Raw genomic sequence first — 224408 nt, 5'->3', positions numbered from 1 at the left:
TCGAACAGGGCCCCGATGGCACCGTCTGGCTGCTGGAGGACGGCACCCGCGACGGCCAGGGCTGGCTGCTGCGGCTGGACCCGAAGAGTTGAAGCCACGGCCGCCTGGACACCGGGGCTACGCCCCCTGCCGCGTGGCAGTCCCCGAAAGCCCCGGATCCCGGCGTGCACGGGGCGGCATGGCGAGGACACGCCTCCACCGTCCGGGTGTCGATTCCGGGCCGCGCCGGACGACGTACAGGAAGAGATCACCGCGCGGCGGCCGCCAGGCGCCGCGCGGCGAGTAGCCCGCCCCTGCAGGAGACATCACCATGGTTGCGCGCAACACAATCTGCCTGTGGTACGAACGCGACGCCCTCGAGGCCGCGCGTTTTTACGCCAGCGTCTTCCCCGACAGCTCGGTCGGCCGGATCTTCCGCGCCCCGGCCGATTTCCCCTCCGGCAAGGCCGGCGACGTGCTGACCGTGGAGTTCACCGTGCTGGGCCTGCCCTGCGTTGGCCTCAACGGCGGCCCGCACTTCAAGCAGACCGAGGCCTTCTCGTTCCAGGTCGCCACCGCCGACCAGGCCGAAACCGACCGCTACTGGGACGCCATCGTCGGCAACGGCGGCCAGGAGAGCGAATGCGGCTGGTGCAAGGACCGCTGGGGCGTGTCCTGGCAGATCACCCCGCGGGTGCTGCTCGAGGCCATCAACAGCCCGGACCCCGGCGTGGCCCGGCGCGCCTTCGCGGCGATGATGACCATGCGCCGGATCGACGTGGCGAAGATCGAGGCGGCCATCCGCGGCTGAGCCGCCCCGCCCTGCCAGCCCCCACCACACGGGTCCGTACGCCTTTGGTCGCGCAGCGCAGGATGTGACGCACTGCTAATATCCGCGCACCGACCGGTTAGGGGGACCGATGCCCGGAGTTGCACCGCTGCGTAAGCCCGGGCACGCCCTCGCGCTCGGGGCTTGCGCTTTCGCCGCGCTGCTTGCGGCGTCGCCGGTCCAAGCCCTCGCCCCGGACCGGCCGATCGGCCAGTTCACCCACGTCTGGTACGAGAACCAGCTGCCGCAGGGCACCGTGCTCGGCATCGCCCAGCACGCCGACGGCACCATCTGGCTGTCCACCTACGCCGGCCTGGCGCGGCACAGCGGCCAGGGCTTCGACACCTTCGAGCCGCGCAACGCACCGGTACTGCAGAGCTCGGCCATCACCGCCGTGGCCAGCGACGGCGACCAGGGCCTGTGGGTAGGCACGCTCAACGGCGGTCTCTACCACCGCCGCGGCAACCAGCTGCGCCAGGTGGCGCTGCCGCAGGGCGCCGACAGCGTGTTCGGCATCGTCACCGATGCCGGCGGCGCGCTGTGGGTGACCACCAACCTGGGCGTGGTCCGGATCGCCGACGACGATGCGCGGCTGCTGGGCGACGCCGAAGGCTTCCCGCCGCGCGGCTTCTACCGCGCCATCGTCGCCGACCCGGCCGGCGGCGTGTGGATCGCCGCCGACGGCGTGGGCGTGGTGCACTGGGCCGGGGACGGGAGCGGCGCGCGCCTGTACGACGCCCACGACGGCCTGCCCTCCAACGCCGTCTACAGCCTGACCATGGACGCCTCCGGCACCGCCTGGGTCGGCACCCAGAACGGCCCGGCCTACTTCCGCGACGGCCGCTTCCACCGCGAGCGGCGCATCGCCGCGCTGGACCAGAGCCGCATCTACACCCTCTACGGCGACCGCGAGGGCACGGTCTGGTTCGCGCCGCTGGGCGCCGGCCTGTGCCGCCTGACCGCCGCCGACTTCTTCTGCGACGACAGCCTCGAGGGCCTGCACGGCGAGACCGTGCGCTCGATGCTGGAGGATCGCGAGGGCAACCTCTGGATCGGCACCACCTCCAGCGGCGTGCACCGGCTGAGCCAGTCCAAGCTGGTCACCATCACCGCGCCGATGGCCTCCAACGCGGTGCGCGCGGTGCACCCGGCCGCCGATGGCACGCTCTGGATCGGCACCGATGGCGGCGGCCTGGCGCGCTACCGCGAGCCGTACCTGGAGCCGGCGGAGGCCTACAACCGGCAGCTGCCGAGCCAGCTGGTGCGCGCCATCCTCGGCGACGCGGCCGGGCAGCTGTGGGTCGGCGGCACCGAAGGCGTGATCCGCTTCGACCGCGCCGGCCGCGCCCGCCACTTCAGCATCGGCCACGGCCTGCCCGGGACCATCGTGTTCGCATTCGCCCCGGCGCGGGCCGGCGGCATGTGGGTCGGCACCCTGCAGGGCGTGGCCCGGATCGACGGCGGCCAGGTGCACGTGGCCGAGCCCACCCGCGGCGACGACGTGCGCTCGCTGTACGAGGATCCGGACGGCCGCCTGTGGATCGGCCTGCGCAGCGGCCTGCGCTGCCTGCAGGGCGGGCGCCTGGACGACTGCGGCGTCGGCGGCCTGTCCGGCAGCGTGTTCGCCTTCCATCCCGGCGAGGACGGCAGCCTGTGGCTGGGCACCGGCAACGGCATCGTCCATGTCCGCCGCGGCGTGGCCACCCGCTACGCCGAAGACGCCGGCTTCCACGGCGATGCGGTGTTCGCGCTGCTGGACGACGGCGACGGCAACTTCTGGTTCAGCTCCAACCGCGGCATCGGCCGCATCGCGCGCTCCGACCTGGCGGCGCTGGACCGCGGGCATGCGCGCAAGGTCGCGCCGCAGTGGTTCGGCACCGCCGACGGCATGCTCAACGCCCAGGGCAACGGCGCCTCGCAGACCCCGGCCGGGCGCACCGCCGACGGCCGCATGTGGTTCGGCACCGCCAAGGGCCTGGTGCTGGTCGATCCCGGGCGCATGCAGGGCAACCCGCAGCGGCCGCCGGTAACGGTGGAGCGCCTGCTGGTGGACGGCGTGGAAGTGGATCCGGAGGGGGCGCCGCGCCTCGCCCCCGGGGTCGAGCGCCTGGAACTGCACTACGCGGCGATGAGCTACGTGGCGCCGACGGCGGTGCGCTACCGCTACCGGCTGGAGGGCTTCGACCGCGGCTGGAACGAGGCCGGCAACATGCGCCGCGCCCACTACACCAACCTGCCGCCGGGCGACTACGTGTTCCGGGTGGTGGCCAGCAACAACGACGGGGTGTGGAACATGGAGGGCGCCAGCCTGCACTTCACCCTGCTGCCGCGCTGGCACCAGACCTGGTGGGTGCGCGGCCTGGCGCTGCTGGCCCTGGCCGGGCTGGTGGTGCTGGGCGTGCGCCTGCGCCTGCGCGCCGCACGCATCCGCGAGCGCGAGCTGACCCGCGAGGTGGCGCTGCGCACCGAGGCCCTGCGCGAGGCCAACGAGCGCCTGCGCCGGATCGCCGCCAGCGACGCCCTGACCGGCATCCCCAACCGCGGCGAGTTCAACCGCCGCCTGCGCGAGGCCTGGAACGACCACGCCAACCGCGACGCGCCGCTGGCGGTGCTGCTGGTCGACGTGGACGACTTCAAGGCCTACAACGACAGCTACGGCCACCTCGGCGGCGACACCGCCCTGGTCGCGGTGGCCAACCGCCTGGCCGACATGGTCGGTCCCGGCGAAGGTCTTGTGGCGCGCTACGGTGGCGAGGAGTTCGCGGTGCTGCTGCGCGACTGCGACGCCGAGGCGGCGCTGGAACGCGCGCAGCGCATGGTGGCCGGGATCCGCGCCTGCGCCATGCCGCACCGCGCCTCCAGCGTGGGCGATGCGGTCACCGTCAGCATCGGTGCGGCCAGCGTGCGCCCGGCCGACGGCGCCAGCCCCGACGACCTGCTGCGCAGCGCCGACGCGGCCCTTTACCGGGCCAAGGCCGACGGCCGCGACCGCGCCCTGCCCGCCGGCGAGGCGCCGCCGATCGTGCTGCCGTTCTGAACGGCAGCCGCGGCCTGGCGGCCGGCCCGCGCCCGGGGCGCGTACACTGCCCCCTCGATCCGACGAGAGTGCAGATGGCCAAGCCGAACTATTCCTTCGAGAAGCGCCAGCGCGAGCTGGCGAAAAAGAAGAAGCAGGACGAGAAGGACGCGAAGAAGCGCGCCGCGCGCGAAGCCAGGAACGGCACGCCGACGGCGGGATGAACGATAACGGGCCCCGCCCCGCCTGCATCTGGGTGGACGCCGATGCCTGCCCGGTGCCGGTGCGCGAGATGCTGTTCCGCGCCGCCATGCGCGCCAGGGTGCAGCTGACCCTGGTGGCCAACCAGTGGCTGCGCACCCCGCCCTCGCCCTTCATCCGCGCCATCCAGGTGCAGGGCGGCTACGACGTGGCCGACGACGCCATCGCCGAGCGCGCCGGGGCCGGCGACCTGGTGGTGACCCAGGACATCCCGCTGGCCGCCCGCGTGCTCGCCAACGGCGCGCTGGCGGTCAATCCGCGCGGCGAGCGCTTCACCGCCGACAACATCGCCGAGCGGCTGTCGGTGCGGAACTTCATGGAGGAACTGCGCGGCGCGGGGGTGCAGACCGGCGGCCCGGCGGCCTATGGCCCGCGCGAGCGCCAGGCCTTCGCCGCGCAGCTGGACCGCTGGATCGCGCAGCGGCGGAGTTGAGCCGCGCATCCGGAGGACGCCGCCGCACGGCGGCGCCCCCGTACCGGTCAGCGTTCGACCGGGCGTGCCTGGGTGACCTTGAACGCCGCCTCGCGCCCGGGCGCGCCGGTGCCCGGCTGGCCGCCGCCGACGAACACGCGGTAATTGCCCGCGAACACCTGGCGCTCGCCTTCGGCGGTCACCGCGCTGAGGTCGCGCGGATCCAGCGCGAACTCCAGCACCCGGCGCTCGCCCGGGGCCAGGTGCACGCGCTGGAAGCCGCGCAGCGCGATCCGCGGCAGGCCTTCGATGTCGGGGAAGTCCAGGTACAGCTGCGCCACCTCGTCGCCGGCGCGCTTGCCGGTGTTGCGCACCTCGGTGACTACCTTCAGCCCCTCCTGCGCGCCGCCCGGCGCCGGCTCCAGCCTCAGCGGCGCATAGGCGAACGTTGTGTAGCTGAGACCGTGGCCGAACGGGTACACCGGCTTGCCTTCGAAATAGCGGTAGGTGCGCCCGCGCATGGCGTAGTCGTCGAACGGCGGCAGGTCCTCGACCGAACGGTAGAAGGTCAGCGGCAGGCGCCCGGCCGGGTTGGCGTGGCCGGCCAGCACGTTGGCCACCGCCAGGCCACCGGACTGGCCCGGGTACCAGGCCTCGATGATCGCCGCGGCATGCTGCTTCGCCCAGGCCAGGTTCACCGGGCTGCCGTTCATCAGCACCACCACCAGCGGCTTGCCGGTGGCGCGCGCGGCCTCCAGCAGCGCCTGCTGGTCGGCCAGCAGGTCCAGGCTGGTCTTGTCGCCGCCCTTGAAGCCCGGCACCTCGACCGGCGCTTCCTCCGCTTCCAGGTCCGAGGTCAGGCCGACCACCGCGACGATCACGTCGCTGTCGGCCGCCGCCGCGCGCATGCGTTCGAGCGGGTCCTCGACCACCCGCTTCCACAGCAGGCCGATGCCGGCCAGTACCCGCGCCTCGCTCACCACCTTGACCGGGTAGCGCTTGCCCGCTTCCAGGTGCACGGTTGCCAGCGTCGGCAGGCTGTTCCAGGACGCGCCCTCCAGGTCCAGCAGCGGCTTGCCGTCGAACTCCAGCGAACCATTGAAGCCGCCCAGGCCCAGGCGGTAGCTGCCGGTTTCCGGCGGCACCAGGTAGCCGGTCCACTCCACGCGGTGGATGTCGTGCACCTGGGCCAGGTCCAGGCTGCGGCTGTTGACGTCCGCCTCCACCCGCTCGACCACCGGTTGCTCCTCGAAGCCCACCTGCGCGATCCAGGCGTCCATCTGTCCGGGCTCGAACCGCGCCGGCGGCTTCTGCCGGGTGTTGTAGTAGCGCGCCAGCAGCCCGGGCCGTCCGTCCGGCGCCAGCAGCGCCGAGTTCGGCACCGGATCGCCGTCGGTGTAGGTCGGCGAGAACGGGACGTGGGCGAGCGTGGCTTCGGGCATGGCCTTGCGCAGGCCTTCCAGCACCGAGACCGGCGGCGCCGACTGGGTGGAGGAATAGTTGCCGCGCAGCACCCGGGTGGCGTCGGCCAGCGGACCGACCACCGCCACCTTCGCCCGCGGGCGCAGCGGCAGCACGCCGTCGTTCTTCAGCAGCACCAGGCTCTTCTCCGCCGCCTCCAGCGCCAGCGCGGCGTGTTCCGGCTTGCCCAGCTCCTCCGGCGAGGCGGTCTCGGTGGACACCGGGCGCAGGCCCGGCAGGTCGCCGGTGCGGTAGCGCGCGGCGAACAGCCGCACCAGGGCGCGGTCGACGTCGGCCTGGGTGATCAGGCCGCGCTCCAGCGCCTCGCGGTATGGCCGCGACAGGCCGGCGGTATCCACCAGGGTGGCGCCGTTGCACTCGTTGTCCACGCCCGAGCGCATCGCCGCGGCCACCGCGGCGGCCGGGTCGGGCGCGTAGTGGTGGTGCTTGCTGATGTCGGCCACCGCGTCGCAGTCGGAAACCACGTAGCCCTTGAAGCCCCAGGCGCCGCGCAGGTAGTCCTTGAGCAGCAGGTCGTTGGCGCAGGCCGGCTGCCCGTCGACCCGGTTGTAGGCGCACATCACCGAGCCGGCGCCGCCCTCCACGATCGCGGCGCGGAACGCCGGCAGGTAGGTGTCCTCCAGGTCGCGGCGGGAGACGTAGACGTTGGCCGAATGCCGGGTCGATTCGGGGCCGCTGTGCACCGCGTAGTGCTTGGGCGTGGCGACGATGTCGTACCACTGCGGATGCTCGCCCTGCACGCCGCGCACGTAGGCCACGCCCATGCGCGCGGCCAGGAACGGGTCCTCGCCGTAGGTTTCCTGGCCGCGGCCCCAGCGCGGGTCGCGGAAGATGTTGATGTTCGGCGACCAGGTGTTGAGCCCGGTGCCGATGCGCCCGGTGCGGCCGGTCTGCCGCGCCAGCGCGTGCAGGCCGCGCACCTCGGTGGCGATCACCTGGCCCACGCGCCGCACCAGGGCATCGTCGAAGCTCGCGGCCAGGCCGATCGGCTCGGGGAAGTTGGTGGTCGGCAGGGTGCCCATCGCCCCGTGCAGCGATTCGGTCCACCAGTTGTAGGCGGGCACGCCCAGGCGCGGGATCGCCGGCGCGGTGTTGAGCAGCTGTTCCAGCTTCTCCTCCGGCGTCAGCTGCGCCACCAGCGCCGCGGCCAGCTCGCGCGCCGGATCCGCAGGCTCGCCGGCGGACGCGGGTGCGCCAGCCTGCGGCGCACCGGCAGCGGGCATCGCCGCGGGCGATGCAGTGCACAAAACCAGCGCCAGCAGCAGCGGGCTGGCACGCAGCGATCCGACCATCCGATTCCTCCCGTGGAAGTCCATTCCGCGCCTGCGGAAAGCGATGCCAGAGGGTAGCCGCAGGCCTGCGCATCGGCGATTCCAAAACGCATATCCCAGGGATCTTTTTTCCTATACCGGCCCAATCGCGCCCCTGCCCTGGCTTATGCTCGCCGCGCCCCGCATCCAGTACGAACGCGCTGCCCGCGCACGAAGGCGGCGGCCACCCGGCGCGGGCCGCGACCACAACGACACGGACGACCAGAGGGAGGAGACGCAATGCCACTGAATTCCTGTTTCGGGCATGCCAGGCAGGCCATCCGCCGCAGCGGCGGACCGCTGCTGCTGGCGCTGTTGCTGGTTGGCGCCGGCCTGGCCCCGGCCAGCGCCAACGACGACCGCATGACCCCGATCCCGATCCCCGAGCAGCCCAACGCGATCAAGCTGCCTACCGGCCCGCTGCCGGACGCGAAGAATCCGGAAGCCTGGCACAAGCAGTACGGCAGCATGTTCGCCCGCAACGTCACCGAGGCGACCCTGACCCCGTTCCTGCCGGATCCGGCCATCGCCACCGGCGCGGCGGTGATCGTCGCCCCGGGCGGCGGCTTCCGTTCGCTGTCGATGGAGAACGAGGGCTGGGACGTGGCCCGCGCGCTCAACAAGAAGGGCGTGGCCGCGTTCGTGCTCAAGTACCGCCTCAACCAGACCCCGGCCGACCTGGAGGGCTTCGCCGAGTCGATCCGGCAGATGCTGTCCGGCCCGCGCCCGCCGCGCGACCCGGGTGCGTTCGATGCGGCCAAGATGCTGGCCCCGCAGCTGGCCGACGCGCGCGCCGCGTTCGCCCTGGTGCGCAGCCGCGCCAAGGAATGGAACATCGATCCGGACCGCATCGGCATGATCGGCTTCTCCGCCGGCGCGATGCTGACCCTGACCACCGCCCTGCATGGCGAGGACGCCAAGCCGGCCTTCATCGGCAACATCTACGGCCCGATCTCGGCGGTCGACAAGGTGCCGGCCGATGCCCCGCCGATGTTCGTGGCCCTGGCCGCCGACGACGGCCTGTTCAGCAACCAGGGCTTCGGCATCGTCGAGAGCTGGCAGAAGGCCGGCCGTCCGGTCGAGTTCCACTACTACGAGCAGGGCGGCCACGGCTTCGGCATGTACCAGAAGGAGACCACCAGCACCGGCTGGTTCGAGGCCTGGGCCGCGTGGCTGAAGATGCACGGCTACCTGGACCGCAAGAAGTCCTGAGCCTGCCCGGCGCGGGTCAGCGGTACGGCCCTGGCCCGCGCCACACCAGCTTGCCGAGGTGGAACACGTAGCGCACGCTGATCACCTCGCGCGCATCGCCCACGCCGATCATCTCCGGCGAGGCCGGATCCAGCATGCGGCACTTGCTGGCACCGCGCCGCAGCGCCACCTCCGCCGGGCAGACCATGCGCTGGCGCGTGCCCGGCAACGGGATCGCCACCTCGGTCATGCCCTGCGCGATCCAGTCGCGCAGCGTCTGCTCGGCCATCAGTTCGTACACCACCTGGTAGCCGCCCACGTCCATGGTCGGCTCGCCGCCAGTATCCACCTGGTCCGGGCGGCCGTTGTTGTCGACCACGCCGGCCTCGCGGCTGTTGCCCTGCGGCACCAGTTCCTCTTCCGCCGTTCCCGGCGGGCGCCCGTTCCACGGATGCGGCGGGCGCGGCGCGTCCACGCTCGCCGGCTGCGCCCGGCGCGGCTGCGGCCGTGGTTGCGGCTGCGGCGGTTGCGGCCGCGGTTCCGGATCGGCCGGCAGCAGCACGCGCCGCGGATCGGCCAGCTCCCGCGCATCCAGCTGCCGCGGCGGAGCGGCTTCCACCGGCTCCGGCTCGGGCGCGTCCGGCAACTCGGGACCGGGCTGCGGCTGGCCGACGAAATCCACCCGGATGCGGCCGGCGCTGGAGGCACCCTGCGGCGAGGTCACCACCGGCGGCGGCTCGGCTGCCTTCAGCAGGAGCAGCACCATCAGCAGGTGCAGCAGCGCGCTGGCCAGCGCGGCCAGCCAGGGCTGCAGGCGGTCGATGCGCGGTACGTCCGCCGACGGTGGGGGCGTCGCCGGTGGATTCATGCCGCGCGGGCGTAGTGGAAGCTGGCCCGCATGCGGGAACCGGAAGGTGGCGGGAAAGGAATCCGCATCCTAACGCGAGTACCCGCTCCGGCCACGCAGGAAGGCAGGCGCGTTCATGTGGAATCCGGCGTGGCTGCTTCCCTGTCGGCGCCGGTGCTATGGTCGCGCCGCACCTGTCCCCTGCCGTGCCGGAGACCGTCCATGCCCTCGATCCGACCCCAGGCCCGGTCCCTGCTGGTGCTGGCCCTGGCCAGTTCCATTCCCGCCGCCGATGCCGCGCCGGACCCGGCCGTGGCCGAGCACGTGTTTGCCGAAGCGCGGCGCCTGTGCGAGGCCGAGGCCGGCGCGTTGTGGGGGCGCTCGCTGTGCGGCCCGGTGATGCTCGTCGATCCCGCCGACGCCGGCGTCGTCGCCAGCCACGCCGATGCCGGCGGCGTGCTGGTCCGGCTGGGCGCGGTGTACACCGGCACCTTGCCGGCGGACGCGGTGATGTCCAACACCGCCATGGAATGGTCCGGCACCCGCTGGACCCAGCTGCTGTGGCCGGTGCCCCAGGATCCCAACATGCTGCGGACCACCCTGGTCCATGAGCTGTTCCACCGCATCCAGCCGGAGCTGGGCCTGGATCGCGGCGAGGCCGGCAACCGCCACCTCGACACATTTCAGGGCCGGTACCTGCTGCAGCTGGAATGGCGCGCCCTGGCGCGCGCGCTGATGGCCGAGGATCCGGCGCAGCGCCGCGACCACGTCGCCTCGGCGCTGGCCTTCCGCGCGGAGCGCCGGCGCCTGTTCCCGGAAGCCGCGCACGGGGAGACCGCGCTGGAGATCAACGAGGGCCTGGCCGAGTACACCGGCGTGCGGGCGGGCCTGGCCTTCGCCGAACAGCGCCGCGCCCACGGCGTGTACTCGCTGGCCGCGTTCATGGAGGCACCGGGCTTCGTGCGCTCGTTTGCCTATGCCAGTGGCCCGGCCTACGGCCTGCTGCTGGACGAAGCCGATCCGGCCTGGCGCGGCAAGCTGGACGCGGACGCCGACCTCGGGCGGATGCTGGCCGCCGCGCTGCGCCTGGATCCGGATGCGGCCACCGGCCTGGCGGCGCGCGAACGCCGCTACGATCCGGACGGCGAGGTGCTTGCCGCCGAGCAGGCGCGCGAGCGCCAGCGCCAGGAACGGCTGGCCGGCTGGCGCAGGTCGCTGCTGGAAGGCCCGGTGCTGGTGCTGCCGCTGCAGTCCACCCGCTTCCAGATGAACCCGCAGACCGTGGCCGCGCTGGACGATGTCGGCACGGTCTATCCCGAGCTGCGCCTGGGCGACCGCTGGGGCGAACTGGTGGTGGACGGCGGTGCGGCCCTGGTCCATGCCGACCGCAAGCGCGCGGTGGTGGCGCTGCCGGCCGGAAGCGACGGCCTGCGTGGCGAGGGCTGGACACTGTCGCTCAAGCCAGGGTGGAAGCTGGTGCCGGGCGAGCGCGAGGGCGACCTCACCCTCGCCGGCCCCGCGCGCTGAGGCTTACCCGCGGCTGCGCCTGCTCCGCGCCGGCATCGTCCCCTGCGGCAGCTTGCACGTGGCCACCGCGACGATGGCGGCGCTCGACAGCAGGGCGCCCACCACCAGGCCGGTCACGGCCAGCAGGCCGCGGGTGGAAATGCGCGCGCTGGCACGCAGGGAGACCTTGCCGGCGCGGATCCGCAAGGCGGCGGTATGGACGTCGCTGCCGCCCCGGCATGGAGCCGGCTGGCGGCGCTGGGAATCGTGGGCCATCGCATCGGTTCCGCGGGAGGAACCGGCATGCTCGGTGCCGGGCCGTGAACGCCGCGCGCGCGCCATGGCGGCGGGCATGGCCTCGACCGCGGCCTCACCGCCACCCGGCCAGCATGGGCCAGCCTTCCGTCCGGACCTGCCCATGGCCCGTCCCCGCCGCGCCCCTGCCCGCCCCGACGACCGCGGCCGCCATGCCGCGGTACACCTGCCCGGCCTGGACATCGACGGCTACAGCCTGTCGGTGCCCGATCCACAGGGCGACCGCTTCATCGGCGACCGCGCCAGCCAAACCGCCTTCCGCGGCCTGGTGGACGCGGCGCGCGAACACCACCTCACCGCGAAGGATCCGTTGGGCCGCAAGCCCTCGCGCGCACTGAAGAAGGAACATATCGACCTGGTCCTGGTCGGCGGCGGGCTGGATGCCTCGCACGCCATGCACCTGGCGGTGGAGGAATACGCACGCCAGCTGTGCTACGTGGTCCAGGTGTTCATGGCCCGGCCGGAGTGGCGCGGCGTGGAGCGCATCGTGATCGGCGGCGGCTTCCCCGAGCACCAGACCGGCGGCCTGGCCATGCGCCGCGCGATCCGCCTGCTCGAGCTGGCCGATACCGGGGTGGGCCTGCTGCCCTTGCGCCACGATCCGGACGAGGGCGGCCTGCTTGGCTGGTCGCCGCTGCTGCCGCAGGAACTGCACGGCCATGACGCCTTCCTCGCCGTGGACATCGGCGGCACCAAGCTGCGCTGCGGCATCGTCCGCCACCGGCTGCGGCGCGATCCCACCGGCGGACATGGCCAGGTACTGGAGAGCATGGTCTGGCGCCACAAGAGCGACCGCCCCAACCGCGAGGCCGCGGTGCGGCGCATGGCGGCCATGCTCAACGGCCTGGCGGCGATGGCGCGCACCCTGGGGCTGAAGCTGGCTCCGTTCGTGGGCATCGCCTGCCCGGGCACGATCGAGCCGGACGGCTCGATCTCGGCCGGTGCACAGAACCTGCCCGGCGACTGGGAACGCCCGTTCCACCTGCCCGATGCGCTGGCCGCGTACCTGGAACCGGTCGGCGGCCGCGCACCGGCGGTGGTCATGCACAACGACGCGGTGGTGCAGGGTCTCAGCGAACTGGACCGCATGCACGACGTGCGCCGCTGGGGCGTGCTCACCATCGGCACCGGCCTGGGCAACGCCACCTACACCACGCGCTGAGCGGCCACGGGCGGAGCGTCCTCCACCGCGGCCGCAGGCGCGCGCCTCAGTCCTGCTGCTTCGGCGGCACCACCGCGTGCAGCAGCGGCTCCACCCAGTCCTCGCGCTGGAAGTCGTAAAGCACGAAGTCGCTGGAGAACTGCCAGTACAGGTGGGCGAAGCCGCGCTTCTCCGCGGCGCGGGCGACGGTCCGGGTCCACAGCACCCGGTCCTCCATCGGCGCCTTGTCGTAGGCGCCGTACTCGCCCAGCAGGATCGGGCGGCCGTGCCTTCGCGACCAGGCCTCGACCTTGTCGAAGTCGCTCTCGATCTTCGCCACCTGCGCCGGCGTGAAGCGCACGCCGGTCTTTTCCGAGAACTGCGGCTCCACCCAGCTGGCGCCCTGGTGGGTGAAGGCGAACGGCTCGTAGTAGTGGAAGGTGACGACCAGGTGGCGGTCGTCCTCCGGCAGGCGCAAGGTGTCCAGCTCCTCGAGGTTGTTCCAGCGGGTCGGGCCGACCACGACGTTGCGGGTGGGATTGGTCTTGCGCACCACCTGCAGCAGCTTCGCCAACAGCGCGTTCCAGGCCCTGGCGTCGAGCGCTCCGTGCGGTTCGTTGAGCAGCTCGAACACCACCGAATCGGGCTGGGCGGCATAGCGCTCGCCCAGCTGGGTCCAGACCTGGACCAGCTTCGCCTCGCAGGCCGGCACGTCCTTCACGCAATCGTTGAAGTCGTGCACGTCGAGGATCACCTGCAGGTCATTGTTCCTGCCCCAGGCCAGGACCTGGTCCAGCTTCTCCAGCCAGGCCGGATCGAGGCGGTTGTCCTGGTCCAGGTGCGGGAAGGTGAACAGCACCACGCGCACCGTGCCCAGGCCGGCCTGGCGGATCCTGGCGAAATGCTCCTCGCGGTAGTTGCCCTGCCCGCCCGGCTGCCAGTACGGGTCGTAGCCCAGCACGTTGACGCCGGCGCCCATGCGCGCGACCTGTTCGTGCGCCGACAGCGGCGGTTGGGCCATGGCCTGCGGCAACAGGGCCATCAGGCCCAGGCAGAGACCGGCAAGCAGGCGGATTCCGGACATGCGCTTTCCCCCTCTTCGCGTCGTCATGGGCAGGTGCCCGCGGGCCGCCCACCATAGCAGCCGGCCTGCGCGCCGCGCATGCCCCGGCCCGCGCGCCTCAGCGCACGCGGCCGCGGGGCGAGTAGTCCACCAGGCGCAGGGTGCGGTCCTCGATGTCGCCGACGAAGCGCCCGTGCCGCGCCGCGGTGGCGCGCTTGATCGCGGCCCATTCCGGGTCGGCCATGAACCGTTCCCAGGCCGCCACCATGGTCGCCTCGTCCGGCCAGCGCAGCAGGTAGACGAACTCCGGCCCCTCCTCCGTGCGCGCCTCCCACATCGCCACGATGTCGAAGCCGTGCCGGGCCATCAGCCGCGCGGCATGGTCGCGGAAGCGTTCGTGGAAGGCGATCCGGGTCTGGTCGTAGATCCGGTAGATGCGCAGCTGGTGGACCGGGCCGTCCTGCGCCACCGGATCGGAGGCGATGGCGGGGGCTGGTGATGGCGTTGCGGAAGCAAGGAACAGGGAAAGCGCGGTCGTCCGGAACATCGGGAGGTACCTGCGTGGGGGCTTAGGGTTCCGGACAGGCCGCAGGCAGCGCAGGTTCCCGTGCGTGCGCGACGTCGATCACGGTCCGGCCCGCCGCTCGCTCCCCGACTTCCGCAACACCGCCATGCGCAGGTCGCTCTCGTGTGCCAGCGGTTCGGAGTACAGCAGCCGCCGCTGGTCGGGCGAGACCTGGAAACCCCAGCCCTCGAAACCGGGCTGCAACACCAGCAGGTCGCGGCGCGTACGGCTGTCCGGGTCGAACAGGGCCAGCCGCGGCGGACCTTGCTGCGGACGGCGCACGTAAAGGATGCCCGCCGCGGCCGGGACCCAGCGGTCGACGTCGCCAGCGTCCAGGTCCACATCCAGGCGCGTGGCCGGCGGCGGCGCCTGGCGCGCCCAGTCCAGCCGCGGCATGCGCCAGATCCCGCCGGTATCCGGCCGCGCATACAACAGCCAGCGGCCGTCGGCCGATTCGCGCGGCCGCTCGCCGGGGCCGTCGCCGAGCGCCACCGGTTCGCCGCCGTCCAGGGACTGGGCCATGACCCGCCACTGCCCATCGTGGTTGGACTCGTAGTACAGCCAGCGGCCATCGCGCGACCAGGCCGGATGCCGCGCATCGCGCGCGCCGGTGGTGACCCGCCGCGGCGGGCCGCCGTCGGGCGCGACCAGGTAGATCGCGCTGGTGCCGTCCGGGCTTGCATCGAACGCGATCCAGCGCCCGTCCGGCGACCACGCCGGATTGTCGATGAAGGCGCCGCCGAAGCCGGCCACCTGCACCGCCTCGCGGCCATCGCTGCGGCTGACCCAGATCGCATGCGGGCCGCCGCGGTTGGAACTGAAGGCGATGCGCTGCCCGTCTGGCGACCACGCCGGGCTGGAATCCCAGCGCGTGCTGCGCAGGAACGGGCCGGCGTCCACCGGGCTGCGGCTCTCCAGGTCCACCAGGCGCAGCTGCGAGCGGTGCGCCCAGTGCTCGAACACGATCGCCTCCACCCCGGCCGCGGTCGCCGGCTGCTGCACCACCTCGTTGCCCAGCGCCAGCTGGCGCAGGTCGCTGCCGTCGGGGGCGGCCGACCACAGCGCATACATGCCCGAGCGGGTGGAGGTGAACAGCAGGCGGCGGCCGTCCGGCGACCAGGCCACGCCGTTGAGCTTGCGGTTGTCGAAGGTCAGGCGCGTGGCCGCGCCGCCGTCCAGGCCGGTGCGGTACAGGTCGCGGGTGACCTCGTTGGTCGCGCGCACGAACACCAGGTAGCTGCCGTCAGGGGCGAAGCGCGGGTCGAGGTCGCCGAGGGTGCCGCCGGGCGGTTCTGTAAGCACGCGCCGCTCGCTGCCGTCGATGGCCGCCAGCACGATCCGGTACGGCGCGTCGGCGGCCGCGCGCGCGGCATAGGCCAGCCAGCGTCCGTCCGGCGAGATCGCCATGCCGCGCACGGCCTGTACCTGCGGATCGGCCAGCACCCGGGTGGAGGCGCCGCCGAGCGCGGCGACGCGCATGACCGCCAGGCCATCCGCGTCCACCCGCGCGTACAGCAGGCCGCGGCCGTCCGGCAGCCACAGCGGATAGTGCTCGTCGCCCGGGCTGCGGCTGAGGTTGAGCGTGTCCTCGGCACCCACCGTCTTCACGTAGACGTCCAGCCCGCCCGCGCCGCCGCCGTCCCAGACGAAGGCCACGCGGCTGCCGTCCGGCGACAGCGCCGGCTCCACCTCGCGGCCGACGTAGCTGGTCAACGGCTGCACCTCCCATTGCGCGTCCACTGCATCGCCCGCCACCGGCCCGTCGCGCCAGGCCAGCCAGGCCACCACCGCCGCGGCCGCCAGCAGCAACGGCAGCAGGTACCACGCCCGGGCCGGCGCCCCCGCCCTGCCGGTGGCGGGCGCAGCTGGCGCGGGCTGCGCCGGCGCCGTGGCCGGGCCGGGCGCCGGGGCCGGCCGCGGGTCGGGCACCGCCATCGCCACCCGCGCCGGCGCGATGGGCGCGAGCAGGCGGTAGCCGCCCTTGCGTATGGTTTCGATGTAGCGCGGGCTGCGCGGGTCGTCGCCGAAGATCCGCCGCAGCTCGGAAACGGCGCGGTTGAGCAGGTAGTCGTCGCCGAGCGTGCCGGCCCAGACCGTGTCCAGGAACTCCTCGCGGCCGACCACGTGGCCCGGGCGCGCCGCCATCAGCAGCAGCACCTGCATCACCTTGGGCTCGACCTGGTGGACCTGGCCGCGCACGGTAATGCGGTTGAGGCTGGGCTGGACCAGGGCTTCGCCGGCAGTGAAGTCCGCGCCGGCGCCGGCCCCGCCCGCCACAGCCGCGTCCTCGATCCTGCCGATGGCCCTGTACTCGCTCACGGTCTCCCGTTCCGGCCGGCGCCTGCATCGAATCTATAGCAAAACCGCAGCTTCCCTCCATTTGCCCGTGGCGGTCGCGGCGCTTCCATCGGCGCAGGCGGCACGACGCCGCGCTGCCTGCAAGGGAGGATGTCCATGCACCGTTACCGTCTCCTGTATGTCCTGGCCGCCCTCTTTGCGCTGCTGCCCGGCCCTGCCCGGGCCCAGGCCGCGGATGGGGCCACCCTGTTCCAGCGCAACTGCGCCGGCTGCCACGGCCCCAACCGCGAAGGCACCAGCCTCGGGCCGCCGCTGTCGCCGGCCACCTACCGCTACGGCGGCACCCGCGGCGACATCGAGCGCATCATCCGCCGCGGCATCCCGTCCCAGGGCATGCCGGCCTTCGGCGGCACCCTCGGCGAGGCGGAAATCAACGCCCTGGCCGATTTCCTGCCCACCCGCGCCACCATGCCGGAAGAGGAGGCACCGCCGCAGCCACGCCAGTCCGATCCGGTGCCCGGCGTGGTCGAAACCCTGGACTACGCGGTGCGCGCCGAAGTGTTCGTCGATGGCCTGCAGACCGTCTGGTCCATGGCCTTCATCGACCGCGACACCGCCCTGGTGGTAGAGCGCGCCGGCCGCCTGCGCGTGGTGCGCAATGGCGTGCTGGACCCGCGCCCGGTCGCCGGCACCCCGCAGGTGTATTCCAGCAGCCACCGCTGGAACCAGGGCGGCCTGCTCGACGTGGCCCTGGACCCGGACTACGCACGCAACGGCTGGATCTACCTCAGCTACAGCCATGCACTCAATCCCGGCGCGCCGGAGGAGGAGATCCGGGCCATGACCCGGGTGGTGCGCGGGCGCATCCGCGACCACGCCTGGGTCGACGAGGAGGTGGTGTTCCAGGCCGACGAATCCAGCTACGACGCCCATGCCTGGCACTACTCCGGGCGCCTCCTGTTCGATTCCACCGGCCACCTGGTCATGCCGGTGGGCGACCGCGGCACCCCGGAGCGGGCGCGCGACCCGGCCGATCCGGCCGGCAAGATGCACCGCATGCGCGGCGACGGCACCCCGGCCGGGCATCCGTTCGGGCGCGAGGGCGTGCTGCCGACGATCTACAGCATCGGCCACCGCAACGCCCAGGGCCTGGCGCTGGATCCCGAAACCGGGCGTATCTGGGCCACCGAGCACGGCCCGCGCGGCGGCGACGAGCTCAACGTCATCCGCGCCGGCGGCGACTACGGCTGGCCGGTGGTGACCTACGGCATCAACTACGACGGCAACGAGATCACCCCGCACACCCGCGCCAAAGGCGTGGAGCAGCCGCGCCACTACTGGCGGCCCTCGATCGCCACCGCAGGCCTGGCCTTCTACCGCGGCGACGAGTTCCCGCTGTGGAACGGCAAGCTGCTGGTCGGCACCCTCGGCCGCCGCGAGCTGCGCCTGCTGACCCTGGACGGGGACCGGGTGCTGCACGAGGAGGTCATCTTCCGCAGCCCGGGCCGGATCTACGAACCGGTGGTGGGACCGGACGGCGCGATCTACCTGTGCACCGACGACCCGGGCCAGATCATCCGCCTGACCGCCGCCGCGCAGCGGCGGATCTGAGCCGCGGCGCCACCACCCGGCCACGAACGCCATTGGTGGACGTGCACGCGGCGGGGCCGGCGCTCATCCCTCCCCGAACAGCGCCGGCCCCGCCTCGCGCATGAAGATGCGCAGGGTGACCGGGCCCACGCCGCGGAATTCCAGCAGGCGCCGTTCGAACTCGGCGCGGTCGCCGGCAGCCGCGTGCACGCCGAGGATGCCGCCGCCGTAGTCGTCCAGCAGGGTGCGGCACAGCTGCGCCAGGCGGCTGGCGGTGGACTCGTCGTAGCGCCGGTAGCCGCCCTCGCCCAGCATCCGTACCAGCTGCGCGTGGCTGCACGCGCACAGCCGGGCGGGCGTGTCGCAGCCGTGTTCGCGCACGATCACCTGCCAGGTGCGCGCGGCCGCGGCGTGGCTGATCCGGTTGCCAAACAGGAACGCCGCCAGGAACCAGGCGAACAGCGAAGCCTCGTCGCCGGGCCTGACCTCGAAGCCGAGGTCGCGCGGCAGCAGTTCGCGGTGCATGGCTCCTCCGGCGCGCGGATGTGCGCCTACCGTACCGCTTCGGCGGCCGGCGGCGGGCTGATCCGCTCCGGTACGCGCAGCGGCTGCCCGGCATCGTCGAAGAACGGCGAGCGGCGCACGCCGCGCAAGCGGCCCCCGATGATGCGCGAGCCGACCTGGACCACGGCGCCGGCCAGCGCCAGCGGGGTGGCACGTACCGGCCCGGTAGCCGACTTGTGGTTGGCCACCACGCGCCCCGGCGGCCCGGCCAGTGCCTGCACCTCGGCCGGCGAGACCACCGCGGTCGCCAGCACGCCCGCGTACTGCACCTTCGGGTCGGCTGCGGTATTGGCCAGCGGCGAGCGGCAGCAGGCCGCGTACCAGCGCAGCACGCGCCCGCTGAAGGTGGCGCAGCGCAGCTGCTCCAGTCCGCGGGTGAAGCGCATCCGCGCCGGCACCACGGCCAGCACGTCCGAGCCACCGCGGTCGTCCACCAGGCCCGGTCCACCGAGCCAGCGCGCCCAGGCCTGGCAGTCCCTGCAGTAGCAGGTCAGGCGCGCGTACACGCCAGACGGTTCGATCTCCCCCTGCACCGTTCCGCAACGGCACTGGATCCGGACAGTCATTCCCTGGCCCTCCGTCGAACTTGCCCCGGCACGGGGCCGGCCCATTCTGGCCCGGCCGCTCAGCCTGCGCTGCGATCCCGCGCACGTTCCACGCGGAAGTCGATCGGCTTGTAGCGGAAGTTGTTGGACTGTCCGGCCGAGCAGGCGGTCATCGCCACCACCAGCGGCATTTCCGCACGCAGGCGTACGTGGTCGCCAGGCTTGCTCAGCGGCGGCAGCACCGCGATCCGGCCGTCGGCCTCCACCGCCACGTGCATGAAGATGTTGAATGCCACCGGCACCCGGTCGCGGCTGACGCCCCAGGGCGCCAGCGCCCGCGCCAGGTTGCCCTCGCAGCCCGGGCGGCCTTCCGCCTCGCCGTAGAGCTTCTCGAACATTTCCTTCGAGCACGGAGTGAGGGTGAAGTCGTGGCGGCCGCAGGTGTCCTCGAGGATGGTGAACATCGGCCGGCTGCGGTTGGAGTACAGCACGTCGCCGGTGCTCAGCCACAGCCGGGAGGCGTAGTCGATGCTGCGCCCGGAAGAGAGGTACTCGTCCAGGTCCTCGCGGCAGAACGCGGTCAGGTCGCTGACCTGCTGGCCCATCGGATCGATCACCACCAGCTCGTCGCCGGCGTCCAGCTCCACCGCATGGCCGGAGCACGGCGGGATGCGGATGGTCTCGCCCGCCGTCATCGCGGCTTCCTCGCGTGGAAGGGACAGGTCCAGTCCGCCTCGACCTTGCGGCCGCTGTACTGGCGGGTTTCCGGCGCGCTGCCGAAATCGGCCAGGTTGGGATTGATGTTGCCCTGCAGCGCGGTATCGCGCTTGCGCGTGGCCGCCTGCATCTTGGCGTAGCGCCCGTCGGCGCGCAGGCGGTCGAACTGGCGGTGCGAGTTGAATACCAGCACCGGAACTTCGAAGCGGCGCGCGATGCGCGAGGCGCCCGGGTGCAGGCCGATCACGAAGAACGGATGCGTGCCCAGGCTGAGGCTGAAACGCGGGTCGTCCGGGTCGCGGCTGACGTCCGCGGCCCAGGGCGTGCCGCGGCGCGCGTCCAGGTCGTGCAGGTGCTGCAGCTGCGACCACAGCATGGCCTCGAAGCGGCGCTCGTCGGTGTCGCAGGGGCCGTCGAACAGGGCGACGAAGGAACGCACCGTGGTGTCGTCCGGATCCATCGCGTCGATGCCGCGGGCGAAGGCCACCAGCGCGTCCAGCAGCGGCGCGTCGTTGCGGCGGTCGCCCAGCCGGCCGAACTCGCGCGGTTCGATCGCGCCGCGCGCCAGCGCCGCCTTGGAACCCACGCAGGGGAAGGCGGGATCGTCGATGAAGGCAAGGAAGCGTTCGGAGAGTCCGCCGCGGGCGGGGCGGACGGTGGGCTGGGTCGCTGCGGTATTCATGGCGACGCACCCTATCGGCGCGGCGCGGACGGCAGCGTGTAATCGGCACGCCGGGCCGATCCGCGGTCAGAGCCCGTTGGGGAGCATGACGGGCGCGCGAAGCCGGCCGCTGCGATCCAGGCTTTGCTATCCCACGATTCCAATCCGCGATGGCGACCGGTGTCGGCCCGCTTGTGGCCCGCGTGGCATGGCAAGCTTCGCCGGCCTTTCCACTCCGGAGCCCGATCGATGGCGACACCGTTCCGCCGCATCCTTGCCCTGCTCTGCAGCCTGCCCCTGCTTGCCGCCCTCGCCGCGCCCGCGCTGGCCGCCGACGGCAAGAAGACCTTCGTGATGGTCCACGGCGCCACGGCCGGCGGCTGGGAATGGAAGCGCACCGCCCGCTTCCTGACCGACGAAGGCCATACCGTCTACCGCGTGACCCTCACTGGCCTGGGCGAGCGCGAGCACCTCAACAGCACCGAGGTGGACCTGGAGACCCACATCAACGACGTGGTCAACACCATCCTGTTCGAGGACCTGCACGACGTGGTCCTCACCGGGCACAGCTACGGCGGCATGGTGGTCACCGGGGTGATGGACCGCATTCCCGAGCGCCTGGCGCACGTGATCTTCCTGGACGCGGCGGTGCCGGAGGACGGGCAGTCGTTGTGGGACATCTTCGGGGCCAACCAGCCGCTGCCGCCGGACCGCTTCAAGGACGGCTTCATGCAGGTGCCGTGGGTCAAGCCCGGCGACAAGCCGCCGTACAGCGTCAAGCACTCGATCAAGTGCTTCAGCCAGCCGGTGTCCTTCCGCAACCCGGCCGCGCGCGCCCTGCCGGCGACCTACGTCGCCTTCGTGCCGGAGGGCCAGACCCTGGAGGAGCGCGCGAAGATGGACCGCGGCTGGCAGCGCGCCCAGGAGCGCGGCTGGGGCATCCGCACCTTCCCCGGCGGCCACGTCGCCCAGCAGGAGGATCCGCAGGGCGTGGCCAGGCTGATCGCCGAGATTGCCGAAGGCAGGCCCGCCGCAAAGTGACCCGGCGCGAAGCCCTCTCCGGCAGGTGCGGGGAGGGCTTCGTCCATGGCAAGCGCCCGCGGGGGCGCCCTGCCCGCATCGGCGCGCTGGCGGGATCGCTCAGTCCGCGCGGTGGATCAGCTCGCCGGCGCGCAGGGTGTATGCCACGTCGGCCAGCGCCTCCACGCCCTGCTCCGGGTCCGCCCCCAGCACCACCAGGTCGCCGCGAAGCCCGGCGCGATGCGCCCGCGCGCGTCGGCCTCGCCGAACATGCGCGCCGGCGCGGTGGTGAGGCTGGCCAGCACCTGGCGCCAGTCGAGCCCGGCCGCGGCCAGCAGCTGCAGTTCGCGGGTGGTATCGAAGTCCTCGATGTAGCCGGCATCGGTGCCGAACAGCACCTGGCCGCCGGCGGCCTGCAACGCCGCCACCTGCGCCTGCGCATTGCCGACCAAGCGCTGGACCACCGGCTCCGGCACCTGCTCGCGGCGGATTTCCAGCTCGAACATGGCCAGGGTCGGCACCAGGGCCACGCCTTCGGCGACCAGGCGCTGCACCGTCGCCGCATCCCACGGGCCGGATGCCGGCGTGGCATGGGCCAGCACATCGGCCCCGGCCTGCAGGGCCACGACCAGGCCGCCGGCATCGGTGGCATGGGCGAACACCGGCTGCCCGCGGTCACGGGCGACCTTGCCGATCGCACTGGCCACCGCGGCATCCATCAGGCGCACGCCCTCGCTGCCGCCGACGATGGAGCCGGTGAACAGCTTCACCCCGCGCGCGCCCTGCGCCAGCTGCTCGCCCGCGCGGTTGCGACCGGCCTCGGCATCAACCACTTCCGCCACGTCGCCTTCGATGCCGAGGTCGTGGCCGCGGACATAGATCGGCGTGCCTCCCGCCGGGAAGAACGGCACGCCGGTGCTCAGCACCCGCGGACCAGTGACCTCGCCGGCCTCGATCCGGCGCACCAGCGCCTGGGCCTCGCCCGGTGCCGAGGCCAGGTCATAGACCGTGGTGAAACCCCATTGCCCGTACTGCTCGCGCAGGGTGGACTCAAGCTTCGCGGCCGGGGCCTTGCCGACATTGCGGTAGGCCGGCCCCAGCAGGTGCGCATGGCTGTTCCAGAACCCGGCCACCACCACCTTGCCGCTGGCATCCAGCGTCCGCGTGCCTGCGGGGGATGGCGACCTCGCCAGCGCGGCCAACCGCCTCGATCCGGCCATCGCTGACCAGGATCACCGCGTTCTCGATCGGCGCCTCGTACGGCGAAGGCCGGACCCGCCCACCGACGATGGCCAGGTCGGCCGCATCCGCCGGCGTGGCAAGGGCCATCAGGCCTGCCGCCAGCAGGCAATGGATTCCGTTCCTGCACATGCTGATCTCTCCTGTCAGGCCGCAATGGCAGCGGCGCAAGCCGTCGGGGTCCGGCTCTTGGGTGGCCGGTATGCCGAGCATAGCGAAGGCGCTCACATGCGGACTACGTCCCCTGCCCCAAGGTCCGCAGGACCCACCCCTCCCGAGGACCAGGCAATGGCGACCCGCAACATCCTCCGCACCCTCAAGGCCGAGCACGACGAGCTGCGCGCCCTGTTCGAACAGATGGAGCAGACCAGCGACCGCGCCGGCAGGAAGCGCACCGAGCTGCTGGGGAAGATCGAGGCCAACCTGATGCCCCACGCCAAGTGGGAGGAGACCGTGTTCTATCCGGCCTTCGCCGAGCGCGCCAACCGCGAGGGCCTGAAGATCCATGCCGAGGCCGTCGAGGAACACCGCGCGGTCGAGAAGACCGTGATCCCGGACGTGCACGCCGCCGACGTCACCACGCCGCAGTTCGCCGGCCGGGTGAAGGTGTTCGGCGAGCTGATCGACCACCACGCCAGGGACGAGGAGAAGGAGATGTTCGCCATGGCGCGCAAGCTCTTCACCGCGCAGGAGCTGGCCGAATTCGACGAGGCCTACGAGGAATGGAAAGCCTCCAGTGCCTCGACCCTGGTCTCGGCCATGGCCGGAGCCAAGACCGGGATGAAGGCCGCCGTGCGCAAGGTGACCCGCAGGGCGCAGTAAAGCCGACCCGCAGTGCGCCGGGGCAACCCGGCGCCGTACCTGCTTCGCGTTTTCGTCCAGCCTGGCCCGCCTCAGGGCGTCGCCAGCGGCTCCTTGCTGTCGCTGTACCTCACCGAGCGGAACACCCCGCCGCCGTTGGCACTGCAAAGCCCCGGCTCCCAGGTGGCATGCGGTGCCAGGCCATACCGTACCTGGCAGTCCCAGCCCCCGGCGGTCATGAAGCACATGCGCACGTCGACCGGCGCGCCGCATTCATTGGAGACGATGCCCTTCAGGCCGCTGGTACTGCCGCACTGGTGCGGCGATGTCACGGGCTGTCCTACGCAGGCATCGGCACGCTCGCGGGTCGAGGCCTGTGCCGACGCCGGGGCCGCGGCGCCAGGAGTGCCTGCGGCATTGGCGGCGTACGCCTGCGCCTGGCTTGCGGCCTGCCGCGCCTGCAGGGCCTGGCGCTCGCGTTCCCGCGCCTGGCGCGCCAGCTCCTCCTGGCGCATCACCTCGCGCGCGTGTGCGGCATCACGCGCGGCACGGGCGTTGGCTTCGGCTGCCGCCTGCTGGGCACGCTGCTCGGCTGCGCGCCGGTTGACGTCGGCATAGGTTGCATGGAGGTCCGCGCGTGACTGCGCCTCGCGCGCCTTGGCCCCGTCCACCGCACGTTCCAGCGCCAGCCAGGCAGCGGAAGGCTGCGCCGGCTGGTTCCATTCGGCTTCCGCCGCCTCGGCCGCCCAGCGCGCCTCGCGTGCCGCTGCTTCCGCCTGCGCCTGCCGCAGCTCTGCCATCCACTGCTGGTCCCTGGCCTGCTTGCGCCTGATGGCGTTGGTCATCGCCACCGAGACCTCGCCGTTCGGCATCCACTGGAACTGGCGCCGGGTGTCGGTGGTCAGGACCAGGGTGTGCGCGGTGACGACAACCCTGCGGCTGTGGGCGATGGCCTGGGCCGGGGTCACACCCTGGCCTGGCAGCGTGCGCACGTTCCAGGTCTGGCCATCGAAGGCCTCCACGTACTCGCGGATGTCCGGCTGACCGGGCCCCTTGACGGTCCAGGTCCCGGTCGCATCGTCGAACACCACCGTGGTGAGCTGCTCGGTGAACGCGCTCCCGTAGCCGAGGGAGGCGTACCTGGACCGGAAGCCGCCCGTAGTCTCGCTGACCTGGATGGCCGCTTCGCCATTGGGCAGCAGCCATTGCCCGGGTTCCACCGCGTTCCTTTCGGAGTTGACCAGCGCTTGCCAGTAACCCCGGTTCAAGGCGTTCTGCGCCGCCAGCGCCTCGCCCTCCAGCACCGGCATGGGAGGCAAGTCGTAGTGCACCGTGCGGGACACCGACAGGGGCTCATCGCCCCACAGCCCGACGTCGAGGTTCTCCCGTATCACCAGCAGCCCGTCGGCACGGGCGACAAGGCGGAGACGTACCCCGTAACCGGAGAACGCTCCCGAATACGAAGACAGCCGCAACTGGTCGTTGCCGAACCAGTGCGCATTCAACAGGCGCTTGTAGCCGAAGGCCGATTCCAGCATCTGGAGCTTGTCACCTTTCCGGCCGGCTGCCGCCAGCACGTAGCGTCCGAGCGACTGCCCGTCCTGGTCCCACAGCTCGATGACCAGGTGCCCGCCTTCCCGGCGCAGCTGCACGGCACCCTTGCCGTCGGCGGCCAGCAGCCTGTTGCCGATGAACCGCTCCAGTCCGCGCATCGCCGGGCCCGGGCCGGGGGCTGCCGCGGCAACCCCTGAAGAATCCGCCACTTCGTCTGCCGCCTCGTCCGGCAATGCTGCGGCCAGCCCCTCTGCCGGAAGCCGGGGCTGCGTGGCGCTGTCCTCGTTGCCTGCCGTGCCGGCCTCGGCCACCGCGGCGGCATCCTGCCCGGTTCCGCCGTCGGCCTCGAAGAAGAAACGGTTGTAGCGCGTGGGCGGCTCCACCGACACCGGCCGCCCATCCTTCGCCTTGGCGCGGCGCAACTCCCACTGCCCTGCATCGTTGAAGCCGGCAAGGTAGACGAGCTTGAGCAAGCCGACGCCGACGAACAGCACCTGGCCATCTTCCTGTACCGTGCCCCGCCACTGCTTGCCACCCATGTAGGAGCCGGTGAGCAGCAGGGTTCCGGGTGCGGTATCAGGGCGGATGTGGTCACTGTGCACGACCCGACCGTCGCCCGGGTTCACGTACTCCTGGACCAGCTCCTCACCTTCCCTGGCCCAGTACCAGCGCAGGCGGTAGCCCTCCGGCCCAGCGGCCGCGGTACGGCCCGGCAGTGATGCGTACTGGCCCCACACCGGGTCCACTTCCGCCGCCTCTACCGCGGCGTAACCGCCCAGGTACAGCAGGGCCACGCCGAGGATCCGCTTCCAGCCCGTCAGTTGCATGGTGCCCCCCAGACGCCCTCCCCAGGCGCTGGCCCAAGATCCATCGGCCGCCTGCCGAGGTCAAGACACGGGCAGCCAGATCAGGCTGAATACGGCGCCAGTCCTGGTCGGCCAGGCCGTAGCCCCGAACGCGGCGTCACTGCAGCGCGGACTCAGGACTCCACGTCCGGCATCACCGCCGGCATCGGCCCATCCTGGGTGCGGGTCCGCTCCAGGTAGCGCATGGCCTCCTGGTGGTAGGCCTCGTGTCCCGGCGCCAGGTGCGGCACCAGCAGGCGCACCCAGGCGCGGGTTACGCGACGGGTCTCGCCCGGGCAGTGCGCGGCACGGGCGGCGGTCAGGTCGCCGGTGTCCACCAGGTGCGCGAAGGCCTGCGGGTCGGTCCCGTAGATCATGCATTGCAGGTTGAAGTAGCGCTGCTCGGCCAGCGCGTGCTCGTCGGCATAGGCTTCCAGGTTGTAGGCGCCGGTGCTGCGCGAAAGCATCCAGTTGGCGGCCAGGCCCAGGTTTTCGGTGACCTGCTCCGGGCTTTCGTCCAGCGCCGCGAAGCGCAGCATCAGGATCGCCGCCAGCTGGTCCACCGCATCCTCCTGGCGGCCGGTGACCGGCAGGTCGAGCAGGTGCACCAGGGCGTGCCCGGTCTCGTGCAGCACGATGAAGCGCACGTTGGCGCGCACGTAGCGCAGCGGGTGTTCTTTGCCCAGGCCCAGGGCCTGCTGGTGCTCCACGCCGCGCTCGTAGAGCGTGCGCAGGGTTTCGTAGCACAGCACCACTTCCGCCCGGTCCGGGCGGTAGAACGCGCCGAACTCGCCGCACTCGGCGGCCACGTAACGCAACGGGCGCGGCAGCGCGAACATGCCGTCGATGGCCTGGATCTCCGGCAGCTGCCGCAGCAGGTCCACCTCGCGCACGCGGCGGTGGATCTGGCGCAGGTTCGGCGAGGCCGGGGCCTCATAGGCGTAAGCGAAGCGCGGCGCCGTAGCCGCCTGCCGACCCGCCGGCGTTTCCTGCCCCGCCATCGCCGGCAGGATCGCGAGCATGCCGGGCATCACGAGGGCCAGGGCGGGAAGGCGGATCCGGAACGGCATCGGGCGCGGTCTCGTGCGGGTCGGGCGGCAAGCGTAGGGGAAGCCGCCGCGTCCTGCACGTCGCGCCGTGCCGTCAGAGCGCGGCCAGCTGCAGTTGCGAAGCGGCCTTCAGCACCACCCGCGGCACGCCATCGCGCAGGCCGACGTGGCCGGATACGCATACCTCGCGCCCCTCCAGCCGGGTCTTGAGCAGGGACGCAAACGCGTAGCGATGGTCCTCCCAGATCACCGCCTCCAGCCGCTGCCGCGACGGGAACGGCTGGCCCACGCTGATGAAGACCGGCTTGCCGCGCAGGTCGTCGCGCAGCATCACCCGCACCACCGGCCCCTGCAGGGCTACCGTGGTGCCGACGTGGCTGCGCGCCGCCTGCCAGGGCAAGGGGTTGCGGCAGGAACTTCCCTCCGCGGCCGGCGCGCTTTCCTCCGTCGGCGTGGCGGCAGCGACGGTCTGCCCGGCAGCGGGCGCAAGCCGGGGCTCCTGGCCGGTATCGCCCGAAGCCTCCGGGCCCGCGGCCAGGAACACCGCCAGCATGCCCATGCCCAGGACCACCAAGGGCCGGATCCAGGTCCTCATGGCGATCGCCCCCGGTGCTCCGGCGTTGCGCCAGGCCAGTCACGGGTCGCCCCGCGGTCACGCATCGACCCGCCCCGGTCGCGGGCAAGCCATCGATCCCGTTCCACGATGTCCCCCTCTGTCCCACAGGACAAGGTAGCGAATGTAACAGCCAAACCGGGATTGGCGTCACATTGCCCGACCAGCGGGCGAAGAACGGGATAACCGGCCTGCAGGGCTCAGCGGGCCCCTCCCCTGGCCTCCAGATCCGCCAGCTGCACCAGCGAGATTCCAAGATGAGGCGCCAGGGCGCGGTCCACGAAGGCCTTGTGCGAGGCCCCGACCAGCAGCATCACCCGCTCCGGCCGCGGCGACGCCGCCACGTCGAGCACATTGGCCGCCATGCGCTGGTTGCGCAGTTCCCACATGGCTAACGGAAACGGTGCACGCCATCGGCGCGGTCCTGCACCAGCCACCCGTGCCACTGCATGGCGTCGTCCCGCTGCACGGCTTCGCTGTTGAGCTGGCGCAGCAGCGCAAGCATGTCGTGGCTTTCCGCCGCCTGGTCGAAGAGGTGCTGCATGCGCCGGGCCGCCGGCGTCGCCCGCCACTCCTCGCCCCAGGCCTGGCGCGAGGCTTCCTCCAGCGCCGCCTCCGGGAGCGCCAACGTCCGCACGGCTTCGTACTGGCTATCCACCGGATCCAGCCGCTGCAGGCCCAGTCGCCGCGCCAGCGGCATGGCCAAGGCCGCGATCTCGTCGCTGGCCGCCAGCCTCTGGTCCAGGGCCTGCCGGGTGGGCTCCGGCACGACCTGCGCCCTGGCCCTCGCTTCGGGAGACGGGTAGGACCACTGCAGTGCCGCCGAATCGAACTCGTAGGCCGCCAGCAGCAGGCCCACCAGTTCCACCCGCGCCGGCTCGGCCAATCCGCCCGCATCCGCCAGCAGCGCCTCGGCCTTCGACCGGGCCATGGCGCGGTCCACGCCCAACGCCTGCTGCATGGCACGGTCGTGGGTGACGATCGGCCCGGCAAACTGGTCCAGCACCTGCTGCGCACCGCGATCATGCGCAGCGCGCTCCAGCAGCAGCGCCACCTCGTCCGGCGGCAGCCGCTCCACCGCAATGCGCGTCGGCGCGAACCGCGCCAACAGGTCCAGCACGCCGTCCAGGTGCGCCGGCTGGATCCAATCGATGCCGGCCAGGTGCGCGGTGCCAACCACCAGGACCTCGCTGCGCAGTTCCGGGCGCATAAGAGGTCCCAGCTGCGTTTCCACCGCCGAGCCCGGCGCCACGGGGGGAGCGGCGGACGCCGGCGGCAAGGCCAGCAGCAGGCCGAGCATCAACGGCGGGATGCAGCGTGGGATTCGCTCCATGGTCGCACTCCGTTCGAGTCGGTAGCCGTGCGGTAGCCGGTACGGTCATCACGAACCTAGCGCCGTGGCCGCCTGGGTCCATGGGGCAAAGGTCACAGGCATGCTCCATCCCATCCGTCCCCAACATGGAGCAGGTGATTTCCGCCGCCAAACTGGTAGCCTGGCGCGCATGCCGGGACTGCATCGCGGGCTGTACGAACAACTGGTCACCGAGGCGCTCGAGGACGCCCTTTCCGAGCTCGATGCCCGACACAAGCCCGTACGGGAAGCATTGCATCCGGCGGAGGCGGCCGATCGCATCGCCCTGCATCTGGCGTCGCTGGTGCGCCGGGCCATCGATTCCCTGGACAGCAAGCAACGGGTCCAGGTGGGCACCCGGCTGGCGCGCGAAATCGCCGAGCTGCTGGCCGCCCAAGGTCGCGGGGTGGAAGCGACTGACCGGCTCTCGCCCGCTGGCGACCTGCTCCGGGCGGTTGTCGCCACCCGGCCCGATAGCCAGCCGGAGGAGATCCCGCCGCCAGCCACTCCGCTGCTGGACACGACGCTGCTGACCAATGCCCCGGGCGAGCCCCACATCGGCTTCCAGCTCCGCTCCGAGATCGCCTCGGCGGACCGCATCGACGTGCTGATGGCGTTCGTGCGCAATACCGGGATCCGTCCGTTGCTGGAGCTCTTGCGCCAGCACGTGGACCAGGGCCGGCCATTGCGGGTTCTGACCACCACCTACACCAACTCCACCGAGCTATCGGCGCTAAAGGCGCTGCGCGACCTCGGTGCGCGGATCAAGGTGTCCTATGACATCTCCAGTACCCGCCTGCATGCCAAGGCCTGGCTGTTCCATCGCCACTCCGGTTTCTCCACGGCCTATATCGGCTCCTCGAACCTGACCCACTCGGCCCAGGTCACGGGCCTGGAATGGAACGTGCGTGTCTCCGGTGCCCGCAATCCGGACGTCATCGACAAGTTCTCGGCCGTGTTCGAGAGCTACTGGCAACATGACGACTTCCGCGACTTCGACCCGGACGAGTTCCAGGAGCTGACCCGGAGCCGGGCGGAAGGCCCGCAGGTCTATCTAAGCCCGGTCGAAATCCGCCCGGAGCCATTCCAGTCGCGGCTGCTGGAGCTGATCGAGCTGTCGCGGCTACAGGGCCACCACCGCAACCTGCTCGTTTCCGCGACGGGCACGGGCAAGACCGTCATGGCCGCGCTGGACTACCAGCGGTTGCGCAAACGCCTGGCAAGATCGCGGCTGCTGTTCGTGGCCCATCGCCAGGAAATCCTGGAACAGAGCCTGGCCACCTTCCGGCATGCGCTGCGCGACCCGGCATTTGGCGAGCTATGGGTCGGCGGCGCACGCCCTGCCCGCTTCGAGCATGTGTTCGCGTCGATCCAGAGCCTGACGGCCAGCGGCTTGCAGCACCTGGCACCCGACCATTTCGACGTGGTGATCATCGACGAGTTCCACCACGCCGCCGCACGCACGTACAGGGAGCTCATCGAGCACCTGGCACCCTTGGAGCTGCTGGGCCTGACCGCCACCCCCGAACGTGGCGACGAAGAGCCCATCCTGCACTGGTTCGGGAACAGGATCGCAGCGGAACTACGGCTGTGGGACGCCATCGAGCAGCACCGGCTGGTGCCTTTTGCCTATTACGGCATTGCCGACGACACCGACTACCGGAACCTGGCCTGGCACAGGGGGCGGGGCTACGACCTCGACCAGCTGAGCAACCTGGTGACGGGCGACCATGCCCTCGCCAGGCGCATCATCGGCAAGACGCTCAGGACCGTCCCCAACCCGGGGTCCATGCGTGCCCTGGGCTTCTGCGTATCCGTCGCCCACGCCAGGTTCATGGCCGAGCAGTTCAATCGCGCCGGCATCGCGGCGGTTGCGGTCTGGTCGGCCAGCAGTGACGAGGAACGCCGCCAGGCCCTGCAGGACCTGGCCAACGGCAGGATCCGCGTGGTGTTCTCCGTGGACCTGTTCAACGAAGGCGTGGATATCCCCACGGTCGACACCTTGCTCCTGCTGCGCCCCACCGACAGCCCCACGGTGTTCCTGCAGCAGCTGGGTCGCGGCCTGCGCCGCGAACCGAGCAAGAGCATCTGCACGGTGCTGGACTTCGTGGGCCAGCACCGCAAGGAATTCCGCATGCACCGCCGCTTCGGCGCCCTGCTTGGCGGCGGCCGCAAGCAGATCGAACAGCAGATCGAACAGGGCTTCCCCTTCCTGCCCAGCGGCTGCCACATGGAGCTGGACCCGGTTGCATCGGAGCTAGTCCTGGCCAACATCCGCGAAAGCCTTCCGACCACCTGGCGCGGACGCGCCTACGAGCTGCGCCGGGTCGCCGAATCGCAGCCGCACGTCACCCTGAAAAACTTCCTGGAACTCAGCGGCATCGAGCTGGAAGACATCTACTCGGCAAACCGCAGCTGGTCGGACCTGCTGGAAGCCGGCGGCGTGGCCACCTTGCCCGCAGGCCCGCACGAGGCCGTGCTAAGGCGCGGTATCGGCCGCTTGCTGCACGTCGACGATGCCCTGCGCATCGGCAAGTACCGCGAGTTTGCGGCCATGCCGCAGGCCCCGGACATCGCCCAGCTGGACCAGACCGCTCGCCGTCTGTTGCACATGCTGGCTGCGGTGCTGTTCGACAAATTCCCGGTTCCCGTCCACGACCTCCGCCAGGCAGCCCAGGTCCTGTGGAGCCATCCGCAGGTGCTGGCCGAGCTTGGGCAGCTGATGGAAGTGCTTGCCGACCGGGTCGACCACCTCCAGCAGGCGTTGTCCACCCATCCCCACGTCCCGCTGCGGGTGCACGCCCGCTACACCCGCCGGGAGGTGCTGGCGGCGTTCGCCAGCCATACAAGGCTTACCCTTCCAGCCTGGGCGGGCGGCGTACATTGGGACCAGACCGAAAGAGTGGACCTGCTGGCCATCACCCTGGACAAGAGCGTCGGCCACTTCTCCCCGACCACGCGCTACCGCGACTACGCCATCAGTCCCACCCTGCTGCACTGGGAAAGCCAGTCCACCACCCGCGAGGACGGCGAGGTCGGCAGGCGCTACCGCAACCATGCCAGCCAGGGCAGCACCATCCTGCCCATGGCCCGCCTGACCGTGGACGACCGCGCATTCTGGCTGTTGGGACCGGCTACCTACGTCAGCCACGAGGGCGAGCGGCCCATGGCCATTACCTGGAAGCTGCAACACGAGCTACCCGGGGATCTTTACGCGCGCTTCGGCGCCGCGGTGGGCTGAGTAGCACATCGAGCCGCCCATCCGCCGCGCTAGCATCGGACCCTTCCGTGCGTCGGAGCCGACCATGGCCAAGTCGATCAAGCCCACTGGCACCCGCAAGCCCCCGCTGCCTGGCGAGGACCATGCACCCGTCGAGGCCTGGATCAGTAGTTCAATGCCGCGCCTGCAGCCCGTGCTGCGCCACCTGGATGCGCAGATCCGGCAGTCTCTGCCCGGGGTCGGCTATGCCGTGAAATGGAAGAAGGCCTACTACGGCCTGCCCGGCCTTGGCTGGGTCATCGAGCTGGCGGCCTATGATGTCTCGGCGAACGTGGTGTTCTTCGCCGGCGCCCGCTTCGATCCGCCGCCTCCGCTTGGTGAGGGTTCGCGCTACGTCAAGCTGCACTCGCTGGAAGAAGCCCAGGCCGCGGAGGTGGCGGCCTGGATCGAACAGGCCGGCAGGTATCCAGGCTGGGCCTGGTAGCCCACCGCCGTATCGCCTTGCGAAGGCCGGCCTGCCCGGCTTGCCCGGGCAGGCCGGCCCGGCTCATTCGCCGCGCTGGCGGATTGGATTGAGGTGGTTGGAGAACAGCGCGGCGTTGAGCAGCAGGCGCTCGGTGCCGTGCCAGTACTTGCGGTGGGCGGGGTCGTCGGCGAACACCACCACGTTGCCCTTCTCCACCGGCACCACCTGCACGAAGGCGCTGCCGGCCACGCGCTTGAGGTTCTCCTCGGAGAGGTAGCCGTTGACCCGCGGCTGGTCGTCGATGCGCACCACGGTGAGATACGGGTTGCTGCTGGCCTCGAACACCAGGCCGGTTTCCTTGTTGACCAACAGGCGGCGGTCCTGCAGGCCGAAGGCCAGCGGGTGGCTGAGGTCGACGTCGGCGCTGAGGATGTTGCCGCTCACCCGACGCAGGGCGAACACCTCGCGCTGGCTGCCGAAGTCCAGGCGCTCGGCGCGCGGCGGCGGCGCCTCGCGCAGCTTGGCCCCGGCCAGGCCCTTGTCGATCGCCCAGCGGGCGCCGCTGTTGTAGGCCACCAGCGAGCCGCCGGCGGCGATCCAGCGCTTGAGCGCGGCCACCACGCCGTCCGGCAAGCCGGCGTAGTTGCCGCTGGCCATGACGATGGTCGTGTAGCGTTCAAGCGGCAGCTCACCCAGCTGCGCCGGCTCGATCTTGCTGGTCGGGTAACCCAGCGCGGTGTCGAAGGCATGCCAGGCGGCACCGATCTCCGGCGCGGACACGCCCTGCCCCATCACCAGGGCGATCCCGGGCTTGCGGACCGGCTTGACGCTGTCGCTACCCAGGTCGATGCCCACCTCGCTCTTGCCACTGGCCAAGGCCTGCACGCGCACGCCCAGGGAACGGGCCAGCTCGTCGATGCGCGCGTGCAAGGCCGCGGGCGCCAGCGGCTGGCCAGCCACCGGCACCAGGACCACGCCGCGGCGCGGCTCGGCCCCGCCCTGCGCCGACGGCAGCGCCAGCGGCGCGAACGCCGCGCGCAGGCGGATGTCCTGTGCCAGCAACGCGCCCACCAGGCGGTAGGCGCCGTAGTCGCGCAGGTCCAGGGCATAGGCGTAACTGGCCACGCCGTCCACGCCGCCGCTGGCCGCCGGCACGTCCTGCACGCGCGCGCCGGCCGGCAACGCCGAGCGGCTGGCCGCGTAGCGCAGGCCGTAGGCCGGCGCCACCGCGTACGAGGTGCCGCTGTAGAACACGTCGCCCTTCACCGGCGGAGTGAACTCGAAGATCGCATGGGCCAGACGGAACGCCGGCTGCCGCGCCGGCACCACCCACGCGCTGCCGGGCTCGAAGCGCTTGCCGTCCACCTCGACCGCGCGCGACAGCTCGCGCACCTCGATGCGGTGCTTCAGCAGCAGCGACAGCAGGCGGCGGCTGAGGGTCGGGTCGTTGCGGTCGCCGAATACCCAGTCGCGCACCGGGTAGCGCCCGGCCTGCTCCAGCGCGCTGCGGAAGAAGTCCTTCTGCAGGCGGAACAGGAACGCCTTCTGCTCCACCGCGCCGCGCACCGTGGCCAGGCCCACGTTGAGGTGGTTGCGGATGGTGAAGCGGAATTCCAGCGGGCCATTGACCGTCTCCTGCACGCGCCCGCGCGAGCTGGCCTGTTCCACGGTGGCGCCGACGCCGCCGTGGAAGTCCGGATAGGTCGAGCCGTAGATCGGCGAGAAGTTGTCGTAGTTCTCGCCGCTGTAGTAGAGCGATCCGATCGCGTCCAGCGCCTGGGCGTGGTAGCGCGCCAGCACCTTGTTGGCCTCGTACGAGCTGCCGGGCAGCAGCGGGCTCTCCATGCTCTTCGGCGAGGGCTCGAAGTAGTAGGTGCTGTCCTTGCCCATCTCGTGGAAGTCGATCTGGACGTTGGGGTACCAGCGATGGAAGTGCTCGACCTTCGGCACGCTGTCGGCCTGGGCCAGTGCCAGCCAGTCGCGGTTGAGGTCGGTCAGGTAATGGTTGAAGCGGCCGCCTGGGAACGGCTCCACGTGCTCGCGGTCGGCCGGGTCGGGAGAAGGCGGGTTCGAGCCCCAGGCGTTGTGCCAGTTGGCGGCACGGTCGCGGCCGTCGGGGTTCTGCGCCGGGTCCATCAATACCACCGCCTCGCGCAGCCAGTGGCGCGTGGCCTCGCTGCGGTCGGCGGCCAGGAACCAGGCGGTCAGCAGCGCGGCCTCGGCGCTGGATGTCTCCGCGCCATGCACGCTGTAGGCCAGCCACACCACCACCGGCGCCCCGCTGGCTGCGCTCTCCGGCGCCGACGGGTCGACCAGGGTGTTGTGGGCCTGGCGCAGCGACTCCAGGTTGGCGTGGTTGTCCGGATCGGTGATGGTGGCCAGCAGCAGTGGCCGGCCCTCGTAGGTGCGGCCGATGCGCTCCACCTTCACCCGCGGCGACACCCGCGCCAGTTCCTCGAAGTAGGCCACCAGCTCGTCGTGGCGGGTATAGCGGCTGCCGACCGGATAGCCCAGGAACTGCTCGGGCGTGGGCACAGCAGGATCCGGATCCAGCGGCGTGGCCGGGAAGAAATACGCGCTCTGCGCGTGGGCCGGGAACAGCAGGGACAACGACAGAAGCAGGACGGCGCTCAGGCCACGGGCAAGCAGGGACATCGACACTCCGGCGGAACGGGAATGGGCTGGCATCGGTAGGAGCGGCAGCAGCGGCGGCCGCGCGGCCGCCGGCCGCGGGTCAGAAGCGGTAGTCGAAGCCGACCGAGAAGTAACGGCCGCGCAGGTCGTACTGGGTGAAGTCGTACGGCGCGCGGATACCCGGGAACGAGGCGTCGTGCGGCGGTTCCTCGTCCAGCAGGTTCTGCAGCTTGGCGTAAAGGGTCAGCTTCTCGATGCCCTTCCAGGCCAGGTACAGGTCGAACTGGTCGTAGCTGGCCACCCGCGCCTGCTCGGTGCTGCGGGTCTGGGCGTAACCACTGGTGTGGTACCAGGTCAGCGCGGCGCTGTAGTCGCTGTAGTTCCAGTCCAGGGTGGTGGTGAGCTTGCCGCGCGGCAGGGTGAAACTGACGTTGCTGCCGGCGTAGTCGACCAGCGGGCCACCGGCGGTGTTCTGGCGGCGGTACTCCAGCACGTGGGTGTACACGCCCGATACCCCGAAGTCGCCGGCGGTGGCCGAGCGCCAGCGTTGGCGCAGTTCCACGTCGATGCCGGAGGTCTCCAGCTCGGTGAGGTTCTGGTAGCGGTTGTAGACCGCCAGCAGCTTGCCGCGCGCGTCGCGGACCACGTCGGCCGGGTCGTTGCGCTGGACGATGCTAGCGCTGTTGCTGGTGCCGATCAGGTGGTCCAGCTCCACCCGGTACCAGTCCAGGCTCAGGCTGGTGTCGGCCCAGGGCGAGAGCACGATGCCGGCGTTGAAGCTGCGGGTGCGCTCGGGGCGAAGGCCGGTATTGCCCACGGTGAAGAACGTCGGGCTCTGGCGCGAGCCGGGGATGTCCGGGTCGTACGGGTCCACCACCGAGCCGTAGGAGATGTTGGTGCTGGCCGCATTCTCCGACAGCGAGGGCGCGCGGAACCCGCGCGAGGCGGCAGCGCGCACCAGCAGCGCGTCCAGCGGCTGCCAGCGCAGGCTGGCCTTGGGCGAGAACGCGTCGCCGAAGTCGCTGTAGTGGTCGCCGCGCCCGGCCAGCTGCAGCTCCAGGCGCTGGTGCAACGGCAGGTTGAACTCGGCGTACACCGCGGTCACCTCGCGATCGCCGTCCACCTCGGCGATCGCCGGGCGGACCTGCAAGCCGGCGTCGATCTGCCAGGGATTGCGCGATACCAGCGACTCGCGGCGCCATTCCACGCCCGCTGCAAACCCCACCTCGCCGGCGGGCAGCTCGAACAGGTGGCCGACGATGCGGGCATCCACGCCGCCCAGGCGCGAATCCGCCGGGCGCACGGTGCTGAGGTTGATCGCATCCAGCACCGCCTGCGGCGTGGCCGCCGGGTCGCGCAGGTTGTAGCTGCCGTCGGCCAGCGCGTCGAACAGCGCCCAGCGGTTGGCGAAGCCGCCGGCCACCCGCTCGTCCTCCTTGCTGCGCGCAAGGAAGCCGGCCGCCTCCCACTCCCAGTCGCCGAGCGTGCCGCGCACGCCGCCGACCACGCGGTAGGCATCGGAGCGGTTGGTCTTGATCGAGCGGCCGACGTTGAAGAAGGTGTACTCGATCGGGGTGTCCACCCCATAGGGGTTGTAGGGATTGCCCGCCGGCAGCACGTTGGGCACCGGCTCGGCCAGGCCGGTATCCGCGTTGAGCGCGAAGCGTCCGCCCTCCAGGGTGAAGAACGGGCTGTTGCCGAACCAGGACGTGCCGCGGACGTAGCTGTACAGCGCCTCGCCGAACACCTCCACGTTGTCGCTCACCCGCCAGGTGGCGTTGGCATACCCCTGCAGGCGCTCGGTGGCGGGGATCAGCGTGGTGTACGGGGCCAGGTTGAAGCCGCAGGTATCGCCGCGCAGGCCGTCGATCGGTGCGCTGGGCACCAGGGTCGTGCCCTGCGGGCAGTTGCCATCGGCATCCAGCAGCGGCACCGACACGCCGCCGACCAGGAAGCGCGCGCCCTTGGCCGACCAGCCGTTCCAGCGTCCGCCGGGGCCGGAATAGATGCCGGAGCGGGTCAGCTCACGCTGGTCCTGGTCCAGGCGCTCGCGCTTGTAGTAGTCCAGGCTGTAGAGGACGTTGAAGCGGTCGCGGTCGAGGTCGCCGAAGCCACCGATCAGCTTGGCCTGGCGCTCGTCCAGCCCGCCCTCGTCGGAGGTGCCGATGCGGCCGCCGATGTCCAGGCCCTCGAAGTTCTGCCGGGTGATGATGTTGACCACGCCGGCCACCGCATCGGAGCCGTACACGGCCGAGGCGCCGTCCTTCAGCACTTCGATCCGCTCCACCGCCACCAGCGGCAGCGCATTGAGGTTGACGAAGGTGTCGGACAGGCCGTTGGCCGGGAAACCGTAGTTGGCCAGGCGACGGCCGTTGAGCAGTACCAGGGTGTTCTTCTGCGACAGGCCGCGCAGGCCGATGCCGGCCGAGCCGGACGCCCAGCCGCTGTTGGAAGTCTCGTTGCTGGCGTTGCCGGTATTGGCCGAGATCGAGCGCAGCAGGTCGGCGACGGTGGCCTTGCCCGAGACCTCCAGCTGCTCGCGGCCAATCACCTGGACCGGGTTGGGCCCTTCGGCGTCGGCGCGGCGCAGGTTGGAGCCGGTGACCACGACGGTGGCAAGGGTGCGGCTGTCGCCGCCGGCGGCCTCTTCGGCGCGGGCAATTTCAGGAACGAGCGGAAGCGCGGCCGCAACGGCAGCCGCCAGGATGGCGTGACGGAGCATGGGGGCTGGAGCGGTTGGTTGGGACCGCTCCATTGAGCCACGCGCGCCTATTCATTGATAAATAAGCGTTAATTATTGGCTTATGACCTGTCGTCAGCGCTGATGGTGGAATGGAACCAGCAGGCGCGCCGGGCTTGCGCCGCGTCACGTTCGCCGCAGGGAACCTGCGGAGCGGATCGTATTTCAGGCTGGCGCGCGCCCGCTGGGTGCAACCGAATGGGCGATGCACCACTGTGCCGCGTAGTAGGTGGCGAGGATGAAGAGCATCGCCAGCGGCAGGCCGCCGCCGAAGCGGTCCCAGGCCAGCAGGCTGTCACTGAGCACGAACAGCATGCCGCCCAGCGCTGCCGCACGCGCCGGTGCGGCCAGCCGCCGGTCGTGGCGCAGGCTCCAGGCACGGGCCGTGGCAAGCCCGGCCATCAGCATCAGCACGCCGACATAGACCAGCACCGCGACGCGCAGCGCCGCCGGCACACTGGGCAGCGGCAGGACCAGGTTGCAGCCGGCGAATGCCATATAGGCCAGCAATCCCAGTACGCGGGGAACCGTACCTGCGCCAGGAAAGAAGGCGACGATATAGCAAAGGTGCGCAAGCAGGAATGCCACCAGCCCCGGCACGAACAGGTCCTGCGGCAGCATCAGGAAGACATCGCCCGCCAGCGAGCACGCCAGGCCGGCCAGCACCGCCGCCCGGTAGCGCGCGGATACCGGCGGCGCGGCGCGCATCGCGTAAACAGCAATAAGCACGGTGGCCAGCGGCTTGCAGGCGTAGTGCAGCAGGCGGAATCCGTCGTCCAGCAACGCTCCGGCAATCGCGCCGGCGGCCAGGATGGCGACCGCGGCGCCGGTGGCGCGAAAGCGTGGATCCATCAGCTGCCTGTCCTGTGCGATCGGGGGCGCCATCGTAGCCCGGGCCCGCCGCTGCCACTCCTGCGGATGGTCACGCGCGGCATCGCCCGATCCGCCAGGCATCCGGCATCAATGCGGAGGAGAGCCCCGGCGCGTTCAGAGGGGCGACAGCCCATGCGCCGGATCGGCGCAGACCGTCAGACGGCCATCCTCCTCCAGCGCACCGGCCGCCCGTACCCGCATGCCCGGGGCCAGCGCATCGACTTCCACCGGCGCCGCCTTGCACAGGTTCCAGCGCGCCGGCAGCTGCACCACCACCGGGCCGCGTCCGGGCACGTCCAGCTCGACCCGCGCGTGGCCGTCGTAGGCCCAGGGCGCGGTATCGATCGCGGCCACCGTGCCCTCGACCACCGTGGCGCCTCCGGCGGCAGGCGCCTCCCCGCGCGGCGCGGCGCACGCCACCACCGCCAGCAGCACGACAAGCGGGAACGCCAGGGAAAGACGGCCGGAGGATTGCTGCATGCCTGCTCCACTCGATGGTCTGTCCGCAGCGTAGCCGATAGGCGTGGAGTCCGCATGACAGGATCGTTCCCGGCGACGAGTCAGGCAACTGAACAAAGGCCTTGGTATTGCGACTGAGGAAGGCCTTGCCGCGGCCGATATGGCTTTCACCCGCCTGCAGTGCGGGTACCAATGAGATTGATCACTGAGAACAGTGCGGGGTGATCGCTCAACCGACCTTGCTGACCATCAGCAGCGGATCAAGCAGGCTCGCCAGTCAAGAAGCTGCTGGGAGATCTTCCAGCACTCCTGCTTCTCTGGCCACTCGACGAGCTTCATCGGCACCCTTCCTCTCGCTGTAGCGATCGACCAGATAGGCGCTTCGCCCGCGAACCAGGAGCGTGAACTTGACCAGCTCCTCCATCACGTCCACCACCCGGTCGTAGAACGGAGAGGCGCGCATACGTCCCGCGTCGTCAAACTCCTGCCATGCCTTGGCGACCGAGGACTGGTTGGGAATCGTCACCATCCGCATCCACCGCCCCAGCACCCGCAGAGTGTTGACCACGTTGAACGACTGCGATCCGCCGCACACCTGCATCACCGCCAGCGTCCGCCCCTGGGTGGGACGCACGCTGCCATCCTCGAGGGGCAGCCAGTCAATCTGGTTCTTGAACACGCCGGTGATCGTGCCGTGGCGTTCGGGCGAAACCCAGACCTGACCTTCCGACCACTGCGACCATTCGCGCAGTTGCCGCACCTTCGGATGGTCTTTGCCAACGCTGTCCAGCAGCGGCAGATCGTGTGGATCGAACACCCGCGTTTCGGCGCCGAGGTGGCGCAAGATGCGCTCGGCCTCCAAGGCCAGCTTGCGGCTGTAGGACTGCGGCCGCAGCGAGCCGTACAGCAGGAGGATGCGCGGCGCCGGCTGGCCCGTGTCTGCACCGAGTGCGTCATGGCGAGGGCCGGGAAGCAGGTCGGCGGCCAGATGGGGGAGGTCGAGGAGCGCGGATGATTGCCGTTCGTTATTCATTCGACTATTCTAGAATGATGGAAACGAATCAGGCAATCGCTGCGCTGACGGCGCTGGGCCACGCCACCCGGCTGGCGATCTTCCGGTTGCTGGTCGAGGCCGGGCCCGACGGCCGCATGGCCGGTGAAATCGCGGAAGCGCTGGCCGTCCCCGGCGCAACCCTGTCCTTCCACCTGAAGGAACTCGTCCACGCCGGCCTGATCGGCAGCGAGAGCCGGGGGCGCAACGTCTGCTACCGCGCCAACTTCGAGGCCATGAACGCACTGGTCGCCTACCTGACCCACAACTGCTGCGCGGGCTCCTCGGACGAGAGCTGCCCCCCTGATGTCGCGGCCGCCTGCGCCTGTTGACCCCCTCCCACCTGTCACTCGAGGAACCGTCCCGATGAAGCGTCGCGTCCTTTTCCTGTGCACCGGCAACTCCGCGCGCAGCGTGCTGGCCGAGGCCACGCTCCGCGCCTGGGCCGGCCACCGCTTCGAGGTCTTCAGCGCCGGCAGCCAGCCGGCCGGCACGGTCAATCCCTGGGCGCTTGCCCAGCTGGCGGCCGAAGGCATTGCCACCGCAGGCCTGCGCAGCAAGTCCTGGGATGAGTTCACAACGCCGGACGCGGCACCGATGGATCTGGTGGTGACCGTCTGCGATTCGGCCGCGGCCGAAACCTGCCCCGTCGTGCTCGGGGACTTTCTCCGCGTGCACTGGGGGCTTCCAGACCCGGCAGCCGTGGAAGGCGATGATGAGGACAAGCGGGAGGCATTCCGCCAGGCCCACCGCATCGTCAAGGCGCGCCTGCAGGCACTGCTGGCACTGCCGGCCGAGGTCTGGGACGACCGTGCCGCCCTGAAGGACTCGCTCGATCGCATCGGTTTCGTACAGCCTGAAGACGAGGCGTCCGTCCATGGCTGAGGCAACGCCCCGCATGGGGCTGTTCGAGCGTTACCTGACCCTGTGGGTGGCGTTGTGCATCGTGGTCGGCACCGGCTTGGGACATTTCATGCCGGGTGCGTTCGCAGCCCTCGGCGGCATGGAAGTCGCGAATGTCAACCTGCCGGTGGCCGCACTGATCTGGCTGATGATCATCCCCATGCTGCTGAAGGTCGACTTCGGCGCCATGCGGGAAGTGGGCAGGCACTGGCGCGGCATCGGCGTCACCCTGTTCGTCAACTGGGCGGTCAAGCCGTTCTCAATGGCCCTGCTGGGCTGGTTCTTCCTGCGGCATGTCTTCGCCGACTGGCTCCCGGCGGACCAGATCGACTCCTACATGGCAGGGCTGATCCTGCTGGCTGCCGCGCCATGCACCGCAATGGTGTTCGTGTGGAGCAACCTGTGCCGTGGCGACGCGAACTTCACGCTCAGCCAAGTCGCGCTCAATGACGCGATCATGGTGGTGGCGTTCGCACCGCTGGTAGCCCTGCTGCTGGGGCTGTCGTCGATCACGGTACCTTGGGACACGCTGGCGCTGTCAGTCGGCCTCTACATCCTGGTGCCGGTCGCGGTCGCAGTCTTCCTCCGTCGCTGGTTGCTTGCACATGGCGGCGAGGCCCGGCTGGAGCGGGTGCTCGCTCGTCTCGGGCCTGTCTCGCTGGTGGCACTGCTGGCGACGCTGGTGCTGCTGTTCGGCTTCCAGGGCAGGCAGATCGTCGAGCAGCCCCTGATCATCGCAATCCTGGCGGTGCCGATCCTGATCCAGGTCTACTTCAACTCCGGCCTGGCCTACCTGCTCAACCGCAGGCTGGGCGTCGCCCACTGCGTGGCGGGACCGTCGGCGCTGATTGGTGCCAGCAATTTCTTTGAGCTTGCGGTCGCTACGGCTGTGGCCCTCTTCGGCGTGCACTCGGGCGCGGCGCTGGCCACCGTGGTGGGCGTGCTGATCGAAGTGCCCGTGATGCTGTCGGTGGTCAAGATCGTCAACAACACTCGCCCGTGGTACGAGCGCGAGGTCCGGGCGCAGTAGACCTGGCGGCCGGCAGCCGTTCCGTCGAAGGGGATCAGTATCCGCCTCCAAGGAGGCATCGCCGCTGCCCGGTCAGAACCATCGTTCCCGGCGCTCGCCGGGAACGATGATCAGATCAACGAACTGCGTGCTTGCGCATCGAGTCGCCTTTCAACTCAATGGTGTGCTTGTTGTGCAGCAGGCGATCCAGGATGGCGTCGGCCACCGTGGGCTCGCCCAGGTAGTCATGCCAGGTCTTCACCGGAAGCTGGGACGTGATCAGCACCGATCCTCCGGGAACGCGGTCGTCGATCACCTCCAGCAGGTGCTGTCGACCCCGGGCAGTGATCGGGGCGACGCCCCAATCATCCAGGATGAGCAACCTGGCCTTGCCCAGCTTCGTACGCAACGCCGGCAAGCTCCCATCCGAGTACGCGACCTCCATGTCCTCCATCAGTCGTGGCATGCGCTGGTAGCTGACCGACAATCCCTTTCGGGCAGCTTCGCGTCCCAGCGCGCAGCCAAGCCAGGTCTTGCCGGTGCCGGTGGGCCCGGTGATGACCACATGTTGGCCACGCTCGATCCACTGGCAGGTCAGGAGATCCATGACCTGGCGCTTGTCGATGCCACGCCGGGCAGAGAAGTCGATGTCCTCGGGCACCGCGCCAGGGGCTTTGAGCTTTGCAGATTTCAGCAGGCGGGTGACACGACGATTCTCCCGCGTCGCCAGCTCCGCATCCACGAGCAACCCGAACCGGTCGTCGAAGGACATGGACTGATAGGACGGACTGGCGAGCTGGAGCAGAACGAGCGCCACATCCAGGTCCTGCGCGAGGTGATGGCCTCGCTTGCCCTCCCCACCCGGCTCGGCTTCGCCATCCCACCGGCGTTCCAGCACTTCGTGCTGGTATCCCCCAGCGCCCGCATCGACCGTCCCAGGCACTTCGACACCCGCCGCGTGATCAAGGCCGACCAGCTGCGCAAGGCCATCTGGCGGGACGTGGACAACGAGAATCCGTTGCTGGGCATCCTGCGTACCGCCGCCAAGTTCGTGTCTTCTGACACCCTGGAAGCCGTGGCCCGCCAGCTGGCTGCGATGTACCAGCCGGCAGGCGACGGCGCATCCGCCCGGGACGCGCGGGTGGCCGCAACCCCGCCGCCGGTCGCGCAGGCCGTGGAAGCACCGCCCGTCGTCGAGGCGGCCGCTGCCCCGGTGTCGCCACCCCAGCCTGCCCTGCCGGCTTGCAAGTCCTGTGGCGGCCGCGAGGGACAGGTGTGCTACGGCAAGTTCGGGTACTACCTCAAGTGCAGCGCCTGCCAGACCAACACCGCCATCCGCTTCACCTGCCTCCCGGGGCATCATCCCCGCCTGCGCAAGTCGGGGCTGGAATTCTTCCGCGATTGCCCCGAGTGCGGGACCAGCGACCTGGTCCACCGCAACAAGGCGTAGCCTCCGCGCACCGACCCACCTGGCGCCGCGGAACCGTTGCGGGAATCCATACGCGTCCGCGCGCCCCACTCACGGGCGGCCCTGGAAGGTGCGGTAATCCCGGTGCGTTGGGGCGGGCCCCTGCCTCGCTCCCGAGGCAGGGCCTGTCCTGGGCGCCGGACCCGGCGCCCTGCGCCAGCCCCCGGTCGATCCGGACACCCCGCGCCGTTCCATGTGGCGCGCATCGCGCATTCATGCCCGCAGGCGGGCCTGGATGCATATTCCCTCCGCCCAGGATCGTGTCCGGCCCTGCCCCGGCAACGCGACCTCCTCGTGCATGTCGATCTGCCCGCCCTCCACCCGTCGCGGGAGTGCAGCCGATCCACAGAACCGCCCCGGGCATGCCGCCCGCGGCCACTCACCAAGGAGGAGACGTATGAAGATCGTGACCAGCCTCAGTTTCCGGGGGCAGTGCCGCGAGGCGTTCGAGTTCTATGCCAGGGTGCTTGGCGGCAAGATCACCAACGCCGTGCCCTATTCGATGAATCCCGAAGGGATGCAGTTGGACGAGCGCTACAAGGACTGGCTCATGCATGCCTGGCTGGACGTGGGCGACCAGTCACTGATGGGCGCGGACATGGACCAGGAGTGGGCGCCCAACATCGACAAGCCCAAGAACGGCTTCGACGTGACCCTGCATACCGACAACATCGACGACGCCCGGCGCTGGTTCGAGCAGCTCTCCGAAGGGGGCCAGCAGACCATGCCCTTTGCCGAGACCTTCTGGTCGCCCGGCTTCGGTGCCTGCGTCGACAGGTTCGGCATCCCCTGGATGATCAATACCGTCCCGGGCCCGGGTTGGCAGCCGGCGTCCTGAGCGCGTTGTCCTGACCGGCCGGGCGGGGCCGCCCCGCCCCCGGGCATGCAGCAACCAGGCGCTCGGCAACCGGTGGCGCCTGCGGGCGCACACGGGCGCCACGCGCCTTTCCCGGCGGGATCGCCGCCTCGCGTCCGGCACTGCTCGATGGGGAAGCCCGCCTGGCTCCGGACCGGCAAGCAGCGCTCAGCCGGCGGCGGTCTCGCTGCCGGCAAGCATGATGTCCACCGCGGCGCTGCTGGCGGTTTCCAGCAGCGCCTCGAGGCTGGCCACCCCGGCCACGTCCTGCACCCCGGCCACCGCTGGCAGGTCCCAGGCGCGGGACACGCCCTGCCCGATCCGCCGCGCCCAGCGCTGCAGCAGTTCGGCCGTGGTGGTCGCGTCGGGGGCCTGGCATTGCAGGCGCGCGCAGGCGTCGCGCAGGGCCTGCACCACCATGATCGCGCCCAGGCCCTGCATCAGTGCCAACAGCTGCGCGGCAAACACCGCGTCGCGCCCGCGCCCGGAGGCGCTGCGCGCGACCAGCCCGGTTGCCAGTTCGGTGTGTTCCCACACGCGCTCGGGCAGGCTGCCGGTGGCACCGCCCTCCAGCCGCATCACCGGCTGCATCAGCGCCACCGCCACCAGCTGGCGCAGGCCCTCGGTCCCGACCAGCGCCACCGCGCGGTCCAGGCTCTCCACCATGGCGCTCTGCACGCGGTACATCGGGCTGTTGGCCAGGCGCAGCAGGTTGGCCGCCAGCGCCGGGTCGCGGCCGATCACCTCGGCGATCTGGCGCCCGGATGCGCGTTCGTCGTTGAGCAGGCCCAGCAGCTGCGGCAGCAGCTGCGGCCGGCGTGGCAGCCGGGCGCGTTCGTGCACCAGCTGCAGCAGGGCGACCTCGACCTCCGGCAGCAGCCGCGGATCGGGGGCCGGCGCCTGCGCCGGCAGGGCCATCGCCGCCAGGCGCACGGTCCAGTGCTCGCCGGCGTCGCCGGCCTCGTCCTGCGGCATGGAGAAGGTACCGGGCAGCCGCTCCGCGGCAACGGGCTCATGCGGACGACGGGCGTCGGGCACGCCTTGCGCGCGCTTGCGTCCGAACAGCCAGCCGATCCATCGCATGCTTTTCCCCTGTCTGCACCGGGCGTCCGCAGGCGCCCGCAAGCGCGCGACCTTACCGGAGACCACGGGCCGCGCGCGGCCCGCCAGCCTGCCGCCACGCCGCGCGTGGAGCGCCGCAGTGGTTGTCGGCAGCGGGCGGCAAAACCTTATGCCTGCGGCTGCGCCAGCACGTAGTCCAGGGCGCCGCGGATGGCCGCCACCTGGGCGGCATTGCACTGCTCCGGGGTGGCCCTGGGGCTGTCCGGGTAGACCTCGGTGGTGGTCACGTAGGGCGCACCGGTGATGCCGGCGCAAAGCCCCAGCTCCACCAGCGGATAGGCGATCACGCCCGGCGCCAGCACCGGCGAGCCGATGATCCGGCCGTCCGCGTCGGCCGGGGCGATATGGGTGACCTTCGCCACCGCCCCGATCACCGCCTGCTGGAACTGCGGCTGCGGGTTGGCGCTGTCGTCCACCACGTAGAAGCCATCGGGGATGTACCCGGGCTCGAACGGCTTGCCGTCGCGCGCGGCCAGCGCCGGGCGGAACTCGCTCTCGTCGCTGTCGGTGGTCTCGTGCAGGTCCACGTGCAGCAGGAAGCGGCCGCGCAGCGGCGCCACCAGTTCCATCAGCGCCGCCGACTCGCGCGCCGGGCTGGGCTGGCGGAAGGAACGGTTGGGATCGACCGCGTCGGGGTTCCAGCGGTGGATGCGCTCGTATCCCCACGGGCTGACGCAGGGCACGACCAGCAGGTTGATGCGGTCGGCGTAGGCCGCCGCGTGCTCGCGCGCGAACAGCAGCGCGCCCTGCACGCCGCTGGTCTCGTAGCCGTGCACGCCGCCGGTCACCAGCGCCACCGGCAGGCCGTCGTCCCAGCCGCGGCTGCGCAGCGCCAGCAGCGGGTAGCGCTCGCCGGCGTAATCCAGCATGCCGTACTCGAGTACGTCCCAGGCATCGGCCAGTGCGCGCACCGGCGCAACCACCTCGTCGGCATGGCTGCGCCGGCGGCGCTGCATCGCCAGCCACTGCGCCTTTTCCGCCGGGCCCCATGGCTGGCCGGGAATGCCGATCGGATGGAAACGTTGCAGGGTCATGGCGCTCACCAGCTGGGAAAGCGGCGATCCTACCAGTGGCGCGCCGCGCAGCATCGCGGCCGATTGCGTGGAATGCAGTGTTTTGCGTGCTGTTGCCTGCAGATCCGCCACCAGTTCGGCACGGATCGGCGATTTGCGCTATACTTCGCCGGCAATCCGGCAGTCCATCCATCCGCGTGCCCCCTGCCGCGCGCACCAGGCTTCCGGCACAGGCCGCGGCATCCGCGCCGGCCAGGGGCCGCTTCCAGGGCGTCGCCATCCTTATTCCGGTTCTCCACGCCCACCGGTATTCCGGTGCGGATATCGCGCTAGCGCGCACTCCCACTCCCTTCCCCGCGGGGACGACGTCCTGAGCGCGCGCGAGGCCGGCGCTGACTGCAGGCACTGCGATGCAGTGTGCTGCCGCCTGCCGGTCCTGCTGCTGCCGGGCGACCACGTACCCGCCCGGTTCATCGCCATCGACGACCACGGCCTGGAAACCATGGCCAAGGACGAGGACGGCTGGTGCGCGGCCATCGATCCGCTGCACCTGCGTTGCTCGATTTACCAGGACCGGCCCGCCATCTGCCGCCAGTTCGCGATGGGCGGCCGGGCCTGCCTGGACATCCGCGCCCGCTACCGCGACCAGCGGCAGCGCGGCATCCCGCTCACCCTCGACTGACCAAGGAGACGCACATGGCCGTCCGCAAGACCGCTCCCACGTCCACCAAGGGCCGCAAGCTCGCCGATACCGGCAAGGCCTCCAGCACCCTCACCCGCGAGCGCATCGCCCGCGACCTGGAGGCTTTCCGCAAGGCCGGCGGCCGCATCGAAGTGCTCGGCAACACCCCGGTGCTGACCAAGGTGGAAACGCCCGAGACCGCCAACCAGGCCAAGAAGAAGAAGGCGGCCTGAGGCCGCCCGGGGCCTGCACCCCTGCAGGCGCGTGCGCGCATGCAAGCGGGTGCCGGCGCCTGCATGCACCCCTGCAGGCATGGCCTGGCCCGCGCACCACGGACGGGTGCGGTGGCGCCGCAAAGAAAAACGCCGGCCTTGGGGCCGGCGTTTTTCATGGCACGTCGCGAAGCGGTCAGGCGGCGACGCGGCCGGTCTGCTTCTCTTCGTCGGTGGCTTCGCGCACGTCGGTGATGCGCACGTCGAAGTGCAGGGTCTTGCCCGCCAGCGGGTGGTTGCCGTCGATGCGGACCTGGCGGTCGCCGACCGCGACCACGGTCACCAGCACCGGGCCCTGGCCGCCGTTGGCCTGGAACTGCATGCCCGGCTCGATGCGGTCGATGCCCTGGAACGCCTCACGCGGCACGTCCTGCACCAGGCCTTCGATGCGCTCGCCATAGGCCTCGGCCGGCGGCACGTCGACGGTCAGCGACTCGCCGGCGCTACGGCCTTCCAGCCCCTTCTCCAGGCCGGGGATGATGTTGCCGCCGCCGTGGAAATAGCTGAGCGGATGGTCTTCCGGCGAACGGTCCAGGACCTGGCCTGCGTCGTCGGTGAGGATGTAGTGGAACGTGGCCACGCGGGCGGCGGCGATCTCCATGGAAGTGCTCCCTGGTATTGGAAAGGAAAGGGGGGTTGAAGTGGATGGCCGCAAGGACCGGTGGACTCACGGTGCCTCGGTTGCCGCCCACCTTAACGGCTGCGGCCGCGACGCGCAAACCGCGACGCGACGCGCATTCAGGCGCAGCCTCCCTTCCGCTTCCGGGCGCCGCCGCTCAGCCTGCCAGCAGGCGCTCCATGTCCTCGTCCTTCTCGCGCCACAGCCCGTTCATCCACTGCTGGAAGCAGGCGCGGAAGGCGCGGTCTTCCTGGTAGTTGCCGGCGACCAGCTCGGCCGGGATCGGGCGCTGGCGCACCTTCACCCGCACCGCGGGCACGCGGTCGGCCATCAGGTCGATCATCGAGGGGCGGCCGCCCGGATAGGCGATGGTCACGTCCAGGATCGAATGCAGGCCCTGCCCCATCGCGTCGATCACGAAGGCGACGCCGCCGGACTTGGGCTTGAGCAGGTGCCGGTACGGCGAGGCCTGCTGCGCGTGCTTGGCCTCGGTGAAACGGGTGCCCTCGACGAAGTTCATGATCGACACCGGGATGTCGCGGAACTTCTCGCAGGCCTTGCGCGTGGTCTCGATGTCGCGCCGCCCCAGCTCCGGGTTCTTCGCGATCTGGCGGCGGGTGTAGCGGCCCATGAACGGGAAATCCAGCGCCCACCACGCCAGGCCCAGCACCGGCACCCAGAACAGCGAGCGCTTGAGGAAGAAGCGCAGCAGCGGCACCTTGCGGTTGAACACCTTCTGCAACACCAGGATGTCGACCCAGCTCTGGTGGTTGGCCAGCACCAGGTAGTGGCCGTCGCGGCGCAACTCGGCGGTGCCCTCGATCTCGAAGCGGGTGCGGGTAAAGGCACCCATCATCCAGGTGTTCACCGCGATCCAGCTCTCGGCCAGCCCGGTCAGCACCGGGTTGCAGGCGCGCCACACCGGCCGCAGCGGCAGTACCGCCTTGACCACGCCGGCCAGCAGCACGGGCACCGCATGCACCAGGGTGTTGAGGACGATCAGCAGCAGGATGGGCGGGACCCGCAACAACGGCATGGGGACACCGGAACCAGGGATGTGAAGGGCGCCGCAGCGTAGCAAATCGGCCCACCACCCGAGTGCCTGTTTGGCGTGCATGGCCCAGGCCGGGCCTGGTCCACGGCGCGGCTCGCCGTGCGCACGTTCGGAACCCTGACCCCAGGGGCCGGCAATTCCCGATGGTGCGGCCGCGGCGGCCCGGGCATGCTCGTCCCCTTGGCGCCCCTCGACGCCATCGCGCCGGTGCTTCCCCCGCTCCGGTGCACCACGGCCGCCCCTGGCGGCCGTGTTCTTTCCGCGGCCTCCCGCCAGCGTGGCGGGGTCAGCCGGCCGCGCCCAGGGTGTCGATCAGGTCCTGCACCCGGAACGGCTTGCCCAGGTAGATCACCGAGTCCGGCAACGCCGGCAGCTGCGAGGTGGCGTAGCCGGACACCAGGATGGTGCGGCACCCGGGCCGCGCGGCCTGGGCGGCCTGCGCCACCTCCAGCCCGCTCATGCCGCCGGGCATGCTGATGTCGCTGATGACGAAGTCGAACCCGCCCTCCTGGTCCAGCAGCCAGCGCGCCTGGTGGCCGTCGTGGGCCTCGACCACGGCATAGCCGGCATCCTCCAGCGCCAGGCTGGTGACCATGCGCAGCAGCTCGTCGTCCTCCACGTAGAGCACCTTAGGCATCGGCGGCCTCCCCTGCAGGGATGGCCATGGTCACGCAGGTACCCTCGCCCGGCGCGCTCTCGATGAAGGCGAAGCCGCCGGATTGGCTGGCGAAGCCGAACACCTGGCTCAGGCCCAGGCCGCTGCCGCGGCCGACATCCTTGGTGGTGAAGAAAGGTTCCATGGCGCGCTGGCGCACGTGCTCCTCCATTCCCGGGCCATCGTCGGCCACGGAGACATACAGGTAATCGCGGCCGGCCACGGCGCCTGGATGCAGCGCCGGGTCGGGTCGGGTGATGCGGGTGGCGATGCGGATGGTGCCCGGCTGCTCCATTGCATCGCGCGCGTTGGCCACCAGGTTCACCAGCGCCGCTTCCAGCTGCTCGGCGTCGACCATGACCCGGGTGTCGGCCTCGGCCAGGTCGAACACGCACTGGGTGATCGGGCCGGCGGCGCGGCGGTAGACCTTGGCCGCGCTGCCAATCAGCGCGTTGACGTCGTGCAGCTCCGGTTCCAGGGACTGGCCGCGGGCGAAGGCCAGCATCTGCCGGGTCAGGCGCGCGCCGCGCGCGGCGGCCTGGCGCGCGGCGTCGACCAGCATCTCCCGGCGCCGCCCCTCCGCCGCCGGCAGCAGGTCCAGGCTGGCGGTGATGACCGCCAGCAGGTTGTTGAAGTCGTGGGCGATGCCCAGGGTGAGCTGGCCGACCGCGGCGATCTTCTGCGCCTGGACCAGCGCCAGCTCGGCCTGGCGGCGCTGCTCGGCCGCCTGGTAGTGCTCGGTGATGTCGCGGGTGACCTTGGCGAAGCCCACCAGCCCGCCGTCGCGGTAGATCGCATCGATCACGATGTGCGCGCGGAAGCGGCTGCCGTCCTTGCGCACGCGCCAGCCTTCGGTCTCGTAGCGGCCCTCCTGGCTGGCGATGGCAAGCGCGTGCTCCGGCACGCCGTGCTGGATTTCCTCCGGCGTGTAGAAACAGGAGAAATGCCGGCCGATCACCTCGCTGCCGGTGTAGCCCTTGATCCGCTCGCCGCCGGTGTTCCAGCTGAGGATCGTGCCGGAGGCATCCAGCAGGTAGATGGCGTAGTCGGTGACGCCCTGCAGCAGCAGGTGCTCGCCCTGCGGGCTCGCTGGCGCGCCGGCGTGTGTCATCGCGTGGTGCCGCTCATCGGACAAGTCCCCCTTTCCGGTCCGCAGGGCGTACGGGCCGGCAGAGGATGCCACCGGTGGACCGCCGATGCCATCGGCATGATGTGCTCCAGGCTGCATTTCCAGATTCATCGGATACTGAATACGTCACTTCGCATCGGCCCAGCGGGCCAGGTTCTGGCGGATCGCATCCATGCCGGCCCAGGGGTCCTTGCGCCGCCGGCGCAGCTTCTCCGGTACATCCTTGATCGTGTACAGGTCCGCGCGCGGCAACCGCGCCAGTTCGTTCCAGCCAATGGGCATGGCCACCGGCGCCCCGGGACGGGCGCGCAGCGAATACGAGGCCACCGCCGTGGCGCCGCGGCCGTTGCGCAGGTAGTCGACGAAGATCCTGCGGTTGCGGAAGCGCTTGGTTGCGGTGGCGACGAAGCGGTCCGGTTCGGACCTGGCCAGGGCATCGGCAAATCCGTGGGCGAAGCGCTTGGTCAGCTCCCAGTCGCAGCCCGGCGCCAGCGGCACCACCACGTGCAGGCCCTTGCCGCCGGTCACGCGCAAGAACGACTCCAGCTCCAGCGCTTCCAGCTGCCGCCGGATGTCGACCGCCGCCTTCTTCACCTCGGAAAACGGCACGTCCGGCCCGGGATCGAGGTCGAACACCACGCGGTCGGCGGAATCGGGGCTGTCGGCGTGCGCGCCCCAGGGATGGAACTCCAGCGCGTTGAACTGCACCAGCTCCATCAGTGCGGCCGCATCCTCCACCACGAGGTAATGCGCGTTGGTGCCGCTCTCCTCCTTGAGCTTCACCGAGGCCACCCGTTCCAGCCCGGCGGTCAGATGCTTCTGGAAGAAGCAAGGCTTGCCGGTGCCGGAGGGACAGCGGATGACCGAAAGCGGGCGGCCGGCGATTTCCGGCAGCAGGTGGTCCATCACCGCCGTGTAGTAGTCCCACACGTCCTGCTTGGTGGCGCGGATATCGGGGAACAGCACCTTGGCGGGGCTGGAGAGCTTCGGCCAGTCCCGGGTCTGGGTGGCGGCCTTGCGCCGGCGGGCGGATGCCGGACTGGCCTTCGCCCCCGTGGCCGTGCCAGTGCGGGCCTTCGCCGAGGCGCGTGCCGGCGTGGCGGCGACTTTGCCTGCTGCCGTGGACTTCTTCGCAGCGGCCCTGGTCGCAGCTTGCGTGGCCTTCCCCGCTGCCGGTTTCGCCGCTTGCTTGATGGCTTTTTTGGTGGCCGTCTTCGCCGCATTCTTGCGCGCGGGCGCCTTCTTCGCCGCCTTCCTGCCGCCCTTCGCTGCCATCGCCTCCTCCTCCGCGACGCCCGGACCGCGGTCGCTGTCGTACAGGTCGGCGATGTCCTTGTCCGGCCGCAGCGCCTTGAGCGAGGCCTGGCGCAGCAGCTCCTGCCCGCCGATGCCGCGGTAGAACACCTCCACCACCAGCCGCGGCGGCACCCAGGTGGCGCGGCGCAGCGCGGTGTCCATCGCCGGCACGAACGCGGTCGGCTTGCTGCCGGCGTCCTGCGCCAGCCGCGGCGCCAGTTCGCGCAGCTGCTCATCGCTGAAGCCGGTGCCCACCCGGCCGACGTAGCGCCAGCCGTGCTCCGCATCCGGCCTGGCCAGCAGCAGCGAACCGAAGCCGGTGCGGCTGCCGCGCGGCGCGGTATAGCCGACGATGGCGAACTCGTCGCTGGCCAGCTGCTTGGTCTTGCGCCAGTCGTCGCCACGCCCGGGGCGGTAGGGCCGGTCCGCGCGCTTGGAAATGATGCCCTCGAAGCTGCGCTCCGCCGCCAGCGCCGCCGCCTGCGCACCGTCGCCGGGGATATGCGAACTGAGCGCCAGGTGCGCCGGCCCCTTCGCCAGCACCTCCTGCAGCAGTTGCTTGCGTTCCAGCAGCGGCGCCTCGCTGATGTCCACGCCGTCCACGTGCAGCAGGTCGAACAGCACGCAGGCCAGCACCCCGGGGCGCTCCCCGGACAGCGTGGCCTGCAGCAGGTTGAAGTCCTCGCGCGTGCCGCTGCCGGCGATCAGCTCGCCGTCCAGCGCCGCGCTGCGCAGGCCCAGCGCCTTGACGGCGTCGCGGATCTCCGGGATGCGATCGGTCCATTCCAGCGCGTTGCGCGACCACAGCCGCACCTCGCCGTCGCGCACCGTGGCCAGGATCCGGTAGCCGTCCCACTTGATCTCGTGCAGCCACTGCTCCCCTTCCGGGGCGTCCTGGCCCAGCCGCGCCAGCTGCGGCTGGAACGGGCCCTCCGGCGCTTCGGCCGCGCGCGCGCCGGGCAGGGCCAGGGCGCGCTTCTTCCAGTCCTTGTGCCTGGCGCGCGGCGCTGGCACTTCCGCCAGGCGCTTGCGGGTGGGCTTGCCGCGGCCGGCGCGCCTGCGGTCCTCCTCCGGCGCAGGCGTGACCTCGGCCAGCAGGTCGTCGGCCTCCAGGCTCCCGGCCCAGGCGTCCTTGTCCTTGAACAGCAGCCACTGCGGCTGCCGTGCCGGCTTGCCGGAGCGCACCAGGTGCCACCCCCCCTTGAGCTTGCTGCCGTGCAGCTCGAAGCGCAGGTGGCCCTTGGCCAGCTGCTCCTCGGGATCGCCCTCGGTGGACCACACGCCATGGTCAAAGCGCGCCACGTGGCCGCCGCCATACTCGCCCCTGGGAATCTCGCCCTCGAAGCCGGCGTAGTCCAGCGGATGGTCCTCGACCTCCACCGCCATGCGCTTGACCGCCGGATCGTAGCTGGGCCCCTTGGGCACGGCCCAGCTCTTGAGGGCGTCGCCCACCTGCAGGCGGAAGTCGTAATGGCGGCGGCTGGCGTGGTGCAGCTGGACCACGAAGATCGGCCGCTGCCCGCGCGGCGCCGGCTTGCCGGGCTCCGGCTCGCGGGTGCGTTCGAAGCTGCGCTTGCGCTGGTAGTCGACCAGGCTCATGCCGGCCCGTCAGCGCCCCAGGTGGCGGCGCACCGCGTCGGCCGTGGACCCGACCGCGGCCACGGCCTCGCGCAGCTGCTGCTCGCTCACGCTGAGCGCCTCGGTCCAGTAACGGACCTCGTAGTCCTCGGAGAGGTTGATACGGTCGCGGTCGGGCGAGCCGACCTCCTTCCTGTCGTCGGACATGGCCGGGCTCCAGCGTGGGGGAGCCACTACGCTGCGCCACCTCCCGTCGCGCAGCCGTGAACCGGCGCCGCCGCGGCGGCGTCGTTCAGCGACGGGAACCGCTCAGTAAACGTAGGACCAGGTCTGGCCTTCGCCGCCGTGGCTGCGCACGCGCCACCAGGTGCGGGACAGGCGCTCGGTGCCGCGGCTGCGGGCGATCAGCATCTCGCCCAGCTTGATCGTGGTGGTCACCTCCACCGTCGCGCTGCGGCGGCCCGGCGCGACGCGGATGGAACCGATGTCCACCCGCACGTCGAACGCGATCAGGCCGCGGCTGCGGGCATGCAGCCGGCGCAGTTCCTCCATGGTCTGGCGGGTCATCTCGCAGGTGCCATCGCTGTCGAGCACCGTCTCGCCCAACCGGCGGCCGTCGGCGTACTGGACCAGCCTGGCGCGGTAATCGCCGGCCAGGTCCTTGCACATCGCCTCGTGGTCGAAATCGCGGAACGCGACCAGCTGGCGGTCGTAGAACTGGCGCACCTGCGCCTCGTCGATCGTCCAGCCCCGGTTCCAGGCGACGAACGCAACCGTCGCCAGCACGACCAGGGCAATCAGCCTTCCCAGCATCCCTTCCCCTCCCCTGCAGTACCCCTTTACGGCGACACCAGCGTGGCGGCGCCGCCTCCCGTCGATCGTTACCGGAAGGTCCGACCAGGTACTGCAAGGGCGTCCCTGCCGTGCAATGGCGGGAAGTCTAGCAAACCCGCGACACCAGCCGTTGTCCGCTCCCGGCCTGCCCGGCCGACCGCGGACGGGGCCGGCCTACTCCGGGGCCCTGGGCTGCCGCGCGGCGGCTTCGCGAGCCTCGCGGGCCGCCTTTTCCTTTTCCATCTTGTCCTTGTCGTGGTGCCACTTGATCGCGAAGAACATCGCGACGCCCAGCACCACGACCTTGAACACGATGAAGACCACGGGGAACCAGTCTGCCGACATGGCGTGCAACCTCTTATGCGGATACGGAAAACGCCCGCCGCGCGGCGGCACGTCCCAGCCACCACCACGGCCACTTCCAGCCTGCCCGCAAGCATCCTCCAGCGGCCCCGGACCAGGCTCGCGAGCGACCACCATCGGCGATCCCCGGCCCCTCCGGCTTGTCCGAAGGCAACTGGTCCGACGCATATGATCGCACCGCAGCATGCGCGGTGGCCAACGGCAGCCCCGGGACTGAGGGGACTGCATGCCACCACGGCAATGGGCCCCCACTGGATCAGGACGCCGACCTATAGAAATCAATGGGTTGCTCGTCGCCAGCCCGGCGCCTCGTGTACGGCCTCCCTTTACAAACCACCCAGAAACTATTCGAATACAGTTTTGGTACGGGTGGACTGGGGGCGAGTTGGGAGCCGTGCAAAGCACCGTTCGATGGGGAATCGAACGACGACTTGAGTTCATCGAGTTCCGGCTGTTCTGGGAGGGGCATGTCAACCGTAGCGACCTGGTGGACGCCTTCGGGATCTCGGTCAACCAGGCATCCGCCGACCTGAACCGCTACCTCGGCATGGCCCCGGACAACATGCTCTACGACAAGAGCGCCCGCGCCTATGTCCGCGGCGACCGCTTCGAGCCCCTGTTCCTGAGACCGGACCCGGCCAGCTACCTGTCCCAGCTGCGGTCGATCTCCAACGGCATCGTCAGCCAGGACCAAACCTGGATCGGCCAGATGCCGGACTTCGATACGGTGCGCAGCCCCGCTCGGGGCATCGACGCCGGCCACCTGCGCACCGTGCTCCAGGCCATTCACAGCAGACGGGCCATCGAAATCGAATACCAGTCGCTTTCCAGCCCTACCCCGCGCTGGCGCTGGATCGCACCGCATGCCATTGCCTTCGACGGCTTCCGCTGGCATGCCCGGGCGTACTGCTTCACCGATGACTGTTTCAAGGACTTCCTGCTGGCGCGCATCCTCGGCATCCGGGACAGCCGCCCCAGCGATATCGATCACAGCCAGGATGCCGACTGGCACACCCTTGTGACGCTGGAAATCGGCCCACATCCCGACCTATCTGACACACAGAAGAAGGTGGTAGCACTCGACTACGGCATGCGCGACGGCAAGGTTAGCGTCCGCGTCCGCAAGGCCCTCCTTTACTACGCGCTCAAGCGCCTCGGGCTGGATGCCGACGCCACAACCAGGAAGCCCGCGGACCAGCAGATCGTGCTTCTAAACCGGGAGGCTGCGGATGATCCCTCTCAATAAAGGCACCTCTCAAAATGGCCGGGACGTGCCGCAGACAGAGACGGAAACCCGCGCACGCCGCATTGATGTCGACTTGGCTCGCGCAGGCTGGTCAGCTCCCCGCCGCAACCTTCTGGAAGAAGTGCTGCTTCGCACTGCAGAACCCACACCTGAATACGGAGACGTCAGATTCGCCGACTACGTGCTGCTGGATGTCTCTCGCAATCCTATTGCCGTTGTCGAGGCCAAGCGCAGCGCGCGTGATGAGTTGGCCGGGAAACACCAAGCTGCGGAATATGCGGATGCCATTCGAGCCAAGACGGGCACGGATCCATTCATTTACCTGACCAACGGCCGCGACATCCAATTCTGGGATCGCGATCGCTATCCGCCGCGCAGAGTGGCCGACTTCCACTCACCCGAAGACCTCGAAAGGTTGCTTCACCAGCGGCGGTATGCGCAGCCGCTTGATGGTGTGACCATCGATTCGCGAATCGCCGGGCGCGACTACCAAGTCGAGGCGATTCGCCGCGTGGCTGAGGGCATCCAAGCTGCCAAGCGCCGCTTCCTGTTGGTGATGGCCACGGGCACCGGCAAAACCCGCACCACGATTGCCCTGGTCGATCTCCTGCTGCGTGCCAAGCGAGTGCAGCGCGTGCTGTTCCTGGCCGACCGGCGCGAGCTGGTGCGCCAGGCCATGACCGAATTCAAGAATCATCTGCCGAACGAGAGTTTGGCCCGGATCGAGAACGGCGAGACCCCGTCTGCTCGCATTCACTTCGCCACCTACCCCAGCATGATGCAGGTGTATGAACGGTTGTCGGTCGGGCATTACGACCTGATCATTGCCGACGAAAGCCACCGCTCCATCTATCAGCGCTACAAGGTACCGCTCGATCACTTCGACGCCTTGGTGTTGGGCCTGACGGCGACCCCGACCGACTACATCGACCACGACACATTCCAGCTATTCAGCTGCGACGATGGCGTGCCGACCTACCTGTACAGCTACGAGCAGGCGGTGGCCGATGGCAATCTCGTCAACTACCGCGTGCTCGATGCCCAGACTCAGTTCCAAATCCAGGGCATTCAGGGCGACAGCCTGCCCGAGCCGCTGCAGCAAATGGCACGTGACCAGGGCGTCGATCTCGAGGAACTGGATTTCGAAGGTACCGACCTCGAGAGGTCCGTTGTAAACCAAGGCACCAACGATGCCATCGTGCGCGAGTTCATGACGCGTTGCCGCAAGGACGCCCAAGGTCTTCCACATAAGACTATCGTTTTCGCCGTCAGCCATGCGCACGCCAAGCGGCTGTACGAGAGCTTCAATCGTCTGTACCCCGAGCTGCAACGGCAGGGATTGGCGGAAATCATCGACAGCCACATGGAGCGTGCCGACACTTTACTCGACGACTTCAAGTTCAAGTCCATGCCTCGCGTGGCCATTTCGGTGGACATGCTCGACACTGGCGTCGATGTCCCTGCCATCCAGAACCTGGTGTTTGCCAAACCCGTGTTCTCCCGGGTCAAGTTCTGGCAGATGATCGGCCGCGGCACGCGGCTTCATACAGACCTGAGAACCGGCGAAACCAAGCGCGATTTTCTGATCCTCGATCACTGGAAGAACTTCGCCTACTTTCAGCTCAATCCTGAAGGAGAGATCGATCGGCCCAGCGAACCGTTACCGGTACGCCTGTTCCGCGACCGACTCACCCGCTGGCAACTCGAAGTAGCGCAAGCTCGTCAGACTGACACCACCGTGCGCCGCCTGCAGGCCATGCTGGCTGCTTTGCCGCGCCAAAGCATCGACGTGCGGCCGCATGGGGATGTGCTGGATCAACTTGCCCAGGCCTGGCCAGCCCCCAGCGAGCCCACCGTCGAACGCCTGTCACACACCCTGGCGCCCTTGCTGCGCCTGGTGCCCGGCCAGAGTCTGGATGAACTGCAGTGGCGTTCATGGTGTGAGCGCGCCGCACTGGCGCTCTTGCGGGGCGATGCCGAGCAAGCAGAGCGGCTCCAGGCTAGCATTCAGGACGCCCTGCGCCGACTGCCCGAATCCATCCCGGAGATACGGGCCCAGCGCGACGCCCTGGCCTTCGCCCTTTCTCCTGGCTTCTGGCAACACCTGGACCTCCCCCGCCTGGACGACCTGCAAGAGCGCTTCGCGCCGCTGATGCGGTTTAAGGTGCGCGAAAGCAACCAGCCCATCGAGATCAACCTGCCCGACCGCATCACCCAGCGTCACTGGATCATCTACGGCCCCACCGGCGAAGGTGCCTTTGCCGAAAGCTACCGTGAACAAGTCGAGGCCTGGGTGCGCCGTCTCGCAGACGACCACCCGGTGCTGGCCAAGCTGAAACGCGGCGAGTCGGTCAGCGACGCCGAACTCGATGCTGTGGCGGCCACGATCAATCAGGCCGACCTGTTTGTCACCGCCGACACGCTGCGACAAGCCTTCGACGCCCCACAGGCCTCGTTGCTGGAGCTGCTGCGCCACATCCTACGGCAAGACGCCCGTCTGCCCGACCGTGAAGCGCGTGTACAGCAGGCCTTCGACGCCTTCATCGCCGCCCATCCGCGCCTGCGTGCCAACCAGCTCGCCTTCTTGCGCGCCGTGAAAGCTGCGGTGCTGCGCCATGGCCGCATCAGCCGTGCGGCGCTGTCACAACCACCACTGGCCCATGTTGGCAAGGTCGAGGCGCTGTTTGCGCCGCAAGACATCGACGAACTGCTCGCCTTGACCGAAAAGATCGACGAGCACGCCGCCTGAATACCTACGAGGACACCTCATGCTCACCCCCCATTTGCGCAAGAATGTTGACAAGCTGTGGGACCGCTTCTGGTCCGCCGGCCTCACCAATCCACTGGTGGCCGTAGAACAGATCACCTACCTGCTCTTTCTCAAACGACTGGAAGACCTGGACCGGGATCGCGTTCACGCCGGTAAGGACTCCGTATACGCCAAAAAACTCCCTGAGGAACTCGAGCGAGAAAGGGAAGAACGTGATCGAGCCATCGCCAGTGGAAAACCCGATCCAGGCGAAAAACCTGCACCTGGGGAAACCTGCCGCTGGAGCTACATCCGCCAGCAAAGCACCGACACTAAGCACCTGATCGAAACCGTCTTTCCCTGGCTGCGCACACTCGACCGGCGTCTTTCCGACCATGAGGAGGACACCGAACTCGCCGGCCTCAACGGCCGCATGGCCGATGCTTACTTCCAGCTCGACCCGAACAAGGGTCAGGTGCTGCACGACGCCATCGACCTCATCGACAAGCTGTTCGCCCAGGCGGGCGACGGCAGCGCCGCGCAGGACCTAATGGGCGACACCTTCGAGTACCTGCTCTCCGAAGTGGCCACCGCCGGCAAGAACGGCCAGTTCCGCACTCCCCGGCACCTGATTCGCTTCATGGTCGAGCTGCTCGATCCCCGGCCCGGCGAGCGGCTCATCGACCCGGCCGCCGGCACCGGCGGCTTCCTGTTCAGCGCCCAGCAATACCTGCGCCGCCAGGGCTCCACGCCCGAGAACCTGCGCCTCGAATGGGACGGCGCCCCGCACCGGCTCGACCTGGTGCAGGCCACCGAGCAGGAGCGCGCGCTCATCGAAGACGGCACCTGCTTCGTCGGCATCGACAACGACCGCACCATGGCCCGCATCGGCTGGATGAACCTGGTGCTGCACCACATCCACAACCCCCGGCTGATGCAGGGCGATTCGCTCTCCAAGCGCGAAGGCAAGCCCGAACTGGCGCCGCTGCTGGCCAGCGAAAGCTACCGCTACGTGCTGGCCAACCCGCCCTTCACCGGCACCGTGGACACCGCCGATCTGGAGCGCGACAGCCTGCTCTTCCCCCGCGCCGGTACCAAGGGCAAGAAAAAGGAAGAGGTGCTCACCAACAAGAGCGAGCTGCTCTTCGTCTGGCTGATGCTGGACCTGTTGCAGGTGGGCGGGCGCTGCGCCGTCATCGTTCCCGAGGGCGTGCTGTTCGGCAACACCGACGCCCACGTCAAGCTGCGCCGCGAGTTGCTCACCGAGCATTGGGTGGAGGCCGTCATTTCACTGCCCGGCGGCGTATTCCAGCCCTACACCGGCGTCAAGACGTCCATCCTCGTCTTCCGCAAGGAAACCCCGCGCGCTGGCAAAACTGGCTTCGAGAAGAATGACCCACGTACCGAACATGTCTGGTTCTACGAGGTGACCGCCGACGGCTTCAGCCTAGACGCCAAGCGCACTCCGCGTCCGGGGCAGGACAATGACCTGTGGGACGCCCTTGTCCAGTTCCGCCGCTGGCTGCAGGAGGGCCGTGCCGCCACCGAGGGCGAGGCCACCTACCACCAGCCGCGCTACTGGCGCGAACGCTGGCGCCAAGCCAGCCTGCGCGATGCCAGCGGCCAGCTCACCCCGGCCGGCTTTGCCTTTGCCGACGACCCCGAGGCCGCGCCCGCCTTCGACGGCAAGACCTGGGCCATCCATGAGCTCTTCCCCGAGCTGCTGCGCGAAGGGGAGGAGACCATCGACCCTCAAGAGGCCGAGGCCCGCGTGCGCGAATGTGTTGCCCCTCGCCTGGGGGAGCTGGCCAGCCGCCACTTCGCCCACGCCGACCCGAAAACCGCCGCCACCGAATGGAACCGCGCCGCGCGCGAACTGCAGTGCTGCTTTGAAGACGAAGGCCCGGCGCTGGCGCTGTGGAAGCAGCTCACCGTAGCCGCGCGCGACCAGGTACCCGACGAGCCGCAAGGCGAGCCCGTGGTCGATCTCGTCGATGCGCTGCGGCCCCTGGCCCGTGAAGTTGCCAAGGTGGACGGCTATGACCTGTGGCTGCGCAGCCCCGCCATCGACCAAACCCGCCCGGCCGGCGCGCGCAAATGCTGGGCCGTGCCGCTGCGCGCCTGGGCGCCCGACCCCGAATGGCGCTCGGCCGACGGCGCGCTGCAAGGCTCGCACGACGCCACCGGGCGGGTGCGGCCCGAATACGTGGCCGAGAAGCTGCCCAACCTCTACGACGGCGACACGCTCAACGCCGCGCTGCTCGATCCCGACTGCATCGAAGCGCGCGACTGGAACCTCTCGGCCGGCCAGTACAAGCCCTTCGACTTCGCGGCCATGGACAGCGAGGTGTCGGTCACCGCGCTGATCGACGAGCTGCGCCAGCTCGAGCGCGGCATCCTCGACGGACTGGACCGCCTGCAGGCGATGGTGGAGGGCCGGGCATGAAGTGGCCGCAAGGGTGGCGGGAGGTTTCGATACTCGATGTGTGCCAACTCAATCCCTCTCTCACTCGGAATGAATGGCCATCCGATGACGCGCTAGTCTCGTTCGTGCCGATGTCAGCAGTTGATGAGAACCGTGGTGTCATTGCCTATCCTGAGGAGAGGCCGTTTTCGGAGGTCAAAAAGGGGTACACACCGTTTCGCACTGGCGATGTGTTGTTTGCGAAGGTCACCCCTTGCATGGAGAACGGCAAGGTCGCCATTGCAGAAGGTCTCAGGAGTGGGATTGGTTTTGGTTCGACTGAATTTCATGTCCTGAGGCCGAATCCTGAGCTACTCACCCCGGAGTACGTCTTTTATTTTGTACGCCAACCGTGGTTCCGGCTTCAGGCTGCTTCGGCCTTCGTCGGTACTGGTGGTTTGCAACGGGTGCCTCCAGGCTTCTTCAAGAGAGTGCGGCTGCCGCTGCCGCCCCTGCCCGAACAGCAGCGCATCGTCGAGGTGCTGCACGCAGCCGCCGCGCTTCGGCAAGCCAAGCAGCGTGTCCTGCAGGGCTTTGATGAGGTCATTCAGGCCCAGTATCGCGCGCAGTTCGGCCGCTACTTCACTCGCCAAGGCCTGCTGAACGCCACGCGCATCGGCGAGCATGTCGAGAGCACGCAATACGGGGTCTCAGAGGCCATGGCAGAAGCCGGCAGTCACGCCGTGCTGCGCATGAACAGCATCACATCGAGCGGTTGGCTCGATCTGTCAGACCTCAAGTACGCCGATCTGTCGTCTCAAGACGCGGCGGCCACCACGCTGCAAGACGGGGACTTGCTGTTCAACCGCACCAACTCGCGCGAGCTCGTCGGCAAATGCGCAATCTGGCGCGGCGAGCCCGGGCGATACAGCTTCGCGTCGTATCTGGTGCGGCTGCGGCTGAAGCCCACGCTGTTGCCCGAGTACCTCTGGGCCACCCTGAACAGCCCCTACGGCAAGTACCGTCTGTTCAATGCGGCCAAGCAGGCCGTCAGCATGGCCAACGTCAGTCCCACCGACTTGGCGCGCATCAGCATCCCGCTGCCGCCCGTCGAGGAGCAGAGCCTGTTTGCCGCCTTCGTCCGCGAGGTGGAGCGGCAACGTGGGCAGATCAGCGTGTCCGGTGCCCGCATGCAAACGCTGCAGCCGGCCCTGATCACCGAAGCCCTCTCCGGCCGTCTCACCGCCGCCTGGCGCGAGCAGCACGCGCAGGCCCTGGCCGAGGCCGCCCGCGAGCGCGATGCGCGGCTCGGCGCGCCTACGCCCCAGGTGATGGTGCGCATCACCGAACACGCTCCCGCCGAGCGCCGCACCGACCTGGCCCGTCCGCGCCGGCAGGCCTTGATCGAGCAGCTTTCCAGCTTCCAGCATGCGGTGTGGAACACGCTGCGCGTCGAGTGGCGCGGTGCGGTGCTGACTGACGACCCGGCGGCGTTCGAGGAGTTCTGCACCAGCCCGCAAACCGCCTGGCGCCAGGAGGGATTCGCGGCCGGGCGCGAGCAGGTGCGGCGCGCCCTCGAGCAACTGGCTGCGATGGGCCTGATCCGCAAGATGAGCCTGCCGCGCCCCGACCCCAACACCGGCCGCACCGAGTACCTGACCGCCTTCCGCCCCTTGCGCGAGGCCGAGGACGGCAGCCGCCCCGAAGAAGACACGGCGCTGGCCGATGCCGAGCGGCTGGGGCGCGAGCTCGAGCGCCGCCGGGCGCCGGAGGCGCGTTGAATGCGGCTGCGCTACCTGCACCTGTCGCACTACCCGCCGCTGGCCGATCTGGCGGTGGCCTTCAGCCCGCGCGCGCCCTGGGCCGCGTTCGAGCCGCAGGGCGCGCCGGCCCGGCTGGCCATCCACTTCGTCATCGGCCAGAACGGCAGCGGCAAGAGCCACCTGCTGCGCGCGCTGGCCGAGAGCTTCTTGGCCCTGGCCGACGAGCGCCTGCCGCGCAGCCCGGTGAGCTTGGTCTACGAGCTGGGCCGCCCCAGCGAACCGGGGCATCGCACGCTGATCTTCGACTGCCCCGGCGAAGCCCACGCCACCACGCTGTGGCAGGCGGACGGCTGGGCCTTTCCCGATACGGCGGACCGCGAGGCCTTCGCCCAGGCGGTCGCCTACTTGCGCGCCGTCGATCGCACGCCGGAAGGCACGCTGGCCGTGTTCAAGACCCGCATCGCCCGGGGCGACTACCCGCAAAGCGTGCCCGATGCGCTGCCGCGCGCGCTGCTGGCCTACACCTCGGGCTGGATGGACCCGTGGCGCGCGGCCTGGCAGCCGCCCGTGGATGGCGAGGCGCTGAATTTGGTCACGCAGTCGCCCGACCACGACCCCAGCCAGGAGCGCCCGCCCGGCTGGACGGAAGAGGACGAGGCCAGCGTCGTGATCGACGGCGGCCGCTTTGGCGACGAGACCGCCCGCACCGTGGCCCCGGCCGAGGCGGACACCGCGCCGGCCGATCTGTTCCGCCGCCCGCTGCTGCTGGAGCCGGTGATGCTGACCGCCGCGCTGCTGGCCGTGGCCACGCAGGCGTCCGAAGCGCGCCGACTAGATCAGGCTGATGACGCGCTGGCGGAGCTGTTCCGCAAGGCCGGCTGGCACCGCCTTGTCGGCGTGCGCCTGCAGGTGAATCTGGACCGCGCCCTGGCCGCGCCGCGCGCCTTGCTCGCGCGCGTGCACGACGCCATCCGGCTGGCCGGCGAGTGCCTGGCCGAGCCCCATCCGGGCAAGGCGCTGCGCAGCCTGTTCTTCGACCTCGACGGGGCGCTGCCTGCGAGCGCCGAACCGCGCGACGCCCAACGCTTTGAAGGCTTGACCACCCAGGGCCAAGCCTTGCACGCCCTGCTGGGCGAGAAGGGCGACACCGCGTTCGAGCGCTTCGGCGCCCTGCTGGGCTGGTGGCGGCACGGGGTGTTGGAAGACATCGAGCTCTTTATCCGCCGCAACGACAAGCCCGAAGAGGAAAGCCTGATCGACCTCAGCGACCCGGGCGTGCTGCGCCTGAGCGAGTTCTCCGACGGCGAGCGGCTGGTGCTGGCGCGCTGGGCGTTGTTCCACCTGCTGGCAGGGCAGGACGACGCGCTGCTGTTGCTGGACGAGCCCGAAACCCATTTCAACGACGCCTGGAAGCGCGAGATCGTGCAGGTGGTGGACACGGCCATGGGGGTCGATGCCAGCCAGGTGCTGATCGCCACCCACTCGGCCATCGTGCTGTCCGACGTGTTCGACGAGGAGGTGGTGCGCATTCGCAAGGTGGACGGCCATTCCACCGCCGAGGGCGTGCCGGACCAAACCTTCGCCACCGACCCCAGCGCGCTGATGATGACGGTATTTGGCGCCGAGGACAGCATCGGGGCGCGAGCCCAAAAGCGCATCGAGGTCTTCTTGCGCGCTGCTGCTCAGAAAACGGACCCGACGCCGGATGACGTGCGGCAACTACAAGCACTTATCCGCCGCCTGGGTACCGGCTTCTATCGCACCGAGCTGCAAACCCTGCTCAACCGCTGGCAGCAAGCTCCCGACCTGCGCGCCGTCGAGCAGGTGATTCCCACCCTGCAGTCGGACGCGCTGAAGGACGAACTGCGCGCGCTGATCCTCAAGACCCGCGAAGCGAGCGGCAACGCGGAGGACAGTGATGCTTAAGCCCATCCACCGCGTGACGTGCTCACCGGCTCTGGCCGCCTGCCAGCAGCTGATGCGGCGCTTCGCACTGTGGCTGTGTGACCCCCAAGTCTCCGGCGTTTCCATCACCCAAGCGAACCTTCGGTCAAGCATGGGCAGCGCCATCGAAGGCGATTGGCTGTGGCACTTGCTGGCCGGCAAGACCGGAACCAAGCCGTTGTTTGACAAGGCGAAGCGCATCGCCGACCTGTCACCGGCTGAGAAGACTGGGCTCCAGCAGTGGATTCAGGCGGTTAGTGCTCTGGCGCAGCATTTCGGCCCGACACCACCCGCCGCTCTGCCGGTCGCTCCGCCGAATCAATGGCGCAGCCAGGACGAGCACTGGAAAGCCTTCAAGACACTGATGGTGGCGTTCTACGAGGACGGCTTGCGCGGCGGCCTGCCTTACGCTGCCAACGGCGCCCCCACAACTGATGTCACGCTACGCGTGAGCTACGACCAATTCGTGCGCGAGTTTCGCGCCGCGCATCGCCTCGACTCCCACCCCGATGCCCGCGAGGCCTGCGTGCTCTGTGGCGGGCCGCTGGTACTGCCCGCCGTGGACCACTGGCTGGCCAAGACGACGTTCCCGCTGCTGGCCGTGTGCGCGGACAACCTGCTGCCCATATGCGGAGAGTGCAATTCAGCGCCTCAAAAGGGCCAGAAGGATGTCCACACCAATGGCTCGTTCTCCGATTGGTTCCACCCGTATCTGCGCCATGCCAATGGTGGGATTCGACTACGCTACGACGATGCCGCACTGCGTGTTCTCGTCGAAAGCAACACCCAGGCCGATTCCAGCAAGGTTCAAAACCTGGACAAACTGCTCAACCTTGGCGAACGCTGGACCCGGGAATTCAAAGCCGAGTACCGCCGCTTACACCGTGAACTGCTCCAGTTCAAGGACTGTTCTAACCCCCAACCATCCGCAGAACAACTGGCCTCACGTATCCGCGAGTACAAAGAACGACTCTCTGACAAGGAACCGAACTTTGAGATTAATCTAGAGGTTGCAGAAGCGTTCCTCATTCCCGCGCGCCTGCAAGCCATCGTCACGGAGTAGACACAGCTGCCTCATGAATGAGGCAGCTGTCTGTGCTGATCGGCCCGATAGCCTCACTCCCACTCGATCGTCGCCGGCGGCTTGCCGGAGATGTCGTAGACCACGCGGGAGACGCCGCGCAATTCGTTGATGATGCGGTTGGACACCTTGCCGAGGAACTCGTACGGCAGGTGCGCCCAGTGCGCGGTCATGAAGTCGATGGTCTCCACCGCGCGCAGGGCGATCACCCATTCGTAGGCGCGGGCATCGCCGACCACGCCCACCGACTTGACCGGCAGGAACACGGCGAAGGCCTGCGAGGTCTTGTCGTACAGGCCGGCCTTGCGCAGCTCGTCGATGAAGATGGCGTCGGCGCGGGCCAGCAGTTCGGCGTATTCGGGCTTGACCTCGCCGAGGATGCGCACGCCCAGGCCGGGGCCCGGGAACGGGTGGCGGTAGACCATCTCCCGCGGCAGGCCCAGTTCCACGCCCAGGCGGCGCACCTCGTCCTTGAACAGCTCGCGCAGCGGCTCGACCAGGCCCAGCTTCATGTGCTCGGGCAGGCCGCCGACGTTGTGGTGGCTCTTGATGACGTGGGCCTTGCCGGTCTTGCTGCCGGCCGACTCGATCACGTCCGGGTAGATGGTGCCCTGGGCCAGCCACTTGGCGTTCTTCAGCTTGCCGGACTCTTCCTCGAAGATCTCGACGAACAGGTTGCCGATGATCTTGCGCTTGGCCTCCGGGTCGGCCACGCCTTCCAGCGCCTTGAAGTAGCGGTCGGCGGCGTCGACGCGGATCACCTTCACGCCCAGGTGCTCGGCGAAGGTGGCCATCACCTGGTCGCCCTCCTGCCAGCGCAGCAGGCCGGTGTCGACGAACACGCAGGTCAGCTGGTCGCCGATGGCCTTGTGCAGCAGGGCCGCGACCACCGAGGAGTCCACGCCGCCGGACAGGCCCAGGATCACCTCGTCCGAACCGACCTGCTCGCGCACGCGGCGGATCTGGTCCTCGATGATGTGCTCGGCGGTCCACAGGGTCTGGCAGCCGCAGATGTCGACCACGAAGCGGCGCAGCAGCGCGGCGCCCTGCTTGGTGTGGGTCACTTCGGGATGGAACTGCACGCCGTACCAGCCGCGGCGGTCGTCGGCGAAGGCGGCGACCGGGATGCGGTCGGTTTTGGCGGTGACGGTGAAGCCCGGCGGCGCCACCGACACGTGGTCGCCATGGCTCATCCACACGTCCAGCCGCGGCGGCGAGCCGGGGTGGTCCTTCAGCCCCTCGAACAGGCGGTCGGCCGCCACCAGCGAGACCTCGGCGTGGCCGAACTCGCGCTGGTCGGCGGCCTCGGTGGCGCCGCCCAGCTGCACCGCCATGGTCTGCATGCCGTAGCAGATGCCCAGGATCGGCAGGCCCGAATCGAACACCTCCTGCGGCGCCCGCGGCGAACCCTCGACCGTGGTCGACTCCGGGCCGCCGGACAGGATGATCCCCTTCGGCGCGAAGGCCGCGATCTCGGCTGGGTCGTGGTCCCAGGCCCAGATCTCGCAGTAGACGCCGATCTCGCGGATGCGGCGGGCGATCAGCTGGGTGTACTGCGCGCCGAAGTCGAGGATGAGGATCTTGTCGCTATGGATGTCGGTCATGGAGGTTCAGGTGGCAGTGGACGGTGCGCCGGGTGGCCGAACGGCCTGCCCCTGCCTCAACCGATCTGGTAGTTCGGCGGCTGCTTGGTGATGGTGACGTCGTGCACGTGGCTCTCGCGCTGGCCGGCGCCGGTGATCACCACGAACTGCGGCTTCTTGCGCATCTCCTCGATGGTCGCGCAGCCCACGTAGCCCATGGTGGCGCGCAGGCCGCCGGCGAGCTGGTGGATGATGCCGCTCAGCGGGCCGCGGTACGGCACGCGGCCCTCGATGCCTTCCGGCACCAGCTTGTCGGCGTCGGAGGCGTCCTGGAAGTAGCGGTCCTTGGAGCCCTTCTCCATCGCGCCCAGCGAGCCCATGCCGCGGTAGCTCTTGTAGCTGCGGCCCTGGAACAGCTCGACCTCGCCCGGGGACTCCTCGGTGCCGGCGAACAGGCCGCCGATCATCACCGTGGAGGCACCGGCGGCGATCGCCTTGCCGATGTCGCCGGAGTAGCGGATGCCGCCGTCGGCGATCAGCGGGATGCGGTCCTGCAGCGCCTCGGCCACGTCGTCGATGGCGGTGATCTGCGGCACGCCCACGCCCGCGACCACGCGCGTGGTGCAGATCGAGCCCGGGCCCACGCCGACCTTGACCGCGTCGGCGCCGGCGTCGAACAGGGCCAGCGCGGCGTCGCCGGTGACGATGTTGCCGCCGACCACCTGCACCTGCGGGAAGTTCTTCTTGACCCAGGCCACGCGGTCCAGCACGCCCTGGGAATGGCCGTGCGCGGTGTCCACGATCAGCACGTCCACGCCGGCGGCCACCAGCGCCTCGACGCGCTGCTCGGTGTCGCCGCCCACGCCGACCGCGGCGCCGACCATCAGCCGGCTGTGCGCGTCCTTGGCGGCGTTGGGGTTGTCGGTCTTCTTCTGGATGTCCTTGACCGTGATCATGCCGCGCAGCTGGAAGTCGTCGTTGACGACCAGCACCTTCTCGATGCGGTGCTTGTGCAGCAGCTGGAAGATCTCGTCGTCGCTGGCGCCTTCCTTGACCGTGACCAGGCGGTCCTTCTTGGTCATGATGTGGCGCACCGGATCGTCGAGCTTCTTCTCGAAGCGCATGTCGCGGCTGGTGACGATGCCGGCCAGCTGGCCGTTGGCGTCCACCACCGGCACGCCGGAGATGTTGCGCGCGCGGGTCAGCTGCAGCACCTCGCCAATGGTAGTGTCGGGGTTGACGGTGAACGGGTCCTTGATGACGCCGGCCTCGAACTTCTTGACCTTGGCGACCTCGTTGGCCTGCTGCTCGACGGTCAGGTTCTTGTGGATGATGCCGATGCCGCCGAGCTGGGCCATGGCGATGGCCAGGCGGGCCTCGGTCACCGTGTCCATCGCCGCCGAGACGATCGGCAGCTTCACCCGCAGGTCGCGGGTCAGGCGCGTCTCGAGCGAAACGTCCTTCGGCAGTACGGTGGAGTGGGCGGGGACGAGCGAGACGTCGTCGTAGGTGAGTGCTTCGGCCTTGATGCGCAGCATCGGCATACCCGGGTGTGGGGAAGCGCGTCATTATACCCCCGATCCGGGGCCCTACGGCGCTACGCAGCATTCCGGCCGGCACCCGCCGGCGGGCCGTTCAGCGCCCTGCCCGGCCCGGCGCCCGCTGCGCGCGCCCCAGCCCCTTCCAGGTCAGCCACAGCGCCCCGGCCAGGTAAGGCAGGCAGCTGGGCACCCACATCAGCAGCCCGGCCAGTTGCTGGTCGGCCAGCGGCTCCAGCCCGACCTCGGGGGCCCGGAAGGCATACAGGGGGTACAGCGGCCGCGGGGCGAAGGTCAGCAGCGCGCCCAGGAAGCCCATCACCATCATCAGCGCCACGCTGGCGACCACGCCCGGTGCCGGACCGGCGCCGGCGTCGCGGATGCGCCGCCACAGCGCGGCCCAGAACCACAGTCCCGCCAGCAGGAAACTGGCATGCATGGCCTCGTGCAGGCGCGTGCTGGCCACCGCGGCCTGCAGGGAGCCTGGCAGGTGCCACAGCACCATGACCGCCGCGTGCGCGACCGTGGCCGGGCCCAGGCGCGCGGCCAGCCAGGCCAGGGCCGGATGCAGCGACCGGTGCAGCCCCCACGCCAGCGACCGCGGCAGGGCCCCGGAGATCACCGCCCAGGGCCGTCCGCCCAGCAGCAGCGGCGGCACCACCGCCAGCAGCAGCATGTGCTGGGCCATGTGCGCGCCCAGCGACCAGCGCGCGTAGGCGTTCGGCGGCCCGCCCAGGAGGAAGGCCAGCAGGACGATCCCGGCGACGAAGCCCGCGGCCTCGAGCGGGACGATCCCGCGTCCCGGCGCGCGCCGCCACAGCCGCCAAAGGCCGGCCAGGTACAGCGCCAGCAACAGCAGCGGCGGCAGCAGCCACGGGCCGGGCGGCGTCCACGGCTCGGCCAGGCTCCCCGGCGCGCGGCACGCCGGCACCAGGGCCAGGGCCGGCAGCGGAAGCATCGCGATCACGGCGGCCGCCGCCCACGCCTGCTTCGCGCGCCGCGGCGTAGCCTGCCGGCCAATCCGCCCCGCGAGGAAGCGCGCGTGTACTTCTGGCTCAAGCTGCTGCACATCGGCGCGGTCATGGTCTGGTTCTGCGGGCTGTTCTTCCTGCCGCGGCTGTTCGTGGCCCGCCATCGCGGCGGCCGCGATGCCGACCCGGCCTACTTCAATCCGGTGGCCAACCTGCTGTTCTTCCGCATCGCCACTCCGGCCGGCCTGGTCGCCATCGCCCTGGGCATGGTGCTCATCGCCATGGTCCCGTTCGGGGCCTGGCTGGCGGCCAAGCTGCTGGTGGTGATGGCCGCGGTGCTGCTGCACCTCTACTTCGGCCTGCACCTGTACGCACTGGGCCAGGGCCAGGACCGCCACAGCGCCCGCTTCTACCGGATCGTGGGCTGGCTGCCGCTGCTGCTCCTGCTGGCGCTGGCCGCGCTGACCGGGGCCAAGCCGCACACCTTCGGCGACCTGCCCCCGCCCCCGCTCGCGGCCACCGAGGCTCATGCCGCCGGCGGCGCGTCGTCGCCGCCCTCTTCCCCGGCCGCCTTGTAGCCGTACACGCCGATGCCATGGCGGAAGGTCAGCGCCCCGCCCAGCCAGCCGACGATCACCACCATCACCATGCCGGCGCCGGACAGCAGCAGGCCCCACGGCCAGATGGCCGCGGCCGGATCCGGCAGGCGCAGGCTTACCCCGGCGGCCGCCAGGGCCAGCAGCATCACCCCCGCCAGGAAGTGGATCCAGGCCGAGACATGCCGGCGCACCACCCGGATGAGGAACATGTCGGCGATCCCGAACAGCGCGGCGAACACCCCGCCGCCCAGGCCGAGCACGCTCAGCCACCAGGCCGCCTGCGCCCAGAACGGATCGCCCAGCCACAGGTAGAGCAGGTCCGCCAGCGGCAGCAGGGTCAGCGCCGCCACCGGATACACCACCAGGATCGGATGCAGCGGGTGCTGCTTGATCGCCACCCGGCTGGCCACGGTGTGGCTGCGGTTGTCGGGGACGGGCTGTTTCAGGCTCCTGCGCATGGCGACCTCAGCGGCATGCCGGCAGCAACAGCACCGGCACCACGGTGAACAGCACCGCCACCGTCGCCAGGACGGCGCAGAGCGCGGCCGCCTGCGCCGCGAACCGCGCCCGTCGCGCCGCCGGGCCGGCCGCACCCGCCGCCCTGGCGGCGCGCAGCGCGCGCAGGCCCAGCCAGGCGATGGCCGCCAGCGCGGGCACGGTAAGCGCGAGCATGGCCCAGGATGCCCCCCGCTGGCTCCAGCCCTCGCCGCAGGCCAGCCCCTGCAGGCTGTAGAGCACGACGAAGTGCACTGCCCACACCGCCATCGGCGCGGCAATGCCGGCGAGGGTCGAGGGACTGGCGAACCTGGCCATCACGCCCACTCCGGGAACAGGTGGATCACGCCCCATGCGATCACGCCCTGGGCGGCCACGTAGGCCCACAACGCCGCGGCGATGCGCTGCTCCAGCGGCCGCTCGGCGCCGACGTAGCCGCGCTGGCCGCGCGCGGCGACGAACAGGCCAACCAGCATCGCCACCGCCACATGCACCGCGTGGAAGCCGGCCAGGGTCCAGACCACCGAGGCATAGGCATGCTCGCCCGGCGCGCCGGTTCCCGACGCCACCGCCTGCCACTGCACCCACAGGAAGCCGGCCCCGGCCAGCGCGGCCACGCCCAGCGGCAAGGCCAGGGCGCGCCCGCCCCCGCGGCGCATCAGCCGCGCGGAGGCCGCGGCAGCGATCCAGCACACGCCCAGCAGCACCAGCGCGACCCAGGCCGTGGGGTCCGCGCCCGCGTGCATCGGCGCCGGCGGCCAGGCCTCGGTGCCCAGCCACAGGTAGAAGTAGGCGAACACCAGCGACGCGAACAGCGAGCCGTCGATCAACAGCGACACCACCAGCGCCCACCAGCCCGGCGCGTTGCGGCAGGCGTACTGCACCGGAAGTCCGAGCCGCGGGCCGGCCTGCACCCTGGCCGGCGCATGGCGGTCGCCGGTGGTCCAGGCCCACGCGCAGAACTGGCCGAGCAGCACCACCAGCACCAGCACCGAGCCCAGGTAGAGCCTGGCGATGAAGCAGGCCAGCAGCGCCGCGATCGCCAGCGCGGCCAGCAGCGGCTGCCAGCTCGAGCCGGGAAGGCGGATCACCTGCTCGGGCACGCCGCCGAGGATCGAGGTCCCCATCGACTCCCGCCGTCCCGATGCCGGATCGCCCAGCAGCCCTGCGGCATCCGCGGTGCGCGCGGCCAGCCCGCGGTCCTGCCACAGCGGATAGCGGTCGGCCACCACCGGCAGCGAGGCGAAGTTGTAGGCCGGCACCGGATGCGGCAATGCCCATTCCAGGGTGCCCGCGCGCCACGGGTTGCGCCGCCCGGGGCGGCCATGGCGGAAGCACAGCGCCGCGTCGATCAGGATAGCGACCGTGCCGGCGGCCAGCACGAAGCTGGCGGCGGTGGACAGCAGGTTGAGCCAGTGCACGCCCAGCTGTTCCGGATAGCTGTAGGCACGCCGGGTCATGCCCAGCAGGCCGGTCAGGTGCATGGGCAGGAAAGCCAGGTGGAAGCCCACGAACACCATCCAGAACGCGGTGCGGCTGAGGCTTTCCGAGGGCATCCGCCCGCTGGCCAGCGGCAGCCAGTAATACAACCCGGCGAACATCGGGAACATCAGCCCGCCGATCAGCACGTAGTGCAGGTGCGCGACCACGAAATGGGTGTCGTGCACCTGCCAGTCGAACGGCACCAGGGCCACCATCACCCCGGTCAGGCCGCCGCCGACGAAGGTGATGAAGAAGCCGACCAGGTAGAGCATCGGCACCCGCAGCCAGGGCCGCCCGGCCCACAGCGTGGCCAGCCAGGCGAACACCTGGATGCCGGTGGGGATGGCCACGGCCATGCTCGCGGCGCTGAAGAAGGCCAGCGCCAGCAGCGGGATGCCCACCGCGAACATGTGGTGCACCCACAGTCCGAAACTGAGGAAGCCGGTGGTCACCAGCGCCAGCACGATCCACAGGTAGCCGGCGATGGGCCTGCGCGCGAAGGTCGCCACCACCATCGACACCACGCCGGCCGCGGGCAGGAAGATGATGTAGACCTCCGGATGCCCGAACAGCCAGAACAGGTGCTGCCACAGCAGGGGGTCGCCGCCGCGGGCCACGTCGAAGAACACGAAGCCGAAGGCGCGCTGGATCTCCAACAGGATGCTGCCCAGGATCAGCGGCGGGAAGCCGAAGGCGATCATGAAGGCGGTGACCAGCATCGCCCAGGCGAACAACGGCATGCGCCGGATATCCATGCCCGGGGCGCGGCACAGCAGGATCGCCACGATCAGCTCCACCGCCGCCGTCACCGCCGCGATCTCGGCAAAGGTCACGCCGATCAGCCAGAAGTCCACGCCGCGTCCCGGCGAATGGGTCGCGTCGGTCAGCGGCACGTACATGAACCAGCCGCCGTCCGGCGCCTCGCCGAACAGCAGGCCCGAATACAGGAACAGGCCGCCGAACAGGTAGCACCAGTAGCCGAAGGCACCCAGCCGCGGGAACGGCAGGTCGCGTGCGCCCAGCATCTTCGGCAGCAGGTACATCGCGAAGCCTTCCATGATCGGCACCGCGAACAGGAACATCATCGTGGTCCCGTGCAGGGTCACGAACTGGGCGTAGCGTTCCGGATCCAGCACCTGGTTGCCCGGCCAGGCCAGCTGCAGGCGGATGAACATGGCCAGCGCGCCGCCGGCCAGCAGGAAGGCGAAGCCGGTGGCGATGAAGCGCAGGCCCACGGTGCCGTGGTTGACCGCGGTCAGCTGGCCGCGCCAGCCCGGGGCGTTGTTCCAGATCCGCGCCAGCGCCGCCAGGCGGCGGCTGTTCTCTCCGGGCGGCAAGATGTCCATGCGCGCTTCGCTCATGGGCTGCCCTCCCCTGCCTGCGCCACGGCGTTGTCGCGCAGCCAGGCCTCGTACTCGGCCGGTGCCAGCACCTGCACCTCGAAGCCCATGAACGCATGCTCGAGCCCGCAGAACTCCGCGCACTGGCCGCGGATGGACCCGGCCTGGTCGGCCCGCAGCCGCAGCACGTTGGTGCGCCCGGGGATGGCGTCGATCTTGCCGCCCAGGCGCGGGATCCAGAAGCTGTGGATCACGTCGGCGCTTTCGATCCGGAACTCGACCACCCGCCCCAGCGGCATGGCCAGCAGGTCGGTGGATGCCGCCAGCGGCCGGCCGTCGTCGCCCAGGTAGACGAAGTCCCAGTGCCACTGCCGCCCGGTGACGGCAACGAGGTGCGAGGCATCGGCGCTGCGCCCGGTGACGCGGTCGCTGGCCAGGGTGCCGTGCACCAGCAGTCCCAGCAGCACCCCGGTCGGCAGCACCAGCCCACCGGCGACGATCATGCGCCGGGCGCCGGCCTCGGAAAGATGGCGACGGCGGCGCAGGCCGGCCAGCAGCAGCGCCGTGACCAGCATCCACACCACCAGCGCCATCCAGAACAGGCCCCACCAGATCCCGGCGATTGCCGCCGCGGCGGGGCCAGCCGGGTCCAGCGCCGACTGCGGCCCGGCGCAGCCGGCGAGCAGCGGCGGCACGATCGGAGCCGCCAGCCAGCAGCGTCTGTCCATGGCGCCGATAAGCCCGATCCTCCGCCGCGGTCCCAGGGCGGCAGTGTGTCGCTGGCGTCGTGAAGTCGCCGCGACGCCGGGGCGCGCGGCGGCAGCCGCAGCGGCGGCCGCCGCGGGTCAGGCGGTCAGGCGATCAGGCAGCGGCGGCCTCGGCCGCTTCCAGGGTGTTCTGCATCAGGGTGGCCACGGTCATCGGGCCGACGCCGCCTGGCACCGGGGTGATCCAGCTGGCGCGCTCGGCCGCGGCCTCGTAGCCGACGTCGCCGACCAGGCGGCCATCCTCCAGGCGGTTGATGCCCACGTCGATCACCACTGCGCCAGGCTTGACCCACTCGCCGGGGACGATGCCCGGGCGGCCCACCGCCACCACCAGGATGTCGGCGTTGCGCACCGACTGCTCCAGCACTTCCAGCGGGGTGAACTTGTGGCAGCTGGTCACGGTGCAGCCGGCGATCAGCAGCTCCAGGCCCATGGGCCGGCCGACGTGGTTGCTCACGCCGACGACCGTGGCATTGCGCCCGCGCACCGGGCGGTCGGTATGCGCAAGCAGGGTCATGATCCCGCGCGGGGTGCACGGGCGCAGGCCGAACTGGCGCAGGGCCAGGTGGCCGACATTGGAGGGATGGAAGCCGTCCACGTCCTTGCGCGGGTCGATCCGCTCGATCAGGCGGCTGGCGTCGGGGATGCCCGGCAGCGGCAGCTGCACCAGGATGCCGTGGATCTTCGGGTCGGCGTTGAGCCGGTCGATCAGCTCCAGCAGCTCGGCCTCGCTGGTGCCGGCCGGCAGGTCGTAGTCGAAGGCCTCGATCCCGACCTTCTCCGCGGCCCGGCGCTTGTTGCGCACGTACACGGCCGAGGCCGGGTCGTCGCCGACCAGGACCACGGCCAGGCCCGGCCGCGGCAGGCCGCGTGCGACGCGCGCGTCGACCCGCGTCTTCAGTTCTTCGAGCAGGTCTTCGGAAACGCGGCGGCCATCGAGGATGCGTGCGGTCATCGGGATGCTTGCGGGACGGTGCGGCGGAGCGGCACATTCTCCCCGATTCCGGACGCGCGAGGTAGGAGCATGGTCGACAAGGTGGAACTGGAGGCGGCCGCGTTCCGCCGGCTGCTGCGGCACCTCAACCAGGAACGCACCGACGTCCAGAACATCGACCTGATGATCCTGGCCGGCTTCTGCCGCAACTGCCTGGCCGACTGGTACCGCGAGGCCGCGGCCGAGGCCGGGCTGGAAATGGACAGGGAACAGGCCCGCGAGGCCATCTACGGCATGCCCTTCGCCGAGTGGAAGGCCCGCCACCAGCGCGAGGCCACGCCGGAGCAGCTGGCCGCGTTCGAGGCCGCGCGCAAGCGCCACGGCTGAGGCGCCGGCTCAGCCGGCCGGCGTCTCCCCTGCCCCGTCCCCGCCTGCCTCGTCCAGGCGGCGCGACACCCGCTTCGGGGGAGTGAACGGGGTGGGCGTGGCCGGCGGGGTATGGCCGATGATCAGCGGCCGCCCGGCGCGCACGTCGCCGGCAGCCAGCTCCAGGGCGAAGCGCTCGGCGTCCAGGCGCCGCATCTCCCTGGCGATGCGCGCCGCCAGCTGCGGCTCGGTGCCCAGCGCCTCCAGCGCGGCCTGGCCGAAGCGCACCGCCGACTCGAAGGTCTCGCGGACCTGGAAGTGCACGTCCAGCGCCGCCAGCTCCAGCGCGTGCTCGCGGTCGTACGCGCGCACCAGCACCCGGGCCTGCGGGAACTCCTCGCGGCACAGCCGGGCGATGCGGGTGGCGGCCCGGCGGGCGTCCACGCACACCGCGATCACCCGCGCGCTGGCCGCGCCGGAGGCGCGCATCACGTCGGCGCGGGTGCCGTCGCCGTAGTAGACCTTGAAGCCGAACTCGGCGGCGCTGCGGATCATCCCGATGTCGGTATCGATGATGGTCACGTCCACGTCGCGCGCCAGCAGCGCCTGGCTCATGACCTGGCCGAAGCGGCCGAAACCGACGATCAGTACGCTGCCGGCCTGCCCGTCCGCTTCCTCGATGCCGTCCATCGACGGCGCACTGCCGTCGCCGGCCAGGCGCCGCACGGCCAGCACCGCCAGCGGGGTCAGCGCCATCGACAGCACCACGATCGCGGTCAGGTTGGCGTTGGCGGTGCCGTCGATCACCCGCGCCGCCTGCGCCGCCGAGAACAGCACGAAGGCGAACTCGCCGCCCTGGGCCATCAGCACCGCGCGGTCGAGTGCATCGCGGTGGCAGGTGCGGGTCAGCCGCGCCACCACGTAGATGCAGGCGGCCTTGGCCACCATCATCGCCACCAGCCCGGACAGGATCAGCGGCCAGTTGGCCGCCACCACCGCCAGGTCCAGGGCCATGCCCACGCCGAGGAAGAACAGGCCCAGCAGCAGGCCGCGGAACGGCTCGATGTCCGCCTCCAGCTGGTGGCGGAAGGTCGAGCCGGACAGCAGCACGCCGGCCAGGAACGCGCCCATCGCCGCCGACAGCCCGCCGACCTCCATCAGCAGCGCCGCGCCCAGCACCACCAGCAGCGCCGCGGCGGTCATCACCTCGCGCGCCTGCACCCGCGCCAGCAGCCGGAACAGCGGATTGAGCAGCCACAGGCCGGCCGCCACCAGCCCGGCCAGGGCGCCGACGCCGACCAGCACCGCCATCCAGCGGCTGCCCTCGCCCGCCGCGGCCGGCAGCGGCGACATGAACGCCACCAGCGCCAGCAGCGGCACGATCAGCAGGTCCTCGAACAGCAGGATGGAGACGATCTTCTGCCCGCGCGGCAGGGCGATGTCGCCGCGCTCGCCCAGCAGCTGCATCACCACCGCGGTCGAGGTCAGGACGAAGCCGGCCGCACCGATGAAGGCCGCCGGCATGCGCAGGCCGCACAGCCACGCCACCCCGGTCAGGACCACGGTGCACAGGCCGATCTGCAACGTGCCCAGGCCGAAGATCTGCCGGCGCAGGCTCCACAGGTGGGCCGGGCGCATTTCCAGGCCGATCAGGAACAGGAACATCACCACGCCCAGTTCGGCCACGTGCAGGATCGCCTGCGGGTCGGAGAACCAGCCCAGCCCGAACGGGCCGATCAGCAGGCCGGCGCTCAGGTAGCCCAGCACCGAGCCCAGGCCCAGGCGCCGGAACAGCGGCACCATGACCACCGCCGCCCCGAGCAGGGCGACGACCTTGACCAGCTGTTCCCCGCCGGCAGCTTCGACCGCCATGGATGTCCTCCTCCGCGGGCCACGGCCCGCATGGGTGCCGACCCGCGCCGTCCGACGCTTCAGGTCGTGGCGCAAAACGCCGCGTAATCGATGTAGCCCGGGAACGGCCGCCCTTCGGCGCACACCGGGCAGTCCGGGTCCGGCGGCAACTTCAGTTCGCGGAAGCGCATGGCCAGCGCATCGAACTGCAGCAGGCGCCCGGCCAGCGGCTCGCCGATGCCCAGCAGCAGCTTGATCGCCTCGTTGGCCTGGAGCAGGCCGACGATGCCCGGCAGCACGCCCAGCACCCCGGCCTCGGCGCAGTTGGGCGCGAACTCCGGCGGCGGCGGCTCCGGGAACAGGCAGCGGTAGCACGGCTTCGCGCCGCGGTGGCGGCCAGCATCGAACACGCTCGCCTGGCCTTCGAAGCGTTGCACCGCCCCGTACACCAGCGGCTTGCCCAGCTTCACGCAGGCGTCGTTGAGCAGGTAGCGCAGCGGGAAGTTGTCCGAACCGTCGACCACCACGTCGATGCCGTCCAGCAGTGCCTCGACGTTGTCCGACGTGACCCGCGCCTGCACCGGCTCGATCCGGATCGAGGGATTGAGCGCCTGCAGCCGCTGCCGCGCCGATTCGACCTTGGGCGTGCCGAGCGAGGCCTCGGTATGCAGGATCTGCCGCTGCAGGTTGCTGCGGTCGACGATGTCGTCGTCCACCAGGCGCAGGTGGCCCACGCCCGCCGCGGCCAGGTAGAACGCCGCCGGCGAACCCAGCCCGCCGGCGCCGACCACCAGCACGCGGGCCGCGGCCAGGCGCCGCTGGCCTTCGATCCCGACCTCGGCCAGGCGCAGGTGGCGCGAATAACGCTCCAGGAAATCAGCCTCGGCCGGCTCCAGCTGCGGCCGCACCAGGGGCAGCCCTTCGCCGGCCCAGGCATTGGTGCCGCCATCGACCGAGTAAACGCGGGCGAAGCCGGCGCCGCGCAGGGCCTCGGCCGCGGCGCGGGAGCGTTTGCCGACCTGGCAGATCAGCAGTACCTCGGCCTGCGGGTCCGGCAGGTGGCGGGCCGGATCGGCCTCCAGCTCGGCGCGGCGCACGCCGAGCGCGCCCTCGGCCTGGCCGGAGACGCGTTCGTGCGGCTCGCGGATGTCGATCAGCAGCACGCCCTGCCGCTGGCGTTCGCGGGCCTGCCGCGGCGTCACCGTTACGCTGTCCATGCGCCGGATTATCGACGCCAATGGCCCGGCGGCGGAAGCGCGCATTGGGCCGCGGCCGCGCAACGCTGCGTCGCCGTGCCCGGCTACAGCGGCAGCACTTCGACCAGGTCGCCGGCGGCGTACGCGCGCGCGCCCTCCTCCAGCACGATCAGCGCGTCGCTGGCCGCGGCGGCGCGCAGCCGGTGCGAGCCGTCGGCGGGCTCGGGGTGCACGTACAGGGTGGCGTCGTCCTCCTGGAACAGGCGCCCGCGCAGGAACTCGAAGCGCTCGTGGCGCTTGTGCCAGGGCGCGGCCAGGCGCGCGCGCCAGCGCGGGCGCGGCTCGCGGCCCTGCAGCGCATCGACCAGTGCCCGCCCGAACACATGGAAGGTTGCCAGCACCGACACCGGATTGCCCGGCAGGCCGAGCACCAGCGCCCGCCCGGCCTCGCCGAACAGCAGCGGCATGCCCGGGCGCATGCGCACCTTCCAGAAATGGATCCGGCCGCGGGACTGCAGCCAGCGCGGCAGGTGGTCCTTCTCCCCCGCCGACACCGCGCCGCAGGTCAGCACCAGGTCGAAGTTCTCCACAGCGTCGTCCAGCACCGCGGCGATCAGCACCGGATCGTCGGGCAATGTCGGCCAGGCCACCGGCTCCAGGCCGGCGGCGCGCAGCTGCGCCATCAGCTGCTCGCGGTTGCTGTTGTAGACCTGGCCCGGGCGCAGCGGCAGGCCCGGCTCGGCCAGCTCGTCGCCGCTGGCGAACACGGCGACGGTGGGCCGCACGACCACCTCCAGGCGGTCGATGCCCAGGGCCGCGGCAAGCCCGATCCGCGCCGGGGTCAGCACCTGCCCGGCGCGCAGCACCACCTCGCCGGCCACCACGTCCTCGCCCTGCCTGCGCACGTGGGCGCCGGCGCGGATGGCGGCCGGCACCTGCACGCGGCCGTCCTGCTCGACCACATCCTCGCGGATGACGATGGTGTCGGCGCCGGCCGGCAGCGGCGCGCCGGTGGTGATGCGCACGCACTGGCGGGGGCCCACGCACAGGCCAAGGTCCGGACCGGCGAACTGCTCGCCGGCCAGCTCCAGCGTGACCGGCGCATCGGCGGACAGGTCGGCATGGCGCACGGCGAAGCCGTCCATCGCGCTGTTGTCGAACGCCGGCAGCGCGATCGGCGCAACCACGTCGGCGCCGAGCACGCGGCCGTCGGCGCGGCGGGTCGGCACCTGCTCGCTGGCGCGGCCGCGGCCGGCGGCCGCCTCGTGCAGCAGGTCCAGCGCCTGGCGGACGGTGATGCGGCTGGGAAAGTCGGTCATCGCGGCTCCCGTGCGGTGGTGGGCGGCGCCTCAGCGCGGCGGCAGCACGATGCGCACCGCGGCCAGGTCTGCGGGGGTGTTGAGGTTGCCGAAGCGTACGCCGGCAAAGGCCACCCGGGCCATGCGCAGCCGCTGCTGCAGGCGGCGCGGCGCCAGCTCGCCGGCGGCCAGCGCGGCCGGCAAAGCCGCGCGCAGCGCCTCGACGCGGTACAGCGCCACCAGCGGCTGCAGGCCGTCGGCATCCTCGGCCACGGCGCCGTCGGCATCGCGGCAGGAGACCAGGGTGCGCACCAGGCAGTCGTTGGTGTCGAACAGGTCCACCGGCAAGGTCAGCAGCCAGGGCGTGCGGCAGGCCGCGGCCAGGGCCTCGATCCCGGCCAGCGGACCGCTGTCCGGTGGCAGGCGGTCGGGCACGGCCTGGAGGCCTGCATCGGCGTAGCGCGCCAGCTCGCGGTTGGCGCTTACCAGCACCGCGCCGACCTCGCCCGGGAACCGGCGCGCCAGCCGCAGCACCTGCGGCTGGCCATCACGCTCGATCCAGGCCTTGTCGACGCCGCCGAGCCGGCTGCCGCGACCACCGGCCAGCAGGCCCAGGGTGATCTCCGCGGCGGCCGGGATCGCGCTCACTTGCCGCGCTTGACGTGGCGCATCAGCCGGCGCTTGCGCGCGACCTGGCGCTCGGTCAGTTCGTTCTTCTTGCCTTCGTACGGGTTGGCGCCCTCGCGGAACAGCATCCGCACCGGGGTGCCCACCAGCTTGAAGCGCTTGCGGAAGAAGTTCTCCAGGTAGCGCTTGTACGAATCCGGCAGCACCTTCAGGCGGGTGCCGTGGATCACGAAGGTCGGCGGGTTCTCGCCGCCCGGGTGCACGTAGCGCAGCTTGGAGACGTGGCCGCGGATGCTTGGCGGCGGGTTGGTCTCCGCCGCGATCTCCAGCGCCTTGTTGACCTCGCTGGTGCTGAAGGTGCGGGTGGCGGAGGCGTGCGCGCGGTGGATGGCGCGGAACAGCTCGCGCAGGCCCGAGCCGTGCAGCGCGGAGATGCGCACCACCTCGGCCCAGGGCACGAAGCCGAGCTTGCGCTCCAGCATCGCCTCGGCCTGCTCGCGCTGGTAGGTGCTCAGGCCGTCCCACTTGTTCACCGCGACCACCAGGGCACGGCCGGCGTCGAGCACGGCGCCCAGCACGGTGGCGTCCTGGTCGGTCACGCCCTCGGTGACGTCGAGCATCAGCACCGCCACCTGGCAGTGCTCGATCGACTGCATGGTCTTGACCACGCTGAACTTCTCGACCGCCTCCTCGATGCGGCCGCGGCGGCGGATGCCGGCGGTGTCGATCAGGCGGTACAGGCGGCCGTCGCGCTCCAGGTCCACCGCGATCGAGTCGCGGGTGGTGCCGGGGACCTCGGAGGCGATCATCCGCTCCTCGCCCAGCAGGCGGTTCACCAGGGTCGACTTGCCCACGTTGGGACGGCCGACGAAGGCGATGCGCAGGCGGTTGGGATCGTTGTCCAGCGCCTCGGCGCTGCCCTCTTCCGGCAGCCGCTCCAGGACCTCGGCATGCAGGTCGTCCAGGCCCTGGCGGTGGGCGGCGGAGACGGCCAGCATGTCGGCGAAGCCGTAGCGCGCGAACTCGGCGCGCACCGCCTCCTCGAAGGTGCCGTCGATCTTGTTGATCACCAGCAGGGTCGGCCGCGCCAGCTTGCGCAGCCAGGCCAGGATCTCGTCGTCCAGGGCCGAGGCGCCGTCGCGGCCGTCGACCACGAACAGGATCAGGTCGGCCTCGGCGGCGGCGGCGCGCGCCTGGCGCGCGGTGGCGCCGGCCAGGCCTTCCTCCTCGCCGGCGATGCCGCCGGTGTCCACCAGCAGGAACGGCCGCTCCGGATCCAGCCGGCACACGCCGTAGTGGCGGTCGCGGGTGACGCCGGGCTGGTCGTGGACCAGGGCGTCGCGACTGCGCGTCAGCGCATTGAAGAGTGTGGACTTGCCGACATTCGGCCGTCCGACCAGGGCAACCAGCGGTAGCATCGCGAAATTCCTGCCCGCATCCGTCCGGTCAGTCGAGGCGGAAGGCGGTCAGGCCTCCCTTGACGTCCTGCACCAGCAGCAGTCCGTCGGCCACCACCGGCGCGGCCTTGATCGCCTTCTTGCGGCCGACGCGCTCGCGCGCGGCCATCTCGCCGTTGTCCAGGCGCAGCCAGTGCACGTAGCCGGCATAGTCGCCGACCACCGCATAGTCGCCCTGCACCGCCGGGCCGGTCAGCGAGCGGCGCGCCAGCGCCGGCTGCGACCACAGGGCCACGCCGTTGGACTTGTCCAGGGCGTAGACGGTGCCGGCGGCGCTGGAAACCAGGATCGCCGAGGGCGCCACGCCGATCGCGCCGGGGCCGCCGTGGTCGCTCTGCCACATCGGGCGGCCACTGGGACCGTCGATGGCCACGGTGCGGTTACGGTAGCTGCTGGCGTACAGCATGGTGCCGTCGATCACGATCGGCGCGTCGACGTCGGCCATGCGTTCCAGTTCGGTGCGGCCTTCGGGCAGGCCCACGGCCTGTTCCCACAGCAGGCGGCCGTCGCGCAGGGCCAGCGCGGTCAGGGTGCCGTCGTCGTTGCCGGCGAACAGCAGGCCCGGGGCCGGCGTCAGCGAGGCGTTGCCACGCACGGTCAGGCTCGGCAGTTCGCGCTCGGCGTACCAGCGCTGCTCGCCGCTGGCGGCGTCGAAGGCGGTGATGCGGCCGTCGTTGCTGCGCACCAGGACCAGGCCCTGGGACACGGTCGGGGCGGCGATGATCTCGCTGCGCACCTTGGCGCGCCAGCGCTCGCTGCCGTCCTGGGCGTCCAGCGCGATCACCGCGCCGTCCAGGCCGCCGACCACGACCAGGCCGTTGCCGGCGCCGGGACCGCCGGTCAGGCGCAGCTTCTCGTCCTTGGCGGCCTTGAATTCCCACACCCGCTTGCCGGTCTGCAGGTCCAGCGCCAGCACCCGGCCCTCGGCCGCGGCGGCGTAGACGCGGCCATCGGCCACCGCCGGCCCCTGGCGCGCGCCGATCCGGCGCTCGCCGTCGCCCAGGTCCACCGACCAAGCCTTGCGCGGCTTGATGGTGGGCTTGAACTTCACCAGCTCGGCCGGCTCGGCGGCCTTCTTGGCCTCGGCGTTCTTGCCGGCAAACATGCTCTTGAACGAGCTGCAACCCGCCAGCAGCGAGACCAGGACGGCCACGGCCGCCATGCGCTTGATCATGTCGGTGCGCTCCATCAGATCGACCCCGCCGTCTCCGGCAGCTGGCCACCGGCTTCCTGCAGCTTCAGTTCCACGCGCCGGCGCGCCGGCGCCTCCGCGTCCAGCCCGGCCAGGGCGCGCTGGTACTCGGCACGCGCCTGCTCCGCCTTGCCGGCGGCCACCAGCGCGTCGCCGCGCAGTTCCAAGGCCACGGCATCGGCGTCCTCGCCCAGCACATCCAGCGCTTCCTGCGGCTTGCCGGTGGCAACCAGCAGCTGCGCCAGGCGCTGCCGGACCACCGGTTGCAGCGCCGGGTCGGCCTTGATCCCGCGCAGGGTGGCGATGGCGTCCTCGGGCTTGCCGGCCTCGACCTGGGCCTTGGCCAGCTGCAGCGCGCCGAGGCTGGCGTACAGGCCTTCCTGTCCGGCCAGGGCCGCGCCGGCGTCTTCCTCGCCGGCCTGCAGCCGGGCGATCGCCTGGCTGTAGGCCGCGTGCGCCTCCTGCTGCCGGGCCAGGCCGCGTTCCTGCCACTGGCGCAGGCCCCAGATCGCGGCGATGCCGACGATGAGGCCGGCGAGGATGCCCGGCAGGTTCTTGCGCAGCCAGGCGCGGACGCGTTCGCCCTGTTCGTGCTCGTCCAGAAGGTCGTCGATTGCCATGCAGTGTCCTGCCCCGTGCGGCGCGCACGGGGACGTGTTCTTGTTCTTGTTGGAAAGGCCCGCGGACCGCTTTACTGCGCGGGCTTGACGGATCCGTCAGAGGATACCGCAAAGCGGGCCACGTTCGCCCTCCTGAAGGGCGACAGGTCCACGATACTGCCGGCCTGCTGAACGCGTACCGCCGCCGCGTTGCCCAGCACCACGCCGGCGACCTCGCCCGGCTGGAAGCTGCGCGTCTCGCCCTGGCGCGCCAGGCGCTGCTCGATCACGCGGCCGTCGGGGCCGGTGACCTCGATCCAGCTGTCGCCCTCGAAGCTCAGCTCCAGGGCGGGTGCCGGCGCGGGCGCCTGCTGCCGCACCGGCGGCGCCAGCGAGGCCACGTACGGCCCGGCTTCGCCGGCCTGGGCCTGCGGCCTGGCGCGCGGCGCCTGCACCGGCGGCGCTTCCGGGGCCGTCGTGGCCGGGGCATCGGCGACCTCCGCCGGCAGCACGTCCAGCGAAGCGGTCGTCGGCAGCTGCCCGGCGAAGTGCGAACGGGTCGCCAGCCACACCGGCACCGCGATGGCGGCGGTGATGACCACGTACACCGCGCGGCGGCCGACGTTCTCCATCAACCGTTGCAGGCGCGGGGTATGCACGTGGCTGACCAGCTCCACGGGCGCCGGCGGGGCGACCTGGACCTGCAGCAGCGGCTCCAGGTCCACGCCCAGCAGCCGCGCGTAGCTGCGCAGCTGGCCGCGCACGAACACCGGCGCGCCGATGACTTCCCAGCGCCCCTGCTCCAGTGCCTCGACCACGTGTACCGGCATGCGCAGCCGCGTAGCGACCTCGCGCAGTTCCAACCCGGCCGCCTCGCGCGCCTCGCGAAGCAGCTCCCCGCAACCCCGAGCGTCTCCCCCGACGTTCGCGTTGTCATGGATCACTGTGGATCTTCCCCGGTTTTGTCAGTGACGGCTTCCGGGAACTCCGCCCGTAGCCGCTGTTGATACCGGCTGGCGGCCACCCTGTCGCCAAGCCCCTGTTCAATCCTGACCGCGAGTTGTAGCACGGATGCATCGGCGGGCGCAGCCGCCAGCCGGCGCTCGGCGAAGGCCCGCGCCTGCAACAGCCGGCCCTGCTCGAACGAGAGCACGGCCATCTGCGCCAGCGCCGCCGGGTGCACCGGATCCAGCTCCAGCGCCTTGCGCAGGTCCTGCTCGGCGCGCTCGAGCTGGCCGCTGCGCAGGGCGCAGCTGCCGGCATTGGCCAGGGCCGAGGCGCGCGAGCCGGCGGCGGTCACCGCCATGGCCCGGTCCAGCCACACCAGGGCCTCGGCCGGATAGCCGTTGGCGCACAGCCAGGCGCCGTAGTTGTTGAGCACGTCGCCGTTGCCCGGCGCCAGTTCGGCGGCCTTGCGGTAATGCGTGCCAGCGGCCTCCAGGTTGCCGCGCCTGGACTCGACTGCGCCCAGCACGGTGTAGGCGTCCACTGCCGACGGATCCAGGCGCAGGGCCTTGCGCGCCAGCTTCTCGGCTTCGGCCAGGTCGCCGGCGGTCAGGCGCTGGGTCGCCAGGCCGATGGCGTCGCGGACCTGGACGCGGCGCTTGGTCGCCTCGCCGTCCTCCAGCCGGTAGACCGGGGCGACCCGTTCGGTACCGCGGATCTTGGGCGATTTGACCGTCGCGGGGCGTGCGCAGCCTGCCACGAGCAGGGCGCCACAGAGCAGGAACAGGAGCCGATCAGGCCGCCGCATGGCCTCCGGCCCGCGGCGCCTGCCCTTCCCGGCCCAGGCTGCGCCGGAACTCGGCCTGCCGGCGCGTCCGGTCCATGACCTGGCCCTTGAGCTGCCCGCAGGCGGCGTCGATGTCGTCGCCACGGGTGCGGCGGACCATGGTCAGCACCTGCGAATCGAGCAGGATCTTCTGGAAGGCGCGGATCGCCGACTCGTCCGGGCGCTCGTAGCGGGTCCCCGGGAACGGGTTGAACGGGATCAGGTTGACCTTGCCCGAATCGCGCGCCTGCACCGCGTTGTCGAACTGGCGCATCAGCCGCGCCAGCTGGCGGGCGTGCTCGGGCTGGTCGTTGACCCCCTTCATCAGGGTGTATTCGAAGGTGATCGACTCGCGGCGGCGGTTGGCGCGCAGGTAGCGAGCGCAGGCGGCCATCAGCTCGGCGATCGGGTACTTCCTGTTGAGCGGGACCAGCTGCTCGCGCAGCTCGTCGTTGGGTGCGTGCAGCGAAACCGCCAGCGACACGTCGCTCTCCACCGACAGGCGGTCGATCATCGGCACCAGGCCGGAGGTCGACAGGGTCACGCGCTTGTTGGCCAGGCCGTAGCCCAGGTCGTCGCGCATCACGCTCATGGCGCGCACGACGTTGTCGAAGTTCATCAGCGGCTCGCCCATGCCCATCATCACCACGTTGGTGAGCTTGCGCTGCTGGTGCGGCACGTTGCCCAGGTGGCGGGCGGCGATCCAGACCTGGCCGATGATCTCGGCCGTGGTCAGGTTGCGGTTGAAGCCCTGGGTGGCGGTCGAGCAGAAGGTGCAGTTGAGGCCGCAGCCCACCTGCGAGGACACGCACAGGGTGCCGCGGCCCTTGTCCGGGATGAACACGGTCTCGATGGCGTTGCGGCCATCGTCGCCCATCGCCAGCAGCCACTTGTGGGTGCCGTCGGCGGAGGGCTTGTCGAACACGATGTTGGGGACGACGACCTCGGCATGCGCGTGCAGCTTGGCGCGCAGCGCCTTGCCGAGGTCGGTCATCTGGTCGAAGTCGGTGACGTAGCGGTGGTGGATCCACTTCATCACCTGGTGGGCGCGGTAGCGCTTCTCGCCGAGGACTTCCTCGAAGAAGCGCTCCAGGCCCGCACGGTCCAGCTCCAGCAGGTTCTGGCGCGCGGCCACGGGCGCGGCGACCGGGTCGCCGGTGGTGGTCACGCTGGGAATCGGCTGCAATGCGGACACGTGCTTCGACCTGTGCTGGATGCGCTCAGCGCGAGACCACTTCCGTGGCCGCGAAGAAGTACGCGATCTCGATGTTGGCGTTCTCCACCGAGTCCGAGCCGTGGGCGGCGTTGGCGTCGATGGATTCGGCGAAGTCGGCGCGGATGGTGCCCGGCGCGGCTTCCTTCGGGTTGGTGGCACCCAGGATCTCGCGGTGCTTGGCCACGGCGTTCTCGCCTTCCAGCACCTGGATCATCACCGGGCCGGAGGTCATGAACTCGACCAGGGCGTTGAAGAACGGACGCTCGCGGTGCACGGCGTAGAAGCCCTCGGCCTCGCGGCGGGTCAGCTGCTTGTACTTGGCGGCGACGATCTTCAGGCCGGCCTTCTCGAAACGGGTGTAGATCTCGCCGATCACGTTCTTGGCGACGGCATCGGGCTTGACGATCGAAAGGGTGCGCTCCAGCGCCATTGGATTCTTCTTCTTTGGAGTTGAGGGAACGGGACCGGCCCGGCGGAACCGGGCCTGAAGGAAAAACCCGCGGCGTGGCGCGGGCTTAGCTTGGGTAGCGTTGACGGATTCTAGCATCCGCCGGCCGGCTTTGCAGGCACCGGGATGCTGCAGCGCAAAATGACCCGTCGCCGGCCCGGGCCTAGGATTAAACAATCGTTTGATTTAGTCCGGAGCCATGGGCAAGCCCGCGCACTTCTCCACCAAGGAACGGATCCTGGCCGCGGCGGAAGAGCTGTTCGCCCAGCACGGCTTCGCCGGGACCTCGCTGCGCCAGGTCACCAGCCAGGCCGCGGTCAACATCGCCGCGGTGAACTACCACTTCGGCTCCAAGGAAAACCTGATCAACGAGGTGTTCCGGCGGCGCATGGACGTGATGACCGCCCAGCGCCTGCAGCAGCTGGAGGCCGCGCTGCGCGACCACCCCGGCCAGCTGGAGCCGATCCTGGCGGCCTTCATCGACCCGGCACTGGCCCTGGCCCAGGATCGCAACGGCGGTGCCGCCTTCGTGCGCCTGATCGCCCGCGCCTACGCCGAGCACAACGAGAGCCTGCGCCGGTTCCTGTCGGACCACTACGGCCATGTGCTGCGCGAGTTCGGCAAGGCGCTGGCCGCGGTGCTGCCCGGCCTGGACAAGGAAACCCTGTACTGGCGCCTGGACTTCCTGGCCGGGGCGCTGACCTACGCGATGTCGGAATTCGGCCTGATCAAGCGCCCCGCCAGCGCCAGCGAGGCGGCCCACCGGAGCCGGGCCGCCCGGGAACTCATCCGATTTGCCGCCGCAGGACTGCAGGCGGAAGCAAGGTAACCGTTCAATATCAAGAGGTTGCAAGAAATGTCTAAGAAACTGCTTGTACGCCGCGCTGCGGTGCTGGGCGCCGGCGTCATGGGCGCTCAGATCGCGGCCCACCTGACCAACGCGGGCGTGGACACCGTGCTGTTCGACCTGCCCGCCAAGGAGGGCCCGGCCGACGGCATCGTGCTCAAGGCCATCGGCAACCTCGCCAAGCTCAGCCCGGCCCCGCTGGCCAGCAAGTCGCTGGCCGCGGCCATCACCCCGGCCAACTACGACACCGGCCTGGAGCAGCTGCGCGACTGCGACCTGATCATCGAGGCCATCGCCGAGCGGATGGACTGGAAGCAGGACCTGTACAGGAGGATCGCGCCGTTCGTGGGCGAGCACGCGGTGCTGGCCTCCAACACCTCCGGCCTGGGCATCAACGCCCTGGCCGCGGTGCTGCCGGAGCAGCTGCGCCACCGCTTCTGCGGCGTGCACTTCTTCAACCCGCCGCGCTATATGCACCTGGCCGAGCTGATCCCGGCCGACACCACCGACAAGGCGGTGCTGGAGGGCCTGGAGACCTTCCTGACCACCAACCTTGGCAAGGGCGTGGTCTACGCCAAGGACACCCCGAACTTCATCGGCAACCGCATCGGCGTGTTCTCGATCCTGTCGGTGATCCACCACACCCGCCAGTTCGGCCTGGGCTTCGACGAGGTCGACGCCATCACCGGCCCGCTGGTCGGCCGCCCGAAGTCGGCCACCTACCGCACCTCCGACGTGGTCGGCCTGGACACCATGGCCCACGTCATCAAGACCATGGCCGACACCCTGCCGCAGGATCCGTGGCACAAGTACTTCCAGTCGCCCGACTGGCTGCAGGCACTGATCGCCAAGGGCGCCCTGGGCCAGAAGGCCGGCGCCGGCATCTTCCGCAAGGTCGGCAAGGACATCATGGTCCTGGACCTGGAGAAGCAGGACTACCGCGCCGCCGACCGCAAGGCCGCCGACGAGGTGGTCGGGATCCTCAAGATCAAGAACCCGGCCGAGAAGTTCGCGAAGCTGCGCGAGAGCCAGCACCCGCAGGCGCAGTTCCTGTGGGCCGCGTTCCGCGACCTGTTCCACTACAGCGCCTACCACCTGGCCGACATCGCCGACACCGCGCGCGACGTCGACCTGGCCATCCGCTGGGGCTACGGCTGGTCGCTGGGCCCGTTCGAGACCTGGCAGGCCGCCGGCTGGAAGCAGGTGGCGCAGTGGATCGCCGAGGACATCGCCGCCGGCAAGGCCATGAGCGACGCCCCGCTGCCGGCGTGGGTGCTCGACGGCCGCGAGGGCGTGCACGCCGCCGAGGGCAGCTACAGCCCGGCGACCAACACCCTGGTGCCGCGCTCGTCGCTGCCGGTCTACCAGCGCCAGCGCTTCCCCGATCCGCTGCTGGGCGAGAAGTTCGACCAGGGCACCACGGTCTACGAGAACGACGGCGTGCGCATGTGGCACGACGGCGACGGCATCGCCGTGGTCTCGTTCAAGACCAAGATGAACACCGTGTCCGACCACGTGCTCAACGGCCTGCAGGAAGCGATCTGCATCGCCGAGCGCGACTTCCAGGGCCTGGTGATCTGGCAGCAGAAGGAGCCCTTCTCCGCCGGCGCCGACCTGGCCGGTGCGCTGGGCCTGCTGCAGGCCGGCAAGGTCGACGAGTTCGACGCCCTGGTCGCCAACTTCCAGCGCACCAGCCAGCGCATCAAGTACGCGCTGGTGCCGGTGGTCGCGGCGGTGCGCGGCCTGGCCCTGGGCGGCGGCTGCGAGTTCCAGATGCACAGCGCCCGCACCGTGGCCCACCTGGAGAGCTACATCGGCCTGGTCGAGGCCGGCGTGGGCCTGCTGCCGGCCGGCGGCGGCCTCAAGGAGCTGGCGGTGCGCGCCTCGCGCGCGGCGGCCGGCGGCGACGTGTTCGCCGAGCTGAAGAAGACCTTCGAGACGGTGGCCATGGCCAAGGTCTCGACCTCCGCCGTGGAGGCCAAGGAGCTGGGCCTGCTGCGCCCGACCGACCGGATCGTGTTCAACGCCCACGAGCTGCTGCACGTGGCCAAGGCCGAGGCGCGCAACCTGGCCGAGGGCGGCTACCGCCCGCCGCTGCCGGAGCGCCGCATCCAGGTCGCCGGCGACGTCGGCATCGCCACCTTCCGCATGCTGCTGGTCAACATGCTCGAGGGCCGCTTCATCAGCGAGTACGACAACGAGATCGCCACCCGCATCGCCACCGTGGTGTGCGGCGGCGAAGTCGACCGCGGCAGCCTGGTCGACGAGGCCTGGCTGCTCAACCTGGAGCGCAAGCACTTCGTCGAGCTGGCCCAGCAGGAAAAGACCCAGGCCCGCATCGGCCACATGCTCAAGACGGGCAAGCCGCTCAGGAACTGAGATTCGTGATTCGGGATTGGGGATCCGCAAGAGCGCATCCCCACCCAGGAAAACCATTGATGCCGGCGTGAGGAGTTCGATCCGGAGTTTGCTTTTGGCGACTCACGAATCACGAATCCCGAATCCCGGCTTTCGGAGAAAGCCATGACCAAGCAGATCCAGGACGCCTACATCGTCGCCGCCACCCGCACCCCGGTGGGCAAGGCGCCGAAGGGCGTGTTCCGCAACACCCGGCCGGACGAGATGCTGGCCCACGTGCTCAAGGCCGTGGTCGCGCAGGCCCCGGGCATCGACACCAGCCGCATCGACGACGCCATCATCGGCTGCGCCATGCCGGAGGGCGAGCAGGGCATGAACGTGGCCCGCATCGGCCTGCTGCTGGCCCGCCTGCCGAACACCATCGCCGCCCAGACCATCAACCGCTTCTGCTCCTCCGGCCTGCAGGCCGTGGCCCTGGCCGCGGACCAGATCCGCCTGGGCAACGCCGACCTGATGCTGGCCGGCGGCACCGAGTCGATGTCGATGGTGCCGATGATGGGCAACAAGGTCGCGCTGAGCCCGCAGGTGTTCGCCCGCGACGAGAACGTGGCCATCGCCTACGGCATGGGCATCACCGCCGAGAAGGTCGCCGAGGAGTGGAAGATCTCGCGCGAGGACCAGGACGCCTTCGCCCTCGCCTCGCACCAGAAGGCGCTGGCCGCGATCGCCGCCGGCGAGTTCCGCGACGAGATCTCGCCCTACGAGGTCGTCTCGCACCTGCCCGACCTGGCCGGCAATGCGATCGCGCTGAAGAAGCGCCTGGTCGACACCGACGAGGGCCCGCGCCCGGATACCTCGATCGAGGGCCTGGCCAAGCTGCGCCCGGTGTTCCGCAACGGCCAGTTCGGCGGCAGCGTCACCGCCGGCAACTCCTCGCAGATGAGCGACGGCGCCGGCGCGGTGCTGCTGGCCTCGGAGAAGGCGATCAAGGAATACGGCCTGACTCCCCTCGCCCGCTTCGTCAGCTTCTCGGTCGCCGGCGTGCGCCCGGAAGTGATGGGCATCGGTCCGATCGCCGCGATCCCCAAGGCGCTCAAGCAGGCCGGCCTGAGCCAGGACCAGCTGGACTGGATCGAGCTCAACGAGGCCTTCGCCGCGCAGGCGCTGGCGGTCATCCGCGACTGCGGCCTGGATGCGTCCAAGGTCAATCCGCTGGGCGGCGCGATCGCCCTGGGCCACCCGCTGGGCGCCACCGGCGCCATCCGTACCGCCACCCTGGTGCACGGCCTGCGCCGCCGCCAGCAGAAGTACGGCATGGTCACCATGTGCATCGGCACCGGCATGGGCGCGGCGGGCATCTTCGAGGCACTCTGAGCCCTCGCCCTCCGCGGACATGAAAACGGCGCCCTCGGGCGCCGTTTTCATTGCAGCTTCGCCGGATGGATCAGCCGCGCTTTTCCTCGAGTGCGGCGAGCATGGCCTGGCGGGCCGCCGCACCGTGCTTGGGGTGCTCCAGCGCGAAGTGCACGGTGGCCTCGATCAGGCCGATGTGCGCGCCGCAGTCGAAGCGCCGCCCCTCGAAGTGGTAGGCGTCGATGTGGCCCCCGGCCTTGATCGTCGCGGCGATCGCGTCGGTCAGCTGGATCTCGCCGCCGGCGCCGCGGCCGGTGGTCTCCAGGGTCTGGAAGATGCTGCCCGGCAGGATGTAGCGCCCGACCACGGCCAGGTTGCTGGGCGCGTCCTCCGGCTTGGGCTTCTCGACCATGGCCTCGATCCGGCCGCTGCGGCCCTCGAAGCCGCGGGTGGCGACGATGCCGTAGCTGGAGGTCTTCTCGTGCGGCACCTTCTCGACGGCGATGACGCCACCGCCGGTCTGCTCGGCCAGGTCGGCCATCTGCTTGAGGGCGCCGTCGCCGCGGTTCCACATCAGGTCGTCGGGGAGCAGCACCGCGAACGGCTCGTCGCCGACCACGTCCCTGGCGCAAAGTACCGCGTGGCCAAGGCCCAGTGCTTCGTGCTGGGTGACGAACACCACCTGCACGTGCGGTGGCAACGGTGCCCTGATCTGCTCCAGCTGTTCGAGCTTGCCTGCCTTGCGGAGCTTGTGCTCGAGTTCGTAGTGCTGGTCGAAGTAGTCGGCGATCGAATGCTTGTAGCGGTTGGTGACGAACACCAGGGTGTCGCACCCGGCTTCGATCGCTTCGTCTACCGCGTACTGGATCAGCGGCCGATCGATGATCGGCAGCATCTCCTTGGGGACGGTCTTGGTGGCGGGGAGGAACCGGGTGCCAAGCCCGGCGACCGGAAAGACTGCCTTGCGTATCCGTTTGTTGGTCATCGTGTCCTTACTGCCTCTCGCGGGGGGAACGGGACCACCGTAGCGGTGTTCTCCTTGTTACCCGCGACAGGCAGGGGCGCAAATCCGGGGATGAGCACGCCCAGCGCCTGCCGCAGGCCGTTCTCATCATAACGTGTGACGGCCGTCCGCATATGCTCGATTTCCTGCAGCAGCAGGTCGGCGGGGCACTCCCGGGCGCTGGCCTCCAGGATCTTCGGATGGGCGGTGGGACGGTAGTGCTCGTCCGCGTAGAACAGGGTCTCGTGCAGCTTCTCGCCCGGGCGCAGGCCGGTGTAGACGATGGCGATGTCCCGCCCCGGCTGCTTGCCGGCCAGGCGGATCATCTGCTCGGCCAGCAGCCGGATCGGCACCGGCTCGCCCATGTCCAGGGTGTAGATGGCCGCGTGCGAGCCCGAGGCGGCGGCCTGCATGATCAGCTGGCAGGCCTCGGGGATGGTCATGAAGTAGCGGGTGACCTCCGGGTCGGTCACGGTCACCGGGCCGCCGCGGCGGATCTGCTCGCGGAACAGCGGCACCACGCTGCCGGCCGAATCCAGCACGTTGCCGAAGCGTACGGTCACGTAGCGGGTGCCCTCGACCCGCTCGTCCAGCGACTGGGCGATCATCTCGGCGATGCGCTTGGAGGCGCCCAGCACGTTGGCCGGGTCGACCGCCTTGTCGGTGGAGATCAGCACGAAAGTGCCCACCTTGTACTCGCGGCACAGCTCGGCGACGGTATGGGTGGCCAGCACGTTGTTGCGCACCGCCTCGCGCAGCTGCGACTCCAGCAGCGGGACCTGCTTGTAGGCGGCGGCGTGGAACACGGCATCGGGGCTGGAGCGCTCCAGCGCGTGGCGGGTGACGGCCGGATCGCCGCAGTCGCCCAGCACCGCCTCGACCTCGACGTCGGGGAAGGCCCGCGCCAGCTCGGCATGGATGGTCAGCAGGGCCAGCTCGGAGATCTCCAGCAGGACGATGCGCCGGGCGCCATGGCGCGCGCACTGCCGGCACAGTTCCGAACCGATCGAGCCGCCGGCGCCGGTCACCATCACGGTGCGGCCGTCCAGCCAGCCGCGGATCATGGCCCAGTCCGGGGTGACCGGCTTGCGGTTGAGCAGGTCCTCGATCGCCACTTCCTTGAGCTCGCCGGGCATGGCCTTGCCCTCGAGCACGTCGGTCAGGCGCGGCACGGTGCGGAACGGCAGGCCGCTGTGCTCGCAGATGCCCAGCACGCGCTGCATGCCGGCCGCGTCCAGCGAGGGGATGGCGATGACCAGCATGCCGGCGCCGACCTCACGGGCCACGGTGGGCGCGTCCTCGAGGCGGCCGAGGACCGGCATGCCGTGCAGCTGCGAGCCCTGCAGGTGCGGGGCATCGTCCAGGAAGCCGACCGGCTGGTAGGTGCCGGAGCGGCGCAAGTCGCGGACCAGGGCTTCGGCCGCCTGCCCGGCGCCGAGGATCAGCACCCGCTGCTGGTTGGCCGTGCCGCGCGACAGGTGGTAGTCCTTCCACACGCGGTAGAGCAGCCGCGGCAGGCCCAGCATGGCGGCCAGCGCCAGCGGGTACAGCATCAGCACCGCGCGCGGCAGGGCCTCGAGCCGGTTGTAGACCGCCAGGCACAGCACGATGGCGATGGTGCCCAGGCCGGCGGCCTTGATGATGTTCCAGATGTCCGGGACGCTGGCGAAGCGCCACACGCCGCGGTACAGGCCCACCCGCCAGAACACCAGGCCCTGGGCGGCCAGGACGATGGCCAGGGTGGGCGTCAGCAGGGTCCAGTCGTAGCTCTCGGAGCGGGCCGCGTAACGCAGCACGTGCAGCCCCTGCCAGCACACCGCGGCCATGAAGAGGTCATGCAGGACGATCGCCGTACGAGGCAGGGAAACAGGCAAGGCTGGGCCAGTGTTCATGCGGATGCGACGGTCCTGTCAGGTGTGCTGGATGCGCCTCCCCTGGAGCAGCCACAGCACGACCGCCAATGCGAGCCAGGTGCCCGCGACGGCGGCCGGACGAACCGTTCCAGACGCGTGGGCACCATACGCGACCCAACCTGCCAGCAGACTGAACAGACCGTACCCCTGGCTAACCCGAACGTGACTGCCCGCACGCTTGGCCCAACGCTGGTACAGGTGCGATACATGTGGGAGCCACCAGCGCTCCCCGCGCAGGACCCGCCGGCCCAGGGTGAGCGAGGCATCGACCAGGAACGTCGACAGCGGCAGCAGCAGGAACAGCGGCTGCAGGGCCCCGCCCTCGCGGGCCAGCGCCGGCGCGGTCCAGGCCACCATCGCCGCCAACAGGTAGCCGAGGGTGCCTGAGCCGACATCGCCCAGGAAGATCCGCGCCCGCGGATAGTTGAACGGCAGGAAGCCGCAGCAGGCGGCGAACGCCCCCCAGGCCAGCGCGGCCACCGGCGGCGCGAGGAAGGCGAAGGTCGCCAGCGCGATCATCGCCTGGCTGGTGGCGATGCCGTCGATCCCGTCCATGAAGTTCCAGACGTTGACCAGGACCGGCACCGCGGCACAGGCCAGCAGCGCCCAGCGCCAGTCGCCCTGCCCCGCGTACAGGCCGGCCGCCAGCACCAGCCCGGCCAGGCACTGCACCGCCAGCCGCGACCACGGCGACAGCGGGCGGTGGTCGTCGATCCAGCCGATCCCGGCCACCAGCAGCAGGCCGGCGGCGAAGGCCAGCGCCGGGAGCGGGGCCAGCACGCCGCCGGCAACCGCCAGCGCGGTGCCGGCCAGCAGCGCGATGGTGATGCCCAGGCCGCCGCCGCGCGGCGTCGGCACGGTGTGGCTGCGGCGCTCGCCCGGCAGGTCGAGCAGGCGCCGGCGCGCGTAGCGCAGGGTGAGCCAGGTGCCCAGGGCCGACACCGCGGCCAGCGCCAGGCTGGTCCACAGCACCGCTGGCGTGCTCATACCACGGCGTAGTTCAGCAGCGGCTTGACCGTGCCCCACTCCTTGCAGCTCGGGCACTGCCAGTGGTGGGTGCGGGCACCGAAGCCGCAGCGGGTGCAGCGGTAGCTGGGATTGCGCACCAGCAGCTGGTCGGTGATGTGCTTGAGGTCGTGCAGGGTCGCGGTGCTGTCGGCGCCGACCGCGAGGGTCAGGTCGATCAGGGCGGCCTCGCCGCGCACCGAGGGGCGGTCCTTGAGCTGGCGGCCCAGGTAGTCGCGCGCGGCCACCGCGCCCTCCTGCTGTTCGATCAGGTGGGTCAGGGCCAGCACCGGGGCGATGCCGCGGTAGTGCTCGCTCATCTCGGCCAGGAACGCGCGCGCGCCGGCGGTGTCGCCGACCTGGGCGTAGGCGGTGAGCAGGCCCGGCAGTAGCTCCGGCAGGTAGTCCGGGTCGTGGCGCGCGGCGCGCTCGAAGGCGCGGATCGCGCCCTCGGGGTTGTTCGCGCTGGCTTCGATGCGGCCCTCGAGGATGCCGGCGCGCACGCATGTGGCGTCGGCCTGGTAGGCGCGCGCGATCGCCGCGCGGGCGGCGTCCAGGTCGCCGTTGGCGCGGTGGCGCTCGGCCAGCTCGCACTCGAACTGCGCCACCAGCTTGCCCATCGGCTCGCCGGTCACTTCCTCGAAGCGCATGGCGTTGTCGATCGCCTTCTCCCAGTCGCGCTCGGCCTGGTAGATGCCGATCAGGTGCTTGAGCGCCTGCGGCGCGCGCTGGTCGATGCGGGCCAGGTCGGCGAACACGGTTTCGGCGCGGTCGAGCAGGCCGGACTTCATGTAGTCCTCGCCCAGCGCCAGCAGCGCCTGCACGCGCTGGGCGTCGGACAGGTCGGTGCGCTGGACCAGGCCCTGGTGCAGGCGGATGGCGCGGTCGACCTCGCCGCGGCGGCGGAACAGGTGGCCCAGGGCCAGCTGGGTCTCGAAGGTTTCCTTGTCCAGTTCGGCGATGTGCAGGAACAGCTCGATCGCCTTGTCGGGCTGCTCGTTGAGCAGGTAGTTCAGGCCGCGGAAGTAGGTGCCGGAAAGCCGGCTGACCTGGGTGTCACCGTGGCGCTGCCCTCCCCTGCGGCCGACCACCCAGCCGGTGAGCGCCGCAAGCGGCAGGAACAGGAAGAACCAGAACCACTCGTTGAGGAATTCCATTTGCTTAGTTGCCTTCCCGGTGGGGTGCCGGTGTGTGGAGGCCATCGACCGCCGGCGCACTGGCGCCATTGCGTGCCCGCTCGAGGCGGCGCAGGCGGGCGTGCAGCGGCAGCACGGTGCTGGCCACGACCAGGCCGCCGCCCAGCAGCACGCCGGCCAGCAGCGCGACGACGATGGCGATGCCCGATGTGGTGGAGACCTCGGCCAGGCCGAAGTCGAGGCGGAGGCGCTGCGAATTGAGCGATCCCACCACCAGCCCGATCGCGACGAAGGCGAGCAGGACCAGCAGGCGGAGGATGTTCATGGGCGGAGGCTCCGGTGCGCGGATCGCCCCCAAGCTTAGCCGACCGGGGCCGGCGCGGCGCGGCCGGTCAGGCGTCCTGCGGCTCGGACGGGGCGGGCACGACGTCGCTCACCCGCTCGCGCAGCTCCTTGCCGGCCTTGAAATGCGGCACGTACTTGCCCGGCAGGGCCACGGCCTCCCCGGTCTTGGGGTTGCGGCCGATGCGCGGCGGACGGTAGTGCAGCGAGAAGCTCCCGAAACCGCGGATCTCGATGCGCTCACCCGAAGCCAGCGAACCGGCCATCATCTCCAGCAGCGACTTGACGGCGAGGTCGACGTCCTCGGCCTTCAGGTGCGACTGGCGGCGAGCCAGGATCTCGATCAGTTCGGACTTGGTCATCTCGGACTATGGAAGCGGGCGGATACGCCGCGGCGACCCGGGATCGCCGGGTCGCCGCGGGGCCATTCACGCTGGCGGGTATTACTCGGACTTGTTGCCCAGCTGCGCACGCAGCAGCGCGCCCAGGCTGGTGGTGCCGGCGGCAGCCTCGGCGGCGGCCTTGTTGTACTCGGCCAGGGCCTCGGCGGTCTCGGCCTCGTCCTTGGCCTTGATCGACAGCTGCAGGGTACGGCCCTTGCGGTCCATGCCCACGAACTTGGCCTCGACCTTGTCGCCGACCTTCAGGTACTGGGTGGCGTCGTCCACGCGCTCGTTGGCGATGTCGCGCGCGGCGACGTAGCCCTCGATGCCGTCGGCCAGCTCGACCACGGCGCCCTTGGCGTCGACTTCCTTCACCACGCCCTCGACCTTGGAGCCCTTCGGGTGCGCGGCCATGTACTGGCCGAACGGATCCTGCTCCATCTGCTTCAGGCCCAGCGAGATGCGCTCGCGCTCCGGGTCGACGGCCAGGACGACGGCGTCCAGGGTGTCACCCTTCTTGAAGTTGCGCAGCACGTCCTCGCCGGTGGTGTTCCAGCTGATGTCGGACAGGTGGACCAGGCCGTCGATGCCGCCTTCCAGGCCGATGAAGATGCCGAAGTCGGTGATGGACTTGATCTGGCCGGTGACCTTGTCGCCCTTCTTGTGGATGGCGGCGAAGGTCTCCCACGGGTTGGCGGCGACCTGCTTCATGCCCAGCGAGATGCGGCGGCGCTCCTCGTCCACGTCCAGGACCATGACCTCGACCTCGTCGCCAACCTGCACGACCTTGGACGGGTTGACGTTCTTGTTGGTCCAGTCCATCTCGGACACGTGCACCAGGCCCTCGACGCCCGGCTCGATCTCGACGAACGCGCCGTAGTCGGTGACGTTGGAGACCTTGCCGAACACGCGGCTGTTGGCCGGATAGCGGCGGGAGATGTTCTCCCACGGATCCTCGCCCAGCTGCTTCAGGCCCAGCGAGACGCGGTTGCGCTCGCGGTCGAACTTCAGCACGCGCACTTCCAGCTCGTCGCCGACGTTGACCACCTCGGACGGATGGCGCACGCGCTTCCACGCCATGTCGGTGATGTGCAGCAGGCCGTCGATGCCGCCCAGGTCCACGAAGGCGCCGTAGTCGGTCAGGTTCTTGACCACGCCCTTGAGCTTGGCGCCCTCGACCAGCTTCTCCAGCAGCTGCTCGCGCTCCTCGGAGTGCTCGCTCTCGACCACCGCGCGGCGGGAGACGACCACGTTGTTGCGCTTGCGGTCCAGCTTGATGAGCTTGAACTCCAGCTCCTTGCCTTCCAGGTAGGCCGGATCGCGCACCGGACGGACGTCGACCAGCGAGCCCGGCAGGAACGCGCGGACGTCCTTGATGTCGACGGTGAAACCACCCTTGACCTTGCCGCTGATGCGGCCGGTGATGGTCTCGTTCTTCTCCAGCGCCTCTTCCAGCTCGTCCCACACCATCGCGCGCTTGGCCTTCTCGCGCGACAGCACGGTCTCGCCGAAGCCGTTCTCGATCGAGTCGAGCGCGACCTTGACCTGGTCGCCCACGCCAACGTCGATCTCGCCGTTCTCGTTACGGAACTGCTCGATCGGCACGATGCCTTCGGACTTCAGTCCGGCGTTGATCACCACCACGTCGCCGCGGACGTCCACGACGGTACCGGTGACGATGGCGCCCGGCTTCAGCTTCGCCAGGTTGGCCTGGCTCTGTTCGAACAGCTCGGCAAAAGATTCGGTCATTAGTGAATACTCGGTTGAACACACGGACGGAGCCCCATCACCCGATGGCCGCCCCGTCCCCCTGTAGCAGGCCCGTACCGGCGCCCTGTGTGGTTGGTTGATGGACCCCCGCCGCGTTCCGCGGCGGGACCTGGCGCGGGATGCGCCGTTTCTGCTGTTTCCGCGGCGGCCGGGTGGCCGCTCAGGCCGCGTGCTTCGGCACCAGGGCCAGCACGCGTTCCACCACCTCGTCGATGCCAAGCCCGGTCGTGTCGATGAGGACGGCGTCTTCGGCCGGCTTCAGCGGGGCGACCGTGCGCTGGGCGTCGCGGGCGTCGCGGGCGAGGATCTCCCGCAGCAGACCGTCAAAGGTAACCGAAACCCCTTTTTCCTTCAACTGGTTATGGCGGCGACGGGCGCGCTCCTCGGCGCTGGCGGTCAGGAACACCTTGGCGGTGGCATCCGGGAAGATCACCGTGCCCATGTCGCGGCCGTCCGCGACCAGGCCCGGCGGGCGCCGGAACGCGCGCTGGCGCTCCTTCAGCGCCTCGCGCACCTCGGGGATGGCGGCGATCGCCGAGGCCACCGCGCCGGTGGTCTCCAGCCGCAGTTCGGAGGTGGCGTCGGTGCCGTTGACCAGCACCCGCAGCCCTTCCGACCCGTCGCGGAACTCGATGGCGGTGTCGAAGGTGCAGCGGACCAGGGCCGACGGGTCCGCCAGGTCCAGGTCGGCCCAGCTGGCCGCCACGCCCACCGCCCGGTACAGTGCCCCCGAATCCAGGTAGTGCCAGCCCAGGCGACCGGCCACGATCCGGCTCACCGTGCCCTTGCCCGCCCCGGAAGGACCATCGATGGTGAGGACGGGGACTGGCTGGGACATCGGCGGCTCCGCGGGGCTGTGGGGGAGCGGAATTGTAGCCGCGCCCGCCCCCGCCCCCGGGCTTTCGCTGCAACTGCTTGAACCGGCTCCGGAATCATGGGTAGAATGACGGGCTTATTTTCATGCCTCGGCCAATCGGCCCTGGCTTCCCAATCCGTCGTCCTCCGAGGTGTGTCATGAAAGTCCTGTCCTCCCTGAAGTCGGCGAAGGCCCGTCACCGCGACTGCAAGGTGGTCCGCCGCCGCGGCAAGGTCTTCGTGATCTGCAAGTCCAACCCGCGCTTCAAGGCCCGCCAGCGCTGAAGCCGGCAGGCGGCCGCCCGGCCGCCGGCTTGTACGGGAAGGCCGCAGCGATGCGGCCTTTCGCGTTTCCGGGCCCATGGAAACACGCGCCGCAGCGGCCCGCGTTCTGCTTACAATCGGCCCTGCACCCGCCGGCCGCCCTGGCCAGGCGGACCACTGTCCGGGGAGACACCACGATGAAGCACCGCTTCCAAGTCCTGTCCCTGCTCGCGCTGGCCGGCCTGTCGGCCGCCGCGCAGGCGGATACCCTGCTGATCGAGCGGGTCGACAAGCCGCTGGCGGCAAAGCCGGAACGCGGCCTGAGCATGGCCGAGGTCGAGGCCCGCTTCGGCGCGCCGCAGGAGAAGCTGGACCCGCGCGGCGGCCAGAAGAAGCAGTGGCCGGCGATCCACCGCTGGGTCTACCCGGACTACGTGGTCTACTTCGAGAAGGACCGGGTGATCGACGTGGTCGCGCACAAGGCTTCGCCGAACGAGATCGGTCCCAAGCCGCCGGTCCGCTGATCCTCCCGCGCCCCGCTCCGGCGGAGCGCGCCTTCTGCGCCGGCCGCGCGGCCGGCACCGTCCGCAGCGCCGCTGCGTCCCCCATCCCCGCCCGGCCGTGCCGGGCCTGCACGACCCGAACGAATGACCGAGAACCTGCGCTTCCCCGCGGAGTGGGAACCCCAGTCCGCGATCCTGATCGCCTGGCCGCACGCCGGCACCGACTGGGCCGAGCGCCTGGGCGAGGTCGAGGAAACCTACATCGCCCTGGTTGCCGCGATCACCCGCTTCCAGGACGCCTGGATCTGCGTGGCCGACGACGACGTGGAGACCTATGCGGAGGCGCGGCTGCGCTCGGCCCGGATCGACATGGAGCGGGTGCGCTTCATCCCGTTCGACTACGACGACACCTGGCTGCGCGATTCCGGCCCGATCACCCTGCGCGAGGGCGACGGCTTCCGCGTGCTGGACTTCCGCTTCACCGCCTGGGGCGGCAAGTTCGAGGCCGGGCGTGACGACCGCCTGGTCCAGGCGCTGGCCGCCCAGGGCCTGTTCGGCGACGCCGTGCACCAGCGCATCGATTTCGCCCTGGAAGGCGGCGGCATCGAGACCGACGGCGCCGGCACCCTGCTGACCACCTGGCGCTGCCTGCACGAGCGCCACCCGCAGGCCAGCCGCGAGGAGCTGTCGGCGAAGCTGGCCGGCTGGCTGGCCCAGGACCGGGTGCTATGGCTCGACCACGGCTACCTGGAGGGCGACGACACCGACGCCCATATCGACACCCTCGCCCGCTTCGCCCCCGGCGACGCCATCGTGTTCCAGGCCTGCGACGACCAGGGCGATAGCCACTACGCCGAACTGAAGGCGATGGCGGACGAGATCGCCGCGCTGCGCACCGCCGACGGCCGTCCGTACCGCCTGTTCCCGCTGCCGTGGGCGGCGCCGGTGATCGACGAGGGCCGCCGCCTGGCCGCCTCCTACGCCAACTTCCTGGTCATCAATGGCGCGGTGCTGATGCCGGCCTACGGCGATCCGGCCGACGAAGCCGCCGCCGCGGTGCTGGCGCAGGCCTTCCCGGGCCGCGAGATCGTGCAGGTACCCTGCCGCCCGCTGATCTGGCAGAACGGCAGCCTGCACTGCATCAGCATGCAGCTGCCGGCGGGCCTCGGCCACTAAACAGGTCCCCTCGCGCCCGCCGCGATGCCTGCCCCGCGCGCGTGGCTTCAGGCCCCGTGCGCGGGGCGCGGGTTACCATCCCTTTCCGCTACGCAAGACGACGCCTTCCCCATGAACCGCAAGACCCTCACCGTCGCCCTGGTCCAGGAACGCAACCAGGGCGACGCCGAAGCCAACCTGGCCGCGATCGAAGCGCGCGTGGCCGAGGCCGCCGCGCTCGGCGCGCAGCTGGTGCTGCTGCAGGAGCTGCACAACGGCGCCTACTTCTGCCAGCACGAGTCGGTGGGCGAGTTCGACCTGGCCGAGCCGATCCCCGGCCCCAGCACCGAGCGCCTGGGTGCGCTGGCGAAGAAGCACGGCGTGGTCATCGTCGGCTCGCTGTTCGAGCGCCGCGCCGCCGGCCTCTACCACAACACCGCGGTGGTGCTGGAGAAGGACGGCAGCCTGGCCGGCAAGTACCGCAAGATGCACATCCCGGACGACCCGGGCTTCTACGAGAAGTTCTACTTCACCCCGGGCGACATCGGCTTCCGGCCGATCGACACCTCGGTCGGCCGCCTCGGCGTGCTGGTGTGCTGGGACCAGTGGTACCCGGAAGCGGCGCGGCTGATGGCGCTGGCCGGCGCCGAGCTGCTGCTCTACCCCACCGCCATCGGCTGGGACCCGGACGACGCCCAGGACGAGAAGGACCGCCAGCGCAACGCCTGGATCCTCAGCCACCGCGGCCATGCCGTGGCCAACGGCCTGCCGGTGCTGTCCTGCAACCGCGTCGGCCACGAGCCCTCGCCGCTGGGCGCCTCGGGCATCCGGTTCTGGGGCAACAGCCACGTGCTGGGGCCGCAGGGCGAATTCCTGGCCCAGGCCGGCGAGGACGCCACCGTGCTGGTGTGCGAGGTCGACCTGCAGCGCAGCGAGCACGTGCGCCGGATCTGGCCGTTCCTGCGCGACCGCCGGATCGACGCCTACGGCGACCTGCTCAAGCGCTACATCGACTGACGGGCCGGCCCCGCCTGCCGCGACTCCCACCTTCCGGCCACCGCCAGCCCGCCATGACCACGATCCAATCCCTGCCCGAGTCCGCGCCCGCTCCTGCCGATCCGCTGGCGGGCCAGCCCGTGCGCGTGGTCGAGCGCGACGGCGTCCGCTACACCCTGCTGGGCACAGCGCACGTCTCCCGCGCCAGCGTCGAGGCGGTGCGCGCGGCAGTGGCCAGCGGCCGCTACGACGCGATCGCGGTGGAGCTGGACGCCGGCCGCCTGCAGTCGCTGACCGACCCGGACCTGCTGGCCAAGATGGACATCGTGCAGGTGATCCGCGACGGCAAGACCCACGTGTTCGCCGCCAACCTGGCGCTGTCCACCTACCAGCGGCGCCTGGCCGAACAGCTGGACGTGGAGCCGGGCGCGGAACTGAAGGCCGCCGTGGAGGACGCACGCGCCCTCGGCCTGCCGGTGAAGCTGATCGACCGCGAGGTCGGCCTGACCTTCCGCCGCGCGATGCAGCGGCTGGGCTGGTGGGGCCGCGCCCGGACCGGGGCCGGCATCCTGGTGGCGATGTTCGGCGACGAGGAAGTCGGCGACGACGAGATCGAGAAGCTCAAGCAGGGCGACATGCTGGAGGCCAGCTTCAGCGAGTTCGCCAGCCACAGCCCGGCGCTGTACGAGACCGTGATCGCCGAGCGCGACCGCTACATGGCCGCGCGCCTGCGCCAGGAGCGCGATGCCGCCCACGTGCTGGCGGTGGTCGGCGCCGGCCACCTGCCCGGCCTGGCGCGGCACCTGGCCGAGGACCAGGAGGAACCGGCCGGGGTCATGGGCGAACTGGAGGCGGTGCGCGAGAAGTCCGGGTTCCCGTGGATGGAGACCATCATCGGCGCCTTCCTGCTGGGCGGCTTCGCCTGGGGCATCTGGCAGGGCGGCATCGACGTCGGCGCCGACTTGCTGCTGCAATGGGTGCTGGCCACCGGCCTGCTCGGCGCGCTGGGCTGCGCCATCGCCGGCGGCCACCCGCTGAGCATCCTCGCCGCCTTCGTCGCCTCGCCGCTGACCCCGCTGCACCCGGCGCTGGCCTCCGGCACGGTCAGTGCCTTCGTCGAGGCGACCCTGCGCAAGCCCACCTACGCCGACTTCATGGCCCTGCGCGACGACGTGCAGACCCTCAAGGGCTGGTGGCGCAACCGTGTGGCGCGCATCCTGCTCAACTTCTTCCTCACCAGCCTGGGCACCGCGATCGGGGTGTGGACCGGCGGCCTGCGCATGCTCGGCAAGCTCGTCGGCTGAGGCCTCCCTCTCCCGGCGGGAAAGGAAAAAGCCCGGCTTGCGCCGGGCTTTTCCGTTGCCGGGCGGCGGACCTACTCCGCCACCGCGGCCGGCACGCTGGCGGCCGCGCCGCCCCCGTCCAGCCCGCGCGCCCTGCGCACCAGGCGCGAGGTGGCGGTGCGCAGGTCGTCCAGGATCGCGTAGATGGTCGGCAGGAACAGCAGGCTGACCACGGTGGAGAACGCCAGGCCGCCGGCGATGGCGCGCGCCATCGGGTAGTACGGCGGCATGCCGTCGACGGTCTGGGTGTTCAGCGCGATCGGGATCATCGCCAGGATCGCCGTGCCCATGGTCATCATGATCGGGCGCAGGCGTTCGCGGCTGCCCTCCACCAGCGCCTCGGTGCGCGGCAGCCCGCGCCGGCGCAGGTTGTTGATGTGCTCGATCATCACGATGCCGTTGTTCACGACCACGCCCATCAGCACCAGGATGCCGATCACCGCCATGATCCCCATCTCGGTGCCGGTGAGCCAGAACAGCCAGTACACGCCGAAGATCGAGAACAGCACGCAGGACATGATCGCGCTCGGGAACAGCATCGACTCGAACACCGCCGCCATGATCACCAGCATCAGCACCAGCGCGATGATGATCGCGCGCAGCATCTGCGACATGCCGTCGAAGTTGATGTTGAAGCTGGCGCTGTCGAAGGTGTAGCCGTAGCCCGGCGGGAACTGCACCGCCTCCAGCGCCTGCTCGATCGCCTTGCGCGCGTCGGCCACCGCCACGTCCTTGGCCAGCCCGGCCTCGATGCGCAGCATGGTCTGCCGGTTGAAGCGCTGGATCGAGGTGGCGGACGGGTTGACGCCGACGTCGACCATCGCCAGCAGCGGGATCTCGGTGCCGTTGGGCGCGCGCACCATGAACGAGGCGAGGTCCTCGACGCCATAGTGGTCGGCGCCGGCGAAGCGCACGTTGACCGGGATCTCCACGTCCTCGCGGTGGAAGTCGCGCAGCGAGGAGCCGCGCAGGGCCATGCCGACGTACTGGGCCACCTGCTGGGCACTGAAGCCGTACGCGGCCGCGCGCTCGCGGTCCACCCGGACCGACAGCTCGGTGTTGGCGTCGCCGGTGTCCACGCGCACGTCGCGCAGCTTGGGGTTGCGCGACAGCAGCGGCACGATGTCCGCGGCCAGGTCCTCCAGCACCTGCGAGGAATCGCCGACCAGGGCGAAGTTCACGCCCTGCCCCTGGTTGCCCGAGCCGCCGGGCCAGCCGATGCCGATCTTGGCGCGGGCCGACTGCGGCAGGCCCTTGCGGATCTTCTCCTCGATCTCCTTGCTCAGCTCCAGGTCGTCGATGCCCAGGTACAGGCGGGTGTAGGCCCAGCCCTGCTCGCTGTAGCGACTGTACACCCGATCCACCTTGAACTCCTCGCGGTTGGCGTTGATGAACGCCTCCACGCGCGCCACCTCGCGGCCCATCTCCTCCTTCGAGTAGGCGCCCTTCCACTGGTAGAAGATGTTGATCTCGTCCGGCGACCGGTCGTCGCCGCTGCCCTTGCTCTGGGTGATCGGCACGATGCTGGCCAGGGTGATCAGCACGATGCCGGCCACGCTCCAGCCGCGGTGCTGCAGGCTCCAGCGCAGGGTCCGCGCATAGCGCTCCTGCAGCCGGGTGATCAGCGGCGACTTCACCGCCGGCGGGGTCTTCATCCGCGCCGACAGCATCGGGATGAGGCTGATGGCCACCAGCCAGGACGCCAGCAGCGAGACCGAAATCGTCACCGCCAGCTGGCCCAGGTAGATGCTGATGATGTTCTTCTCGCCGAACAGCATCGGCAGGAACACCACGCAATGGCACAGGGTGCCGGCCGACAGCGCGATGGCCACGTGGCGGGTGCCGATGACCGAGGCCAGGGCCTGGCGGTCGGGGTACTTCTCCCGCTCCTGGTAGATGCTCTCCACCACCACCACGGCGTTGTCCACCAGCATGCCCACCGCCAGCAGCAGGCCCATCATCGAGATGATGTTGAGGGTGATGCCGGCGAAGTACATGAAGCCCAGGGTCATGGTGAAGCAGATCGGGATCGCCAGGCTCACCATCAGGGTGGACGGCCAGTGCCGCAGGAACGCGTAGAGCACGATCACCGCCAGCACCAGGCCGATCGCGCCGGCCTCGGCCAGCGCCGCCAGCGAGCTGGTCACCGCCTGGCCCTGGTCGTCGGTGACCTCGATGCCGATGCCGCGCATGGCCGGGTCCTGCGCCAGCGCCTCCACTTCCTTGCGCACGGCGCGCGACAGGTCGACCAGGTTGGCCGCGCGCTCCTTGTAGACGTCCACCGCCACGCTGGGCCGGCCGTCCATCTGCCGCACGTAGTCCATGCGCTGCGGCTGCAGGGATACCTCGGCGATGTCCGACAGCCGCACACCCTTGCCGTTGACCGGCAGGTCGCGCAGCGCCTGCAGCTCCTGCAGCTCGCCGCGCGGCTGCACCCGCAGGCGGCGCCCGGCCTCGGTGATCTGCCCGGCGGAGACCGAGAAGTTGGCCGCCTGCAGCCGCTGCACCAGCTCGTTGAGCGCCACGCCGTGGGCGCTCAGGCGGTCCTTGTCCAGCGCCACCAGCACTTCCTGGCTGGCCACGCCCTCGACCTCGATCCGGGCCACGCCGGGGATGCGCTCCAGCCGCCGCTTGATCGTCTGTTCGATCAGGTCGGCGCGCGAGGTGAGGTCCTCCTCGCTGGTCAGGCGCAGGCTCATCGCCTCGCGGTCGGAGGTGGTCCAACGGTAGACGTAGTAGCGGCGGAAGTCGTCCGGCAGCTCGTCGCGGATGGCGTCGATGCGCTCGCGCGCCTCGGACGCTGCGATCGCGATGTCGCGGTCCCAGTCGCTGAACTCCACCTGGATCTGCGCGCTCTCGGCGTTGGCGCGCGAGTTCATGGTGCGGATGCCGGGCATGGTGGCCAGCGCCTCCTCCACCGGCCGCAGCACGTTGCGCTCGATCTCCTCCGGGGTCGAGCCCTCGTATGGCAGCCAGACGAAGAAGAACGGGATCGTGGCCTCCGGCTCGGCCTCCAGCGGCAGCCGGAACGCGGCGATCAGGCCGATCACCACCATCGACACGAACAGCATGATGGTGGTGACCGGGCGGCGGATGGACAGCTCGGTGATGTTCATCGATCAGGCCTCCGCGCCGCCGCCGATCGGGTCGTGCTCGCGGGCCAGCACCTGCTCGGCCTGCAGCGCCTCGCGGCGCGAGCGCTGGCCGCGCTCGACGTAGTAGCCGTCGGGCTTGCGGTCCAGCAGGTCGTACACCACCGGGATCACCACCAGGGTCAGCAGGGTCGAGACCAGCAGGCCGCCGATCACGGTGATCGCCATCGGCGAACGCACCTCCGCGCCCTCGCCGAAGGCCAGCGCCAGCGGCATGAAGCCGAACACCGCCGTCAGCGTGGTCATCATGATCGGGCGCAGGCGCGAGCGCGCGCCCTCGACCAGGGCCTCGCGCTTGGCCACGCCGGCCTCGCGCAGCTGGTTGACCTTGTCGATCAGGATGATCGCGTTCTTCACCACCAGGCCCACCAGCAGGATCAGGCCGATCGACACCACCACCGACACCGGCGAGCCGGTCAGCAGCAGCGCGCCGATCGCGCCGACCAGGGCCAGCGGGATGGTGAACAGGATGACGAACGGGTGCAGCAGCGACTCGAACTGCGAGGCCATCACCAGGTAGACCAGGAACACCGCCAGGCCGAAGGCGAACAGCAGCGAACGCAACGACTCGCCCAGCTCCTCGCCCTGGCCGCCGATGCGCATGCCCACGTCGGCGCCCAGCGGGTTCTCCGCCACCATCTGCTGGACCTCGGCGACGGCCGTGCCCAGGTCGATGTCGCGCAGGTTGGCCGAGACGATCGCCACCCGGCGCTGGTCGGCGCGGTGGATCTCGCTGGGGCCGGTGGTGGCCACCACCTCGGCCACCGAACCCAGCTCGATCGGGTTGGAGCCGGCGGGATTGACGATCAGCCGGCGGATGTCGTCCACCGAGGAGCGCTCGGACTCGCGCACCCGCACCAGCACGTCGATCTTGCGGTCGCGGAAGCTGTACCGGGTTGCGACGTTGCCGCGCACCTTGTTGACCACCGCGTCGGCGATCTGGCGGGTGGTCAGGCCCAGGGACGCGGCGCGGTCGTGGTCGAAGATCACCTGGATCTCGGGGAAGCCCTGCTCCACGGTCGACTTGACGTCGGCGTAGTGGGGGTTCTGCCGCAGCATCGCCGCCAGCTTGTTGCCGGCCACCCGGATCGCCTCCAGGTCATTGCCCTCGATCTCCACTTCCAGCGGCGCGGCCAGCGCGAACAGCTGCGGACGGGCGAAGTCCACCTGCGCCGACGGATACGCCTTCATGCTCTGCCGCAGCGTTTCCATCAGCGCGGCCTCGCGCGAGGTGTCGTCCATCACCACCGACAGCTTGCCGATGTTCTCGCCGCTCTCGGTCGGGCTGGCGTCCAGCCGGGTGCCGGTGCCGGAGACGCCGTACAGCAGGCGCACGCCCGGCTCGCCGGCATGCCGGCGCTGGATGTCGCGCACCAGCGCGTCGGTCTGCGCCAGCGGCGTGCCCGGCGGCAGCTTGGCGGTCATCTCGAAGCGGTCCTGGGCCAGCTGGGGGATCAGGTCGACGCCCAGCAGCGGCAGCGTGGCCATGGTCGCGGCGAAGGCCAGGGCCGCGCCGCCCAGCACCAGGCCGGGCCGCTCCAGCGCGCCGGGAAGCATGCGCAGGTAGCCGGCCTCGGCGCGGCGGTACGGGGCCATGGCGACGTCGCTGGCCTTGCCCATCACCCCGCCGGCCAAGCGGGCGACGATGCGGAAGGCGCGCACCACCATCCAGGCGGCCGCGTAGAACAGCGACTTCAGGTACCAGAAGCCCGCCGCCAGGAGCAGGCCGGGGACCAGCGCGCCCCAGGTGGCGACGCTGCTGCCGGGCATGGCCTTGCCCAGGATGGCCTTGCCGATGCCGTAGCCGATCGCCAGCACCACCAGGGTGGCCAGTACCCGCAGCACGCGCAGCACGCGGTCGCCCTGCGGCGCCGGCTCGGCCGGGAACTCCAGCGGCGGGCGGCCCTTGAGCGAGCTGAGCATCGGCACCAGGGTCATCGACACCACCAGCGACACGGCAATGGCGATGGCCACGGTCAGGGCCTGGTCGCGGAACAGCTGGCCGGCGATGCCCTCGACGAACACCAGCGGCAGGAACACCGCGATCGTGGTCAGGGTCGAGGCCACCACCGCCATGAACACCTCGCGGGTGCCGGTGATCGCCGCCTCGAGGATGCCCAGGCCGCGCTCGCGCGCCTTGGCGATGGACTCCAGCACCACGATCGAGTCGTCCACCACCAGGCCGGTGGCCAGGGCCAGGCCGCCCAGCGACATCACGTTCAGGCTCAGGCCCAGCTGGCCCATGAAGAAGAACGTGGTGATGATCGACACCGGCAGCGACAGCGAGATGACGAAGGTGCTCCAGCCGTCGCGCAGGAACAGGAAGATGATCAGCACCGACAGCAGGCCGCCGATCACCGCATCCATCTTCACGTCGTTGACGGCGTGGCGGATGAAGACCGACTGGTCCTCGACCACGGACAGCTCGATGTCCTTGGGCATCCGCTTGCGGATCTGCTCCAGGCGCGCTTCCAGCGCGTCGGCGGTGGCCACGGTATTGGCGTCGCCTTCCTTGTAGACCGCCAGCTCGACCGCCTCGCGGCCGCCGGCGCGGATCACCGCCTCGCGCTCCTTGTAGCCCTGGCGCACCTCGGCCACGTCCTTCAGCCGCACCGGGACCACGCCGCCGCCGCCGTTGTCGGCGCGCAGGGCGGCGATCACGTTGGGGTCGCGGCTGCCGAGGATGGCCAGCATCAGCTGCCGGTTCTCGCCGGTTCCGCTGTTGGCGGAGGACTGCCCGCCGGCGGTGGTCAGCAGCATCTCGCGCATCTGCTCGACCGAGGAGAACTGGTTGACCGTGCGCACCAGGTAGCGCTGGGTGCCCTCCTCCAGGCGGCCGCCGGACAGGTTCACGTTCTCCTGCTTGAGGCGCTCGATCACCTGGTCCAGCGACAGGCCCAGCTGGGCCAGCTTGCGCTGGTCGATCTCGACCTGGACCTCGTCCTCCAGGCCGCCGCCGACCTTGACCGCGGCCACGCCCGGCACCGGCTCCAGCCTGCGCTTGAGGTCCTCGTCGGCGTAGCGGCGCAGCTCCATCAGCCGGCGCACGGCGTCGGCCTCGTCGGCCGGCTCCTGCTTCGAGCTCAGCGCCAGGCGCATGATCGGCTGGGTCGAGGGATTGAAGCGCAACAGCACCGGCGGCTTGGCCTCCAGCGGCAGCTGCAGCGTCTCCATCTTGTCGCGGACCTCCAGGCCCGCCTGCTGCATGTCCGTGCCCCAGGCGAACTCCAGGACCACGTCGCTCTGGCCGGTGCGCGAGATCGAGCGCAGCTTGCGCAGGCCCTTGACCACGCCCAGCGCCTCCTCGGCCGGCTGCGAGATCAGGGTCTCGACCTCCGACGGCGCCGCGCCCTCGTAGTCGGTGCGCACGGTCAGGGTGGGATAGCTCAGGTCCGGCAGCAGCTCGACCTTGAGGCTGGACAGCGAGATCAGGCCGAACAGCACCAGGGTCAGGGTCATCATCGCGATGGTGACCCGGCGGCGGGTGGCGAACTCGACCAGGTCGAATCCGCGCGTCTGGTGGACGTCGTGCGTTGCCATCAGCGCGCCGCCTGTGCCGCGGCCGCCTGGGCCGGTGCCTTGCCGCCGGCGACCTCGGCCTGCGGCTCACGCTCCAGCACCTGCACGGCGCTGCCCTCGCGCAGGGCCGACTTGCCGGCGACCACCACGGCGTCGCCCTCGGCCAGGCCCTCGCGCACCTCGACCCAGCCGCCCTCGCTGTAGCCCAGCTTCAGGCCCACGCGCGCGGCGTGGCCGTCGCGCACCACGTACACCGCCGGCTCGCCGCCGTCCTCCAGCAGCGCCGTGCGCGGCACCACCAGGGCGTCGGCACGCTGGTCGTAGTTGATGCTCAGGCGGCCGAACATGCCCGCGGTCAGCTCGCCGTCGCCGGCGAAGGAAGCCACCACGCGGAAGGTGCCGGTGCCGTTGTCCACCACCGGGGCGACGCGGTCGACCACGCCGGAGAAGCTGCGGCCCGGCAGCGCGTCGGCGACCAGGGTCACGGCCTGTCCCGCGCGCAGCTTGGCCATTTCCCGCTCCGGCACGTTGAGGGTGGCCTCCAGCCGGCTGCTGTCGACGATGCGGATGATCGGCGAGTTGATCTGCACGAAGTTGCCCGGCTTGATGTCGCGCGAGGCGACCACGCCGGAGATCGGCGCCACCACCGTGGTGTAGGACAGCTCCAGCCGCGACAGGTCGTAGGCGGCGCGGGCCTGCTCCAGGTCGTAGCGCATCTGGTCGACCTCGCCGGCGCTGATCAGCTGCTGGGCCACCAGCTGGCGGGCGCGGTTGTAGTTGTTCTCCAGCTTGCGCACCAGGGCCTCGTTCTGGGCCAGGGCCAGGCGGGCACGGTCCGGGTCCAGCCGCACCAGCGGCTGCCCGGCCTTGACGTACTGGCCCTCCTCGACCAGCACCTCCAGCGCCACGCCGGAGGTCTTGGCCACCACCTGCGATTCGGCCCGCGGCTCCAGGGCGGCGGTGCCGGCGTAGCTGGCGGCGATGGGCCGGCGGGTGGCCTCGGCCACTTCGACCGGGACGGCGTCGGCGGCGGCCTGCTCCCCCTGGGCGGCGGCAGGCGGCTTGCCCTCGCCCCCCTTGCAGGCGGTGATGGCGGCGGCAAGCGCCAGGGCGGCAGCGACGGCGCGCAGCCCGGCGGGCACGGCGGGGGAAGTGGCTCGGTCCATGTCGTTTTCCATGCTCGCTGGCCCCTTCGATGGGGCGTGATTAGGTGTTGTATCCAAGTAGACCACCAACACAATGGCCCGCCATGCGCCGAAGGTCATGGTCCGCACGCCGGGCAGCGTGCACCCCCTCCTTGATCGAGCGCAATGCGGCCGGTTCCCGCTTGCGTTAAGGCGGGGCTATACTGCGGCGGTTTTCGTGTCCGGAGGGGTAGACCGGCACGACCGACTCCAACGAGACCGATCGGACTAACGAATGATGCGTCGCCCGCTGCCGCTAGCCGTTTGCATTGCCCTGGTCACTTCCCTGTCCTTCAGCGCTGCCGCGCAGGAGTCCACCCAACCCGCCCAGCCGGAAGCCCAGGCCGCGGCCGGGTCGCCTGCCGGCGACGCCGAGCGCGGCCGCCAGCTGACCTACACCTGCCAGGGCTGCCACGGCCTGACCGGCTACAAGAATGCGTACCCGAGCTTCAAGGTGCCCAAGATCGGCGGCCAGTCGGCCGAGTACCTGAGCCAGGCCCTGCACGAGTACCGCGACAACAAGCGCCGGCATCCGACCATGCGTGCCCAGGCCCAGAGCTTCTCTGAGCAGGACATCGCCGACATCGCCGCCTTCCTTTCCACCCTCAAGTGAGCAGTCAGCCGCCCATGTCGAAAGCCGTGTACGCCCCGCGTCTCGCCATCGTCCTGACCGCCCTCCTCGGCCTTTCGGCCTGCGCTGGCGGGGACGGCTCCACCGAAGCCGGAGCCGCGGCCGAAGCCCGCAGCTCCTCCGCGGGCCTGCCGCCGGGCCGCATCGCCATCGGCGAACAGCTGGCCTCGGCCAAGGGCAAGGCCACCGGCCAGAGCTGCGTGGACTGCCACGGCCCGGACGGCAACGCGCCGATCGACGCCAGCTATCCCAAGCTCGGCGGCCAGTACCCGGACTACCTGGCCCATGCCCTGCAGGAGTACCGCAGCGGCGCCCGCCAGCACGCGCTGATGACCCCGCAGGCCTCCGGCCTCAGCGACCAGGAGATCGCCGACCTGGCGGCCTACTTCGGTTCGCGCCCGTCGCAGCTGAAGGACCTCAGCCAGGCGTATTGATCCGCTGCTTGGGCCGCTGCGCGGCTTGCCCAGGCAAAAGGCCCGCTTCGGCGGGCCTTTTGCTTGGGCGGGATTCGGGATTGGGGATTCGGAGCGGCCCCTGGGCGTGCACGACCGCCGGACTGGGGACGGGGCACAATGCCGGGGATGAGTGCCAAGCCTGATGCCAAGCCAGGGGCCGCGCGCGGCCAGGGGACACCGAGCCTGCGCGAGCGCTTCGATGCGCTGCGCAACCTGCCACCGTTCCTGCGCCAGATCTGGGCCACCAGCCCCGGCCTGACCCTGACCAGCCTGGGCCTGCGCCTGGTCCGCTCGCTGCTGCCGGTGCTGATGCTCTACATCGGCAAGCTGATCATCGACGAGGTGGTGCGCCTGGCCGGGCTCGGCCTGGGCCTGGACCGGCTCGGCGATGCCCTGCGCTCGGGGCAGCTGTCGCCGCTGCTGTGGCTGCTGGCGCTGGAGCTGGCGGTGGCCGTGGGCTCGGACCTGACCGGACGCCTGGTCGCCTATGCCGACGGCCTGCTGTCGGAGCTGTTCACCAATGCCAGCAGCGTGCGCCTGATGGAACACGCCGCCACCCTGGACCTGGAGGACTTCGAGGACCCGGACCTGCAGGACAAGCTGGACCGCGCCCGGCGCCAGACCATGAGCCGGATGAACCTGATGAGCCAGCTGTTCGGCCAGGTCCAGGACGCGGTCACCGTGGTCAGCTTCGCCGTGGGCCTGCTGGTCTACGCACCGTGGCTGATCCTGCTGCTGGCCCTGGCGCTGGTGCCGGCGTTCGTCGGCGAGGCGCATTTCAACGCACTGGGCTACTCGCTCAACTTCCAGTGGACCCCGGAACGGCGCCAGCTCGAATACCTGCGCCAGACCGGCGCCAGCGTGGAAACGGCCAAGGAGGTCAAGATCTTCAACCTCCACCGCTTCCTGATCGACCGCTACAAGGTCCTGGCGGAGCGGTTCTACCTGGCCAACCGCGCCCTGGCCCGGCGCCGTGCGCTTTGGGGCACGCTGCTGGCCGCGCTGGGCACCCTGGGCTACTACGTGGCCTACGGCTACATCGCCTGGCGCACGGTGCGCGGTGACTTCAGCATCGGCGACCTGACCTTCCTGGCCGGCAGCTTCATGCGCCTGCGCCAGCTGCTGGAAGGCCTGCTGGTGGGCTTTTCCCAGGTCGCCGGCCAGGCCCTCTACCTGGACGACCTGTTCTCGTTCTTCGAGATCGAGCCGGAGATCGCCTCGCGCCCGGACGCGGTGCCGGTGCCCCGGCCCATCCGCGAGGGCTTCGTGTTCGAGGACGTGGGCTTCCGCTACCCGGGCGCCGGACACTGGGCCCTGCGCGGGCTCAGCTTCGAGCTGCGCGCCGGCGAGGTGCTGGCCCTGGTCGGCGAGAACGGCGCCGGCAAGACCACCCTGGTCAAGCTGCTGGCGCGGCTGTACGACCCGGACGAGGGCCGGATCCTGCTCGACGGCCGCGACCTGCGCGAGTACGACCTGGACGACCTGCGCGCCAACACCGGGGTGATCTTCCAGGACTTCGTGCGCTACCACCTGAGCGCCGGCGAGAACATCGGCGTGGGCCGGATCGAGGCGCTGGACGACATCGAGCGCATCCGCGACGCCGCCCGCCGCGGCATGGCCGACGAGGTGGTCCAGTCCCTGCCGCTGGGCTACGACCAGCTGATCGGGCGCCGCTTCAAGAACGGCGTGGACCTGTCCGGCGGGCAGTGGCAGAAGCTGGCCATCGCCCGCGCCTACATGCGCGACGCCCAGGTCATGATCCTCGACGAGCCCACCGCGGCGCTGGACGCGCGCAGCGAGTTCGAGGTGTTCCAGCGCTTCAAGGAGCTCTCGCGGGGGCGCACCGCGGTGCTGATCTCGCACCGCTTCTCCAGCGTGCGCATGGCCGACCGCATCCTGGTGCTGTCCGGCGGCCGGGTCGAGGCCAGTGGCACCCACGAGGAGCTGATGGCCGCCGGCGGCCGCTATGCCGAGTTGTTCGAGCTGCAGGCCGCCGGCTATCGTTGACGCTTTGTCCCAAGGAGCGTCGCGCATGCAGCACACCCGGCACCTGCCCTCCCTCCTCGCCCTGGCCCTGGCCGCCACCCTGTCGGCCTGCGACCGCGCGCCGGCACCGGCCGCGGATGCCGCGCAGCCGGCGGAGCCGCAGGTGGTGGAAAGCCAGCAGGGCCAGGCGCGGCTGAGCGTGGTCGCCAGCGGCCTGTCCCATCCGTGGGCGGTTGCGCCCCTGCCGGACGGCGGCTTCCTGGTCACCGAGCGCGGCGGCAACCTGCGCCGGATCGGCGCCGACGGCAGCATCTCCGAGCCGGTCAAGGGCGTGCCGGCGGTCGCCGCGCGCGGCCAGGGCGGCCTGCTGGACGTGGCCCTGGCGCCGGACTTCGCCACCAGCCACCGCATCTACCTGACCTACGCCGAGCCGGGCGAGAACGGCACCTCCGGCACCGCCGCCGCCTACGCCACCCTCGACGGCGACACCCTCACCGAGCTGACCGTCATCTACCGCCAGGAGCCCAAGGTCGACGCCGAGTACCACTACGGCTCGCGCCTGGCCTTCGACGACCAGGGCCATGTCTTCATCAGCCAGGGCGACCGCTCGTTCAAGCCCATGGCACAGCAGCTGGACAAGCTGCAGGGCAAGCTGGTGCGGCTGCGCCTGGACGGCAGCATCCCCGAGGACAACCCGTTCGTCGGCCGCGAGGGCGCGCGCCCGGAGATCTGGAGCTACGGCCACCGCAACTCGCAGGGCCTGGCCTTCGATCCGCGCACCGGCAAGCTGTGGGAGAGCGAGCACGGCCCGCGCGGCGGCGACGAGATCAACCTGCCCCTGCCCGGCCTCAACTACGGCTGGCCGCTGGCCACCCACGGCATCGACTACTCCGGCCAGCCGATCGCCGAGGCCCGCGGCAAGGAATACGAGGGCACCGAGTCCCCGCACCACGTGTTCGAGATCTCCCCGGGCCTGTCCGGCATGGCCTTCTACACCGGCCGCGAGGGCAAGCCATGGAACGACAGCCTGTTCCTGGGCGCGCTGGCCCACCGCAACCTGATCCGGCTGCAGCTGGACGGCGACCGCGTGGTCGGCGAGGAGCGCCTGCTGCAGGACCTGGGCGAGCGCATCCGCGACGTCCGCGCCGGCGCCGACGGCAACCTGTACCTGGTCACCGACGAGGACAACGGCAAGCTGCTGAAACTGGAGCCGCCGCGGGACTGAGCCGCGCGGGGGGCGGCGCCGCTGGCGCCGCCCCGTTCCGCCGTTTGATCAGGCGCAAGGGTCGGGACGGGGCGGTCGGCTACAATGGGCGGCGAACCAGAACCGGCAATCCCTCCCCGATGTCATCCGCCTACGGCACCGAAACGGTGCTCGACGTCCGCCACTGGACCGACGCCTACTTCAGCTTCACCACCACCCGCGACGACGGATTCCGCTTCGACAACGGCCAGTTCGTGATGATCGGCCTGCCCACCGAGAGCGGGAAGCCGATCCTGCGCGCCTATTCCATCGCCAGCGCCAACTGGGAAGAACAGCTGGAGTTCTTCTCGATCAAGGTGCAGGACGGCCCGCTGACCTCGCGCCTGCAACACATCAAGCCCGGCGACAGCATCCTCATCGGGCGCAAGCCCACCGGCACCCTGCTGATCAGCGACCTGCACCCGGGGCGCAACCTGTACCTGCTGGGCACCGGCACCGGCCTGGCGCCGTGGCTGTCGGTGATCAAGGACCCGGAGACCTACGAACGCTTCGAGCGCGTGGTGCTGTGCCACGGCGTGCGCCACGTGCAGGACCTGGCCTACCGCGACTACTTCGAGAAGGAACTGCCCAACCACGAGATCCTGGGCGAGATCATCCGCGACAAGCTGGTGTACTACCCGGCGGTCTCGCGCGAGGAGTTCCCGAACCGCGGTCGCCTGACCGACCTGATGGCCAGCGGCGAGATGATGCGCACCCTTGGCCTGGAGCCGCTGGACCCGGAGCACGACCGCGCCATGATCTGCGGCAGCCCGCAGATGCTGGCCGACTTCCGCGCCCTGCTGGACAGCCGCGGCTTCACCGCCTCCCCGCGCATCGGCAGCCCGGGGCAGTACGTGTTCGAGCGCGCCTTCGTCGAGAAGTAAGCCCGAGCCCTTGCGCGCGGCCCGCCGGGATGCCATGTCCCGGCAGGCGCCGCGCGCCCGGTGCCGCCGCCGGTACCCGTCGCATGCCTTTGGTCATGCCCCCTCCCCCGGCAGGCTGGGGTAACCTTGCAGGGTTTGTTTCCCCAGGAACTGCTTTGCATGAAGAAGACCGGCCTCTCCCTGGCACTTGCCGCCGCCCTTGGACTGGGCATCACCGCCTGCACCAGCACCGAGGGCCCCGCGCCCGGTAGCACCGGGACCGCCTCCGCCGAGGCCCTCCAGGGCAACCCGTTCCTGACCGCAAGCGACCTGCCCCTGCAGTACCCGCGCTTCGACCAGATCAAGGACGAGCACTTCGGCCCGGCCTTCGACTTCGGCATGGCCGAGCAGCTGGAGGAGATCGAGGCGATCGCCTCCAACGGCGAGCCGCCGACCTTCGAGAACACCATCGTCGCCCTGGAGAACAGCGGCCAGGTGCTGGACCGCGCCCGCGCCGTGTTCTTCAACCTGGTCGGCACCGACACCAACGACGCGCGCAAGGCGATCCAGGCCGAGTACTCGCCGAGGTTCGCCGCGCACCGCGACGCGATCATGCTCAACGGTGCCCTGTTCGCCCGGATCAAGGCCCTGTACGAGCAGCGCGAGGGCCTGGGCCTGGACGCCGAGGCGCTGCGCCTGGTCGAGCGCTACTACACCGACTTCGTCCGCGCCGGCGCCAACCTGTCCGACGCCGACAAGGCGCGCCTGAAGGAGATGAACGCCGAGCTGGCCAAGCTGGGCACCCAGTTCGACCAGAACGTGCTCAACGAGGTCAACGCCTCCGCCGTGGTGTTCGACAGCGCCGACGAGCTGGCCGGCTCGACCGGGGCCCAGATCGCCGCCGCCGCCGAGGAGGCGAAGAAGCGCGGCCTGGAAGGCAAGTACGTGGTGACCCTGCTCAACACCACCGGCCAGCCGCCGCTGAGCTACCTGGAGAACCGCGAGTCCCGCCGCCGCATCCACGAGGCCTCGGTCAACCGCGGCGCGCGCGGCAACGAGTTCGACAACACCGCCATCGTCGCCCGGGTGATGAAGCTGCGCGCCGAGCGCGCCGCCCTGCTCGGCTACCCGAACCACGCCGCGTTCGCGCTGGAGCAGGCCACCGCCAAGACCCCGCAAGCGGTGAACGAGATGCTGGGCAAGCTGGCCCCGGCCGCGGTCGCCAACGCCAGGCGCGAGGCCGCCGAGCTGCAGAAGATGATCGACCGCGAGCAGGCGGCCAAGGGCGAGCCGGGCTTCAGGCTCGAGGCCTGGGACTGGGCCTACTACACCGAGAAGGTGCGCAAGGCCACCTACGACTTCGACGAATCGCAGCTCAAGCCCTACTTCGAGATGAAGAGCGTGCTGGAGAACGGCGTGTTCTTCGCCGCCAACCAGCTGTACGGCATCAGCTTCAAGGAGCGCACCGACCTGCCCAAGTACCACCCGGACACCTGGGTGTACGACGTGTTCGACGCCGACGGCAGCCAGCTGGCGATCTTCATCTTCGACCCGTACGCGCGCGCCTCCAAGCGTGGCGGTGCCTGGATGAACTCCTACGTCGGCCAGTCGAAGCTGCGCGGCACCCGGCCGGTGGTGGCCAACCACCTCAACATCCCCAAGCCGGCCAGTGGCCCGACCCTGCTGACCTGGGACGAGGTCACCACCATGTTCCACGAGTTCGGCCATGCCCTGCACGGCATGTTCTCGGACGTGACCTACCCGTACTTCGGCGGCACCGCCGTGCCGCGCGACTTCGTCGAGTTCCCCTCGCAGGTCAACGAGATGTGGGCCGACTGGCCGTCGGTGCTGGCCAACTACGCCAGGCACCACGAGACCGGCGAGCCGATGCCGCGCGAGCTGCTGGAGAAGGTCCAGGCCACGGCCACCTTCAACCAGGGCTTCGCCACCACCGAGTACCTGGGCGCGGCCATGCTCGACCAGCGCTGGCACCAGGTCGGCGCCGACCAGCTGCCGGAGGCCGACGGGGTGATGAAGTTCGAGGCCGACGCCCTGGCCGCCGACGGCATCGCCTACGCGCCGGTGCCGCCGCGCTACCGCACGCCGTACTTCAGCCACATCATGGGCGGCTATTCGGCCGGCTACTACGCCTACATCTGGTCCGAGGTGCTGGACGCCAACACCCAGGAGTGGATGCGCCAGCACGGCGGCCTGAAGCGCGAGAACGGCGACCACTTCCGCGCCACCCTGCTGTCGCGTGGCGGCACCCGCGACGCGCTGGACCTGTTCGCCGACTTCGCCGGGCACGAGCCGCGGATCGAACCGCTGCTCAAGAAGCGCGGCCTGGACCGGGCCGGCCGCTGAAGGCCACGCAGGCGCCACCTCCGGGTGGCGTCTTCGTCCCGGCCGCCGCGGTTTTCCACAAGCGGTGTGGATGAAGCTTGAACGAAGCTGTGGATAATCGCCGGCGCGCCAGCAACGGCAAGGCTGTCAAGAGGGTTGGCGAAAATTTCGCCAACCCTCAGCGCGGCACCGCCAGTCCCCCCGGCACGCCCTCCGGCGACATCAGCACCTGCCACAGCTGCGCCTGGCGCGCGCGGAAGGTGGCCATGGAGCCGGCCAGGTAGAACCGCCACATGCGCCGGAAGCGCTCGTCGTAGCGCGGGTCCAGCCGCTCCCAGGCGGCCTCGACGTTGGCGCGCCAGGCCTGCAGGGTGCGGTCGTAGTCGGTGCCGAAGTTGTGCCAGTCCTCGACCACGAACAGGCCCTCGCTGGCGCGGGTGACCTGCGCGGCCGAGGGCAGCATCGAGTTGGGGAAGATGTAGCGCGCGATCCACGGGTCGGTGCGGTTGCGCGAGACGTTGCTGCCGATGCTGTGCAGCAGGAACAGCCCGTGCGGCGGCAGGCAGCGCCGCACCACCTCGAAGTAGGCGCGGTAGTTGCGCACGCCCACGTGCTCGAACATGCCGATCGAGAACACCGCGTCGAAGCGCTCGTCCACGTCACGGTAGTCCTGCAGGCGGATCTCGATCGGCAGGCCGGCGCACAGGCGTTGCGCGTAGGCGGCCTGCTCGGCGGAGATGGTCACCCCTACCCCGGACACGCCGTAGCGCTCGGCCGCGAACTTCAGCGCCTCGCCCCAGCCGCAGCCGATGTCCAGCACGCGCATGCCCGGCTGCAGCCGCAGCTTGCGGCAGACCAGGTCCAGCTTGGCCTCCTGGGCGGCGTCCAGGTCGGCGGCGTCGCGCCAGTAGCCGCAGCTGTAGACCAGGCGCTTGCCGAGCATGGCCGCGTACAGGTCGTTGCCCAGGTCGTAGTGGCGACGCCCCACCTCGCCGCTGCGGCCGCGGGTCTGCGGATTGCTCAGGCGCGCGACCAGCACGTCGCGCAATTCGGCCAGGCCGCGTACCTTCTCCCCCAGCCGCGCCTGGATCAGGCGCAGCAGCAGGCCGTCCAGCGAGCCGGTGTCCCACCAGCCGTCCATGTACGACTCGCCCAGTCCCAGCGAGCCCTGCGCCAGCAGGCGCGTCCACAACCGCTCGTCACGTGGCTGCAGGTCCCATTCGCGATCCCCGCCGATCCTGACGTCCGCTTCGGCAAGCAACGCTTCGACCCGACGCCTGGCAAGGGATCCCGCCCCCATCAGCGTCCTCCTACTGCACGAACAGTGCCTGGTACTCCCCGGCCACGTAGGGCAGCAGCGTCGCGGCCGGCACCTGGGCGTACTGTACCCCGTCCGCGTAGGGGCCGACCTGGTAGGGCGGGAACACGAAGCGCAAGGCCGCGATCCGCCCGTCGGGGGCCGGCACCGGCTCGAACTGGGCGAAGTTGGCCGGATCCGGCCCGGTCCCCTCGTCGATCATCCGCAGCGCCGAATCCAGCAGGCTCTTGCGCTCCTGCGGGCTCAGCGCCCCGTCGATCGCGCGTACCTGGGCGGACGCGGCCAGCTGCTCGGCCACCTGGCGCGCCACCACCTGCCACCCTTCCGCCGAGGGGACCAGGCGCTCGGCGGTCAGCATCTCGCCGCGCCCGGGCAACCACACGAAGCGCGCCACCAGCGGCTGGCCGTGGGCGCCGCCGGTGTAGACGCTGCCGTCGGCGGCCACCGCAACAAGCTGCGGGCTCTGCATCAGCAGGCGGAAGCCCAGGGACAGGTCGTACGGTGCCGCCGGCGGTGCGTCCAGTGCCTCCACCGCCTGCATCAGCTCCTCGCGTGCCTGCTGTGCATAGGCCTGCAGGGCGGCCGCCAGTCCCGGATAGGCCTCCATCCCGGGCGGATAGCTGATGCCCACCATGTAGCGCGGGTCGCGCTCGATCACGTCCTCCAGCCGCACCGGCGCAGCCGGGGCCGCACCGGCTGCATCGGGGGCGACCACGTCCTCCGCCGGCGCGGCGGGGGCCGGCGCGGAGTCGTCGCGGCAGGCGGCCAGGGGCAGGATCAGGAGGGACAGGACGGTCCAGGTCCGGATGCGGCTCATGCATGTTTCCTTGGCGGGCGCCGCCGGCGCGCGCCTTCAACCGGCAAGGGTGTCGGCGAACTCGGGGTGCCGGGTAACCCAGGTCGCGGCGTACGGACAGGCGGGAACGACGCGCAAGCCCGCCTGGCGCGCGTGCTCGAAGGCGGTGCGGACCAGCTCCCCGGCGATTCCCCTGCCGCCGATGGCCTGCGGCACCAGCGTGTGGTCGATCAGCATCAACCCGCCCTCCAGCCGGTAGCACAGTTCGGCCTGTTCGCCGTCGGCTTCGGCCAGGAACCGGCGCGTGGCCGGGTCGTGGCGCACGGAAGGAGTCGCGGACTGGATGTTCATCGGCACCCCCTGTTGTCGGCGCGCGCCATTCTCCGCAGGCGGCGACAAACCCGCGTGAGGGCCGGACTTGCAAGCGCAACCGTGCTGAGGTTTGATTCAGCCATGTGAAGACGGCCGCAAAACGGACGGCTCATGGGCATACCGCAACAACCGGGCGACGCGAGGTCGCCGCAACAACAGCAGCAATGGGACCAGGCCGAGGCCTCCCTGCTGGAAGGCCTCTACCAGATGGCCGTGGACGGCCGCACCGAAACCTCCGAGTGCAGCCGCCTGGCTTCGGATGTCTACCGCCGGCTCGAGGCGGCCTACAGCGACGAGCCACCGGCCAGCCCGGAACCCTCGCCCGCCGCCTGAACAGGCGGCGGGCGCCGGGATCAGCGCTGGTCGCGGCGGCGCTGGTTGCGGCGGTCGTGGGTGCTGGCGCTGCCCTGGGTCGCCCGCGCGCGGATCTCGCCCTGGTGCAGCTCCTGCTGCTTGCCCGCCACGTCGGGCGAGGCCTCCGCCGTGACCGTGCTCCCGCCGCTGGCCTGCTGGCCGTCCAGCAGGCGCCAGGCAGGCACCTGGCGCGCCTGCTCGTTGTGTGCCTCGAGCAACTCGTGCGTGCGCTGCAAGGCCTCTTCGGGCGTGAGCCTGCGCGGGCGCCGCCGGGCGCCGTCGCCCGCCGCCCTGCGTGGCGTCTTGGCGGCGCGGGCAGCGGTGGACTTCCTGGCCGCGCCCTTCTTCGCAGCCACCTTCTTCGTGGCTACCTTCCTCGTCGGGGCCTTCTTCGTCGCAGTCTTCCTGGCCGTGGCCTTCTTCGTGGCGCTCTTCCTGGCTGCCGCCTTGCGCGCTGGCGCCTTCCCGGCGACGGTCTTGCGCGCGGACGTCCTGGTGGACGTCGACTTGCTCGCCGCGGTCTTCTTCGTCGCCTTCCGCGCAGTGGCCTTCCGCGCAGTGGCCTTGCGCGCGGACGTCCTTGCCGGCGCCTTACGGGCAGTCGACTTCCCGGCGACGGCCTTCTTGGCCGTTGCCTTCTTGGCCGTTGCCTTCTTGGCCGTGGCTTTCCTGGCGGTGGCTTTCCTGGCCACCGTCCTCTTCGCGGCGGTCGTGCCGGCGGCGCTCCTGCGCGCCGTGGTCTTCTTCGCCGCGCTCGCGCCGGACTTGGTGCCCGACGCCGCCTTCTTCCCTGCGGAACCGGCCGCGCGGCGCGCGGGAGCCTTTCGTGTCGCCATGGGTGCCTCCGTCGCTGGGTCGCCCCGCGAGGCTGGCATGCCCGGCATTCAGGCCAGGTGATCCCCGCTCAGCGGAAGCGCGGGTTGAGCAGCTGCTCCCAGAACACCTGCAGCACCTGCGGCTCCATCGCCACCATGAACAGTACGCCGTAGGCGGCGCCGGCCAGGTGCGCGCTGTGGTTGATGTTGTCGCCGCCGCGGCGGTCCATCCAGATGCTGTAGCCGACGTAGAACAGCGCGTACAGCACCGCCGGCATCGGGATGAAGAACACGAAGATCAGCGACCACGGCGAGACCATGATGAAGGCGAACAACACCGCCGACACCGCGCCCGATGCGCCCAGGCTGAAGTAGCGCGGGTTGTCCTGGTTCTTCAGGTAGCTGGGCAGGATCGCCACCACGATGGCCGACAGGTAGAACAGCAGGAAGGTCAGCGGACTGCCGGTCAGCTGCAGCATCAGGCGCTCGATCAGGCGCCCGAAGAAGAACAGCGTGACCATGTTGAACAGCAGGTGGGGGAAGTCCGCGTGCAGGAAGCCGTGGGTCAGCAGCCGCCAGTATTCGCGCTGGCGGGCGATGGCCGGCGGCCACAGGATCAGGCGGTCGACCACGCGGCGGTCGTTGAATGCCCGCCAGGACACCAGCACGGTGACGGCGATCAGGGCCAGGGTCACGAGGGATTGCATGCTTGCTCAGGCCTTGCGGTAGTTGTCCTGCATCGGATAGCGGCGGGCGTAGGCGGCGAACGCCAGCGCGGCGAGGAAGGCGAAGCCGGCGAAGAAGAACATCAGGAACGCGTTCTCGCTCAGCCCGGTGCCGGCGATGCGGCCGATCACCGCCTCGTTGCGCACCGCCGCGTTGGTCAGCAGCACCCACAGGCTGCCGAAGGTGCTGGTCAGGTACCAGAAGGCCATGATCACGCCCTTCATCGCGTGCGGCGCCTGGCTGTAGGCGAATTCCAGCGCGGTGGCCGAGACCAGGATCTCGCCGAAGGTCAGCAACAGGTAGGGCAGGCCCTGCCACGCCAGCGAGACCGGGGCGCCGCCGTCGATCTGCAGCTGCAGCACGGCGGCCACGATCCAGGACGCGCCGGAGATTGCGATGCCCCAGCCCATCTTGCGCAGCGGCGTGATCCGGAAGCCCAGCCGCTCCAGCAGCGGGAACAGCACCAGGTTGTTGAACGGGATCAGCAGCATCACCAGCATCGGGTTCAGCGCCTGCATCTGCGCCGCGTCCTGCACCAGCCAGCTGGGCCACCACGGGGCGTCGTGCGGGATCACCATCTCCCGGCCCTGGATGATCCAGGTCGAGGCCTTCTGGTCGAACAGCGACCAGAACGGGGTGACCAGCGCGAACACGATGATGATGCGCAGCACCGCGCGCACGCCGTCCACCGCCAGGTCCGGATGCACCCCGCGGGCGCGCTCCAGCTGCAGCGAGGCGCCCCAGCCGCCCAGCGCGATCACCACGCCCAGCGCCAGGCAGGCGGTGATGACGAAGTTGAAGCCGGCCGGCCAGGCGCGCAGCCCGGTGGTGGCCGACAGCGCCCACAGCAGCAGCATCGCCGCCGCCACGGCCACGCCGGCCAGCGCCACGAACAGCCCCGGGCGGCCCTGGCCGGGCCGGCGCGCGCGCAGCGCGGTCTTGACCACCTCGAAGAACGCATGCGGGTCGCGCCCGGCCGCCGGCACGTTGACGTAGCGCCGGCGCCCCAGCCAGAACACGAAGGTGGCGACGAACATCAGCGCGCCAGGGATGCCGAACGCCACCGCCGGGCCGAAGTGGCGCAGGAACAGCGGCGACAGCAACGAGGCGAAGAACGAGCCGAAGTTGATGATCCAGTAGAACGCGTCGAAGACGACCTTGGCCTTGTCCTTGTTGCCCTGGTCGAACTGGTCGCCGCAGAAGCTCACCACCAGCGGCTTGATGCCGCCGGAGCCGAGCGCGATCAGGAACAGGCCGGTGTAGAAGCCGGTGGCGTTGTTCTCGAACAGCGCCAGGCAGGCGTGGCCGGCGCAATAGACCAGCGAGAACCACAGGATCGTGTGGTACTTGCCGAAGAAGCGGTCGGCCAGCCATCCCCCCAGCAACGGGAAGAAGTACACGCCGATCACGAACATGTGGAAGATGTCCTTGGCCGCGCCGTCGCGCTCCGGTCCGGCCGGCAGGTATCCCAGCAGCGCCGAGCTGACCAGGAACGGCACCAGGATGTTGCGCATGCCGTAGAAGCTGAAGCGCTCGCACGCCTCGTTGCCGATGATGTAGGCGATCTGGCGGGGCATGCGCCCCTGGCCGGCGGTGGTGGTGCTCATCCCGGGTCCGTCGCAAAAGAAACTGAGGGTACCCGATCCCGGCCCCGCGCCGGTACCGCCGCCAGCCATGGCTGCCGCCCGCCGGCGGCGCTGGCATCATGGCCGTTTTCGCCCCTGGTACCGCCGATGTCGTTCCGTTTCCGCCTCCCTCCGGCCTGGCTGCTGGCCGCGGCCTGCGCCCTGCCGCTCCCCGCCCCCGCTTCCGCCGATCCGCTGTCCACCGTGGCCGAGCGCTCCGGCTTCCAGCGCACCGGCCGCTACGACGAAGTCCCGGCGCTGGCCGCCGCCTTCCAGGCGCGCTGGCCGGACAAGGTGCGCGCGCTGAGCTTCGGCACCACGCCCGAGGGCCGGCCCATGCAGCTGCTGGTGGTCACCGCCACCGGCGCGTTCGAGCCGGAGCAGGCGCGCCGCCGCAAACTGCCGGTGGTGCTTGTCCAGGGCGGCATCCACGCCGGCGAGATCGACGGCAAGGACGCCGGCTTCCTGGCCCTGCGCGAGATCCTGGAAGGCAAGGCCGCCCCGGGCGTGCTGGACAAGGTGGTCTGGCTGTTCGTGCCGGTGTTCAACGTCGACGGCCACGAGCGCTTCGGCGCCTGGAACCGCCCCAACCAGCGCGGCCCGGAGGAGATGGGCTGGCGCACCACGGCCCAGGGCTACAACCTCAACCGCGACTACCTCAAGGCCGACTCGCCGGAGATGCAGGCCATGCTGGCCCTGGTGCGGCAGTGGGACCCGCTGGCGATGGTCGACCTGCACGCCACCGACGGCGCCCAGTTCGAGCACGACGTGTCGGTCCAGGTCGAGCCGGTGCATGCCGGCGACGAGGCCCTGCGCCAGGCCGGCCGCCAGTGGCGGGACGGGGTGATCGCCGACCTCGCCCGCGCCGGCTCGCTGCCGCTGGACTTCTACCCGTCCTTCATCGTCGAGGACGACCCGGCCTCCGGCTTCGCCGACGACGTCTCGCCGCCGCGCTTCTCGCACGGCTACTTCCTGCTGCGCAACCGCTTCGGCATGCTGGTGGAGACGCATTCCTGGCGCACCTATCCCGAGCGCGTGCGCACCACCCGCAACGCGGTGGTCTCGGTGCTGGAGCAGATGGCCAGGCACGGCGCCCGCTGGCGCGCCCTGGCCGAGGCCGCCGATGCCCGCGCCGCGCGGCTGGCCGGGCGCAGCGAGGCGCTGGCCTGGGATACCACCGACCAGGCCCGCACCATCGACTTCCGCGGCTACGCCTACACCCGCACGCCCTCGGAAGTGTCCGGCGCGCTGATGACCCGCTACGACGAGACCACGCCGCAGGTCTGGAAGCTGCCGCTGCGCGACCAGGTGGTGCCCACCCTGGAGGCAACCGTCCCCGCCGGCGGCTACCTGGTGCCGCCGGCCTGGGCAGCGCGGGTGCAGCCGCTGCTGGACATCCACGGCGTGCAGTACCGGCGCCTGGACGCGCCGCGCCCGGCGCTGCCGGTGCGGGCCTTCCGCGCCGAGTCCATCACCTTCGCCGCGCATTCCTCCGAAGGCCACCAGCGGGTCGAGCTGCAGGGCCGCTGGCAGGATGAGCGCCACGACGTCCCCGCCGGCAGCCTGTACGTGCCCGCGGCCCAGCCGCTGGCGCGCCTGGTGCTGGCCATGCTCGAACCGCAGGCGCCGGACTCGCTGGCCGCCTGGGGCGCGTTCAACAACGCCTTCGAGCGCAAGGAGTACATGGAGGACTACGTGGCCGAGCAGGTCGCGCGCGAGATGCTGCGCGACCCGGCGCTGCGGCGCCAGTTCGAGTCGCGCCTGGCCTCCGACCCGGAATTCGCCGCCGACCCGGCCGCGCGCCTGGAGTTCTTCTACCGCCGGCACCCGGCCTGGGACGAACGCTACGGCCTGTACCCGGTGCTGCGGCTGGAGCAGCCACTGCGCTGAACGCCTGCGGGCTTAATGATTCGAACACGCCGCCTTCGCGCCTGCGCGGCAGGGGAGCGCCTAAGGTGTCCGCTCCCTTCCCCCACCCCAGGAGCCCCCATGAGCAAGCTCACCGGCAAGCGCGTCGCCATCCTCGCCAGCAACGGTTTCGAGGAATCGGAACTGCTCGAGCCCTTGCGCGCCCTGCGCGACAACGGCGCGGAGGTGGACGTGGTCTCGCCCGAGCAGGGGCAGATCCAGGGCATGCGCCACTTCGACAAGGGCGACACGGTGGCGGTGGACCAGGCCGTGGCCGAGGCCGACGCCTCCGACTACGACGCCCTGGTGATCCCGGGCGGGCTGTTCAATCCCGACGCGCTGCGCGCCGACGAGCACGCGATCCGCTTTACCCGCTCGTTCTTCGAGGCCGGCAAGCCGGTCGGCGCGATCTGCCACGGTCCCTGGGTGCTGGCCGACGCCGGCGTGGTCGGCGACCGCGAACTGACTTCGGTGCCCAACATCCAGCGCGACCTGCAGAACGCCGGCGCGCGCTGGGTCGACCGCGAGGTGGTGGTCGACCAGGGCCTGGTCACCAGCCGCACGCCCGACGACCTGCCGGCGTTCTGCTCCAAGCTGGTCGAGGAGATCGCCGAGGGCCGACACAAGGGCCAGGAGCGCTCGGCATGACCCGCGCCGCGTACGCGCTTGCGCCGTTGCTGGCACTTGTCCTGGCCGGGTGCCAGCGTGATGCCGGACCCGCGGCGGAGGCGCCGCCGCCCGCCAGTCCCGCGGCCGATGCCGCGGCGGCCACCGGGATGGACCCCGCCGGCCCCGGCATGCCCGACGAAAGCGTCGTGGAAAGCCGCTGGCAGTGCGGCGAACAGCACCTGTCCGCCCGCTTCGACAACGGCGCCGGCACCGTCACCCTGACCCACGAGCGCGGCGAACTGGTGTTGCCGCAGGCCCGCTCCGCCTCCGGGGCGCGCTACGCCGACGCCAACGGCAACGAGTTCTGGAACAAGGGCGACGGGGCGACGCTGACCCTGTCCGGCCAGGAGGCCCGGCAGTGCCAGGAGGTCGCCGCCGGCACGGGCTGAGCGCCGGCGTAGTCCCCCAGACGCAACGGCCCGCCGGATGGCGGGCCGTCCTGCATCCGCGGTCGGGCGCCTCAGGCGGCGGCCGAGGCGCGCAGCGCCGCGATCCGCTCCGCCAGCGGCGGATGGCTCAGGAACAGCCGGCGCAGGCCCTCGCCCATGCCGCCGGCGATACCGAAGGCGGCGATCTGGTTCGGCAGGGTGCTGTGGCCGTGGTTGAGCGCCAGCTTCTCCAGCGCCGCGATCATCTTGTGGCGGCCGGCCAGCTGCGCGCCGCCGGCGTCGGCGCGGAACTCGCGCCGGCGCGAGAACCACATCGCGATCATGGTCGCGAACAGGCCGAACACCATCTCCAGCACCAGCACGATGGCGAAGTAGGCCATGCCGCGGCCCTCGCCCTCGCGGTTGCCGGACAGGTAGCCGTCGACGATGCCGCCGACCACCCGCGCCAGCACGATCACGAAGGTATTGAGCACGCCCTGCAGCAGGGCCATGGTCACCATGTCGCCGTTGGCCACGTGCGCGATCTCGTGGCCCAGCACCGCCTCGGCCTCGTCCGCGCTCATGTTGCGCAGCAGGCCGGTGGACACCGCCACCAGCGCGTTGTTGCGGTTGGCGCCGGTGGCGAAGGCGTTGATTTCCGGGGCATCGTAGATCGCCACCTCGGGCATGCCGATGCCGGCGGCCTGGGCCTGGCGGCGCACGGTATCGACCAGCCAGCGCTCGGCCTCGCTGCGCGGCTGGGTGATGACGTGGGCGCCGGTGGCGCGCTTGGCCATCCACTTGGAGGTCAGCAGCGAGACCAGCGAGCCGCCGAAGCCGAACATCGCGCCGAGTACCAGCAGGCCGGCCATCTGGTCCGGGCTGACGCCCAGCAGCGACATCACGATGCTGGCCAGGAACAGCACGGCGAGGTTGGTCGCGAGGAACAACGCGATACGGGTAAACACGAAACGGACTCCGGTGGGTTGCGTCGATGACACCGGGCAGATGGGCATGGCCACGCTTGAAATCAAGTGCGGCCGGCCGCGACCATGGCGCGATGGCGCAGGCATCCCAGGCATCCGACGTTCCCTACCGCGGCCGCTTCGCGCCCTCGCCCACCGGTCCGCTGCACGCCGGCTCGCTGCTGGCCGCGTTTGGCAGCTGGCTGTTGGCGCGCGCTGCCGGCGGCCAGTGGCTGGTGCGGATCGAGGACGTGGACCGCCCGCGCGAGGTGCCGGGCGCCGCCGCGGCGCAGCTGGCCACGCTGTCGGCCTTCGGCCTGGAGTCCGACCTGCCGGTGGTGCGCCAGAGCGAGCGCGAGCCCCTGTACCGCGCCGCCCTGCAGCGCCTGCTCGAGGCCGGCCTGGCCTTCCCCTGCTCCTGCAGCCGCAGCGACCTGGCCGCGGCCGGCGGAGTCCACCGCCGCTGCGTCGCCGCCGCCCCGCGCCCGCGGCCGGCGGTGCGGCTGCGGGTGGCCGACGGCAGCCAGGTCGCCTTCGAGGACGGCCTGCAGGGGCGCTTCGCCCAGGACGTGGACCGGGAGGTCGGCGACTTCGTCCTGCTGCGCGCCGACGGGTTCTGGGCGTACCAGCTGGCGGTGGTGGTCGACGACGCCGAGCAGGGGGTGACCGACGTGGTCCGCGGTGCCGACCTGCTCGATTCCACCCCGCGCCAGATCCTCCTGCAGCGCGCGCTGGGCCTGCCCACCCCGCGCTACCTGCACCTGCCCCTGCTGCTGGACGCCTCCGGGCACAAGCTGTCCAAGTCCAGCGCCGCGCTGCCGGTCGATCCGGCGGATCCGCTTCCCGCACTGCGTCATTGCTGGACCCTGCTGGGCCAGGACCCGGCACCGCTACGGGGCGAAAAACGGGTGGATGCACTGCTATGGCGCGCGATTTCGCACTTCGATCGTGCAAGGCTGCCGGCGCGCTTGCACTTTCATCAGCCCCTCACTACAACTTCGCCGGACATGTCTGAATAGCCGGGGCACCCGGCAGGGGCCTTGATGAACAGTCGCGTCGCACTTGTTACCGGCGGAACCGGCGGAATCGGCACCGCCATCTGCAAGCGCCTGGTGGACATGGGCCACCGCGTCGCAACCAATTACCGCAACGAGGAAAAGGCCCTGGCCTGGCAGCAGCAGATGCGCGAGGCCGGCTACGAAATCACCCTGGTCCCCGGCGACGTCGGCACCCCGGAGGGCGGTGCCGCCCTGGTGCGCGGGGTCGAGCAGGCGCTAGGGCCGATCGAGATCCTGGTCAACAACGCCGGCATCACCCGCGACACCACCTTCCACCGCATGAGCGCCGAGCAGTGGCACGAGGTGGTCAACACCAACCTCAACTCGGTGTTCAACGTCACCCGCCCGGTGATCGAGGGCATGCGCGAGCGCAAGTGGGGCCGGATCGTCCAGATCAGCTCGATCAACGGCCTCAAGGGCCAGTACGGCCAGGCCAACTACGCCGCGGCCAAGGCCGGCATGCACGGCTTCACCATCTCCCTGGCGCGCGAGAACGCCAGGCTGGGCATCACCGTCAATACCGTTTCCCCCGGCTACGTGGCCACCGACATGGTCATGGCGGTGCCGGAGGAAGTCCGCGCCAAGATCGTGGCCGACATCCCCACCGGCCGCCTGGGCCGGCCCGAGGAAATCGCCTACGCGGTCGGTTTCCTGGTCGCCGAGGAGGCCGCCTGGATCACCGGCTCCAACCTGGACATCAACGGCGGCCACCACATGGGCTGGTAGCCCGTCAAGGGGACGGGCGGCAGTTGCATGCGCTGCTGCGGTGCGCCATGCTCGGGCAACGTTGAAGACCCGAGTGAGCGCTCTAGATGGCTGCCACCCGCATCATCAAGAAGTACCCGAACCGCCGGCTGTACGACACCGAAATCTCCAGCTACATCACCATCGAGGACGTGCGCCAGCTGATCCTGGACGGCGAGTCCTTCGAGGTCCGTGACGCCAAGAGCGGCGAGGACCTGACCCGTTCAGTCCTGCTGCAGATCATCGCCGAGCAGGAACAGGACGGCGAACCCATGCTGTCCACCCAGCTGCTGAGCCAGATCATCCGTTTCTACGGCGACTCGCTGCAGGGCTTCATGGGCAATTACCTCGAGCGCAGCATGCAGCTGTTCCTCGAGCAGCAGCAGACCTTCCGCCAGCAGATGGGCAACCTGCTGGGGCAGACGCCGTGGACGGCCATGAACCAGCTGACCGAGCGCAACCTGGAGCTGTGGCAGGAGTTCCAGCGCGGGCTGGCCGGCAGCCTCGGCCGCCCGACCACGCCCCGCGAGCGCGACACCACCCCGCCCGGCAAGACCCGCCGCTAAGGTCGCCCGCTGCCGGCGTCACTGCCGGCAGAACCTCTCCCGGTACTCCATGGCCCTGGGCATCAGCGCCTGCAGGGTCTGGATGCGCGTGCCCGGGTTCGGGTGGGTGGAAGCGAACTCCGGCGGCGCCTGCCCGCCGGAGGCGCCGGACATCCGCTCCCACAGCCCGATCGCCGCGTTCGGGTCGTAACAGGCGGCCGCCGCCAGCATCAGCCCGACCTCGTCGGCCTGGGTCTCGTGGGTGCGCGCATACGGCAGCAGGTAGCCGTAGCCCATCGCCGCCATGACCATCTGCTGCTGTTGCGGGTCCAGCCCGCCGGCGGCGCCGGCCATCTGCCCGATCTGCGCCAGCTTCTGCTGGCTCATCCGCTGCGCGCCGTGGCGCAGCAGGGCGTGGGCGATCTCGTGGCCCATCACCACCGCCAGCGCGTCCTCGCTCTGTGCCACCGGGAACAGGCCTGTATAGACCGCCATCTTGCCGCCGGGCAGGCAGAACGCGTTGGCCTGGTCGGAAGGAATCACGTTGACGTCCCACTCGAACTGCCGCCAGTGGGTCGGCGCCTCCAGGCCATTGGCCGCGGCCAGCTCCGCAGTGACCTCGTCCACCTTGTCGATCAGCCGCGCGGCGATGCGCGCCACCTGCTGCGCCGCCGGGTCCGAGCGTGGCAGCGGCGGCTCCTGCGCCAGGATCTCCTCGTAGGCCTGCAGCCCCAGCGCGCGTTCCTGCTCCGGGCCCAGGCTGGCGTCGATCAGCACCGTCTGCCCGGTGTACGGGTCCTGGGTGCGGTTGGACAGGTAATAGCAGCCGCCGTAGGCGAGGAAGGCCAGCACCACCACCAGGCGCAGCCCTCCGCCCAGGCCGCCGCCGCGCCGGCGGGCGACCTGCCCGCGGTGAGGATCCATGCGCATCGCTCCCCCCTCCTCTGCCCTAGATGCTGCGCACCACGCGGAAGCCGATGCGCGCGCTGGTCACGTCCGAATCCACCCGCGAACGCCAGGCCGAGCGGGTCTGCGCCGGCGAACCGGCCCAGGAACCGCCACGCACCACCCGCGCCCGGCAACCGGGGTTGTACCAGGGCGCACCGTCGGCCGGGGCGCGCCGGTAGCTGGCATGCCAGCAGTCGGCGACCCACTCGGAAACATTGCCGGCCAGGTCGTGAAGGCCCCATGCATTGGGCTTGAAGCGACCCGCAGGGGCCACGCCCCAGTAACCGTCGCCGTAGCCGACGAAGGCGTTGTTCCAGGTACGGCCGCCGGGCGAGACGTCGTTGCCACCGGTGAAGTTGCCGGTGTCCGGCGGCGGCACGCCGGCATCGCCCCATGGGTAGCGCCCCGGGTTGCCGGCGCGCAGGGCGTACTCGAACTCGGCCTCGCTGGGCAGCCGGTAATGGCGCCCGGTCTGCTCCGACAGCCAGGCCGCATAGGCTTCGGCGTCGCGCACGCTGACATGCAGCACCGGATCGCCCGGGTCGGCCGGGCGGCCGTCGTAGCCGGAACGCCAGTCCACGCCGCTGCGGCGCACGAAGTTGCCGCTGCGTTCGTCGTAGACCAGGGAATTGCCGCGCCGGGTGGCACGCGGCCGCGCGCCGGCCGATGCCACGAAGCGGCCGAACTCGGCCACCGTCACCTCGGTCAGCGACATCGCGAAACCGCGGTTGAAGCGCACGTAATGGGCCGGCTTCTCGGCATCGGACGCCAGTGGATCGGTGTCCTCCGCCCCCATGCGGAAGCCGCCATGCGGCACCACCACCATCTGCGGGCCACGGCTGCCGTCGGCCAGGGCGTCGGTGAACACCTGGCCCGGGCGGAACGGGCCGTAGTAGGTGACCAGGTCGATGCGCTCGCGCAGGTTCGCCGCCACCGGGTCGCCCGGGCGCGCGATGCGCAGCACCTCGGCCAGGCGCACGCGGGCGTCGCGCACGCCGTTGGGGCGCAGCAGGTCGCGCAGGGCGGCGTCGCGCAGGCCGGCCACCGCGCGCGCGCGCTGCGCCTCGATCCGCGCGCGCGCATCGGCCACCGCCCCGGCCATGTCGCCGCGCACCGCGCCCGCCTGCTCCAGCCAGCCGGCGGCCGCGTCGAACTCGAGCCGGTCGGCTTCGCCCTGGGCGCGGTCGACCAGGGCGCTTTCCACCGCGCCCAGGCCCTGGCGCGCATCGCGGTCCTGCGGCTCCAGCGCCAGGGCCTCGCGGAACCAGGCCAGGGCCCCGTCCAGCTGGCCGCCGCGCAGGTCCTCGCGCCCGGCGCGCACCAGCGCCGCCACCCGCCGCGCGCGCTCCACCCGCTGCTGCAGGCTGCGCACCCGGCGATCCTCGGCATCCAGGGTGCGCGCCACCGCGGCCAGGGCGACGGCACGCTCCAGGGCGCCGGACTGCGGATCGGTGGCGGCCTCGGCCAGGGCGCGGTCGGCGGCCGCCAGCACCGCCGTGGTGGTACGGCGCAGGCCGTCGCGGGCCTGCCGGTCCTGCGGATCGGTACGCGACAGGGCCAGGTAGATCGGGGCGGCGGCCGCGGCATCCTCGTACAGCCGGCCCTCGCGCAGGGCGGCCTCGGCCTGCCGGCGCAGGGCACGGCGGTCGGCGTCCTCGCCGATCTCCACGGCCGGCGGGGTCCAGGCCTCTACCACGTGGGCGCTTTCGTCGCCGCTGACGGTCACCCTGGGCAGGGCGATGTCCGGCGCTTCCGGCTGCGCCTGCGCGGTGGCGGGGGCCTGGCCGGCAGTCTCGTCCGCGTCCTGCGGCTGCGGGCCGCCGCAGGCGGCCACGCCCAGCAGCATCCCCGTCCACAGCAATGCCCGACCGCTCGCGCGCAAGACGCCTCCCTGGAGAAAAACCTGCCGCCCGCCGGCGGATTTGCCGTTAGGCTATCCCAGCCAATACGCGCAAGACCACGCAAGACCGGAATCCCTAAGTGTCAGAAGTCCTCTGGATCGACCAGCCCGCCGAACTGCTGCGCCGCCTGCAGTCGGCGCCCTCCCGCATCGGCCTGGATACCGAATTCATCCGCGAACGCACCTTCTGGCCACGCCTGGCCCTGGTGCAGATGGCCGTGGACGGCGACGTCCTCCTGGTCGACGCCCTCGTCCCCGGCATGGCCGAGGCCATCGCCGCCTGGCTGGACGCCCCCCACGTGCTCAAGGTGATGCACAGCGCCAGCGAGGACCTGGTCACCTTCCGCTGCGCCTGCGGCACCGTGCCGCGGCCAATGTACGACACCCAGGTGGCCGCGGCCCTGGCCGGCTTCGGCGCCGGCATGGGCTACCAGCGCCTGGTCGCCCAGGTCACCGGCACCACGCTGGCCAAGGGCGAGACCCGCTCGGACTGGATGCGGCGCCCGCTGAGCCCCGCCCAGCTGGAGTACGCCGCCGACGACGTGCGCCACCTCGACGCGCTGTACCAGGCCACCCTCGCCCGCCTGCGCGAGCTGGGCCGCGAGGCCTGGCTGGAGGAGGACATGGCCCGCACCGCCGAGCAGGCCGCGCACGACGAGCCGGAGCGGTGGCCACACCTGGGCCTGCGCGCCGCGCAGTTCCTCGATACCGCCGGCCAGCGCCGGCTGTTGCGCCTGCTCCGCTGGCGCGAGCAGCAGGCGCGCGCCCAGGACCATCCCCGCAGCTGGATCCTGGACAACGACCTGGCCCTGGACCTGGCCCGCGACCCGCCGGCCGACGGCACCGCCCTGCAGGCGCGCCTGGAGGCCACGCCCAAGGCCCCGCGCAAGCTCGGCAAGTCGCTGTGGCAGGCCCTGACCACCGCCGTGGCCGACGAGGAGCAGATGCCGGCCGTGGCCGCCGAGCCGGACCGCAACGCGGTGCGCCGGCTGCAGGACGCGGTGGCCCGGCGCAGCGCCGACCTGGGCCTGCCGGACGGCGTGCTGGCCTCGCGCAAGCAGCTGGAAGCCCTGCTGGAGAGCGGCAGCTGGCCGCAGCCCCTGCAGGGCTGGCGCCGGCGCGAACTGGAGCCGGTGCTGCAGCCCTTGCTGGCCCGCACCGGCGCCGCGGGCTAGAATCCGCCCCTTTCCGGGCGGGCCGCGCCCCCGGCTCCGCCCGTTCCGGGCCGCCCGGCGGCCCCGACCGCGGCGCCGGCCGGGCCGGCGTCCCGGCCGCGTCCCGGCCCGCAGCCAGCGCCGGAGCCACTCACCGCAGGAATCCCCCGCCCGCCCCGCACCGGCGTCGCGCCGGTCCCGCGGCGGCTTGCGGCCCCGCCCGGTCGAGAGAACACCGTCCGCCCGATGCAGTCCCAGCCACGCCCCACCCCCAGCGGACCCCGCTTCGTCCGCCAGCTGGCCCAGCTGGCCGGCACGGCGGCCGACGCGCCAGCGCATCCGCTGTCGCAGCTGCTGAGCCACTGGCTGGAATGGAAGCAGGCGGTGGCGCTGGCACGGGTGCTGGACGCACCGGCGGGCACGGGCCCGGCGGCCGTGTCCCCGGCCGGGGACGCGGCGGCGGAACTGGCCGAGGCCCGCGCCGCGCTGGCGCAATCGATCGGCCGCGACCGCGCCTTCGCCGCGCCGCCCGAAGGCCCGCGCCCACCGTTCGAATGGAGCTACTTCCAGCAACGGCACATGGCCCTGCAGCACCTGCTGGAAAGCGGCAGCGGACGCTTGCGCGAGACCCTGCGCCAGCGCCTGGCCGCCCGCTCCCCGGCCCTGGCGCGGCTGGCCGCGGTGGACGCGGTGATGGAACAGGCCCTGGCCCGTCCCACCCGCAGCCTGCTGGGCCGCGCCACCGCGGTGCTGGAACACCGCTTCCAGGAACTGCTGTCCGCCAGCGACGAGGCGCCCGGGACCGAGGCGCCCGCCTGGCTGGAACGCTTCCGCCACGACATGCACGAGCTGCTGCTCGCCGAACTGGATATCCGCCTGCAACCCGCCGAAGGCCTGCTTGCCGCCCTCGGCCCCGCCCCCGATGGAACCCATGCAACGAATCCTCCCTGAACTGGCCACCTTCCTCGCCGGCCTGGCCGTGGTGTGCTGGATCGGCGCCGGCTATGCCGCCGGCCACCCGCTGGCCCTGCTGTTCACCCTGCTGGTGCTGGCCTTCTACCTGTTGGGCGCGCTGGAACTGCGCCGCTACCGCCAGGCCACCACCGGCCTGGAGCGCGCGCTGGACGGTCTGGACGCCGCGCCGGCCAGCCTGGAAGCGTGGCTGGCGCAGCTGGATCCGGGCCTGCGCGAGCCGGTGCGCCTGCGCATCGAGGGCGGCCGCCTGCCACTGCCGGGCCCGGCGCTGGTGCCGTACCTGGTCGGCCTGCTGGTGCTGCTGGGCATGCTCGGCACCCTGCTGGGCATGATGACCACGTTGCGCGGCACTGGCGTGGCCCTGGAAGGCACGGCCGAGCTGGACGCGATCCGCGATGCGCTGGCCGCCCCGGTGCGCGGCCTGGGCTTCGCCTTCGGCACCTCGATCGCCGGCGTGGCCGCTTCGGCCGCGCTGGGCCTGCTGTCGGCGCTGTGCCGGCGCGGCCGCGCGCGCGCCGCGCAGCGCCTGGACGCCGCCGCCGCGGGCGTGCTGCGCCCGTGGTCGCAGGCGTACCAGCGCGAACAGACGGTGCAGCTGCTGCAGGCCCAGGCCGGGCTGCTGCCGGCCCTGGTGGAACGCCTGGAACGGATGGCGGCCGCCCTGGAGCAGCGCGAGGCCGCCAGCGCCGAGCGCCAGCTGGCGCAACAGGAGGCCTTCCACGCCCGCACCGAGGCCACCTTCCGCGAGCTGGCCGGCTCGGTCCAGGCCACCCTGTCCGACAGCGTGGCCGCAAGCGCGCGCGAGGCCCGCGCCGCGGTGCAGCCGGTGCTGGAATCGACCCTGGCGGCGATCGCCGGCCACGCCGAGTCGACCCGCGACAGCGTCACCAGCGCGGTGCAGCGGCACCTGGACGGCGCCGGCGAAAGCCTGCGCGCGCTGGGCGGGGAGATCGCCGCGCAGTGGAGCCAGGCGCTGCAGGCCCAGCGCGAAGCCGGCGCGGCCCTGCTGCAGGACCTGCGCGGTGGCCAGGAGCAGCTGGTCCAGGCCATGGGCCAGCAGGCCGAAACCCTGGTGGGGCGGATCGGCGCGCAGCTGGAACAGGCCGGCAGCGGCCTGGCCGCCGGCTGGGAACAGGTGCTGGCGCGCCAGGACGAGGCCAACCGCGCCGCCACCGAACAGCAGCGCCAGGCGCTGGCCGAGGCCGCCGGCGCGATCGAGCGCCAGTCCGCCGCCCTGCTGGACTCGCTGGAGCAGGCGCACGCGCAGCTGCAGGCCGCCTTCGCCAGCCAGGAGCAGGAACGCCTGGCCCGCTGGAGCGCCACCCTCGAGCATGCCGGCGCCGCCCTGCGCGAGCAGTGGCAGCAGGCCGGCGAGCAGGCCGCGGCGCGCCAGCAGGCGGTGTGCGACACCCTGGCCAGCACCGCCACGCAGATCAGCGAGCGCACCCAGGCCCAGGCCGAGGCCACCATCGCCGAGATCTCGCAGCTGGCCCGCACCGCCGCCGAGGCGCCGCGGGCCGCGGCCGAGGTCATCACCGAGGTGCGCCGCCAGCTGTCCGAAAGCCTGGCCCGCGACACCGCCCTGCTGGAGGAGCGCAGCCAGCACATGGCCATGTTCGGCCAGCTGCTGGAAGGCGTGAACCGCGCCTCCGGCGAGCAGCGCGCCGCGCTGGAATCGCTGGTCGAGTCCACCGCCTCCCTGCTCGAGCGCACCGGCGCCCGCTTCGAGGAGCAGGTGCAGGCGCGCGGCGGGCAGCTTCAGGAAGCCGGCGCCCAGGTGGCCGCCGGCGCCGCCGAGGTCGCCAGCCTGGCCGAGGCCTTCGGCGCCGCGGTCGAGGCCTTCGCCCAGGGCAATGCCCTGCTGGTGGAGCGCATGCAGCAGATCGAGGCGGCGCTGGAGAAGGCCGCCGCGCGTAGCGAGGAGCAGCTGGCCTACTACGTGGCCCAGGCCCGCGAGGTGATCGACCTGGGCGTGCTCAGCCAGAAGCAGATCGTCGAGGACCTGCAGCGCCTGTCGGCGCGGAGCGCGGCATGATCGAGCACGCCGGCGAAGAGGACGGCCTGGCGGCGCCGGTCTGGGCAGCGTTCGCCGACCTGATGGCGGTGCTGCTGGGCGTGTTCGTGCTGATCCTGGTCTGCGTGATCGGGGTGCAGCTGCAGCTGTCGGCGCGGCTGGACGAGGCGGTGCGCCAGCGCCAGGCCGAGGCGCAACAGCGCCAGGCGCTGGAACAGGCGCTGGCCGCGCCACTGGCCGACGGCCGCATCACCCTGGTCGACGGCCGCATCGGCATCCGCGGCAACGTGCTGTTCGCGCTCAATTCCGACCAGCTGCAGCCGGAGGGCCGCCAGGTCCTGCGCGCGCTGGCCGCGCCGCTGGCCGGCTACCTCAAGGCGCGCGAGCAGGTGCTGATGGTCAGCGGCTTCACCGACGACCGTCCGGTGCACGAGGGCAACCGCCGCTTCGCCGACAACTGGGAACTGTCGGCGCAGCGCGCGCTGACCGTGACCCGCACCCTGATCGAGGAAGGCGTGCCGGCCGACTCGGTGTTTGCCGCCGCCTTCGGCGAGCACCAGCCGGTCGGCTCCAACGCCGACGAGGAAGGACGCGCGCGCAACCGCCGCGTGGAAATCGCGCCCGTGCCCCGTCCCGTGCGCACCGCCGGTGCCGCCGATGCCGACTGAGGACATCCAGGCCCGCCTCGAGCGCTGGCGCGCCACCGGCGCCGACCGCACCCAGCCGCTGCGCTTCGCCGCGCTGCAGGCGCTGGCGCGGCGCGCACGGGCGCAGCAGGGCCTGGCGCGGGAGCGGACCGAGGCGCGCCTGGCACGCCTGGTCGAGCGCTATGCCCCCGCGCTGGACGCGGTTGCGCCCGCGCCCGCGCCCGCCCCGCCGGCGGCGCCCACACCGGGGCCGCTGGCGGAACTTGTCGCGCAGCTGGACGGCATCGCCCGCCAGCGCCACGGCACCACCGCCTCCGGCGAGGTGCAGGAAATGGCCGTGCTCGGCGAGCTGCGCCGGTTGTGGGCGCAGGTACGCAGCGAGAGCCAGCTGCGGCGCTCGCTGCAGGACCTGCCCGAGGACGCCGGCCCGCTCAACTCCGGCAAGCTGGTGTACCGCGCGCTGAACCTGATGGGGCAGCTGTCGCCGCAGTACCTGCGCCACTTCCTCGCCCACCTGGACACCCTGGCCTGGATCGGCCAGGTCGACCCACCGCCGGCACGGCCCGCGGAAAAGGCCGCCGCGCCGGCGCGCAAGCGCAGCCGCAAGCGCGCCGCCACCGCGGATTGAACGCATCGGCGGTTTCCTGCGCGGGGAGGCTTGGCGAACCGCAAAGGCCGCGCTAGAATGCGCGCCCTGACGTCACCGTCACCGTGGGGCCATAGCTCAGCTGGGAGAGCGCGTCGTTCGCAATGACGAGGTCGGGAGTTCGATCCTCCCTGGCTCCACCAATAACAAAACCCCAACCGTTCTCGGTTGGGGTTTTTTCTTGCCCGATCGCGCCGACTCCCGCGTGTTCGCGGGGATTCCTGCGGAAGCCTGCGGACTTCGGCATCCGGCCTATGGCACCGTCCGGGGCCACCTTCCACTCTCTCTCGCCGTTTTTCTCTCCGGCCTCGCTCGCTGAAACTGGCACGAAGTCCGCAAAGGCCACAACGCGACACCATACAGATCAATGGCTTACGCGCGGACGAATCAAGCGGTTTGATTGCAGCATCGGCAGGCACAGGAAACCATGATCGTTGTGTTTTGTCGGTAATTATTGACAACTACCGACGTTCCGCAACATTATGACGGCATGGGCAGTTCACACCAGAGCATTCTGGAACTTGCCGCCCAGCGCGGCCTTATTCGCCCACGTGATCTCAATGAGCGCGGGCTACCCACTGTCGCTCTCACGCGGCTGGTGCGGCAAGGGCTGCTCCAGCGCGTGGGACGGGGCCTGTATGCGATTCCGGACCGGCCCGTCTCGGAGCACGGCGCGCTGGCCGAAGTGGCACGCAAACACCCGCAGGCCATCGTCTGCCTGCTGTCGGCACTGCGCGTGCACGAACTCACCACACAGTCGCCGTTCGAGGTCTGGCTGGCCATCCCGAACAAGGCCCGCGCGCCCAAGATGGATTATCCCCCGCTGCGCATCGTGCGCTTCACCGGCACAGCGCTGACGGAGGGGATCGAGGAACACTCCGTCGATGGTGTGCCGGTGCGCGTGACCAACGTCGCCCGGACGGTGGCCGACTGCTTCAAGTTCCGCAACAAGATCGGCCTCGATGTCGCGCTGGAGGCGCTGCAGGAAGCCTGGCGCGCCAAGCGTGTCAGCATGGATGAGCTGTGGCGCTTTGCTGAGCTGTGCCGAGTGGCCAATGTGATGCGGCCCTACCTGGAGAGTCTGACGTGAGCAAACGGAACACCGCCGCCTCGGTCCGCGCGCGACTGCTCGTCAAGGCCCGCACCGACAAGCAGGACTTCAACCTCGTCCTCACCCGCTACGCCTTGGAGCGGCTCCTGTATCGCCTGAGCGTCTCGGCTCATGCCGACCATTTTCTCCTGAAGGGGGCGTTACTGTTCGACCTGTGGTTCGACATCCCGCATCGTCCGACACGCGACGCCGACCTGCTGGGCTTCGGCTCGGCCGAGATTCCGCATGTCGAGGCGGCGTTTCGGGAGATCTGTGCGGTGGAACTGGACGACGGCATACGCTTCCAAGCCGACTCGGTACACGCGGAGGAGATCCGCAAGGAAGCCAACTACTCCGGTGTCCGGGTCACGCTCCTCGGACTGTTGGACGGTGCCCGATGCCACGTGCAGGTCGACGTGGGTTTCGGTGACGCCGTGACACCCGGCCCCGAGGCTGTCGATTACCCGGTGATGCTGCCGGACATGCCTGCCCCGAAGCTGCGTGCCTACCCCCGCTACACGGTCGTCGCCGAGAAACTGGAGGCGCTGGTGTCACTCGGCATCGCCAATAGCCGCATGAAGGATTACTTCGACCTCTGGATCTTGTCGCGCCACAGCGAATTCGACGGCGCGCTCCTGTCCAAGGCGATCCACGCCACCTTCGAGCGCCGCAGGACGCCGCTGCCGGACGGCGTCCCCTTCGGCTTAAGTGACGAATTCGCTCAGGATCGGCAGAAGCAGACCCAATGGCAGGCATTTCTGAGGAAGAATGCTTTGGTCGAGCTTCAGCTTTCCGAGGTCATTGCCGGGCTGCGTGCGTTCCTGTCATTCCCGCTGGACGCGCTACGGCAAGCTGCCGCTTTTCCGCTGGCGTGGCGTGCAGATAGCGGGTGGACGCCGAGCACCGAGGAATCTGGCCGATGACCTGGAATCCGGATCTGCTCTTGGAGGATTTTCGCCGTGTCGCCGGCATGGCCGGCGTCTCGTTGGCGCCCGATGCCATCGCGATCGATCGACGCCCTGCGCCGCATGTGCCGCCCAAGCCGCTACCGCCCGGCAAGATGGCCGTCTACGTCTTCGCGTTCGGGCAGCATGTGCTGAAGGTCGGGAAGGTCGGCCCCAACAGCGCTGCCCGCTACACGGCTCAACACTACAACGCCGGCAGCGCGAAGAGCACCCTGGCAGCATCGTTGATCAAACACGGCGAGCGCATCGGCGTCGCCGGCCTGAACGAGACGAACGTCCCCGGCTGGATCAGGGAGCACACCGATCGGGTGAACTTCATCCTCGATGCGGTGCTCGGCATCCACGTACTCAACCTGCTCGAAGCGTTCCTGCAGTGCCGCCTCCAGCCCGAGTTTGAGGGATTCTCCAACCAACGGATGATCGATCGCGAGGGCGAACAGGAATGAAAGAAGACATCCTCGAACAAATGGTGGACGAGTACCTGCAGCACAAAGGGTACTTCACCAGGCACAACATCAAGTTCCGCCCTGCCGGCGATCACGCGGAGTACGACACTCGCCAGGACGCCGTGCACAGCGACATCGACGTGATCGGCATCCACCCGCGACTCGACGGCGCGCGTCGGGTGATCGTGGTGAGCTGCAAGAGCTGGCAGAGTGGCTTTCGTCCCGAATACTGGATCGACGCCATCGCGAAAAACAAGGTGGTCTCGGGGCGCGAAGCGTGGCGCGGATTTCGCGAGCTGACCAAGGAGAAATGGGCAACGGCGTTCAGGGCGACGGTCGCCGAGCTGACGGGATCGTCCTCGTTCACCTACATCACGGCCGTCACGAAAGTCATCGGCAGCCGATCGGCCTGGCAGGACAACGCGACGTTTCGTGAGCATCTCGGCGGTAACCCCATCGAGATCTTGACCTTCGGCGACATGCTGAAGGAACTCTTCCCGTTCATCGATACCACTCCGGCCTCATCCCAAGTCGGACGGGTTCTGCAGCTGATCAAGGCCTCCGGCTGGTCTCTCGACAAGTAAGCCAACCTGAAGGGTCAGAGCCGGCGGCAATCAGCGATCGATGATGGCTCGCTGCTCATCCCACAACAGCGGCGTCCCCGACGCCAGATCAAACAGGGTGACGTGATTCGGCAGCGTATCGTCCAGGATCGCGGCCACGATGTCCGGTGCCAGCGTGGTCAGGTTGACCATCCGGCTCACGTAGCTGTTGTCGATCTCCTCCCGCGCGGCGATCTCCTTCAGTGACGTCGCTTCCCCCGACTCCAGCATGGCCAGCCAGCGGTGCCCCCTGGCCAGCGCCAACTGGAGCGGCGTCGGTGTCATATCCCACGGCCTTACGGGAGCGGTTTCGCCGTTCGGCAGCGTGATCAGCTTGCGCCCGCTGCGCCGCTTGATCTGGATCGGCACCGACAGGGTCAGCCGGCCGTCACTCGTCTGGAGGATGTCCGGCTCGCCGGTCTTCTGGATGCGGATATCGCTCATGCCAACGCCTCCTCCGTCTGCTTGACGGGCTCAGGACGCAGCTCCAGCACCAGACGCTCGATGCCGTTGGCGCGCAGCCGCACCTCGAGATCGTTGGGCGACACGATGACTTTCTCAACCAGCAGCCGGACGACCCGGCTCTGCTCGGCCGGGAACAGCTGATCCCAGATCGCGCCGAGCCGGGTCATGGCCACCGTGACCTGCGCTTCATCCAAGGTCGGGTCGAGCTTGATCACCTGCGGCAATACCGCGCCCAGAAGATCGGGCGCGCGCAGGATCGCGCGCAACTGGTCGAGCACCGCCGATTCCAGTTCGGCGGCCGGCAGGCGCGGCAACCCGGACGCTCCCGCATATTCCTTGCAGTCTCGTTGCGGGACGTAATAGCGATAGCGGCGCCCGTTCTTTTTCGTGGTGTGCCAGGGCGACAGCGCCCGACCATCGTTGCCGAACACGATGCCCTTGAGCAGATAGGGCACGGTCGCCCGCGTGGTATTGCCGCGGACCCGGCCGTTGGTGGCCAGGATGGCGTGAGCCTGATCCCACAGCTCCCGGTCGATGATCGGCGGATGCTCGGCCGGGTACCACTGCTCCTTGTGGCGCAGTTCGCCGAGGTAGGTGCGGTTGTTGAGCAGCTTGTACACCAAACTCTTGTCGATCAGCTTGCCTTCCCTGACCTTGCCGTCCTGCGTGGTCCAGGATTTCGACGTCACGCCGTCCAGCCTCAACTCCTTGACCAGCATCGTGCTGGAGCCGAGCTCGACGAAACGGCGGAAGATGTGGCGGACCAGCTTGGCCTCGCTTTCGTTCGGGACCAGCCGGCGGTTCTCGACGTCGTAGCCAAGTGGCGGCACGCCGCCCATCCACATGCCCTTGCGCTTACTGGCGGCGATCTTGTCGCGAATACGCTCGCCGGTCACCTCCCGCTCGAACTGGGCGAAGGACAGGAGGATGTTCAGCATCAGCCGCCCCATCGAGGTGGTGGTGTTGAACTGCTGCGTGACCGAGACGAAGGACACCCCATACCGCTCGAACACTTCGACCATCTTGGAGAAGTCCGCCAGACTGCGTGTCAGACGGTCGATCTTGTAGATGACAACCACATCGATCTTGCCGGCCTCGATATCCGCCAACATCCGTTTGAGCGCCGGCCGGTCCATGTTGCCGCCCGAGAACGCGGGATCGTCGTAATCGTCGGCAACTGGAATCCAGCCCTCGGCGCGCTGGCTGGCGATGTAGGCATGGCCCGCGTCGCGCTGCGCATCGATGGAGTTGTATTCCTGGTCCAGGCCCTCGTCCGTGGACTTGCGCGTGTAGACCGCGCAGCGCATGCGACGCTTCAAGACTTCGCTCATCGCCGGCCTCCCTTCCTAGTGCCGGACTTGGGATTGGCCGACGGCTTGAGTCCGAAGAACAGCGGACCGAACCACCGTGTGCCCGTGATCTCGCGGGCGATCATCGAAAGGCTGGCGAAGGTGCGCCCCTGGAATTCGTACTGACCATCGGCGGTCGCGACAACCCTGTACTCGACGCCCTTGTATTCCCGGGTCAGCACCGTGCCGGCCGCCGGCCGATAATCGCGGTCGTGCTTCCTGACCTTGCCGGTTTCCACCAGATCGGCGATCCGCCGCTTGTTGCGATCCAGCAGTGGACCGGCCAGCCTTTCGTAGACATCCGGACGCCATAATTGATGGCAATGACCGAGGTGTTTATGGGCAACAGCAAGCAGTACACGGATGAGTTCCGGGCCGAAGCGGTGAAGCAGGTGATCGAGCGTGGCTTCACGGTGGTGGACGTCGCCTCCCGGATCGGCATTCCCAAGCACACGCTCTATGGATGGGTGCAGGCCGCCAGGAAGGCGACACCGGCATCCGGTGCTGCAGTAGCGCCGACCGACTCAGCCGAGATCCGCCGGCTCAAGGCCGAGCTGCGGCGGGTGACCGAGGAGCGCGACATCCTAAAAAAAGCCGCCGCGTACTTTGCCAAGGGGTAAGGGCGAAGTACGCGTTCATGCGTGCGCACGTCCGCGAGTTCCGTCTGGTGGCGATGTGCCGGGTGCTGGGTGTGCAACGCAGCGGCTATTACGCCTGGCTGCGCCACGGCGCCAGCACTCGCGAACGTGAGGATCAGCGTCTGCTGGGCCTGATCAAGCATCACTGGCTGGCCAGCGGGACAGTGTATGGCTATCGCAAGATCACCCTGGATCTGCGCGAGGCTGGCGAGCACTGTAGCCGGCACCGTGTCCTGCGCTTGATGAAGGCCGAGGGCCTGCGTGCGCAGGTCGGGTATGGCCGCAAGCCGCGCCATCGCGGCGGCCCCGTGGGCCTGGTGACCAATGTACTCAACCGGGACTTCACGCCAGAGGCCCCGAACAAGATCTGGGTCACGGACATCACCTACATTCGCACTTACGAGGGCTGGCTGTTCCTGGCGGCAGTGATGGACCTGTATTCGCGCCAGATCGTGGGCTGGGCCACGGCACCGACGATGACCAGCGATCTGGTGCTGCAGGCGCTGGTCGCCGCGGCATGGCGTCGCAAGCCGGGACCGGGCGTGATGGTCCACTCCGACCAGGGCTGTCAGTTCACCAGCAGCGATTGGCAGTCGTTCCTGAAGGCTCACCGGATGGTGCCGAGCATGAGTCGTCGCGGGAACTGCCATGACAACGCGGTGGCCGAGAGCTTCTTCAGCGTCTTGAAGAAGGAGCGGATCAAGCGAAGGATCTACCCGACACGGGCCACTGCGGCATCGGACGTGTTCGACTACATCGAGATGTTCTACAACCCCATCCGCCGACATGGTTCCGCTGGCGGACTGTCACCGGTAGAGTTTGAGAGGCGCTACGCGCAGAACGGCGACTGAGTGTCTACGGAAATCTGGCCGGTCCACCGCGCCAAATGGGCCGATGCACTGTCCATCAGCGTGCGGCCGGTGATCACCTATTGGTTCATGGCGCTGTACTGCGCGGCCAAGACCGCCGCCTTCGTCGGCGCGGTCGATGCAGGCGTCGGATGGATTCCGGCCATCCAGGCCGCCTGGACCGACGCCGACCAAGCCCTATGGGCCGGCGTGCTGAACTTCTGGTTCCTCGGCCGCGTCTTCGACCGGGTGCGCGCATGATTCCGGTCCCGCGGGCGGCCATCGAACTGGCCAAGCGCTTCGAAGGGTTTGAACGCAAGGTGAAGCGCGGCACGGAAATCAGTGCCATCCCCTACGTGTGCCCCGCAGGTTTCTGGACGATTGGTTACGGCCATCTCTGCGATCCGAAGCACCCACCGATCAGCGAGGCCGAAGCCGAGGTATATCTGGTTCGAGATCTGCAGACGGCACTCGCCGCAACGCTGCGCTACTGCCCGGTGCTGGCCACCGAACCCGAGAGCAGGCTCGCCGCCATCGTGGACTTCACGTTCAACCTCGGCGCGGGGCGGCTGCAGACGTCGACGCTACGGAGGCGAGTCAATCAGCGCGACTGGCCCAGCGCCGCAACCGAGCTGCGGCGCTGGGTCTTTGGCGGTGGCAAGGTGCTGCCGGGACTTGTCACGCGGCGGGAGGCCGAGGCGACTTGCCTGCTCCGCGCCGCCTGATAGGCCGGGTCGACTCGATCAAATCCCCGGTTGCAGCTCCACACGCACTTCGCGCGTTTTGCCGGCCCGTTCCACTGACAAGACCACCACATCGCCGACCTTCCTGTCGTCTAGCCGCGCGAGCAGCTTAGCCACATCGTCTGTCGCCTTGCCATCAACACCGATGATGCGGTCGCCGGGCACGATGCCTTGCGACGTGACTTCGACACCCGCGAGGCCGGCCTTGTGCGCTGCCGAACCAGGGGTAACACGCAGCACGAACACGCCCTTGCTTCCAGTCAGCGCCAGCAGGCGCTGATTGAGTTGTTCGTCCACCTCAATGCCCAGCGCCGGACGGATGTACTTACCAGTCTTGATGAGTTGCGGGACTACGCGCATGACGGTGTCCACCGGCACGGCGAAACCAATCCCGGCCGAGGCGCCGGAGGGGCTATAGATCGCCGTGTTGATGCCGATGAGCCTTCCTGCCGAATCGAGCAGCGGCCCACCGGAGTTGCCAGGGTTGATGGCGGCGTCGGTCTGGATGAGGTGATCGATGGCCGGGCCGCCCGCTTCTCCGGGTAACGAGCGGTCGAGCGCGGAGACGATGCCGGTGGTGAGCGTCCAGTCCAGGCCGAAGGGGTTGCCGATAGCGAACACCTTCTGACCCACCTTGAGGTCGGCACTGGTGCCGACCGGCACGGCCGGCGGGCGCTTGAAACCGACGCCGATCTTGAGCACAGCGATGTCGTGCGCTGGGCTTACCCCCACCAGCGCGGCCTGGTAGTCGCGGCCGTCGGCCAGTTTGACGGTGGCTTCGGACGCGCCCTGGATGACGTGGAAGTTGGTGACGACGTGGCCGGCGTCGTCCCAGATGAAGCCCGAGCCGGTGCCACGCGGCACGGAGAAGACGTTACGCGTCCAGACATCGCGTACCAATTGCGCGGTGGTGATGTAGACCACCGAGGCGCGCGATCTTTCGAACAGTTCGATGGTGGCTTTCTCGTCCGCCGCCAGGTCGCCGCGCGCCGTCACAGTCCGTTCTGCCGCCTCGCGCGGACTGAACCAGTCCTCGATGGCGGGCAGAAACTGCCACAGCAGCATGAGCGCGGCAATGCAGGCGGTGATGAAGAGCCAGCGACGGATAAAGTGGTCCTGTGGCGGGCGACCGTACGGGTCGGGGTAGGCCATGAGAAGTCTCCTGTTGATAGGCAATCAGCGCCATAGCCCGCTCGGGCGCCAGCGCGGCGGGCGCGGCGTCACAGCGGATTCCGGCAAGAAATGGGGCGCGTGAAACGGCAAGGCTGTTGCTGGTCCAGGCGCCAACGTCAGCAGGCGTGAGATACGATCTTGCGTTGCCGGATGGGTGCGCAACCAGGAAGGCTCGGGATTGCCCCATCCCGGCCACAGCCAGGCACGCCAGGAGCGACTGACCCGCTCGATCTTCGCCAGCGCGGACGCCAGCCCTTGCGGGTCGCCGGTCAGTTCCGCCGCGAGGCGGTCAGCGTCGAACTCACGCACGCGAGACAAGCCGAGCTGTGCGAGCAGGGCCAGCTGGGGCGAGGCGGCCAGCAGAAGCGGTCCAGGCCAATTGACCGCCACCGCGCCGGCCAGCAGTGCGGGCAAGCTGAACACAATAGCGATCTGTCCGACCATAGCCAGCAGGCTCGTGAGGCGACTGACGGAATCCGCCAGCCCCATGACACGCAGATCCTCATTAGCGATGTGCGCGACCTCGTGCGCGAGCACACCCGCCAGTTCGCGCGAACTCAGGTTGCGCAGCAGGCCATCGGTGAGGGCGATCGATGCATGCTGCTTCGAGCCGGTGGCGAAGGCGTTGACGACGGCACTGGGCACGTAGTGCGGCACCGGCGTGGCGGGCAAACCGGCACGGGCGGACAGCTCGCGCAACAGAGCCCAAATTTCCGGGGCTTCGTGCGGGCGCAAAGCGCGTGCGCGGTACAGGCGCAAGGTCAAGGCGGATGCGGCTGCCGGTTCCAGCAACAGCGTGCCTGCAACTGCAAACAGCGCGAGCCACAGGCCGCTTTCCCCGAACAGCAGGCTTCCTGCGGTGGCTGCGATCCCGATCAGGGTCAGGACCAACAGCCCAGTCTGCAGGCGGTTGAGCCAGCGGTGTTGCAACAACGCCGCGCGCGGGTCACTGGGATGATGACGGATCATGCTCAGATGTCTTGGCGGCGCGGTCGTCGCGCTCGCGCAGCAGCCAGTAAGTGGCACCGAGCGCCAGTGTGGCTCCTGCAAGCGCGGCGATCTTGCCAGGGCTCGCCTCGGCGTCGAGGATCACGAATTTGCGCGCCAGCGCGATCAGGCCGATGAGGATCACGGTCTTGACCTGGATGATGCTGTCCCGACGCAGCGCCACGCGCACGATGGAATGCTTGAACTCCATCGCGATCAAGAGCGTCATGATCATGCCGAACACACTCTGGAATACCTTGTGATCCAGGGGATTGAAGGCATCGAGGACCAGCAGCGTGAAGACGATGGCGATGAGCTGGAACAGCGACACCACGATGATGACGGCAATTACCGCCGACAGAACGAGGGCGACGACCTGCTCGAAGCGCTCGTAAACCGTCATCAACCGCCACTGGGAGCGCATCTCGTCAAGGGCCGTGTGGCCAGATTCTTTATGCATAAGCGTTGCGCTCCCTCTTTCAATGAAACGTTAATGGAACGGGGAGTCCGAGAAGACGACTCGATTGCACCTGAATCATCGGGGCAATTGCGAAGCCACCCAGCGCATAATGTCCTGCGCGCCCGTGGCGCCCGCCTGACGTGCAACCTCATGCCCCCCTCGGAACAAAATCAGGGTTGGAATGCTGCGAATACCGAACTGGGCGGCCAGGTGAGGCTCGGCCTCGGTATTTACCTTGGCCAACCTCACCTTGGGTTCAAGCAGGGAGGCTGCCTGCTCGAACTGAGGCGCCATCATCTTGCACGGTCCGCACCACGGCGCCCAAAAGTCAACCAGCAGCGGCAGGTCACTGCGCTCCAGATGACGGGCGAAGGTCGCTGTGGTCAGATCAATGGGTTCTCCGGTGAACAGCGGGTGCTGGCACCGCCCGCAATTGGGCTTCTCTGCCAACTTGTTGGCTGGCACGCGATTGATGGATTGGCAGTGTGGGCAGACGATATGAATGCTGTCACTCATGAGGTGGCCCCTTGGGACACAGAGGAAGTAATGGCTCCGGCAGTTGGGTCGCTGTGACATGGGGATTCGAGCTGTAGCCCTTGTGTCAGTTGCCGGATGCTGTATTCATCCAGCGTTTCCCGTGCGAGCAGTTCGCGCGCGCACCGCTCCAGCACTTCTCGGTTGATTTCGAGAATTCGGTATGCACGATCAAACACACCCATCACGATGTCACGGATGGCTTGGTCGATGCGTGTCTGAGTCGATTCGGCTACCCGGCAGCCACCCTGTACCAGTTCAGGCGCATCAAGAAAACGCGGCCTCTGTGCCTCAAAAGCAACGTACCCCAAGCCCTCATCCATGCCGAAGCGCGTAATCATGTCGCGGGCGATGTCGGTGGCCCGCGCGAGATCGTCTGAAGCCCCTGTGGACAGCTCGCCAAACACGAGCTTCTCAGCCGCGCGCCCTCCCAGGAGCACGGCGATCTTGTGCTCCAGGTCGGCACGTGTCATCAGAAATCGGTCTTCGGTGGGCCGCTGCAGGGTGTAGCCGAGTGCACCGATGCCACGCGGAACGATTGAAATCCTGTGTACCGGATCGGTGCCGGGCAGCGCCAGCGCCACCAGCGCATGCCCCATCTCGTGATAGGCCACGGTTTCCCGCTCCTTCGGATTGAGCACACGGTTCTTCCTTTCCAGGCCGGCCACGATGCGCTCGATGGCGGCGGTGAAGTCTTGCAGTTCCACAGCCTGCGCCTTGCGCCGCGTCGCGTTCAGCGCTGCTTCGTTCACGAGATTGGCCAGATCAGCGCCGGAAAAGCCGGTGGTCAGCGCCGCCACCTGTTCGAGATCGATATCCTGAGCCAGCGTCACCTTCTTGACGTGGACCTTCAGGATATCCAGGCGACCTTTCTTGTCGGGCCGGTCCACCAGCACCTGACGGTCGAAGCGACCGGCGCGCAGCAGCGCCTGGTCGAGGATTTCGGGCCGGTTGGTGGCGGCGAGGATGATCAGCCCCACCGAGCTGTCGAAGCCGTCCATCTCGGTGAGCAGCTGGTTGAGCGTCTGCTCACGCTCGTCGTGGCCGCCGATGGGCCCGCCGACGCCGCGTGCACGGCCCAGCGCGTCGAGTTCATCGATGAAGATGATGGCCGGCGCCTGCCCGCGCGCCTGCTCGAACAGGTCGCGCACCCGCGCCGCGCCCACGCCGACAAACATCTCGACGAACTCCGAGCCGGAGATAGAGAAGAACGGTACCCCGGCCTCGCCCGCCACGGCCTTGGCCAGCAGGGTCTTGCCCGTGCCGGGCGGGCCAACCAGCAACACACCTTTCGGGATGCGCGCGCCGAGGCGGCCGTAATCCTGCGGGTTCTTCAGGAAGTCGACGATTTCGACCAGCTCGGCCTTGGCCTCATCGACACCCGCGACATCGGCAAAGGTGACGCCGGTGTTCTTCTCCATGAACACCTTGGCGCGGCTCTTGCCGATGCTCAGGAAGCCGCCCATGCCCTGCTTCTCGGCGAAGCGGCGGAACAGGAAGAACCAGACGCCGAAGAAGGCCACCGCCGGCAGAATCCAGGAGAGCACATCACGTAGCCAGGTGCTTTCCACCACCCGCGCGTAAGGCACGTCGTACTTGGACAGCCGCTCGGCCAGGTCGGGTTCGACGCGAGTGGCCACGATGGTGGTCTTGCCCTGGCTGTCCGGCGATTTCAGGCGCCCGGTGACCGTGCGGTCCGACACCAGCACTTCGGCGACGCGCCCCTCGGCCAGCGCCTTCTCGAATTCGCTGTAGGGCACGGGCTCGACGGTCTTGGCCGCCTGCCAGTAGTTCTGCAGCGTCAGCAGCAACAGGCCGGCGACGATCCAGTAGCCAATGTTCCATTGATCTTTCTTTTCCATGGCAATGTTCCTCGCAAGTCGTGCCGCTAGAGAATGGGGGTGAACAGACGGGCCACCCCGTCGCGCAAGCGGATGGCCAGCGGGCGGGCGCGCAACGCCATGGCCGATATCTCGTTCGATGCATCACGGGCGGCATCAAAAAGGGATTCCAGCCGCGTAGACAGCGCGGTGTCGTACACCTCCACATTGAACTCGAAGTTGAGGCGCAGGCTGCGCGCATCCCAATTGGCCGAACCCAGGCAGCACCACTGGCCGTCTATCAGCATCAGCTTGCTGTGGTCGAACGGGCCAGGCCGTTCGAAGATGCGTACACCGTGCTCCAGCACCTGCCAGTAGTGGGCGCGCGCGGCCCATTGCACCGTGGGATGGTCGCCGTTTGCGGGCGTCAGCACCTCGACGCGCACGCCGCGCAACGCGGCCGTGCTCAGCGCCGCGATCATCGGCTGATCGGGCACGAAGTAAGGTGTCCAGATGCGCACCGAATGCTTCGCCGCGCTCAAAGCGCCCATGAAGGTCCAGCGCAGCCGGTCCAGGGCCTCATCGGGACCGGCCTCGATGCCGCGCGCCCAAGAGGTTCCTTGCTCATCAGCCGTTGCGGGCGGTTCGCCCCAGAAACCCTCGTTGAGCCGCTCGCCCGTGGTATCGCACCAATCGTCGGTGAAGCACCGCATCAGATGCGCAACCACCGGCCCGCGCAGACGAAAGTGCAAATCGTGACAGGCCTGCTCCGGCGCATCGGGCCGCCAATACGGGCTGACGATGTTCATGCCGCCGGTGAAACCCGTCTCGCCATCGATCACCAGCAGCTTGCGGTGATTGCGCAGATGAGCGGCATGCAGGCGCGCGGGAATCAACGTCGGGTTGAACGTCGCCACCGGAACGCCGGCGCGCTGCAAGGCGCGGTAGGCGCTGCGGGGCGTCCAGCGGGCATACACGTCGTCGATCAGCACCCGTACTTGCACGCCGCGCTCATGAGCCCGGCGCAGCGCATCGACGAACTGCGCCCCGATGCCTTGGCTGTCGAAGATGTACGAGGTCAAGGCGACGCTGTACCGCGTCGATTCGATGGCGGCGAGCATGGCCGGGTAGGCCTGCTCGCCATCGACAAGCGGCTCGATGCGGTTGCCGCCGGTCAGCGACTGGCCGGTGGCGCGTCCCACTAGGTGGGCCAGACCGGCAAGCGGCGGCGATACAGCCTCGGGCATCGTGGGCGAGAGGTCCTGCCGAGCAGCAGGATCTGCCCCCGAGAAGAGCCGCCGCGCCCGCCGCTGGTAACGGTTGATGCCGAACAGCCCATACAGCAGCGAACCGCCCAGCGGCAACAAGGCGATCAGCAGTACCCACAGCGTGGCCGATCGAGGGTCACGCTTGTAGATGACCGCGTGCCCCGCTGTGGGGATAGCGACCGCCAGCGACACGAGGGTGGCTGCCCATGTCAGCCCGTTGGGGTCGGACACGACAGCCTCCTCATGACTCAAGATTCGCCGCCCGCTGACTTCTTCTTGCGCGCAGGCTTGCTCGCGTCGCTAGGCGGCGTCTCGGCCGCGTTCGCGGCATCGGGCTTCTCAGGCTCGGCCGACTTCGCGGGTGGCTCCTGGCGCTCGAAGACCACCCGTTCGGCCTTGTCGTCCCAGCGGGCGCTGACGTGATCGGCCTTGCCGATACCGCCACCCAGCATCTCGCGCGCCAGTGCCGTCTCCAGCTCGCTGCGGATCAGCCGCTTGAGCTCACGCGCGCCGAACTCGGGCTTGTAGCCTTCCTCCGCGAAGTGATCGATCAAGGTCTGGTCGAAGGTCAGCGTCACGCCCTGGCTGGCGGCGTTGCGGGCCACACGATCGAGCTGCAGGCCGACGATATGGCGGATCTCCTCCTTGCCCAGCGCGTGGAAGACGATGATTTCGTCGATGCGGTTGAGGAACTCGGGGCGGAAGTGTCCGCGCAGCACGTCCATCACCTCGGCCTTGGTCTTCTCGTATTCTTCGCCGGCGGCGCCACGGGCCTTCAGCCGACGCTGGATGATGTCCGAGCCCAAGTTCGAGGTGGCGATGATGATGGTATTGGTGAAATCCACCACCCGGCCCTTGCCGTCGGTGAGCCGCCCGTCGTCGAACACCTGCAGCAGGATGTTGTAGACGTCGGGGTGAGCCTTCTCGATCTCGTCCAGCAGCAACACGCTGTAGGGCTTGCGACGCACCTTCTCGGTGAGCTGGCCGCCCTCGTCATAGCCCACATAACCCGGAGGCGCGCCCACCAGGCGTGCCACGGTATGGCGTTCCCCGTACTCGGACATGTCGATGCGCAGCAGCGCACCTTCATCGCCATAGATGGACTCGGCCAGCGCCTTGGCGAGCTCGGTCTTGCCCACGCCGGTCGGCCCGAGGAACAGAAAAGTCGCCACCGGCTTGCTGCCTTCGCGCAGGCCCGCGCGCGACAACCGCACGGCATCGGCCACCGCGCGCACCGCTTCGTCCTGGCCCACCAGGCGCTCGTGCAGCCGCTGCTCCAGATGCAGCAGCTTCTCGCGTTCTTCCACCGTCAGCTCGTTGACCGGAATGCCGGTCAGACGCGAGACGATCTGCGCGACATGCTCGGCCTTGACTTCGGCGCTGCCCGAGGCGCGCTCGCGTTCCCATTCCTCGACGAGCTTCTTGAGTTCAGTCTCCTTGGCCTCGATGCGCTTGCCCAGCTCGGCGGCCTTGTCGTACTGCTTGCGCGAGGCCACATAGTCCTGCTCACGCCGTAGCTGGTGCAGTTCGGACTCCAGCTCTTGCACCGCCACCGGGCGGGCCGTGGCCGACAGCTTCACGCGTGCGGCCGCCTGGTCGAGCAGGTCGATGGCCTTGTCAGGCAAAAAGCGCGCGGTGATGTAGCGGTCCGACAACTCGGCGGCGGCGATAATCGCATCCTCGGTGATGCTGACCTTGTGGTGCGCCTCGAAGGTGTCGCGCAGGCCGCGCAGGATCATCATGGTCTGCGCTACCGTCGGCTCGGGCACCATCACCGGCTGGAAGCGACGCTCCAGCGCGGCGTCCTTCTCGATGTACTTCTGATACTCGTTGAGCGTGGTGGCGCCGATCAGGTTCAGTTCGCCGCGCGCCATCATCGGCTTGAACACGTTGGCCACGTCCAGCCCGCCTTCGCCGCCACCCTGGCCTGCACCGACGATGGTGTGCACCTCGTCGATGAAGAGAATCAGCTCGCCCTGGTGCTCGGTCACTTCCTTGAGCACCTTCTGCACGCGCTCCTCGAACTCGCCCCGGTACTTGGCGCCAGCCACCATGGCATTGATGTTGAGTTCCACCAGGCGCTTGTCGCGCAGCGTCTCAGGCACTTCGCCGGCCACCATGCGCTGCGCCAACCCTTCGACGATGGCGGTCTTGCCGACGCCGGGCTCGCCGATCAGCACCGGATTGTTTTTCTTGCGCCGGGCCAGCACCTCGATGGTGGTCTCGATCTCCTGCGCACGGCCGATGACTGGATCGAGTTTGCCCTCGCGCGCCATCTTGGTGAGGTCGCGCGAGTATTTATCCAGCTCGGGCGTGTTGGTCGGCGTCTCGGCGCGGCCATCCTCGGCCCCTTTGCCGACCACCTTGCTTACCTGCTGGCGCAGCGCTTGTGGCGTGAGGCCGTAACGGCGCAGCAGGTTGGCCGCCAAACCTTCGCCTTCCTCGGCGAGCCCGATCAGGAAATGCTCCGGCCCGACATAAGAGTGGCCGAGTTCGTTGGAGGCCACGAAAGCACGGCTGAGCGCGTCCTTGACCCGGGGCGACACGCCGATCTCGCCCTCGAACGGCTTATCGCCGCGCTTGGCTTCGGATTCGATCTGGCGCTTGAGGTCATCGACCTTGATCTTGAACTGCCCCAGGATGGTCTTGACCACGTCGCTGCCGGATAGCGCCAGCAGCAGGTGTTCGGTATCGACTTCGGCGCGCCCGAACTCTGCAGCGTGTCGGGCGGCCTCCTGCAATAGGGCCTCGGACTGTTCGCTGATACGGCTGGCGAGCCCACTGCCGCGACGGCGCGCGGTGCCCGTACCGGCCGGGGCGGGTTCGCCGAACGAGGCATCGACGACCTCGTCGGTATCGGCCGCCATGGACGGTGCGTCGTCACCGATGCGGAAGAAGTCGCTGCCAAGGAAGTCTTCGAACAGCCCGCTGCGCGAGCCGAACAAGGCTTCCAGCGGTGAGACGGTGCGCTTTTGCTGGCGCACCAGTTGGCGATAGTGATCGTCACACAACAGCATGGTGCTGTGGCGACCATTGAGATTGGCTTCCACCCGCACCGTGGCGGGTTGGCCGCAGACTTGGCATTGTTTTCTGGCCATGCTGATGCTCCTGTAAAGATCTGACGAGGCCCCGCCGATCACGGTCATCTCTTTGTGGTTTTTGAGAAAAACGCGCTGCCCCGCGTCAGCCGTTGATCGGGATCGAGCGCCCCTGCTTGGGCGTACTGGCCTCGCGCTTTTCCATCGTGATCGTGAGCACGCCGTTCTTGAAAGCGGCCTTGATCGTGTCCTGGTTGGCATCGGCCGGCAGGTTCAGAGCGCGCTGAAAGCTGCCGTAGGAGCGCTCCACCCGGTGGAAACCGCCGTCTTTCGTTTCCTGCTCCTGACGCTTTTCACCGCGCACCAGCAGCACGTCGTTCTCGAGCGTGATCTGGATGTCTTTTTCCTCGACGCCGGGCACTTCCAGGGCGATCTTGTACTGCTTGTCGGTCTCCTGGATGTCCAGCGCCGGTTTCAGCAGGCCCGGCCACTCCGACGGCCAGCGTGGCATGGCCAGCGTCGGGAAACCGAAGCCTCGAAACGCGTCGTCGAACAGGCGATCGATCTCGCGATGCAATTGCAGGATGGGGCTGACCGGCCCACCCGCCACCGGCAGGTCATTGCGCTGCATCGGCAGCGAGGCAGTGCTCTGTTGTTCTTCCTGCTCCTTCTTGAACCAGTTCCAGGGAGCCAATTGCTTGAAATCAATGTCCATGTCACACCTCCAGAAGAAAAATTGAAGACTCTCGCTCACGCCGTTTGCCTGCGGCGACGGACAGCGCGCCCAGACGACACGGAGTGTTCCGCTGACTTTGGCTGCTCATCTGTGCGTATCACCTCCTTCTTTCTGCCTGCTTGGATCTGATCATTGATCCATCGATCGATTTCACTTTGACGAAACCGCCACGTCCCGCCGACCTTGAAGGCCGGAATCTCCCCGTGCGAGGCGAGCCGGTAAAGCGTCCGCTTGCCGACTTTCAAGTAGGCAGCCAACTCGTCGAGTGTGAAAATCGCCTGCTGGCGCGCTGTCATATCACCCCCACAAGTTCCGCCTTCGTACAGCCTCAATCGAGGATTTTTTGCAAAACCTTGCAAGAACATTGCGCCTAACATGCAGGAAGTCAAGAGTCAACATCCCGCGATCTGCTTGGCGAATGATGTGACTCAAATTTCCAGAGAGGGTGTGCTGGGGCAGTCCGATCCGGCGATAGGCAAAGGTTTAATCGGGAGCGGATGCCGCCGTGTTTCGAAACGTCGGTACTTGTCGACATCTACCGACGAAACGGAACAAGTGCCGACGCGGGAAGACCTTTCTGGATTGCCACTACCATCCACGCCGGCAGGTGAGTCCTGGTTTCGAGCACGGCGTTCCAGTCATCCCGCCCGATGCGCCCAACCAACTTGCCGACGTGGTTTCGGCGAGGTCCGGGCCAAGCCATTCAAGGGCTATGACGACATCACCGGCGAGACTATCGCCCAGCACCAACATCCACCTGGGGGCACGGCGGATCTCGATGACCTGCTTGCCGAGATTGAGCGTCCGCGCGCGGCCGTCGGTCAGGTAGATCTGTCGGACGGGGACCTGCGTGGTCAGCCCCAGGGCACTGGCCGCAGCCGCGCCATGACGGACGATGGCGTGCCCCGTGATGCGCGTGAGGGACTGGACCAGTTTGTCGGCGGGCGGCGGGACTGAACCGAAGCGGCTGGCCGTCACGGCGACGTACATGCCGCGCGCCACGCGCCTCAAACGCCCATGCCGTGCCAAGCGAACCAACTGCCGCGACGCTTGATCGCGATTGACCAAGTGCTCCAGGTCCAGGCTCCTGAGCAAGGCGCCCTCCGGCTGCGCATCGATCCAGCGGCTGACGATCTCAGCTTGTTTGGCCATGGGCAACGACCGCAGACTGGCTGGTTGATATCTGCAGGCACGACTCCTCGTAGGCTTCGATGTCGACTTGGCGGTAAATCACCCGACCACAGAGTTTCAGGAATTTCGGCCCAATTCCCACGCTACGCCAGCGTTCGAGGGTGGCTTCGCTGATACTCCAGCGGGCGGCCAGTTGTTTTTGATTGAGGTGAACGACGTCCATCTTGGTCTCCTTCCGCATGAGTTGGCAGGAGTCCATGAAGGCGCTGTTCGGTCCGCCAGCCAGGTCAATTCAGAAGACGCGCGGTTACTACGGGAGATCGTTCAGCTCGTAGCTGGTACTGCGCCCGCCCGCATTCGATTTCCGCAGCACGCCGCGCGCGAGCAGGTCGTTGATGTCGCGCAGCGCCGTGTCTGGCGAGCACTTGGCGATCGCCGCCCACTTGCTGCTGGTGAGCTTACCTTCAAAGCCATCGAGTAGCCGGTTGAGCAATTTCACCTGTCGCTCGTTCAAAGGTGTGGCTGCCCAGTGCTGCCAGAAGCGTGCCTTGGTCAGCACGGCATCGAGGGTGTGCTGCGCCTGATCGACGGCGCGATGCAGGGTGTCGAGGAACCAGGCCAGCCACTCGGTGACGTCCATGGACCGCTTCTGGGTGCCCTCCAGAATATCGTAGTAGGCCTTGCGCTCCCGCTGGATCTGCGCCGACAGGCTGTAGAAGCGCTGCGGGCTGCCGTCGGCGCGCGCCAACAGCAGGTCGCCGATGGCCCGGGCGATACGGCCGTTGCCGTCGTCGAACGGGTGCAAGGTCACGAACCACAGATGGGCAAGCCCCGCCTTGACGAGCGGTGGCTCACCCGAGTCCGCATTGACCCATTCGAGGAAACGACCTGTCTCGGTCTCCAGTCGATCGGCGGGCGGCGCCTCGAAATGCACGCGCTGGCGGCCGATGGGGCCGGAAACCACCTGCATGGGGCCACTGGCGTCGTCGCGCCAACTGCCGACCTTGATCCTGGAGAGGCCGGAGTAACCAGTGGGAAAGAGCGCCGCGTGCCAGCCGAACAACCGCTCGCGGGTCACCGGCGCCGCGCAGTTGACCGTGGCGTCGAGCACCATCTCCACCACGCCTTCGACATGACGATCGACTGGAGCCAACGCCCCGATGTCGACGCCCAGCCGGCGAGCGATGCTTGAGCGCACGGACTCGACGTTGAGCTGCTCGCCCTCGATTTCGCTGGTCTTGACCACGTCTTCGGTGAGCGCCGCCAGGCTGGCCTGATCGCGCAGCGCCATGCCCACGTCGGCCAGACGCCCCAGCAAGAGCCCTTGAGCACGACTCACATCCGCCATAGGGCCAGCGAGCGCCGCCAGGTCGAAGCGCCAGTCCGGCCAGTCACTGGCCTGCCAGATGTACTTGTAATCGCCGCTGTTCATGCGGAGATTATGGGCTTCATTCTCCGCATGCGCAAGTTATTCACCGCATATAATGCGGCGATAGAAGGTGCGATTCCCCGCACCCCGGGCTGCCTTACCCCGGAATGGGTGTGAATGGGTGTGCTCTTGGTCGGGAGGACGGACGCGGGTTCAATTCCCGATTCCGGAATCGAACCGGACCAGAGAAGCATACGAATTTGAACGGCCATATCGGTGACCGATCCACGGGAAAAACCGCTTGATCGTCCGCTGCCTCTGGCCTGTCAACCCCCGCTTTTCGCAGCAGCCAGCAGGACTTATCAACTTGCCGGAACGCCGGTATCGCGTACTTTCTTCAACGGTCGTTTGGCGCGGGCTGCCGCCCCACCACCAATATTCCAGACAAGGCCCGGGCAACCCCCGGGCCTTGTTCTTTTCCGGCTTCCGCTGCGATGCTCGCCGCCTCGCCGGTCGCGGCACGGAAAGGAACGCCATGGCACCCCGTCCCTGGATCGCCCTCGCCCTGCTGGCGGGCCTCGTTTCCGCCCCATCCCATGCCGGGATGCGGGTGTTCCCCGATCCCGCCGCCACCGGCCAACGCATTGCCGCGAACGTGGGCGGCCGCACCGCGCCGCATCCGCAAGGCATCGCCCACCAGTGGCCCGGCGTCTACTTCGAGACCGCATTCGATGGCAGCGAGGCCGTATTCGAGCTGGTTCATCCGCCGCTGGCCCTGCACGTGCTGGTGGACGGCGAGCGCATCGACACGCTGCGCCAGGCCACGCCGGGGCGCTACCGCGTGACCGGACTGGCCCCGGGCCGGCACCAGCTTCGCCTGGAAACGGCGAGCGAAAGCCAGTCCAGCGTGCATGTCTTCGGCGGCTTCCTGCTGCCGGAAGGGAGCAAGCCGGCGCCGATGCCGCTGCGGGCACGCCGGATCGAGTTCATCGGCGACTCGCATACGGTCGGCTACGGCAGCATCTCCACCCACCGCGAATGCAGCAGCGAGGAGGTCGATGCAACGACCGACACCAGCGCAGCCTTCGGCCCGCAGGTGGCGAAGCACTACGGCGCGGACTACCGGATCAATGCCATTTCCGGCCGCGGCGTGGTCCGCAACTACGACGGCCACGATGGCGACACCCTGCCCGTCGCCTGGCCCTACCTGCTGCTCTCGCACGAACACCCCGACAACGACGCCTCCTGGCAGCCGCAGCTGGTGGTGATCGCCCTGGGCACCAACGACTTTTCCACCGCACTGCACGAGGGCGAACCCTGGGCCGACCGCGCCGCCCTGCGTGCCGATTACGTGCGCACGTATGCCGGCTTCGTACGCCAGCTGCGTGCACGCTGGCCGCAGGCGCACTTCGTGCTGTGGGCCACCGGCTTCTTCGAGGGGGAAATCCGCGAGCACGCGCGCCAGGTCGTCGAAACCCTGCAGCGCGAGGGCGAGCACCGGATCAGCTTCCTGCCGGTCGACGGCCTGGACATGCAGGCCTGCCACTGGCATCCATCGGCGGCCGACCATGCCCGCCTGCGCGACGCGCTGGTGGCGCACATCGATGCCCTGCCCCCGCCCTGGGAAACGCCCGTGGACTGACTCAGTGCGCGCGCCTGCGCCACGGCCGGCGCGCGCGGAACAGCACCAGGTAGGTGCCCGCGACCCAGGCCAGGCCCGCGGCCCAGCCGGCCATGACGTCGGAGGGGTAATGCACGCCCAGGTACAGGCGCGACAGACCCACCAGCAGCACGAACGCCACCGCCGCCACCGCCACCGGCCAGCGCCAGCGGGTGCGCCACGCCAGCAGGATCGCGACCATGGCCAGGGTCATCGAGCCCATGGCATGGCCGCTGGGGAAGCTGAAGGTGGTCTCCGGGGCGATCGATTCCCACAGGTCCGGGCGCGCGCGCTGGAAGCTGTGCTTGGCGGCCAGGTTCAGCAGCGCCGAACCGACGAAGGACACCGTGGCGAAGGCCGCCTCGCGCCACTTCCTCTTCAGCAGCAGGACCAGCGACAGCAGCACGTCGAGCGGGATCACCCCGTACTCGTAGCCGGCATGGGTGACGGCGACGAAGAACGCGTCCAGGCGCGGCCCGGCCAGGCCGTTGAGCCAGCGCAGCAGCGCCTCGTCGGCGTGCACCATTTCCTCCAGCTCGTGGACCTCGTCGGCCAGCTCGGCGAACAGCCACAGCGGGGCCAGCACCCCGAGGAACAGCAACAGCAGCAGGCCCAGCCTGCGGCGCGGCGGCAGCACCGGCGCCGCGGAGTCTCCCGGAGGCGGCTCAGCCGGCCTTCCGGGCATACCGGGTCTCGACGTACTCGTCGATCAGGGCCACGAACTCGGCGGCGATGTTCTCGCCCTTGAGCGTGACCTTCTTTTCCCCGTCCACGAACACCGGCGCCGAGGGCGCCTCGCCGGTGCCCGGCAGGGAGATGCCGATGTCGGCATGGCGCGACTCGCCCGGGCCGTTGACCACGCAGCCCATCACCGCCAGGGTCAGGTTCTCGGCGCCGGGGTGGGACACGCGCCATTCCGGCATCTTCGCCCGCACGTGTTCCTGCACGGTCTTGGCCAGCTCCTGGAAGAAGGTGCTGGTGGTGCGGCCGCAGCCCGGGCAGGCGGTGACCATCGGGGTGAAGGCGCGCTGGCCGGTGGTCTGCAGCAGCTCCTGCGCCACCACCACTTCCTGGGTGCGCGGCTGGCCCGGCTCCGGCGTCAGCGAGATGCGGATGGTGTCGCCGATGCCTTCCTGCAGCAGCACCGCCAGCGCCGCGGCGGAGGCCACGATGCCCTTGCTGCCGATGCCGGCCTCGGTCAGGCCCAGGTGCAGGGCGTAGTCGCAACGCGCAGCCAGGTCGCGGTACACCGCGATCAGCTCCTGCACGCCGCTGACCTTGCAGCTGAGCACGATGCGCTCGGCCGGCAGGCCCAGCTCCACCGCGCGGTCGGCCGAATCCACCGCCGAGCGGATCAGCGCCTCGCGCAGCACCCGGCCGGCGTCCCAGGGTTCGGCGCGCTGGCTGTTCTCGTCCATCAGCCGCGCGGCCAGGGCCTGGTCCAGCGAGCCCCAGTTGGCGCCGATGCGCACCGGCTTGCCGTACTCGATCGCCTTCTCGATGATCGCGGCGAACTGGGTGTCCTTCTTCTTGCCGAAGCCGACGTTGCCCGGGTTGATCCGGTACTTGGCCAGCGCCTCGGCGCAGGCCGGCTCGGCGGCCAGCAGCTGGTGGCCGTTGTAGTGGAAGTCGCCGATCAGGGGCACGTCGATGCCCATCATCAGCAGCTTCTCGCGGATCCGCGGGATCGCCGCGGCCGCCTCCGGGGTGTTGACCGTCAGCCGCACCAGCTCCGAGCCGGCGCGCCACAGTTCGGCCACCTGCTTGACCGAGGACGCCACGTCCGCGGTGTCGGTATTGGTCATGGACTGGACGACCACCGGGGCACCGCCGCCGACCGGCACGCCGCCGATGTTGACCTGGCGGGTGGGACGGCGCGGCCAGGGTCCGATGGAAGCCGGCGGCGTGGGCTGGGTGACGGCATCGTGCTGCATGTGCGCATTCTAGTCGCCCGCGGCCGAACATGGCCGAACCGGCGCATTCCGGCCGGCGGCCGACGCGGCCTTGCCACCGACCGCGGCATACTCGTCGCACCCGGCCCGCGCGCCCAGGACACCGCCATGCTCAAGCCCAGCTACCCGCTCTACGTCGCCAACGCCGCCGAAACGCCCAATACCGACCTGGAAGTCCGCGACAAGTACAGCGGGGAGGTCGCCACCCGGGTGGCCATGGCCGACGCGGCCACGGTGGAGCGGGCGATCGCCGCGGCGGTGGAGGCCGCCCCGGCCATGGCCGCCCTGCCCCCGTTCCGCCGCCAGGCGGTGCTGGAGCATTGCACCGCCCGCTTCCGCGAGCGCGCCGAGGAGCTGGCCCTGGCCCTGTGCATCGAGGCCGGAAAGCCGATCAAGGACGCCCGCGGCGAGGTCACCCGCCTGATCGACACCTTCCGCATCGCCGCCGAGGAGGCGGTGCGGATCGAGGGCCAGACCGTGAACCTGGAGATCTCCGAGCGCGGCCGCGGCTACCGCGGGATCTGGAAGCGGGTGCCGATCGGGCCGTGCAGCTTCATCACCCCGTTCAACTTCCCGCTCAACCTGGTGGCGCACAAGGTGGCCCCGGCGATCGCCGCCGGCTGCCCGTTCGTGCTCAAGCCGGCCGGCAAGACCCCGGTGGGCGCACTGATCATCGCCGAGATCCTGGCCGAGACCGACCTGCCCAGGGGCGCATTCTCGGTGTTCGCCTGCGACAACGAGGTGGCCGCGCCGCTGGTCGAGGACGACCGGATCAAGCTGCTGTCCTTCACCGGCGGCCTCATCGGCTGGGACTTCAAAGCCCGCGCCGGGCGCAAGAAGGTCACCCTGGAGCTGGGCGGCAACGCCGCCTGCATCGTCGACGCCGACCAGGGCGGGTGCCTGGACCACGTGGTCGAGCGCCTGGCCTTCGGCGCCTACTACCAGTCCGGGCAGAGCTGCATCAGCGTGCAGCGGATCCTGGCCCACGCCGACGTCTACGACGCGCTGAAGGACAAGCTGGCGGCGAAGATCGCCACTTTCGTCGCCGGCGACCCGAAGGACGAGAAGACCTTCATCGGCCCGATGATCGACGAGGACGCGGCGCGCCGGCTGGAAGGCTGGATCGAGTCGGCGCGCAAGGCCGGGGCGAAGGTCGTCGTCGGTGGCGGCCGCAAGGGCAACATGCTCGAGGCGACCCTGCTGGAGGACGTGCCGGCGCATTGCGAGCTGCAGCGCCAGGAGGCGTTCGGCCCGGTGGCGCTGCTGCAGCGCTTCGAGGATTTCGATTCGGCCCTGGAGACGGCCAACGATTCGGACTTCGGCCTGCAGGCCGGCGTGTTCACCGACAGCCTGGACCACGCCATGCGCGCCTGGGACCGGCTGCAGGTCGGCGGCGTGGTGGTCGGCGACGTGCCCAGCTTCCGCATGGACAACATGCCCTACGGCGGGGTGAAGGATTCCGGCTTCGGCCGCGAGGGCGTCAAGTACGCCATCGAGGACATGAGCGAGATCCGGCTGCTGGTGATCCGCAGCTGAGCCGCCGCGCTCAGCGCACCCGGCAGGCCGAGGGCCGGCCCAGCAGGTAGCCCTGCCCGGCGCTGCAGCCCAGCTCCAGCAGGGTGGCGCGCTGGGCCTCGGTCTCGATGCCCTCGCCCACCGTCTCCATGCCCAGGCTGTGCGACAGCGCCAGGATCGCGCGCACCAGGGCCAGGCTTTCCTCGCGCCCGCCCTCGGCGTCCAGGCCGGCGACGAAGCTGCGGTCGATCTTCAGCCCCAGGATCGGGAACCGGTGCAGGTACGACAGCGCGGAGAAACCGGTGCCAAAATCGTCCAGCAAGGCGCCCACGCCGCGCGCGCGCAGGCTGTCGAGCATGCGCCGGATGCGCGGCGCGTCGTCCATCAGCGCCACCTCGGTGATCTCCAGGCGCAGCCGCGCCGGGTCGGCGCCGGCGCCGTCCAGCAGGCCCAGCAGGGGGCGGGCGAAACCCGGCGAACGGAAGTGGCGCGGCGAGACGTTGACCGAGATGTAGCCGCTGCCGCCGCGCGCCAGCTCCTCAATCACCTGCTCGTACAGCAGCCAGTCGACCTGCTCGATCAGCCCGCTCTCCTCGCCCAGGGCGATGAACGCCGCCGGCGACAGCAGGCCGCGCTTCTCGTGGCGCCAGCGCAGCAGGGCCTCGTGGCCGACCACCGCGCCATCCTCCAGGCGCACGATCGGCTGGTAGTACGGGATGAACTCGCGGCGCTGGATCGCCCGGCGCAGGTCCGCCTCCAGGTCCAGGCTGCGCACGGCCTGCTCGCGCATGGCCTCGTCGAACATGGCGTAGCGGTCGCGGCCCTCGTTCTTGGCCCGGTACATGGCCGCGTCGGCGTCGCGCAGGAGCTCCTCGCCGCTGCGGTAGCGCGGGTGCCACAGGGCGATGCCCATGCTGGCCGAGGGGAACAGTTCGCGGCCGGCAACCCATAGTGGCTGGCCGATCACGCCCAGCAGCCGGCGCGCCAGCTCGCGCACCTCATCGTGCCCGTCCGGGCAGGCGGCCAGCACCGCGAACTCGTCCCCGCCCAGGCGCGCGACCACGTCGCCGGGGCGCATGGCCGACACCAGCCGCCGCGCCACCTCCACCAGCAACTCGTCGCCTGCGGCGTGGCCGATGCTGTCGTTGACCACCTTGAACCGGTCCAGGTCAAGGAACAGCACGGCGAAGGCGTGCCCGGCGCCATCGCCGGCGCGCCGCAGCGCGGCGCCCAGCGAATCCAGCAGGCAGGCGCGGTTGGGCAGCCCGGTCAGGGCGTCGTGCAGGGCCTGGTGGGTGAGCCGCTGCTCGGCGCGCAGGCGCTCGCCGATCTGCGCCAGCAGCTGCTCGTTGGCCCGCTCCAGCTCGCTGGTGCGCTCGGCCACGCGCCGCTCCAGGTCCGCATGGGCCAGGCGCAGCCGTTCCTGCGCCGCCTGCCGGGCCAGGCCGGTGCCGATGTTGTGGGCCACGAACGAGAGCAGGCGTTCGTCGTCGCTGCTGAAGCTGATCTTCGGGTCGTAGCTCTGCACCGCGATCACGCCCACCACCTCGCCGTCGCGGCGCAGCGGCACGCCCAGCCAGCTGCTGGCCCGCACCGGGCCGGGGTCGTGCACCTCGCCGGCGGCGATCAGGCGGTCGATGTCCGCGCGGTGCGCCAGCAGGGTCGTGCCGGTGCGCATCACGTACTCGGTCAGGCCCTTGCCCGTACGCCGCGGCGGGCGGTGGTCGCCGCCCTGGTCCACCGAGTACACGAACTCGATGGTCTGCTGGTCCTCGGCGAGCAGGGCGATGTAGAAGTTGCGCGCGTACAGCAGGTCGTCCACCGCGGCGTGGACCTTGGCGTAGTACTGCTCCGGCCCCTGCGAACTGACCGCCATCTCAGCGATGCGGTACAGCGCGTGCTGCAGGCGCTCGGCGCGCTGGCGCTCGAGCACCTCCTCCTGCAGCTCGCGGTTGGCCCGTTCCAGTTCCAGGGTGCGCTCCAGCACCCGGCGCTCCAGTTCCACCTGGGCCTGGCGCCGGTCCAGCATGGTCTGCACGTGCTGGGCGACGAAGCCCAGCAGCGCGCGGTCCTCCTCGCTGTAGCAACCGGCGCGGTCGTAGCTCTGCACCACGATCGCGCCGCATACGCGCTCGCCGCGGCGCAGCGGCACGCCCAGCCAGTCCAGGCTGTCCGAGCCATGGCGCCGGCTGCGCTGCGGCAGGCCCAGGGCGCGGCGGATCCCAGCCGAGGGCCCGCGCAGGGCGCGGCCGTGGCGCAGCAGGGCCAGGGTGAGGCTGTCGGCCATCTCCTGCACCGGCCACTCGCGGCCGCCGTCCGCCAGTTGCGGGTCGCGGTCGTCGGCGTAATAGAGGAAGCGCAGGCTGCCGCGCCGCTCGTCGTACTCGACGATGTAGCAACTGGGCGCGTACATCAGCGTGCCGATGATGCCGTGCAGGCGCGCCAGCACTTCCTGCATCTCGACCTCGCCGCCGGCCAGGTCGGCGATCTCGTACAGCGCCTGCTGCAGCCGCCGCGACTGTTCCAGTTCCTGCACCCGGGCCTGCAGCCGGCGCTCGTGCAGCTCCGCTTCCAGCAGGGTGCGCGCCGCCGCGCACCAGGCCTGCCGGCGCGCCGGTTCCAGCGTGTCCGGACACCCGGCCAGCGCGGCCAGCCGGGCCTCGCCCTCGTCCCAGGCCGCGCCCAGGACCCCGTCGGGCACCGGGCCGCCGTCCAGCACCTGCTGCAGCCGCGCCCAGGCCTCACCGTCGCTGGCACCGGCGCAGGTGGCCAGGCCCGCGGCCTGCCAGCCCAGGGCCATCCACCCTGCCTCCGGCAGCAGGGACGCAAGCACGGCCCAGGTCCGCCCGGGCCCATCGGGCACGGCGGCACCGGCGGCCGGTGCCGCACCCTCAAGGCCACTGCAATGGATCATCTGTCCTGGATCGAGCTTGCCGGCAACGGCGGGCGCCAGCATAACGGTCCGCCCCGCCGATTTCTCGACCCCAACGCACTGTTCTGTGCGTTGTATCCAACATGAGCACGTGCCCCGCCGCCGCCCTGCCCCTGCCCGCCGCGGTGCCGCTTGCGTCCGGCGCCGGGCGCGCTAGGGTGCCGCACATGGAGCAGGCGGTGGACCCACCCGGAGACGAGATCCTGATGCAGGCCTGGGCCGCGGGCGACGTTGCCGCGTTCGAGGCCCTGTACGCGCGCCACCGCCTGCCGCTGTTCCGCTTCCTGCTGGGCCAGCTGCATGACCGCGCCCTGGCCGAGGAGCTGTTCCAGGACGTGTGGCAGCGGGTGGTGGCCGCACGCGACGGCTGGCGCCCGGACGCGCCGTTCGCGGCCTGGCTGTACCGCATCGCCCACAACCGACTGGCCGACCACTGGCGCGCGCTGAAGCACCGGCCGCCGGCGCCGGCCGACGCCGACGAGCGCACCACCGCGCTGGCGGACCCGGACGACCCGGAGCGGCACGCCAGCCGTTCGCAGCAGGCCGCGCGCCTGTACCGGGCGCTGGACGAGCTGCCGGCCGAGCAGCGCGAGGCGCTGCTGCTGCGCCTGCATGGCGAACTGCCGCTGGAGGAGATCGGCCGCATCACCGGGGTCGGCCGGGAGACGGTGAAGTCGCGGCTGCGCTATGCCATGGACCGCCTGCGCGGGAGGCTGCAAGCATGAGCCGGCACGCCCCCCTGACCCCGGAGGAACTGGAACTGCGGCGCCAGCTCGAGGCGGCTGCCGGCCCGGGGCCGTCGCCGCAACTGGATGCACGCATCCTCGCCGCGGCGCGCCAGGCCGCGGCTCCCCCTGCGCACCCGGCAACCGCCACGGCGCCGGTGGCCCGCGGCTGGCGGCGTGCGCGGCGGCGGCGCTGGATTGCTCCGCTGGGGCTGGCGGCATCGCTGGTGCTGGCGTTCGGCGTGGCCTGGCAGTTGCGCGAACCGCCGGTGCCCGGCCAGGCGTTGCCGGCGGCAGCGCCGGCGGCTGCCGACCGCTCTGCACCAGCCGCGGCGCAGGCCGTGCATGCACCGGCAGCAGAGGAGGCGGCGCCGGCCGCGGATGCGGGTGCCGCGGATTCCGCCGCCACCCCGGCGGTGCAGCGCCCCGCCGCCGCGGTCGCGCGCAAGCTGCCGCCGCCGCCACCGGACGACGCTGCCGTGGCGATGCCGCGCGCGCCCTTGCCGGCCGCTCCGGCGCCGGTCGCGGCAATGGCGGAACCGGCGCCCGCGGCCTCGCCAGCTGCCGAGGTGGCCGCGGCCGCGGAAGCCGCGCGTGCGGCGCAGGACATGGCCCGCGCCCGCCAGGCGCAGGGGGCCGCGCGCCGCGCTGCCGAACGTTCCCGCCAGGAGGCCAGTGCAATGCGCCCTGCGCCTGCGATGGCGCCGCGGCAGGCGATCGCCGCCCCGCCACCGCCTCCGGCATCGGCGCCGGTATCCGCGGCCGCGATCGAGGACGGGCCACCGCCGGTGGCCATGGCCCTGGCCGATCCGCAGGAATGGCTGGAGTGGATCCGCGGGCTGCAGGCCGACGGCGACATCGAAGGCGCACGCGCGAGCCTGCAATGGTTCGTGCGCGAGCACCCGCAGCTGGAAGTGCCCGAGGACCTGCGGCCGTTGCTCGAACAGGCGCCGTGAGTGCGACCGGCGCGTGCACACGCGCCGGTTAGAATGGCGGCGATGACCGATACCCTCGCCGCGCCCGCCAGCCACCTGCTCGAGGTCAAGCACAGCCGGTTCCTGGCCAATGCCGCGCCCGTGGCCACCCCGGAGCAGGCACTGGAGTTCGTGGCCTCCGTGTCCCACGCCGATGCCACCCACAACTGCTGGGCCTACCGCATCGGCCAGGACTACCGATCCAGCGACGACGGCGAACCGGCCGGGACCGCCGGCCGCCCGATCCTGGCCGCGATCGACGGCCAGGGCTACGACCGCGTGGCGGTGGTGGTGACCCGCTGGTTCGGCGGGATCAAGCTCGGCGCCGGCGGACTGGTCCGCGCCTACGGCGGCGCGGCGGCCGAGTGCCTGCGCCTGGCCAGGCGCGAGCCGCTGGTGGAAATGGTCGAGCTGGAACTGGAGTGCCCGTTCGATGCGCTGGGCACGGTCCATGCCGCACTGGCGGCGCACGCGGCCGAAAAGACCTCCGAGGCCTTCGTGGCCGACGGCGCGCGCCTGGGCCTGCGCCTGCCGGCAACCCAAGCCGAGCCCCTGCGCGCGCGCCTGCGCGACGCCACCCGCGACCGCGTGCGCGTCGCCATTCCCGGAAGCAACCCGTGAGCGAAAAGACCCCAAAGGATGGCAGCCGCCTGCAACGGATCGGCAGCCTGCGCACGCTGTGGCCATTCGTGGCCCGCCACCGCGGCCTGTTCGCGGCCTGGCTGGCGGCGCTGGCGCTGTCCTCCAGCGCCACCCTGAGCCTGCCGGTGGCGGTGCGCTACATGATCGACCGCGGCTTCGGCGGCGGCGCCATGATCAACCAGGCCTTCGCCGTGCTGTTCGCGGTGGCCGTGGTGCTGGCGCTGGCCACCGCCGCGCGCTTCTTCTTCGTGTCCCTGCTGGGCGAGAAGGTGGTGGCCGACCTGCGCGAGCGGCTGTACGCGCACCTGGTCGGGCTGGACCCGGCCTTCCACGACCGCAGCCGCAGCGGCGAGCTGGTCTCGCGCCTGTCCGCCGACGCCGAGCTGCTGCGCAGCGTGATCGGCACCACCATGTCGGTGGCCCTGCGCAGCAGCGTCACCGTGGTCGGCAGCCTGGTCATGCTGTTCGTCACCAGCCCGCGGCTGGCGGCCTACTCGCTGGTGGGCATCCCGCTGTCGGTGCTGCCGATCGTGCTCGGCGCACGCCGGCTGGAGAAGGCCTCCCGCGCCAGCCAGGACCGGGTCGCCGACGCCAACGCCCTGGCCGCCGAGAGCCTGGGTGCGGTGCGCACGGTCCAGGCCTACGCGCGCGAGCCCTACGAACGCGCCCGCTTCGGCGAGGCGCTGCGGGTCGCGGTGGCCACCGCGCGGCGGCGCATCGCCGCGCAGTCGCTGGTGACCGCGGTGGCCATCGTGCTGGTGTTCGGCGCGATCGTGCTGGTGCTGTGGTCCGGTGCGCACGACGTGGTCGCCGGCACCATGAGCGCCGGCACCCTGGGCCAGTTCGTGCTGTACGCGCTGATCGGCGGCGGCTCGGTCGGCGCCCTGGCCGAGGTATGGAACGAGCTGCAGCGCGCGGCCGGCGGCATGGGCCGCATTTCCGAGCTGCTCAACGAACAGCCGGCGATCGCCGCGCCGGCGCAGCCGCGCCCGCTGCCGCGGCCGGTGCGCGGCGCGATCCGCTTCGAGGGCGTGCGCTTCCACTATCCGGAACGGGCCGACGCCCCGGCGCTGGATGGCTTCGACCTGGAAGTGCACCCGGGCGAGACCGTGGCCCTGGTCGGCCCCTCGGGCGCCGGCAAGAGCACGGTGCTGTCGCTGCTGCTGCGCTTCCACGACCCGCAGTCCGGGCGCGTGCTGCTGGATGGCATCGACCTGCGCGAACTCGACCCGGCCGACCTGCGCGCGCAGGTGGCACTGGTGGCGCAGCAGCCGGTGCTGTTCGCCGCCAGCGCGATGGACAACATCCGCTACGGCCGGCTGGAGGCCAGCGACGAGGAAGTGCGCGCGGCGGCGGCGGCGGCCGAGGCCGACGGCTTCATCTCCGCCCTGCCCCGCAGCTATGCCAGCGAGCTGGGCGAGCGCGGCGCGCGCCTGTCCGGCGGCCAGCAGCAGCGCGTGGCCATCGCCCGCGCCCTGCTCAAGGACGCGCCGGTGCTGCTGCTGGACGAGGCCACCAGCGCGCTGGACGCGCAGAGCGAGCGCGCGGTGCAGCATGCGCTGGAGAACCTGATGCGCGGCCGCACCACCCTGGTGGTCGCCCACCGCCTGGCCACCGTGCTGCGCGCCGACCGCATCGTGGTCATGGACCAGGGCCGGATCGTGGCCGAGGGCACCCACGAGCAGCTGCTGGCCCAGGGCGGGCTGTACGCCGAGCTGGCGAAGCTGCAGTTCCTGGACTGAGCCGCGGGCACTACGGCAGCGCCCGTTCCATCACCGCGGCGAAGTCGATGCCGGGCGGCAGCGTGCCCATGGCCAGGCCGTGGGCGCCGTCCAGGCGGCTGCGCACGAAGGCCCCGGCGACCGGACTGCCCGCCGCGTGCAGGGCCGCTCCCTGCAGCACCAGGGCGATGCGCTCGACCAGGTGGCGCGCCCGGATCTCCAATTCCTCGCGCGGCTGCGCGAGCAGGCCGGCGATGGCCGCGGCCTGGCGGGCGAGCACCGGATCCATGCTCGCGGCCCGTTCCAGCGCGGCCCGCAGCGCCTGCGCCGCCTGTGGCTCGCGCGCCAGCGCGCGCAGCACGTCCAGGCACTGGATGTTGCCGCTGCCTTCCCAGATCGAGTTCAGCGGTGCCTGCCGGTACAGCCGCGGCAGCACCGATTCCTCCACGTAGCCGGCACCGCCCAGGCATTCCTGGGCCTCGTTGACCAGCGTTGGCGCGCGCCGGCACAGCCAGTACTTGCCGAGCGCGGTGGCCACGCGGGCGTAGGCCGCGGCCTGCGGATCGCCCGGCCCCGCGTCCACCGCGGCGGCCACGTCCAGCGCGAACACGGTGGCCGCCTCCGATTCGATCGCCAGGTCGGCCAGCACGTTGGCCATCAGCGGATGCCCGGCCAGCACCCGGCCGAAGGCCATCCGGTGGCGGGCGTGGTGCAGCGCATTGGCCATCGCCCAGCGCACCTGCGCCGCGGCGGCGAGCATGCAGTCCAGCCGGGTCAGCATCACCATCGGGATGATCGTGGCCACGCCGCGCCCGGGCTCGCCCACCGGCCAGGCCAGGGCGTCGCAGAACTCCACTTCGGAAGAAGCATTGGACCAGTCGCCCAGCTTGTCCTTCAGCCGCATCAGCCGGAACGCGTTCTTCGACCCGTCCGGCAGCCGCCGCGGCAGCAGGAAGCAGCCCAGCCCGTCGGGGGTCTGCGCCAGCACCAGGAAGCCGTCGGACATCGGCGCGGAGAAGAACCACTTGTGCCCGACCAGTTGCCAGGCATCGCCGCCTGGCAGCGGGGTGGCGGTGGTGGCATTGCCGCGCACGTCCGAGCCGCCCTGCTTCTCGGTCATGCCCATGCCCAGGGTGAGCCCGGCTTTTTCCGCCATCGGCAGGTCGCGCGGGTCGTAGGCCGGCGTCGCCGCGCCGCGCGCCCATGCCTCCAGCGCCGGCGCCTGGCGCAGCACCGGTACCGCGGCGTGGGTCATGGTCAGCGGACAGCTGGTGCCGGCCTCGGCCTGGTGGTGCAGATAGGCCAGCGCCGCGCGCGCCACGTGGGCGCCGGGCACCGGTTCGTGCCAGGACAGGCCGGCCACGCCGTGCGCCTTGGCCAGCTCCATCAGCCGGTGGTAGGCCGGGTGGAACTCGACCAGGTCGATCCGCCGCCCCTGGGCATCATGGGTGCGCAGGCGCGGGCGGTCGCGGTTGGCGTCGAAGCCGAGGCGGTACAGCTCGTCGCCGGCCAGCGCGCCATAGGCCTGCAGGCGCGGGGCGAACGCGCCCGCGCCGCCGCGCGACACCGCCTCGCGCAGGGCCAGGTCGTCGCCCCACAGGTCGCGCGGCACCAGCGGCGGCGGCTGGTTCGCGACGGCGTGGGTCTCGAAACGGTTCGGCTGCATGCGCTCCTCCTGCCACCGGGATGGCCGGCCGCGCCGCCGCGCGGTCAGCCGAACTCGAAGTTCATCTCAGGCCCCGCCGGGGCCACGAACCCGCCGGATACATAGTCCACGCCCAGCGTGAACAGCTGGCTCATGGTGGGCGCGTCGCCGACCTGCTCGGCCAGGGTCGCCATCCCGTCGGCCTGGGCGCGGGAGGTGATCTCGCGCACCTTCTCCAGTGCATCGCCGCCCTTGCCCAGGTCGTCGGTCAGGCCCGGGTCGATCTTGAGGAAGGCCGGGCGGAAGTGCGCCAGCAGCTGGAAGGAATCCAGGCCGGAGCCGAACTGCTCCAGGCCCATGCGGCAGCCCAGCGAGGACACCGCCGACAGGAACTGCTGGGCGTCGCGCAGGTGGGTGAATACCTTGGCCTCGGATGCCTCCAGCCACAGGCGGTCGCCGGACACGCCGTTCATCGCCAGCTCGGTGCGGATCAGGGTGGCCATGGCGTCGCCGGCGAACGAGTCCGGGCACAGCCGCACCAGGATGCGGGTGTTGCGGCCGGCGCGGTCGCGCTCGGCCAGGGTGGCGATCGCCTTGCGCACCACCCAGCGGTCGATCTCGCCCAGCAGGCCGTGCTCCTCGGCGATGGCGGCGAAGGCCGAGGGCCGCACCAGCTCGCCGTTGACCTCGATCCGCAGGTGCGCCTCGTACAGCTCGCCGTTGTCGCCCTGCAGGCCCAGCACCGGCAGGTAGTGCAGGACGAAGCCGTCGCCGGCCAGGGCCTCGCGCAGGCGCTCGACCCAGCGCGCGATGCGTTCCTCCTCGGCGCGGTCTGCCGCGCCCGGGTCGAATACCTGGACGCTGTTGCCGCCCATTTCCACCGCCGCGTGCAGGCAATGGTTCGCCTTGGACAGGATCTGCGGCACGCTGGCGATCTTCTCGCCCACCTGCACGCCGCCGATGCTGGCGGTCACCGCCACCGAGCGGGTGCCGACGCTGACCACGTGGGTGGCGATGGCGTCGCGCAGCGCCTCGGCCACGTTGCGGGTGCTGGCGTGGTTGCCCTCCACCAGCACGGCGAAGCTGTCCTCGCCGAAGCGCGCCACCGGCACCTCCGGTGGCAGCGCGCTGCGCACGCGCTCGGCCAGGGCGGCGATGAAGGCGTCGGCCGCGTCCAGGCCGATGTCCGGCAGCAGCCGCGCGTAATGGTCCGGCTCCAGCAGCAGGAAGCCGTACTGGCCGCCGTCGCGGCCCACACGCGCCACCGCGTCCTCCAGCATGCGCATGAAGGTGGGGCGGTTGAGCAGGCCGGTGACCTGGTCGCGCTGGCGCAGTTCCTCGACCTCGCGCGCCAGCTCCGGGTCCAGCTCCTCGCGGCGGCGGAACACCACCTGGATGCAGGGCTCGCCCTCGTAGGTGGCGGTGGCGAACTCCATCTTCGCCGGGAAGGTGCTGCCGTCGAGGTGGCGCGCCTCCATCAGGTATTCGGCCGGCGGCGGCTCGCCGCGCGACAGCGCCTTGAGCAGCTGCTTGAAGGCATCGATGTGCTGCGCCGCGACCAGGTCCAGCAGCGACATGCCTTCCACCTCCTCGAACGACTCGAACCCGAACATCTCCAGGTAGGCGTCGTTGGCGCGGATGTGCATGCCCTCGTGGATGTAGGCCACCGGGTCGCGCGAGGAGGCGATCAGCGCGTCGCAGCGGCGCTCGGTCTCGCGCAGCTGCGCCTCCAGCCGGCGCAGGCCGCGGCGCGCCTCCAGGTCGGACCATTCGCGGCGCACCGTGGCCAGCAGGTGCTCGGGGCGGTGGCGCAGCACCAGGGCGCGCACGCCGTTGCCGAGGCAGGCCAGCACCGCGGCGTCGTCGATCCGGTCGACCAGGGCCAGCAGCGGCAGGTCCTTGCCACTGGCGCCCACCTGCGCGCAGACCTGCTCCAGCGGCATGGCCGTGGAATTGCTGGCCAGCACCAGGTCCACCGGCTGCCCGGCGACCATCTGCGCCAGCTCGGCCGGGTCCTGGGGCCGCAGCGGCCGCACCGCGATGCCGCCGTTGCGCAGGGCGGTCACGACCGCCTCCGCATCCTCCACGCGATCGTCGACGATGAGCAGGCGGATCGTGCTGTCTTTCTGCATGCGGCGGTCCCGGGTCCAGGAGGAAGGGCAGCCGGTTTAATACACGAACCAGGCACGGAGCGTCCATGATCCGCGACAATGCCGCCGCCGCGGACAGCGGCCGGGCGCCGCTGGCATCATGTCGCCCCCTCAGCAAGGAGTCCGGCCGCCATGGGCGTGGAGATCGAGCGCAAGTTCCTGCTGGCCGGCGACGGCTGGCGCCGGTCGGTGGAACGCACCCAGGCCATGGCCCAGGGCTACCTCAACGACCTGGACGTGCTGTCCGGCGGCATCCAGAAGGCCTCGATCCGGGTCCGGATCGAGGGCGAGGCGGCCTTCCTCAACATCAAGTCGGCCCAGTCCGGGCCGAGCCGGCTGGAGTTCGACTACCCGGTCCCGGTGGAGGACGCGCGCCAGCTGCTGGAGCTGTGCGTCGGCGGCCTGGTGCGCAAGCAGCGGCACTACGTGCGCCACGGCGGCCACCTGTGGGAGATCGACGAGTTCGAGGGCGAGAACGCCGGCCTGGTGGTGGCCGAGATCGAACTGGACGCGGTGGACGAGGCGTTCCAGCGCCCGGACTGGCTGGGCGCCGAGGTCACCGAGCTGCAGCGCTACTACAACCTGGCCCTGGCCGACCGCCCCTACAGCCAATGGAGCGAGGCCGAGCGCGCCGGCCCGGCCGCCGGCTGAGCCCTGCCGCGCCGCGATCGCGGCCTCCGCCCCGCATCTGCGACAATGCGCACCACGCGCATCCGCGCGTCCTGGAGTCCCCCGCATGCTGTTGATCGGCGTCGCCGGCACCGAACTGACCGCGCAGGAGCGCGACTGGCTGCAGCACGATGCGGTCGCCGGCGTGATCCTGTTCAAGCGCAACTTCGCCTCGCGCGCGCAGGTGGCCGAGCTGGCCGCCGCCATCCGCGAGGCGGCGCCGCGCCCGCAGCTGGTCTGCGTGGACCAGGAAGGCGGCCGCGTGCAGCGCTTCCGCGAGGGTTACAGCGACCTGCCGCCGCTGCAGCGGATCGGCGAGCTGTACGCGCGCGACCGCGAGGCCGCCCTGGCCCTGGCCGAGGAGCACGCCTGGCTGATGGCCAGCGAGATCCGCGCCAGCGGCGTGGACCTGAGCTTCGCCCCGGTGGCCGACCTGGGCCGCGGCAACCTCGCCATCGGCGACCGTGCCTTCGGCCCCGACCCGCAAGCGGTGGCCGAGCTGGTCCGCGCCTACGTGCGCGGCATGCACTCGGTGGGCATGGCCGCCACCCTCAAGCACTTCCCCGGGCACGGCACCGTGCTGGAGGACACCCACGTCGACCACGCGGTGGACCCGCGCCCGCTGCAGGCGCTGCGCGGCGAGGACCTGGTGCCGTTCGTCGCCGGGATCGAGGCCGGCGCCGACGCGGTGATGATGGCCCACGTGCAGTACCCGGCCATCGCCCCGGACCCGGCAGGCTATTCGCCGTTCTGGATCGGGCAGTTCCTGCGCGGCGAACTGGGCTTCCGCGGCGTGGTGTTCTCCGACGACATCGGCATGGCCGCCGCGCACGCCGCCGGCGGGGTGCGCGCCCGCGTGCTGGCGCACCTGGACGCCGGCTGCGACGTGGTCCTGGTCTGCCATCCCGAACTGGTCGCCGAATCGCTGCAGGCGGTGCGCGACCGCCCCCTCAACACCGCCGCGCTGCTGGGCCTGCTCGGCCGCGGCGCGCTGGGCTGGGACGGCCTGCTGGCCGACGCCCGCCATGCCGGCGCCCGCGCGCGCCTGCCCTCCTCCGCCGCCTGAGCGCCCACTTACCGCCCTCCTTCCTGTAGCCTGACCCGATGTCCACTCCGCTCATCATTTCCGAAGTCCTCGCCAAGTCCGACCTGCTGGTCGACCGGCCCACCATCGACGCGGCCATCGCCCGCATGGCCGACGAGATCGCCCGCGACTACATCGGCGACGTCCCGGCCGACCGCCTCGGCGACAGCTTCGTCCCGGTGTTCCTGACCGTGATGCACGGCGGCATGCTGTTCGCCGGCCAGCTCGCCTTGGAGCTGGGCAAGCGCGGCCTGGACCTGCAGTTCGATTACATGCATGCCACCCGCTACCGCGGCCAGAACCAGGGCGGCGAGCTGGTGTGGAAACACCGCCCGGCCACCTCGCTGTACGGCCGCCGGGTGCTGATCGCCGACGACATCCTCGACGAGGGCCAGACCCTGAAGGAAGTGCGCCGCTGGTGCATCGAGCAGGGCGCCACCGACGTGCGCATCGCCGCGCTGACGGTCAAGGACCACGACCGCTGCGTGGAGGGCGTGCGCGCCGACTACGCCGGCCTGCACCTGCCGGACCGCTACGTGTTCGGCTTCGGCATGGACTACTACGCGCAGGGCCGCAACCTGCCGGCCATCTACGCGCTGAAGGACTGAGCCGTGGCGCTGGACCTGGCCGTGATCGGCGGCACCGGCGTGTACCGCCTGGCCGCCCTGGAAGACGTCGAGTCGCGCAGCTTCCAAACCCCCTACGGCGCCCCGTCCGGGCCGGTCCGCATCGGCCGCCTGGGCGGTGCGCGGGTGGCCTTCCTCGCCCGCCACGGCGAAGGCCACGCGCTGCCGCCGCACCGGGTGAACTACCGCGCCAACCTGCATGCCCTGCACCAGGCCGGCGCGCGCCGGGTGCTGGCGCTGAACACCGTCGGCGGCATCACCGAGGCCTACGGGCCGCGCGTGCTGGCCTGCCCTGACCAGCTGATCGACTACACCTGGGGCCGCGCCTCCACCTTCTGGGACGGCGAAGGCGAGCCGCTGCACGTGGACTTCGGCCAGCCCTACAGCCCGCAACTGCGCGGCAAGGTGCTGGCGGCCGCGCGCGCGGCCGGGATCGAGGTCGTGGACGGCGGCTGCTACGGCGCCACCCAGGGGCCGCGCCTGGAGACCAATGCGGAAATCGCCCGCATGCGCCGCGACGGTTGCGACCTGGTCGGCATGACCGGGATGCCCGAGGCTGCGCTGGCCCGCGAGCTGGGCCTGGAGTACGCCTGCCTGGCGATCGTGGCCAACTGGGCGGCCGGCTGCGGCGACGCGGCGGAGATCACCCTGGAGGAAGTGCTGGAGAACGTGGCGGCCGCTTCGGCCGGGCTTCCGCAGCTGATCCAGGCGCTGTTGCAGGCCGGCTGATTCACGAAGTTACCGGTAACAAGCGAAACCTAATTGATCAAACTGATTGTCAGTTGGCCCCGGTATTTGCATACTCGCGCTCGCGACGGCAGTCGCATCTCCATCAAACGCAAGGATTACGCAGCATCATGGCCAACGGTACCGTCAAGTGGTTCAACGACGCCAAGGGATTTGGCTTTATCTCGCCGGAAGACGGGAGCGCGGATGTCTTCGCGCACTTTTCCGCGATCAACGCCAAGGGCTTCCGCTCGCTGAGGGAAGGCCAGCGCGTGAGCTACGAGGTCACCCAGGGCCCCAAGGGCGCCCAGGCGTCCAACATCACTCCGCTGGACTGATCCGCCCGGATCTCCAGGCAAAGGAAAAACCCCGTCTTCCGGCGGGGTTTTTTCATGCCCCGGGTCACGGCGGGGTGATCGTGACCTGGGCCGGGCGCGCCGCGCCGGTGCCGCGCAGCGCCGGCTGGTACATGTCCTCCACCTGCGGCGGCGGCACGGCATAGGTACCGGGGGTGACCGCGCGCACCAGGTAGTACAGCCGCGCGCGTCCGCCCTCGCCCAGCGAGATCGCCGCGACATAGCGGTCGTCGCGGTACTCCTCGTGGCGGATGTCGGCCTCGCCGGCGCGCCCGGACAGGGCGACGCCCTCGATGCTGATGCCTTCCCATTGCGCGGCGTCGCCAAGGTTGAGGTTCTCCGCCTCCAGCCCGGCCGGCAGCAGGTCGGTGACCAGCGCATCGGGCATGGGCTGCCCGGCTTCCACCGTCAGCCGCGCCACCAGCACCTGGCCCTCCTTCAGCGTGCCGCCGCTCCAGCGGCGGCCATCGGGCCAGAACCAGTCGCGGCTGATGCCGGCCACGCTGCGCTCCTCCGCCGGTGCCTGGCGCGGCACGCCGGCCACCTCGATGCTGGCGTAGTACGGGCCGCCCTCGGCCTGGAAGCGGGCGCCGGCAGCCAGTGCCACCGCGCCCAGGCTGCGCGCGAACACCGCCGCCTGTTCCACGGCCTGCACCTGGCCGCCAGCACGCCACTGCCCGGCGACCTTGCGCCCGTCGCCGGCCTGCAGGGCGCGGCCCAGGCGCGCGATCGCCATCTGCTCCTGGGTGCTCAGCCACAGGCGGCCGCTGCCGTCGGCCGCGCGCCTGGCCTGCAGCGCGCGCGCCACCTCCATCGCCCGCGCGTCGAACTTCGCGTCGGCGCGGTCGCGCTCGTGCAGCAGCGCGACCATCAGGGCGTCGTCGCGGATCGCGCTGCTGTAGTCGCCGGTCCAGCGCGGACGCTTGCGCGGATCCAGGGCGAAGCCGTCGGCAATCGCGGCATCGCCGCGGCGGACGTCGCCCTGCAGGGCCAGCGCCAGGCCCAGCTGCACCAGCGGCAGGCCGGTGAGGCTGCGTCCCTTCTCCTGGTCGTACAGCGCGCGCAGCGTGCCCAGCGGCGCGCGGTTGACCCGCGCCAGCACGTAGCCGGCATGGGCCCGGTAAGCGAAGCGCAGGTGCTCGCGGTGCTCGCGCCCGTAGAACTGCGGGTCGCCGGACAGCAGGTCCTCGGACAGGCGGTCCAGCGCCTTCTGCAAGGCGCCAGCCGGAACCACGAAGCCGGCCTCCCGCGCGTCGAGCAGAAACTCGGCGATGTACGGGGTCAGCGCCGGCTCGGCGCCGCCCTCCCCGCCCCACATCGAGAAGTGGCCACCGGCGGTCTGCATCGCCACCAGGCGCCCGATCGCGCCCTCCACCCGCGCGCGTCGCTGCTCGGCCGGCAGCGACGGCCCGCCCAGGCGGTCGGCGGTGCGCGGATCCATCAGCAGCGCGGCGTACCCCTTGCTGGTGGTTTGTTCTGCGCAGCCGTAGGGGTAGTCGAGCAGGCCCTGCAGGGCGCTGGCGTAGGGGATCGGCGGGCCCGCGCTGATGCGCAGGCGCAAGTCCACGGTATCCGGCAGCAGGCCTTCGGCCAGGGCCGGGTCCAGCACCAGCGTGGCGCCGTCCTCCAGCACCCGGGTCTGCGCGCGCAGCACCGCCGGCCAAGCCGGGCGCACCGGCAGCTCGTGGCGGCGGTCGACGCTGTAGCCGCCGCCGTCCACGCGCACGCGCACCCTGGCCACGGCGCTGCCCGGGCGCGCGTCGAGCGGGAATTCCAGGGTCGCCTTGGCGCCGTCCTCCAGGCGGATGCGGCGCTCGCCGTTGCCGACCTGCAGCGGGCCCTCGCCGTCCACCCGCACCCGGAACTCGCCGGCACTGCCGCTGAAGTTCTGCACGTCCAGGCTCAAGGTGCCGCGGTCGCCCGGGGCCAGCACCCGCGGCATGCCGGCCTCGGCCACCACCGGCGCGCGCACCAGTACCTCGGCGTCGCGCTTGCCGTAGTGGGCGTCGGCGTAGACCAGGGCCGAGACCCGCAGGGTGCCGTTGAAGTCCGGCAACGGCAGCGCGATCCGCGCGTTGCCGTTGGCGTCCAGCCGCACCGGGCCTGAGAACAGGTCCACGGTCTGCACCCGCGCCGTCGGCCGGCGCGCCTGCGGCAGCGCCACCAGGGCCATGTCGCCGCCGAAGCGCAGGCGTGCGGTGCCGCCCTCGTAGCTGCCGATCACCCGGCCGTAAACGTCGTAGGCGTCGGTGCCCAGGCGGCGCTGGCCGAAGAAGTGCGCGGCGGCGTCCGGCACCGGGAAGCGGGTGATGTTGATGATGCCGGCGTCCACCGCCGACACGGTCACGTGGGCCAGCTTGCCGGCCAGTTGCGGCACGCTGACCGTCACCGGCAGGTCCTGCTGCGGGCGGACCTGCTCCGGCACCCTCAGGCCGACGGCGACGCGCCGCTCGTCGCGGCGCATCGGCACGTGGACCACGCCCACCGCGCGCGCCGGGGCCACCAGCGCATCGGCCGCGGACGGGCGGAACACCAGCGCGGTGATGTAGACGTCGTGCCGCTCCCAGTCCTCCGTCACCGGGATCTCGAACGTCGCCGCGGCCTTGCCGGGCTGGCCACGCACCTCGATGTCGTGCACGTACAGCAGGCGGTCGCTCTCCACCAGCAGCACGCCGCGGCCGGCATGCGGCGGGGTGACGGTGACCTTGAGTGTGTCACCGGCACGGTAGGCAGTGCGGTCCAGGGCCAGCTTGACCTTGTCCGGGCGCGCGTCCGGGCCGCGGTTGTCGTCGCCCCAGCTCCAGCCGGCGTGGAATGGATAGCGCATGGTCAGGCCGGTGGCCGGGTCGAACACGTCGATCCGGTACTCGCCCCAGGCCACCGGCACCTCGAAGCGCACCGGGCCGGCGCCGGCGTCGAGGGTTCGGGTTTCCACGTTCTCGAAGCGGCGGGTGAAGTCGTAGTTCCAGCCACCCTCGTCGTCGTGGCGCCAGTGGTAGTCGCGCAGCTCGCGCACCAGGGTCAGCTGCAACCCTTTGCCCGGCTGCGGCCTGCCCTGCGCATCCACCCGCACCAGTTCGAAGCCGGCGTTGGCCTCGGCCGGGGCGCCCTCCTCCGGCTCGAACAGCGGGCGCACGCCGACCAGCGCCGGCGCCGGCCACAGCACGCGCTGCAGGCTGCGCGCGACCGGGCGCCCGCCGCTTTCGTGTACCTCGCCGAGCACGGTCACCTTCACCGGGGTCTTCGCGCGCGCCGCCTCCTCCGGCAACGCGAGCTCGGCCTCGAGGCGGCCCTGGGGATCGAACTGGGTGTCCAGCACCTCGCGCGGCCCGCCCGGCAGCTCGGCGGTGGCGTCGCCGAAGGCGTAGCCCGGCCAGCCGGCCACCGGCTCGCGCGCCACCGCCAGCGCCATGCGCGCGGTGAAGCGGTTGCCCGCCGCCGGCGCGCCGTACAAGTAGGCGGCCTCGGCACGCAGCCGCAGCGGCGCGCCCGGGGCCAGTGTGTCGCCGGCGCTGGCCGTGGCCAGGTCCAGCTTCAGGCGTTCGGGCAGGAATTCCTCGATGCGCAGGCTCATGCCCTGCACCGCCGGGCCCTCGGCCGGGTCGGTGCGGAACTCCACCTGCCAGCGCCCGGTCGGCGCGTCCTCCGGGATCGCCAGCTCGAAGGCGTAGTAGCCCTGCGTGCCGGGCTCCAGCCGGGTCTCGCGGAACACGCGCCCGTCCGGCTGCTTCAGGCGCAGGAACAGCGGCTGGCCACCATCCTTCGGCGCGGGCATGGCGCGGCCGTCGAAATCGCGCAGCAGCGCGGAGATGCGCAGGGTCTCGCCCGGCCGGTACAGGTCGCGGCCGGACCAGGCGAACACGTCGAACGGCGCCTGCGCGCGGCCGGCCACGGCGGACTCGGAAAGGTCCAGCGCCGGCTGGTTGAACGGCAGCAGCGACACGTCCTTGCCGCGCCGGGCCACCAGCACGTGGCCGGCGTCCAGGCGGTAGTCCAGCAGCGCGTTGCCGTTGCCATCGGTGGCCGACTTCAGCAGTGGCTGGCCCCTGGCGTCGAGCACGCGCAGTTCCACGCCCTTCAGCGGTGCGCCGTCGCGCAGCGAGGCGGTATGCACGTAGAGCCGGTCGCGGTAGGCACGCGCATGCAGGCCGATGTCGCTGACGGTGAAGAACGCGGTGTCGTAGGAATCCGAATAGCGGCCGACGCGGCGCATGACCGCGAAGTACAGGCCCGGCTGCTGCAGCTCGGCGATGTCCTGCACCGGCAGGTGGCTCACCACCCGCTCGTTGCGTCCGCCGCCGAGCACGAAGCGGTTGAGGTAGGCCGGCTCGGCCAGCTCGCGCAGCGGGGTGCCGTCACCGTAGTCGCGGTCCAGCTCCCAGCCGCCGCGGCGGCCGCCGCGCTGGAACTGGGCGAAGAAGCGCGGCAGCGCGTCCTCGCGCACGCGCAGGAATTCCACGTCGACCTCGTCCACGTTGACCGACACCACCGGCAGGCCGCGGCTTTCGCGCGCCGGCAGCACGCTGCCCTGCGAGGCGAAGCCGGCCACCGGCTCCAGTTCGCCGGTGTGGATGGCCTGCTCCAGCGGCGGCTCCAGGCGGCTGCCGTCGGCGGCCAGCAGCGCGCCGGCGAGGGTCACGGTGTAGTCGCGCGCCGCCTCGACGAAGGGATAGCGCAGCACCTTGCCGTCGTCGGACAGGGTCCAGCCGCTGCCGTCGCGGCCATTGCCGGCCGGCTCCACCTTCAGCAGGGCGTCGAAGTCCTGGGTGCCGACCAACGGCCGGGAGAACTCCAGGGCCAGGGCCAGGCGGCCCTCGTGCTGGTCGGCCCAGGCGCGGACCAGGGCGAAACCGGCCGGCGCCTCGCGCTCGGCCTGCAGCTTCTCGCCGCTGGCCCGGGGCAGCTGGCCACCGGGATCACGCCCGCATCCGGAAGCCAGCAGCGCCGCCAGCACGACCACCATCGCCGCGAACGCGCCGCAGCGGCGCATGCCCCTGTTCCCCATACATCCTCCCGTGGCAGATGCCCCGGAGTATAGGCGGGCGCCGGGGCCGTGGCTCAGCGCGGCTGGCGCCGCGCCAGCACTCCGGCAACCGCTGCAAACAGGCGGTGCATGTCCAGCGGCTGCGGCAGGACCTCGAGCACCGCACCCTCCGGCACCACCGAACGGTCGAACTTCTCGTCCTCGCCGACCAGGATCGCCGGGCCGCGGTAGCCGGACTCGTACATGGTCGACAGCAGGGCGGTGGCCGGGAACAGCGCGATGCTGTTGTCCACCACCACCACGTCCGGCTCGCCGGATTCGGCGAACGAACGCAGGGCCGCGGCGCCGTCGCTGGCCAGCTGCGGGGCGTAGCCCTGGCTGGCCAGGGCGTTGCCCAGCAGCGACAGGCGGGTACCGTCGCGGAACACGATCAGGATGCGCTCGCCCTGCCCCGGCACCACCGGTGCCATGCGGGTCTCCTCCTCCGCGGCCTCCGAAGGCAGCGGCAGCCGCACCTCGAAGCGCGTGCCCACGCCCGGGGTGCTGCTCACCCCGATGCTGCCGCCCATGCCCTCGACGATGCGCCGGCACGAGACCAGGCCCAGGCCAGTGCCGTCGCTCTTGGTGGTGAAGAACGGGGTGAACAGCTGCTCCAGGGTGCGCTGGTCCATGCCCACGCCGGTGTCGCTGACGCTCAGCACCACCTGCTCGCCGTCCACCGCCGCCGCCAATTCCAGCCGTCCGCCATTGGGCATGGCCTGCACCGCGTTGAGGCACAGGTTGAGCAGGCACTGCTGCAGCTCGGTGTAGTTGCCGTGCAGTTCCACCGCGGGGTCCTCGAGCTCCTGCTCGAACTGCACGGTGCGCGGCAGGCTGCCCTTGAGCAGCAGCGCCACGGCGTGGAACAGGTCGGCCACGCGGAAGCGCTCGCTGGCCCGGCGCGAGCCGCGCACGAAGGACAGCATGGACTCGGCCATCTCGTGGCCACGGCGGCCGCACTCGGCCACCACCGCGGCCAGCTGCTTCAGGCGCGGGTCGTCGCTGCGCTGGGCGATCAGGTCCGGGACGATCAGCAACGGCTGCAGGATGTTGCGCAGGTCGTGGCTGAGGCCGGCGGCCAGCAGCGACAGGCTCTCCAGGCGCTGGGTGCGCATCAGTTCGCGCTCGGCGCGCTGGCGCTCGGCCTCGGTGCGCGCCTCGCGCAGGGCGCGCTCCACCGCCGCCGGCAGGCGCGCGCTGCTGTGCTTGAGGATGTAGTCGCTGGCGCCCTCGCGCAGGGCGGCCACGGCCACGTCCTCGCCGATGGTGCCGGAGACGAAGATGAAGGGCACCCGCGGCGAGTGCTCGCGCACGATCTGCAGGGCGACGTGCCCGGAGAAGCCGGGCATGCTCAGGTCCGACAACACGATGTCCGGCTTGAACCCGGCCAGCGCCTCGCGCAGGCCCTCCTCGTCCTCGACCCGCAGGTACTCGGCGTTGAGGTGCGCGTCCTCCAGCTGGAAGCGGATCAGCTCCGCATCCTCGGGAGAGTCCTCGATGAACAGGACCCTGACCTTGGCGTCGCGGCTTATGGCACGCAGCGGCATCGGCTCAACCTTCGATATCCGGCGTGGCGTTGATGACCGCCCAGAACTGGCCCAGCGTCTTGACCGCGCCGAAGAACTGGTCGATGTCCACGGGCTTGACCACGTAGGCATTGACGCCCAGGTCCCAGCTGCGCGCCAGGTCGCTCTCCTCGCGCGAGGACGACAGGATCACCACCGGAAGGCGGCGCAGCTTGTCGTTGGCGCGGATACGCTGCAGCACCTCCAGCCCGTCCATGCGCGGCATCTTGATGTCCAGCAGCAGCACCGCCGGGTTCTCGTCGGGGCGGTCGGCGTACTTGCCGGTGCGCTCCAGGTACTCCATCGCCTCGACCCCGTCCTCCACGTGGACGATCGGATTGGCGAGGTTGGCTTCGCGCAGGGCGTCGATCGCCATTTCGGCGTCGGCTGCGCTGTCTTCGGCCAGCAGGATGGTGCGGATGGCGCTCATGCGTTGAAGCTCCCGGACGTCGTGGAATCCTGCGCGGGCAGGATGAAGTGGAAGGTAGCACCCTTGCCGGGCTCGGATTCGGCCCAGATGCGGCCGCCATGGCGGCCCAGCACGCGGCGCACGCTGGCCAGGCCGATGCCCGTTCCGGGGTATTCGCTGGCCTTGTGCAGGCGCTGGAACACGCCGAACAGCTTGGCGGCGTAGGCCATGTCGAAGCCCACGCCATTGTCGCGCACGGTGAACAGGTGATCGCCGTCGGCAGTCCGCTCGTAGCCAACCTCGATCACCGCCGGCTCGCTGTGGGCCGAATACTTGACCGCGTTGCCCAACAGGTTCAGCCACAGCTGGCGCATCATGTTCTCGTCGGCGACCACGATCGGCAGCGGCGCGACGCGCCACTCGATCCGGTGCGCGGCCCGCCCGCTCTCCTCGGCGTCGACCGCGCTGCCGGTGTCCAGCACCGCCCGGGTCTCCTCCACCAGCGACTGCATGTCCACCGCCTGCAGCTTCAGCGCGCTGCGGCCCAGGCGCGAGTACACCAGCAGGTCGTCGATCAGCGAGGACATGCGCCGCGCCGAGCTGCTGATCACGTCGAGGTAGTGGCGGCCGCGGTCGTCCAGCGAATCGCCCATGTGGCGGGCCAGCTTGTCGGCGAAGCCGGCCACGTGCCGCAGCGGCGCGCGCAGGTCGTGCGAGACCGAGTAGCTGAAGGCCTCCAGCTCGCGGTTGACCTCCGAGACCTGCTCGACCTTGCCTTCCAGCTGGCGGTTGAGGTCGGCGATGCGCTGCTGCGCCGCCTTCTGCGCGGTGATGTCGCTGACGGTCATCAGCACCACGTCGTCGGCGCGGTCCGGCAGATGCATGCGGCGCGCGTTGATCAGCATGGTGCGGGTCTGGCCGTCGGCGGTGCGCTGCACGTGTTCGTAGTCCCACAGCTCGCGGTCGCGGCTGAGCACGTCGGCCAGGCGTTGCAGCACCACCGGGTCGTCCCAGGCGCCGCTGCCCACCTCCTGCAGGCGCACGTGCGCGGCGTCCGTGCCGGCGGGCTGGCCGTACAGCTCGGAAAACGCGGCGTTGTGCATCAGCACCCGCTGCTGGCCGTCCAGCAGCACGATCGGCTCGCGCACGGTCTGCAGCACCGCCAGCGCGCGGGCGCTGGCGCGCGCCAGGGCCTCCTCCGAGGCCGTGCGCCGCGCCTCCTGGCGGTACAGCATCCAGAACACGCCACCGGTCAGCAGGACCTGCACCAGCAGGGCCACGAACGCCAGCCAGCGCGCGCGGTCGCGCTGGGAGTCGGCGTACGCCGAGCGCTCCGACAGCAGGGTGTACTCGTTCTGGATGAATTCCGCGAACAGGTCGCGGATCTGGTAGCGGCCGTACATCTCGTCGATCGCGCCGAGCCGCTGCGCCTCCTCGGCCGGCGCGTCGACCAGGCCGCGCACCAGCTCCAGGCGCTGCCGGATAAGGGTGCGCAGGCGCCCGATCAGCTGCTGCTGGTCGGGGTTGTCGCGGGTCAGCTCGGCCAGGCGCTCCAGCGCCGGATCCAGTTCGGCCAGGTCCAGCGCCAGGCGCCGCCGCAGCTGCGGGCTGTCGGCGCCGCTGCTGATGGCGAAGGCCAGGGAATCGATCTCGCGGACCAGGGCGTGCAGGCGCTGGCTGCTGGCCTCCACCTGCAGGCTGTGCTGCACGTGGCGGTCGGCGTCATCGCTGTAGTTGGTCCACTCCCGGACCAGCAGGAACGGCACCAGCAGGATCAGCAAGGCCGCAGAAACCAGCAGCGGCAGGCGCCAGCGGATGTACCTGGGTGGGATAGCTCCCGGCAAGTTCCAACTCCCTGTTCGCGGCCAACACCGTGAGACGCTCCCGATGATGCGGCCAAATCGGGGCATTGTTAAGGCCCGCGTGAACGCGGCATGCAAAAAGGCCGGCTTGGCAGCCGGCCTTTCCTGGAAGCTGGTGGGCGGTGCAGGGATCGAACCTGCGACCCTTGCCGTGTGAAGGCAATGCTCTACCGCTGAGCTAACCGCCCGGGTTTTCCTCCGCACCAGTCGGTGCGGGCTGCGCATGTTAAAGGGGCGTCGCGGAAAGGTCAACGGTTTTCGCGCCGGCTTCGTCCCGCGGCATCTGCCGGGTCGATCCGCGCGCGGTGGCTCGTGCGCGTTGGCCATCCGGCCGGGGCATCCATCCATCGCCCTGCCCCGGAGCCGGACAGCCACCACGGCGCCGTCGCACGGAGCCGGGCGCGGCCGGGACACACCGTGCCTGGTTGCGGTCGCACGCTGGCCTGCCCGATGGCGGCACGGCCCGCGCGACGGTCCGGTGCCGTGGCCGCGCCTAGCCGGGCAGCTTCCACTGTGGTTCCACCGCGCGCATCAGCCCGCCGATCCAGTCGGCGAAGGCGCGCACCGTCGGCGACAGGTGGCGGTTCTGCGGATACATCAGCGACAAGGGCACGGTCGGCGCCTTCAGTTCCGGCAACACCCGCCGCAGGCGCCCGCTGCGCAGGTGCGGGACCACCATGTAGCTGGCCGCCCGGACCAGCCCCAGGCCTTCCAGCCCGCAGGCGACGTAGGCATCGGTGTCGTCGACGGTGATGTCCTCGCGCAGCTGCGCCGCGTACTCCTCGCCGTCGACCACCAGGCTCCAGTGCGTGCGGCGGCCGCTGCGGCCGGACAGGAAGCCGACCGCCCGGTGCTGGCGCAGGTCTTCCAGCGAGCGCGGTTCGCCGTACCGCTCCAGGTAGGCCGGCGCGGCGCAGATGACCCACTCGAACCCGGCGATCCGGCGCGCCACGAGCGTGGCCGAATCCCGGGGCACGCCGGCGCGGACCACGCAGTCCACGCCCTCCTGGACGAGGTCGACGGTGCGGTCGCCGAGGGTCAGGGTCAGCTCGACCTCCGGATAGGCGTCCTGGAAGGTCCGGATCGCAGGCAGCACGAACAGCCGGGCGAACGACGGGGTCATGTCCACCCGCAGCCGACCCCGCGGCCGCCCGGCGCTGCCCGGGAACGAGGCTTCCACCGCCTCGATCTCGGCCAGCAGGCGCCGGCAATGGTCGTAGTAGAGGCTGCCGTCGGGGGTCAGGCTGAGGTGCCGGGTGGTGCGCTGGAGCAGGCGCACGCCGAGGTAGTTCTCCAGCTCCTTGACCGCGCGCGTGACCGAGGAAGGCGGAAGCGCCAGGCTGTCGGCCGCCTTGCTGAAGCTGTTGGCCTCGACCACCCGGGCGAACACCTGCATGGCCTGAAGTCGATCCATTCCTCTCCCTCCTCTGCCTGCCGTGCGCCGCGCCGGACGCGCCGGTGGAATGCTAGAACTCCGCCGTTTCCGGGTCGGGCCCCAGGCGTCCGTCGGCGCGGTCCAGCGCCGCCATGCGCGCCAGGTCCTCCTCGTCGAGCGCGAAGTCCCCGATCCGGAAGTTCTCCTCGATGCGCGCCGGACGCGCCGATTTGGAGACCACCAGCAGGCCGTTGTCCAGGTGCCAGCGCAGGACCACCTGGGCCGGGGTCCTGCCGTGCTTGGCCGCCAGTGCCCGGACCACCTGATCGTCGAGCGGCGAGGCCGGGCCGTCCTTCCACACGCCCAGCGGGCTCCAGGACTGGGTGGCGATCCCGGCTTCCCGGTGGAACCGCCGCAGCGCCCGCTGCTGGAAGTACGGATGCAGCTCGACCTGGTTCAACACCGGCACCACCCCGGTCTCGCCGATCAGGCGCTGCAGCTGCGGGATGGCGAAATTGCACACGCCGATGGCGCGCACGCGCCCCTCCTCGCGCAGCCGGACCATCGCCCGCCAGGTATCGACGTAGGCATTGCGGATCCGCGAGGGCCAGTGCATCAGGTACAGGTCGACGTAGTCCAGGCCGAGCCGGTGCAGGCTGGCGTCGAACGCGCGCAGGGTCTGGTCGTAGCCGTGGTGCGTGTTCCAGACCTTGGTCGCCACCATGACCTGGTCCCGTGCCACGCCCGAGGCGCGGATGCCTTCGCCCACGCCTTCCTCGTTGTAGTAGGCCTCGGCGGTGTCGATCAGCCGGTAGCCGGTGCGCAAGGCGTGGGCAACCAGGGCGGCGCTGGCATCCGGCTCGACCTGCCATACCCCGTAGCCCAGCTGCGGGATACCCATGCCCTCGCCCGTGGGTTGGACGGAAAAGCTCATGTCCGCGGAACCATGTTCGGAAAGTGGGGACCGAGCATAGCCGGCGCCTGCGCAACGATTATTGCCGTGCGTGGAACCCGGTATTCGCGCGCGCGGCGCGGTGCGGCAAATGCCGCTGCGCGCGCGCCTGCGCCGATAATTCCACGCAAGGCAACACAGAAAGCCCGGCCGGCGCCTGTATCGGCGCGTCCCGCGCCCGGAGACTTTGCGCCCCTCTCCCGCGCAGAGCCATGCCATGTCCACCATCCCCCAACGCCGGACGGTCCTGTGGGCCGCAGCCTCCATACTGGTCGCCAGTGGCGCAGCCGCGGCCCTGCTGGGCAGCCGCGCGCAGCCCGGCCCGGCCCCTGCCCCGCCGATTGTGCAGGTGCAGACCGTCGCCACCCGGCGCGTCACCGACTGGGCGGAATATTCGGGCCGCCTGGAGGCAGTCGGGCAGGTGGAAATCCGCCCGCGGGTCGCAGGCACCCTGCTGGGCGTGCATTTCCACGACGGCCAGCAGGTCCGCGAGGGCGACCTGCTGTACACGATCGACCCGGAGCCGTTCGAGGTCGAGGCCAGGCGCGCGGCGGCGGCGCTGGCCCAGGCCCGGGACCGCCAGCGCTTCACCGTCCTGGAACTGGAACGCGGGCGGCGCCTGCTGGAGGCAAACACCATTTCCCGGCGCGAGTTCGACGCGCTGGAGAACGCGGCGCGCGAGGCCGCCTCGGCGGCGCAGGCGGCGCGGGCCGCGGCCGACCGCGCCCGCCTGGACGTGGACTACACCCTCATCCGCGCGCCCATCAGCGGCCGCATCTCGCGCTCGGAGGTGACCGCCGGCAACGTGGTCAAGGCCGGCGGCGATGCCGCCCCGCTGACCTCCATCGTCACCCTCGATCCGATCTACGCCTCGTTCAACGTCGACGAGCAGACCCTGCTGCGCTACCTGGACGCGCGCAAGGGCACCCGGCCGCTGCGGGTGCAGGTCGGCCTGGCCGGCGAGGAAGGCCATCCGCACGCCGGCAGGCTGCATTCGCTGGACAACCAGCTGGACACGCGCTCGGGCACGATCCGCGTGCGCGCGGTGCTGGACAACCCCGACGGGCGCATGATTCCCGGCCTGCAGGCCCGGGTCCGACTGCAGGCCAGCGAGCCCTACCTGGCGGTGCTGGTCGACGAGGCCGCGATCGGGACCGACCAGGACCGCCGTTTCGTGCTGGTGGTCGGCCGGGACGGCCGGGTCGAGTACCGCCAGATCGAACTGGGCAGCCGCCAGGGCGGCCTCCGCGTGGTGCGCAGCGGCCTGGCGCCGGGCGACCAGGTGATCGTCGAGGGCGCGCAGCGGGTACGCCCGGGCGACCTCGTCGCCGCCGTGCCGGCTCCGCCGCGCGAGGGAGGGCCGCTGCGATGAACCTGTCGCGCTTCTTCATCGACCGGCCGATCTTCGCCGGGGTGGTCTCGGCGCTGATCTTCATCGCCGGCGCCATCGCCATGTTCCAGCTGCCGGTCTCGGAGTATCCGCAGGTGGTACCGCCCTCGGTCATGGTGCAGGCGCAGTATCCCGGCGCCAACGCCACAACCCTCGCCGAGACCGTCGCCGCGCCGATCGAGGAATCCGTCAACGGCGTGGAGAACATGCTGTACATGCAGTCGCTGGCCAACGCGGACGGCAACCTGTTCCTCACCGTCACCTTCAGGCTGGGCACCGATCCGGACCAGGCCCTGCAATGGGTGCGCAACCGGGTCGAGCAGGCCGTGCCACGCCTGCCGGAGGAAGTGCAGCGGCTGGGCGTCACCACGACCAAGATCTCGCCCAACATCACCCTGGCGGTGCACCTGCTGTCCCCGGACGGGCGCTACGACGCCAATTACCTGAGCAACTATGCGATCCGGAACGTGCGCGACCGGCTGGCGCGGATCGACGGCGTGGGCCAGGTCAACCTGTGGGGCCCGGGCGCCTACGCGATGCGCGTGTGGCTGGATCCGGACGCGGTCGCCGCGCGCGGGCTGACCGCGGCCGAGGTGGTGGCCGCGATCCGCGAGCAGAACACCCAGGCGGCGGTGGGCAGCATCGGCGCGGCGCCGGTGCCCGAGGGAACGCCGTTCCAGATGTCGGTCAGCGCCGAAGGCCGGCTGCGCACGCCGGAGGAGTTCGGCGGCATCGTGCTGCGCGCAGGTCACGACGGCCGCACCACCCTGTTGCGCGACGTCGCCCGGATCGAGATGGCGGCGCAGGAATACGGCGTGCGCGCCTACCTCGGCACGGAACCGGCGGTGCCGCTGGCGATCATGGAGGCCCCCGGCGCCAACGCGCTGGACATCGCCGCCAACGTCAGGACGACGATGGAGGAGCTCAAGCGCCAGTTCCCCGAAGGCCTGGACTACGTGATCGTCTACAACCCTACCCGCTCGGTGCAGGCCAGCATCGATGCGGTGGTGCGGACGCTGTTCGAGGCCATCGTCCTGGTGGTGGTCGTGGTGTTCCTGTTCCTGCAGACCTGGCGCGCCTCGATCATCCCGCTGCTCGCGGTGCCGGTGTCGATCGTCGGCACGATGGCCTGCCTGTACCTGTTCGGCTTCTCGATCAACGCGCTGAGCCTGTTCGGCCTGGTGCTGGCGATCGGCATCGTGGTCGACGACGCGATCGTGGTGGTGGAGAACGTCGAGCGCAACATCGCGACGGGCCTCGCCCCCCGCGAGGCGACCTACCGGGCCATGCGCGAGGTCAGCGGCCCGATCATCGCCATCGCCCTGACCTTGGCGGCGGTGTTCGTCCCGCTGGCCTTCCTGTCTGGGCTGACCGGCCGCTTCTACCAGCAGTTCGCGGTGACCATTGCCGTGTCCACGGTGCTGTCGGCGATCAACTCGCTGACCCTGTCGCCGGCGCTGTCGGCGCTGCTGCTGAGGCCGCATGGCGCGCAGGCGGACTGGCTGACGCGGGCCATGCACCGGGTCTTCGGCGGCTTCTTCGCCCGCTTCAACCGCGTCTTCGACCGCGGTGCGGAACGCTACGGCCACGGCGTGGCGCGCCTGGCCGGACGCAAGACCGTGGTGATGGCGGTGTACGGCGTGCTGCTGCTGGCCACCGCCGCGCTGGGCAAGGCGGTCCCCGGCGGCTTCGTCCCGGCCCAGGACAAGGAGTACCTGATCAGCTTCGTGCAGCTTCCGGCCGGCTCCACCCTGGACCGCACCGACGAAGTGCTGGCGCGGATGACCGACATCGCCCTGGCCGAGCCGGGCGTGGCTTCGACCTCGTCCTACGCCGGGCTGTCGATCAACGGCACCACCACCAGCCCCAGCTCCGGCCTGGGCTTCATCCTGCTGGAGCCGTTCGAGCGGCGCAAAGGCCTGGGCGCCGACGCCATCGCCGCCTCGCTCAACGCCAAGTACGCCGGCCTGGAGAAATCCACCTTCGCCGGGGTGTTCCCGGCCCCGCCGGTGATGGGCATCGGCTCGATGGGCGGGTTCAAGCTGCAGCTGGAGGACCGCGGCAACCTGGGCTACGACGCCCTGCACGCGGCGACCCGCGAGTTCATCGCCGAGGCGGCGAAGGAGCCGGAGCTGACGCCACTGTTCTCCACCTACCAGATCAACGTGCCGCAGCTGCGCGTGGACGTGGACCGGATCAAGGCCAAGCAGCTGGGCATCGCGGTCACGGAGGTGTTCCAGACCCTGCAGGTGTACCTGGGCTCGTTCTACGTCAACGACTTCAACCTGTTCGGGCGCGTCTACCAAGTGCGCGCCCAGGCCGACGCGCCGCACCGCGCACACCCGGAGGACGTGCTGCAGCTGAAGACGCGCGCGGCCGACGGCCAGATGGTGCCGCTGGCGGCCTTCGCCCGGGTCGGGCAGGCCTACGGCCCGGAGCTGGTCACGCGCTACAACGGCTACACCGCGGCGGACCTCAGCGGAGCCCCGGCCGCGGGCTACTCCTCGTCGCAGGCGATGGCCGCGATCGAGCGCGTGGCCGCGCGCACCCTGCCGCCGGGCATCGGCTTCGAGTGGACCGACCTGACCTACCAGCAGATCATCGCCGGCAACAGCGCGCTGTGGATCTTCCCGCTGTGCGTGCTGCTGGTGCTGCTGGTGCTTGCGGCCCAGTACGAAAGCCTGACCCTGCCGCTGGCGGTGGTGCTGATCGTTCCGATGAGCGTGCTGTCGGCGCTGGCCGGCGTGTGGCTGACCGGCGGCGACAACAACATCTTCACCCAGATCGGCCTGATTGTGCTGGTCGGCCTGGCGTCGAAGAACGCGATCCTGATCGTGGAATTCGCGCGCGAGCTGGAGATGGCAGGGCACGGCACGCTCGACGCCGTGCTCGAGGCCTGCCGGCTGCGCCTGCGCCCGATCCTGATGACCTCGCTGGCCTTCATCATGGGCGTGGTGCCGCTGGTGTTCGCGCACGGCGCGGGCGCGGAGATGCGCCAGGCCATGGGCATCTCCGTGTTCTTCGGGATGCTGGGCGTGACCCTGTTCGGGCTGTTCCTGACCCCGGTGTTCTACCTGGCCATGCGCCGGCTCTCCGGGCGCCCGCTGCATTCGGCGGCCCGCCACGACGCGCCGCGGCTGCCCGTGCATGGCCACCCCACCGACGCCGGCGGCGGGCGGTGAGGCATGGCCCGCCGCGCGCAGGCCGGATCGGCGGCGCCTGCTCAGCGGCTCTTGCTGGAGCGCAGCGCGGCCAGCCGCGGCGGCGGGCCGAAGCTGCGCGGGTCGGCATCGGCCCAGAATGCGCGGAACACCGCATGCGACGGGGTGCCGTGCAGCAGCTCGCCCGGTTCCAGGAAGTGGTACAGCGCGGCCAGCGAGCGGATCTCGGTCGGCGACACCCGACGCAGGATGTGCTCCGGGCCCAGCTCGGATGGATGGTTGAGCCCGGCCGCGCACAACAGGTCGCGCAGCGCGCGCACGGTGTTGAGATGGAACTGGTAGACCCGGGTGGCCTTGTCCTGCGGGTCCAGGTTGCGCCAGCGGCGCGGGTCCTGGGTGGCGATGCCGGTCGGGCAGCGGTCGGTGTGGCAGCTCAGCGACTGGATGCAGCCCAGGGCGAACATGAAGGCGCGGCCGGCGTTGCACCAGTCCGCGCCCATGGCCAGGGTGCGGGCGATGTCGAACGCGCTGGTGATCCGCCCTGCCCCGGCCAGGCGGATGCGCTGGCGCAGGCCCAGCCCGACCAGGGTGTTGTGCACCAGCATCAGGCCCTCGTGCATGGGCACGCCGATGTGGTCCATGAACTCCACCGGCGCCGCGCCGGTGCCGCCCTCGGCGCCGTCGACCACGATGAAGTCCGGCAGCAGGCCGCTTTCGTGCATCGCCTTGGCGACGGCGAACCATTCCCAGGGATGGCCGATGGCCAGCTTGAAGCCCACCGGCTTGCCGCCTGAAAGTTCGCGCAGCCTGGCCACGAACTGCAACAGGCCCAGCGGGGTGTCGAACTCCGGATGGCTGGAAGGCGAGACGCAGTCGGCGCCCATCGGCACGCCGCGGGTGGCGGCGATCTCGGCGCTGACCTTGGCCGCCGGCAGCACCCCGCCGTGGCCGGGCTTGGCGCCCTGCGACAGCTTGACCTCGATCATCCTCACCTGCGGCCGCGCCGCCTGCTCGGCGAAGCGCTCCGGGTCGAAGCGGCCGTTGCCATCACGGCAGCCGAAGTAGCCCGAGCCCAGCTCCCAGACCAGGTCGCCGCCCGGCTCCAGGTGGTAGGGGGAGATCGAGCCCTCGCCGGTGTCGTGGTAGAAGCCGCCGCGGCGGGCGCCCTCGTTGAGCGCGCGGATCGCGTTGGCCGACAGCGAGCCGAAGCTCATCGCCGAGATGTTGAACACGCTGGCCCGGTACGGCTGGGCCGCGTCCGGGCCGACGGTGATGCGGAAGTCGTGGTCGGCGATCCTGGTCGGCGCCAGCGAGTGGTTGATCCACTCGTAGTCGGTGGCGTAGGCGTCCTGCAGGGTGCCGAACGGCACCACGTCCATCACGTTCTTGGCGCGCCGGTACACCAGCGCCCGCTGCTGGCGCGAGAACGGCACCTCGTCGGTATCGGCCTCGACGAAGTACTGGCGGATCTCCGGCCCGACCGATTCCAGCCCGTAGCGGAACCAGGCCAGCAGCGGATAGTTGCGGCGCAGGGTGCTGCGCTTCTGCAGCAGGTCGAGGGTGCCGAGCGCGACCAGCACCAGGCCGATGGCCGCGCCCCAGCCCCAGGAGGGCCAGCGCAGGGCCAGCGGGATCGAAACCAGCAGCAGGACCCAGGCGCCGGCGTAGCCGAGATAGCGGTGCATCGTGCCTCCTCGCGGGACGGAGCCCCGAGTCTAGCCAGACGCGCGCCGTGGCGTGGGCTACAGGCGCGCGTCCACCGCCTCGCGCGGCCACACCGACTTGACGTCGTACACCACTGCGCCGGGCCGTCCCAGCGCACGCACGCGCGCCGCGTCCCAGTCGCGGAACTGGGCATGGGCTACCGCCAGCACGATGGCGTCGTAGGCGCCCTGCTCCGGTGCCTCGCGCAGCGGCGCGCCCAGCGCGGCGGATTCGCCCGGGTCGGCCCAGGGATCGACCGCATCGACCCGGGCCCCGGCCGCACCAAGCTCCCGCACCAGGTCCAGCGCGCGGCTGTTGCGCAGGTCCGGGCAGTTCTCCTTGAAGGTCACGCCCAGCACCAGCACGCGCGAACCGGCCGGCTCGCGCCCGCGCCCGCGCAGCAGCCCCAGCACCCTGGATACCACGTGCCCGACCACGCGCTCGTTGACCTCGCGCGCGGTGTGGATCAGCTCCGGATGGAAGCCGGCGCTGCGCGACTTGTGCAGCAGGTAGTACGGATCCACGCCGATGCAGTGGCCACCGACCAGGCCCGGCCGGAACGGCAGGAAGTTCCACTTGGTGCCGGCCGCCTCCAGCACGTCGCCGGTATCGATGCCCAGGCGGTCGAACACCAGGGCCAGTTCGTTGACCAGGGCGATGTTGACGTCGCGCTGGATGTTCTCCACCACCTTGGCGGCCTCGGCCACCCGGATCGACGGCGCCGGCCAGGTGCCGGCGGTGATGATCGAGCGGTACAACTCGTCCACCGCGCGCGCGGCGGCCGGGTGCGAGCCGGAAGTGATCTTGCGGATGTCGGCAAGGCGCCGGTGGTGGTCGCCGGGGCTCACCCGCTCGGGGCTGTAGCCGCAGCTGAAGTCCACGTTGAAGCGCAGCCCGGAGCCGGCCTCCAGGATCGGCACGCAGATCTCCTCGGTGGTGCCCGGATACACCGTGGATTCGTAGATCACCAGGTCGCCCGGCTTCAGCGCCGCGGCCACCAGCGCGGTGGCCTGGCGCAGCGGCTCCAGGTCCGGCTCGTGGAAGGCGTCGATCGGGGTGGGCACGGCGACGATGTGGATCGCGCATTCGCGCAGCGCGGCCGGGTCGGAGGCCAGCTCCAGGCCGGTGGCGGCGGCCAGCGCCTGCGGATCCATCTCGCGCGTGCGGTCGTGCCCGGCGCGCAGCTCGGCCACGCGGGTGGCGTCGACGTCGAAGCCGGTCACCTGCCGCCGCGAGGCGAACGCCACCGCCAGGGGAAGGCCCACGTAGCCCAGTCCAATGACCGCGATCCTGGCATCCCGGGCGGGGAGCGGTACCTCGATGTCGGTGGCCTGCATGTGCCTCCAGCAGCAATGTGGTGTGGTGCCCGGGGCGGGACTCGAACCCGCAAGGCCTCGCGGCCGGAAGATTTTAAGTCTCCTGTGTCTACCTGTTTCACCACCCGGGCGGGCAGTCCGCGGCGCGCGCCGCCGGCGCATTGTGCCATTGGCGGAGGGTCCGCCGCGGCGGGCTCCGCTAGAATGGCCCACCACCCGCGGCACGACGCGGGTCACGGGGAGGAGCAGTGCGCGCCAGGATCGAGGATGTCGCCGCCGCCGCGGGCGTTTCCATGAAGACGGTCTCGCGGGTGTTCAACCGCGAGCCCAACGTCCGCGAGGAAACCCGGTTGCGGGTCGAGGAAGCCGCGCGGCAGCTGAACTACCGCCCCAACACCTCCGCCCGCAGCCTCGCCGGCCGGCGCTCGTACCTGGTCTCGCTGCTGTACGACAACCCCTCGCCCAGCTACATCATGGAAGTGATCGAGGGCGTGCTGGCGGCCTGCGAGCAGTCGCACTACGGGCTGACCCTGCGCCCGGTCGACTTCGGCCAGCGCGGCCACGTCGAGTCGGTGGAAACGCTGATCAGCCAGTACCGTCCCGACGGCCTGATCCTCACCCCGCCGCTGACCGACGATGCCGCCCTGGTCAGGCGCCTGCGCGAGCTCAACGTGCGCTACGCCACGATCTCGGCCAAGCGCGACGGCGGCGGCATCGGCGCCACCCTGGACGAACGCGCGGCGGCGGCGGACATGATGGCCCATGTCGTCGCCCTCGGGCACCGCCGCATCGGCCACATCGCCGGCCACCGCAGCCATGGCGGCCGCGCCTGGCGCCTGGCCGGCTACCTCGACGGCCTGCGCCAGGCCGGGATCGAACCGGACCCGGACCTGGTGGTGGAAGGCGAGTTCTCGTTCGAGTCCGGCATCGCCGGCGCGCGCCAGCTGCTGGACATGGCCGACCCGCCCACCGCGATCTTCGCCGCCAACGACGACACCGCCTGCGGCGTGCTGTACGAGGCGGCCGCGCGCGGCCTGCGGGTGCCGGAGCAGCTGTCGGTATTCGGCTTCGACGACACCCCGATCTCGCGCCAGGTCTGGCCCAGCCTCACCACGGTGCGCCAGCCCAGCCGGGAAATGGGCCGGATCGCCGCCCAGCAGCTGATCGCGGCGATCGACGGCCACGGTCCGGCGCACATGGTGCGGGTGCCGTACCAGCTGCAGATCCGCCACTCCACCGGCCCCGCCCCGCGCCGCTGAGCGCCGGCGGAAGCCGGAAACGACAAGGCCCCGCTCTGGCGGGGCCTTTGTCTTGCCGGCCGCTCGGGGCGGCTGGCGGATTGGAGCGGGAAACGGGACTCGAACCCGCGACCTCAACCTTGGCAAGGTTGCGCTCTACCAACTGAGCTATTCCCGCATGAGTTTTTCGCCGGTACCGATGGAGGCCTGGGTCGGAATTGAACCGGCGTACGCGGATTTGCAGTCCGCTGCATAACCACTCTGCCACCAGGCCGGTGACCGGTACCGCCGGCAGCCGGGCCGCCGGAACCCCTCAAAACAAAACCCCGTCTCCGGGGCTTGTCGAGCCGCCGCTCGCCCTCGATGGAGGGCTTGCCACGACCATCGAACTGGAGCGGGAAACGGGACTCGAACCCGCGACCTCAACCTTGGCAAGGTTGCGCTCTACCAACTGAGCTATTCCCGCTTGGGAGACGCGCATTTTAGGGTTTTCACGAAACCTGTCAACTGGTCCCGTGCATTTTCCTGGCCTTCGAACGCGCGGCCGAGGCCTCCTCGTCCGCGCGCAGCGCCGGCCAGGCCGCGTGCAGGTACTGGAAGCCCGACCACAACGTCAGCAGCGCGGCGATCGCCAGCAGCCAGTCGCCGACGTGGAACACCGGCTCGCCCATCCAGATGCCCGCGGTCGAGCGGTTCGGGCTGACCGAGTACAGCAGGCAGGACAGCGCGATCATCTGCGCGGTGGTCTTGATCTTGCCGATCATCGCCACCTTCACCATCGCCCGCTGGCCCAGCTCGGCCATCCACTCGCGCAGCGCCGACACCGCGATCTCGCGGCCGACGATCACCGCCGCCCAGAACGCCATCCACGGGGTCGGATGGCCCTGCACGATCAGGAACAGGGCCACCGCCACCATCAGCTTGTCGGCCACCGGGTCGAGGAAGGCGCCGAAGGCCGAGTGCATGCCGTAGCGGCGCGCGACCCAGCCATCCAGCCAGTCGGTGACGGCGGCGAGGATGAACACGCCGGCGGCGGCGAAGTTGGTCCATCTGTAAGGCAGGTAGAACACCAGGACCAGCACCGGGATCATCATGATCCGCAGCAGGGTCAGCCAGGTGGGTACGGTCAGGGTCATCGGTCTTGCGCGGATTCGGAACCAGGCACGGGCAGCCCGTGCAGGGTAGCGTAGATGCGGGCGGCCAGGGCCGCGTTGATGCCTTCGACCCGGGCGATCTCCTCCTCGCCGGCGGCCTTGAGCCCGCCCAGGCCGCCGAAATGCTTCAGCAGCGCGGCGCGGCGGCGCGGGCCGATGCCGGGGATGTCCTCCAGGCGGCTGGTGGTGCGCGCCTTCTGGCGCTTGCCGCGGTGGCCGGTGATGGCGAAGCGGTGCGCCTCGTCGCGCACCTGCTGGATGAACTGCAGCGCCGGCGAGGCCGCGCCGGGGCGCACCTCGCGGCCGTCGGGGAACACCAGGGTCTCGTCGCCGGCACGCCGCTGCTCGCCCTTGGACACGCCCACCAGCAGCACGTTCTCCACGCCCAGGTCGGCCAGTGCCGCGCGCGCCTGCGCCAGCTGCCCGGCGCCGCCGTCGATCAGCAGCACGTCGGGCAGGACCGCGTTGGAACCCGGCGGCGCCACGCCGGCCTCGGCCTCCATCGCACGGCGGAAGCGCCGCTCGATCGCCTGGCGCATCGCGGCGTAGTCGTCGCCCGGCTCGATCCCGGTGATGTTGTAGCGGCGGTATTGGTTGCGCACCGGCCCGGCCGGGTCGAACACCACGCACGAGGCCACGGTGGCCTCGCCCAGGGTGTGGCTGATGTCGAAGCACTCCACGCGCGAGGGCACTTCCTCCAGGCCCAGCAGCTCGCGCAGGGCCTCGCTGCGCACCTGTTGCGCGTTGCGGCTGGCCAGTTCGCTGGCCAGGGCCACCTTGGCGTTGCGCCTGGCCAGTTCCAGGTAGCCGGCGCGCTCGCCGCGCACGCTGGACTTCAGCGCCACCCTGCGCCCCGCCCCCTCGGCCAGCGCCGCCTCGATCACCTCGGCGTCGGGGATCGCGCGGTCCAGCACAATCTCCGGCGGCGCCGGCTGCTCGGCGTAGTACTGCGACACGAAGGCTGCCAGCACCTCCTCGGCGCTGTCCTCGCCGTTGGTGCGCGGGAAGAACGCGCGGGTGCCGAGGTTGCGGCCGTCGCGGAACGCCAGCAGCAGCACGCACGCATGGCTGCCCTGCATCTCGCAGGCGATCACGTCCAGGTTGGCGGCATGGCCGTCCACGTACTGCCGCGCCTGCATGCCGCGCAGCTGCGCCAGCAGGTCGCGCAGGCGCGCGGCCTCCTCGAACTCCAGCGCCTGGCTGGCCTTCTCCATCGCCGCCGCCAGCTCCTTGCCCAGCTCGTCGCTGCGGCCTTCCAGGAACAGCGAGGCGCGGCGCACCGATTCGGCGTAGTCCTCCTCCGCCACCAGGCCCACGCACGGCGCGCTGCAGCGGCCGATCTGGTACTGCAGGCAGGGCCGGCTGCGGTTGCGGAACACGCTGTCCTCGCAGCTGCGCAGGCGGAACAGCTTGTGCATCAGGTTCATGGTCTCGCGCACCGCGCCGGCGCTGGCGTAGGGGCCGAAGTAGCGCCCCGGCACCGCGCGCGGGCCGCGGTGGAAGGCCAGCCGCGGCCACTGTTCGCGGGTCAGCAGCACGTACGGGTAGCTCTTGTCGTCGCGCAGGGAGACGTTGTAGCGCGGCGACAGCGACTTGATCAGCTGGTTCTCCAGCAGCAGCGCCTCGGCCTCGGTGCGGGTGACCGTGACCTCCATGCGCGCGATCTGGGCGACCATCGCCTGGATCCGCGGGGTCTTGGGCGTGTTGCTGAAATAGCTGGCCACGCGCCGCTTGAGCGCGCCGGCCTTGCCGACGTACAGCAGGCTGCCGTCGGCCGCGTACATGCGGTACACGCCCGGGGCCAGGCTCAGGCCGGAAACGAAGGCCTTGCCGTCGAACTCCGGTACCGCGGGGCTGCTCATTCGCTGATGTTCACGTCGCCCAGTTCGCCGGTGACGATGTCGTAGCGCAGCACGGCATGGGCGTCGGTCTCGGCGATCCAGACCGCGCCGCCGCCGATGGCCAGGCCGGAGGGGCCATGGAGACGCCGCGGCAGGCTGACGGTGCTCAGCTCGCCGCCGCCAAGGCGGAGGGTACGCAGGCTGCCGTTGCCGCTGTCGGCGATCCACAGCAGCGGCGCATCCGCGCTCAGGGCGATGCCCTGCGGATGCTGCAGGCGGGCGTTGGCACGCGGGCCGTCGGCATCGCCGAAATCCCACATGCCCTGCCCCACCAGGGTCTGGACCAGGTCGCTGCGCAGCTGCAGCGAGCGGATCGCCGAGCCCAGCGCGTCGCACACGTACAGCACCTGCTGCACCGCGGCCAGGCCGGCGGGCTGGGCGAACGCGGCGATGGTGCGGGCGTTGCCGTCGCGCATCTCCAGGCGCCCGGTGCCAGCGCGCAGCGACAGCTCGCTGCGGCCCAGGTCGTAGCTCCACAGGCGGTTGTCGCCGGCGCAGGCGATGTGCACCTGGTTGGCGGCCACGGCCAGCGCCACCGGGTGGTCGAGCGAGGTGCCGGTGCTGGCCACCGGCCCTTCCACCGGCTCGCCGGGGCGGCCGGTGCCGCACAGCGTGTCCACCGTGCCCTTGAGCAGGTTGATCCGGCGCAGGGCATGGTTGCCGGTGTCGGCCACGTACAGGAACTCGCGCTCCAGGGCCAGGCCCTGCGGGCGGTTGAACGCGGCCTGGTCGTGCGGGCCGTCCATCGCGTCGGCGGTGCCCAGGCCGAACTGGCGCAGGATGCGCCCGGCGTGGTTGCACTCCAGGATGCGGTGGTGCCCGGTGTCGGCGATGAACAGGCGCTCGGCGCTGACCGCCACCGCGGTGGGGAAGCGCAGCGCCAGGCGCGGCTCGGGCACGGTTTCCACCAGCCGCACCTCCTCCGGGTGCGGGGGCGGCGCGTCCGCGGCCAGGGCCGACAGCGCGCGGTCCAGGTCGCCGCCCAGGCCGACGATGCGCTCGCGCTCGCGGCCCTGCGCGTCGACCAGCAGCAGGGTCGGCCAGGATTCGATGCCGTAGCGCTGCCAGGCCGCCCAGTCGGCGTCCAGCAGCGCGGGGAAGCTGCTGCCATGGCGGCGCAGCAGCTTCAGCGAGCGCTGCGGCTGGCGCTCGCAATCGAAGCGCGGCACCTGCAGCACCAGCACGTGCAGCTTGCCCGGGTTGCGCGCCTGCCAGTTCGCCAGCTCCTGCAGGCGCTGGGTGCACCAGGCCGAGGCGGCGTTGACGAAGGCCAGCACGACCGGGCGGCCGCGCAGGTCGTGGAGGGAGGCCGGGTTGGCGTTGAGCCAGTCGAGGCCGGCGGGCAGTTCCTGGAGGGTCGCCGCGTTCATGGGGCGATTATGCCGGAGCCGGCGCGGCTGGAAAGCCGTTCGACCGCGGCCCGGGCCGCGGCGTCGACCAGGCTCCAGACTTCCTCGAAGTGTTCCTCCCCGCCGTAGTACGGATCGGGCACCTCGCCGCCGGGCACGGTCCCGGCCCAGTCCAGCAGCAGCGCGACCTTGCCGCGTGCCTGCGCCGGGGCCAGCCGGCGCACGTCGCGCAGGTTGTCGGCGTCGGCGCAGAGCAGCCAGTCGAAGTCCTCGAAGTCGCGGCTGCGGACCTGGCGTGCACGCAGGCCGCCGATGTCCACGCCGTGGCGGCGGGCGCAGGCGATGGCGCGGCGGTCCGGCGGCTCGCCGGCGTGCCAGCCGCCGGTGCCGGCCGAGTCCACCTCCACCCGCCCGGCCAGGTGCGAGGCGGCGATCCGGGCGCGCAGCGCGCCCTCGGCCATCGGCGAGCGGCAGATGTTGCCCAGGCACACGACCAGGATCCGGGTGGTGCTCATGCGCCCAGCTCCCGCAGGCGGGCCTCGGCGCGCTCCAGGTCCTCCTGGGTGTCCACGCCCGGCGGGAACGGCTCCGGGGTCAGGGCCACGGCGATGCGGTGGCCGGCTTCCAGCACCCGCAGCTGCTCCAGCGATTCGACCCGCTCCAGCACGCCCGGCGGCATCGCCGCGAAGGTGCGCAGGAAGCCGGCGTGGTAGGCGTAGATGCCGATGTGGCGCAGCCAGTGTCCGCCTTCCGGCAGCACGCTGCGGTCACGGGCGAAGGCGTCGCGCGGCCACGGCAGCGGCGCGCGGCTGAAGTACAGGGCGTCGCCGTTGGCGGCGCGCACCAGCTTGACCGTGTTGGGATCGAACAGGACTTCGGCCTCGGTCACCGGCGCGGCCAGGGTCGCCATCGCCGCCCCGCTGGCGGCCAGCAGCCGCGCGACTTCGCGGATGCCGCTGGCCGGGGCGAAGGGCTCGTCGCCCTGCAGGTTGACCACCAGGGTGTCGTCGCTCCAGCCGGCGATCGCGACGCATTCGGCCAGGCGGTCGGTGCCGGAAGCGTGGTCGGGCGAGGTCATGGCCACGCGCACGCCGGGCTGGCCGGCCACGGCCTCGGCCACGCGCGCGTCGTCGGTGGCCAGCCAGACCTCGCGTGCGCCGGCGGCCAGCGCGCGCCGCGCCACGTGCAGCACCAGCGGTTCCCCGCCGAGCGGGCGCAGCGGCTTGCCCGGCAGGCGGCTGGCGGCGTAGCGGGCCGGCACGGCGACCACGAAATCCAGTTGCGACATGACGTTCTCCGGTCGTGCGATCTGTCCAGGACGGCCGCCGCGGCGGCCGGATGCGGCCTTCAGCCTTCGCGCGGCGGCGAGCCCAGGCGGTCCAGCAGCGCCACCCAGAACGCGGCCGGCAGTTCGGCGTCCACCGGCACCGCGTGGCAGCGCTCGTCGGCGAAGGCGGCGCACTTCACCGCGTCCTTCTCGGTCATCAGCACCGGCAGGTCGTTGCCGAACTCCAGGTCCGCCGGCTGGTAGGCGTGGTGGTCGGCGAAGGCATGCGGGACCACGCCGATCCCGGCCGCGCGCAGGGTATCGAAGAAGCGTTCGGGGTTGCCGATCCCGGCGACCGCGTGCACGCGCAACCCGGCGAACGCCGCCAGCGGCCGCGGCCGGCCGCCGGCCAGCGGCAGCACGCTGCGGGTGCGCAGGTACATCGGCCATTCGCCGAAGCCGGTGGCGCAGGCGGCGGGCCGCTCCGCGGCGCGCCCGGTCCCCGGCGCGCTGGCCGCGGCGCCGCCGTGGCCCAGGTTGACCACGCGGAAGTCGCAGCGGCGGCCGCGCTCGGCCGGTTCGCGCAACGGTCCCGCCGGGAGCATGCGGCCGTTGCCGTAGCGGCGCGCGCCGTCGATCACCTCGATCTCGACGTCGCGCTCCAGGCGGTAGTGCTGCAGGCCGTCGTCGCACACCACCACGTCGCAGCCGGCCTCGACCAGGGCGCGCGCGGCGGCGGCGCGGTCGCGGTCGACCCGCACCGGCACCGCGGCGCGGCGCGCGATCAGCACCGGCTCGTCGCCGCCCTGCTCCACCGGGGTCTCCGGCAGCACCCAGCGCGGCGCGGTGTCGGCGCGGCCGTAGCCGCGACTGGCCACGCCCGGGCGCCAGCCTTCGCGGCGCAGGCGCTCGACCAGGGCCAGGGTCAGCGGGGTCTTGCCGGCGCCGCCGGCGGCCAGGTTGCCGACCACCACCACCGGCACCGGCACGCTGTGCCGGCGCAGCAGGCCGATCCGGTAGAGCCGGCCGCGCAGGGCGATGGCCGCGGCGTAGACCGTGGCCAGCAGCCGTGCCGGCAGCGGCACCGGGCCGTCGTTGAACCACCAGGAAGGGGTCTTCGGGGCGCCGCGGCTCATGCCCGGACCTCCCCGGGCGCCGCGCCGGCGTTCGCCGCTGCCACCCAACCGCTGTGCAGGATCCCGCGCATCACGCCTGGCGCTCGCGGAACTGGGCGCTGTGCAGGTGGGCGTAGAGGCCGCCGGCGGCGACCAGCTCGGCGTGGGTGCCGCGCTCCACGATCCGGCCCTGGTCCAGCACCAGCACCTGGTCGGCGTGCTCGATGGTCGACAGGCGGTGGGCGATCACCAGGGTGGTGCGCTCGGGCATCAGCCGCTGCAGTGCGTCCTGCACCAGGCGCTCGGATTCGTTGTCCAGGGCCGCGGTGGCCTCGTCCAGGATCAGGATCGGCGCGTCGCGCAGGATCGCGCGGGCGATCGCCAGGCGCTGGCGCTGCCCCCCGGACAGCAGCGCGCCGTTCTCGCCGATCGGGGTATCCAGGCCCTGCGGCAGGCGCTCGATGAACTCCCAGGCGTTGGCCGCCTCGGCCGCGGCGCGGATCGCCTCGTGGCTGGCGTCGGAGCCGTAGGCGATGTTGGCGGCGACGGTGTCGTCGAACAGCATCACCTTCTGCCCGACCAGGGCGATCTGCCGGCGCAGGTCGCTCATGCGGTACTCACTGAGCGGCACCCCGTCCAGGGTGATGCGCCCGGCGCTGGGCTCGTAGAAGCGCGGCACCAGCCGCACCAGGCTGGTCTTGCCCGAGCCGGAGCGGCCGACGATCGCGGTCACCGTGCCCGGGCGGGCGACGAAGCTGACATCGTCCAGGGCGAAGCCGGGCTGGTCGCGGTAGCGCAGGCTGACGTGCTCGAACGCCAGCTCGCCGCGGGCGCGGTCGATGCGGCGGGTGCCGGTGTCGGTCTCTTCCTCGCTGTCGATGATCTGGAACAGCCGCTCGGCCGCGGACACACCGCGCGCGACCGCGGTCTGCACGCTGGTCACCCGGCGCAGCGAGGGGATGATGGCCATCATCGCGGTCATCAGCATGACGAAGTCGCCGGCATCGAGGCGGCCCTGCAGCGCCTCGCGCGCGGCCACCCAGACGATCGCCGCCAGCGCCAGCGCCGCCAGCAGCTGGACCATGGCCGAGGCGCCGGCGCGGGTGCTCTCGACCTTCATGTTCAGGCCCAGGATGCGGTTGGCGAGGCTGGCGTAGCGCCCGGTCTCCAGCGACTGCGCGCCGTGGATCTTGACGTCCTGCTGCGCCGCCAGCGACTGCTCGGCGCTGGCGGCCATGCGCCCCATGCCGTCCTGGATGCCGCCGCTGATGCGGCGGTAGCGCTTGCCCACGTACCACACGATCACGCCGATCAGAGGGGTGATCAGCAGCATGGCGAAGGTCACCTTGATGCTGGCCCACAGCATGATCCCGAGCAGGCCGGCGATGGTCAGGCTGTCGGTGACCAGGGTCTTCAGCGCCTCGGAGCTGGCCTGGGTGACCTGTTCGGTGTCGAAGTTCAGGCGGCTGACCATCACCGGGGTGGATTCGGCGTCGAAGTGCGCCGACGGCAGCCGCAGGTACTTGGCCAGCACCTGCTCGCGCAGGTCGCGGACCACGCTGCGGCCGGTGCGGGCCATGCCATAGTCGGTGACGAAGGTGGCCAGGCTGCGCAGCACGAACAGGCCGACGATGGCCAGCGGCAGGAACACCGCGTCCTCGGCCGTGGGCTGCACGAAGTTGTTGGTCAGCGGCTTCATCAGCCGCACGAAGCTGGCGCCAGCCACGGCTTCCACCGCCATGCCGACCAGGGCGGCGGCCAGGAACATCCAGTACCTGCGGGTGTAGCCGAGCAGGCGCCGATAGATCGGCCAGACCGGTTGCCGGGGGGTACGACTCAAGACTGCGGCTCCGGTGCGGTGGCGATGGCGATGCGGCGGAAGCCCAGCTGGGCCAGGGCGTCCTGGGCGGTGACCACCGCCTGGTACGGGGTGCGGGCGTCGGCGCGCAGCATCACCGGCAGCTCGCGGTCGTCGCCGGCGGCCGCGGCGATGGCCTGCTTGACCGCCTCCACGTCGGTGCGCAGCACCTCCTGCTCGCCGACGAAGTAGCGGCCGTCGGCGTTGACCAGGATGTTGAGGGTCTTCGGCGGCGCCGGCTGCTGCGCGCTGGCCACCGGCAGCTGCAGCTGCAGGGTCGAGCGGACGTCGAAGGTGGTGGTGATCACGAAGAAGATGATCAGCACCAGGATGACGTCGATCAGCGGCACCAGGTCGATGCCCGGCTCGTCGTAGGCGCGCTGGTCGCGGATACGCATGGCCGTCCCTCAGCCGCGCACCGGGGCCGCCGGCGCCGGGCGCTGCGCCGGGCGCGCCGCGGCCGGGCGGGCGGCGCCGGGCGCGCGCTCCAGGGCGTCGAGCAGCGCGGTGGCCTGTTCCTCCATCTCGATCACGTAGCCGGCGATGCGGCTGCGGAAATAACGGTGGAACACCAGCGAGGGCACCGCCACGATCATGCCGGTGGCGGTGCACACCAGCGCCTTGCCGATGCCGCCGGCCAGCTGGTTCACGTCGCCCAGGCCATGGTCGAGGATCCCCAGGAACATCTGGATCATGCCGATCACCGTGCCCAGCAGGCCCAGCAGCGGGCCGGCCGAGGCGATCGTGCCCAAGGCGCTGAGGAAGCGCTCCATGCGGTGCACCAGGTGGCGGCCGGTGTCCTCCAGGCGCTCGCGGATCAGCTCGCGCGGGCGGTGGCGCACGTCCAGCGCCGCCGCCAGCAGCGCACCCAGCGGCGAGTTGCGCCGCAGCGATTCGATGTGGGCCGGTTCCAGCTCGCCGCGGGCCGCCCAGTTACGGACTTCCTCGCCCAGGCGCGGGGGCATGACCTCCACCCGGCGCAGGCTCCACAGCCGCTCGATGATGATCGCCAGGGCGACGAGACCCAAGAGGATCAGCGGCAGCATCGGCCAGCCACCGGCCTTGACCAGTTCCCACACCTGAACCACCTCCGGCACGCAGCCATCTTGCACAGGAACGTAAGGATGACGGCAAACGCCTGCGCGGCGCCAGCCCACCAGACGCCGGCGCACGTAACCGGCCGGGAAACGCCGGCGCCGGCGCCGGCCGGCGGCCGCCCCCGCCCGGCCCGCCGCCGCAGCCTGCTCCGGCGCACGGCCGGCGGCGTTGGCCGGCCGCCGCCCTACTCCTCCTGCTCCCCCGGCGGCGGCAGCGGGCGATCCCACAACCGCCTGCGCCATGGGCGGCGCTCGCGCACCGCCAGGCCGTCGCCGTCCAGCCAGACCCGGATGGCGCCGGAGGCCGGCGTGGCCAGCACTTCGGCCCCGTGGTAGCGCCAGCGCCGCACCACCGGCTCGTGCGGGTGGCCGAAGCGGTTGCGGTAGCCGGCCGCCACGAGTGCCAGCCGCGCCCCGGTGGCGGCCACGAAGCCCGGCGAGGAACTGCCGCTGCTGCCATGGTGCGGCACCACCACCACCTCGGCGCGCAGGTCCTGCGGCTGCCGCAGCAGGCGCTGCTCGACCACCTCGCCGATGTCGCCCGGCAGCAGGACCGCGCCATGCGCCGTCTCCACCCGCAGCACGCAGCTGGCCTCGTTGCGCAGGTATGGGAAGTGCTCGGCCGGGTGCAGGAAGCGGAACCGCACCCCGTCCCATTCCCAGTCCACGCCACGCTGGCAGGGGCCGTCCATCTCCAGGGGCGCCCCCTCCGGGGCCAAGGCCAGGTCCACCGCCAGCGCTTCGCGCACCGCCGGCCAGCCACCGGCGTGGTCGAGGTCGGCATGGCTCACCACCACCCGGTCCAGGCGGGCCACGCCCAGCGCGCGCAGGGCCGGCAGCACCGCGCGTTCACCGGCGTCGTAGCCGTCGCGGACCGCCGGTCCGGCGTCGTACAGCAGGGCGTGGCCGGAGGTGCGCACCAGCACCGACAGTCCCTGGCCGACGTCGAACACGTGCAGCTCCACCCCGCCGGGCGGCGGCAGCTCGCGGTCAGGCCACAGCAGCGGCAACCACAGCAGCAGCGCCAGCGGCTTGCCCGGAACGCCGCGCGGCAGCATCAGCCAGAACGCCCCGGCCAGCGCCGGCAGCACCGCCCAGGAGCGCGCCTCCGGCAGCCACCACAGGGCGAAGCGGCCGGCGGCCATGGCCTCGAACAGGCGCCAGCTGGGATCGAAGCAGGCCGCGGCCAGGCGCCAGGCCCAGGTCCCCGCACCGGCATGGACCGCCTCCAGCAGCGTGCCCAGCAGGCTCAACGGCACCACCACCAGACTCCACCACGGGATCGCCACCAGGTTGGCCAGCGGCCCGGCCAGCGAGGCCTGCTGGAACAGGACCGCGCCCAGCGGCAACAGGCCCAGGGTGGCCACGCCCTGGGCCAGCAGGAAGTCGCGCAGCCAGTGGCGCCGGCCGTCGCCCGGCAGGCACCACACCAGCCAGGCCACGCCGGCGAAGCTGAGCCAGAACCCGGCCTGCAGCACCGCCAGCGGATCGGCCAGCAGGATCGCCAGCAGGGCCAGCGCCAGCCCCTCCCAGGGGCCCAGCGCGCGCCGCGCCACCCGCGCCAGCGCCACCACCGCGATCATCAGCGTGGTACGCACGGTCGGCAGGGCGAAGCCGGCCACCGCGGTATAGCCGGCCGCCGCGGCCACCGCTGCCAGCGCCGCGGCCTGCAGCCTGGGCAGGTGGCGGCCCAGCCGCGGCAGCAGCCACCAGGCGGCGGCCACCACCCAGGCGCCGAAGCCGGCCACCAGGCCGACATGGAAACCGGAGATCGCGATCAGGTGGGTCAGTCCCACCCCGCGCAGCACCGCCCAGTCCGGATCCTGCAGCCCGCGGGTATCGCCCAGCGCCAGCGCGCGCACGAACCGCGCCGCCGGTCCGCCCACGCCGGCGTCGATCCGCGCCGCCATGCGCCCGCGCCAGGCGTCGATCCCGGCCGCCGGCGCCAGTTCGCGGGCCAGCTGCGGCGCGCGCAGGTAGCCGGTGGCGGCGATGCGCTGGGCCAAGGCATGGCGCCCGGCGTCGAAACCGCCCGGGTTGGCCAGTCCGCGCGGCGCGCGCAGGCGGGCATACAGGCTCCAGCGCGATCCTGGCTGCAGCTGCAGGCGCGGCCCGGGCTCCAGCGCACCGAAGTCGTCGTACCAGGACAGTTGCAGCAGGCGGCCACGCAGCTCCGGCGGTGCGTCCTCGCCCACCCGCAACAGGAAGCGCGTGCGCCGTGCCTCGTGCTCGGGCAGGCCCACCACCTTCCCGGAGAGGTGCACGTCGTGTCCCTCCAGCGCCGGCGGCAGCTGTGCCGCCAACCCCCAGCCTGCGTGCAGGCCGGCCCATCCCACTCCCAGAAACAGCGCCCCGGCCGCGCGTGCGCGCCAGGGCCAGGCCCAGGCCGCCGCGCCGGCCAGGGCCGCCAGCCAGCACAGCGGCGCCGGTGGCAAGGCCGGCAGGAACAGGCAGGCAGTGACCCCACCCAGCAGCGCCGCCGCGCAGGCCAGCCCGGCCGGGGGCGGCACGCGCGGGCATGCTGGCACGGCGCCGGGGCCCGCCTCCGCCGTCGCCCCGCTCCATCGGGATTCGTCCGCCGCTGCATCCATGCCCGTTCCCGCACCACGGCCACCCGGCCAGCCTAGCTGGCCGGCGGCACGCGTCCATCAGCCGACGCGCGATTGCGCTGTAGGAATTACCCGGCGCCGGGGCGGTTGGGTCGCGCACCCGGCCGCGCGATACTGCCGGACCCGGCCGGAGCACCGCCTTGGACCACCACGTCGAGATCCACTACTGCACCCGCTGCCGCTGGCTGCTGCGCGCGGCCTGGATGGCGCAGGAACTGCTGGGCACCTTCCAGAACGAGCTGGCACGGCTGTCGCTGGTGCCGGGCACCGGGGGCGTGTTCGAGGTCTACGCCGACGGTGAGCGCATCTGGTCGCGCGCCGAGGACGGCGGTTTCCCGGAGATCGCCGAGCTCAAGCAGCGGGTGCGCGACCGCATCGCCCCCGGCCGCGACCTGGGGCACGTGGACCGCCATGCCGGCGGCGACCGCGACCAGGCCTCCCGCTGAGCGCGGCCTCAGGCCGCCGGCGGCAACTCGCGCAGGCGGCCTTCGTGCAGTTCCAGCACCCGGTCCAGGCGCGCGGCCAGGCGCCGGTCGTGGGTGACCAGGACCAGGCTGGTGCGCTGGGCACGGTTGAGGTCGAGCATCAGGTCGAACACCGTGGCCGCGGTCTTCTCGTCGAGGTTGCCGGTGGGCTCGTCGCCGAGCACGCAGGCCGGGCGGTTGACCAGGGCCCGCGCCACCGCGGCGCGCTGGCGCTCGCCGCCGGACAGCTCGCCGGGCTTGTGTCCCAGGCGCTTGCCAAGTCCCACCGCCTGCAGCAGCTCGGTGGCGCGGCGGCTGGCCTCGGCCGGATCGCCGCCGGACAGCAGCACCGGCATCATCACGTTCTCCAGCGCGGTGAACTCCGGCAGCAGGTGGTGGAACTGGTAGACGAAGCCCAGGGCGCGGTTGCGCAGGCGGCCGCGGGCGGCATCCGACAGCGCCGACATCTTCTGCCCGGCCACGTAGACCTCGCCGGCGGTGGGCGTGTCCAGCCCACCCAGCAGGTGCAGCAGGGTGCTCTTGCCGGCACCGGAGGCGCCGACGATGGCCACCGTCTCGCCCGCGGCCACGCGCAGGTCCAGGCCGTCGAACACGTGGGTGCGCAGCTTGCCTTCGGCGTAGGTCTTGCCCAGGCCCTCGGCGCGCAGCGCCTCGCCGGCATGCAGGATCGGGTCATTCATAGCGCAGCGCCTCCGCCGGCTGGGTCCGGGCCGCGCGCCAGGCCGGGTAAAGCGTGGCCAGGAAGCTCATCAGCAACGCCACCACCACGGTCGCGGCCACGTCGCCGGTCTGCATGTCGGTGGGCAGGCCGGTGATGTAGTAGACGTCTTCGGGCAGCAGGGTGATGTCGAACAGCGCCTCGATCGCGTCGAGGATGCGCTCCAGGTTCCAGGTCAGGGCCACGCCGCCGACGAAGCCCAGCACGGTGCCGACGATGCCGATCAGCGTGCCCTGCACCATGAACACCTGCATCACCCCGCCCGGGGTCAGGCCCAGGGTGCGCAGGATGGCGATGTCGGCCTGCTTGTCGGTGACCAACATCACCTGCGAGTTCACCAGGGTGAAGGCGCCCATCAGGATGATCAGCGACAACAGGATGCCCATCACCGTCTTTTCCATCTTCAGCGACTGGTACAGGTTGGCGTTCTCCTGGGTCCAGTCGCTGACCCGGTAGAAGCCCGGCAGCTGCAGCGCCAGGTCGCGCGCCACCTCGTAGGAGCGGTTGAGGTCGTGCAGCTTCAGGCGCACGCCGGTAACCCCCTCCACCCGCAGCACACGCTGCAGGTCGTCCATGTGCACCATGGCCAGGCCGCGGTCGATGTCGTTGTAGCCGGCCTCGAACACGCCGCTGACGGTGAAGCGCTTGTAGCGCGGCATCGCGCCCATCGGCGAGCCCTGGAACTCCGGCAGCATCACCAGCACGGTGTCGCCCACGTCCACGCCCAGCCACAGCGCCAGCTCCTGGCCCAGCAGGATGTTGAACGAGCCCGGCTGCAGCGAGGCGGCGTCGCCGCGCTTGATCTTGCGCGCGACCTCCGACACCTGCTCCTCCAGCGCCGGCTCCACCCCGCGCACCATCGCCGGCTGCCGGCGCGGCCCGGACAGCAGGGCCTCGGTCTCCACGTACGGCGCGGCGCCGGCCACGCGCGGGTCGCGCCCGGCCACCTCCAGCGCCTCCCGCCACTCCAGCATCGGCTCGCCGCTGGCCGACACGGTGGCATGGGCGGCGAACTGCAGCAGGCGGTCGCGGATCTCCTTCTGGAAGCCGCTCATCACCGCCATGGTGGTGATCAGCACCATGACGCCCAGGGCGATGCCGATGATCGAGGCCAGCGAGATGAAGGAAATGAAGGCGTTGCGGCGTTTGGCGCGCAGGTAGCGCAACCCGATGGCGACGGGGACCGGTCTGAACATGGATCAGGGATGTCCGCTGCCGGGAACCCGGCGCTTGGGGCGGTTATGGTGCCACCGGCGAGGTGTACAGCGAAGCGCGGCCGCGCCGCGTGGCCAGTCGCAGTTCACGCCGCGCCACCGGAGGCAGGGTGTCCGGCCACCACGCCAGGCGCCAGCGGCGGCCATCGTCGTCGACCAGCTCCACCACCGCCAGCGGTCCGCGCCAGCGGACCTGCCAGGCCTGCACGCGCACGCCGTCGAACAGCGCGCCGCCGTCGGCGTCCAGCACCAGCAGGTGGCGGGACTGCCGGCGCTGCGCCCACGCCTGCCACAGGCCCCAGGCCAGGGCGATGCCGGCCAGCGCCGCGCCGGCCCGCGGCGGGACGCCGGAAGCCAGCACGCAGGCCGCGGCCAGCGGCGCGAGCGCCAGCAGCGCCAGCGACGGCCAGCGCGAGGGGCGCCACTCAAGACGGAAGGGCGCGGATGCCGGCGATGAGCCCGGCGAGTTCGGCATCCGGACAGTCCTCGTATCCCATGAACCAGCGCCAGAGCTTATCGTCCTCGCAATCGAGCATCCGTAGGAATACCCCTCGCTCGGCGTCGGAAGCTTGCTCCCAGCGGTGTTTCAGGAAGCGTTCGAACAGCTGGTCCAGCTCGCGCATGCCACGGCGGCAGCGCCAGCGGATCCGGCGGAGCTGGATATCGGAATCGGTCTCGGGAACGCTCACGGCATCGGTCACGGCAATGGAACCGCCATTTTACCGGGCACGGCGCGCGGCGGCCGGCCTCAGCCGGCCGCGGCCTCGCGCTGCTTGAGCCAGCGGTGCACCAGCAGCGCCAGCAGCGTGGACAGCGCGCCGGACAGCAGGTAGGCGCCCATGTAGGCCAGGCCGAAGTTGGCGCACAGGCCCAGGGCCACCAGCGGGGCGAAGGCCGCGCCGATCAGCCAGGCGAAGTCCGAGGTCAGCGCCGCGCCGGTGTAGCGGTAGCGGGAGCCGAAGTTGCGGGTCACCGCGCCGGAGGACTGGCCGTAGGACAGCCCCAGCAGGACGAAGCCCAGCAGCAGGAACACGTCCCGCGCCAGCTCGCCGCCGCCCAGCAGCGTCGGGGCGAAGCCGCTGAACATGGCGATCGCCAGCGCCAGCGCGCCCAGGGTCGGGACCCGGCCGAAGCGGTCGGCGATCACGCCGGAGGCCAGCACGCCGCCGATGGCGAGGAAGCCGCCGACCACCTGCACCAGCAGCACCTCGGTGATCGGCTGCTCGGAGAACAGCAGGATCCACGAGACCGGGAAGATGGTGACGATGTGGAACAGGGCGTAGCTTGCCAGCGGCGCGAAGGCGCCGATCACCACGTGCCTGCCCTTCTCCCGGAACAGCTCGCGCAGCGGCACCGGCTCCAGCTCGCGCTGGCCCATCTGCCGCTCGTACTCGTGGGTGACGACCAGGCGCAGGCGCGCGAACAGCGCCACCACGTTGATGGCGAAGGCCGCGAAGAACGGGTAGCGCCAGCCCCAGGCGTAGAAGTCCTCGGCCGGGAGGTTGCCGAGCAGGAAGGCGAACAGCGCCGCGGCGACGATGAAGCCCACCGGCGCGCCCAGCTGGCCGAGCATGGCGTACCAGCCGCGGCGGTGCTTGGGGGCGTTGAGCGCCAGTAGCGACGGCAGGCCGTCCCAGGACCCGCCCAGCGCCACGCCCTGGGCCAGGCGAAACAGCGCCAGCAGCACGATCGCGGTCGCCCCCAGGCGCGCGTACCCGGGCAGGAAGGCGATGCCGGCGGTGGCCGTGCCCAGCAGGAACAGGGCCGCGGTCATCTTGGTGCCGCGGCTCCAGCGCGCCTGGATGCGCAGGAACAGCGCCGTGCCCAGCGGGCGGGAGATGAATGCCAGGGCAAAGATCGCGAACGAGTACAGGGTCGCCTGCAGGGGTTCGGCGAAGGGGAAGAACACCTTCGGGAACACCAGGGCCGAGGCGATGCCGTAGACGAAGAAGTCGAAGTACTCCGAGGCCCGGCCGATCACGACGCCAACGGCGATCTCGCCGGGGGCGACCTCGTGCTGGGAGGCATCCTGGCCGTGGATGGAGACGGTATGGCTGGACACTGGGATCGAGGTCATGGCAACGGTTGCAGGCGGCGGGAAGGTGTCGCTGCGGCCAAGGTTGCACGGCCACGGCCGGGTACACAACCCGGCCCGGACAGGGTGACACCAAAACCCGCGCCGGGCGATAGGACAAAACGTCCAATCGCCCCCCCCTGCCCCCGGCGGTACAGTGTGCGGTGCAGCGCACCCCCGCCAAGCGCGAATCGAAGCACGATGTCCCTTCCCAAGACCCTGTGCCGCCTCCTGGCGGCTGCCAGCCTGGCCGTGTTGCTGGGCGGTTGCAACACCATCCTGCTGAACGCCCCGGGCGACGTCGCCCGCCAGCAGGGCAACCTGATCATCATCGCCACGGTGCTGATGCTGATCATCATCGTCCCGGTGATCTGCCTCACCCTGTTCTTCGCCTGGCGCTACCGGGCCTCGAACAGGAAGGCGACCTACAAGCCCGACTGGGACCACTCCCTGCAGCTGGAGCTGGTGGTGTGGTCGGCCCCGCTGCTGATCATCATCGCCCTGGGTTCGATCACCTGGATCACCACCCACACCCTGGACCCGTACCGCCCCCTCGAGCGCATCGCCGAGGGCAAGCCGGTGCCGGAGGGCGTGGAGCCGCTGGAGGTCGAGGTGGTCTCGCTCGACTGGAAGTGGCTGTTCATCTACCCCGAACAGGGCATCGCCACCGTGAACGAGCTGGCGGCCCCGGTCGACCGCCCGATCCGCTTCAAGCTCACCTCCTCCACGGTGATGAACGCGTTCTACGTCCCGGCGCTGGCCGGCATGATCTACACCATGCCGGGCATGCAGACCGAGCTGAACGCGGTGATCAGCACCGAGGGCGAGTACGAAGGCTTCTCGTCCAACTACAGCGGCGCCGGCTTCTCCGGCATGCGCTTCCGCTTCCATGCGCTCAGCCAGGAAGGCTTCGACGCCTGGGTGGGCAAGGTCCGCGAAAGCGGCAGGGAGCTGGGCCGCGAGGGCTACCTGGAGCTGGAAAAGCCCAGCGTGCGCGAGCCGGTGCACCACTTCGCCGCGGTCGACCCGGCCCTGTACGAGGCCGTCCTCAACCGCTGCGTCGACCCGCGCCGGATGTGCCTGCACGAGATGATGGCCATCGACGCCGGCAACGGCTCCGGCCGCACCCGCATGGAGGGCCTGGAGGCCCGCAGCCGCGGCGACCTGCGTGGCGGCCGCTACGTGCAGTCGGCCATGTGCGCCGCCGGCGACGCCCCGGCCCCCGGCCTGGCCACCACCCTCTCCCGCTCCTGATGCGGTCCGTCGCCGCGCCCGCACCCGGCGCGGCGGCCTGACGACGGAAGTCCCGAATCATGTCCTCCCCTCATTCCACTTCGGCACCCTATAACCCGTTGACCGGCTACCTGGGCTGGGAATCGTTCCCGCTGCACGACCCGGTCATCCTCTCGGCGTTCATCGGCACCTGCGTGGCCGGCCTGGCCGTGCTGGCGCTGATCACCAAGTACAAGCTGTGGGGCACCCTGTGGCGCGACTGGTTCACCAGCATCGACCACAAGAAGATCGGCATCATGTACATGGTGCTGGGCCTGGTGATGCTGCTGCGCGGCTTCGCCGACGCGCTGATGATGCGCCTGCAGCAGGCCATCGCCTTCGGTGACAACCTGGGCTACCTGCCGCCGCACCACTACGACCAGGTGTTCACCGCCCACGGCGTGATCATGATCTTCTTCGTGGCCATGCCGCTGGTGACGGGCCTGATGAACTACCTGGTGCCGCTGCAGATCGGCACCCGCGACGTCGCCTTCCCGTTCCTCAACAACTTCAGCTTCTGGATGACCACCGCCGGCGCGGTGCTGGTCATGCTGTCGCTGTTCGTGGGCGAGTTCGCCAAGACCGGCTGGCTGGCCTACCCGCCGCTGTCGGGCATCGAGTACAGCCCCGACGTGGGCATGGACTACTACATCTGGGCGCTGCAGATAGCAGGCGTCGGCACCTTGTTGTCGGGCGTCAACCTGATCGTGACCATCGTCAAGATGCGCGCGCCGGGCATGACCCTGATGAAGATGCCGGTGTTCACCTGGACCGCGCTGTGCACCAACGTGCTGATCGTGGTCAGCTTCCCGGTGCTGACCGCCGTCCTGGCGCTGCTGTCGCTGGACCGTTACGTGGGGACCAACTTCTTCACGAACGACCTCGGCGGCAACCCGATGATGTACGTGAACCTGATCTGGATCTGGGGCCACCCGGAGGTCTACATCCTGATCCTGCCGATCTTCGGCGTGTTCTCGGAAATCGTCTCGGCCTACTCGGGCAAGCGCCTGTTCGGCTACAGCTCGATGGTCTACGCGACCGTCTGCATCACCATCCTGTCGTACCTGGTGTGGCTGCACCACTTCTTCACCATGGGATCGGGGGCGAGCGTCAACTCGTTCTTCGGCATCACCACGATGATCATCTCGATCCCCACGGGCGCGAAGATCTTCAACTGGCTGTTCACCATGTACCGCGGCCGCATCCGCTTCGAGGTGCCGATGCTGTGGACGGTGGGCTTCATGGTCACCTTCGTGGTGGGCGGCATGACCGGCGTGCTGCTGGCCGTCCCGCCGGCCGACTTCGTGCTGCACAACAGCCTGTTCCTGATCGCGCACTTCCATAACGTGATCATCGGCGGCGTGGTGTTCGGCCTGTTCGCCGGCATGACCTTCTGGTTCCCGAAGGCCTTCGGCTTCAAGCTCGACCCGTTCTGGGGCAAGGTCTCGTTCTGGTTCTGGCTGGCCGGCTACTGGTTCGCCTTCACCCCGCTGTACGTGCTGGGCCTGATGGGCGTGACCCGCCGCATGAGCCACTTCACCGACCCGTCGCTGCAGATCTGGTTCCAGGTCGCCGCCTTCGGCGCGGTGCTGGTCGCCATCGGCATCGCCGCCTTCCTGGTCTGCATCTTCGTCAGCTTCCGCAACCGCGAGAAGCTGCGCGACGTGACCGGCGACCCCTGGGACGCCCGCAGCCTGGAATGGTCCACCTCCTCGCCGCCCCCGGTGTACAACTTCGCCTTCACCCCGGTGGTGCACGACAACGACGCGTGGTGGGACATGAAGCAGCGCGGCGCCCAGCGCCCGACCTCCGGCTTCCTGCCGATCCACATGCCGAAGAACACCGCCGCCGGCGTGGTCATCGCCGGGCTGTCCACCGTGTGCGCCTTCGCCCTGGTCTGGCACATCTGGTGGCTGGCCATCGGCGCCTTCGCCGCGACCGTGATCGCCTCGATCGTGCATACCTTCAACTACAAGCGGGACTACTACATCCCGGCCGAGTACGTGGCCGAGACCGAAGCCGCCCGCACCGAACTGCTGAAGAACGCCAATGTCTGACGCCGCCATTGCATCCTCGCCGCTCGCCGGCGACCCGACCCGGTTCTACGACACCGGCGGCCACCACCACCCGCAGAACGGCACCCTGCTCGGGTTCTGGATCTACCTGATGAGCGACCTGCTCATCTTCGCCTGCCTGTTCGCGGTGTACGGCGTGCTGGGCCGCAGCTACGCCGCCGGCCCCACCGGCGCCGACCTGTTCGACCTGCCGCTGGTGGCCCTCAACACGGCCATGCTGCTGCTGTCCTCGATCACCTACGGCTTCGCGATGCTGTCCATGCAGCGCCGCAGCACCGCCGGGGTGCTCGGCTGGCTGGCGGTGACCGGCCTGTTCGGCGCCGCGTTCCTGGGGCTGGAGCTGTACGAGTTCTCGCACCTGGTCCACGAGGGCGCCGGCCCGCAGCGCAGCGCGTTCCTGTCCTCGTTCTTCGCCCTGGTCGGCACCCACGGCCTGCACGTGGCCTTCGGCATCGTGTGGCTGGTGGTGCTGATGGTGCAGGTGCGCATGCACGGGCTGCACGAGGCCAACCGCCGCCGCCTGATGTGCCTGTCCCTGTTCTGGCATTTCCTCGACGTCGTCTGGATCGGCGTCTTCACCTTCGTCTACCTGATGGGAGTGCTGCCATGAGCCAGCCCCACGACATCCACGCCCACGCCGCCAGCCACGACGAGCACGGCGGCGAGCACCACGCCCACGAGGAGGGCGCGCACGGCAGCCTGCGCGACTACGTCATCGGCTTCGTCCTGTCGGTGGTCCTCACCGCCATCCCGTTCTGGCTGGTGATGGGCAACGTGATCCAGGACTCCGGCACCACGGCCCTGGTGATCCTCGGCCTGGCCGTGGTCCAGATCGTGGTGCAGATGGTCTACTTCCTGCACATGAACGCGCGCTCGGAAGGCGGCTGGAACATGCTTGCGCTGATGTTCACCGTGGTCCTGGTGGTGATCGTGCTGGCCGGTTCGCTGTGGGTCATGCACCACATGAACGCCAACATGATGCCGCACATGTCGACCCACGACGCGCGGGTCATGCCCTGACGCCGGCCATGCGCCGCGGCTGTTACGCTGGCCACATGGACAACGGTTCCAGGGTCCACCGCCATGAACAGCCTGCCTGAGGCCGCCCCGCGGCGGCCGCACGGCCCGATCGCCACCGCCGTCCTGGCGGTGGCGTTCGTGTTTGGGTTCCTGCTGTTCCTCTCGCTGGGCCTGTGGCAGGTCCAGCGCCTGCACTGGAAGCACGACCTCATCGCCCGCGTCGACGCGCGGGTGCACGCCGCCCCGGTGCCTGCGCCCGACGCAGCCGCGTGGGCGGCCTCTTCCCCCGTCGACCACGAATACCGCCGGGTCCGCGTCAGCGGCCACTGGCTGCCGGGCCTGGATACCCGCACCCAGGCGCTGACCGAGGCCGGTTCCGGCCACTGGCTGCTGCGGCCGCTGCGCCGCGACGACGGCAGCGTGGTCCTGGTCAACCTGGGCTTCGTGCCCGAGCACTGGCAACCCGTCCCGCCCGATGCGGACGCCCCGGCGGAAGTCACGGGGCTGCTGCGCCTGGGCGAGCCCGGCGGCGGCTTCCTGCGCCGCAACCAGCCGGAGCAGGAGCGTTGGTACTCGCGCGACGTGGAGGCCATCGCCGCCCACCGCGGCCTGGCCGGCGCCCTGCCCTACTTCATCGACGCCGACGCCGCCTCGGCGGTCCAGGCCGGCAGCCCCTGGCCCCGCGGCGGGCTGACGGTGGTACGGTTCCGCGACAACCACCTGGGCTATGCGCTGACCTGGTTCGCGCTGGCCCTGCTGGTGGCCTTCGGCGCCTGGCGCTTCGCGCTGGAGGAACGGCGCATCCGCCGCCACTGGCGCCAGCGCAGCACGGAGCAACCGGATGGATCCACGCACCCCGGGCGCGGGCGCGCCCGCTAGCCCCGCCCTGTTCGAACTGGCCCCGGCCGACGAGGCGCACGGCGCCGGCCTGCGCAACATGCAGCAGCTGATCGAGCTGCGCTGGTACGCCATCGTCGGCCAGGTCGCGACCATCGGCTTCGTCCACTTCGCGCTGGACATCGAGCTGCCGCTGGTCACCATGCTGGGCATCGCCGGCTGCCTGGCCGCGTTCAACCTGGCCTGCCTGGTGTTCTGGCGGCCGCGGCAGGAAGTCGGCGACCTGGCGCTGCTGGCGGCCCTGCTGGTGGACGTGGCCGCGCTGACCGCGCAGCTCTACCTCAGCGGCGGCATCACCAACCCCTTCCTGTTCCTGTACCTCCTGCAGGTGGCGCTCGGCGCCCTGCTGCTGCCCGGCTGGGCCGCGTGGGTGGTGGTGGCCGCGGCCTGCGCCGGCGTGCTGGGCATGGTGGTCTCGCCCGGGCCGGTCACCATCCACGCCAATCCGGCGCGCGGCGTGGCCGATCCCTACGTGCAGGGCCTGCTGGCCTGCTTCCTGCTGACGGCGGCCCTGGCCGCCCTGTTCATCGGCCGCATCGCCCGCATCCTGCGTGACCGCGACGCACGCCTGGCGGCGCTGCGCCAGCAGGCGGTGGAGGAGGAGCACATCGTGCGCATGGGCCTGCTGGCCTCCGGCGCCGCGCACGAACTGGGCACGCCGCTGGCCACGCTGTCGGTGCTACTCGGCGACTGGCGGCGCATGGCGCCGTTCACCGAACACCCGGACCTGCAGCAGGACCTGGACGAAATGCAGGCCCAGCTCGAGCGCTGCAAGTCGATCGTCACCGGCATCCTGTTGTCGGCCGGCGACGCCCGCGGCGAAGCGCCGGCACAGACCACCCTGGCAACCTTCCTCGACGGCCTGGTCAGCGAATGGAGCGCCACCCGTCCGGTGTGCACGCTCGACTACCGCCGCCACCTGGAGGCGGACGTGCCGATCATCTCCGACTCCGGCCTCAAGCAGATGATCGGCAACATCCTGGATAACGCACTGGAGGCATCGCCGGATTGGGTTGGCATGGAAGTCCGCCTCGCCGGGGGCGACCGGCAGACCCTGGTCCTGGAGGTCAGCGACAACGGCCCCGGGTTCAGCGAGCAGACGCTGGCCAACTTCGGCAAGCCCTACAATTCGACCAAGGGCCGCCCGGGCGGCGGCCTGGGCCTGTTCCTCTCGCTGAACGTGGCCCGCAGCCTGGGCGGACGCCTCAACGCCTCCAACCGCTCCCCCGGCGGCGCCCGGGTGGTCCTGGAACTGCCACTGGCCGCCCTGCTGCCGCCCCAGCCCGATCCCCCCGACCCGGATGCCGATGACGATGAATGAATCCATTGAGCAGCCGCGCAAGCTGCTGATCGTCGAAGACGACGCTGCCTTCGCCCGCACCCTGGTCCGCTCCTTCGAGCGCCGCGGCTACGAAGTCCGGCACGTGCCCGGCCAGGCCGAGCTGGACGCGGTGCTGCAGGAGTTCGAGCCCGGCTACGCGGTGGTCGACCTCAAGCTGGCCGGCGGCAGTTCCGGCCTGGCCTGCGTCCAGGCCCTGCATGCGCGCGATCCCGACATGCTGATCGTGGTGCTGACCGGCTATGCCAGCATCGCCACCGCGGTGGAAGCGATCAAGCTGGGCGCCTGCCACTACCTGGCCAAGCCCTCCAACACCGACGACATCGAAGCCGCCTTCGGCAAGGCCCAGGGCAACGCCGACGTCGGCCTGGGCGAGCGTCCCACCTCGATCAAGACCCTGGAATGGGAGCGGATCCACGAAGTCCTGGCCGAAACCGGCTTCAACGTCTCCGAAACCGCCCGCCGCCTCGGCATGCATCGCCGCACCCTGGCCCGCAAGCTGGGCAAGCAGCAGGTCAAGTAGCCTGCGGTGATTGGTGATTGGTGATTGGTGATTGGTGATTGGTGATTGGTGATTGGTGATTGGTGATTGGTGATTGGTGATTGGTGATTCGGGCCGGGGCGCATGGGCACCGCCACCAATCACCGCCGCAGTGCATAGCCCGGACAAGGCGGCAGGCGGCATCCGGGACAGGGGCCGCCCATGCACGCCCCCCGCTACGCTTCGCTTATCCGGGCCAGGCATCCGCCCGGGAAGCCGGGGCGCAGGCGCGCCCTCCACGAATCACCGCTCCCGAATCGCAA

General features: G+C 70.6%; 196 protein-coding genes, 6 tRNA genes and 2 pseudogenes (1 of these 204 running past the window's edge). 84 read left to right on the top strand and 120 right to left on the bottom strand.

The genetic code is table 11. The features are described 5' to 3' along the window. The 5 genes from PSEJ31_RS0106695 to PSEJ31_RS0106675 form a co-directional block, all read left to right on the top strand. A protein-coding gene (locus tag PSEJ31_RS0106695; protein WP_028915009.1) for a PQQ-dependent sugar dehydrogenase crosses the window boundary here: on the top strand, window positions 1-92 show its end. Its footprint begins 1075 nt before the window's first position; 92 of the gene's 1167 nt are visible here — the last part of the coding sequence; its start codon lies beyond the left edge, outside the window; it ends in the stop codon at window positions 90-92. A 218-nt stretch (window positions 93-310) separates the two neighbouring features. Then, window positions 311-790, top strand: a complete 480-nt coding sequence (locus PSEJ31_RS0106690; RefSeq protein WP_028915008.1) for a VOC family protein — start codon at window positions 311-313, stop codon at window positions 788-790. A gap of 109 nt (window positions 791-899) precedes the next feature. Further along, window positions 900-3845: a two-component regulator propeller domain-containing protein gene (locus PSEJ31_RS0106685; RefSeq protein WP_028915007.1), complete on the top strand. Its 2946-nt coding sequence runs from the start codon at window positions 900-902 to the stop codon at window positions 3843-3845. A 74-nt stretch (window positions 3846-3919) separates the two neighbouring features. After that, window positions 3920-4048, top strand: coding sequence for a hypothetical protein (locus PSEJ31_RS17325; protein WP_019397063.1), 129 nt, complete (start codon window positions 3920-3922; stop codon window positions 4046-4048). Beyond that, entirely contained in the window at window positions 4045-4518 is a 474-nt protein-coding gene (locus PSEJ31_RS0106675; RefSeq protein WP_019397064.1) for a YaiI/YqxD family protein, read from the top strand. Before PSEJ31_RS17325 ends, PSEJ31_RS0106675 begins: the two co-directional genes overlap by 4 nt. A gap of 47 nt (window positions 4519-4565) precedes the next feature. On the opposite strand, the gene PSEJ31_RS0106670 is transcribed toward PSEJ31_RS0106675, so the two are convergent. After that, on the bottom strand, window positions 4566-7271 hold the full coding sequence (locus PSEJ31_RS0106670; protein ID WP_037034681.1) for a glycoside hydrolase family 3 C-terminal domain-containing protein: 2706 nt from the start codon (window positions 7269-7271) through the stop codon (window positions 4566-4568). Window positions 7272-7529: 258 nt separating this feature from the next. Between PSEJ31_RS0106670 and PSEJ31_RS0106665 the strand changes: the two genes are divergently transcribed. Further along, the gene (locus tag PSEJ31_RS0106665) at window positions 7530-8501 is read left to right on the top strand and encodes an alpha/beta hydrolase (protein WP_019397066.1); all 972 of its coding nucleotides are present in this window, start codon (window positions 7530-7532) and stop codon (window positions 8499-8501) included. Between the two features lie 16 nt (window positions 8502-8517). Here PSEJ31_RS0106665 and PSEJ31_RS0106660 read toward each other — a convergent pair whose 3' ends face one another. Next, window positions 8518-9348 (bottom strand): hypothetical protein, encoded by an 831-nt coding sequence (locus tag PSEJ31_RS0106660; protein ID WP_019397067.1) that lies wholly within the window; start codon window positions 9346-9348, stop codon window positions 8518-8520. Window positions 9349-9549: 201 nt separating this feature from the next. On the opposite strand from PSEJ31_RS0106660, the gene PSEJ31_RS0106655 reads away from it, so the two are divergent. Continuing rightward, window positions 9550-10854, top strand: a complete 1305-nt coding sequence (locus PSEJ31_RS0106655) for a hypothetical protein (protein WP_037034679.1) — start codon at window positions 9550-9552, stop codon at window positions 10852-10854. Window positions 10855-10857: 3 nt separating this feature from the next. Here the strand turns inward: PSEJ31_RS0106655 and PSEJ31_RS0106650 are convergent, their stop codons facing one another. Continuing rightward, complete coding sequence (locus PSEJ31_RS0106650; protein ID WP_232210993.1) at window positions 10858-11109, bottom strand: hypothetical protein; 252 nt, start codon at window positions 11107-11109, stop codon at window positions 10858-10860. Window positions 11110-11251: 142 nt separating this feature from the next. Here PSEJ31_RS0106650 and PSEJ31_RS0106645 point away from each other — a divergent pair, with 142 nt between their 5' ends. Beyond that, complete coding sequence (locus PSEJ31_RS0106645; RefSeq protein WP_028915003.1) at window positions 11252-12310, top strand: ROK family protein; 1059 nt, start codon at window positions 11252-11254, stop codon at window positions 12308-12310. 46 nt (window positions 12311-12356) lie between these two features. Here the strand turns inward: PSEJ31_RS0106645 and PSEJ31_RS0106640 are convergent, their stop codons facing one another. From PSEJ31_RS0106640 to PSEJ31_RS15785, 3 genes are all read right to left on the bottom strand, one after another. Continuing rightward, window positions 12357-13373: a glycoside hydrolase family 5 protein gene (locus PSEJ31_RS0106640; protein WP_232210992.1), complete on the bottom strand. Its 1017-nt coding sequence runs from the start codon at window positions 13371-13373 to the stop codon at window positions 12357-12359. Window positions 13374-13470: 97 nt separating this feature from the next. After that, window positions 13471-13899, bottom strand: coding sequence for an NIPSNAP family protein (locus tag PSEJ31_RS0106635; protein WP_028915001.1), 429 nt, complete (start codon window positions 13897-13899; stop codon window positions 13471-13473). Window positions 13900-13977: 78 nt separating this feature from the next. Next, window positions 13978-16236 carry an LpqB family beta-propeller domain-containing protein gene (locus PSEJ31_RS15785; RefSeq protein ID WP_037034677.1) on the bottom strand — a complete coding sequence of 753 codons (2259 nt, stop codon included), beginning with the start codon at window positions 16234-16236 and terminating at the stop codon, window positions 13978-13980. Window positions 16237-16371: 135 nt separating this feature from the next. On the opposite strand from PSEJ31_RS15785, the gene PSEJ31_RS15780 reads away from it, so the two are divergent. Then, complete coding sequence (locus PSEJ31_RS15780; RefSeq protein ID WP_051403678.1) at window positions 16372-17826, top strand: PQQ-dependent sugar dehydrogenase; 1455 nt, start codon at window positions 16372-16374, stop codon at window positions 17824-17826. A 63-nt stretch (window positions 17827-17889) separates the two neighbouring features. Here PSEJ31_RS15780 and PSEJ31_RS0106620 read toward each other — a convergent pair whose 3' ends face one another. From PSEJ31_RS0106620 to gntA, 4 genes are read right to left on the bottom strand one after another with little or no spacing between them, the layout of a single operon-like run. After that, a complete protein-coding gene (locus PSEJ31_RS0106620) occupies window positions 17890-18330 on the bottom strand; it encodes a DNA methylase (RefSeq protein WP_028915000.1) in 441 nt (146 codons plus the stop codon). A 26-nt stretch (window positions 18331-18356) separates the two neighbouring features. Next, on the bottom strand, window positions 18357-18935 hold the full coding sequence (locus tag PSEJ31_RS0106615) for a DUF6151 family protein (protein ID WP_083852364.1): 579 nt from the start codon (window positions 18933-18935) through the stop codon (window positions 18357-18359). A gap of 59 nt (window positions 18936-18994) precedes the next feature. Continuing rightward, a complete protein-coding gene (locus PSEJ31_RS0106610; protein ID WP_019397077.1) occupies window positions 18995-19609 on the bottom strand; it encodes an urea carboxylase-associated family protein in 615 nt (204 codons plus the stop codon). Beyond that, on the bottom strand, window positions 19606-20313 hold the full coding sequence (gntA, locus tag PSEJ31_RS0106605) for a guanitoxin biosynthesis heme-dependent pre-guanitoxin N-hydroxylase GntA (RefSeq protein WP_028914998.1): 708 nt from the start codon (window positions 20311-20313) through the stop codon (window positions 19606-19608). Before gntA ends, PSEJ31_RS0106610 begins: the two co-directional genes overlap by 4 nt. Window positions 20314-20541: 228 nt before the next feature. Here gntA and PSEJ31_RS0106600 point away from each other — a divergent pair, with 228 nt between their 5' ends. After that, the gene (locus PSEJ31_RS0106600; RefSeq protein ID WP_019397079.1) at window positions 20542-21333 is read left to right on the top strand and encodes an alpha/beta fold hydrolase; all 792 of its coding nucleotides are present in this window, start codon (window positions 20542-20544) and stop codon (window positions 21331-21333) included. Window positions 21334-21449: 116 nt separating this feature from the next. On the opposite strand, the gene PSEJ31_RS15775 is transcribed toward PSEJ31_RS0106600, so the two are convergent. After that, window positions 21450-22514 carry an amidohydrolase family protein gene (locus PSEJ31_RS15775; RefSeq protein WP_232210991.1) on the bottom strand — a complete coding sequence of 355 codons (1065 nt, stop codon included), beginning with the start codon at window positions 22512-22514 and terminating at the stop codon, window positions 21450-21452. 325 nt (window positions 22515-22839) lie between these two features. Between PSEJ31_RS15775 and PSEJ31_RS0106590 the strand changes: the two genes are divergently transcribed. Further along, window positions 22840-23373 carry a hemerythrin domain-containing protein gene (locus PSEJ31_RS0106590; protein ID WP_019397081.1) on the top strand — a complete coding sequence of 178 codons (534 nt, stop codon included), beginning with the start codon at window positions 22840-22842 and terminating at the stop codon, window positions 23371-23373. A 71-nt stretch (window positions 23374-23444) separates the two neighbouring features. On the opposite strand, the gene PSEJ31_RS0106585 is transcribed toward PSEJ31_RS0106590, so the two are convergent. The 5 genes from PSEJ31_RS0106585 to PSEJ31_RS0106565 form a co-directional block, all read right to left on the bottom strand. Continuing rightward, on the bottom strand, window positions 23445-25733 hold the full coding sequence (locus PSEJ31_RS0106585; protein ID WP_019397082.1) for a hypothetical protein: 2289 nt from the start codon (window positions 25731-25733) through the stop codon (window positions 23445-23447). A 152-nt stretch (window positions 25734-25885) separates the two neighbouring features. Beyond that, window positions 25886-26821 (bottom strand): DUF4344 domain-containing metallopeptidase, encoded by a 936-nt coding sequence (locus tag PSEJ31_RS0106580; RefSeq protein WP_019397083.1) that lies wholly within the window; start codon window positions 26819-26821, stop codon window positions 25886-25888. A 73-nt stretch (window positions 26822-26894) separates the two neighbouring features. Then, complete coding sequence (locus PSEJ31_RS0106575) at window positions 26895-27395, bottom strand: hypothetical protein (RefSeq protein WP_147208265.1); 501 nt, start codon at window positions 27393-27395, stop codon at window positions 26895-26897. A 218-nt stretch (window positions 27396-27613) separates the two neighbouring features. Beyond that, window positions 27614-27802 carry a hypothetical protein gene (locus PSEJ31_RS0106570; protein WP_019397085.1) on the bottom strand — a complete coding sequence of 63 codons (189 nt, stop codon included), beginning with the start codon at window positions 27800-27802 and terminating at the stop codon, window positions 27614-27616. Window positions 27803-27804: 2 nt separating this feature from the next. After that, on the bottom strand, window positions 27805-28746 hold the full coding sequence (locus PSEJ31_RS0106565; protein ID WP_156924932.1) for a hypothetical protein: 942 nt from the start codon (window positions 28744-28746) through the stop codon (window positions 27805-27807). 169 nt (window positions 28747-28915) lie between these two features. Between PSEJ31_RS0106565 and PSEJ31_RS0106560 the strand changes: the two genes are divergently transcribed. Then, complete coding sequence (locus tag PSEJ31_RS0106560) at window positions 28916-32005, top strand: DUF3427 domain-containing protein (protein WP_028914995.1); 3090 nt, start codon at window positions 28916-28918, stop codon at window positions 32003-32005. Window positions 32006-32069: 64 nt separating this feature from the next. Then, entirely contained in the window at window positions 32070-32468 is a 399-nt protein-coding gene (locus PSEJ31_RS0106555) for a DUF1801 domain-containing protein (protein ID WP_232210989.1), read from the top strand. Between the two features lie 63 nt (window positions 32469-32531). On the opposite strand, the gene PSEJ31_RS0106550 is transcribed toward PSEJ31_RS0106555, so the two are convergent. The 5 genes from PSEJ31_RS0106550 to arsH all read right to left on the bottom strand — a co-directional run bounded on the left by PSEJ31_RS0106550 (window position 32532) and on the right by arsH (window position 40189). After that, window positions 32532-35105, bottom strand: a complete 2574-nt coding sequence (locus tag PSEJ31_RS0106550) for a M14 family metallopeptidase (protein WP_028914993.1) — start codon at window positions 35103-35105, stop codon at window positions 32532-32534. Between the two features lie 79 nt (window positions 35106-35184). Beyond that, on the bottom strand, window positions 35185-37806 hold the full coding sequence (locus PSEJ31_RS0106545) for a TonB-dependent receptor (RefSeq protein WP_028914992.1): 2622 nt from the start codon (window positions 37804-37806) through the stop codon (window positions 35185-35187). A 183-nt stretch (window positions 37807-37989) separates the two neighbouring features. Then, on the bottom strand, window positions 37990-38676 hold the full coding sequence (locus PSEJ31_RS0106540) for a lysoplasmalogenase (RefSeq protein ID WP_028914991.1): 687 nt from the start codon (window positions 38674-38676) through the stop codon (window positions 37990-37992). A gap of 135 nt (window positions 38677-38811) precedes the next feature. Continuing rightward, the gene (locus tag PSEJ31_RS0106535) at window positions 38812-39177 is read right to left on the bottom strand and encodes a hypothetical protein (RefSeq protein ID WP_050992149.1); all 366 of its coding nucleotides are present in this window, start codon (window positions 39175-39177) and stop codon (window positions 38812-38814) included. A gap of 256 nt (window positions 39178-39433) precedes the next feature. Next, window positions 39434-40189, bottom strand: coding sequence for an arsenical resistance protein ArsH (gene arsH / locus PSEJ31_RS0106530; RefSeq protein ID WP_026010427.1), 756 nt, complete (start codon window positions 40187-40189; stop codon window positions 39434-39436). Between the two features lie 17 nt (window positions 40190-40206). On the opposite strand from arsH, the gene PSEJ31_RS0106525 reads away from it, so the two are divergent. Genes PSEJ31_RS0106525 through arsB form a run of 3 tightly spaced genes read left to right on the top strand, consistent with a single transcriptional unit; the run spans window position 40207 to window position 42140 of the window. Then, complete coding sequence (locus PSEJ31_RS0106525; protein WP_026010426.1) at window positions 40207-40539, top strand: metalloregulator ArsR/SmtB family transcription factor; 333 nt, start codon at window positions 40207-40209, stop codon at window positions 40537-40539. A 34-nt stretch (window positions 40540-40573) separates the two neighbouring features. Continuing rightward, window positions 40574-41092 carry an arsenate reductase ArsC gene (locus tag PSEJ31_RS0106520; protein WP_019398161.1) on the top strand — a complete coding sequence of 173 codons (519 nt, stop codon included), beginning with the start codon at window positions 40574-40576 and terminating at the stop codon, window positions 41090-41092. 13 nt (window positions 41093-41105) lie between these two features. Further along, the gene (arsB, locus tag PSEJ31_RS0106515; RefSeq protein WP_028914990.1) at window positions 41106-42140 is read left to right on the top strand and encodes an ACR3 family arsenite efflux transporter; all 1035 of its coding nucleotides are present in this window, start codon (window positions 41106-41108) and stop codon (window positions 42138-42140) included. 115 nt (window positions 42141-42255) lie between these two features. Here the strand turns inward: arsB and istB are convergent, their stop codons facing one another. After that, on the bottom strand, window positions 42256-42936 hold the full coding sequence (gene istB, locus PSEJ31_RS17220; protein ID WP_028914989.1) for an IS21-like element helper ATPase IstB: 681 nt from the start codon (window positions 42934-42936) through the stop codon (window positions 42256-42258). A gap of 21 nt (window positions 42937-42957) precedes the next feature. Between istB and PSEJ31_RS17215 the strand changes: the two genes are divergently transcribed. Next, window positions 42958-43569 (top strand): hypothetical protein, encoded by a 612-nt coding sequence (locus PSEJ31_RS17215; protein WP_028914988.1) that lies wholly within the window; start codon window positions 42958-42960, stop codon window positions 43567-43569. Between the two features lie 415 nt (window positions 43570-43984). Next, entirely contained in the window at window positions 43985-44425 is a 441-nt protein-coding gene (locus tag PSEJ31_RS0106500; RefSeq protein WP_019398157.1) for a VOC family protein, read from the top strand. 186 nt (window positions 44426-44611) lie between these two features. Here PSEJ31_RS0106500 and PSEJ31_RS0106495 read toward each other — a convergent pair whose 3' ends face one another. Then, on the bottom strand, window positions 44612-45526 hold the full coding sequence (locus PSEJ31_RS0106495) for an HDOD domain-containing protein (RefSeq protein ID WP_028914987.1): 915 nt from the start codon (window positions 45524-45526) through the stop codon (window positions 44612-44614). A 146-nt stretch (window positions 45527-45672) separates the two neighbouring features. Next, entirely contained in the window at window positions 45673-46599 is a 927-nt protein-coding gene (locus PSEJ31_RS0106490) for a M14 family metallocarboxypeptidase (protein ID WP_028914986.1), read from the bottom strand. A gap of 349 nt (window positions 46600-46948) precedes the next feature. Between PSEJ31_RS0106490 and PSEJ31_RS0106485 the strand changes: the two genes are divergently transcribed. Both PSEJ31_RS0106485 and PSEJ31_RS0106480 read left to right on the top strand, forming a co-directional pair. Beyond that, window positions 46949-47260 carry a YkgJ family cysteine cluster protein gene (locus PSEJ31_RS0106485; protein WP_083852403.1) on the top strand — a complete coding sequence of 104 codons (312 nt, stop codon included), beginning with the start codon at window positions 46949-46951 and terminating at the stop codon, window positions 47258-47260. Between the two features lie 14 nt (window positions 47261-47274). Next, entirely contained in the window at window positions 47275-47493 is a 219-nt protein-coding gene (locus tag PSEJ31_RS0106480; RefSeq protein WP_019398153.1) for a hypothetical protein, read from the top strand. Between the two features lie 175 nt (window positions 47494-47668). Here PSEJ31_RS0106480 and PSEJ31_RS0106475 read toward each other — a convergent pair whose 3' ends face one another. From PSEJ31_RS0106475 to PSEJ31_RS17085, 8 genes are all read right to left on the bottom strand, one after another. After that, window positions 47669-48133, bottom strand: a complete 465-nt coding sequence (locus tag PSEJ31_RS0106475) for a peptidylprolyl isomerase (RefSeq protein WP_028914985.1) — start codon at window positions 48131-48133, stop codon at window positions 47669-47671. A gap of 175 nt (window positions 48134-48308) precedes the next feature. Continuing rightward, a complete protein-coding gene (locus tag PSEJ31_RS0106470) occupies window positions 48309-49187 on the bottom strand; it encodes an acyltransferase (RefSeq protein ID WP_028914984.1) in 879 nt (292 codons plus the stop codon). Between the two features lie 304 nt (window positions 49188-49491). After that, window positions 49492-49842, bottom strand: a complete 351-nt coding sequence (locus tag PSEJ31_RS0106465) for a response regulator (protein WP_037034671.1) — start codon at window positions 49840-49842, stop codon at window positions 49492-49494. Further along, window positions 49835-50995, bottom strand: coding sequence for a PAS domain S-box protein (locus PSEJ31_RS0106460; RefSeq protein WP_232210987.1), 1161 nt, complete (start codon window positions 50993-50995; stop codon window positions 49835-49837). Before PSEJ31_RS0106460 ends, PSEJ31_RS0106465 begins: the two co-directional genes overlap by 8 nt. Before the next feature lie 120 nt (window positions 50996-51115). Further along, on the bottom strand, window positions 51116-53884 hold the full coding sequence (ligD, locus tag PSEJ31_RS0106455; protein WP_028914981.1) for a non-homologous end-joining DNA ligase: 2769 nt from the start codon (window positions 53882-53884) through the stop codon (window positions 51116-51118). Window positions 53885-53893: 9 nt separating this feature from the next. Next, the gene (locus PSEJ31_RS16485) at window positions 53894-54070 is read right to left on the bottom strand and encodes a DUF3606 domain-containing protein (RefSeq protein WP_084220819.1); all 177 of its coding nucleotides are present in this window, start codon (window positions 54068-54070) and stop codon (window positions 53894-53896) included. Between the two features lie 102 nt (window positions 54071-54172). Continuing rightward, window positions 54173-54676 (bottom strand): hypothetical protein, encoded by a 504-nt coding sequence (locus PSEJ31_RS0106445; protein WP_019398146.1) that lies wholly within the window; start codon window positions 54674-54676, stop codon window positions 54173-54175. A 195-nt stretch (window positions 54677-54871) separates the two neighbouring features. Then, on the bottom strand, window positions 54872-55042 hold the full coding sequence (locus PSEJ31_RS17085) for a hypothetical protein (protein WP_019398145.1): 171 nt from the start codon (window positions 55040-55042) through the stop codon (window positions 54872-54874). Between the two features lie 412 nt (window positions 55043-55454). Here PSEJ31_RS17085 and PSEJ31_RS0106435 point away from each other — a divergent pair, with 412 nt between their 5' ends. Genes PSEJ31_RS0106435 through PSEJ31_RS0106410 form a run of 6 tightly spaced genes read left to right on the top strand, consistent with a single transcriptional unit; the run spans window position 55455 to window position 66229 of the window. Next, on the top strand, window positions 55455-56306 hold the full coding sequence (locus tag PSEJ31_RS0106435) for a WYL domain-containing protein (protein ID WP_198015037.1): 852 nt from the start codon (window positions 55455-55457) through the stop codon (window positions 56304-56306). After that, window positions 56290-59055: a type I restriction endonuclease subunit R gene (locus PSEJ31_RS0106430; protein WP_051403677.1), complete on the top strand. Its 2766-nt coding sequence runs from the start codon at window positions 56290-56292 to the stop codon at window positions 59053-59055. The genes PSEJ31_RS0106435 and PSEJ31_RS0106430 overlap by 17 nt, the downstream gene beginning before the upstream one ends. Window positions 59056-59074: 19 nt before the next feature. Further along, the gene (locus tag PSEJ31_RS0106425) at window positions 59075-61501 is read left to right on the top strand and encodes a class I SAM-dependent DNA methyltransferase (RefSeq protein ID WP_028914978.1); all 2427 of its coding nucleotides are present in this window, start codon (window positions 59075-59077) and stop codon (window positions 61499-61501) included. Then, entirely contained in the window at window positions 61498-63240 is a 1743-nt protein-coding gene (locus tag PSEJ31_RS16480; RefSeq protein WP_084220818.1) for a restriction endonuclease subunit S, read from the top strand. The genes PSEJ31_RS0106425 and PSEJ31_RS16480 overlap by 4 nt, the downstream gene beginning before the upstream one ends. Continuing rightward, window positions 63241-65148 (top strand): AAA family ATPase, encoded by a 1908-nt coding sequence (locus tag PSEJ31_RS15765; protein ID WP_051403674.1) that lies wholly within the window; start codon window positions 63241-63243, stop codon window positions 65146-65148. It abuts the gene before it with no gap. After that, window positions 65141-66229, top strand: coding sequence for a hypothetical protein (locus PSEJ31_RS0106410; RefSeq protein ID WP_028914977.1), 1089 nt, complete (start codon window positions 65141-65143; stop codon window positions 66227-66229). The genes PSEJ31_RS15765 and PSEJ31_RS0106410 overlap by 8 nt, the downstream gene beginning before the upstream one ends. A gap of 53 nt (window positions 66230-66282) precedes the next feature. Here the strand turns inward: PSEJ31_RS0106410 and guaA are convergent, their stop codons facing one another. From guaA to PSEJ31_RS0106395, 3 genes are all read right to left on the bottom strand, one after another. Next, entirely contained in the window at window positions 66283-67851 is a 1569-nt protein-coding gene (guaA, locus tag PSEJ31_RS0106405) for a glutamine-hydrolyzing GMP synthase (RefSeq protein WP_028914976.1), read from the bottom strand. A gap of 56 nt (window positions 67852-67907) precedes the next feature. Then, window positions 67908-69368, bottom strand: coding sequence for an IMP dehydrogenase (guaB, locus tag PSEJ31_RS0106400; RefSeq protein WP_028914975.1), 1461 nt, complete (start codon window positions 69366-69368; stop codon window positions 67908-67910). 97 nt (window positions 69369-69465) lie between these two features. After that, window positions 69466-70326, bottom strand: coding sequence for a cytochrome c oxidase assembly protein (locus PSEJ31_RS0106395; RefSeq protein WP_037034666.1), 861 nt, complete (start codon window positions 70324-70326; stop codon window positions 69466-69468). 84 nt (window positions 70327-70410) lie between these two features. Here PSEJ31_RS0106395 and PSEJ31_RS0106390 point away from each other — a divergent pair, with 84 nt between their 5' ends. Next, window positions 70411-70917, top strand: a complete 507-nt coding sequence (locus PSEJ31_RS0106390) for a CopD family protein (protein ID WP_028914973.1) — start codon at window positions 70411-70413, stop codon at window positions 70915-70917. On the opposite strand, the gene PSEJ31_RS0106385 is transcribed toward PSEJ31_RS0106390, so the two are convergent. The 5 genes from PSEJ31_RS0106385 to folD form a co-directional block, all read right to left on the bottom strand. Further along, window positions 70866-71396: a DUF2231 domain-containing protein gene (locus PSEJ31_RS0106385; RefSeq protein ID WP_019399201.1), complete on the bottom strand. Its 531-nt coding sequence runs from the start codon at window positions 71394-71396 to the stop codon at window positions 70866-70868. The genes PSEJ31_RS0106390 and PSEJ31_RS0106385 overlap by 52 nt on opposite strands. Window positions 71397-71403: 7 nt before the next feature. Beyond that, window positions 71404-71751 (bottom strand): hypothetical protein, encoded by a 348-nt coding sequence (locus PSEJ31_RS0106380; protein ID WP_147208999.1) that lies wholly within the window; start codon window positions 71749-71751, stop codon window positions 71404-71406. Then, window positions 71751-74276, bottom strand: coding sequence for a cytochrome c oxidase subunit I (ctaD, locus tag PSEJ31_RS0106375; RefSeq protein WP_028914971.1), 2526 nt, complete (start codon window positions 74274-74276; stop codon window positions 71751-71753). Before ctaD ends, PSEJ31_RS0106380 begins: the two co-directional genes overlap by 1 nt. Then, window positions 74273-74983, bottom strand: coding sequence for a cytochrome c oxidase subunit II (locus tag PSEJ31_RS0106370; RefSeq protein WP_028914970.1), 711 nt, complete (start codon window positions 74981-74983; stop codon window positions 74273-74275). The genes ctaD and PSEJ31_RS0106370 overlap by 4 nt, the downstream gene beginning before the upstream one ends. A 133-nt stretch (window positions 74984-75116) precedes the next feature. Beyond that, a complete protein-coding gene (gene folD, locus PSEJ31_RS0106365; RefSeq protein WP_028914969.1) occupies window positions 75117-75977 on the bottom strand; it encodes a bifunctional methylenetetrahydrofolate dehydrogenase/methenyltetrahydrofolate cyclohydrolase FolD in 861 nt (286 codons plus the stop codon). Between the two features lie 69 nt (window positions 75978-76046). Here folD and PSEJ31_RS0106360 point away from each other — a divergent pair, with 69 nt between their 5' ends. Continuing rightward, a complete protein-coding gene (locus PSEJ31_RS0106360) occupies window positions 76047-76343 on the top strand; it encodes a DUF1244 domain-containing protein (protein ID WP_028914968.1) in 297 nt (98 codons plus the stop codon). 9 nt (window positions 76344-76352) lie between these two features. On the opposite strand, the gene PSEJ31_RS0106355 is transcribed toward PSEJ31_RS0106360, so the two are convergent. The 11 genes from PSEJ31_RS0106355 to ndk all read right to left on the bottom strand — a co-directional run bounded on the left by PSEJ31_RS0106355 (window position 76353) and on the right by ndk (window position 87959). Then, on the bottom strand, window positions 76353-78194 hold the full coding sequence (locus tag PSEJ31_RS0106355) for a monovalent cation:proton antiporter-2 (CPA2) family protein (protein ID WP_028914967.1): 1842 nt from the start codon (window positions 78192-78194) through the stop codon (window positions 76353-76355). A gap of 59 nt (window positions 78195-78253) precedes the next feature. Then, the gene (gene moeB / locus PSEJ31_RS0106350) at window positions 78254-79390 is read right to left on the bottom strand and encodes a molybdopterin-synthase adenylyltransferase MoeB (RefSeq protein WP_019399386.1); all 1137 of its coding nucleotides are present in this window, start codon (window positions 79388-79390) and stop codon (window positions 78254-78256) included. An 83-nt stretch (window positions 79391-79473) separates the two neighbouring features. Continuing rightward, window positions 79474-80688 (bottom strand): gephyrin-like molybdotransferase Glp, encoded by a 1215-nt coding sequence (gene glp, locus PSEJ31_RS0106345; protein WP_019399387.1) that lies wholly within the window; start codon window positions 80686-80688, stop codon window positions 79474-79476. A gap of 30 nt (window positions 80689-80718) precedes the next feature. After that, window positions 80719-81315: an NTP transferase domain-containing protein gene (locus PSEJ31_RS0106340; protein ID WP_019399388.1), complete on the bottom strand. Its 597-nt coding sequence runs from the start codon at window positions 81313-81315 to the stop codon at window positions 80719-80721. Further along, the gene (der, locus tag PSEJ31_RS0106335; protein ID WP_028914966.1) at window positions 81312-82712 is read right to left on the bottom strand and encodes a ribosome biogenesis GTPase Der; all 1401 of its coding nucleotides are present in this window, start codon (window positions 82710-82712) and stop codon (window positions 81312-81314) included. The genes PSEJ31_RS0106340 and der overlap by 4 nt, the downstream gene beginning before the upstream one ends. 28 nt (window positions 82713-82740) lie before the next feature. Then, window positions 82741-83940 (bottom strand): outer membrane protein assembly factor BamB, encoded by a 1200-nt coding sequence (gene bamB / locus PSEJ31_RS0106330; protein ID WP_019399390.1) that lies wholly within the window; start codon window positions 83938-83940, stop codon window positions 82741-82743. Next, the gene (locus PSEJ31_RS0106325) at window positions 83940-84563 is read right to left on the bottom strand and encodes a tetratricopeptide repeat protein (RefSeq protein ID WP_019399391.1); all 624 of its coding nucleotides are present in this window, start codon (window positions 84561-84563) and stop codon (window positions 83940-83942) included. The genes bamB and PSEJ31_RS0106325 overlap by 1 nt, the downstream gene beginning before the upstream one ends. Window positions 84564-84634: 71 nt before the next feature. Next, window positions 84635-85486, bottom strand: a complete 852-nt coding sequence (locus PSEJ31_RS0106320) for a helix-turn-helix domain-containing protein (protein ID WP_026010685.1) — start codon at window positions 85484-85486, stop codon at window positions 84635-84637. Beyond that, a complete protein-coding gene (pilW, locus tag PSEJ31_RS0106315; RefSeq protein WP_051403673.1) occupies window positions 85483-86295 on the bottom strand; it encodes a type IV pilus biogenesis/stability protein PilW in 813 nt (270 codons plus the stop codon). The genes PSEJ31_RS0106320 and pilW overlap by 4 nt, the downstream gene beginning before the upstream one ends. Continuing rightward, window positions 86282-87499 carry a 23S rRNA (adenine(2503)-C(2))-methyltransferase RlmN gene (rlmN, locus tag PSEJ31_RS0106310; protein WP_037034662.1) on the bottom strand — a complete coding sequence of 406 codons (1218 nt, stop codon included), beginning with the start codon at window positions 87497-87499 and terminating at the stop codon, window positions 86282-86284. Before rlmN ends, pilW begins: the two co-directional genes overlap by 14 nt. A gap of 34 nt (window positions 87500-87533) precedes the next feature. After that, a complete protein-coding gene (gene ndk / locus PSEJ31_RS0106305; RefSeq protein ID WP_019399395.1) occupies window positions 87534-87959 on the bottom strand; it encodes a nucleoside-diphosphate kinase in 426 nt (141 codons plus the stop codon). Window positions 87960-88176: 217 nt separating this feature from the next. On the opposite strand from ndk, the gene PSEJ31_RS0106300 reads away from it, so the two are divergent. The 3 genes from PSEJ31_RS0106300 to PSEJ31_RS0106290 all read left to right on the top strand — a co-directional run bounded on the left by PSEJ31_RS0106300 (window position 88177) and on the right by PSEJ31_RS0106290 (window position 92556). Further along, a complete protein-coding gene (locus PSEJ31_RS0106300) occupies window positions 88177-88806 on the top strand; it encodes a TetR family transcriptional regulator (RefSeq protein ID WP_028914963.1) in 630 nt (209 codons plus the stop codon). A gap of 27 nt (window positions 88807-88833) precedes the next feature. Then, entirely contained in the window at window positions 88834-91203 is a 2370-nt protein-coding gene (locus PSEJ31_RS0106295) for a 3-hydroxyacyl-CoA dehydrogenase/enoyl-CoA hydratase family protein (RefSeq protein ID WP_028914962.1), read from the top strand. Window positions 91204-91347: 144 nt separating this feature from the next. Continuing rightward, entirely contained in the window at window positions 91348-92556 is a 1209-nt protein-coding gene (locus PSEJ31_RS0106290; protein ID WP_028914961.1) for an acetyl-CoA C-acyltransferase, read from the top strand. Between the two features lie 70 nt (window positions 92557-92626). Here the strand turns inward: PSEJ31_RS0106290 and galU are convergent, their stop codons facing one another. The 8 genes from galU to cmk form a co-directional block, all read right to left on the bottom strand. Continuing rightward, window positions 92627-93520: a UTP--glucose-1-phosphate uridylyltransferase GalU gene (galU, locus tag PSEJ31_RS0106285; protein WP_019399399.1), complete on the bottom strand. Its 894-nt coding sequence runs from the start codon at window positions 93518-93520 to the stop codon at window positions 92627-92629. Further along, window positions 93517-95430: a nucleoside-diphosphate sugar epimerase/dehydratase gene (locus PSEJ31_RS0106280; RefSeq protein ID WP_028914960.1), complete on the bottom strand. Its 1914-nt coding sequence runs from the start codon at window positions 95428-95430 to the stop codon at window positions 93517-93519. Before PSEJ31_RS0106280 ends, galU begins: the two co-directional genes overlap by 4 nt. An 18-nt stretch (window positions 95431-95448) precedes the next feature. Then, window positions 95449-96438, bottom strand: a complete 990-nt coding sequence (locus PSEJ31_RS0106275) for a glycosyltransferase family 4 protein (protein WP_037034658.1) — start codon at window positions 96436-96438, stop codon at window positions 95449-95451. Continuing rightward, window positions 96435-97613 (bottom strand): lipopolysaccharide assembly protein LapB, encoded by a 1179-nt coding sequence (gene lapB, locus PSEJ31_RS0106270; RefSeq protein WP_019399402.1) that lies wholly within the window; start codon window positions 97611-97613, stop codon window positions 96435-96437. The genes PSEJ31_RS0106275 and lapB overlap by 4 nt, the downstream gene beginning before the upstream one ends. 4 nt (window positions 97614-97617) lie before the next feature. Then, complete coding sequence (locus PSEJ31_RS0106265; RefSeq protein ID WP_019399403.1) at window positions 97618-97917, bottom strand: lipopolysaccharide assembly protein LapA domain-containing protein; 300 nt, start codon at window positions 97915-97917, stop codon at window positions 97618-97620. Between the two features lie 67 nt (window positions 97918-97984). Continuing rightward, window positions 97985-98296 (bottom strand): integration host factor subunit beta, encoded by a 312-nt coding sequence (locus PSEJ31_RS0106260; RefSeq protein ID WP_019399404.1) that lies wholly within the window; start codon window positions 98294-98296, stop codon window positions 97985-97987. An 81-nt stretch (window positions 98297-98377) separates the two neighbouring features. Then, window positions 98378-100066, bottom strand: a complete 1689-nt coding sequence (gene rpsA, locus PSEJ31_RS0106255) for a 30S ribosomal protein S1 (protein ID WP_019399533.1) — start codon at window positions 100064-100066, stop codon at window positions 98378-98380. A 181-nt stretch (window positions 100067-100247) separates the two neighbouring features. Continuing rightward, entirely contained in the window at window positions 100248-100925 is a 678-nt protein-coding gene (cmk, locus tag PSEJ31_RS0106250) for a (d)CMP kinase (protein WP_028914958.1), read from the bottom strand. Between the two features lie 176 nt (window positions 100926-101101). Between cmk and ykgO the strand changes: the two genes are divergently transcribed. The 5 genes from ykgO (at window position 101102) to PSEJ31_RS0106225 (ending at window position 105164) form a co-directional block, all read left to right on the top strand. Next, window positions 101102-101227 (top strand): type B 50S ribosomal protein L36, encoded by a 126-nt coding sequence (gene ykgO, locus PSEJ31_RS0106245; protein ID WP_010342887.1) that lies wholly within the window; start codon window positions 101102-101104, stop codon window positions 101225-101227. 176 nt (window positions 101228-101403) lie between these two features. Then, window positions 101404-101730 (top strand): hypothetical protein, encoded by a 327-nt coding sequence (locus PSEJ31_RS0106240; protein WP_019399968.1) that lies wholly within the window; start codon window positions 101404-101406, stop codon window positions 101728-101730. Window positions 101731-101853: 123 nt separating this feature from the next. After that, complete coding sequence (locus tag PSEJ31_RS0106235) at window positions 101854-102885, top strand: agmatine deiminase family protein (RefSeq protein ID WP_019399967.1); 1032 nt, start codon at window positions 101854-101856, stop codon at window positions 102883-102885. Between the two features lie 111 nt (window positions 102886-102996). Beyond that, window positions 102997-103881 (top strand): carbon-nitrogen hydrolase, encoded by an 885-nt coding sequence (locus PSEJ31_RS0106230; RefSeq protein WP_028914957.1) that lies wholly within the window; start codon window positions 102997-102999, stop codon window positions 103879-103881. 53 nt (window positions 103882-103934) lie between these two features. Beyond that, on the top strand, window positions 103935-105164 hold the full coding sequence (locus PSEJ31_RS0106225) for a TraB/GumN family protein (RefSeq protein ID WP_037034654.1): 1230 nt from the start codon (window positions 103935-103937) through the stop codon (window positions 105162-105164). Window positions 105165-105235: 71 nt separating this feature from the next. On the opposite strand, the gene PSEJ31_RS0106220 is transcribed toward PSEJ31_RS0106225, so the two are convergent. From PSEJ31_RS0106220 to PSEJ31_RS0106210, 3 genes are read right to left on the bottom strand one after another with little or no spacing between them, the layout of a single operon-like run. Next, entirely contained in the window at window positions 105236-108319 is a 3084-nt protein-coding gene (locus PSEJ31_RS0106220; protein WP_028914955.1) for an efflux RND transporter permease subunit, read from the bottom strand. Between the two features lie 3 nt (window positions 108320-108322). Then, window positions 108323-111895, bottom strand: a complete 3573-nt coding sequence (locus tag PSEJ31_RS0106215) for an efflux RND transporter permease subunit (protein WP_028914954.1) — start codon at window positions 111893-111895, stop codon at window positions 108323-108325. Further along, entirely contained in the window at window positions 111895-113040 is a 1146-nt protein-coding gene (locus PSEJ31_RS0106210) for an efflux RND transporter periplasmic adaptor subunit (protein ID WP_051403686.1), read from the bottom strand. The genes PSEJ31_RS0106215 and PSEJ31_RS0106210 overlap by 1 nt, the downstream gene beginning before the upstream one ends. Window positions 113041-113293: 253 nt before the next feature. Between PSEJ31_RS0106210 and PSEJ31_RS0106205 the strand changes: the two genes are divergently transcribed. From PSEJ31_RS0106205 to PSEJ31_RS0106180, 6 genes are all read left to right on the top strand, one after another. Next, window positions 113294-113671: a cytochrome c gene (locus tag PSEJ31_RS0106205; RefSeq protein ID WP_028914952.1), complete on the top strand. Its 378-nt coding sequence runs from the start codon at window positions 113294-113296 to the stop codon at window positions 113669-113671. A 14-nt stretch (window positions 113672-113685) separates the two neighbouring features. Continuing rightward, complete coding sequence (locus tag PSEJ31_RS0106200) at window positions 113686-114123, top strand: c-type cytochrome (protein ID WP_019399960.1); 438 nt, start codon at window positions 113686-113688, stop codon at window positions 114121-114123. Between the two features lie 147 nt (window positions 114124-114270). Beyond that, window positions 114271-116151: an ABC transporter ATP-binding protein gene (locus PSEJ31_RS0106195; RefSeq protein WP_028914951.1), complete on the top strand. Its 1881-nt coding sequence runs from the start codon at window positions 114271-114273 to the stop codon at window positions 116149-116151. A gap of 25 nt (window positions 116152-116176) precedes the next feature. Further along, on the top strand, window positions 116177-117355 hold the full coding sequence (locus tag PSEJ31_RS0106190; protein WP_019399958.1) for a PQQ-dependent sugar dehydrogenase: 1179 nt from the start codon (window positions 116177-116179) through the stop codon (window positions 117353-117355). Window positions 117356-117474: 119 nt separating this feature from the next. After that, a complete protein-coding gene (locus tag PSEJ31_RS0106185; RefSeq protein WP_019399957.1) occupies window positions 117475-118257 on the top strand; it encodes a ferredoxin--NADP reductase in 783 nt (260 codons plus the stop codon). Window positions 118258-118416: 159 nt separating this feature from the next. After that, on the top strand, window positions 118417-120600 hold the full coding sequence (locus PSEJ31_RS0106180; RefSeq protein WP_028914950.1) for a M3 family metallopeptidase: 2184 nt from the start codon (window positions 118417-118419) through the stop codon (window positions 120598-120600). Window positions 120601-120757: 157 nt separating this feature from the next. On the opposite strand, the gene cfa is transcribed toward PSEJ31_RS0106180, so the two are convergent. The 3 genes from cfa to PSEJ31_RS0106165 are packed head-to-tail and all read right to left on the bottom strand — an operon-like array spanning window position 120758 to window position 123044. Next, window positions 120758-121879, bottom strand: coding sequence for a cyclopropane fatty acyl phospholipid synthase (cfa, locus tag PSEJ31_RS0106175; RefSeq protein ID WP_028914949.1), 1122 nt, complete (start codon window positions 121877-121879; stop codon window positions 120758-120760). Window positions 121880-121889: 10 nt separating this feature from the next. Next, complete coding sequence (locus PSEJ31_RS0106170) at window positions 121890-122714, bottom strand: DUF3298 and DUF4163 domain-containing protein (RefSeq protein ID WP_028914948.1); 825 nt, start codon at window positions 122712-122714, stop codon at window positions 121890-121892. A gap of 36 nt (window positions 122715-122750) precedes the next feature. After that, on the bottom strand, window positions 122751-123044 hold the full coding sequence (locus PSEJ31_RS0106165) for a GNAT family N-acetyltransferase (RefSeq protein ID WP_028914947.1): 294 nt from the start codon (window positions 123042-123044) through the stop codon (window positions 122751-122753). Window positions 123045-123176: 132 nt separating this feature from the next. Between PSEJ31_RS0106165 and PSEJ31_RS0106160 the strand changes: the two genes are divergently transcribed. Then, complete coding sequence (locus tag PSEJ31_RS0106160; protein WP_019397939.1) at window positions 123177-123398, top strand: hypothetical protein; 222 nt, start codon at window positions 123177-123179, stop codon at window positions 123396-123398. A 20-nt stretch (window positions 123399-123418) separates the two neighbouring features. Here the strand turns inward: PSEJ31_RS0106160 and PSEJ31_RS0106155 are convergent, their stop codons facing one another. From PSEJ31_RS0106155 to PSEJ31_RS0106140, 4 genes and pseudogenes are all read right to left on the bottom strand, one after another. Further along, window positions 123419-123655 (bottom strand): hypothetical protein, encoded by a 237-nt coding sequence (locus tag PSEJ31_RS0106155; protein WP_125111826.1) that lies wholly within the window; start codon window positions 123653-123655, stop codon window positions 123419-123421. A 105-nt stretch (window positions 123656-123760) separates the two neighbouring features. Further along, a pseudogene (locus PSEJ31_RS17210) lies at window positions 123761-124255 on the bottom strand (hypothetical protein); the annotation flags it as partial. A 68-nt stretch (window positions 124256-124323) separates the two neighbouring features. Continuing rightward, on the bottom strand, window positions 124324-124941 hold the full coding sequence (locus PSEJ31_RS0106145) for a rhomboid family intramembrane serine protease (RefSeq protein ID WP_026010302.1): 618 nt from the start codon (window positions 124939-124941) through the stop codon (window positions 124324-124326). 6 nt (window positions 124942-124947) lie between these two features. After that, entirely contained in the window at window positions 124948-126567 is a 1620-nt protein-coding gene (locus tag PSEJ31_RS0106140) for an oligopeptide:H+ symporter (protein WP_028914946.1), read from the bottom strand. Window positions 126568-126693: 126 nt separating this feature from the next. Between PSEJ31_RS0106140 and PSEJ31_RS0106135 the strand changes: the two genes are divergently transcribed. The 3 genes from PSEJ31_RS0106135 to PSEJ31_RS15755 all read left to right on the top strand — a co-directional run bounded on the left by PSEJ31_RS0106135 (window position 126694) and on the right by PSEJ31_RS15755 (window position 129551). After that, entirely contained in the window at window positions 126694-128475 is a 1782-nt protein-coding gene (locus PSEJ31_RS0106135; RefSeq protein WP_051403672.1) for a M14 family metallopeptidase, read from the top strand. Between the two features lie 99 nt (window positions 128476-128574). Continuing rightward, window positions 128575-129141 (top strand): type 1 glutamine amidotransferase domain-containing protein, encoded by a 567-nt coding sequence (locus tag PSEJ31_RS0106130; protein ID WP_019397657.1) that lies wholly within the window; start codon window positions 128575-128577, stop codon window positions 129139-129141. Continuing rightward, window positions 129138-129551 carry an MliC family protein gene (locus PSEJ31_RS15755; protein ID WP_084220816.1) on the top strand — a complete coding sequence of 138 codons (414 nt, stop codon included), beginning with the start codon at window positions 129138-129140 and terminating at the stop codon, window positions 129549-129551. Before PSEJ31_RS0106130 ends, PSEJ31_RS15755 begins: the two co-directional genes overlap by 4 nt. Window positions 129552-129622: 71 nt before the next feature. Here the strand turns inward: PSEJ31_RS15755 and htpX are convergent, their stop codons facing one another. Continuing rightward, entirely contained in the window at window positions 129623-130498 is an 876-nt protein-coding gene (htpX, locus tag PSEJ31_RS0106120) for a protease HtpX (RefSeq protein WP_026010304.1), read from the bottom strand. A gap of 92 nt (window positions 130499-130590) precedes the next feature. Between htpX and gluQRS the strand changes: the two genes are divergently transcribed. From gluQRS to phaR, 3 genes are all read left to right on the top strand, one after another. Continuing rightward, the gene (gene gluQRS, locus PSEJ31_RS0106115) at window positions 130591-131514 is read left to right on the top strand and encodes a tRNA glutamyl-Q(34) synthetase GluQRS (RefSeq protein ID WP_028914944.1); all 924 of its coding nucleotides are present in this window, start codon (window positions 130591-130593) and stop codon (window positions 131512-131514) included. Window positions 131515-131538: 24 nt separating this feature from the next. After that, complete coding sequence (gene phbB, locus PSEJ31_RS0106110; RefSeq protein WP_026010305.1) at window positions 131539-132279, top strand: acetoacetyl-CoA reductase; 741 nt, start codon at window positions 131539-131541, stop codon at window positions 132277-132279. An 86-nt stretch (window positions 132280-132365) separates the two neighbouring features. Further along, window positions 132366-132863, top strand: coding sequence for a polyhydroxyalkanoate synthesis repressor PhaR (gene phaR, locus PSEJ31_RS0106105; protein ID WP_019397662.1), 498 nt, complete (start codon window positions 132366-132368; stop codon window positions 132861-132863). An 18-nt stretch (window positions 132864-132881) separates the two neighbouring features. Here the strand turns inward: phaR and PSEJ31_RS0106100 are convergent, their stop codons facing one another. Both PSEJ31_RS0106100 and PSEJ31_RS0106095 read right to left on the bottom strand, forming a co-directional pair. Continuing rightward, entirely contained in the window at window positions 132882-133772 is an 891-nt protein-coding gene (locus tag PSEJ31_RS0106100) for a M48 family metallopeptidase (protein ID WP_026010306.1), read from the bottom strand. Window positions 133773-133791: 19 nt separating this feature from the next. After that, window positions 133792-135672, bottom strand: coding sequence for an SUMF1/EgtB/PvdO family nonheme iron enzyme (locus PSEJ31_RS0106095; RefSeq protein ID WP_232210986.1), 1881 nt, complete (start codon window positions 135670-135672; stop codon window positions 133792-133794). Between the two features lie 98 nt (window positions 135673-135770). Here PSEJ31_RS0106095 and rnd point away from each other — a divergent pair, with 98 nt between their 5' ends. The 10 genes from rnd (at window position 135771) to PSEJ31_RS0106045 (ending at window position 144211) form a co-directional block, all read left to right on the top strand. Continuing rightward, window positions 135771-136865 carry a ribonuclease D gene (gene rnd / locus PSEJ31_RS0106090; protein ID WP_019399671.1) on the top strand — a complete coding sequence of 365 codons (1095 nt, stop codon included), beginning with the start codon at window positions 135771-135773 and terminating at the stop codon, window positions 136863-136865. Between the two features lie 225 nt (window positions 136866-137090). Then, entirely contained in the window at window positions 137091-137795 is a 705-nt protein-coding gene (locus PSEJ31_RS0106085; RefSeq protein ID WP_028914942.1) for a DUF3348 domain-containing protein, read from the top strand. After that, entirely contained in the window at window positions 137776-139854 is a 2079-nt protein-coding gene (locus PSEJ31_RS0106080) for a DUF802 domain-containing protein (protein ID WP_028914941.1), read from the top strand. The genes PSEJ31_RS0106085 and PSEJ31_RS0106080 overlap by 20 nt, the downstream gene beginning before the upstream one ends. Continuing rightward, a complete protein-coding gene (locus PSEJ31_RS0106075; protein WP_019399674.1) occupies window positions 139851-140501 on the top strand; it encodes an OmpA family protein in 651 nt (216 codons plus the stop codon). The genes PSEJ31_RS0106080 and PSEJ31_RS0106075 overlap by 4 nt, the downstream gene beginning before the upstream one ends. Next, a complete protein-coding gene (locus tag PSEJ31_RS0106070; protein WP_037034699.1) occupies window positions 140491-141108 on the top strand; it encodes a DUF2894 domain-containing protein in 618 nt (205 codons plus the stop codon). Before PSEJ31_RS0106075 ends, PSEJ31_RS0106070 begins: the two co-directional genes overlap by 11 nt. Window positions 141109-141193: 85 nt before the next feature. Further along, window positions 141194-141269 (top strand) — tRNA-Ala (locus PSEJ31_RS0106065). 311 nt (window positions 141270-141580) lie between these two features. Next, on the top strand, window positions 141581-142216 hold the full coding sequence (locus PSEJ31_RS0106060; protein ID WP_232210985.1) for an AbiEi antitoxin N-terminal domain-containing protein: 636 nt from the start codon (window positions 141581-141583) through the stop codon (window positions 142214-142216). Continuing rightward, a complete protein-coding gene (locus PSEJ31_RS0106055; RefSeq protein ID WP_019397543.1) occupies window positions 142213-143139 on the top strand; it encodes a nucleotidyl transferase AbiEii/AbiGii toxin family protein in 927 nt (308 codons plus the stop codon). Before PSEJ31_RS0106060 ends, PSEJ31_RS0106055 begins: the two co-directional genes overlap by 4 nt. Further along, complete coding sequence (locus PSEJ31_RS0106050; protein ID WP_037034649.1) at window positions 143136-143627, top strand: hypothetical protein; 492 nt, start codon at window positions 143136-143138, stop codon at window positions 143625-143627. The genes PSEJ31_RS0106055 and PSEJ31_RS0106050 overlap by 4 nt, the downstream gene beginning before the upstream one ends. After that, entirely contained in the window at window positions 143624-144211 is a 588-nt protein-coding gene (locus PSEJ31_RS0106045) for an NERD domain-containing protein (protein WP_028914937.1), read from the top strand. Before PSEJ31_RS0106050 ends, PSEJ31_RS0106045 begins: the two co-directional genes overlap by 4 nt. A gap of 30 nt (window positions 144212-144241) precedes the next feature. Here PSEJ31_RS0106045 and PSEJ31_RS0106040 read toward each other — a convergent pair whose 3' ends face one another. The 3 genes from PSEJ31_RS0106040 to PSEJ31_RS17320 are packed head-to-tail and all read right to left on the bottom strand — an operon-like array spanning window position 144242 to window position 146495. Then, entirely contained in the window at window positions 144242-144673 is a 432-nt protein-coding gene (locus tag PSEJ31_RS0106040) for a hypothetical protein (protein ID WP_028914936.1), read from the bottom strand. After that, window positions 144670-146025, bottom strand: coding sequence for a recombinase family protein (locus tag PSEJ31_RS0106035; protein ID WP_028914935.1), 1356 nt, complete (start codon window positions 146023-146025; stop codon window positions 144670-144672). The genes PSEJ31_RS0106040 and PSEJ31_RS0106035 overlap by 4 nt, the downstream gene beginning before the upstream one ends. Next, window positions 146022-146495: a DUF2924 domain-containing protein gene (locus PSEJ31_RS17320; RefSeq protein ID WP_198015035.1), complete on the bottom strand. Its 474-nt coding sequence runs from the start codon at window positions 146493-146495 to the stop codon at window positions 146022-146024. Before PSEJ31_RS17320 ends, PSEJ31_RS0106035 begins: the two co-directional genes overlap by 4 nt. Between PSEJ31_RS17320 and PSEJ31_RS0106020 the strand changes: the two genes are divergently transcribed. The 3 genes from PSEJ31_RS0106020 to PSEJ31_RS0106010 all read left to right on the top strand — a co-directional run bounded on the left by PSEJ31_RS0106020 (window position 146382) and on the right by PSEJ31_RS0106010 (window position 148254). Continuing rightward, a protein-coding gene (locus PSEJ31_RS0106020) for an IS3 family transposase (protein ID WP_232210995.1) occupies window positions 146382-147532 on the top strand; the annotation gives its coding sequence in 2 pieces (ribosomal slippage) (window positions 146382-146628 and window positions 146628-147532; 1152 coding nt in all). The genes PSEJ31_RS17320 and PSEJ31_RS0106020 overlap by 114 nt on opposite strands. Next, window positions 147533-147790: a hypothetical protein gene (locus PSEJ31_RS15745; protein ID WP_232210984.1), complete on the top strand. Its 258-nt coding sequence runs from the start codon at window positions 147533-147535 to the stop codon at window positions 147788-147790. Beyond that, window positions 147787-148254 (top strand): lysozyme, encoded by a 468-nt coding sequence (locus tag PSEJ31_RS0106010; RefSeq protein ID WP_028914932.1) that lies wholly within the window; start codon window positions 147787-147789, stop codon window positions 148252-148254. The genes PSEJ31_RS15745 and PSEJ31_RS0106010 overlap by 4 nt, the downstream gene beginning before the upstream one ends. A gap of 18 nt (window positions 148255-148272) precedes the next feature. Here PSEJ31_RS0106010 and PSEJ31_RS0106005 read toward each other — a convergent pair whose 3' ends face one another. The 12 genes from PSEJ31_RS0106005 to PSEJ31_RS0105960 all read right to left on the bottom strand — a co-directional run bounded on the left by PSEJ31_RS0106005 (window position 148273) and on the right by PSEJ31_RS0105960 (window position 160851). Continuing rightward, window positions 148273-149424, bottom strand: a complete 1152-nt coding sequence (locus PSEJ31_RS0106005; RefSeq protein ID WP_028914931.1) for a trypsin-like peptidase domain-containing protein — start codon at window positions 149422-149424, stop codon at window positions 148273-148275. A 24-nt stretch (window positions 149425-149448) separates the two neighbouring features. Next, window positions 149449-150414: a zinc metalloprotease HtpX gene (locus PSEJ31_RS0106000; RefSeq protein ID WP_028914930.1), complete on the bottom strand. Its 966-nt coding sequence runs from the start codon at window positions 150412-150414 to the stop codon at window positions 149449-149451. Continuing rightward, window positions 150392-150892 (bottom strand): phosphate-starvation-inducible PsiE family protein, encoded by a 501-nt coding sequence (locus PSEJ31_RS0105995; RefSeq protein WP_037034643.1) that lies wholly within the window; start codon window positions 150890-150892, stop codon window positions 150392-150394. The genes PSEJ31_RS0106000 and PSEJ31_RS0105995 overlap by 23 nt, the downstream gene beginning before the upstream one ends. A 75-nt stretch (window positions 150893-150967) precedes the next feature. After that, window positions 150968-151408 (bottom strand): thioredoxin TrxC, encoded by a 441-nt coding sequence (trxC, locus tag PSEJ31_RS0105990; protein ID WP_028914928.1) that lies wholly within the window; start codon window positions 151406-151408, stop codon window positions 150968-150970. Further along, window positions 151405-153288, bottom strand: coding sequence for an ATP-dependent zinc metalloprotease FtsH (ftsH, locus tag PSEJ31_RS0105985; protein ID WP_028914927.1), 1884 nt, complete (start codon window positions 153286-153288; stop codon window positions 151405-151407). Before ftsH ends, trxC begins: the two co-directional genes overlap by 4 nt. 26 nt (window positions 153289-153314) lie before the next feature. Further along, window positions 153315-154745 (bottom strand): cardiolipin synthase, encoded by a 1431-nt coding sequence (gene cls / locus PSEJ31_RS0105980; RefSeq protein WP_026010804.1) that lies wholly within the window; start codon window positions 154743-154745, stop codon window positions 153315-153317. Window positions 154746-154762: 17 nt separating this feature from the next. After that, window positions 154763-157612 (bottom strand): heat shock survival AAA family ATPase ClpK, encoded by a 2850-nt coding sequence (gene clpK / locus PSEJ31_RS0105975; RefSeq protein WP_028914926.1) that lies wholly within the window; start codon window positions 157610-157612, stop codon window positions 154763-154765. Window positions 157613-157697: 85 nt separating this feature from the next. After that, window positions 157698-158267: an Hsp20/alpha crystallin family protein gene (locus tag PSEJ31_RS0105970; protein WP_028914925.1), complete on the bottom strand. Its 570-nt coding sequence runs from the start codon at window positions 158265-158267 to the stop codon at window positions 157698-157700. A gap of 35 nt (window positions 158268-158302) precedes the next feature. Next, window positions 158303-158584 carry a helix-turn-helix domain-containing protein gene (locus tag PSEJ31_RS16470; protein ID WP_084220814.1) on the bottom strand — a complete coding sequence of 94 codons (282 nt, stop codon included), beginning with the start codon at window positions 158582-158584 and terminating at the stop codon, window positions 158303-158305. A 292-nt stretch (window positions 158585-158876) separates the two neighbouring features. After that, complete coding sequence (locus PSEJ31_RS15740; protein ID WP_050992272.1) at window positions 158877-159440, bottom strand: DUF6088 family protein; 564 nt, start codon at window positions 159438-159440, stop codon at window positions 158877-158879. After that, window positions 159424-159642 carry a DNA-binding protein gene (locus PSEJ31_RS16465; RefSeq protein WP_083852481.1) on the bottom strand — a complete coding sequence of 73 codons (219 nt, stop codon included), beginning with the start codon at window positions 159640-159642 and terminating at the stop codon, window positions 159424-159426. Before PSEJ31_RS16465 ends, PSEJ31_RS15740 begins: the two co-directional genes overlap by 17 nt. An 87-nt stretch (window positions 159643-159729) precedes the next feature. Further along, window positions 159730-160851, bottom strand: a complete 1122-nt coding sequence (locus PSEJ31_RS0105960; RefSeq protein ID WP_019400010.1) for a Fic family protein — start codon at window positions 160849-160851, stop codon at window positions 159730-159732. 472 nt (window positions 160852-161323) lie between these two features. Here PSEJ31_RS0105960 and PSEJ31_RS0105955 point away from each other — a divergent pair, with 472 nt between their 5' ends. Continuing rightward, entirely contained in the window at window positions 161324-162430 is a 1107-nt protein-coding gene (locus PSEJ31_RS0105955; protein WP_050992271.1) for an SGNH/GDSL hydrolase family protein, read from the top strand. Between the two features lies 1 nt (window position 162431). Here the strand turns inward: PSEJ31_RS0105955 and PSEJ31_RS0105950 are convergent, their stop codons facing one another. Both PSEJ31_RS0105950 and ispG read right to left on the bottom strand, forming a co-directional pair. Continuing rightward, complete coding sequence (locus tag PSEJ31_RS0105950) at window positions 162432-163133, bottom strand: phosphatase PAP2 family protein (protein ID WP_026010801.1); 702 nt, start codon at window positions 163131-163133, stop codon at window positions 162432-162434. Beyond that, window positions 163114-164382 (bottom strand): flavodoxin-dependent (E)-4-hydroxy-3-methylbut-2-enyl-diphosphate synthase, encoded by a 1269-nt coding sequence (ispG, locus tag PSEJ31_RS0105945; protein ID WP_019400007.1) that lies wholly within the window; start codon window positions 164380-164382, stop codon window positions 163114-163116. Before ispG ends, PSEJ31_RS0105950 begins: the two co-directional genes overlap by 20 nt. Window positions 164383-164508: 126 nt before the next feature. Between ispG and PSEJ31_RS0105940 the strand changes: the two genes are divergently transcribed. Further along, the gene (locus tag PSEJ31_RS0105940; protein WP_028914924.1) at window positions 164509-165936 is read left to right on the top strand and encodes an aldehyde dehydrogenase family protein; all 1428 of its coding nucleotides are present in this window, start codon (window positions 164509-164511) and stop codon (window positions 165934-165936) included. A gap of 10 nt (window positions 165937-165946) precedes the next feature. Here the strand turns inward: PSEJ31_RS0105940 and PSEJ31_RS0105935 are convergent, their stop codons facing one another. Next, window positions 165947-168715 carry an EAL domain-containing protein gene (locus tag PSEJ31_RS0105935; protein WP_037034639.1) on the bottom strand — a complete coding sequence of 923 codons (2769 nt, stop codon included), beginning with the start codon at window positions 168713-168715 and terminating at the stop codon, window positions 165947-165949. A gap of 299 nt (window positions 168716-169014) precedes the next feature. Here PSEJ31_RS0105935 and PSEJ31_RS0105930 point away from each other — a divergent pair, with 299 nt between their 5' ends. Genes PSEJ31_RS0105930 through PSEJ31_RS0105915 form a run of 4 tightly spaced genes read left to right on the top strand, consistent with a single transcriptional unit; the run spans window position 169015 to window position 172930 of the window. After that, window positions 169015-169572, top strand: coding sequence for an RNA polymerase sigma factor (locus PSEJ31_RS0105930; protein ID WP_019400004.1), 558 nt, complete (start codon window positions 169015-169017; stop codon window positions 169570-169572). After that, window positions 169569-170528, top strand: coding sequence for a hypothetical protein (locus PSEJ31_RS0105925; RefSeq protein WP_028914922.1), 960 nt, complete (start codon window positions 169569-169571; stop codon window positions 170526-170528). Before PSEJ31_RS0105930 ends, PSEJ31_RS0105925 begins: the two co-directional genes overlap by 4 nt. Before the next feature lie 33 nt (window positions 170529-170561). After that, window positions 170562-171167: a YigZ family protein gene (locus PSEJ31_RS0105920; RefSeq protein ID WP_037034637.1), complete on the top strand. Its 606-nt coding sequence runs from the start codon at window positions 170562-170564 to the stop codon at window positions 171165-171167. After that, window positions 171164-172930, top strand: a complete 1767-nt coding sequence (locus tag PSEJ31_RS0105915; protein WP_028914921.1) for an ABC transporter transmembrane domain-containing protein — start codon at window positions 171164-171166, stop codon at window positions 172928-172930. The genes PSEJ31_RS0105920 and PSEJ31_RS0105915 overlap by 4 nt, the downstream gene beginning before the upstream one ends. A gap of 10 nt (window positions 172931-172940) precedes the next feature. Here PSEJ31_RS0105915 and PSEJ31_RS0105910 read toward each other — a convergent pair whose 3' ends face one another. Both PSEJ31_RS0105910 and PSEJ31_RS0105905 read right to left on the bottom strand, forming a co-directional pair. Further along, window positions 172941-174575: an acyl-CoA dehydrogenase family protein gene (locus PSEJ31_RS0105910; RefSeq protein WP_028914920.1), complete on the bottom strand. Its 1635-nt coding sequence runs from the start codon at window positions 174573-174575 to the stop codon at window positions 172941-172943. A gap of 44 nt (window positions 174576-174619) precedes the next feature. After that, window positions 174620-176686: an EAL domain-containing protein gene (locus PSEJ31_RS0105905; protein WP_019399360.1), complete on the bottom strand. Its 2067-nt coding sequence runs from the start codon at window positions 176684-176686 to the stop codon at window positions 174620-174622. 150 nt (window positions 176687-176836) lie between these two features. On the opposite strand from PSEJ31_RS0105905, the gene PSEJ31_RS0105900 reads away from it, so the two are divergent. From PSEJ31_RS0105900 to PSEJ31_RS0105880, 5 genes are all read left to right on the top strand, one after another. Further along, entirely contained in the window at window positions 176837-177355 is a 519-nt protein-coding gene (locus PSEJ31_RS0105900; RefSeq protein WP_019399361.1) for a CYTH domain-containing protein, read from the top strand. Window positions 177356-177440: 85 nt separating this feature from the next. Beyond that, on the top strand, window positions 177441-178439 hold the full coding sequence (gene nagZ, locus PSEJ31_RS0105895; RefSeq protein WP_019399362.1) for a beta-N-acetylhexosaminidase: 999 nt from the start codon (window positions 177441-177443) through the stop codon (window positions 178437-178439). A gap of 38 nt (window positions 178440-178477) precedes the next feature. Further along, window positions 178478-179065 carry a hypoxanthine-guanine phosphoribosyltransferase gene (locus tag PSEJ31_RS0105890; protein ID WP_019399363.1) on the top strand — a complete coding sequence of 196 codons (588 nt, stop codon included), beginning with the start codon at window positions 178478-178480 and terminating at the stop codon, window positions 179063-179065. A gap of 15 nt (window positions 179066-179080) precedes the next feature. Further along, window positions 179081-179812 (top strand): S-methyl-5'-thioinosine phosphorylase, encoded by a 732-nt coding sequence (locus tag PSEJ31_RS0105885; protein ID WP_037034694.1) that lies wholly within the window; start codon window positions 179081-179083, stop codon window positions 179810-179812. A 128-nt stretch (window positions 179813-179940) separates the two neighbouring features. Further along, window positions 179941-180147 (top strand): cold-shock protein, encoded by a 207-nt coding sequence (locus PSEJ31_RS0105880; protein WP_013535008.1) that lies wholly within the window; start codon window positions 179941-179943, stop codon window positions 180145-180147. 64 nt (window positions 180148-180211) lie between these two features. Here PSEJ31_RS0105880 and PSEJ31_RS0105875 read toward each other — a convergent pair whose 3' ends face one another. The 7 genes from PSEJ31_RS0105875 to PSEJ31_RS0105845 form a co-directional block, all read right to left on the bottom strand. Next, window positions 180212-185155, bottom strand: coding sequence for an alpha-2-macroglobulin (locus PSEJ31_RS0105875; protein WP_156924929.1), 4944 nt, complete (start codon window positions 185153-185155; stop codon window positions 180212-180214). A gap of 68 nt (window positions 185156-185223) precedes the next feature. Then, the gene (locus PSEJ31_RS0105870; protein ID WP_028914918.1) at window positions 185224-186735 is read right to left on the bottom strand and encodes an ATP-binding protein; all 1512 of its coding nucleotides are present in this window, start codon (window positions 186733-186735) and stop codon (window positions 185224-185226) included. A gap of 4 nt (window positions 186736-186739) precedes the next feature. Continuing rightward, the gene (locus PSEJ31_RS0105865) at window positions 186740-187183 is read right to left on the bottom strand and encodes a response regulator (protein WP_019399367.1); all 444 of its coding nucleotides are present in this window, start codon (window positions 187181-187183) and stop codon (window positions 186740-186742) included. Beyond that, window positions 187180-188943 carry an ATP-binding protein gene (locus PSEJ31_RS0105860; protein WP_198015030.1) on the bottom strand — a complete coding sequence of 588 codons (1764 nt, stop codon included), beginning with the start codon at window positions 188941-188943 and terminating at the stop codon, window positions 187180-187182. The genes PSEJ31_RS0105865 and PSEJ31_RS0105860 overlap by 4 nt, the downstream gene beginning before the upstream one ends. A gap of 194 nt (window positions 188944-189137) precedes the next feature. After that, window positions 189138-189212, bottom strand: a tRNA-Val gene (locus PSEJ31_RS0105855). A gap of 305 nt (window positions 189213-189517) precedes the next feature. Then, complete coding sequence (locus PSEJ31_RS0105850) at window positions 189518-190438, bottom strand: LysR family transcriptional regulator (protein WP_028914916.1); 921 nt, start codon at window positions 190436-190438, stop codon at window positions 189518-189520. A 52-nt stretch (window positions 190439-190490) separates the two neighbouring features. Beyond that, complete coding sequence (locus PSEJ31_RS0105845) at window positions 190491-191333, bottom strand: aldo/keto reductase (RefSeq protein WP_028914915.1); 843 nt, start codon at window positions 191331-191333, stop codon at window positions 190491-190493. A gap of 235 nt (window positions 191334-191568) precedes the next feature. On the opposite strand from PSEJ31_RS0105845, the gene PSEJ31_RS0105840 reads away from it, so the two are divergent. Together PSEJ31_RS0105840 and PSEJ31_RS0105835 are read left to right on the top strand one after the other, a co-directional pair. Further along, window positions 191569-192723 carry an efflux RND transporter periplasmic adaptor subunit gene (locus PSEJ31_RS0105840; protein WP_028914914.1) on the top strand — a complete coding sequence of 385 codons (1155 nt, stop codon included), beginning with the start codon at window positions 191569-191571 and terminating at the stop codon, window positions 192721-192723. Then, on the top strand, window positions 192720-195923 hold the full coding sequence (locus PSEJ31_RS0105835; protein WP_028914913.1) for a multidrug efflux RND transporter permease subunit: 3204 nt from the start codon (window positions 192720-192722) through the stop codon (window positions 195921-195923). The genes PSEJ31_RS0105840 and PSEJ31_RS0105835 overlap by 4 nt, the downstream gene beginning before the upstream one ends. Before the next feature lie 41 nt (window positions 195924-195964). Here PSEJ31_RS0105835 and PSEJ31_RS0105830 read toward each other — a convergent pair whose 3' ends face one another. From PSEJ31_RS0105830 to PSEJ31_RS0105820, 3 genes are all read right to left on the bottom strand, one after another. Then, window positions 195965-197587, bottom strand: coding sequence for an FMN-binding glutamate synthase family protein (locus PSEJ31_RS0105830; protein WP_028914912.1), 1623 nt, complete (start codon window positions 197585-197587; stop codon window positions 195965-195967). A 57-nt stretch (window positions 197588-197644) separates the two neighbouring features. Continuing rightward, window positions 197645-198943 (bottom strand): nucleotide sugar dehydrogenase, encoded by a 1299-nt coding sequence (locus PSEJ31_RS0105825; protein WP_019399374.1) that lies wholly within the window; start codon window positions 198941-198943, stop codon window positions 197645-197647. Between the two features lie 23 nt (window positions 198944-198966). Then, window positions 198967-199053 (bottom strand) — tRNA-Leu (locus tag PSEJ31_RS0105820). A 117-nt stretch (window positions 199054-199170) separates the two neighbouring features. Between PSEJ31_RS0105820 and PSEJ31_RS0105815 the strand changes: the two genes are divergently transcribed. Continuing rightward, window positions 199171-200181, top strand: coding sequence for a LacI family DNA-binding transcriptional regulator (locus PSEJ31_RS0105815; protein WP_026010684.1), 1011 nt, complete (start codon window positions 199171-199173; stop codon window positions 200179-200181). Window positions 200182-200262: 81 nt separating this feature from the next. Here the strand turns inward: PSEJ31_RS0105815 and PSEJ31_RS0105810 are convergent. The 13 genes and pseudogenes from PSEJ31_RS0105810 to PSEJ31_RS15735 form a co-directional block, all read right to left on the bottom strand. After that, window positions 200263-200338: transfer RNA gene (locus PSEJ31_RS0105810), tRNA-Gly, on the bottom strand. Between the two features lie 22 nt (window positions 200339-200360). After that, window positions 200361-200434 (bottom strand) — tRNA-Cys (locus tag PSEJ31_RS0105805). Between the two features lie 116 nt (window positions 200435-200550). Next, window positions 200551-200626: transfer RNA gene (locus PSEJ31_RS0105800), tRNA-Gly, on the bottom strand. Window positions 200627-200663: 37 nt separating this feature from the next. Further along, the gene (gene pgsA, locus PSEJ31_RS0105795; RefSeq protein WP_019399376.1) at window positions 200664-201296 is read right to left on the bottom strand and encodes a CDP-diacylglycerol--glycerol-3-phosphate 3-phosphatidyltransferase; all 633 of its coding nucleotides are present in this window, start codon (window positions 201294-201296) and stop codon (window positions 200664-200666) included. After that, window positions 201293-203176 (bottom strand): excinuclease ABC subunit UvrC, encoded by a 1884-nt coding sequence (gene uvrC / locus PSEJ31_RS0105790; RefSeq protein ID WP_028914911.1) that lies wholly within the window; start codon window positions 203174-203176, stop codon window positions 201293-201295. The genes pgsA and uvrC overlap by 4 nt, the downstream gene beginning before the upstream one ends. Next, window positions 203173-204585, bottom strand: coding sequence for a redoxin domain-containing protein (locus tag PSEJ31_RS0105785; protein WP_028914910.1), 1413 nt, complete (start codon window positions 204583-204585; stop codon window positions 203173-203175). Before PSEJ31_RS0105785 ends, uvrC begins: the two co-directional genes overlap by 4 nt. Continuing rightward, window positions 204582-205079: a low molecular weight protein-tyrosine-phosphatase gene (locus PSEJ31_RS0105780; protein WP_028914909.1), complete on the bottom strand. Its 498-nt coding sequence runs from the start codon at window positions 205077-205079 to the stop codon at window positions 204582-204584. Before PSEJ31_RS0105780 ends, PSEJ31_RS0105785 begins: the two co-directional genes overlap by 4 nt. Further along, window positions 205076-205852 (bottom strand): 3-deoxy-manno-octulosonate cytidylyltransferase, encoded by a 777-nt coding sequence (kdsB, locus tag PSEJ31_RS0105775; protein ID WP_028914908.1) that lies wholly within the window; start codon window positions 205850-205852, stop codon window positions 205076-205078. Before kdsB ends, PSEJ31_RS0105780 begins: the two co-directional genes overlap by 4 nt. Window positions 205853-205911: 59 nt before the next feature. Next, on the bottom strand, window positions 205912-206967 hold the full coding sequence (gene lpxK / locus PSEJ31_RS0105770) for a tetraacyldisaccharide 4'-kinase (RefSeq protein ID WP_028914907.1): 1056 nt from the start codon (window positions 206965-206967) through the stop codon (window positions 205912-205914). Window positions 206968-207037: 70 nt separating this feature from the next. Continuing rightward, window positions 207038-208786: a lipid A export permease/ATP-binding protein MsbA gene (gene msbA / locus PSEJ31_RS0105765; RefSeq protein WP_026010359.1), complete on the bottom strand. Its 1749-nt coding sequence runs from the start codon at window positions 208784-208786 to the stop codon at window positions 207038-207040. Beyond that, window positions 208783-209202: a biopolymer transporter ExbD gene (locus PSEJ31_RS0105760; protein ID WP_028914906.1), complete on the bottom strand. Its 420-nt coding sequence runs from the start codon at window positions 209200-209202 to the stop codon at window positions 208783-208785. Before PSEJ31_RS0105760 ends, msbA begins: the two co-directional genes overlap by 4 nt. Window positions 209203-209211: 9 nt before the next feature. Continuing rightward, complete coding sequence (locus PSEJ31_RS0105755) at window positions 209212-209883, bottom strand: MotA/TolQ/ExbB proton channel family protein (protein ID WP_026010358.1); 672 nt, start codon at window positions 209881-209883, stop codon at window positions 209212-209214. A gap of 214 nt (window positions 209884-210097) precedes the next feature. Continuing rightward, a pseudogene (locus tag PSEJ31_RS15735) lies at window positions 210098-212429 on the bottom strand (DNA internalization-related competence protein ComEC/Rec2); the annotation flags it as partial. Window positions 212430-212650: 221 nt separating this feature from the next. On the opposite strand from PSEJ31_RS15735, the gene PSEJ31_RS0105745 reads away from it, so the two are divergent. Beyond that, on the top strand, window positions 212651-212956 hold the full coding sequence (locus PSEJ31_RS0105745; protein WP_019397798.1) for a SelT/SelW/SelH family protein: 306 nt from the start codon (window positions 212651-212653) through the stop codon (window positions 212954-212956). Window positions 212957-212964: 8 nt separating this feature from the next. Here PSEJ31_RS0105745 and lolD read toward each other — a convergent pair whose 3' ends face one another. The 5 genes from lolD to PSEJ31_RS0105720 form a co-directional block, all read right to left on the bottom strand. Beyond that, entirely contained in the window at window positions 212965-213675 is a 711-nt protein-coding gene (gene lolD / locus PSEJ31_RS0105740; protein WP_028914905.1) for a lipoprotein-releasing ABC transporter ATP-binding protein LolD, read from the bottom strand. Next, window positions 213668-214909: a lipoprotein-releasing ABC transporter permease subunit gene (locus tag PSEJ31_RS0105735; protein ID WP_026010346.1), complete on the bottom strand. Its 1242-nt coding sequence runs from the start codon at window positions 214907-214909 to the stop codon at window positions 213668-213670. The genes lolD and PSEJ31_RS0105735 overlap by 8 nt, the downstream gene beginning before the upstream one ends. Before the next feature lie 43 nt (window positions 214910-214952). Further along, complete coding sequence (locus PSEJ31_RS15730; protein ID WP_037034634.1) at window positions 214953-215402, bottom strand: protein YgfX; 450 nt, start codon at window positions 215400-215402, stop codon at window positions 214953-214955. After that, a complete protein-coding gene (locus PSEJ31_RS15725) occupies window positions 215353-215550 on the bottom strand; it encodes a succinate dehydrogenase assembly factor 2 (protein ID WP_050992246.1) in 198 nt (65 codons plus the stop codon). The genes PSEJ31_RS15730 and PSEJ31_RS15725 overlap by 50 nt, the downstream gene beginning before the upstream one ends. Window positions 215551-215675: 125 nt before the next feature. Further along, window positions 215676-217004 carry an MFS transporter gene (locus tag PSEJ31_RS0105720; protein ID WP_019399772.1) on the bottom strand — a complete coding sequence of 443 codons (1329 nt, stop codon included), beginning with the start codon at window positions 217002-217004 and terminating at the stop codon, window positions 215676-215678. Between the two features lie 198 nt (window positions 217005-217202). Between PSEJ31_RS0105720 and cyoA the strand changes: the two genes are divergently transcribed. The 7 genes from cyoA to PSEJ31_RS0105685 all read left to right on the top strand — a co-directional run bounded on the left by cyoA (window position 217203) and on the right by PSEJ31_RS0105685 (window position 224127). Further along, the gene (cyoA, locus tag PSEJ31_RS0105715) at window positions 217203-218255 is read left to right on the top strand and encodes a ubiquinol oxidase subunit II (RefSeq protein WP_019399773.1); all 1053 of its coding nucleotides are present in this window, start codon (window positions 217203-217205) and stop codon (window positions 218253-218255) included. 59 nt (window positions 218256-218314) lie between these two features. After that, window positions 218315-220330, top strand: coding sequence for a cytochrome o ubiquinol oxidase subunit I (gene cyoB, locus PSEJ31_RS0105710; protein WP_050992244.1), 2016 nt, complete (start codon window positions 218315-218317; stop codon window positions 220328-220330). Continuing rightward, window positions 220323-220958, top strand: a complete 636-nt coding sequence (cyoC, locus tag PSEJ31_RS0105705) for a cytochrome o ubiquinol oxidase subunit III (protein WP_019399775.1) — start codon at window positions 220323-220325, stop codon at window positions 220956-220958. The genes cyoB and cyoC overlap by 8 nt, the downstream gene beginning before the upstream one ends. After that, window positions 220955-221368 (top strand): cytochrome o ubiquinol oxidase subunit IV, encoded by a 414-nt coding sequence (gene cyoD, locus PSEJ31_RS0105700; protein WP_028914903.1) that lies wholly within the window; start codon window positions 220955-220957, stop codon window positions 221366-221368. The genes cyoC and cyoD overlap by 4 nt, the downstream gene beginning before the upstream one ends. A 63-nt stretch (window positions 221369-221431) precedes the next feature. Beyond that, the gene (locus PSEJ31_RS0105695; RefSeq protein ID WP_028914902.1) at window positions 221432-222247 is read left to right on the top strand and encodes an SURF1 family cytochrome oxidase biogenesis protein; all 816 of its coding nucleotides are present in this window, start codon (window positions 221432-221434) and stop codon (window positions 222245-222247) included. Then, window positions 222210-223586, top strand: a complete 1377-nt coding sequence (locus tag PSEJ31_RS0105690) for an ATP-binding protein (protein ID WP_028914901.1) — start codon at window positions 222210-222212, stop codon at window positions 223584-223586. The genes PSEJ31_RS0105695 and PSEJ31_RS0105690 overlap by 38 nt, the downstream gene beginning before the upstream one ends. Continuing rightward, window positions 223579-224127, top strand: coding sequence for a response regulator transcription factor (locus PSEJ31_RS0105685; RefSeq protein WP_028914900.1), 549 nt, complete (start codon window positions 223579-223581; stop codon window positions 224125-224127). Before PSEJ31_RS0105690 ends, PSEJ31_RS0105685 begins: the two co-directional genes overlap by 8 nt. The last annotated feature ends 281 nt before the right edge of the window (window positions 224128-224408 follow it).

Source organism: Pseudoxanthomonas sp. J31 (assembly GCF_000510725.1).
GTDB lineage: Bacteria > Pseudomonadota > Gammaproteobacteria > Xanthomonadales > Xanthomonadaceae > Pseudoxanthomonas.
The sequence above is the reverse complement of the archived record's forward strand: the minus strand, read 5'-3'. Positions and strand labels throughout refer to the sequence as shown.

Coding starts and splice junctions, on each gene's coding strand:
- PSEJ31_RS0106690 (WP_028915008.1), top strand. CDS start 311: ATGGTTGCGCGCAACACAATCTGCCTGTGGTACGAACGCGACGCCCTC.
- PSEJ31_RS0106685 (WP_028915007.1), top strand. CDS start 900: ATGCCCGGAGTTGCACCGCTGCGTAAGCCCGGGCACGCCCTCGCGCTC.
- PSEJ31_RS17325 (WP_019397063.1), top strand. CDS start 3,920: ATGGCCAAGCCGAACTATTCCTTCGAGAAGCGCCAGCGCGAGCTGGCG.
- PSEJ31_RS0106675 (WP_019397064.1), top strand. CDS start 4,045: ATGAACGATAACGGGCCCCGCCCCGCCTGCATCTGGGTGGACGCCGAT.
- PSEJ31_RS0106670 (WP_037034681.1), bottom strand. CDS start 7,271: ATGGTCGGATCGCTGCGTGCCAGCCCGCTGCTGCTGGCGCTGGTTTTG.
- PSEJ31_RS0106665 (WP_019397066.1), top strand. CDS start 7,530: ATGCCACTGAATTCCTGTTTCGGGCATGCCAGGCAGGCCATCCGCCGC.
- PSEJ31_RS0106660 (WP_019397067.1), bottom strand. CDS start 9,348: ATGAATCCACCGGCGACGCCCCCACCGTCGGCGGACGTACCGCGCATC.
- PSEJ31_RS0106655 (WP_037034679.1), top strand. CDS start 9,550: ATGCCCTCGATCCGACCCCAGGCCCGGTCCCTGCTGGTGCTGGCCCTG.
- PSEJ31_RS0106650 (WP_232210993.1), bottom strand. CDS start 11,109: ATGGCCCACGATTCCCAGCGCCGCCAGCCGGCTCCATGCCGGGGCGGC.
- PSEJ31_RS0106645 (WP_028915003.1), top strand. CDS start 11,252: ATGGCCCGTCCCCGCCGCGCCCCTGCCCGCCCCGACGACCGCGGCCGC.
- PSEJ31_RS0106640 (WP_232210992.1), bottom strand. CDS start 13,373: ATGTCCGGAATCCGCCTGCTTGCCGGTCTCTGCCTGGGCCTGATGGCC.
- PSEJ31_RS0106635 (WP_028915001.1), bottom strand. CDS start 13,899: ATGTTCCGGACGACCGCGCTTTCCCTGTTCCTTGCTTCCGCAACGCCA.
- PSEJ31_RS15780 (WP_051403678.1), top strand. CDS start 16,372: ATGCACCGTTACCGTCTCCTGTATGTCCTGGCCGCCCTCTTTGCGCTG.
- PSEJ31_RS0106620 (WP_028915000.1), bottom strand. CDS start 18,330: ATGCACCGCGAACTGCTGCCGCGCGACCTCGGCTTCGAGGTCAGGCCC.
- PSEJ31_RS0106615 (WP_083852364.1), bottom strand. CDS start 18,935: ATGACTGTCCGGATCCAGTGCCGTTGCGGAACGGTGCAGGGGGAGATC.
- PSEJ31_RS0106610 (WP_019397077.1), bottom strand. CDS start 19,609: ATGACGGCGGGCGAGACCATCCGCATCCCGCCGTGCTCCGGCCATGCG.
- gntA (WP_028914998.1), bottom strand. CDS start 20,313: ATGAATACCGCAGCGACCCAGCCCACCGTCCGCCCCGCCCGCGGCGGA.
- PSEJ31_RS0106600 (WP_019397079.1), top strand. CDS start 20,542: ATGGCGACACCGTTCCGCCGCATCCTTGCCCTGCTCTGCAGCCTGCCC.
- PSEJ31_RS0106590 (WP_019397081.1), top strand. CDS start 22,840: ATGGCGACCCGCAACATCCTCCGCACCCTCAAGGCCGAGCACGACGAG.
- PSEJ31_RS0106585 (WP_019397082.1), bottom strand. CDS start 25,733: ATGCAACTGACGGGCTGGAAGCGGATCCTCGGCGTGGCCCTGCTGTAC.
- PSEJ31_RS0106580 (WP_019397083.1), bottom strand. CDS start 26,821: ATGCCGTTCCGGATCCGCCTTCCCGCCCTGGCCCTCGTGATGCCCGGC.
- PSEJ31_RS0106575 (WP_147208265.1), bottom strand. CDS start 27,395: ATGAGGACCTGGATCCGGCCCTTGGTGGTCCTGGGCATGGGCATGCTG.
- PSEJ31_RS0106570 (WP_019397085.1), bottom strand. CDS start 27,802: ATGTGGGAACTGCGCAACCAGCGCATGGCGGCCAATGTGCTCGACGTG.
- PSEJ31_RS0106565 (WP_156924932.1), bottom strand. CDS start 28,746: ATGGAGCGAATCCCACGCTGCATCCCGCCGTTGATGCTCGGCCTGCTG.
- PSEJ31_RS0106560 (WP_028914995.1), top strand. CDS start 28,916: ATGCCGGGACTGCATCGCGGGCTGTACGAACAACTGGTCACCGAGGCG.
- PSEJ31_RS0106555 (WP_232210989.1), top strand. CDS start 32,070: ATGGCCAAGTCGATCAAGCCCACTGGCACCCGCAAGCCCCCGCTGCCT.
- PSEJ31_RS0106550 (WP_028914993.1), bottom strand. CDS start 35,105: ATGTCCCTGCTTGCCCGTGGCCTGAGCGCCGTCCTGCTTCTGTCGTTG.
- PSEJ31_RS0106545 (WP_028914992.1), bottom strand. CDS start 37,806: ATGCTCCGTCACGCCATCCTGGCGGCTGCCGTTGCGGCCGCGCTTCCG.
- PSEJ31_RS0106540 (WP_028914991.1), bottom strand. CDS start 38,676: ATGGATCCACGCTTTCGCGCCACCGGCGCCGCGGTCGCCATCCTGGCC.
- PSEJ31_RS0106535 (WP_050992149.1), bottom strand. CDS start 39,177: ATGCAGCAATCCTCCGGCCGTCTTTCCCTGGCGTTCCCGCTTGTCGTG.
- arsH (WP_026010427.1), bottom strand. CDS start 40,189: ATGAATAACGAACGGCAATCATCCGCGCTCCTCGACCTCCCCCATCTG.
- PSEJ31_RS0106525 (WP_026010426.1), top strand. CDS start 40,207: ATGGAAACGAATCAGGCAATCGCTGCGCTGACGGCGCTGGGCCACGCC.
- PSEJ31_RS0106520 (WP_019398161.1), top strand. CDS start 40,574: ATGAAGCGTCGCGTCCTTTTCCTGTGCACCGGCAACTCCGCGCGCAGC.
- arsB (WP_028914990.1), top strand. CDS start 41,106: ATGGGGCTGTTCGAGCGTTACCTGACCCTGTGGGTGGCGTTGTGCATC.
- PSEJ31_RS17215 (WP_028914988.1), top strand. CDS start 42,958: ATGGCCTCGCTTGCCCTCCCCACCCGGCTCGGCTTCGCCATCCCACCG.
- PSEJ31_RS0106500 (WP_019398157.1), top strand. CDS start 43,985: ATGAAGATCGTGACCAGCCTCAGTTTCCGGGGGCAGTGCCGCGAGGCG.
- PSEJ31_RS0106495 (WP_028914987.1), bottom strand. CDS start 45,526: ATGCGATGGATCGGCTGGCTGTTCGGACGCAAGCGCGCGCAAGGCGTG.
- PSEJ31_RS0106490 (WP_028914986.1), bottom strand. CDS start 46,599: ATGACCCTGCAACGTTTCCATCCGATCGGCATTCCCGGCCAGCCATGG.
- PSEJ31_RS0106480 (WP_019398153.1), top strand. CDS start 47,275: ATGGCCGTCCGCAAGACCGCTCCCACGTCCACCAAGGGCCGCAAGCTC.
- PSEJ31_RS0106475 (WP_028914985.1), bottom strand. CDS start 48,133: ATGGAGATCGCCGCCGCCCGCGTGGCCACGTTCCACTACATCCTCACC.
- PSEJ31_RS0106470 (WP_028914984.1), bottom strand. CDS start 49,187: ATGCCGTTGTTGCGGGTCCCGCCCATCCTGCTGCTGATCGTCCTCAAC.
- PSEJ31_RS0106465 (WP_037034671.1), bottom strand. CDS start 49,842: ATGCCTAAGGTGCTCTACGTGGAGGACGACGAGCTGCTGCGCATGGTC.
- ligD (WP_028914981.1), bottom strand. CDS start 53,884: ATGAGCCTGGTCGACTACCAGCGCAAGCGCAGCTTCGAACGCACCCGC.
- PSEJ31_RS16485 (WP_084220819.1), bottom strand. CDS start 54,070: ATGTCCGACGACAGGAAGGAGGTCGGCTCGCCCGACCGCGACCGTATC.
- PSEJ31_RS0106445 (WP_019398146.1), bottom strand. CDS start 54,676: ATGCTGGGAAGGCTGATTGCCCTGGTCGTGCTGGCGACGGTTGCGTTC.
- PSEJ31_RS17085 (WP_019398145.1), bottom strand. CDS start 55,042: ATGTCGGCAGACTGGTTCCCCGTGGTCTTCATCGTGTTCAAGGTCGTG.
- PSEJ31_RS0106430 (WP_051403677.1), top strand. CDS start 56,290: ATGATCCCTCTCAATAAAGGCACCTCTCAAAATGGCCGGGACGTGCCG.
- PSEJ31_RS0106425 (WP_028914978.1), top strand. CDS start 59,075: ATGCTCACCCCCCATTTGCGCAAGAATGTTGACAAGCTGTGGGACCGC.
- PSEJ31_RS16480 (WP_084220818.1), top strand. CDS start 61,498: ATGAAGTGGCCGCAAGGGTGGCGGGAGGTTTCGATACTCGATGTGTGC.
- PSEJ31_RS15765 (WP_051403674.1), top strand. CDS start 63,241: ATGCGGCTGCGCTACCTGCACCTGTCGCACTACCCGCCGCTGGCCGAT.
- PSEJ31_RS0106410 (WP_028914977.1), top strand. CDS start 65,141: ATGCTTAAGCCCATCCACCGCGTGACGTGCTCACCGGCTCTGGCCGCC.
- guaA (WP_028914976.1), bottom strand. CDS start 67,851: ATGACCGACATCCATAGCGACAAGATCCTCATCCTCGACTTCGGCGCG.
- guaB (WP_028914975.1), bottom strand. CDS start 69,368: ATGCTGCGCATCAAGGCCGAAGCACTCACCTACGACGACGTCTCGCTC.
- PSEJ31_RS0106395 (WP_037034666.1), bottom strand. CDS start 70,326: ATGCTTCCGCTGCCGGCCCTGGCCCTGGTGCCGGCGTGCCGCGCGCCG.
- PSEJ31_RS0106385 (WP_019399201.1), bottom strand. CDS start 71,396: ATGCGCAGGAGCCTGAAACAGCCCGTCCCCGACAACCGCAGCCACACC.
- PSEJ31_RS0106380 (WP_147208999.1), bottom strand. CDS start 71,751: ATGGCCAGGTTCGCCAGTCCCTCGACCCTCGCCGGCATTGCCGCGCCG.
- ctaD (WP_028914971.1), bottom strand. CDS start 74,276: ATGAGCGAAGCGCGCATGGACATCTTGCCGCCCGGAGAGAACAGCCGC.
- PSEJ31_RS0106370 (WP_028914970.1), bottom strand. CDS start 74,983: ATGGACAGACGCTGCTGGCTGGCGGCTCCGATCGTGCCGCCGCTGCTC.
- folD (WP_028914969.1), bottom strand. CDS start 75,977: ATGACCGCACGCATCCTCGATGGCCGCCGCGTTTCCGAAGACCTGCTC.
- PSEJ31_RS0106360 (WP_028914968.1), top strand. CDS start 76,047: ATGGTCGACAAGGTGGAACTGGAGGCGGCCGCGTTCCGCCGGCTGCTG.
- PSEJ31_RS0106355 (WP_028914967.1), bottom strand. CDS start 78,194: ATGGCGGTCGAAGCTGCCGGCGGGGAACAGCTGGTCAAGGTCGTCGCC.
- moeB (WP_019399386.1), bottom strand. CDS start 79,390: ATGGACAGCGTAACGGTGACGCCGCGGCAGGCCCGCGAACGCCAGCGG.
- glp (WP_019399387.1), bottom strand. CDS start 80,688: ATGACCGACTTTCCCAGCCGCATCACCGTCCGCCAGGCGCTGGACCTG.
- der (WP_028914966.1), bottom strand. CDS start 82,712: ATGCTACCGCTGGTTGCCCTGGTCGGACGGCCGAATGTCGGCAAGTCC.
- bamB (WP_019399390.1), bottom strand. CDS start 83,940: ATGGAGCGCACCGACATGATCAAGCGCATGGCGGCCGTGGCCGTCCTG.
- PSEJ31_RS0106325 (WP_019399391.1), bottom strand. CDS start 84,563: ATGGCAATCGACGACCTTCTGGACGAGCACGAACAGGGCGAACGCGTC.
- pilW (WP_051403673.1), bottom strand. CDS start 86,295: ATGCGGCGGCCTGATCGGCTCCTGTTCCTGCTCTGTGGCGCCCTGCTC.
- ndk (WP_019399395.1), bottom strand. CDS start 87,959: ATGGCGCTGGAGCGCACCCTTTCGATCGTCAAGCCCGATGCCGTCGCC.
- PSEJ31_RS0106300 (WP_028914963.1), top strand. CDS start 88,177: ATGGGCAAGCCCGCGCACTTCTCCACCAAGGAACGGATCCTGGCCGCG.
- PSEJ31_RS0106295 (WP_028914962.1), top strand. CDS start 88,834: ATGTCTAAGAAACTGCTTGTACGCCGCGCTGCGGTGCTGGGCGCCGGC.
- PSEJ31_RS0106290 (WP_028914961.1), top strand. CDS start 91,348: ATGACCAAGCAGATCCAGGACGCCTACATCGTCGCCGCCACCCGCACC.
- galU (WP_019399399.1), bottom strand. CDS start 93,520: ATGACCAACAAACGGATACGCAAGGCAGTCTTTCCGGTCGCCGGGCTT.
- PSEJ31_RS0106280 (WP_028914960.1), bottom strand. CDS start 95,430: ATGAACACTGGCCCAGCCTTGCCTGTTTCCCTGCCTCGTACGGCGATC.
- PSEJ31_RS0106275 (WP_037034658.1), bottom strand. CDS start 96,438: ATGAGCACGCCAGCGGTGCTGTGGACCAGCCTGGCGCTGGCCGCGGTG.
- lapB (WP_019399402.1), bottom strand. CDS start 97,613: ATGGAATTCCTCAACGAGTGGTTCTGGTTCTTCCTGTTCCTGCCGCTT.
- PSEJ31_RS0106265 (WP_019399403.1), bottom strand. CDS start 97,917: ATGAACATCCTCCGCCTGCTGGTCCTGCTCGCCTTCGTCGCGATCGGG.
- PSEJ31_RS0106260 (WP_019399404.1), bottom strand. CDS start 98,296: ATGACCAAGTCCGAACTGATCGAGATCCTGGCTCGCCGCCAGTCGCAC.
- rpsA (WP_019399533.1), bottom strand. CDS start 100,066: ATGACCGAATCTTTTGCCGAGCTGTTCGAACAGAGCCAGGCCAACCTG.
- cmk (WP_028914958.1), bottom strand. CDS start 100,925: ATGTCCCAGCCAGTCCCCGTCCTCACCATCGATGGTCCTTCCGGGGCG.
- ykgO (WP_010342887.1), top strand. CDS start 101,102: ATGAAAGTCCTGTCCTCCCTGAAGTCGGCGAAGGCCCGTCACCGCGAC.
- PSEJ31_RS0106240 (WP_019399968.1), top strand. CDS start 101,404: ATGAAGCACCGCTTCCAAGTCCTGTCCCTGCTCGCGCTGGCCGGCCTG.
- PSEJ31_RS0106235 (WP_019399967.1), top strand. CDS start 101,854: ATGACCGAGAACCTGCGCTTCCCCGCGGAGTGGGAACCCCAGTCCGCG.
- PSEJ31_RS0106230 (WP_028914957.1), top strand. CDS start 102,997: ATGAACCGCAAGACCCTCACCGTCGCCCTGGTCCAGGAACGCAACCAG.
- PSEJ31_RS0106225 (WP_037034654.1), top strand. CDS start 103,935: ATGACCACGATCCAATCCCTGCCCGAGTCCGCGCCCGCTCCTGCCGAT.
- PSEJ31_RS0106220 (WP_028914955.1), bottom strand. CDS start 108,319: ATGAACATCACCGAGCTGTCCATCCGCCGCCCGGTCACCACCATCATG.
- PSEJ31_RS0106215 (WP_028914954.1), bottom strand. CDS start 111,895: ATGGCAACGCACGACGTCCACCAGACGCGCGGATTCGACCTGGTCGAG.
- PSEJ31_RS0106210 (WP_051403686.1), bottom strand. CDS start 113,040: ATGGACCGAGCCACTTCCCCCGCCGTGCCCGCCGGGCTGCGCGCCGTC.
- PSEJ31_RS0106205 (WP_028914952.1), top strand. CDS start 113,294: ATGATGCGTCGCCCGCTGCCGCTAGCCGTTTGCATTGCCCTGGTCACT.
- PSEJ31_RS0106200 (WP_019399960.1), top strand. CDS start 113,686: ATGTCGAAAGCCGTGTACGCCCCGCGTCTCGCCATCGTCCTGACCGCC.
- PSEJ31_RS0106195 (WP_028914951.1), top strand. CDS start 114,271: ATGAGTGCCAAGCCTGATGCCAAGCCAGGGGCCGCGCGCGGCCAGGGG.
- PSEJ31_RS0106190 (WP_019399958.1), top strand. CDS start 116,177: ATGCAGCACACCCGGCACCTGCCCTCCCTCCTCGCCCTGGCCCTGGCC.
- PSEJ31_RS0106185 (WP_019399957.1), top strand. CDS start 117,475: ATGTCATCCGCCTACGGCACCGAAACGGTGCTCGACGTCCGCCACTGG.
- PSEJ31_RS0106180 (WP_028914950.1), top strand. CDS start 118,417: ATGAAGAAGACCGGCCTCTCCCTGGCACTTGCCGCCGCCCTTGGACTG.
- cfa (WP_028914949.1), bottom strand. CDS start 121,879: ATGGGGGCGGGATCCCTTGCCAGGCGTCGGGTCGAAGCGTTGCTTGCC.
- PSEJ31_RS0106170 (WP_028914948.1), bottom strand. CDS start 122,714: ATGAGCCGCATCCGGACCTGGACCGTCCTGTCCCTCCTGATCCTGCCC.
- PSEJ31_RS0106165 (WP_028914947.1), bottom strand. CDS start 123,044: ATGAACATCCAGTCCGCGACTCCTTCCGTGCGCCACGACCCGGCCACG.
- PSEJ31_RS0106160 (WP_019397939.1), top strand. CDS start 123,177: ATGGGCATACCGCAACAACCGGGCGACGCGAGGTCGCCGCAACAACAG.
- PSEJ31_RS0106145 (WP_026010302.1), bottom strand. CDS start 124,941: ATGCAATCCCTCGTGACCCTGGCCCTGATCGCCGTCACCGTGCTGGTG.
- PSEJ31_RS0106140 (WP_028914946.1), bottom strand. CDS start 126,567: ATGAGCACCACCACCGCCGGCCAGGGGCGCATGCCCCGCCAGATCGCC.
- PSEJ31_RS0106135 (WP_051403672.1), top strand. CDS start 126,694: ATGTCGTTCCGTTTCCGCCTCCCTCCGGCCTGGCTGCTGGCCGCGGCC.
- PSEJ31_RS0106130 (WP_019397657.1), top strand. CDS start 128,575: ATGAGCAAGCTCACCGGCAAGCGCGTCGCCATCCTCGCCAGCAACGGT.
- PSEJ31_RS15755 (WP_084220816.1), top strand. CDS start 129,138: ATGACCCGCGCCGCGTACGCGCTTGCGCCGTTGCTGGCACTTGTCCTG.
- gluQRS (WP_028914944.1), top strand. CDS start 130,591: ATGGCGCAGGCATCCCAGGCATCCGACGTTCCCTACCGCGGCCGCTTC.
- phbB (WP_026010305.1), top strand. CDS start 131,539: ATGAACAGTCGCGTCGCACTTGTTACCGGCGGAACCGGCGGAATCGGC.
- phaR (WP_019397662.1), top strand. CDS start 132,366: ATGGCTGCCACCCGCATCATCAAGAAGTACCCGAACCGCCGGCTGTAC.
- PSEJ31_RS0106100 (WP_026010306.1), bottom strand. CDS start 133,772: ATGCGCATGGATCCTCACCGCGGGCAGGTCGCCCGCCGGCGCGGCGGC.
- PSEJ31_RS0106085 (WP_028914942.1), top strand. CDS start 137,091: ATGCAGTCCCAGCCACGCCCCACCCCCAGCGGACCCCGCTTCGTCCGC.
- PSEJ31_RS0106080 (WP_028914941.1), top strand. CDS start 137,776: ATGCAACGAATCCTCCCTGAACTGGCCACCTTCCTCGCCGGCCTGGCC.
- PSEJ31_RS0106075 (WP_019399674.1), top strand. CDS start 139,851: ATGATCGAGCACGCCGGCGAAGAGGACGGCCTGGCGGCGCCGGTCTGG.
- PSEJ31_RS0106070 (WP_037034699.1), top strand. CDS start 140,491: ATGCCGACTGAGGACATCCAGGCCCGCCTCGAGCGCTGGCGCGCCACC.
- PSEJ31_RS0106050 (WP_037034649.1), top strand. CDS start 143,136: ATGACCTGGAATCCGGATCTGCTCTTGGAGGATTTTCGCCGTGTCGCC.
- PSEJ31_RS0106045 (WP_028914937.1), top strand. CDS start 143,624: ATGAAAGAAGACATCCTCGAACAAATGGTGGACGAGTACCTGCAGCAC.
- PSEJ31_RS0106040 (WP_028914936.1), bottom strand. CDS start 144,673: ATGAGCGATATCCGCATCCAGAAGACCGGCGAGCCGGACATCCTCCAG.
- PSEJ31_RS0106035 (WP_028914935.1), bottom strand. CDS start 146,025: ATGAGCGAAGTCTTGAAGCGTCGCATGCGCTGCGCGGTCTACACGCGC.
- PSEJ31_RS0106010 (WP_028914932.1), top strand. CDS start 147,787: ATGATTCCGGTCCCGCGGGCGGCCATCGAACTGGCCAAGCGCTTCGAA.
- PSEJ31_RS0106005 (WP_028914931.1), bottom strand. CDS start 149,424: ATGGCCTACCCCGACCCGTACGGTCGCCCGCCACAGGACCACTTTATC.
- PSEJ31_RS0106000 (WP_028914930.1), bottom strand. CDS start 150,414: ATGATCCGTCATCATCCCAGTGACCCGCGCGCGGCGTTGTTGCAACAC.
- PSEJ31_RS0105995 (WP_037034643.1), bottom strand. CDS start 150,892: ATGCATAAAGAATCTGGCCACACGGCCCTTGACGAGATGCGCTCCCAG.
- trxC (WP_028914928.1), bottom strand. CDS start 151,408: ATGAGTGACAGCATTCATATCGTCTGCCCACACTGCCAATCCATCAAT.
- ftsH (WP_028914927.1), bottom strand. CDS start 153,288: ATGGAAAAGAAAGATCAATGGAACATTGGCTACTGGATCGTCGCCGGC.
- clpK (WP_028914926.1), bottom strand. CDS start 157,612: ATGGCCAGAAAACAATGCCAAGTCTGCGGCCAACCCGCCACGGTGCGG.
- PSEJ31_RS0105970 (WP_028914925.1), bottom strand. CDS start 158,267: ATGGACATTGATTTCAAGCAATTGGCTCCCTGGAACTGGTTCAAGAAG.
- PSEJ31_RS16470 (WP_084220814.1), bottom strand. CDS start 158,584: ATGACAGCGCGCCAGCAGGCGATTTTCACACTCGACGAGTTGGCTGCC.
- PSEJ31_RS15740 (WP_050992272.1), bottom strand. CDS start 159,440: ATGGCCAAACAAGCTGAGATCGTCAGCCGCTGGATCGATGCGCAGCCG.
- PSEJ31_RS16465 (WP_083852481.1), bottom strand. CDS start 159,642: ATGGACGTCGTTCACCTCAATCAAAAACAACTGGCCGCCCGCTGGAGT.
- PSEJ31_RS0105960 (WP_019400010.1), bottom strand. CDS start 160,851: ATGAACAGCGGCGATTACAAGTACATCTGGCAGGCCAGTGACTGGCCG.
- PSEJ31_RS0105955 (WP_050992271.1), top strand. CDS start 161,324: ATGGCACCCCGTCCCTGGATCGCCCTCGCCCTGCTGGCGGGCCTCGTT.
- PSEJ31_RS0105950 (WP_026010801.1), bottom strand. CDS start 163,133: ATGCCCGGAAGGCCGGCTGAGCCGCCTCCGGGAGACTCCGCGGCGCCG.
- ispG (WP_019400007.1), bottom strand. CDS start 164,382: ATGCAGCACGATGCCGTCACCCAGCCCACGCCGCCGGCTTCCATCGGA.
- PSEJ31_RS0105940 (WP_028914924.1), top strand. CDS start 164,509: ATGCTCAAGCCCAGCTACCCGCTCTACGTCGCCAACGCCGCCGAAACG.
- PSEJ31_RS0105935 (WP_037034639.1), bottom strand. CDS start 168,715: ATGGCCCTGGGCTGGCAGGCCGCGGGCCTGGCCACCTGCGCCGGTGCC.
- PSEJ31_RS0105930 (WP_019400004.1), top strand. CDS start 169,015: ATGGAGCAGGCGGTGGACCCACCCGGAGACGAGATCCTGATGCAGGCC.
- PSEJ31_RS0105925 (WP_028914922.1), top strand. CDS start 169,569: ATGAGCCGGCACGCCCCCCTGACCCCGGAGGAACTGGAACTGCGGCGC.
- PSEJ31_RS0105920 (WP_037034637.1), top strand. CDS start 170,562: ATGGCGGCGATGACCGATACCCTCGCCGCGCCCGCCAGCCACCTGCTC.
- PSEJ31_RS0105910 (WP_028914920.1), bottom strand. CDS start 174,575: ATGCAGCCGAACCGTTTCGAGACCCACGCCGTCGCGAACCAGCCGCCG.
- PSEJ31_RS0105905 (WP_019399360.1), bottom strand. CDS start 176,686: ATGCAGAAAGACAGCACGATCCGCCTGCTCATCGTCGACGATCGCGTG.
- PSEJ31_RS0105900 (WP_019399361.1), top strand. CDS start 176,837: ATGGGCGTGGAGATCGAGCGCAAGTTCCTGCTGGCCGGCGACGGCTGG.
- nagZ (WP_019399362.1), top strand. CDS start 177,441: ATGCTGTTGATCGGCGTCGCCGGCACCGAACTGACCGCGCAGGAGCGC.
- PSEJ31_RS0105890 (WP_019399363.1), top strand. CDS start 178,478: ATGTCCACTCCGCTCATCATTTCCGAAGTCCTCGCCAAGTCCGACCTG.
- PSEJ31_RS0105880 (WP_013535008.1), top strand. CDS start 179,941: ATGGCCAACGGTACCGTCAAGTGGTTCAACGACGCCAAGGGATTTGGC.
- PSEJ31_RS0105875 (WP_156924929.1), bottom strand. CDS start 185,155: ATGCGCCGCTGCGGCGCGTTCGCGGCGATGGTGGTCGTGCTGGCGGCG.
- PSEJ31_RS0105870 (WP_028914918.1), bottom strand. CDS start 186,735: ATGCCGCTGCGTGCCATAAGCCGCGACGCCAAGGTCAGGGTCCTGTTC.
- PSEJ31_RS0105865 (WP_019399367.1), bottom strand. CDS start 187,183: ATGAGCGCCATCCGCACCATCCTGCTGGCCGAAGACAGCGCAGCCGAC.
- PSEJ31_RS0105850 (WP_028914916.1), bottom strand. CDS start 190,438: ATGGATCGACTTCAGGCCATGCAGGTGTTCGCCCGGGTGGTCGAGGCC.
- PSEJ31_RS0105845 (WP_028914915.1), bottom strand. CDS start 191,333: ATGAGCTTTTCCGTCCAACCCACGGGCGAGGGCATGGGTATCCCGCAG.
- PSEJ31_RS0105840 (WP_028914914.1), top strand. CDS start 191,569: ATGTCCACCATCCCCCAACGCCGGACGGTCCTGTGGGCCGCAGCCTCC.
- PSEJ31_RS0105835 (WP_028914913.1), top strand. CDS start 192,720: ATGAACCTGTCGCGCTTCTTCATCGACCGGCCGATCTTCGCCGGGGTG.
- PSEJ31_RS0105830 (WP_028914912.1), bottom strand. CDS start 197,587: ATGCACCGCTATCTCGGCTACGCCGGCGCCTGGGTCCTGCTGCTGGTT.
- PSEJ31_RS0105825 (WP_019399374.1), bottom strand. CDS start 198,943: ATGCAGGCCACCGACATCGAGGTACCGCTCCCCGCCCGGGATGCCAGG.
- pgsA (WP_019399376.1), bottom strand. CDS start 201,296: ATGACCCTGACCGTACCCACCTGGCTGACCCTGCTGCGGATCATGATG.
- uvrC (WP_028914911.1), bottom strand. CDS start 203,176: ATGAGCAGCCCCGCGGTACCGGAGTTCGACGGCAAGGCCTTCGTTTCC.
- PSEJ31_RS0105785 (WP_028914910.1), bottom strand. CDS start 204,585: ATGAACGCGGCGACCCTCCAGGAACTGCCCGCCGGCCTCGACTGGCTC.
- PSEJ31_RS0105780 (WP_028914909.1), bottom strand. CDS start 205,079: ATGAGCACCACCCGGATCCTGGTCGTGTGCCTGGGCAACATCTGCCGC.
- kdsB (WP_028914908.1), bottom strand. CDS start 205,852: ATGTCGCAACTGGATTTCGTGGTCGCCGTGCCGGCCCGCTACGCCGCC.
- lpxK (WP_028914907.1), bottom strand. CDS start 206,967: ATGAGCCGCGGCGCCCCGAAGACCCCTTCCTGGTGGTTCAACGACGGC.
- PSEJ31_RS0105760 (WP_028914906.1), bottom strand. CDS start 209,202: ATGCGTATCCGCGACCAGCGCGCCTACGACGAGCCGGGCATCGACCTG.
- lolD (WP_028914905.1), bottom strand. CDS start 213,675: ATGAATGACCCGATCCTGCATGCCGGCGAGGCGCTGCGCGCCGAGGGC.
- PSEJ31_RS0105735 (WP_026010346.1), bottom strand. CDS start 214,909: ATGTTCAGACCGGTCCCCGTCGCCATCGGGTTGCGCTACCTGCGCGCC.
- PSEJ31_RS15730 (WP_037034634.1), bottom strand. CDS start 215,402: ATGCCGAACTCGCCGGGCTCATCGCCGGCATCCGCGCCCTTCCGTCTT.
- PSEJ31_RS15725 (WP_050992246.1), bottom strand. CDS start 215,550: ATGCGCGAGCTGGACCAGCTGTTCGAACGCTTCCTGAAACACCGCTGG.
- PSEJ31_RS0105720 (WP_019399772.1), bottom strand. CDS start 217,004: ATGACCTCGATCCCAGTGTCCAGCCATACCGTCTCCATCCACGGCCAG.
- cyoA (WP_019399773.1), top strand. CDS start 217,203: ATGTCCCTTCCCAAGACCCTGTGCCGCCTCCTGGCGGCTGCCAGCCTG.
- cyoB (WP_050992244.1), top strand. CDS start 218,315: ATGTCCTCCCCTCATTCCACTTCGGCACCCTATAACCCGTTGACCGGC.
- cyoC (WP_019399775.1), top strand. CDS start 220,323: ATGTCTGACGCCGCCATTGCATCCTCGCCGCTCGCCGGCGACCCGACC.
- cyoD (WP_028914903.1), top strand. CDS start 220,955: ATGAGCCAGCCCCACGACATCCACGCCCACGCCGCCAGCCACGACGAG.
- PSEJ31_RS0105695 (WP_028914902.1), top strand. CDS start 221,432: ATGAACAGCCTGCCTGAGGCCGCCCCGCGGCGGCCGCACGGCCCGATC.
- PSEJ31_RS0105690 (WP_028914901.1), top strand. CDS start 222,210: ATGGATCCACGCACCCCGGGCGCGGGCGCGCCCGCTAGCCCCGCCCTG.
- PSEJ31_RS0105685 (WP_028914900.1), top strand. CDS start 223,579: ATGAATGAATCCATTGAGCAGCCGCGCAAGCTGCTGATCGTCGAAGAC.